The 207,036-nt window shown below is 64.0% G+C and carries 198 protein-coding genes, 3 pseudogenes and 1 riboswitch (1 of these 202 cut by a window edge); of the genes and pseudogenes, 66 read left to right on the top strand and 135 right to left on the bottom strand.

What is annotated here, in order from left to right:
• Together V8U06_RS13550 and V8U06_RS13545 are read left to right on the top strand one after the other, a co-directional pair.
• Positions 1 to 230 (top strand): hypothetical protein (locus tag V8U06_RS13550; protein ID WP_427141086.1); only part of this gene is annotated, 230 nt, incomplete at its 5' end.
• Positions 227 to 1,042, top strand: coding sequence for a PIG-L family deacetylase (locus V8U06_RS13545; RefSeq protein WP_427141085.1), 816 nt, complete (start codon positions 227 to 229; stop codon positions 1,040 to 1,042). The genes V8U06_RS13550 and V8U06_RS13545, both read left to right, overlap by 4 nt.
• On the opposite strand, the gene V8U06_RS13540 is transcribed toward V8U06_RS13545, so the two are convergent.
• The 3 genes from V8U06_RS13540 to V8U06_RS13530 all read right to left on the bottom strand — a co-directional run bounded on the left by V8U06_RS13540 (position 1,043) and on the right by V8U06_RS13530 (position 4,467).
• Positions 1,043 to 2,413, bottom strand: coding sequence for a DUF4214 domain-containing protein (locus tag V8U06_RS13540; protein WP_427141084.1), 1,371 nt, complete (start codon positions 2,411 to 2,413; stop codon positions 1,043 to 1,045).
• A 139-nt stretch (positions 2,414 to 2,552) separates the two neighbouring features.
• Positions 2,553 to 4,136, bottom strand: coding sequence for a Na+/H+ antiporter (locus V8U06_RS13535; protein ID WP_427141083.1), 1,584 nt, complete (start codon positions 4,134 to 4,136; stop codon positions 2,553 to 2,555).
• Positions 4,137 to 4,305: 169 nt separating this feature from the next.
• Positions 4,306 to 4,467: a hypothetical protein gene (locus tag V8U06_RS13530; RefSeq protein ID WP_427141082.1), complete on the bottom strand. Its 162-nt coding sequence runs from the start codon at positions 4,465 to 4,467 to the stop codon at positions 4,306 to 4,308.
• 373 nt (positions 4,468 to 4,840) lie between these two features.
• Here V8U06_RS13530 and V8U06_RS13525 point away from each other — a divergent pair, with 373 nt between their 5' ends.
• A complete protein-coding gene (locus V8U06_RS13525) occupies positions 4,841 to 6,082 on the top strand; it encodes an AGE family epimerase/isomerase (RefSeq protein ID WP_427141081.1) in 1,242 nt (413 codons plus the stop codon).
• A 25-nt stretch (positions 6,083 to 6,107) separates the two neighbouring features.
• Positions 6,108 to 6,515 (top strand): DUF3307 domain-containing protein, encoded by a 408-nt coding sequence (locus tag V8U06_RS13520; protein WP_427141080.1) that lies wholly within the window; start codon positions 6,108 to 6,110, stop codon positions 6,513 to 6,515.
• Here V8U06_RS13520 and V8U06_RS13515 read toward each other — a convergent pair.
• Positions 6,512 to 7,402, bottom strand: a complete 891-nt coding sequence (locus tag V8U06_RS13515) for a hypothetical protein (RefSeq protein WP_427141079.1) — start codon at positions 7,400 to 7,402, stop codon at positions 6,512 to 6,514. The two genes, V8U06_RS13520 and V8U06_RS13515, sit on opposite strands and share 4 nt — an antisense overlap.
• A 262-nt stretch (positions 7,403 to 7,664) precedes the next feature.
• Between V8U06_RS13515 and V8U06_RS13510 the strand changes: the two genes are divergently transcribed.
• From V8U06_RS13510 to V8U06_RS13500, 3 genes are all read left to right on the top strand, one after another.
• Positions 7,665 to 8,714 (top strand): helix-turn-helix domain-containing protein, encoded by a 1,050-nt coding sequence (locus V8U06_RS13510; protein ID WP_427141078.1) that lies wholly within the window; start codon positions 7,665 to 7,667, stop codon positions 8,712 to 8,714.
• Positions 8,715 to 8,789: 75 nt separating this feature from the next.
• Positions 8,790 to 10,163: a transaminase gene (locus tag V8U06_RS13505; protein WP_427141077.1), complete on the top strand. Its 1,374-nt coding sequence runs from the start codon at positions 8,790 to 8,792 to the stop codon at positions 10,161 to 10,163.
• Entirely contained in the window at positions 10,160 to 11,548 is a 1,389-nt protein-coding gene (locus V8U06_RS13500) for a glutamine synthetase family protein (protein WP_427141076.1), read from the top strand. The genes V8U06_RS13505 and V8U06_RS13500 overlap by 4 nt, the downstream gene beginning before the upstream one ends.
• A gap of 54 nt (positions 11,549 to 11,602) precedes the next feature.
• On the opposite strand, the gene V8U06_RS13495 is transcribed toward V8U06_RS13500, so the two are convergent.
• Entirely contained in the window at positions 11,603 to 12,499 is an 897-nt protein-coding gene (locus V8U06_RS13495) for a DMT family transporter (protein WP_427141075.1), read from the bottom strand.
• 96 nt (positions 12,500 to 12,595) lie between these two features.
• On the opposite strand from V8U06_RS13495, the gene V8U06_RS13490 reads away from it, so the two are divergent.
• The gene (locus V8U06_RS13490; protein ID WP_427141074.1) at positions 12,596 to 13,453 is read left to right on the top strand and encodes a LysR substrate-binding domain-containing protein; all 858 of its coding nucleotides are present in this window, start codon (positions 12,596 to 12,598) and stop codon (positions 13,451 to 13,453) included.
• A gap of 72 nt (positions 13,454 to 13,525) precedes the next feature.
• On the opposite strand, the gene V8U06_RS13485 is transcribed toward V8U06_RS13490, so the two are convergent.
• The 10 genes from V8U06_RS13485 to V8U06_RS13440 form a co-directional block, all read right to left on the bottom strand.
• The gene (locus V8U06_RS13485) at positions 13,526 to 14,671 is read right to left on the bottom strand and encodes an alpha-hydroxy acid oxidase (protein WP_427141073.1); all 1,146 of its coding nucleotides are present in this window, start codon (positions 14,669 to 14,671) and stop codon (positions 13,526 to 13,528) included.
• Positions 14,672 to 14,901: 230 nt separating this feature from the next.
• Complete coding sequence (gene fba / locus V8U06_RS13480; protein ID WP_427141072.1) at positions 14,902 to 15,945, bottom strand: class II fructose-bisphosphate aldolase; 1,044 nt, start codon at positions 15,943 to 15,945, stop codon at positions 14,902 to 14,904.
• Between the two features lie 244 nt (positions 15,946 to 16,189).
• The gene (locus V8U06_RS13475) at positions 16,190 to 18,877 is read right to left on the bottom strand and encodes a DNA translocase FtsK (protein WP_427141071.1); all 2,688 of its coding nucleotides are present in this window, start codon (positions 18,875 to 18,877) and stop codon (positions 16,190 to 16,192) included.
• Positions 18,878 to 19,123: 246 nt separating this feature from the next.
• On the bottom strand, positions 19,124 to 19,522 hold the full coding sequence (gene mnhG / locus V8U06_RS13470; RefSeq protein WP_427141070.1) for a monovalent cation/H(+) antiporter subunit G: 399 nt from the start codon (positions 19,520 to 19,522) through the stop codon (positions 19,124 to 19,126).
• Positions 19,519 to 19,800, bottom strand: coding sequence for a K+/H+ antiporter subunit F (locus tag V8U06_RS13465; RefSeq protein ID WP_226921920.1), 282 nt, complete (start codon positions 19,798 to 19,800; stop codon positions 19,519 to 19,521). Before V8U06_RS13465 ends, mnhG begins: the two co-directional genes overlap by 4 nt.
• Entirely contained in the window at positions 19,797 to 20,273 is a 477-nt protein-coding gene (locus V8U06_RS13460; RefSeq protein ID WP_226921919.1) for a Na+/H+ antiporter subunit E, read from the bottom strand. Before V8U06_RS13460 ends, V8U06_RS13465 begins: the two co-directional genes overlap by 4 nt.
• A gap of 1 nt (position 20,274) precedes the next feature.
• On the bottom strand, positions 20,275 to 21,912 hold the full coding sequence (locus V8U06_RS13455) for a monovalent cation/H+ antiporter subunit D (protein ID WP_427141069.1): 1,638 nt from the start codon (positions 21,910 to 21,912) through the stop codon (positions 20,275 to 20,277).
• The gene (locus tag V8U06_RS13450; RefSeq protein ID WP_226921917.1) at positions 21,909 to 22,247 is read right to left on the bottom strand and encodes a Na+/H+ antiporter subunit C; all 339 of its coding nucleotides are present in this window, start codon (positions 22,245 to 22,247) and stop codon (positions 21,909 to 21,911) included. Before V8U06_RS13450 ends, V8U06_RS13455 begins: the two co-directional genes overlap by 4 nt.
• Complete coding sequence (locus tag V8U06_RS13445; RefSeq protein ID WP_427141068.1) at positions 22,247 to 25,165, bottom strand: monovalent cation/H+ antiporter subunit A; 2,919 nt, start codon at positions 25,163 to 25,165, stop codon at positions 22,247 to 22,249. The genes V8U06_RS13450 and V8U06_RS13445 overlap by 1 nt, the downstream gene beginning before the upstream one ends.
• 98 nt (positions 25,166 to 25,263) lie before the next feature.
• Positions 25,264 to 25,518, bottom strand: coding sequence for a hypothetical protein (locus tag V8U06_RS13440; RefSeq protein ID WP_427141067.1), 255 nt, complete (start codon positions 25,516 to 25,518; stop codon positions 25,264 to 25,266).
• 523 nt (positions 25,519 to 26,041) lie between these two features.
• On the opposite strand from V8U06_RS13440, the gene V8U06_RS13435 reads away from it, so the two are divergent.
• Positions 26,042 to 26,359 (top strand): DUF2934 domain-containing protein, encoded by a 318-nt coding sequence (locus tag V8U06_RS13435; protein WP_427141066.1) that lies wholly within the window; start codon positions 26,042 to 26,044, stop codon positions 26,357 to 26,359.
• A 1-nt stretch (position 26,360) separates the two neighbouring features.
• Here the strand turns inward: V8U06_RS13435 and V8U06_RS13430 are convergent, their stop codons facing one another.
• From V8U06_RS13430 to V8U06_RS13420, 3 genes are read right to left on the bottom strand one after another with little or no spacing between them, the layout of a single operon-like run.
• Complete coding sequence (locus V8U06_RS13430; RefSeq protein WP_427141065.1) at positions 26,361 to 27,407, bottom strand: glutathione synthase; 1,047 nt, start codon at positions 27,405 to 27,407, stop codon at positions 26,361 to 26,363.
• 11 nt (positions 27,408 to 27,418) lie between these two features.
• Positions 27,419 to 29,314 (bottom strand): flavohemoglobin expression-modulating QEGLA motif protein, encoded by a 1,896-nt coding sequence (locus tag V8U06_RS13425; RefSeq protein WP_427141064.1) that lies wholly within the window; start codon positions 29,312 to 29,314, stop codon positions 27,419 to 27,421.
• A complete protein-coding gene (locus V8U06_RS13420) occupies positions 29,311 to 30,123 on the bottom strand; it encodes an N-formylglutamate amidohydrolase (protein WP_427141063.1) in 813 nt (270 codons plus the stop codon). The genes V8U06_RS13425 and V8U06_RS13420 overlap by 4 nt, the downstream gene beginning before the upstream one ends.
• A 141-nt stretch (positions 30,124 to 30,264) precedes the next feature.
• On the opposite strand from V8U06_RS13420, the gene V8U06_RS13415 reads away from it, so the two are divergent.
• Both V8U06_RS13415 and V8U06_RS13410 read left to right on the top strand, forming a co-directional pair.
• A complete protein-coding gene (locus tag V8U06_RS13415; protein ID WP_427141062.1) occupies positions 30,265 to 30,630 on the top strand; it encodes a YbaN family protein in 366 nt (121 codons plus the stop codon).
• A gap of 3 nt (positions 30,631 to 30,633) precedes the next feature.
• Positions 30,634 to 32,076 carry a cryptochrome/photolyase family protein gene (locus V8U06_RS13410; protein WP_427141061.1) on the top strand — a complete coding sequence of 481 codons (1,443 nt, stop codon included), beginning with the start codon at positions 30,634 to 30,636 and terminating at the stop codon, positions 32,074 to 32,076.
• Position 32,077: 1 nt separating this feature from the next.
• Here the strand turns inward: V8U06_RS13410 and phnN are convergent, their stop codons facing one another.
• From phnN to phnG, 14 genes are all read right to left on the bottom strand, one after another.
• Positions 32,078 to 32,668, bottom strand: coding sequence for a phosphonate metabolism protein/1,5-bisphosphokinase (PRPP-forming) PhnN (phnN, locus tag V8U06_RS13405; RefSeq protein WP_427141060.1), 591 nt, complete (start codon positions 32,666 to 32,668; stop codon positions 32,078 to 32,080).
• Positions 32,665 to 33,798 (bottom strand): alpha-D-ribose 1-methylphosphonate 5-triphosphate diphosphatase, encoded by a 1,134-nt coding sequence (locus tag V8U06_RS13400; protein WP_427141059.1) that lies wholly within the window; start codon positions 33,796 to 33,798, stop codon positions 32,665 to 32,667. Before V8U06_RS13400 ends, phnN begins: the two co-directional genes overlap by 4 nt.
• Position 33,799: 1 nt before the next feature.
• Entirely contained in the window at positions 33,800 to 34,507 is a 708-nt protein-coding gene (locus tag V8U06_RS13395) for a DUF1045 domain-containing protein (RefSeq protein ID WP_427141058.1), read from the bottom strand.
• Between the two features lie 93 nt (positions 34,508 to 34,600).
• Positions 34,601 to 36,097 (bottom strand): phosphonate ABC transporter, permease protein PhnE, encoded by a 1,497-nt coding sequence (gene phnE, locus V8U06_RS13390; protein ID WP_427141057.1) that lies wholly within the window; start codon positions 36,095 to 36,097, stop codon positions 34,601 to 34,603.
• A 9-nt stretch (positions 36,098 to 36,106) separates the two neighbouring features.
• Positions 36,107 to 37,069: a phosphonate ABC transporter, permease protein PhnE gene (gene phnE / locus V8U06_RS13385; protein WP_427141056.1), complete on the bottom strand. Its 963-nt coding sequence runs from the start codon at positions 37,067 to 37,069 to the stop codon at positions 36,107 to 36,109.
• A gap of 139 nt (positions 37,070 to 37,208) precedes the next feature.
• Positions 37,209 to 38,114 carry a phosphonate ABC transporter substrate-binding protein gene (gene phnD, locus V8U06_RS13380; protein ID WP_427141055.1) on the bottom strand — a complete coding sequence of 302 codons (906 nt, stop codon included), beginning with the start codon at positions 38,112 to 38,114 and terminating at the stop codon, positions 37,209 to 37,211.
• Between the two features lie 139 nt (positions 38,115 to 38,253).
• A complete protein-coding gene (gene phnC, locus V8U06_RS13375) occupies positions 38,254 to 39,102 on the bottom strand; it encodes a phosphonate ABC transporter ATP-binding protein (RefSeq protein WP_427141054.1) in 849 nt (282 codons plus the stop codon).
• A 155-nt stretch (positions 39,103 to 39,257) separates the two neighbouring features.
• Positions 39,258 to 39,872, bottom strand: coding sequence for a DapH/DapD/GlmU-related protein (locus tag V8U06_RS13370; RefSeq protein ID WP_427141053.1), 615 nt, complete (start codon positions 39,870 to 39,872; stop codon positions 39,258 to 39,260).
• Complete coding sequence (phnL, locus tag V8U06_RS13365; protein ID WP_427141052.1) at positions 39,869 to 40,576, bottom strand: phosphonate C-P lyase system protein PhnL; 708 nt, start codon at positions 40,574 to 40,576, stop codon at positions 39,869 to 39,871. Before phnL ends, V8U06_RS13370 begins: the two co-directional genes overlap by 4 nt.
• A 2-nt stretch (positions 40,577 to 40,578) precedes the next feature.
• On the bottom strand, positions 40,579 to 41,355 hold the full coding sequence (gene phnK / locus V8U06_RS13360; protein WP_427141051.1) for a phosphonate C-P lyase system protein PhnK: 777 nt from the start codon (positions 41,353 to 41,355) through the stop codon (positions 40,579 to 40,581).
• Complete coding sequence (locus V8U06_RS13355) at positions 41,352 to 42,236, bottom strand: alpha-D-ribose 1-methylphosphonate 5-phosphate C-P-lyase PhnJ (RefSeq protein WP_427141050.1); 885 nt, start codon at positions 42,234 to 42,236, stop codon at positions 41,352 to 41,354. Before V8U06_RS13355 ends, phnK begins: the two co-directional genes overlap by 4 nt.
• Complete coding sequence (locus V8U06_RS13350) at positions 42,233 to 43,339, bottom strand: carbon-phosphorus lyase complex subunit PhnI (protein ID WP_427141049.1); 1,107 nt, start codon at positions 43,337 to 43,339, stop codon at positions 42,233 to 42,235. Before V8U06_RS13350 ends, V8U06_RS13355 begins: the two co-directional genes overlap by 4 nt.
• Before the next feature lie 4 nt (positions 43,340 to 43,343).
• A complete protein-coding gene (phnH, locus tag V8U06_RS13345; protein ID WP_427141048.1) occupies positions 43,344 to 43,949 on the bottom strand; it encodes a phosphonate C-P lyase system protein PhnH in 606 nt (201 codons plus the stop codon).
• 2 nt (positions 43,950 to 43,951) lie between these two features.
• Positions 43,952 to 44,428, bottom strand: coding sequence for a phosphonate C-P lyase system protein PhnG (gene phnG, locus V8U06_RS13340; RefSeq protein ID WP_427141047.1), 477 nt, complete (start codon positions 44,426 to 44,428; stop codon positions 43,952 to 43,954).
• 117 nt (positions 44,429 to 44,545) lie between these two features.
• Between phnG and phnF the strand changes: the two genes are divergently transcribed.
• Positions 44,546 to 45,274, top strand: coding sequence for a phosphonate metabolism transcriptional regulator PhnF (gene phnF / locus V8U06_RS13335; RefSeq protein WP_427141046.1), 729 nt, complete (start codon positions 44,546 to 44,548; stop codon positions 45,272 to 45,274).
• Positions 45,275 to 45,307: 33 nt separating this feature from the next.
• On the opposite strand, the gene V8U06_RS13330 is transcribed toward phnF, so the two are convergent.
• From V8U06_RS13330 to V8U06_RS13305, 6 genes are all read right to left on the bottom strand, one after another.
• Positions 45,308 to 46,090 carry a class I SAM-dependent methyltransferase gene (locus V8U06_RS13330; protein WP_427141093.1) on the bottom strand — a complete coding sequence of 261 codons (783 nt, stop codon included), beginning with the start codon at positions 46,088 to 46,090 and terminating at the stop codon, positions 45,308 to 45,310.
• On the bottom strand, positions 46,090 to 46,896 hold the full coding sequence (locus tag V8U06_RS13325; RefSeq protein WP_427141045.1) for an ABC transporter ATP-binding protein: 807 nt from the start codon (positions 46,894 to 46,896) through the stop codon (positions 46,090 to 46,092). Before V8U06_RS13325 ends, V8U06_RS13330 begins: the two co-directional genes overlap by 1 nt.
• Positions 46,893 to 47,864, bottom strand: a complete 972-nt coding sequence (locus tag V8U06_RS13320; RefSeq protein ID WP_427141092.1) for a FecCD family ABC transporter permease — start codon at positions 47,862 to 47,864, stop codon at positions 46,893 to 46,895. The genes V8U06_RS13325 and V8U06_RS13320 overlap by 4 nt, the downstream gene beginning before the upstream one ends.
• A 53-nt stretch (positions 47,865 to 47,917) precedes the next feature.
• On the bottom strand, positions 47,918 to 48,952 hold the full coding sequence (locus V8U06_RS13315; protein WP_427141044.1) for an ABC transporter substrate-binding protein: 1,035 nt from the start codon (positions 48,950 to 48,952) through the stop codon (positions 47,918 to 47,920).
• 152 nt (positions 48,953 to 49,104) lie between these two features.
• A riboswitch (cobalamin riboswitch) is annotated at positions 49,105 to 49,334 on the bottom strand.
• A gap of 35 nt (positions 49,335 to 49,369) precedes the next feature.
• Entirely contained in the window at positions 49,370 to 50,224 is an 855-nt protein-coding gene (locus tag V8U06_RS13310; RefSeq protein WP_427141043.1) for a MurR/RpiR family transcriptional regulator, read from the bottom strand.
• Between the two features lie 56 nt (positions 50,225 to 50,280).
• Positions 50,281 to 51,306 carry a polyamine ABC transporter substrate-binding protein gene (locus V8U06_RS13305; protein WP_226922660.1) on the bottom strand — a complete coding sequence of 342 codons (1,026 nt, stop codon included), beginning with the start codon at positions 51,304 to 51,306 and terminating at the stop codon, positions 50,281 to 50,283.
• A gap of 209 nt (positions 51,307 to 51,515) precedes the next feature.
• Between V8U06_RS13305 and V8U06_RS13300 the strand changes: the two genes are divergently transcribed.
• From V8U06_RS13300 to V8U06_RS13285, 4 genes are read left to right on the top strand one after another with little or no spacing between them, the layout of a single operon-like run.
• Positions 51,516 to 52,598, top strand: coding sequence for an ABC transporter ATP-binding protein (locus tag V8U06_RS13300; protein WP_427141042.1), 1,083 nt, complete (start codon positions 51,516 to 51,518; stop codon positions 52,596 to 52,598).
• Position 52,599: 1 nt separating this feature from the next.
• The gene (locus V8U06_RS13295) at positions 52,600 to 53,502 is read left to right on the top strand and encodes an ABC transporter permease (protein ID WP_427141041.1); all 903 of its coding nucleotides are present in this window, start codon (positions 52,600 to 52,602) and stop codon (positions 53,500 to 53,502) included.
• Positions 53,503 to 53,512: 10 nt separating this feature from the next.
• Positions 53,513 to 54,343: an ABC transporter permease gene (locus V8U06_RS13290; protein ID WP_226921893.1), complete on the top strand. Its 831-nt coding sequence runs from the start codon at positions 53,513 to 53,515 to the stop codon at positions 54,341 to 54,343.
• A 2-nt stretch (positions 54,344 to 54,345) separates the two neighbouring features.
• On the top strand, positions 54,346 to 55,464 hold the full coding sequence (locus V8U06_RS13285; protein WP_427141040.1) for a P1 family peptidase: 1,119 nt from the start codon (positions 54,346 to 54,348) through the stop codon (positions 55,462 to 55,464).
• Positions 55,465 to 55,592: 128 nt separating this feature from the next.
• On the opposite strand, the gene V8U06_RS13280 is transcribed toward V8U06_RS13285, so the two are convergent.
• The 5 genes and pseudogenes from V8U06_RS13280 to V8U06_RS13260 form a co-directional block, all read right to left on the bottom strand.
• Complete coding sequence (locus V8U06_RS13280) at positions 55,593 to 55,970, bottom strand: hypothetical protein (RefSeq protein WP_427141039.1); 378 nt, start codon at positions 55,968 to 55,970, stop codon at positions 55,593 to 55,595.
• 64 nt (positions 55,971 to 56,034) lie between these two features.
• A pseudogene (locus tag V8U06_RS13275) lies at positions 56,035 to 57,459 on the bottom strand (NAD(P)-dependent oxidoreductase); the annotation flags it as partial.
• Positions 57,460 to 57,636: 177 nt separating this feature from the next.
• Positions 57,637 to 60,828, bottom strand: coding sequence for an error-prone DNA polymerase (locus tag V8U06_RS13270; RefSeq protein WP_427141038.1), 3,192 nt, complete (start codon positions 60,826 to 60,828; stop codon positions 57,637 to 57,639).
• Positions 60,825 to 62,348, bottom strand: coding sequence for a DUF6504 family protein (locus tag V8U06_RS13265; RefSeq protein WP_427141037.1), 1,524 nt, complete (start codon positions 62,346 to 62,348; stop codon positions 60,825 to 60,827). The genes V8U06_RS13270 and V8U06_RS13265 overlap by 4 nt, the downstream gene beginning before the upstream one ends.
• Positions 62,263 to 63,021, bottom strand: a complete 759-nt coding sequence (locus tag V8U06_RS13260) for an ImuA family protein (protein ID WP_427141036.1) — start codon at positions 63,019 to 63,021, stop codon at positions 62,263 to 62,265. The genes V8U06_RS13265 and V8U06_RS13260 overlap by 86 nt, the downstream gene beginning before the upstream one ends.
• A gap of 185 nt (positions 63,022 to 63,206) precedes the next feature.
• On the opposite strand from V8U06_RS13260, the gene V8U06_RS13255 reads away from it, so the two are divergent.
• Positions 63,207 to 63,512 carry a hypothetical protein gene (locus V8U06_RS13255; RefSeq protein WP_427141035.1) on the top strand — a complete coding sequence of 102 codons (306 nt, stop codon included), beginning with the start codon at positions 63,207 to 63,209 and terminating at the stop codon, positions 63,510 to 63,512.
• A 51-nt stretch (positions 63,513 to 63,563) separates the two neighbouring features.
• On the opposite strand, the gene V8U06_RS13250 is transcribed toward V8U06_RS13255, so the two are convergent.
• From V8U06_RS13250 to V8U06_RS13240, 3 genes are all read right to left on the bottom strand, one after another.
• Entirely contained in the window at positions 63,564 to 63,887 is a 324-nt protein-coding gene (locus V8U06_RS13250) for a hypothetical protein (RefSeq protein ID WP_226921885.1), read from the bottom strand.
• 75 nt (positions 63,888 to 63,962) lie between these two features.
• Complete coding sequence (locus tag V8U06_RS13245; protein ID WP_427141034.1) at positions 63,963 to 64,982, bottom strand: GlxA family transcriptional regulator; 1,020 nt, start codon at positions 64,980 to 64,982, stop codon at positions 63,963 to 63,965.
• A 113-nt stretch (positions 64,983 to 65,095) separates the two neighbouring features.
• Entirely contained in the window at positions 65,096 to 65,674 is a 579-nt protein-coding gene (locus V8U06_RS13240) for a TetR family transcriptional regulator (protein ID WP_427141033.1), read from the bottom strand.
• 46 nt (positions 65,675 to 65,720) lie between these two features.
• On the opposite strand from V8U06_RS13240, the gene V8U06_RS13235 reads away from it, so the two are divergent.
• Positions 65,721 to 66,248, top strand: coding sequence for a dihydrofolate reductase family protein (locus V8U06_RS13235; protein ID WP_427141032.1), 528 nt, complete (start codon positions 65,721 to 65,723; stop codon positions 66,246 to 66,248).
• Here V8U06_RS13235 and V8U06_RS13230 read toward each other — a convergent pair.
• The 4 genes from V8U06_RS13230 to V8U06_RS13215 form a co-directional block, all read right to left on the bottom strand.
• The gene (locus tag V8U06_RS13230; protein WP_427141031.1) at positions 66,241 to 66,867 is read right to left on the bottom strand and encodes an RBBP9/YdeN family alpha/beta hydrolase; all 627 of its coding nucleotides are present in this window, start codon (positions 66,865 to 66,867) and stop codon (positions 66,241 to 66,243) included. The genes V8U06_RS13235 and V8U06_RS13230 overlap by 8 nt on opposite strands.
• A gap of 158 nt (positions 66,868 to 67,025) precedes the next feature.
• Positions 67,026 to 67,682, bottom strand: coding sequence for a methionine ABC transporter permease (locus V8U06_RS13225; RefSeq protein WP_427141030.1), 657 nt, complete (start codon positions 67,680 to 67,682; stop codon positions 67,026 to 67,028).
• Positions 67,663 to 68,727 carry a methionine ABC transporter ATP-binding protein gene (locus tag V8U06_RS13220; protein WP_427141029.1) on the bottom strand — a complete coding sequence of 355 codons (1,065 nt, stop codon included), beginning with the start codon at positions 68,725 to 68,727 and terminating at the stop codon, positions 67,663 to 67,665. Before V8U06_RS13220 ends, V8U06_RS13225 begins: the two co-directional genes overlap by 20 nt.
• Positions 68,728 to 68,806: 79 nt before the next feature.
• On the bottom strand, positions 68,807 to 69,655 hold the full coding sequence (locus V8U06_RS13215) for a MetQ/NlpA family ABC transporter substrate-binding protein (RefSeq protein WP_427141028.1): 849 nt from the start codon (positions 69,653 to 69,655) through the stop codon (positions 68,807 to 68,809).
• Here V8U06_RS13215 and V8U06_RS13210 point away from each other — a divergent pair.
• Complete coding sequence (locus V8U06_RS13210; RefSeq protein ID WP_427141027.1) at positions 69,645 to 69,788, top strand: hypothetical protein; 144 nt, start codon at positions 69,645 to 69,647, stop codon at positions 69,786 to 69,788. The genes V8U06_RS13215 and V8U06_RS13210 overlap by 11 nt on opposite strands.
• 62 nt (positions 69,789 to 69,850) lie before the next feature.
• Here V8U06_RS13210 and V8U06_RS13205 read toward each other — a convergent pair whose 3' ends face one another.
• Positions 69,851 to 70,537 carry a GntR family transcriptional regulator gene (locus V8U06_RS13205; RefSeq protein WP_427141026.1) on the bottom strand — a complete coding sequence of 229 codons (687 nt, stop codon included), beginning with the start codon at positions 70,535 to 70,537 and terminating at the stop codon, positions 69,851 to 69,853.
• 254 nt (positions 70,538 to 70,791) lie between these two features.
• On the opposite strand from V8U06_RS13205, the gene V8U06_RS13200 reads away from it, so the two are divergent.
• The 7 genes from V8U06_RS13200 to V8U06_RS13170 all read left to right on the top strand — a co-directional run bounded on the left by V8U06_RS13200 (position 70,792) and on the right by V8U06_RS13170 (position 78,570).
• Positions 70,792 to 71,889, top strand: coding sequence for an ABC transporter ATP-binding protein (locus tag V8U06_RS13200; RefSeq protein ID WP_427141025.1), 1,098 nt, complete (start codon positions 70,792 to 70,794; stop codon positions 71,887 to 71,889).
• A 2-nt stretch (positions 71,890 to 71,891) separates the two neighbouring features.
• The gene (locus V8U06_RS13195) at positions 71,892 to 72,818 is read left to right on the top strand and encodes an ABC transporter permease (RefSeq protein ID WP_427141024.1); all 927 of its coding nucleotides are present in this window, start codon (positions 71,892 to 71,894) and stop codon (positions 72,816 to 72,818) included.
• Positions 72,811 to 73,623: an ABC transporter permease gene (locus tag V8U06_RS13190; protein WP_226922616.1), complete on the top strand. Its 813-nt coding sequence runs from the start codon at positions 72,811 to 72,813 to the stop codon at positions 73,621 to 73,623. The genes V8U06_RS13195 and V8U06_RS13190 overlap by 8 nt, the downstream gene beginning before the upstream one ends.
• Positions 73,624 to 73,640: 17 nt before the next feature.
• On the top strand, positions 73,641 to 74,675 hold the full coding sequence (locus V8U06_RS13185; RefSeq protein WP_427141023.1) for an extracellular solute-binding protein: 1,035 nt from the start codon (positions 73,641 to 73,643) through the stop codon (positions 74,673 to 74,675).
• Positions 74,676 to 74,749: 74 nt separating this feature from the next.
• On the top strand, positions 74,750 to 75,931 hold the full coding sequence (locus V8U06_RS13180) for a serine hydrolase domain-containing protein (RefSeq protein WP_427141022.1): 1,182 nt from the start codon (positions 74,750 to 74,752) through the stop codon (positions 75,929 to 75,931).
• An 18-nt stretch (positions 75,932 to 75,949) separates the two neighbouring features.
• Positions 75,950 to 77,620: an amidohydrolase gene (locus V8U06_RS13175; protein WP_427141021.1), complete on the top strand. Its 1,671-nt coding sequence runs from the start codon at positions 75,950 to 75,952 to the stop codon at positions 77,618 to 77,620.
• A gap of 74 nt (positions 77,621 to 77,694) precedes the next feature.
• A complete protein-coding gene (locus tag V8U06_RS13170; RefSeq protein ID WP_427141020.1) occupies positions 77,695 to 78,570 on the top strand; it encodes a DMT family transporter in 876 nt (291 codons plus the stop codon).
• 129 nt (positions 78,571 to 78,699) lie between these two features.
• Here the strand turns inward: V8U06_RS13170 and V8U06_RS13165 are convergent, their stop codons facing one another.
• The 5 genes from V8U06_RS13165 to V8U06_RS13145 form a co-directional block, all read right to left on the bottom strand.
• A complete protein-coding gene (locus V8U06_RS13165) occupies positions 78,700 to 79,479 on the bottom strand; it encodes a carbon-nitrogen hydrolase family protein (protein WP_427141019.1) in 780 nt (259 codons plus the stop codon).
• 6 nt (positions 79,480 to 79,485) lie between these two features.
• The gene (locus V8U06_RS13160; protein ID WP_427141018.1) at positions 79,486 to 80,283 is read right to left on the bottom strand and encodes an ABC transporter permease; all 798 of its coding nucleotides are present in this window, start codon (positions 80,281 to 80,283) and stop codon (positions 79,486 to 79,488) included.
• Positions 80,280 to 81,134: an ABC transporter permease gene (locus V8U06_RS13155; RefSeq protein WP_427141017.1), complete on the bottom strand. Its 855-nt coding sequence runs from the start codon at positions 81,132 to 81,134 to the stop codon at positions 80,280 to 80,282. The genes V8U06_RS13160 and V8U06_RS13155 overlap by 4 nt, the downstream gene beginning before the upstream one ends.
• Entirely contained in the window at positions 81,131 to 82,165 is a 1,035-nt protein-coding gene (locus V8U06_RS13150) for an ABC transporter ATP-binding protein (protein ID WP_427141016.1), read from the bottom strand. The genes V8U06_RS13155 and V8U06_RS13150 overlap by 4 nt, the downstream gene beginning before the upstream one ends.
• 79 nt (positions 82,166 to 82,244) lie before the next feature.
• The gene (locus V8U06_RS13145; protein ID WP_427141015.1) at positions 82,245 to 83,333 is read right to left on the bottom strand and encodes an ABC transporter substrate-binding protein; all 1,089 of its coding nucleotides are present in this window, start codon (positions 83,331 to 83,333) and stop codon (positions 82,245 to 82,247) included.
• Between the two features lie 304 nt (positions 83,334 to 83,637).
• Here V8U06_RS13145 and V8U06_RS13140 point away from each other — a divergent pair, with 304 nt between their 5' ends.
• From V8U06_RS13140 to cueR, 6 genes are all read left to right on the top strand, one after another.
• Positions 83,638 to 84,651 (top strand): LysR substrate-binding domain-containing protein, encoded by a 1,014-nt coding sequence (locus V8U06_RS13140; RefSeq protein ID WP_427141014.1) that lies wholly within the window; start codon positions 83,638 to 83,640, stop codon positions 84,649 to 84,651.
• 16 nt (positions 84,652 to 84,667) lie between these two features.
• The gene (locus V8U06_RS13135) at positions 84,668 to 85,840 is read left to right on the top strand and encodes an aminotransferase (protein ID WP_427141013.1); all 1,173 of its coding nucleotides are present in this window, start codon (positions 84,668 to 84,670) and stop codon (positions 85,838 to 85,840) included.
• A gap of 221 nt (positions 85,841 to 86,061) precedes the next feature.
• Entirely contained in the window at positions 86,062 to 86,529 is a 468-nt protein-coding gene (locus V8U06_RS13130) for a MarR family winged helix-turn-helix transcriptional regulator (RefSeq protein ID WP_427141012.1), read from the top strand.
• A gap of 70 nt (positions 86,530 to 86,599) precedes the next feature.
• Positions 86,600 to 86,812 carry a heavy-metal-associated domain-containing protein gene (locus V8U06_RS13125; protein WP_427141011.1) on the top strand — a complete coding sequence of 71 codons (213 nt, stop codon included), beginning with the start codon at positions 86,600 to 86,602 and terminating at the stop codon, positions 86,810 to 86,812.
• 72 nt (positions 86,813 to 86,884) lie between these two features.
• Complete coding sequence (locus V8U06_RS13120) at positions 86,885 to 89,359, top strand: heavy metal translocating P-type ATPase (RefSeq protein ID WP_427141010.1); 2,475 nt, start codon at positions 86,885 to 86,887, stop codon at positions 89,357 to 89,359.
• On the top strand, positions 89,356 to 89,766 hold the full coding sequence (gene cueR / locus V8U06_RS13115; protein WP_226922603.1) for a Cu(I)-responsive transcriptional regulator: 411 nt from the start codon (positions 89,356 to 89,358) through the stop codon (positions 89,764 to 89,766). The genes V8U06_RS13120 and cueR overlap by 4 nt, the downstream gene beginning before the upstream one ends.
• A gap of 1 nt (position 89,767) precedes the next feature.
• Here cueR and V8U06_RS13110 read toward each other — a convergent pair whose 3' ends face one another.
• Complete coding sequence (locus V8U06_RS13110) at positions 89,768 to 90,160, bottom strand: YybH family protein (protein ID WP_427141009.1); 393 nt, start codon at positions 90,158 to 90,160, stop codon at positions 89,768 to 89,770.
• 8 nt (positions 90,161 to 90,168) lie between these two features.
• Positions 90,169 to 90,795: a TetR/AcrR family transcriptional regulator gene (locus tag V8U06_RS13105; RefSeq protein ID WP_427141008.1), complete on the bottom strand. Its 627-nt coding sequence runs from the start codon at positions 90,793 to 90,795 to the stop codon at positions 90,169 to 90,171.
• 130 nt (positions 90,796 to 90,925) lie between these two features.
• Here V8U06_RS13105 and V8U06_RS13100 point away from each other — a divergent pair, with 130 nt between their 5' ends.
• The 8 genes from V8U06_RS13100 (at position 90,926) to V8U06_RS13065 (ending at position 99,101) form a co-directional block, all read left to right on the top strand.
• Positions 90,926 to 92,002: a polyamine ABC transporter substrate-binding protein gene (locus V8U06_RS13100; protein ID WP_427141007.1), complete on the top strand. Its 1,077-nt coding sequence runs from the start codon at positions 90,926 to 90,928 to the stop codon at positions 92,000 to 92,002.
• Between the two features lie 187 nt (positions 92,003 to 92,189).
• On the top strand, positions 92,190 to 93,053 hold the full coding sequence (locus tag V8U06_RS13095; protein WP_427141006.1) for an ABC transporter permease: 864 nt from the start codon (positions 92,190 to 92,192) through the stop codon (positions 93,051 to 93,053).
• Between the two features lie 2 nt (positions 93,054 to 93,055).
• On the top strand, positions 93,056 to 93,844 hold the full coding sequence (locus V8U06_RS13090; protein ID WP_427141005.1) for an ABC transporter permease: 789 nt from the start codon (positions 93,056 to 93,058) through the stop codon (positions 93,842 to 93,844).
• Positions 93,841 to 94,926 (top strand): ABC transporter ATP-binding protein, encoded by a 1,086-nt coding sequence (locus V8U06_RS13085; RefSeq protein ID WP_427141004.1) that lies wholly within the window; start codon positions 93,841 to 93,843, stop codon positions 94,924 to 94,926. Before V8U06_RS13090 ends, V8U06_RS13085 begins: the two co-directional genes overlap by 4 nt.
• 5 nt (positions 94,927 to 94,931) lie before the next feature.
• Entirely contained in the window at positions 94,932 to 95,660 is a 729-nt protein-coding gene (locus V8U06_RS13080; RefSeq protein ID WP_427141003.1) for an MBL fold metallo-hydrolase, read from the top strand.
• Positions 95,661 to 95,672: 12 nt separating this feature from the next.
• Positions 95,673 to 97,106, top strand: coding sequence for an aldehyde dehydrogenase family protein (locus tag V8U06_RS13075; protein ID WP_427141002.1), 1,434 nt, complete (start codon positions 95,673 to 95,675; stop codon positions 97,104 to 97,106).
• A 136-nt stretch (positions 97,107 to 97,242) separates the two neighbouring features.
• Positions 97,243 to 98,118 carry a DMT family transporter gene (locus V8U06_RS13070; protein WP_427141001.1) on the top strand — a complete coding sequence of 292 codons (876 nt, stop codon included), beginning with the start codon at positions 97,243 to 97,245 and terminating at the stop codon, positions 98,116 to 98,118.
• Positions 98,119 to 98,201: 83 nt separating this feature from the next.
• Positions 98,202 to 99,101 carry a DMT family transporter gene (locus tag V8U06_RS13065; protein ID WP_427141000.1) on the top strand — a complete coding sequence of 300 codons (900 nt, stop codon included), beginning with the start codon at positions 98,202 to 98,204 and terminating at the stop codon, positions 99,099 to 99,101.
• Between the two features lie 125 nt (positions 99,102 to 99,226).
• Here the strand turns inward: V8U06_RS13065 and V8U06_RS13060 are convergent, their stop codons facing one another.
• Positions 99,227 to 100,042 (bottom strand): MerR family transcriptional regulator, encoded by an 816-nt coding sequence (locus V8U06_RS13060; protein ID WP_427140999.1) that lies wholly within the window; start codon positions 100,040 to 100,042, stop codon positions 99,227 to 99,229.
• Positions 100,043 to 100,281: 239 nt separating this feature from the next.
• Between V8U06_RS13060 and V8U06_RS13055 the strand changes: the two genes are divergently transcribed.
• From V8U06_RS13055 to V8U06_RS13025, 7 genes are all read left to right on the top strand, one after another.
• On the top strand, positions 100,282 to 101,124 hold the full coding sequence (locus tag V8U06_RS13055) for a transporter substrate-binding domain-containing protein (RefSeq protein ID WP_427140998.1): 843 nt from the start codon (positions 100,282 to 100,284) through the stop codon (positions 101,122 to 101,124).
• A 50-nt stretch (positions 101,125 to 101,174) separates the two neighbouring features.
• A complete protein-coding gene (locus V8U06_RS13050; protein ID WP_427140997.1) occupies positions 101,175 to 101,837 on the top strand; it encodes an amino acid ABC transporter permease in 663 nt (220 codons plus the stop codon).
• 5 nt (positions 101,838 to 101,842) lie between these two features.
• Positions 101,843 to 102,505: an amino acid ABC transporter permease gene (locus V8U06_RS13045; RefSeq protein WP_427140996.1), complete on the top strand. Its 663-nt coding sequence runs from the start codon at positions 101,843 to 101,845 to the stop codon at positions 102,503 to 102,505.
• Between the two features lie 13 nt (positions 102,506 to 102,518).
• The gene (locus V8U06_RS13040; RefSeq protein ID WP_226922590.1) at positions 102,519 to 103,289 is read left to right on the top strand and encodes an amino acid ABC transporter ATP-binding protein; all 771 of its coding nucleotides are present in this window, start codon (positions 102,519 to 102,521) and stop codon (positions 103,287 to 103,289) included.
• Positions 103,290 to 103,319: 30 nt separating this feature from the next.
• Complete coding sequence (locus V8U06_RS13035) at positions 103,320 to 103,709, top strand: RidA family protein (RefSeq protein WP_427140995.1); 390 nt, start codon at positions 103,320 to 103,322, stop codon at positions 103,707 to 103,709.
• 188 nt (positions 103,710 to 103,897) lie between these two features.
• The gene (yghU, locus tag V8U06_RS13030; RefSeq protein ID WP_427140994.1) at positions 103,898 to 104,803 is read left to right on the top strand and encodes a glutathione-dependent disulfide-bond oxidoreductase; all 906 of its coding nucleotides are present in this window, start codon (positions 103,898 to 103,900) and stop codon (positions 104,801 to 104,803) included.
• A 10-nt stretch (positions 104,804 to 104,813) separates the two neighbouring features.
• Positions 104,814 to 105,191, top strand: coding sequence for a hypothetical protein (locus V8U06_RS13025; protein WP_226922587.1), 378 nt, complete (start codon positions 104,814 to 104,816; stop codon positions 105,189 to 105,191).
• 6 nt (positions 105,192 to 105,197) lie between these two features.
• On the opposite strand, the gene V8U06_RS13020 is transcribed toward V8U06_RS13025, so the two are convergent.
• A complete protein-coding gene (locus V8U06_RS13020) occupies positions 105,198 to 106,379 on the bottom strand; it encodes a GGDEF domain-containing protein (protein WP_427140993.1) in 1,182 nt (393 codons plus the stop codon).
• Positions 106,380 to 106,708: 329 nt separating this feature from the next.
• Here V8U06_RS13020 and V8U06_RS13015 point away from each other — a divergent pair, with 329 nt between their 5' ends.
• A complete protein-coding gene (locus tag V8U06_RS13015) occupies positions 106,709 to 107,293 on the top strand; it encodes a tyrosine phosphatase family protein (RefSeq protein ID WP_427140992.1) in 585 nt (194 codons plus the stop codon).
• Between the two features lies 1 nt (position 107,294).
• Here V8U06_RS13015 and V8U06_RS13010 read toward each other — a convergent pair whose 3' ends face one another.
• The 4 genes from V8U06_RS13010 to nirK all read right to left on the bottom strand — a co-directional run bounded on the left by V8U06_RS13010 (position 107,295) and on the right by nirK (position 110,495).
• The gene (locus V8U06_RS13010) at positions 107,295 to 107,456 is read right to left on the bottom strand and encodes a hypothetical protein (protein ID WP_427140991.1); all 162 of its coding nucleotides are present in this window, start codon (positions 107,454 to 107,456) and stop codon (positions 107,295 to 107,297) included.
• 91 nt (positions 107,457 to 107,547) lie between these two features.
• Positions 107,548 to 108,243 (bottom strand): Crp/Fnr family transcriptional regulator, encoded by a 696-nt coding sequence (locus V8U06_RS13005; protein ID WP_427140990.1) that lies wholly within the window; start codon positions 108,241 to 108,243, stop codon positions 107,548 to 107,550.
• A gap of 62 nt (positions 108,244 to 108,305) precedes the next feature.
• Positions 108,306 to 109,220 (bottom strand): SUMF1/EgtB/PvdO family nonheme iron enzyme, encoded by a 915-nt coding sequence (locus V8U06_RS13000; protein WP_427140989.1) that lies wholly within the window; start codon positions 109,218 to 109,220, stop codon positions 108,306 to 108,308.
• A gap of 132 nt (positions 109,221 to 109,352) precedes the next feature.
• Positions 109,353 to 110,495 carry a copper-containing nitrite reductase gene (gene nirK / locus V8U06_RS12995; protein WP_427140988.1) on the bottom strand — a complete coding sequence of 381 codons (1,143 nt, stop codon included), beginning with the start codon at positions 110,493 to 110,495 and terminating at the stop codon, positions 109,353 to 109,355.
• A gap of 213 nt (positions 110,496 to 110,708) precedes the next feature.
• On the opposite strand from nirK, the gene V8U06_RS12990 reads away from it, so the two are divergent.
• Positions 110,709 to 111,923, top strand: a complete 1,215-nt coding sequence (locus tag V8U06_RS12990) for an NnrS family protein (RefSeq protein WP_427140987.1) — start codon at positions 110,709 to 110,711, stop codon at positions 111,921 to 111,923.
• Between the two features lie 37 nt (positions 111,924 to 111,960).
• Here the strand turns inward: V8U06_RS12990 and V8U06_RS12985 are convergent, their stop codons facing one another.
• The 4 genes from V8U06_RS12985 to V8U06_RS12970 are packed head-to-tail and all read right to left on the bottom strand — an operon-like array spanning position 111,961 to position 114,449.
• Positions 111,961 to 112,254: a metal-sulfur cluster assembly factor gene (locus V8U06_RS12985; RefSeq protein WP_427140986.1), complete on the bottom strand. Its 294-nt coding sequence runs from the start codon at positions 112,252 to 112,254 to the stop codon at positions 111,961 to 111,963.
• Between the two features lie 4 nt (positions 112,255 to 112,258).
• On the bottom strand, positions 112,259 to 112,792 hold the full coding sequence (locus V8U06_RS12980; RefSeq protein ID WP_427140985.1) for a DUF2249 domain-containing protein: 534 nt from the start codon (positions 112,790 to 112,792) through the stop codon (positions 112,259 to 112,261).
• Between the two features lie 3 nt (positions 112,793 to 112,795).
• Positions 112,796 to 114,145, bottom strand: a complete 1,350-nt coding sequence (locus V8U06_RS12975) for a hypothetical protein (protein WP_427140984.1) — start codon at positions 114,143 to 114,145, stop codon at positions 112,796 to 112,798.
• Between the two features lie 25 nt (positions 114,146 to 114,170).
• The gene (locus V8U06_RS12970) at positions 114,171 to 114,449 is read right to left on the bottom strand and encodes a DUF2249 domain-containing protein (RefSeq protein WP_427140983.1); all 279 of its coding nucleotides are present in this window, start codon (positions 114,447 to 114,449) and stop codon (positions 114,171 to 114,173) included.
• A gap of 225 nt (positions 114,450 to 114,674) precedes the next feature.
• Here V8U06_RS12970 and hemN point away from each other — a divergent pair, with 225 nt between their 5' ends.
• On the top strand, positions 114,675 to 116,027 hold the full coding sequence (gene hemN, locus V8U06_RS12965; RefSeq protein WP_427140982.1) for an oxygen-independent coproporphyrinogen III oxidase: 1,353 nt from the start codon (positions 114,675 to 114,677) through the stop codon (positions 116,025 to 116,027).
• A gap of 57 nt (positions 116,028 to 116,084) precedes the next feature.
• Here the strand turns inward: hemN and V8U06_RS12960 are convergent, their stop codons facing one another.
• From V8U06_RS12960 to V8U06_RS12935, 6 genes are all read right to left on the bottom strand, one after another.
• Positions 116,085 to 117,983: a nitric oxide reductase activation protein NorD gene (locus V8U06_RS12960; protein WP_427140981.1), complete on the bottom strand. Its 1,899-nt coding sequence runs from the start codon at positions 117,981 to 117,983 to the stop codon at positions 116,085 to 116,087.
• 7 nt (positions 117,984 to 117,990) lie between these two features.
• Positions 117,991 to 118,794 (bottom strand): CbbQ/NirQ/NorQ/GpvN family protein, encoded by an 804-nt coding sequence (locus V8U06_RS12955; protein WP_427140980.1) that lies wholly within the window; start codon positions 118,792 to 118,794, stop codon positions 117,991 to 117,993.
• Positions 118,795 to 118,860: 66 nt separating this feature from the next.
• Positions 118,861 to 120,207, bottom strand: a complete 1,347-nt coding sequence (locus tag V8U06_RS12950) for a cbb3-type cytochrome c oxidase subunit I (protein WP_427140979.1) — start codon at positions 120,205 to 120,207, stop codon at positions 118,861 to 118,863.
• 25 nt (positions 120,208 to 120,232) lie between these two features.
• Positions 120,233 to 120,685, bottom strand: a complete 453-nt coding sequence (locus V8U06_RS12945; RefSeq protein WP_427140978.1) for a c-type cytochrome — start codon at positions 120,683 to 120,685, stop codon at positions 120,233 to 120,235.
• A gap of 149 nt (positions 120,686 to 120,834) precedes the next feature.
• A complete protein-coding gene (locus tag V8U06_RS12940) occupies positions 120,835 to 121,110 on the bottom strand; it encodes a cytochrome C oxidase subunit IV family protein (protein ID WP_427140977.1) in 276 nt (91 codons plus the stop codon).
• A gap of 9 nt (positions 121,111 to 121,119) precedes the next feature.
• Entirely contained in the window at positions 121,120 to 121,671 is a 552-nt protein-coding gene (locus V8U06_RS12935) for a cytochrome c oxidase subunit 3 (RefSeq protein ID WP_427140976.1), read from the bottom strand.
• 99 nt (positions 121,672 to 121,770) lie between these two features.
• Between V8U06_RS12935 and V8U06_RS12930 the strand changes: the two genes are divergently transcribed.
• A complete protein-coding gene (locus V8U06_RS12930) occupies positions 121,771 to 121,926 on the top strand; it encodes a hypothetical protein (RefSeq protein ID WP_427140975.1) in 156 nt (51 codons plus the stop codon).
• 3 nt (positions 121,927 to 121,929) lie between these two features.
• Here the strand turns inward: V8U06_RS12930 and V8U06_RS12925 are convergent.
• The 7 genes and pseudogenes from V8U06_RS12925 to V8U06_RS12895 all read right to left on the bottom strand — a co-directional run bounded on the left by V8U06_RS12925 (position 121,930) and on the right by V8U06_RS12895 (position 128,342).
• Positions 121,930 to 122,732 (bottom strand): annotated as a pseudogene (locus tag V8U06_RS12925) (alpha/beta fold hydrolase).
• Between the two features lie 61 nt (positions 122,733 to 122,793).
• Positions 122,794 to 124,056, bottom strand: coding sequence for a CapA family protein (locus V8U06_RS12920; RefSeq protein WP_427140974.1), 1,263 nt, complete (start codon positions 124,054 to 124,056; stop codon positions 122,794 to 122,796).
• Positions 124,057 to 124,125: 69 nt separating this feature from the next.
• A complete protein-coding gene (locus V8U06_RS12915; protein ID WP_427140973.1) occupies positions 124,126 to 124,971 on the bottom strand; it encodes a transporter substrate-binding domain-containing protein in 846 nt (281 codons plus the stop codon).
• A gap of 1 nt (position 124,972) precedes the next feature.
• Positions 124,973 to 126,139, bottom strand: coding sequence for an alanine racemase (gene alr / locus V8U06_RS12910; protein ID WP_427140972.1), 1,167 nt, complete (start codon positions 126,137 to 126,139; stop codon positions 124,973 to 124,975).
• Positions 126,129 to 126,860, bottom strand: a complete 732-nt coding sequence (locus V8U06_RS12905) for an ABC transporter permease (RefSeq protein WP_427140971.1) — start codon at positions 126,858 to 126,860, stop codon at positions 126,129 to 126,131. Before V8U06_RS12905 ends, alr begins: the two co-directional genes overlap by 11 nt.
• 11 nt (positions 126,861 to 126,871) lie before the next feature.
• Complete coding sequence (locus V8U06_RS12900; RefSeq protein WP_427140970.1) at positions 126,872 to 127,531, bottom strand: ABC transporter permease; 660 nt, start codon at positions 127,529 to 127,531, stop codon at positions 126,872 to 126,874.
• 13 nt (positions 127,532 to 127,544) lie between these two features.
• The gene (locus V8U06_RS12895; protein WP_427141091.1) at positions 127,545 to 128,342 is read right to left on the bottom strand and encodes an amino acid ABC transporter ATP-binding protein; all 798 of its coding nucleotides are present in this window, start codon (positions 128,340 to 128,342) and stop codon (positions 127,545 to 127,547) included.
• Positions 128,343 to 128,484: 142 nt separating this feature from the next.
• Here V8U06_RS12895 and V8U06_RS12890 point away from each other — a divergent pair, with 142 nt between their 5' ends.
• The gene (locus V8U06_RS12890; protein WP_427140969.1) at positions 128,485 to 129,669 is read left to right on the top strand and encodes a LysR family transcriptional regulator; all 1,185 of its coding nucleotides are present in this window, start codon (positions 128,485 to 128,487) and stop codon (positions 129,667 to 129,669) included.
• Positions 129,670 to 129,829: 160 nt separating this feature from the next.
• Here the strand turns inward: V8U06_RS12890 and V8U06_RS12885 are convergent, their stop codons facing one another.
• The 5 genes from V8U06_RS12885 to V8U06_RS12865 are packed head-to-tail and all read right to left on the bottom strand — an operon-like array spanning position 129,830 to position 135,779.
• Positions 129,830 to 131,329: an amino acid permease gene (locus V8U06_RS12885; RefSeq protein ID WP_427140968.1), complete on the bottom strand. Its 1,500-nt coding sequence runs from the start codon at positions 131,327 to 131,329 to the stop codon at positions 129,830 to 129,832.
• Between the two features lie 33 nt (positions 131,330 to 131,362).
• A complete protein-coding gene (locus tag V8U06_RS12880) occupies positions 131,363 to 131,719 on the bottom strand; it encodes a DUF1937 family protein (RefSeq protein ID WP_427140967.1) in 357 nt (118 codons plus the stop codon).
• A gap of 38 nt (positions 131,720 to 131,757) precedes the next feature.
• Positions 131,758 to 133,152: an FGGY family carbohydrate kinase gene (locus V8U06_RS12875; protein ID WP_427140966.1), complete on the bottom strand. Its 1,395-nt coding sequence runs from the start codon at positions 133,150 to 133,152 to the stop codon at positions 131,758 to 131,760.
• Positions 133,153 to 134,373, bottom strand: coding sequence for an NAD(P)/FAD-dependent oxidoreductase (locus V8U06_RS12870; RefSeq protein WP_427140965.1), 1,221 nt, complete (start codon positions 134,371 to 134,373; stop codon positions 133,153 to 133,155).
• Positions 134,370 to 135,779 (bottom strand): NAD(P)/FAD-dependent oxidoreductase, encoded by a 1,410-nt coding sequence (locus V8U06_RS12865; RefSeq protein WP_427140964.1) that lies wholly within the window; start codon positions 135,777 to 135,779, stop codon positions 134,370 to 134,372. The genes V8U06_RS12870 and V8U06_RS12865 overlap by 4 nt, the downstream gene beginning before the upstream one ends.
• 244 nt (positions 135,780 to 136,023) lie before the next feature.
• On the opposite strand from V8U06_RS12865, the gene V8U06_RS12860 reads away from it, so the two are divergent.
• Complete coding sequence (locus V8U06_RS12860; protein WP_427140963.1) at positions 136,024 to 136,797, top strand: DeoR/GlpR family DNA-binding transcription regulator; 774 nt, start codon at positions 136,024 to 136,026, stop codon at positions 136,795 to 136,797.
• A gap of 159 nt (positions 136,798 to 136,956) precedes the next feature.
• Here the strand turns inward: V8U06_RS12860 and V8U06_RS12855 are convergent, their stop codons facing one another.
• Together V8U06_RS12855 and V8U06_RS12850 are read right to left on the bottom strand one after the other, a co-directional pair.
• Positions 136,957 to 137,553, bottom strand: a complete 597-nt coding sequence (locus V8U06_RS12855; protein ID WP_427140962.1) for a general stress protein — start codon at positions 137,551 to 137,553, stop codon at positions 136,957 to 136,959.
• 21 nt (positions 137,554 to 137,574) lie between these two features.
• Positions 137,575 to 137,892 carry a PepSY domain-containing protein gene (locus V8U06_RS12850; RefSeq protein ID WP_427140961.1) on the bottom strand — a complete coding sequence of 106 codons (318 nt, stop codon included), beginning with the start codon at positions 137,890 to 137,892 and terminating at the stop codon, positions 137,575 to 137,577.
• A 449-nt stretch (positions 137,893 to 138,341) separates the two neighbouring features.
• Here V8U06_RS12850 and V8U06_RS12845 point away from each other — a divergent pair, with 449 nt between their 5' ends.
• Positions 138,342 to 138,494, top strand: a complete 153-nt coding sequence (locus V8U06_RS12845; protein ID WP_427140960.1) for a hypothetical protein — start codon at positions 138,342 to 138,344, stop codon at positions 138,492 to 138,494.
• Positions 138,495 to 138,539: 45 nt separating this feature from the next.
• On the top strand, positions 138,540 to 139,289 hold the full coding sequence (locus V8U06_RS12840) for a 3-keto-5-aminohexanoate cleavage protein (protein ID WP_427140959.1): 750 nt from the start codon (positions 138,540 to 138,542) through the stop codon (positions 139,287 to 139,289).
• Positions 139,290 to 139,361: 72 nt separating this feature from the next.
• On the opposite strand, the gene V8U06_RS12835 is transcribed toward V8U06_RS12840, so the two are convergent.
• Positions 139,362 to 141,578, bottom strand: coding sequence for a putative bifunctional diguanylate cyclase/phosphodiesterase (locus V8U06_RS12835; RefSeq protein ID WP_427140958.1), 2,217 nt, complete (start codon positions 141,576 to 141,578; stop codon positions 139,362 to 139,364).
• A gap of 203 nt (positions 141,579 to 141,781) precedes the next feature.
• Positions 141,782 to 142,471, bottom strand: coding sequence for a winged helix-turn-helix transcriptional regulator (locus tag V8U06_RS12830; RefSeq protein WP_427140957.1), 690 nt, complete (start codon positions 142,469 to 142,471; stop codon positions 141,782 to 141,784).
• Positions 142,472 to 142,633: 162 nt separating this feature from the next.
• Here V8U06_RS12830 and V8U06_RS12825 point away from each other — a divergent pair, with 162 nt between their 5' ends.
• Positions 142,634 to 143,788: an acyl-CoA dehydrogenase family protein gene (locus V8U06_RS12825; RefSeq protein ID WP_427140956.1), complete on the top strand. Its 1,155-nt coding sequence runs from the start codon at positions 142,634 to 142,636 to the stop codon at positions 143,786 to 143,788.
• A gap of 64 nt (positions 143,789 to 143,852) precedes the next feature.
• Here the strand turns inward: V8U06_RS12825 and dapA are convergent, their stop codons facing one another.
• The 6 genes from dapA to V8U06_RS12795 form a co-directional block, all read right to left on the bottom strand.
• Positions 143,853 to 144,749 (bottom strand): 4-hydroxy-tetrahydrodipicolinate synthase, encoded by an 897-nt coding sequence (gene dapA, locus V8U06_RS12820; protein ID WP_427140955.1) that lies wholly within the window; start codon positions 144,747 to 144,749, stop codon positions 143,853 to 143,855.
• Between the two features lie 81 nt (positions 144,750 to 144,830).
• Positions 144,831 to 145,844, bottom strand: coding sequence for an amino acid ABC transporter substrate-binding protein (locus V8U06_RS12815; RefSeq protein ID WP_427141090.1), 1,014 nt, complete (start codon positions 145,842 to 145,844; stop codon positions 144,831 to 144,833).
• A 211-nt stretch (positions 145,845 to 146,055) separates the two neighbouring features.
• Entirely contained in the window at positions 146,056 to 146,949 is an 894-nt protein-coding gene (locus V8U06_RS12810) for an IclR family transcriptional regulator (protein ID WP_427140954.1), read from the bottom strand.
• A 32-nt stretch (positions 146,950 to 146,981) separates the two neighbouring features.
• Positions 146,982 to 148,130, bottom strand: coding sequence for an alpha-hydroxy acid oxidase (locus V8U06_RS12805; protein WP_427140953.1), 1,149 nt, complete (start codon positions 148,128 to 148,130; stop codon positions 146,982 to 146,984).
• Positions 148,131 to 148,424: 294 nt separating this feature from the next.
• Positions 148,425 to 148,661, bottom strand: coding sequence for a DUF6894 family protein (locus V8U06_RS12800; protein ID WP_427140952.1), 237 nt, complete (start codon positions 148,659 to 148,661; stop codon positions 148,425 to 148,427).
• A gap of 358 nt (positions 148,662 to 149,019) precedes the next feature.
• Positions 149,020 to 149,808 carry a helix-turn-helix domain-containing protein gene (locus V8U06_RS12795; protein WP_427140951.1) on the bottom strand — a complete coding sequence of 263 codons (789 nt, stop codon included), beginning with the start codon at positions 149,806 to 149,808 and terminating at the stop codon, positions 149,020 to 149,022.
• Between the two features lie 119 nt (positions 149,809 to 149,927).
• Between V8U06_RS12795 and V8U06_RS12790 the strand changes: the two genes are divergently transcribed.
• Both V8U06_RS12790 and V8U06_RS12785 read left to right on the top strand, forming a co-directional pair.
• Positions 149,928 to 151,526, top strand: coding sequence for an ABC transporter substrate-binding protein (locus V8U06_RS12790; RefSeq protein ID WP_427140950.1), 1,599 nt, complete (start codon positions 149,928 to 149,930; stop codon positions 151,524 to 151,526).
• Between the two features lie 76 nt (positions 151,527 to 151,602).
• Positions 151,603 to 153,606 (top strand): CocE/NonD family hydrolase, encoded by a 2,004-nt coding sequence (locus tag V8U06_RS12785; RefSeq protein WP_427140949.1) that lies wholly within the window; start codon positions 151,603 to 151,605, stop codon positions 153,604 to 153,606.
• Between the two features lie 223 nt (positions 153,607 to 153,829).
• Here the strand turns inward: V8U06_RS12785 and V8U06_RS12780 are convergent, their stop codons facing one another.
• From V8U06_RS12780 to ctlX, 8 genes are all read right to left on the bottom strand, one after another.
• Complete coding sequence (locus V8U06_RS12780) at positions 153,830 to 155,314, bottom strand: UdgX family uracil-DNA binding protein (RefSeq protein ID WP_427140948.1); 1,485 nt, start codon at positions 155,312 to 155,314, stop codon at positions 153,830 to 153,832.
• On the bottom strand, positions 155,314 to 156,543 hold the full coding sequence (locus V8U06_RS12775) for a putative DNA modification/repair radical SAM protein (protein ID WP_427140947.1): 1,230 nt from the start codon (positions 156,541 to 156,543) through the stop codon (positions 155,314 to 155,316). The genes V8U06_RS12780 and V8U06_RS12775 overlap by 1 nt, the downstream gene beginning before the upstream one ends.
• Positions 156,544 to 156,885: 342 nt before the next feature.
• Positions 156,886 to 157,650, bottom strand: coding sequence for an ABC transporter ATP-binding protein (locus V8U06_RS12770; protein WP_427140946.1), 765 nt, complete (start codon positions 157,648 to 157,650; stop codon positions 156,886 to 156,888).
• 10 nt (positions 157,651 to 157,660) lie between these two features.
• Positions 157,661 to 158,362, bottom strand: coding sequence for an ABC transporter permease (locus tag V8U06_RS12765; RefSeq protein WP_427140945.1), 702 nt, complete (start codon positions 158,360 to 158,362; stop codon positions 157,661 to 157,663).
• Positions 158,362 to 159,075, bottom strand: coding sequence for an ABC transporter permease (locus tag V8U06_RS12760; protein WP_427140944.1), 714 nt, complete (start codon positions 159,073 to 159,075; stop codon positions 158,362 to 158,364). Before V8U06_RS12760 ends, V8U06_RS12765 begins: the two co-directional genes overlap by 1 nt.
• Positions 159,076 to 159,154: 79 nt before the next feature.
• Positions 159,155 to 159,955, bottom strand: coding sequence for a transporter substrate-binding domain-containing protein (locus V8U06_RS12755; RefSeq protein WP_427140943.1), 801 nt, complete (start codon positions 159,953 to 159,955; stop codon positions 159,155 to 159,157).
• An 85-nt stretch (positions 159,956 to 160,040) separates the two neighbouring features.
• Complete coding sequence (locus V8U06_RS12750) at positions 160,041 to 160,844, bottom strand: dimethylarginine dimethylaminohydrolase family protein (RefSeq protein ID WP_427140942.1); 804 nt, start codon at positions 160,842 to 160,844, stop codon at positions 160,041 to 160,043.
• Positions 160,845 to 160,876: 32 nt separating this feature from the next.
• Entirely contained in the window at positions 160,877 to 161,848 is a 972-nt protein-coding gene (ctlX, locus tag V8U06_RS12745) for a citrulline utilization hydrolase CtlX (RefSeq protein ID WP_427140941.1), read from the bottom strand.
• Positions 161,849 to 162,027: 179 nt separating this feature from the next.
• Here ctlX and V8U06_RS12740 point away from each other — a divergent pair, with 179 nt between their 5' ends.
• Positions 162,028 to 162,453 (top strand): Lrp/AsnC family transcriptional regulator, encoded by a 426-nt coding sequence (locus V8U06_RS12740; protein ID WP_427140940.1) that lies wholly within the window; start codon positions 162,028 to 162,030, stop codon positions 162,451 to 162,453.
• 69 nt (positions 162,454 to 162,522) lie between these two features.
• On the opposite strand, the gene V8U06_RS12735 is transcribed toward V8U06_RS12740, so the two are convergent.
• Positions 162,523 to 163,854, bottom strand: a complete 1,332-nt coding sequence (locus V8U06_RS12735) for a dicarboxylate/amino acid:cation symporter (RefSeq protein ID WP_427140939.1) — start codon at positions 163,852 to 163,854, stop codon at positions 162,523 to 162,525.
• A 223-nt stretch (positions 163,855 to 164,077) separates the two neighbouring features.
• Between V8U06_RS12735 and V8U06_RS12730 the strand changes: the two genes are divergently transcribed.
• Together V8U06_RS12730 and V8U06_RS12725 are read left to right on the top strand one after the other, a co-directional pair.
• The gene (locus tag V8U06_RS12730; RefSeq protein WP_427140938.1) at positions 164,078 to 165,919 is read left to right on the top strand and encodes a sensor histidine kinase; all 1,842 of its coding nucleotides are present in this window, start codon (positions 164,078 to 164,080) and stop codon (positions 165,917 to 165,919) included.
• Positions 165,916 to 167,259: a sigma-54-dependent transcriptional regulator gene (locus V8U06_RS12725; RefSeq protein ID WP_427140937.1), complete on the top strand. Its 1,344-nt coding sequence runs from the start codon at positions 165,916 to 165,918 to the stop codon at positions 167,257 to 167,259. The genes V8U06_RS12730 and V8U06_RS12725 overlap by 4 nt, the downstream gene beginning before the upstream one ends.
• A 30-nt stretch (positions 167,260 to 167,289) precedes the next feature.
• Here the strand turns inward: V8U06_RS12725 and urtE are convergent, their stop codons facing one another.
• From urtE to urtA, 5 genes are all read right to left on the bottom strand, one after another.
• A complete protein-coding gene (gene urtE / locus V8U06_RS12720) occupies positions 167,290 to 167,985 on the bottom strand; it encodes an urea ABC transporter ATP-binding subunit UrtE (protein WP_427140936.1) in 696 nt (231 codons plus the stop codon).
• Positions 167,986 to 167,989: 4 nt separating this feature from the next.
• Complete coding sequence (gene urtD / locus V8U06_RS12715) at positions 167,990 to 168,754, bottom strand: urea ABC transporter ATP-binding protein UrtD (RefSeq protein ID WP_427140935.1); 765 nt, start codon at positions 168,752 to 168,754, stop codon at positions 167,990 to 167,992.
• A gap of 5 nt (positions 168,755 to 168,759) precedes the next feature.
• Entirely contained in the window at positions 168,760 to 169,920 is a 1,161-nt protein-coding gene (gene urtC, locus V8U06_RS12710; RefSeq protein ID WP_427140934.1) for an urea ABC transporter permease subunit UrtC, read from the bottom strand.
• Positions 169,917 to 171,482, bottom strand: coding sequence for an urea ABC transporter permease subunit UrtB (gene urtB, locus V8U06_RS12705; RefSeq protein ID WP_427141089.1), 1,566 nt, complete (start codon positions 171,480 to 171,482; stop codon positions 169,917 to 169,919). The genes urtC and urtB overlap by 4 nt, the downstream gene beginning before the upstream one ends.
• Positions 171,483 to 171,697: 215 nt before the next feature.
• A complete protein-coding gene (gene urtA / locus V8U06_RS12700; protein ID WP_427140933.1) occupies positions 171,698 to 172,990 on the bottom strand; it encodes an urea ABC transporter substrate-binding protein in 1,293 nt (430 codons plus the stop codon).
• A 224-nt stretch (positions 172,991 to 173,214) separates the two neighbouring features.
• On the opposite strand from urtA, the gene V8U06_RS12695 reads away from it, so the two are divergent.
• Both V8U06_RS12695 and V8U06_RS12690 read left to right on the top strand, forming a co-directional pair.
• The gene (locus V8U06_RS12695; protein WP_427140932.1) at positions 173,215 to 176,595 is read left to right on the top strand and encodes a hybrid sensor histidine kinase/response regulator; all 3,381 of its coding nucleotides are present in this window, start codon (positions 173,215 to 173,217) and stop codon (positions 176,593 to 176,595) included.
• Positions 176,588 to 177,502 carry a response regulator gene (locus V8U06_RS12690; RefSeq protein ID WP_427140931.1) on the top strand — a complete coding sequence of 305 codons (915 nt, stop codon included), beginning with the start codon at positions 176,588 to 176,590 and terminating at the stop codon, positions 177,500 to 177,502. The genes V8U06_RS12695 and V8U06_RS12690 overlap by 8 nt, the downstream gene beginning before the upstream one ends.
• Positions 177,503 to 177,622: 120 nt before the next feature.
• Here the strand turns inward: V8U06_RS12690 and V8U06_RS12685 are convergent, their stop codons facing one another.
• The 5 genes from V8U06_RS12685 to V8U06_RS12665 all read right to left on the bottom strand — a co-directional run bounded on the left by V8U06_RS12685 (position 177,623) and on the right by V8U06_RS12665 (position 182,245).
• On the bottom strand, positions 177,623 to 179,110 hold the full coding sequence (locus tag V8U06_RS12685; RefSeq protein ID WP_427140930.1) for a M81 family metallopeptidase: 1,488 nt from the start codon (positions 179,108 to 179,110) through the stop codon (positions 177,623 to 177,625).
• A gap of 109 nt (positions 179,111 to 179,219) precedes the next feature.
• On the bottom strand, positions 179,220 to 179,966 hold the full coding sequence (locus V8U06_RS12680; RefSeq protein WP_427140929.1) for an amino acid ABC transporter ATP-binding protein: 747 nt from the start codon (positions 179,964 to 179,966) through the stop codon (positions 179,220 to 179,222).
• A gap of 9 nt (positions 179,967 to 179,975) precedes the next feature.
• A complete protein-coding gene (locus tag V8U06_RS12675; protein WP_427140928.1) occupies positions 179,976 to 180,653 on the bottom strand; it encodes an ABC transporter permease subunit in 678 nt (225 codons plus the stop codon).
• Entirely contained in the window at positions 180,646 to 181,371 is a 726-nt protein-coding gene (locus tag V8U06_RS12670; protein WP_427140927.1) for an ABC transporter permease, read from the bottom strand. Before V8U06_RS12670 ends, V8U06_RS12675 begins: the two co-directional genes overlap by 8 nt.
• Before the next feature lie 79 nt (positions 181,372 to 181,450).
• Positions 181,451 to 182,245 carry a transporter substrate-binding domain-containing protein gene (locus tag V8U06_RS12665; RefSeq protein ID WP_427141088.1) on the bottom strand — a complete coding sequence of 265 codons (795 nt, stop codon included), beginning with the start codon at positions 182,243 to 182,245 and terminating at the stop codon, positions 181,451 to 181,453.
• A 219-nt stretch (positions 182,246 to 182,464) separates the two neighbouring features.
• Between V8U06_RS12665 and V8U06_RS12660 the strand changes: the two genes are divergently transcribed.
• Positions 182,465 to 183,370, top strand: a complete 906-nt coding sequence (locus tag V8U06_RS12660; protein ID WP_427140926.1) for a LysR family transcriptional regulator — start codon at positions 182,465 to 182,467, stop codon at positions 183,368 to 183,370.
• Positions 183,371 to 183,563: 193 nt separating this feature from the next.
• On the opposite strand, the gene V8U06_RS12655 is transcribed toward V8U06_RS12660, so the two are convergent.
• From V8U06_RS12655 to V8U06_RS12575, 17 genes and pseudogenes are all read right to left on the bottom strand, one after another.
• A complete protein-coding gene (locus tag V8U06_RS12655) occupies positions 183,564 to 184,670 on the bottom strand; it encodes an ABC transporter ATP-binding protein (protein ID WP_427140925.1) in 1,107 nt (368 codons plus the stop codon).
• Between the two features lie 38 nt (positions 184,671 to 184,708).
• Complete coding sequence (locus V8U06_RS12650; RefSeq protein ID WP_427140924.1) at positions 184,709 to 186,112, bottom strand: NAD(P)/FAD-dependent oxidoreductase; 1,404 nt, start codon at positions 186,110 to 186,112, stop codon at positions 184,709 to 184,711.
• A complete protein-coding gene (locus tag V8U06_RS12645; protein ID WP_427140923.1) occupies positions 186,109 to 186,978 on the bottom strand; it encodes a PfkB family carbohydrate kinase in 870 nt (289 codons plus the stop codon). Before V8U06_RS12645 ends, V8U06_RS12650 begins: the two co-directional genes overlap by 4 nt.
• Positions 186,975 to 187,713: pseudogene (locus tag V8U06_RS12640) on the bottom strand (sugar phosphate isomerase/epimerase family protein). The gene V8U06_RS12645 and the pseudogene V8U06_RS12640 overlap by 4 nt, the downstream one beginning before the upstream one ends.
• A 109-nt stretch (positions 187,714 to 187,822) precedes the next feature.
• Complete coding sequence (locus V8U06_RS12635) at positions 187,823 to 188,683, bottom strand: carbohydrate ABC transporter permease (protein ID WP_130520643.1); 861 nt, start codon at positions 188,681 to 188,683, stop codon at positions 187,823 to 187,825.
• Positions 188,680 to 189,645, bottom strand: coding sequence for a carbohydrate ABC transporter permease (locus tag V8U06_RS12630; protein WP_427140922.1), 966 nt, complete (start codon positions 189,643 to 189,645; stop codon positions 188,680 to 188,682). Before V8U06_RS12630 ends, V8U06_RS12635 begins: the two co-directional genes overlap by 4 nt.
• A gap of 13 nt (positions 189,646 to 189,658) precedes the next feature.
• On the bottom strand, positions 189,659 to 190,984 hold the full coding sequence (locus V8U06_RS12625) for an ABC transporter substrate-binding protein (RefSeq protein ID WP_427140921.1): 1,326 nt from the start codon (positions 190,982 to 190,984) through the stop codon (positions 189,659 to 189,661).
• Between the two features lie 79 nt (positions 190,985 to 191,063).
• The gene (locus V8U06_RS12620) at positions 191,064 to 192,077 is read right to left on the bottom strand and encodes an SIS domain-containing protein (RefSeq protein ID WP_427140920.1); all 1,014 of its coding nucleotides are present in this window, start codon (positions 192,075 to 192,077) and stop codon (positions 191,064 to 191,066) included.
• A gap of 166 nt (positions 192,078 to 192,243) precedes the next feature.
• Entirely contained in the window at positions 192,244 to 193,236 is a 993-nt protein-coding gene (locus V8U06_RS12615) for a LacI family DNA-binding transcriptional regulator (protein WP_427140919.1), read from the bottom strand.
• Between the two features lie 140 nt (positions 193,237 to 193,376).
• Positions 193,377 to 194,108 carry a GntR family transcriptional regulator gene (locus V8U06_RS12610; RefSeq protein WP_427140918.1) on the bottom strand — a complete coding sequence of 244 codons (732 nt, stop codon included), beginning with the start codon at positions 194,106 to 194,108 and terminating at the stop codon, positions 193,377 to 193,379.
• A gap of 166 nt (positions 194,109 to 194,274) precedes the next feature.
• Complete coding sequence (locus tag V8U06_RS12605) at positions 194,275 to 195,168, bottom strand: DMT family transporter (protein ID WP_427140917.1); 894 nt, start codon at positions 195,166 to 195,168, stop codon at positions 194,275 to 194,277.
• Between the two features lie 7 nt (positions 195,169 to 195,175).
• The gene (locus V8U06_RS12600; protein ID WP_427140916.1) at positions 195,176 to 196,147 is read right to left on the bottom strand and encodes an amino acid ABC transporter permease; all 972 of its coding nucleotides are present in this window, start codon (positions 196,145 to 196,147) and stop codon (positions 195,176 to 195,178) included.
• Positions 196,148 to 196,179: 32 nt separating this feature from the next.
• Positions 196,180 to 197,460, bottom strand: a complete 1,281-nt coding sequence (locus tag V8U06_RS12595; RefSeq protein WP_427140915.1) for an NAD(P)/FAD-dependent oxidoreductase — start codon at positions 197,458 to 197,460, stop codon at positions 196,180 to 196,182.
• Positions 197,461 to 197,520: 60 nt separating this feature from the next.
• The gene (locus tag V8U06_RS12590) at positions 197,521 to 198,348 is read right to left on the bottom strand and encodes a transporter substrate-binding domain-containing protein (protein WP_427140914.1); all 828 of its coding nucleotides are present in this window, start codon (positions 198,346 to 198,348) and stop codon (positions 197,521 to 197,523) included.
• Between the two features lie 264 nt (positions 198,349 to 198,612).
• Positions 198,613 to 200,664 (bottom strand): ATP-binding protein, encoded by a 2,052-nt coding sequence (locus V8U06_RS12585; protein ID WP_427140913.1) that lies wholly within the window; start codon positions 200,662 to 200,664, stop codon positions 198,613 to 198,615.
• Complete coding sequence (locus V8U06_RS12580) at positions 200,645 to 202,156, bottom strand: ATPase domain-containing protein (protein ID WP_427140912.1); 1,512 nt, start codon at positions 202,154 to 202,156, stop codon at positions 200,645 to 200,647. The genes V8U06_RS12585 and V8U06_RS12580 overlap by 20 nt, the downstream gene beginning before the upstream one ends.
• A gap of 432 nt (positions 202,157 to 202,588) precedes the next feature.
• Complete coding sequence (locus V8U06_RS12575; RefSeq protein WP_427140911.1) at positions 202,589 to 203,851, bottom strand: DUF763 domain-containing protein; 1,263 nt, start codon at positions 203,849 to 203,851, stop codon at positions 202,589 to 202,591.
• A gap of 161 nt (positions 203,852 to 204,012) precedes the next feature.
• Between V8U06_RS12575 and V8U06_RS12570 the strand changes: the two genes are divergently transcribed.
• The gene (locus V8U06_RS12570) at positions 204,013 to 204,195 is read left to right on the top strand and encodes a hypothetical protein (RefSeq protein ID WP_427140910.1); all 183 of its coding nucleotides are present in this window, start codon (positions 204,013 to 204,015) and stop codon (positions 204,193 to 204,195) included.
• Positions 204,196 to 204,199: 4 nt separating this feature from the next.
• Here V8U06_RS12570 and V8U06_RS12565 read toward each other — a convergent pair whose 3' ends face one another.
• Positions 204,200 to 204,481: a DUF2934 domain-containing protein gene (locus tag V8U06_RS12565; RefSeq protein ID WP_427140909.1), complete on the bottom strand. Its 282-nt coding sequence runs from the start codon at positions 204,479 to 204,481 to the stop codon at positions 204,200 to 204,202.
• Positions 204,478 to 204,696: a hypothetical protein gene (locus V8U06_RS12560; protein ID WP_427141087.1), complete on the bottom strand. Its 219-nt coding sequence runs from the start codon at positions 204,694 to 204,696 to the stop codon at positions 204,478 to 204,480. Before V8U06_RS12560 ends, V8U06_RS12565 begins: the two co-directional genes overlap by 4 nt.
• 330 nt (positions 204,697 to 205,026) lie before the next feature.
• Here V8U06_RS12560 and otsA point away from each other — a divergent pair, with 330 nt between their 5' ends.
• The gene (gene otsA / locus V8U06_RS12555; protein ID WP_427140908.1) at positions 205,027 to 206,430 is read left to right on the top strand and encodes an alpha,alpha-trehalose-phosphate synthase (UDP-forming); all 1,404 of its coding nucleotides are present in this window, start codon (positions 205,027 to 205,029) and stop codon (positions 206,428 to 206,430) included.
• Between the two features lie 138 nt (positions 206,431 to 206,568).
• On the opposite strand, the gene V8U06_RS12550 is transcribed toward otsA, so the two are convergent.
• Positions 206,569 to 207,036, bottom strand: the 3' portion of a protein-coding gene (locus V8U06_RS12550; protein ID WP_427140907.1) for an ABC transporter permease. It continues 315 nt past the right edge of the window; 468 of the gene's 783 nt are visible here — the last part of the coding sequence; its start codon lies off the right edge, out of view; its stop codon occupies positions 206,569 to 206,571.

Below are 207,036 nucleotides of genomic sequence, written 5' to 3'. Positions count from 1 at the left end.
GATCGATTTCGGGAAAACAACACCCCAATCGATACAACAGGCTTAATGAAACAATAACAAAATTGACGCGAGAAGGGGTGGTTAAAGCCGGGCAGGGGAGCCGCTATAAGATTTTCACGACCGTCGCGGTCAACTTTCTTAAACTTTTGCTGTCTTCCTTCTTGGCATGGCCGGCCGAGGCGAGCTTTCGCCGCGGCGTTTATATTTTGCCGTGCGAGACCGTTTCATGATGACTTTGGATGAATTCAGAAATTGCGTCATCGTCGTTGCCCATCCCGACGACGAGATCCTCTGGGCCAGCTCGCTCCTGGCCGTCGCGCGAAAGATCATCCTTTGCTACGGCGAGAGCCCGGGCTATCCGGCGGTCGGCGCGGGCCGACGCGCGCTGCTGAAGGAGTTCCCGCTTGAAACGGTGGTGAGCCTCGATGTCGCCGAGTCCGATGTCCACCTTTCGGCGAACTGGGCGCATCCCGTTGAAACCGCCTATGGCATAGAGGTCAGCCGCAACGGGGACGCCTATGCCAAGCGGTTCCATCTTCTGCGCGAGGCGCTGGAGGCGCATCTGGAGGAGGGCGACATTGTCGTCACGCACAATCCCTGGGGCGAATATGGCCATGAGGAACATGTGCAGGTCCATCGGGCCGTTGCCGACGTGAGGCAGCGACGGAATTTCCGTCTGTTCGTGACGGGCTATGTCAGCGATCGCGTGCTGCGCTTCATGGAAAAATGCACGCCGCGCCTCGGCCCGGCCTTCGCCATGTTGCCGACCGACAAGGTGCTCGGCGACGCGCTGAAGCGGCAATATCAGGCCAACGGCATCTGGACCTGGGAAGATGCCTATCAATGGCCCGACCGAGAGTGTTTCTATGAAGTGCACGACCCGGCAGCGCCGCTGCGCAGCGACGAGCGGACCATGGTATCGCTGCCGGTCAATGTGCTGTGGCTCGATGGCCAGCGGCCGATCTGGCGTCGCGCCCTGCGCGGCGTGAAGCAGCGGTTGCGGGCGTTCGCTTATCGGCTCTCCCGACGGAAACAGGCGTAACTATCGTATGGTGCCGCGCGCCGTGAATTCGTCCGATTGGACGAGCGCCCTGGCGATGGTCGCCCGTGTCGCGCGGCCGGCGTTCAGGTCGGCCAGATAGCCTTCCAGTCCCGCACCATCCGCCGGACGGCCGAGCAGCCGTTGGTAGAGGAGGTCGATATAGGCGCGGTCGTCCAGATCGGCGACGGCATGTTTCTGGCGAAACTCCTGCGAGGCGAGCAGGCCTTCGGTCATCTCCGCTTCGCTGGCGCCGTTCTCCAGCTTGCGAACCCAGCCCTCGGCCTCGAAAAGACCCGCCGGCCGGCCGAGCACGAGGCAATAGCCGAGGCTCGCCTTGCGGAAGGCGGCATCGGCGACCTTGCGCAGGTCCTCGGTGTCGCAGCCGGTCAAGCCCTCATCGCGCATTTCCCGTTGAACCGCCGCATAGGCGGGCTTCGGCTTGCCGATCCGCCAGCCTTTCGCTGTGCTGCCCTCGAGTTCGGCGAGCCCCATATAGGCCTCGAAATCGGGCGCCCAGTAGGTCTCGTCGAGAAGCTCGTAGAGATGCGCCACCTCGATCCGGTAGGGAACGGCAAGTTCGCGCAGGCGCGTCATCCAGCGCACGAGACCGTCCGCCTGTTCCGTCGCGCTTTTCTGGCTGCCGAAGGGATGGTTGAATTCCGTCACCCAGATGGGCCGGCCATGGGCGGCCAGCAGCTTGAAGGCCCATTCGGGATCCTCGCCGTACATGTGCCAGACGGAAATGTCCCACTGGATGCCATCGGCCTGCATGCGCTCGAATGCGCCGGTATGCCCCCAGCCGGCGGTCCCCATTGCCTTGCGGATGGTGGGGTCGGCGGCGGTCATGCCGTCGGAAAGTCCGCGCAGCACCGCGCTCACCTTCGCCCAGCGCGGCCCGTAATAGTCCAGTGCGCCGACGCCACCGGCGGCACCCCATTCGCAGGGATAGATCGTGCCGTCGTCCCGGCGCTCGCAGGGCTGGATGATGGCGAAATTCTCCAGTTCGTTGCCGAGCTCCCAGACACGGATATCGTCCTTGAAGCGCGTGCCGAGCGCCAGCGCCATCTCGCGCGCCACAGCATGGAGCGTGGCCTCGTCCATGGTCTTGAGATCGACGGCGGGCGTGATGACCGGAAGGATGGTGATGCCGCGCGCCTTTGCCTCCGCGACGAGTTCGGCCAGCTTGTCGCCGGCATCCACGCTGGAAATGTCGACGCGGTAGGAGCGGGCGCCGAGGTCCTTCAGGAGAGCGAGTTGCGCAGCGAGGGAAATGCCTGGATAGGAATTGATCGGATGGCCGTTGACGCCCCAGGTAAGCGCCAGCGCCGGAAGCGCCAGCAGGAGGGCCGCGGCGAAGCCGAGACCCGCCATCGTTCTGCCGGCCCTTCTGCGCCACGCATCCGCTCGCACCTGCAACCTCCTGCGCCTGCCAATGCCGGACCCTAGCATGATGGAAAGCCCGGCGAAAACGCCGTGCCGGCTTTTCGGCAAAAGCGGTTAATCCGTCCGTTCAGGCCTTGGCCGCAATTGCGCTCAATTCCTCCAGGTCGAGGTCCCGTTCCAGCTCGTGCAGCGTCTCGTCATCGATGTCGCCGGCGCGGTGGAGGCGGATGAGTTCGCTGCGGCCGGCCGCGACGGCCTCCAGCACCAGATCGAAATGCGCCTGCAGCATCGGCTGATAGTGCTCGGTGCGCGCGGCATAATCGACAATGGCGACGGCCCGGCGCTGGTACTTGTCCAGCAATTGCGGGTGGATGAGGGTGCCTTCGCCATCATAGGCCCCGCTTTGTACGACGATCAGTTGCGCCTGCGCCATGGAGGCTTCCGCTTCGCTCATGGAAATCCGGGCCTTCTCCGAGGGCGGCTCGCTGAGCCCTGCCCAGGCGATCACCCGGCCGAGCGTCGTCCCCTGGATGAGCACCGTGCCGAGGATGATGGCGAAGGACGTGACGAGGATGAAGTCGCGGCCGGGGAACCCTTCCGGCACAGAAAGGGCGAGGGCGAGTGTCACCACCCCGCGCACGCCCGCCCAGGAAAGCACCGCGGCGCTGCGGGCGCCGACCGGCGTATAGCGGCGGATGCCGAGCGCATTGGCAAGATGGATGACGAGATCCGAACCGAATACCCAGGCGAAACGGGCGAGCGTCAGGGCAAGAAGGATGACCAGGATCGGCCCGCCCATGGTGGTGGCGACGACGTCGAAACCGCCGCCGCGTTCCACGACGCCGCGCAGCGACAGCCCGATGAGGATGAAGACCATCGCCTCCATGAGAAACACGATGACGGTCCAGAAGGAGGTGCCGCGCATGCGCGTTGCGGCCGAAAGGATGGTGTGCTGGTTCCAGCTGGCGATGAGGCCGGTGGTGACGGTGGCGATGACGCCGGAAACATGCAGGAACTCGCCGAGGAGATAGGAGGTCCAGGAGAGGAGCGCGGTGGCGGCGATGATGAGGTATTCATCGCCCAGACGCCGCACCAGCAGCACCCAGGCCATGCCGACGGCGGCACCGACGAGCGCCCCGCCGAGCGAGAGCAGGAAGAAGCTGCCGACCGCCTCGCTCATGCTGAAGGCGCCGGTGACGCCGGCCGCGATGGCGAAGCGGAAGAGCACGAGGCCGCTGGCATCGTTGAGCAAGCTTTCGCCTTCGAGCAGGATTTGCAGGCGACGCGGCAGGCGCACCCGCTGCAGCACGGCGCGGGCCGAAACCGCATCGGGCGGCGAGACGATGGCGCCGAGCGCCGCGCAAGCTGCCCAGGGAAGGGACGGGAACAGAAGATGCGTGACCACCGCGACGACGGCGGCGGTGAAGAACACGGCGCCGATGGCGAGCGAGGCGATGCCGATCATGTGACGGCGCAGCCGGCCGATGGCGATGGTCCAGGCGCCGTCCAGCAGAAGCGGCGGCAGGAAGATGACGAGCACGAGCGCCGGATCGACCTCGATCGCCGGCAGTCCCGGCAGGAAGGCCAGCGCGGCGCCACCGGTGAGCAAGGCCACGGACGGCGGCAGGCCCAGTCGATGGGCGGCATAATGGAGGGCGATGATCGCCAGGAACATCCCGACCACCAGCTCGAACAAATGCGTCGGCTCCATCCGTCCGGTCCTCACCGCTGATGACGATAGGCTTTTTTACAGGGGGATTTTGCGGAAAGGCAATTCATCGGGCGGCATGCCCGGGATTTTTCAGCGGCCTACCGAAAGAGGGGTGGCCGGGAATGCACATCGTGAAATGGCATAAGGTTTGTTATGGAACTTGGGAATGTCAGCCGACGAGGCCGAAGATGACTGCGCTGACGAAGAGGAAGGCGCCGGCAATGGCGATGTTGCTCACGAGGAACTGCCGTTCTGCGCGGCGGGTCCGGCGCAGGCTGACCGGGCCGAAAGCGCCATAAGGGGAACGACCGTCGAGTTTCGCATTGCTCATCGCCATCAGTCCTTGTTCGGGAGGCCGTGAACCGGCCTTCTCCGGGGCGGATTGTCATAGTCCGCCTGTCTCCACGATGATTTATATATTATCCCTATAAGATTGGTAGGGTATTTTTTCTCATTTTCGCCGCAATCGTAAATTCGCGTTCCGGATGCCTTCTGCCCGGGTGAGCCGGGCATTTCCGGCGACCGGCGTGCGGGTTGCGGCCTCCGGCTTTCTGGGCCATAAATCGGCCCCCACCTGTCGAGGCCACCCGTCATTGCGCGTTGCGGCCGTGCGTGCCCCCACGTCACGGAACCCTTTGTCCGCGCTTCGGCAAGCTTCGACATCGGATACGACAATGCGGACCGATCAAAAAGGAGAACGCATCATGGGCGCAACGGGACATCTCGGCACGGCTTGGAGCAAGCGCGACTACCACCGGCAATGGCTCTGGCGGGAAGCGAACCGCCTGTTCGATTTCTTCCAGAACCCGGCCTTCAACCCGCTTGGCGGCTTCCATGAACTCGATGTCGAGGGGCGGCCGATCAATCCCGGCAATCCGGTTCGTGGCATTCACTCGACGGCCCGCATGGTGCATTGCTTTGCCATCGGCAGCCTGCTCGGGCGCCCCGGCTCCGACGATATCGTCGACCACGGCATGAAGTATCTTTGGGAAAAGCACCGCGATCACGAGCGCGGCGGCTATCACTGGTCGCTCGACAATTCCGGCCTGCTGGATGCGAGCAAGCAGGGCTACGGCCATGCCTTCGTGCTGCTGGCCGCCTCGAGCGCCAAGGTCGCCGGTCATCCGGATGCCGATCGCATGATCGCCGATGTCACGGACGTCCTTGAAACGCGCTTCTGGGAAAGCGCGCATGGCGCGATCGCCGAGGAATTCGAAGCGGACTGGACCGCGGTTCCGGGCTATCGTGGCCAGAACTCCAACATGCACCTGACCGAAGCGTTGATGGCCGCCTTCGAGGCTACGGGCGAGAAGGCCTATCTCGACAAGGCCGAAAGCATTGCCGATCTGGTCATTCGCCGCCGCTCCGGCGAAAACGGTTTCCGCGTGCCGGAGCATTTCGACGAGAACTGGGTTCTGGACAAGGAATATCGCGGCAACGAGATGTTCCGCCCCTCCGGCACGACCCCGGGCCATTGGCTGGAATGGGCACGTCTCGTGCTCCAGCTCTACGCTCTCGGCGGTCGCAAGCATGCCTGGATGCCGGACGCGGCGAAAGCGCTCTTCGCGCAGTCCATCGCGCTCGGCTGGGACAAGGAAAAGGGCGGCTTCTTCTACACGCTCGACTGGGACGACGAACCGGCCAAACGCTACAAGTTCTGGTGGCCGATGGCCGAGGGCGCGGGCGCTGCGGCATTCCTGTGCGAGCACCTGCCGAGCGATTTCCACGAAACCTGGTATCGCAAGATCTGGGACACGATCGCCCGGCATTTCCTCGACCGCGACAAGGGCGGCTGGCATGAGGAACTGAGCGAGGACCTTGTTCCGAGCTACACCCTGTTCGCCGGCAAGGGCGACATCTATCATGCGCTTCAGGCCTGCCTGATCCCGCTTTATCCGGCGACGGGCAGCCTGACCAAGGGTATCATCGAGGCCGGCGGCCACTGACGCCGCCCACCATCGCGGGCGCGGAATGATCGACATACCGGAGCAGATTTCTACCCTGTGGATCGCCGCCGCCTCGGCGGCGTTCCTCGCAAAACATTTCCTGGCGGATTTCCTGCTCCAGACGGATTGGATGGCGGCGGGAAAGGAGCGGCCACGGGGCTGGTTGCCGCCCCTTGCCGCCCATGCCGGCGTGCATGGCGCGTTGACAGCAGCCCTCTTTCTTGCCGTCTCTCCGCCGCTTGCCTGGCTGGGCCTGGCCGATGCCGTCGTGCACGGCATTCTCGACCGCCTCAAAAGCATCGCTAACCGGCACTTGCAGGTAACGCCGCGCCAGACGGGTTTCTGGTGGCTCTTCGGCGCGGACCAGACGCTGCATCACCTCACCCATCTCGGCCTGGCGGTGCTGCTGGCGGCTGCGGGCTCGGCCGTTTAGGCCGGGTTGTCTTCGGAAGCCAGCGCCTCGCGCAGCAGAAGATCGGTCAGGGCGAACTGATCCGCGAACCACCGGTCCGCGGCATGCCACATCAGTGGCGTCAGCCGGATGTCGTGGCCGCCGCGCGCTTCCGTCGTCAGGAGGCCGGCGTCCCGCGCGGCCTCGACGATACGCCGGACATGGGTGCGCGAAACGCCCGTACTCGTTGCAAGGCGCTGGTATCCCGTGACCAGCGGCCCCTGCCCGCTCTCCCGCGCGCGGCGCAGCAGGAGCAGCAGGATCATGTAGCCGCAGTCATGGGCGAAGAACGGAGCAAGCGGCAGATGCCGGCGGATGAGCCGGCTCAGCCCCGGCAGGCGCGGCAGCGTCGCCCGGCGCATGGCGCGGAAGAGCCTGTCGTCCGGCAGGCCGGCGCGCGCTTCGGTCGGTGACAGGCCGAAGGTCGACAGACCGTCGAGGCAGAGGCCGAGCACGCCGGCGTCGCGCGCCAGAAGCGGCGTGCTCGGTACCAGCAGCCGCACACGGCGGTCGGACGCATGCGGCTGTTGCGTCAGAAAACCATATTTGCGCAGGCACGAGACCTGTGCCTCGACACGGTTGCGACTGGCAACGCCCAGTTCCGTGACTTCCCGTTGAAGGCGGCCAAGGGTCAGCCAGCTGGAGGGCCGTGTCATGTCCTGTGCGGCATGGAGCGAGAGGGCGGCGAGATAACAGAGGAAACGCCCCTCCTCCAGGATCAGCCGGTTGAAGAGGTGGTTGCCGTCGTAAAGGGCGAGCTTGCCGTCGATCAGCCTGTTCCGGGCTTCGGCAAAGACCGGGGACGCCAGGAAGGCGAAAGGCGGCACCTGAAAGGCCACCGCGCCGTCATCGAACGAAAGCTGATCCATGCCTTGCCTCCCACCCTTGCCTGGACGTGCCCACCGGCACGCCGCCTTGGCCTTCCGGCCAGAATTGACCCATTATTTTCCATGGGGTTGCACCCCGGTTAAACTGTCAATTGTATCGTTGGTTCCGCTAGACAATATGAGACGGGAGGCCAAAAGAATGAGACGCCGTGCCAAGATGGTACGGCCACGAATTTCCGGGAACCTTCGCCCGTATCCCTGCTTGATAGGGATCGACACCCTCCGCCAACCGACGTGAGCCGCCATGAGCCCCGCCGACAAGCTGCCCTCCCACTCCGTTCTTGCCGAAGCCGGCACGGATTGCCGTCGCAAGAGCCGGCTGTTTTCCGAGACGCTGGACCCGGTCTTCCGCACGACGATGGAGACGCCGGAGCGCCTTGCCGATTTCCGGGCGGACCTTTCCACCTATCTGATGGGGCCGGCTCTGTTCTTCGTCGCGGATATGCAGGGCACCGCCTATGCCTTCTCCCGCGACCGCGGCCGCATTGCCCGCAGCGGCCTCGATCTCATTTTCGTGCAGCTCACGCTCGATGGCGGCGACCTGCGCACGCTGAACGGCGAGACGCTGGCGGTGGAGGCGGGCGACGTCTCGCTCTTCGACCTGTCACGCACCATGCATGCCGAAACGACCCATTGCCGCAATCTCACGCTCGTGCTGCCGCGCCACCTGCTGTTCGGCAACGAGGCGCAGAACGACGCGCTGCATGGCCTTGTCCTCAAGCGAACGACCAGCACGGGTCGGTTGATCGGCAGTCATCTGCGGGCGCTTTTCGAGGACTTGCCCGATATCACCCAGGCGGAGGCGCCGGCCATCGTCACGGCCACGGCCAACCTCGTCGCCAATCTGGTTGCCCCGCAGCTTGCCATGCGCAGCCAGCCAGCCCCCACGGTGCGTGGCGCCGTCATCATGGAAATCCGCCGCTACATCGAGCAGAACCTTGCCTTGCCCGATCTCGGCCCGGATCACCTCTGCAAGATGTTCGGCCTTTCGCGCGCCTCGCTCTACAGGCTCTTCGAGCCCATCGGCGGCGTGACCGATCATATTCGCAGCCGGCGTCTGCGCGCCGCCTTCGACATGCTGGCAGGAGACGGCAGGCGCACCGTCGGTGAGGTCGCCTATGCCTGTGGCTTCGCCGATATCTCTGCCTTCTCCCGCGCCTTCCGTCACCAGTTCGGTCTGCGCCCGAGCGAGGCGCGCGATGTCGACGCCCGCCATCCCCTCACCCTCGGTGTTGCAGAGAAACAGGCCGCGGCCTCCGTGCACGACTGGCTGCGCGTCGTCGCATCGCTCTGATCATCTTGCCGTTTGACACTTGAAATCACATCAACCAGTATGTGATCACATTTTATGGGCCTGCTGGAGAACGGGATGGAAAGGGCGAACCTGGAAGCGCGCGCCCGCGCGCTCATCGAGGCGGAAGCGGAGATTTTTCGGGCGCGGCGGCCGCGCTGCGCGGCGGCGCATGACGAAGCGGCCTCGGGTTTCTTCGATGGCGTGCCGCAGCACTGGATGCTCGATTGGCCGACGCCTTTCCCGCTCGTCGTCGATCAGGCGAGCGGCGTCGATCTCGTCGATCTCGACGGCAACCGCATCGTCGATGTCTGCCTCGGCGATACCGGCGCGATGTTCGGCCATGGCCCTGCCCCGGTTATCGAAGCCCTGAAGAACGCCGCCACGCGCGGCCTCACCACCATGCTGCCCTCCTCGGATGCCGAGGCCGTCGGCCGGCTGCTGGTGCAATGCTTCGGCCTGCCCCGCTGGCAGCTCGGCGCGACCGCCAGTGACGCCAACCGCTTTGCGATCCGCGTCGCCCGCGCCGTCACAGGCCGCGCCAAGCTGCTGGTCTTCGACGGCTGCTACCATGGCGCGGTGGACGACACGCTGGTGGACCTCGTCGACGGAAAGACGGTGTCGCGCCGCAACCTGCTCGGCCAGGTCCGCGACCTCGGCGAACTGACGGTCTCCATTCCTTTCAATGACGAGGCGGCGCTGGAAAAGGCGCTGGCCGCGCATGACATCGCCTGCGTGCTGGCCGAGCCGGTCATGACCAATTGCGGCATGATCCCGCCTGCCCCGGGCTTCCACGCCGCGCTCCGGCGCCTCACCCGCGCTGCCGGCACGCTGCTGCTCATCGACGAGACGCACACCATCTCCACCGGCCTCGGCGGCTATACGAAGGTGTACGGCCTCGGCCCTGACCTGATGGTGATGGGCAAGCCCATCGGCGGCGGCGTTCCCGTCAGCGTCTGGGGCATGACGCAGGAAATCTCCGATAAATTGCACGTCATCCGGCGCGAGCGGAGCGGCCATGGCCATTCCGGGATCGGCACGACCCTTTCCGGCAGCGCGCTGCAGCTTGCCTGCCTGCGTGCCTGCCTGGAGCGGGTAATGACCGAGGAGGCCTATCACACCATGCAGGCCCGAGCCGATCGCATCGAGGCGGGCTTTACGGCCGCGATCGCCGCCGCCGGCCTCGACTGGACCGTCTCGCGCGTCGGCGCCCGGCTTGAGGTCGTCTTCTCACCCGTACCGGTGCGCAATGCCGCCGAGGCGCGCGCCGTCGCCTCCGACACCATCGAGGCTGCGCTGCACCTGTCCATGCTCAATCTCGGTTATCTGCTGACGCCCTTCCACAATATGGTGCTGGTCAGCCCTGCCCTTTCCGAAGCGCAGGCCGACGGCCTCGTTGCCGCCTTTACCACCGTCACCGGCCGCCTTGCCGAACGGAGGGCCGCCGCGTGAGCCGCGACCTCGCCATCCGGCCGCCGCAAGCCGCCGACATTGCCGAAGCGGAAGCGTTCCTTGCGGCCCATCCCGAGATCACCGCCTTCGATCTCGTGCTCATCGACCTCAACGGCATCGCCCGCGGCAAGATCATCCGGCGGCATGAGTTGCTGCCGATCTTCCGTTCCGGCCGGCACCTGCCCGGCTCCATTCTCGGTCTCGACGTGACGGGTGAGGATGTGGAGGAAACCGGCCTCGTCTGGTCGGACGGCGATGCGGACCGGCGGGCCTGGCCGGTCGCCGGTTCGCTGGTGCCCCTGCCCTGGACCTCGCCGCCACGCGGCGAACTGCGGCTAGCACTCTTCGAACTCGACGGCACGCCGATGGCGGCCGATCCGCGCCATGCACTTGCGCGGCAGGTGCAGTTGCTGGAGGCCGATGGCTTCCGTCCGGTGCTTGCCTATGAACTGGAGTTCTATTTGCTCGACCGGGAACGGGCGGAGGGCGGCGAGTTCCAGCCGCTGCGACTGCCGCTGTCGGGCGAACGGCCGAACGGGATCCAGGTCTATGGGGTCACCGAGCTTGACAGGCTGGAGCCCTTCATCGACGCCGTCTATCGCGGTGCCGAGGCCCAGGGCCTGCCCGTCGAGACGATGATCTCCGAATATGCCCAGGGCCAGTTCGAGCTGACGTTGCGCCATGGCAGCGCCCTGCGCGCAGCGGACGACCTTGCCATGCTGAAGCGGCTGCTGCGCGCCCTCGCTGTGCGCCACGGCATGATGGCCTGCTTCATGGCAAAACCCTTTGCCGGCCGCGCCGGCTCCGGCATGCATGTCCATGCAAGCCTTGCCGACGCCAATGGCAACAACCTCTTCGCCGACCGCGACGACGCGCTGACGCCGCTCCTGAAGCAGGCGGTGGCGGGCCTGCTCGAGACGATGCAGGACGCCATGCTCGTCTTCGCCCCGCATCTCAATTCCTGGCGGCGTTTTTCCGCCCAGAGCTATGCGCCGACCACGCCGACCTGGGGCACCAACAACCGCAGCGTCGCCGTTCGCATCCCGGCCGGCGCGCCCGCCGGCCGCCATCTCGAACAGCGCGCCGCCGGTATCGATTCCAATCCCTATCTCGTCGGCGCGACCGTGCTGGCCGGCATGCGCAAGGGTATCCTCGCCAAGGCAGACCCGGGACCGGAAACGACCGCCTATGCCGATACGGCAGGCGACGACCTGCCGCCGGACTGGCGCAGCGCCATCGAAACGGCCAGCCGCTCGACCTTCCTGAAGGAAGCCCTCGGCGAACGCCTGCATCACGTGTTCCTCGCGCTCAAACGCGCCGAATACAGGCGCTTTGCGAGCGAGGTGACCGCGCTGGAGCGCGTGCTCTACGGGGAAGTGGTCTGAGGCTCAGACCGTTTCCTTCCACGCCGGGGCCGCCTGTCTGGTAAGGTGAATGCATCAGGCCGGTGAAACTCTACGGCGTGGCAGCTGCCAGCCAAGGCGTACGCCCAAAGTTCCGAAAGCGATCAGGATCATGCCGGTGGACTGCACCAGTCCAAGCGGGTGGCCGTAGAAAAACCAGTCGATGAGAATTGCCACCAGGGGGTAGATGAAGGTCAATACGCCGATAAGCGGGGTCGTCAGGCGGGGATAGGCCGCATACATCAGGACATAGGCGACGCCCGTATGCAGGACACCGATCCCAGCGAGCCAGCCCCAGGACGCCAGGGGCACCGAGCGCGAAAGATCGGCGAAGGGCGCCAGCAGCACGACACCGACGATCGTCTGGCACAGCGTCGTGATTTCCGGTCGTTGCGCGCCGAGCCCTTTTGCGAGGATGGTCGCAACTGCATAGAGCAGCGCGGCCCCAAGCGTCAGTGCGATCCCGAATACCCACGTCGTGGTGACGGGCCTTGATGACAGGACCAGGCCGCTGGCAAGGGCAACCCCGACAAAGGCGGCGATCATCCATACGATCTGGTCAAGCGTGATACGCTCCTTCAAGACCGTCACGCCGATCAAAACGACGAAGAAGGGCTGGATGTGATAGACGATCGTGGTGGTCGCGATCGAGGTCATGGCGAAGCCGGCAAAGAAACCCGTCCAGCTCAAGACCATGCAAACCCCGCCGAGGGCCGCCAGACCAAGGCGCGCCGGCGAAAGGCCGCGGTCCGGCAGGTGGCCGCGCAACAGGCACCATGCCCCGAGGAAGAGGGTTCCGAACACGCAACGCCAGAACACGGTCGTTATGGGATCGAGACCGGCTTCGGTGGCGAATGCGCCCACGGTGCCGACAATCGCCATCGCCAAAGCCAAGCGGCCGGCAGGAAATCGGATCAGCGACGTTTCTCTCATGGGGCAACTCCTTCTTGGGTCGGGGAGAAACTGCCCGTGCATTTGCCACCAATCAAACGAATAGATTTGCGATCGGCTATTCGTTATGCTGATAGCATGACTGCACCGCTTGATCTTGACCTTCTGAAGACATTTGTCGCCGTTGCCGAGACGGGGAGTTTTTCCAACGCCGCGCCCCGGATCGGACGCAGCCAGTCGGCTGTCAGCATGCAGATGCAACGGCTGGAACAGGCCGTGGGCAAGCGCCTGTTGATCCGGGGCTCGAAGGCCGTCACCTTGAATGCCGTTGGTGCGGAGCTTCTGCTTCATGCCCGCCGGCTCCTGAAAATGTCGGACGAGGCCTGGGCGAGCATCGCACAGCCCGAGGAGGTCGGATGTGTTCGGCTTGGTGTCCCCGACGACTATGCCGCTTTCCTGTTGCCGCCCGTGCTGGAGCGCTTTGCGGCCGACTATCCGTTGGTGACGATCGAGCTGGTCTGCGAACCTTCGGCCTCGCTGTCCAGGGCAATCGAAGAGCGGCGGATTGATCTTGCGATCGTCACTCGTCTCCCCAACCAGCCCGTCGAAATCCTGCGCCGGGAGCCCTTCGTCTGGGTCACCGCGCCGTCTCATGCCGTATGGCAGGATGACCCGCTTCCAATCGCATTGTTCGAGGCCGGATGCGCAGCGCGAGCAAATGTCCTCGACGCGCTCGCCGTCGATGGGCGTGCCTATCGATGCATGTATTCGAGCGCCAGCCTGTTCGGTCTCACCGCGGTCGTGCAGGCAGGCCTCGCCGTCGCGGGCCTTGCCCTTTGCAGTGTTCCGCCTTCCTTGCGCGTTATCGGCGACAATGAGGGCTTGCCGCGGCTTCGGGAGCTGGAAATCGGCATCTTGCGAAATCCCGCTTCAACGGGAAGCGCCGTCGACCGTCTGACGGATTTCCTGCGCCGCGCCCTTCGGCAAGGCTCGTAAGATCCGATATGTAGCGGAGAACGCGCTGATCCGGTGTGGATCAACGCGGGGCAACGCCTTGCCGGTCCCGTCTCAATCCCGAAGCAGATTGTTGCGCGAGAGGTTCTTCACATCGCGTTCGCCGCAGAGCGCGAGGGTGACGTCGAGTTCCTTCCGGATGATCTCCAGCGTGCGGCGCACGCCGGCCTTGCCGCCGGCGCCGAGGCCGTAGAGGAAGGGGCGGCCGATATAGGTGCCCTTGGCGCCGTAGCAGAGCGCCTTCAGCACATCCTGACCGGAGCGGATGCCGCCGTCGAGATGGACTTCCATCCGGTCGCCGACCGCATCGACGATGCGCGGCAGCATGCTGATCGAGGAGGCCGCGCCATCGAGCTGGCGGCCGCCATGGTTGGAGACAATGATGGCGTCCGCGCCGCTGTCCAGCGACATGCGTGCATCTTCCTCGTCGAGGATGCCCTTGAGGATGAGCTTGCCGCCCCAGCGGTCGCGGATCCACTGGATGTCCTTCCATGACAGTTGCGGGTCGAACTGTTCGGTGGTCCAGGCGGAGAGCGAGGAAAGGTCCGTGACGCTCTTGGCGTGGCCGACGATATTGCCGAAGGTGCGGCGCTTGGTGCCGAGCATGTCGAGGCACCAGAAGGGCCGCGTCGCCATCTGCCACACGTGCTTCGGCGTGAAGCGCGGCGGGGCGGAGAGGCCGTTGCGGACATCCTTGTGGCGCTGGCCGAGGATTTGCAGGTCGAGTGTCAGCACCAGCGCCGAGCAGCCGGCGGTCTTGGCGCGGTCGATCAGATTGAGAACGAAGTCCCGGTCCTGCATCACATAGAGCTGGAACCAGAAGGGTTTCGTCGTCACCGAGCGCACATCTTCGATGGAGCAGATGCTCATGGTGGACAGCGTGAAGGGTACGCCGGCTTCCTCGGCCGCCTGGGCGGCGAGCATTTCGCCGTCGGCATGCTGCATGCCGGTCAGGCCCGTCGGCGACAGCGCGACGGGCATGGACACTTTCTCGCCGATCATCTCGCTGGCGAGCGAGCGGTTGGTCATGTCGACAAGCACGCGCTGGCGCAGCTTGATCTTGTGGAAGTCTTCCTCGTTGGCGCGGTAGGTGCCTTCGGTCCAGGCGCCGGAATCGGCATAGTCGAAGAACATCTTCGGCACGCGGCGGCGGGCCTGTTCCTTGAGGTCTGCGATCGTCAGGGCCTGCTCTACGCTCATCATGTCCTCGCACCGGTCGGGCCGCAGCCGCGACATTCCATAGGGGGTGGGCAATCTTTATGAGGAGGATGGGTGGGCGGCAAGGGGACCGGCTGCACAATCCGTCGTGAATGGCCTATTTATCAATAAAATTACACCGTCCTGCTCCGGGAAGCAGCGGTCGCCGGGGCAGACAAAAACGCCCTCCCGGCAGAGCCGGAAGGGCGTCGAACGATGCGAGATCGCGCGTGTTACTTGGTGGTGTAGAACTTCGCCATGTCGGGCAGGCGCTTGACGCGGATGCTCGATGCCTTGCCGGCGGTGCGGAAGGCCTCGAAGCGCTCCTTGCAGACTTCGGTCATCAGCGCGGTCGCCGGCTTCAGATAGGTGCGCGGATCGAAATTGTCCGGCTTTTCCTTGAAGTTCTTGCGGATCGTGCCGGTCATGGCGAGACGCAGGTCCGTGTCGATATTGACCTTGCGCACGCCCAGCGGGATCGCCTTCTGGATTTCGGCGACCGGAACGCCCCAGGTCTGCTTCATCTCGCCGCCATAGGTGGTGAAGAGGTCCTGCAGGCCCTGCGGAACCGAGGACGAGCCGTGCATGACGAGGTGGGTGTTCGGCAGCTTCTTGTTGATCTTGGCGATGGTCTCGATCGACAGGATGTCGCCGTCAGGCGCACGGGTGAACTTGTAGGCGCCATGGCTGGTGCCGATGGCGACCGCGAGCGCGTCGACGCCGGTCTTGGAGACGAAGTCGAGCGCCTGGTCCGGGTCGGTCAGCAGTTCCTCGCGGGAAAGCTTGCCCTCGAAGCCGTGGCCGTCTTCCTTGTCGCCGGCGCCGGTTTCGAGGTTGCCGAGACATCCAAGTTCGCCTTCGACCGAAACGCCGGCCGCATGGGCGATCTTCACAACTTCCGCCGTCACGTCGACATTGTACTCATAGCTGGCGACGGTCTTGCCGTCGGCGAGCAGCGAGCCATCCATCATGACGGAGGTGAAGCCGTTGGTGATGGCCGAGATGCAGGTCGAGGGCTGGTCGCCGTGGTCGAGATGCAGGCAGACCGGGATATGCGGATATTCCTCGGCAGCGCCGAGGATGAGGTGGCGCAGGAACGCATCGCCGGCATAGGAACGCGCACCGCGGCTTGCCTGCAGGATCACCGGGGAGTCCGTGGCATCCGCCGCGCGCATGACCGCCTGGACATACTCCAGGTTGTTAACGTTGAACGCGGGCAGTGCGTAGTCGTTCTCCGCTGCGTGGTCGAGCAACTGCCGCATGGTGATCAATGCCATTCCTATCCTCCTTCGGATGCCTTTATGACGGGGTTGGCGGCACTATTCACGCATCGCCCACCATATGCAACAGGCCTGAAAGACCCCATCGGGAGCCAAATCGATTAAATGGAGCGGAGGAAATAAATTTCTCGTGGAAAGAGGCAAAATCCGGCCCGCGAAGGCGGGCCGGATGGCAAAAATCCATGTCGGTTCAAATAAATAGGACAAATCCCCGACCGTTCTCAACGGTCGGGGATAAGACTTATTCCGCGTCGTCGGCTTCCGGCGGCGGCATGCTCGCGCGCTCGCCGGTGATGATTTCGCGCTTGCCGACATGGTTGGCCGGACCGACGAGACCTTCCTTTTCCATGCGCTCGACAAGGGACGCGGCCCGGTTGTAACCGACGGCAAGGCGACGCTGGATGTAGGAGGTCGAGCACTTGCGGTCACGCATGACGACCTTGACGGCCTTTTCGTAGAGGTCGTCGCCGTCCTCGGCCGCGATGTCGCCCTTGTCGAACACCGCGCCGCCGGTTGCCGGCTTCTCTTCCTCTTCTTCCTCCTCGTCGGCCGTGACCGTCTCCAGATATTCCGGACGGCCCTGTGCCTTGAGATGGAGGACGACCTTTTCGACTTCCTCGTCGGAAACGAACGGGCCATGGACGCGGGAAATGCGCCCGCCGCCGGCCATGTGCAGCATGTCGCCCTGGCCGAGGAGCTGTTCGGCCCCCTGTTCGCCGAGGATGGTGCGGCTGTCGATCTTCGACGTCACCTGGAAGGAGATGCGCGTCGGGAAGTTCGCCTTGATCGTGCCGGTGATGACGTCGACCGAAGGACGCTGCGTCGCCATGATCAGGTGGATGCCGGCGGCGCGCGCCATCTGGGCGAGCCGCTGGATCGCGCCTTCGATCTCTTTGCCGGCGACCATCATCAGGTCGGCCATCTCGTCGACGATGACGACGATATAGGGCATCGGATCGAGGGAGAGTTCCTGCTCCTCGTTGATCGCCTCGCCGGTCCCCTTGTCGAAGCCGGTCTGGACGCTGATCGTGATCGTCTCGCCCTTGTCGCGCGCGGCGGCGACGCGGTTGTTGTAGCCGTCGATGTTGCGCACGCCGAGGCGGGACATTTTCCGGTAGCGGTCCTCCATCTCGCGCACCGCCCATTTCAGCGCCATGACGGCCTTCTTGGGATCGGTGACGACGGGGGTCAGCAGATGCGGAATACCGTCATAGATCGACAGTTCCAGCATCTTGGGATCGACCATGATCAGGCGGCATTCTTCCGGGCGGAACCGGTAGAGCAGCGACAGGATCATGGTGTTGATGGCGACCGACTTGCCCGAGCCGGTGGTGCCGGCGACGAGCAGGTGCGGCATCTTCGCGAGTTCCGCGATGACGGGTTCCCCGCCGATGGTCTTGCCGAGGCAGATCGGCAGCTTGAAACCGGTCTTGGCGAAGTCCGGGGAGTCGATCATTTCACGGAAATAGACCGTCTCGCGGGTGGCGTTGGGCAGTTCGATGCCGATGACGTTACGGCCGGGCACCACGGCGACACGCGCCGACAGGGCCGACATGGAGCGGGCGATGTCGTCGGCAAGACCGATGACGCGCGAGGATTTGACGCCCGGCGCCGGCTCGAATTCGTAGAGGGTGACGACCGGACCGGGGCGGACATGGATGATCTCGCCGCGCACGCCGAAGTCTTCCAGCACGCTTTCGAGAAGGCCGGCATTCTGTTCCAGCTGCTCCTGCGTCAGCACGAAGCCGACGGTGCGCGGCGGTTCCTGCAGGAGTTCACGCGGCGGATATTCGTAGGTATCGCCGGCGGGCGTCGCAAGCGTGACCTGGAACGGCCGGGCGCGCGACAGCACCGACGAGGGCGTTTCGCGGACGGGTTCGATGACGGCGGCCGGCGTGATGGCGACGACCGGGGCCGGCTTGAGCTCGACGGCCGCGGGAACGACGACGGGGACGGCAGCCGCTTCGATGACGACCGGTTCGGCTTTTACGGCGGGAAGCGTGGCGACAGGTGCGACGAACGCCGCGCGTGTGGTCGTGGCCGGACGGCATTCGACGACGCGGAAGAGCGCGGCGACGGAGGACGGTTCCTCGCGCTTCTGCTCAACCGGTGCCGGCATGGCAATGGCAACGGGCGTCGGAACGGGGGCCGGCGTCGGCAGCGGCATGCGGACCACGGTCACGGCCGGACGGATCGGCTCGTCGCTTGCGGCGTCTTCGGGCGCCAGCGTTTCGAAGAAGGCGTGGTCGGAGAGATGGGCGAAGCGGTCGATCGCGGCGCGCACGTCCGGCCTTGCGGCCGGGGGCGCGACGAGGGGCGCCCGCGCCATGAAGGGCTGCAGCGGAACGGTGGGCTTGTAGACGACGTCGGTGGCGGCGCCGCTCGTCGCGGCGGTGACGACGGCCTGGACGAAGCGGGGTGCCGGTTCCGCCGGCGCTGGGGCCGGCTGCTGCTCGACGCGCTGGCGACGATCGTCCAGCGCATCACGCAGGCGCTGCAGCAGCTGGGCCTGCGTGAGCTGCTCGGGTTGCGCTTCGGGCTGACGGGTGACGGCGGGCTGTTCTACCGGAGCAACGCGCTCCTCGGTAACAGGCGCTACGCCCTGCACCTCGATTGCGGCCGCCTCTTCGATCTTGGCGGCGACCTTGTCGGGCGTGCGCGTGAAGCGGACATTCGGGGCCATGTAGAAATGGCTTTCCCAGCTGCCGTCGGCATATTGGCCGGGATCGTAGCTCCTCAGCGCCGGCGAACGGAAGCGCGGCCGGTAGTCTTCGTCGTTGGCGACCGGCTCATGGACGGCATGCCATTCCTCCGCCTCCGGGGTAACCTCCGGCAAGGCGCTGTTTTCATAGGAGTAGTACGACGACTGCTCGTCGTTTTCCCCTTCGGTTTCGAGGATGGGATAGAAGTTTGTTCTAGAAATACGCATGAACCTGAAATCTCGACGATCATTGCCGATAGGGATGCGTAGATGGTTAGGAAATGAAGGTTAACAATGTCTTTGGACGGGACCAGATTCCTTTCTGAAATCCCGTTCCAGAACGTCGTTACAGAGAGCGAAACCGGCGCTCCAGCGGGCGAAATCGGCCCGCCCGGGATCGGAAAAAATCTTTTGCGATCGGGCCCTCTCCGTCCTGTCCAAAGGCGCTGGCCGGAGGAGCGTTCGAAGATGGAATCAGACTCCGGCGGTGGGCTGGCCCTCGCCTGCCTCCGGCTCTTCGGCGGCTGCGGGCGGCACGTCCGGATTGCCTTCCGCCCGGTCGCGGTGGAGCGCGGCACGGGCGAGCAGCATCAGCGTGACCGGCGTCGTCACCGTCACGAAGATGCCGATGAGAATCTCGTGCACGACGGGCCGCGTGGCCAGCACCGTGAAGAAGATCATCGAGGCCATGACGATGCCGCCTGTGCCCCAACTCGTGCCGAGCGTCGGCGCGTGGATGCGCTCGTAGAAGGTCGGCAGGCGGGCAAAGCCGATGGTGCCGATCAGGGCAAGGCCGGCGCCGACGACGAGAAAGAAGGAAACGACAAGGGCGGCCCAGGCCGGCAGGTCGCCGGCATGTTCGATCGTGCTCATTCGATCACCTCCCCGCGCATCAGGAATTTGGCGAGGGCCACGGTGGCGACGAAGCCGAGCATGCCGATGACCAGCGAGGCCTCGAAATAGATGACCTTGCCGGTGCGGATGCCGAACACCATCAAGAGCAGCATGGAATTGAGATAGAGCGTGTCGAGCGCCAGAACCCTATCCTGGGCGCGCGGGCCGCGTGACATGCGCAGCGCCGCGAGCGCCATGGCGGCCACGAGGCAGACCTGGGCGAAATTGACGGACCAGACAAGGATCGTGTGGCTCATTCGAAGATCTCCATCAGCAGCGCCTCGTAGCGCGTCTTGATCAGCACCCGCCAGGCCTCCTCGTCGACGAGGTCGAGCGCATGGATGAGCACCGTGCGGTTCAGGGAATTGTATTCGAGCCAGGCGGTGCCGGGCGTGCTCGTGATGATGACGGAGAGCACCGCCAGCGCCGTCGGATCCTCGAGATCGAGCGGTACCGTCATGAAGCCCGATTTGAAGCGGCCCCTGCGCCCCGTCAGGAGGATCGAGGCGACGGCGATGTTCGAGCGCACGATATCGTAGAGCACGATGCCGAGAAGCTTGGGCAACAGGTACCATTTCGGCAGGCGCGGCTTTGCGGGCCGCAGCGAGGCCATGCCCCAGGACGCGAAGACTGAGACGATGCAGCCGAGAATGAGGTGACCGAGCGTGAAGCCGTTGAGGGCGAGCCAGGTAAGGACGAGCGAGGCGCTGAGCAGCGGATAGGGCAGCATGTCAGATCCCTCCCCCGCCATCCGGGCCGCCCGGCTCCGCAACGCCCGCGCGGCGGGCATTGACCACCGCGTCGATATAGCTCGCGGGCTGCTGCAGGGTGCGCACGGTCTCCTCCATGTAGCTCATGGCAGGCCCCGCCTTGATCGTCAGCGCCAGGGTCAGCGCGATCAGCAGCATGACCGGCGCCATTTCCATGACGAGCACGCGCGGCACGGTGCCTTCCATCGAGGCCCAGAAGGTGCGGATGCCGGCCCGCGTCATGGAGATGAGCGCGGCAAGGCCGGAGAGGATGAGGAGGGCGACGATCCACCAGACGGAGGCCGGGATCGGTCCCTCGCCCTGGACATTCGTGCCGATCATGCCCGACAGCATGGCGAACTTCGCGACGAAGCCGGAGAGCGGCGGAAGACCGGAAAGCAGGATGCCGCAGGCGGCAAAGCAGGTGCCGAGCACGGCGATGGTTCCCGGCATGGTGACGCCGACCTCGACCTCCTGATCTTCGTCGTCGGCATCGCCATAGGCTTCCATGGTGACGGCGAGAACCGAGGCGCCGGCATCCTGGCCGCGTTCGACGAGTTCGATAAGCAGGAAGAAGGCGGCGATCGTCAGCGTGGAACTGACCATGTAGAAGAGCGCGCCCGCCGTGACCTCGCCGTTGCTGAGGCCGAGCACGGCCAGCAGCGTGCCGGAGGAGACGAGCACCGAATAGCTCGCGAGCCGGCCGAGCGCCTGCGAGGCGAGCACGCCGATCGTGCCGAAGGCGACGGTGGCCATGCCGCCATAGAGCAGCACGTTGAGGCCGAGGCCGGCCGATGCGCCCTGCCCGAAGACGAGCAGCGACAGGCGCAGGATGACATAGATGCCGACCTTGCTCATGATGGCGAAGATGGCGGCGACCGGGGCGGTCGCGGCGCTGTAGGCGCCCGGCAGCCAGAAGTTCAGCGGCCACATGCCGGCCTTGATGAGGAAGACGACGCCGAGAATGCCGGCCCCCGCCTCCAGCAGCATGCGCCGTTCGCCTTCGATCTCGCCGATGCGCACGGCAAGGTCGGCCATGTTGAGCGTGCCGGCCGAGCCATAGATGGCGCTGACGCCGATGAGGAAGCAGAGCGCGGCGGCCAGGTTGACGGCGATATAGTGCAGGCCCGCCTTGACGCGCATGGAGCCGGAGCCGTGCATCAGCAGGCCGTAGGACGCCGCCAGCATCACTTCGAAGAAGACGAAGAGATTGAAGAGGTCGCCCGTGAGGAATGCGCCGTTGAGACCCATCAGCAGGAACTGGAAGAGCGAATGGAAATGCGCGCCGGCGGTGTGCCAGCGGGCAAGCGCATAGACGAGCGTCGGGATGGAGAGGATCGAGGCCAGCACCAGCATCAGCGCCGACAGCCGGTCCACCACCAGCACGATGCCGAAGGGCGCCGGCCAGTTGCCGAGAAGATAGACGCCCTCGAAGCTGCCGGCCTCGCTGCTCGCCAGCCGGAACAGGCTGATGGCGACGGCGGCGAGCGCGAGGCACGAGACGACGCTGACCATGGCTTTGACGACGCGCTGGCGCTCGTCGAAGAAGAGAAGCAGCGCGCCCGCGACGAGCGGGATGATGATGGGCGCGATGATGAGATGTTGCTGCCAGCCGCTCATTTGGGCTGCTCCCTGCCGTCGACATGGTCCGTGCCGGTGAGGCCGCGCGCCGCGAGCAGCACGACGAGGAACAGCGCCGTCGTGGCGAAGCCGATGACGATGGCGGTGAGCACCAGCGCATGGGGCACGGGATCGGTCATGGACGAGATGGGAACGCCCTCCTCGAGGAGGGGCGCGGCATTGGATTTCACGCCGCCGACGCCGAAGATGAAGAGATTGACGGCATAGGACAGGAGCGAAAGGCCGATGATGACCTGATAGGTGCGCGGGCGCAGGATGAGCCAGACGCCCGATCCGGTCATGATGCCGATGCCGATTGCGAGAACGAGTTCCATCAGGCTTCCTCCGCCTTGGGCGTTTCGACGCTGCGGACACGGTGCATGCGAATGGATTGGTGGGCGAGTGCGATGAGGATGAGCACGGTCGCGCCGACGACGAGCGAGAAGACGCCGAGATCGAAGAGGAGCGCCGTCGCCGCCGGCACCTTGCCGATGAAGGGCACCTGTATGTATTGCGAGTGGGTCGTCAGGAACGGATAGCCGAAGAACCAGGCGCCGATGCCCGTCGCAACCGCCATCAGCAGGCCGAAGCCCATCCAGCGCAGCGGCAGGATGCGGATGCGGTCCTCCGCCCAGCGCACGCCGCCGGCAAGATATTGCAGCAGGAAGGCGATGGCCATGGTGATGCCGCCGGCAAAGCCGCCGCCCGGCAGATCATGCCCGCGCAGGAACAGGTAGATGGCGAAGGTGATGACGACCGGGAACATCCACTGCATGATGACCGACGGCACCAGCAGGTAGTCGCGCACCGTGTCGCCGGCCGAGCGCTCGGGACGCTCCGCGTCGAAGGCGGCCTGGAGACGCTGCTGCTCGGGCTTCTCGATGCTGTCTGGCGCGGGACGGAAGCGGCGCAGCAGCGCGAAGACCGTCAGCGCCACGATGGCAAGAACAGCGATCTCGCCCATCGTGTCGAAGCCGCGGAAATCGACGAGGATGACGTTGACCACGTTGCGTCCGCCGCCCTCGGTATAGGCTTTTTCGAGGAAGTAGCTGGCGATGGCGTCCGGCACGGGCTGCTTCATGATGGCGTAGGAGAAGAGGAACATCCCGAAGCCGCAGGCGAGCGCGAGCAGGAAGTCCCGGAAGCGGCGGCTGCGCGCGGCGAGCGAAACGGCGTTGTCGACCTTCTCGGAGCGTTTCGGCAGCCAGCGGAGGCCAAGCAGCAGGAGCACGGTGGTGACGACTTCCACGACGAGCTGCGTGATGGCAAGGTCCGGTGCCGAGAGCCAGACGAAGGTGATGCAGGTGGTGATGCCTGCGCCGCCGAGCAGCACGAGCGCGGCAAGGCGGTGATACTTCGCCTGATAGGCCGCGCCGAGCGCGCAGAACGCGCCGATGCACCAGACGGCCGCGAAGATCGGATCGAAACCGACGAAATCGAGGGCCTTGGGCGAGAAGCCGGCGATATAGAGCGGCAGCACGCCGGCGAGCAGCCCGGCCGCCGCGACGAGGCGCAACTGCGGCTGGAGGTGGCGGGTGCCGAGATTGCTTTCCATCCAGCGCGCCCATTTCCAGGACACCGTGACCAGTACGCGCTCGAAGATGCGCTGGCCGGCCAGGTGGCGGAAGAGCGGCGGGCCGTCGTCGCATTTGGCGAGATAGTCCTTCAGCAACGCATAGAGCGCGGCGCCGCCGATAAGCGCGATCACGCTCATGATGAGCGGCGTGTTGATGCCGTGCCAGATGGCGAGGCTGTAGTCCGGCGTGCGCTCACCCAGCACGGAGACGACCGCCGAGTGCAGGAAGGGGCCGATGGAGAGGCTCGGGATGATGCCGACGACGAGGCAGGCGAGCACGAGGAACTCGATGGGGAAGCGCATCCAGTGCGGCGGCTCGTGCGGCTTGGGCTTCGGCAGGTCGGTCGGCTCGGGGCCGAAGAAGACCATGTGGATGAAGCGGATGGAATAGGCCACGGAGAAGGCGCCGGCGAGCGTCGCCACATAGGGCAGGATGCGGTCGAGAACGGAATCGGCGTGGGTCTCCACCGCTTCGGCGAAGAACATCTCCTTGGACAGGAAGCCGTTGAGCAGCGGCACGCCGGCCATGGCGGCGCTCGCCACCATCGCGAGCGTGCCGGTTATCGGCAGGTATTTGAGAAGACCGCTCAAGCGCCGCATGTCGCGCGTGCCCGTCTCATGGTCGATGATGCCGGCGGCCATGAAGAGCGAGGCCTTGAAGGTCGCGTGGTTCATCATGTGGAAGATCGCGGCGACGGCTGCGACCGGACTGCCAAGGCTGAGCAGCGTGGTGATGAGGCCGAGATGGCTGATCGTCGAATAGGCAAGCAGGCCCTTCAGATCCTGCTGGAACATGGCGAAGTAAGCGCCGAGGAGCAGCGTGCTGATGCCCGCGATGCCGACCAGCATGAACCATTCATAGGTGCCCGACAGCGCGGGCCACAGCCGCACCAGCAGGAAGACGCCCGCCTTCACCATGGTGGCGGAGTGGAGATAGGCCGAGACCGGCGTCGGCGCGGCCATGGCGTTCGGCAGCCAGAAATGGAACGGCACCTGCGCGCTCTTCGTCAGGGCGCCGATGAGGATGAGCACCAGCGCCGTCAGATAGAGCGGATGCGCCTTGATCTTGTCGCCGGCCGCCAGCACCACGTCGAGGTCGTAGCTGCCGACGATATGGCCGAGCACGAGCAGGCCTGCCAGGAGGCAGAACCCCCCGATGCCGGTGATCGTCAGCGCCATGCGCGCGCCGTCACGGGCGGCCGCGTTGTGGTGCCAGTAGCTGATCAGCAGGAAGGAGAAGATGCTGGTCAGCTCCCAGAACACCGAGAGCAGGATGACGTTGCCCGACAGCACGATGCCGAGCATCGAGCCCATGAAGGCGAGCAGGAACGAGAAGAAGCGTGGAACCGGATCCTCTTCCGACATGTAGTAGCGGGCATAGAGCACGACGAGGCAGCCGATGCCCGTGACGAGCATGGCGAAGAGCCAGGCGAAGCCGTCCATGCGCAGGGTGACGTTCAATCCGAGCTGGGGCAACCATTCGATGTCGAGCCGGACCTTGCCGCCATTACGCACGGCCGGATAGAGCATCGCCGTCAGCACCAGGCCGGCCAGGGCGACGCCCCCGGCCATCCGCGCCGCAAGGACGCGGGAATCCGTCCGCAGCAACAGCGTCGCGGCAAGGCTTCCCGCAAAGGGAAGGCAGACCAGCAGCACCAGTATAGTTTCACCTGTCATCGTTCGATCGATCGCTTTTGAACGTCAGAGCTTCTCACAAGCCGGCAAGCCGGCGGTATCGGGAAGCCGCGCGCGATCCGGATCGATCGAGGCGGCCGTCAGGCGAAAATCGGCGGAGGGGCACGGGCCCCGCGTGTGTCGAGCGAGCCCGTGCCGGAGCGGAACGGCAGAACCATGGCGATGGCGGCAGGGGCGGCATGGAGGCGAAGCACGGTTTGCGCCGGAAGGCAGGCAAGATCGACGCCCGGGCCGTCCTGCACCGTCATCTTGCCGGCGACGGTGCGCTTGCGGATGTCCTTCTCACCGGCCGTCGAAGGAGCGCTCGCAGTCTTGTGCGTGCCATATCGAAGCATCTTGGCTGGAGCGGCGGCGGTGGAGGACGCCGTGAGCGTCGATATCAACAGCAAAAGACAGGTGAGCGCAGTGCAAAGAAGGCGGAAGGCCCGGTGAAACGGTCGATCCTGTTGCCTTGTTGCTGTCAAACGCGCTGCCTCTCGATATCGTCGTCCATCCTGAAGGATTCTTTCATCAGGACAATACGTTGGCGGGAACGGCGCTGTCCACCCGCGGGCATGAAACTTTTCCAAAATTGAGCCGATTTGCCGCAAAAGACGGGATGATTTTCCTTACCATTCGCGAAAGCCGGCATTCTGTCGCGCCTGGCCCTGCTTGCTGCCCCTTCGTTTCAAGCGCATTCTAGACCTTGCGAATCGCATGAAGCAGACCTGCTCCGCTGCGGCACTGCCGGGAGCGCAAGGTGCGCCGAATATCTGGACAGCCGGTCGATTGTTCCCGGCCTCCAGTCAGTTTCGTGTTCCGGTTCCTGCCCGCGGCATTTCCGGCACGGCGTCAATTCACACCGAACGGGGGTCAATGATGACGGATGCGCGACGGGAATGGATCAGCAAGCGGGCCTACACGCTCTGGGAAGAGGCCGGCCGCCCTCACGGGCATGACGGCGATCATTGGGAACAGGCGGTGCGCGAGCGCGACGAGTTCGAGCGCGTGGCGCTTGTCGACGACGTCAAGCCGATCGGCGCAAAGAAGCCGCTGATCGACATCTCCACTGACGCGAAGGCCACGAAGACCGTCTCTGCCAAGCCGAAGAAGAAGGCGGAAGCGGAAAAACCGGTTACCGCCAAGGCCGTCGCGAAGGCGAAATCGGCCAAGGCGGTCAACAGCAAGCCGATCTGACCTACAGCGTTGCGAGCGTCCGGTTGGCGATGGCGCCGGCATAGGCGTCGCGCTGGGCGACCTTTTCCTCCAGCGCGGCGATGACGCTGTCTGCGAAATCGGCCTCGTAGAGATCGAACATCGTGCTCAACCCGCCCGGCGTGAAGACGTTGATCTCCAGGATCTTGTCGCCGACGATATCGAGGCCGACCAGGAACATGCCGTCCTCGACGAGTTTCGGGCGCACCATCTCGGCAATGGCCAGAATGTCGGGCGTGATCTCGACGGGGGCCGCCGTGCCGCTGGCGTGGATGTTGGAGCGCACCTCGCCCTTTGCCGGCACGCGCCGGATCGCGGCATATTTGCCGTCGCGCACAAGCGGACGGCCATTCATCAGGAAGAGGCGGATATCGCCTTCGCTCGCCGCCGGCAGATAGTTCTGGGCGATCAGGTACCCTTCCCCGCTCACCGCCTCGAAAATCTGGTTGAGATTGGCTTCGTCCGGCGAGCCGATCTTGAAGACGTTCTTGCCACCGGAGCCCTGCAGGGGTTTCACGATCACGCCCTCCTTGTGCATGTCGATGAAGGCGCGGATTTCATCGATGCTCTTGGAGATCAGCGTTTCCGGCCGGACGGCCTGCGGAAATGCCTGGAAGTAAAGCTTGTTCTGCGCGAGGGCGAGACCGTCCGGATCGTTGACGACGATCGTACCGCGGGCGCTCGCCAACCGGCCGAACATCGCGCCGACATGGGCCGCCCAGGGCCTTGCCTCGGCATCGAGCGAAGGATCGTTGCGCAGGAACAGCACGTCGACGTCACGCACGTCCATCGTCTCCACCGTCGTTTCGTCGCCCTGAAGGGCCGCGTGGAAACTTTCCGCCTTCTTGTAGCGCTTGCCGGGCAGAAGGCGGCCGCACACATTGAGGCTGTCGTCCGCCCGAAGCACGAAGTCACCGGGCGTCAGGTAGCAGATGTCGTGCCCCCGCGAGAGCGCCGCCATGGCGAGCGCGGTGGTGGTGTAGGTCGGGGTTTCCCCCTCGATCGAATTGACGAAAAAGGCGATACGCATGGTTGCTCTCCTCAAGCTTCGAGCATGGCAAGGGGTGACAGGCCGGTGCGGGCGCGCTCCAGCCGCGCGCGTCCGCGTTCCGTTTCGAGGCACAGCGGGCGGAGGACCGGCGGCTTCAGCAGGCCGCGCACGCCGAGTTCCTCCATCACGCTGAAATGGATCGCGGCGATCTTGCCCATCCAGAACGGATCGAGCGCACCACCGGCCTTCAGATGGCTGAGCAGCGACAGGAGACCCCGCAGGTAGATCGCGTCCTTGGCAAGCCCGCCGCCGCGAAAGACGCGCAACAGCAGGCCGAAGGCGGTTTCCGCATCGAGATCGTGCTGCCGGGTCAGGTGGCGGAAGCCTTCGACGAAGGACGCGCCTGCCAGCATCAGGTCGCAGCCGACGACGCGCGCGGCAAGCAGCCGCAACCGCTCCGGCGTGAAACCGCCGGCCAGGAACTCGGCGAAGACCGCAAGTCCTTCCTGCATGCCTTCATAGCCTGCAAGGCCGGTGCGGAAGACGCGCAAGCCCTGCGCCGAGCCGTTGAAATAGGTGAGAAGGTGCACCCCGACTTCGTGGCTGAGCAGGGCATCGACACGCTGGCGCATCATGCGCGTGCGTCGGGAGATCAGGAGGCGCGGTCCGGAGACGAGCAGGCCCGCCGGCACGTCGTCGCGCAGCTCGATGGCCGCATCGAATCCGTCATAGCGCTGATGGTAGGACATCATCATCGCGCGGGCACGCCGCTCGACATGGAAGCAATCCACCACATCCTCGTCATCGGGCGTGCGGGGCGGCATGCGCTGTGCCCTGGTGGTGCCGTCGAGAACCTCTGAGGCCGCTTTCAGCAGGGACGGCTCGACTGGGCCATAGAGCGCACGGCCGAACTCGACGAAGCGCGCCCTTTCGCGCTCGGCGATGAGCGTCAGCTGAAGATCGAGTTCCTGCCGCTTCTCGCGGTAGATCTGATGCAGGACCGGATCTTCCAGCCGGTCGAGCGCGATGGCATAGAGGCGGCGCTTCTCCCGTTCCACCAGAAGGCTCAGCGGCCGATAGAGGAAACGCGGCGGCCGGTCGAAGCGGTTTGCCTTGAACTCCTGCCAGGCGGCATTGGCATTGATCGGGGTTACGGCGAGAAGGAAGTCGAAACTCGACGCGACGTCGTCCATGCCCCGGTCCGCGCGCTCGACCGCATCGATGAACGCCTTGCGGCCGAAGGCGCGGTAGGTTGCCGGTTTCGGAAAACCCTCCGCTTCGAGGAAAGCCGTCAGGGCCTGCAGGCCGGCGTCGAGGAAGTTGTCGATGAGGCGCTCGCGCAGGTCGGGGTAGATCGCGTCCGAGCCGGTCACGCGATAGATCGGCGCGAAGCGCAGCGTCAGCAGGGGAAGCTTCAGGGAAAGTAGCTCCGGTCGTGCGCAGGGATCGTCGCTTGCCGTGCAGGTCTCGACCCGTGGCGTCCGGAAACGCGTCTCGAACGCCTCCACCGCCGTCTCGAAGGCCGCCATCGCGCTCGCTCCGGCCTTTCCGTCCGGCGCGGACAGCATCACCTCGAATGGCTGGAGGAAGGGGGCATCGCCGGAGAGCAGCCGGTCGCGCTGGAATTCGTCCACGTCGAGCAGCACGAAGGCGCCGCATTGCTTGCGCAGTGCCTCGGCAATGGAGGCGATCAGGGGCAAGGCATCCTCGACAGTGCGGGCAAGCAGATAGGAGGCGTTGGCCGCCGCCACTTCGCGCGCCACGATGTGGGCTTCGGGATCGCCGATGTAGAGGCACAGGAACGGCAGTGGGCGGTCGATGTGCAGCCGGCCACCGTCCAGCTCCCGGCGCACGGGCTTGCCGGCCGCAAGCGCCGCAATCACCTCCTCTGGGAGCGATTTCGCTTTCGCCGCAGGCGGGTTACGTGCGGATTTTTCTCTGGTCATTCGACCTCCCGCAATGCCCGTTCAAGGATCGGCACGGCGGCGGTCAGGAGCGCTTGCAGCGCGGCGATGGCCTGCCAGTCGGGCGTGCCGGTCCATTCGTCCATGAAGAATTTCTTGAACTCCACGGCGATGGCGCAGCCGTTTTGAGGAAAGCGCTCATGGACGAAGCGTGTCTGCTCGCCGCGCCCCTGGAAGGCGATGTTCTCGCGCACGTCCAGCCGGCGGCCGAGGAAGTCGAAGTCGGCCGCAAAGGCCATGAAGGCATCGACAACGGGTGCCCATCGCGTTCTGTCCATGGAGGCGGTGCCGATATTGATATCGGGTGCGGCGTTCTGCTCTGTCGGTGGTGCGGCCGGTCCGGCGCGCCGGTGGTTGTAGCTGTGGATGTCGAGCACGACGAAGCGGCCGTGCTGCGCTTCAACGCCGCGCAGGTGGTTTTCGAGCATGTCGTAATAGGCATCATGCATGCCGAGGCTATCGCCGATCTCGGTCTCGGATAGCGGCGACCGCCAGACCTTCAGACCCCATGCCTGCTCCGGAGTCAGATAGATCGCGCCGTCGCGGGCGCGGTTGATATCGACCTCGAAGCGGGAGCGATGGAAAACGATGCGATTGGCGAGGCCGGCAATGGTCTCGCCGGTAAACGGATCCTCCTCCCGCAGGCGTTCGCGGGCGTCGAGCGCCATCTTGTCGAGGAGGCCGGGTCGCACGGCATGGCCGTCATGGATGGCCGTGCCGACGACGGGCGAAGCGCCGCGCTGCACGGTCCACCAGATATGCTCGTCCACCTGTCCGTTTTCGTCCGTCATCCGCTGCATCCCGTCTGTTCCGGTTCCGCAGGAATGCCCGGCGAAGATGTTCGTTCCACACGCCGCGACGCCCTGGCCCCTTGGAGGCGGCGACAAAGCACTCTATCTGATCGGGCGAGGCATCTTTCGACGAGGACCCAAGTGCGCCCGATCTACATGCTGGCCGGCCTGCTGATGACGGCGCTCGGCATCATCGGCGTCTTTCTGCCGCTGCTGCCGACGACGCCGTTCCTGCTCGTCGCCGTCTGGTGCTTTTCCCGCTCTTCGCCGCGCCTCGAAGCCTGGCTCCTGAACCACCGCACGCTCGGACCGCCTCTCGCCAACTGGAAACGCGAGGGCGCGATCTCCGCGCGCACGAAGGTGGTCGCGCTCAGCCTGATCGCCGCCAGCTACGGTTTCTTCTGGTATCGGGTGCAGCCTTCGCTTTTGCTGGCCGCGGTCGTCGCCTTGATCCTCTTGGCAAGCGCCCTCTTCATCGCGACGCGACCCCTGCCGAAAGGGAATTGAGCCATGGCACAACAGCAGCAGGCACCCGTCATCGTCTGGTTCCGCAAGGACCTGCGCACCGACGACAACGCGGCCCTCGCCGCCGCGGCACAAACGGAACGTCCCATCGTCGCCCTCTATATCCGCGAGCCTGAAGCCGCCGGCACGGGCCCCCTCGGCGCGGCGCAAGCCTGGTGGTTGCACCATTCGCTGGCTTCCCTCGCCCGGCGGCTGGATGCGCTCGGTGCGCCGCTCATCCTGCGCAGCGGGGCAGCCTGCGACGTGCTGGACAGCCTCATCGGGGAAACCGGCGCCGACACGATCTATTGGAACCGTCGGCACGATCCGCCGGGCATCGCCATCGACAAGGACATCAAGGCTTCCTTGAAGGCGCGGGGTATCGCCGCAAAGAGTTTTGCCGGGCAATTGCTGCACGACCCGATGCGTCTCCTGACCGGCGAGAAGAAGCCTTATCGGGTCTATACGCCTTTCTGGCGGGCGCTGGAGCGGGAGGGCGAACCGCATGAACCGGTCGATGCGCCGGAGCGGCTGTCGTCGCCGGCCAGGCCGCCCGGCTCGGAAAATCTGGCGGATTGGGCGTTGCTGCCGGAAAAGCCGGACTGGGCGGCGTCCTTTGCGGAGATCTGGACACCGGGAGAGGATGCGGCGCGCGAACGGCTCGACGATTTCGTCGACGATGCGATCGGCGGCTACAAGGCGGACCGCGACCGGCCGGCGATCGACGCGACGTCCTTCCTGTCGCCGCATCTGGCGATGGGCGAGATCTCCCCTGCCCGCGTCTGGCATGCAACGCGTGGCCTGAAGGCACCTGCGGACGATGTGATCCATTTCCGCAAGGAACTGGCCTGGCGGGAATTCTGCCATCACCTGCATTTCCACTTCCCGGAGCTCGCCGAGAAAAACTGGAACGCGCGGTTCGACGGCTTTCCCTGGGAAACGGGCGAGACGCATTTCCGGCTCTGGACGCGAGGCATGACCGGGTATCCGATTGTCGATGCCGGCATGCGACAGCTTTGGAAACACGGCTGGATGCACAACCGCGTGCGCATGATCACCGCCTCCTTTCTCATCAAGCACCTGATGATCGACTGGCGGCGCGGCGAGAGATGGTTCCGCGATACGCTTGTGGATGCCGATGCGGCCTCGAACCCGGCGAACTGGCAATGGGTGGCGGGGTCTGGCGCCGATGCCTCGCCCTTCTTCCGCATCTTCAATCCGATCCTGCAGGGCGAAAAATTCGACCCTGATGGCGCCTATGTCCGCACCTTCGTGCCCGAACTGGAAAAGCTGGATGCCGCCTGGATCCACAAGCCCTTCGATGCTCCCGAAAGCGCGTTGATGGACGCCGGGATCGTGCTTGGGAAAACCTATCCCAAGCCGGTCGTGAACCATGGCAAGGCGCGCGAGCGCGCTCTTGCCGCTTACAAATCCCTGAAAAACGACTGATTCAATCGCTGCGCACGAGCGCTGCGGTCAGCAGGGAAACGAGGGCCTCCCCCGCCGCCTCCAACGGGCCGCTGTTGTCGATGACGACGGTGTCGGCGGCGACGACGATTTCCGGCGTGGCGCGGTCCAGCCGCTTTGCAATGGCCTCGGCGCTCTCGCGGCCGCGGGCGGCAAGGCGTGCGGCGAGGATGTCGGGCCGGGCGGTAACGAGAACGACCTTGAGGCGCGGATAGGCATCGGCAAAGGCCGGCAGCGCGGAGCGGCTGCCATTCGCGACGAGCGTCACGCCCTCCGCCAGCTGCGCCAGCGTCTCGCGCGGAATGCCGTAGGAAAGGCCGTGCGCGTCCCAGGAGACGGCGAAGCCGCCGCCGGCTGCCTGCCTGCGAAACCCGTCCGCATCGATGGCGGTATGCGCCTCCCCGCCGGCATCGGCCGGACGGGTGATGACACGGCGCACGAACCCCACGCGGGCCTCGTCGGCAAAGTGACGTGCGGCATAGGACATGACGCTGTCCTTGCCTGCGCCGCTCGGCCCTACCACGACGATCATCGTGCCGGTCGATGCCGGCAACGGCCGTGCCTCCATGGTCATGCCACCCGCCGGCCCTGGCGCCAGACCGAGCGTACGACGGGAACGCCGGAGGGACGGCGCACGCGCACGAGATCGGCGCGCAGGCCTTTCGCGATGGCCCCGCGGTCATCGAGGCCGACGGTGCGGGCGGGCGTGGTGGACACCATCGCGATCGCCTTCGGCAGATCCATGCCCTCGTCGGCCAGGATGAAGGGCGCATGCATGAGGCTGAACGGAACGTAGTCGGAGGACAGCACGTCGAGCACGCCCATCTGCGCAAGGTCGCGAGCGGCGATGTTGCCCGAATGGGACTTGCCGCGCACGATGTTCGGCGCGCCCATCAGCACGCTCATGCCAGCGCCGTGCGAGGCCTTGGCGGCCTCGAAACTGGTGGGGAATTCGGCAAGGCGGATGCCATAGCCGATGGCTTCCTCGACATGTTCCAGCGTCGCATCGTCGTGGCTGGCGACGGAGATGTCGCGGGCGGCGCAGGAGGCGGCAATGGCGTCGCGATGCGGTTTGGCATAGCGGGCGGAAAGGTCCTGCTGGCGCTTGCAGAAGGCGGCGAACTCGTCGTCGGTCAGGCCGCGCTTCTTCTTGTAGTAGAGGATGTACTGTTCCATTGTCTGGAACTGGCGCTGGCCGGGGGCGTGATCCATCAGCGAGACGAGGCGGACGAGCGGGTCGTCCTCGAATTCCTCGTAGTGGTCGAGCACGTTGTTGGTCGATACTTCGCAGCGCAGATGAATGAGGTGTTGCGCGCGCAGGCGGTCGTCATCCTGCGCCTCGGCAATGGCATTCGCCATGGAGCGCATCTCGCCCTTCTCGAAGCCGCCGTCCTCGTCCGAACCCATGCGCAGGCAGTCGAAGACGGTGGTGATGCCCGATGTGACGACCTGGGCGTCATGCGCCTGGATCGCGGCCGTCAGGCCCCAGCGCACGCCGGGACGCGGCGAATAGTGGGCTTCGAGATGGTCGGTGTGCAATTCGACGAGGCCGGGCAGGAAAAAGTCCCCCTCCATGTCCTCGCCGGCAGCGGACGCGCCTTCGGAAATGTCGGCGATAAGGCCGTCGCGCAGAACCAGCGTGCCGTCGAGGACCCTGTCCTCAAGCACGATACGGGCATTGGAAAGAACGGTTTCGCGGGTCATGTCAGGCGGTCTTTCTGTTGGCGGCTCCCCCGAGCGGGAAGAGCGAATGAATGGTGAAATCGGCGCCGCGCGAGGGTTCGCGGAAGAGCGCGAGGCCGGCGACCGGCAGCGGCCGGCCGTGAAACTCGGCGAAATGATCGAGCAGTGCCCTTTCGACGGCATCGCGGCGCTCGACCGGGACGCGGCCCGTCAGCGTCATGTGAAAGCGGAATTCGTCGAAGACATACGGGTAGCCCCATTGCACGAGGTTCTGGCGCTCGTCCGCGGTCAGTTCGTCCGGCTTGCGGCGGGCGATGTCGGCCGAGGTCAGCGGCGCGCGGAAGCGCTCGAAGCGGCGCACCACTTCGCCGGCGAAAGCCTGCAGCGGTTCACAATGATCGCCCGGCACCAGCGCGAAGAAGGAGCCGAGGCGGCCGACGACGACTTCGGGGATGTCGAAGGGGTCTGCCGCCGAAACGAAGCGGCCGATCTCGGCGAGGAGCTCGGCTTCGCTGCGGCCTTCGGCGAGCGTGAAGGGAGCCTTCAGGGTGGCATGGAAACCGTAGCGGCGCGGATCCGCGGTCAGGCCGGCAAGCGTCGCGGCGTCGAAGCCGCTTGCAACCGGCTGCTCCAGCGCGGCGCCGGTAAACGCATTGCGCCCCAGCCAGCGCTGGGCGGCAAGGGTCAGAGGGTCACTTGCGGACGGCGTGAAGTAGAGGGCGTAACGCACGGGCTCATTCCTGTAAAAGTCCATCGACGCCGCTGAAGGCGGCGCCGGATCATGAAGGGATTCGTGTGGCAGCATCATGCCGCCATCGCGAGATCAATGCGCCGGCTTGCCCATCAGACGGGAGCGCAACGCATTCGATATGCCGTCGAAGACGAAGACCACGGCGAGGATGAGGAGCACCATGTAGGCGACGTTCTCCCAGTCGGAATTGGTGCGCATCGCCTCCCAGAGCTTGAGACCGATCCCCCCTGCCCCGACCGCGCCGATGATCGTTGCAGAACGGGTGTTCGATTCCCAGAAATAAAGCGCCTGGGAGACAAAGAGGGGCATGACTTGGGGCAGCACGCCATAGCGCTGCACCGCGATGGGCGCCGCGCCGACGGATTTGACGCCTTCGCGCTGCTTGTCGTCGATGTTCTCGAGGGCCTCGGAATAGAGTTTGCCGAGCGTGCCGGTATCCGTGAAGAAGATGGCCGACATGCCGGCGAGCGGTCCCGGGCCGAAGGCGCGGGTGAAGAACAGCGCCCAGATGAGCATGTCGACCGAGCGCAGGAAGTCGAAGAGCCGCTTCGTCACCTGATTGGAAAGCCAGCTTCGCGTGATGTTGCGGGCGGCAAGGAAGGCGAGCGGGAATGCCAGCAGCATGGCGAAGAGCGTGCCGACGAAAGCCATGACGATGGTCTGGAGCAGCTTGGTCCACACATCGAGATGCTGCCATTCCGCATTGTAGAGGATGTTGTTCCAGGCCAGCGACAGGTTCGACTGTTTCGGATCGATGCGTTCGCCCGAGGTGATCAGCGAAGCGATCTCGGAGGCCGGCTTGCCGTGGAAGGGCGAATTCGTGTCGAACAGGAAGTTCGCCCAGCCGAGGAAACGCCTGCGGATGCTGATGTCGTCGGCTTCGATCTCGCCCCATCCGGCGAAGCCGAAGGAAAGGGTGATCTTCTCGCCCGGCGCCTTCTGCGTCGCCCAATCGGGCAGCGTGCCGTCGACCGTCATGCCGGAGCGGTCGAGATCGACCACCAGCGTCTCTCCGGCGTGCTGGACCGTCACGCGTTCCGGCACCACCTCGACGCTCGTGGAGGCGTTCAGCGTGATCTTCGCGCGCTTGACCACGTCCTCCTGACGGGTGGTGGCGGTCGCCACGGCTTCCGCGGCTGCGGCCGAGCCGCCGACGGCGCCGCCCGATCCCATGAAGCCCATGGAGGCGGGCTTCTTCGCGGTGGTGCTCGTGCCCGCCGGCGCGGTGCGGATCATCGTGCCGCGCTCGATCTCCACCCAGTCCGGCTTGGCGTCCGGGCCGAGCGGGGAGAAGCGCGGATAGGTGAGTTTCATCGCGCCGTCTTCGGCAATCGTCACCTCCGGGCGCACCTCGTAGGAGACCCAGTCGGCCAGATAGGTGCCGGCGATGTTCCAGTTGGCGGTGCCGAGCACGTGGCCGATGGCGAAGAACCACCAGCAATAGAGCGCGTAGAACAGGAAGCCGCCGGCGATGATGGCGACGCGAAAACGCTGCCAGAACGAGCGATGGAAGACGGCCGGATGGCGCGCCGCGATCTCATCCATCTGTGCGGGATTGAGGGTCGTCATGGCACGCTCCTATTGGGCCGGCTTGAAGGCGTGGTCGCCGACAAGCTTGCGGCGCAGCCAGGCGGAAAACTGGTCGACGGCGACGATGGTGACGAGCAGCAGCGACACGATGGCGAGCGTTTTTGCCGCATGGCCCTGTCCGATGGACAGGCGCAGCAACTCGCCGATGCCGCCACCGCCGACGGCGCCGATGATGGTCGAGGCGCGCACGTTGATCTCGAGGCGCAGCAGGAAATAGCTCATGAAATTCGGCAGGACCTGCGGCACGATGCCGAACCAGACGCGCTCCACCCAGCTTGCGCCGACTGCGCGAAGTCCTTCCTCCGCCTTCATGTCGGCATTCTCGACCACTTCGAAGAAGAGCTTGCCGAGTGCGCCGACCGTGTGGATCGACACGGCGATGACGGCCGGCAGCGGGCCGAGCGAGAGAATGGCGAGGAAGAAGCCGGCCAGCACGACCTCGGGAAAGGCGCGCAGGATTTCCATGAAGCGGCGCACGAAACCGCGCAGCAGGCGATTGGCGACAAGGTTCCTGGCCGCGAGGAAGCACAGCAGGAAGCCGAAGACCATGCCGATGACGGTGGAGAAGATCGCGATGTTCAGCGTCTCCAGCATCTTGTGGAAGTATTCCGGCACATAGAGGCTTTCTGTGAGATAGAGCCGTCCCTCGGGGTAATTGTACTTGAAGCTTCCGTCGTCATAGGGCGAAGGCAGGTCGAACAACGCGCGGACCACTTCCAGCCCGTCGCGCGGCACCATCTCGCCGATGAAGTCGAAGAAATAGGGCAGCCGATCGAGGAACTTGCCGGCATTCGTCTCGTTGGCGAACCAGAGCGAGCCCGTGAGTGCGACCACGAGGATCGCAAGGCCGAGCCAGGTATAGAGGCGGCGGCGCGCGGTCAGCTCCTGGAAGTGCTGCTCGATGAGCGCGCCCTTCTCGCTGAAGCCGTCGTGAAGCGTGTTCATGGCCATGGTCTGTCCGCCTCGCGGTTCTCTTATGCAATTCCGGTGGCCGACGATGTGCCGGGCCCCACCCTGTCGAGGTCAGGTCCGCACTGTCGGCAAAAGGCGCCGGCCAGGATGTCGGCCGGCGCCGGATGCATCGCGACGATCAGCCGCCGATGGTCGCCTTGCGGGCGTCGATGATCGGCTTGTAGAAGTCGACATTGACTTCCGTGAAGGAGGTGAAGTCACCGCCCATGACGGCGGCAAAGCATGCGGCGTCCTTCTTCGGCAGGTCGAGCATGAACTGCTTGAACTTCGCCTTCATGTCGGCTTCCATCGACGAGCGCACGACGATCGGGCCGTTCGGGATCAGCGGCGACTTCCAGAGTTCGACGAGGTCGTTCATGTCGAGAATGCCCTTCTCGACCATCTTGTGCAGGTTGCCGGACGTGTAGCCGTCCTTCCACTCGCCAACGCCCGAACCGAAGGTCGTGCCGGCGTCGAAGGTGCCCTTCATCACTTCCAGGACGAGGTTTTCGTGGCCGCCGCCGAAGCCGGTCTCGGCGAAGTATTCCTTGACCGGGCCGCCGATGGCTTCCGGCAGCGTGACGAGCGGGACGAGGTAGCCGGAGGTGGAATCCGGGTCGGCGAAGCCGAGCTTCTTGCCCTTCAGGTCTTCCAGCTTGCTGATGCCGGAATCCTTGCGGGCGACCATGATCGAGTGGTAGCCGGTCGAGCCGTCGGTCTGGACGGTCGTCAGGATCGGCTCTACGGCATTGGCATTGGCGAGGTAGATCTTGGCGAAGCCGGACGCGCCGAGTTCGGCGTAGTCGAGCGTGCCGCCGAGCAGGCCCTGGATCACGCCGTCATAGTCGGCAGCCGGGAAGAAGGAGACCTTTTCGAAGCCGAGTTCGGCCTTCAGCTGGTCGCCGAGGCATTGGTAGTTGCGCAGGCGGTCGGCTTCGTTTTCGCCGCCGATGATGCCGACGCGGAATTCCTTGAGGTCTTCGGCCTGTACCTGGCCGGCAAGCGCGATGAGCGCGACGGCGCCCAGAAGGATGTTCTTCAGCATGGTCTCTCTCCTGTTTGGCCGGCTTCGCCGGGCCTTGAAAGTTTCTGACCCTTCACGCGGGCCATTCGATCCCGGTGGGCTCTAGAGTTCGTTCCGCATTGCGGACGCAAAGACGCTGCACGGCTTTGCTGGAATTGCTCTAGAGACCGACCAGTGCCAGCGGTGTCGGGCCGGCGGATTCCTTGGTGTTGTCCTGACGCGCCGGGTTGCGGATCGCGGTGGATGTGAGGCTTTCGTCGATCTCCGCGCCATCGGCGGCCGTGCCATAGATCGTGCGCACGGCATCGGCGTCGAGGGCGTGCGCCGGGCCGTCGAAGACGACGCGGCCGGCCGACATGCCGATGATGCGCTCGCAATAGGCGCGCGCCGTATCGAGCGTGTGGAGGTTGGTGATGACGGTGATGCCCTCGCGTTCGTTGATGTCGCGCAGCGCGTCCATCACGATCTTCGCGTTCAGCGGGTCGAGCGAGGCGATCGGCTCGTCGGCGAGCAGCATCTTCGGGTTCTGCATCAGCGCGCGGGCAATCGCCACGCGCTGCTGCTGGCCGCCCGAGAGCGTGCCGGCCGGCTGGAGCGCGGTCTGCTCGATGCCGAGGCGCTCGAGCGCGGCAATCGCCATGATGCGCTCCTCGCGGGTAAAGAGATTGAGGATGCTGAGGGCCGTCGAACGATGGTTGAGGCGACCGAGCAGAACATTGGTGAGCACGTCGAGGCGCGGCACCAGATTGAACTGCTGGAAGATCATCGCGCAGTCGCGCTGCCAGTTGCGCAGTGCGGCGCCGCGCAGGGCCGATACGTCGATATCGTTGAAATGGATCGTGCCTTCGCTCGGATCGGCAAGACGGTTGATCATGCGCAGCATGGTGGATTTGCCGGCGCCGGAGCGGCCGATGACGCCGACCATCTGGCCCTGCGGGATGTCGAAGGTGACATCGGCAACCGCGACGCGCGTCCCGAAGCGGCGGGTAACATTCTTCAGTCGGAACATGGCGGATCTCTTTCCAGCAACAGGGGGCCAGCAACAGGGGGCATTGTCGTTTTCGGGACTGGCTCTAAACGCTGTTGATGAAGGGGCGATGTCAGTTCGATGTCGGAAAAATAACAGTCCACAGCCTTGGAAATCCGGCATTCGGACGGGTGTCCTCAGCCGCCGTGACGGATGAGGAACGCTTCTGCGTCAAATTTGCGAAAGTCGTCGAGGGCGGTGCGCAACCGGGCATGATCCCAGTCCCACCAGGCGAGTTTTTCCATGCGCTCGGCAATGCTTTTCGGGAAACGTTCGCGGATGACTTTCGCCGCGACGCCGCCGACGATCGTGTAGGGTTCGACGTCCTTCGTGACGACCGCGCCCGAGCCTATGACAGCCCCGTTGCCGATGGTGACGCCCGGCAGGATCGTCGACCCGTGGCCGATCCATACGTCATGGCCGATCACGACGCGATGTTCGCGCCGCCAGGAAAAGAAGTCGGCCTCGGGATCGGCATCCGGCCAGTAGTCGTTGGCGCGGTAGGTGAAGTGGTGCAGCGTCGCGCGCCACATCGGGTGGTTGGTGGCGTTGATGCGCACCGAGGCGGCGATGTTGGCGAACTTGCCGATCGTCGCGCACCAGACGGAACCGCCGTTCATGATGTAGGAATAGTCGCCGATCTCGGCCTCGCTGACGCGGCAGTTCTCGTCGATCTCCGTATAGCGGCCGAGCGTCGTGTCGGAGACGACGGCCGTCGGATGGATGAGCGGCGTTTCCGAGAGCCGGGTCATGCTGCGGCCTTTCGCGGCGAGAAGGCGGAGACATCGACGATGCGGTCGGCGACCTTCTCGCGCACGTCCTCGTCATGGAAGATGCCGAGAAGCGCGACGCCGGCCGCCTTCTTTTCCTCGATCATGCCGACGACGACGGTGCGGTTCTTCGCGTCGAGCGAGGCGGTCGGCTCGTCGAGCAAGAGGATGCGGTGATCGGTGATGAAGCCACGGGCGATGTTCACGCGCTGCTGTTCGCCGCCGGAGAACGTGGCGGGCGGAAGCTGCCAGAGTTCGTGCGGCAGGTTGAGCCTGGCAAGCATGGTTTCGGCCGTCGCCCGCGCCTCCGCTGCATCGACGCCGCGCGCCGTCAGCGGTTCGGCGACGACATCGACGGCCGCGACGCGCGGCACGGTGCGCAGGAACTGGCTGACATAGCCGAGCGTGCCGCGGCGCACCGACAGGATGGTGCGCGGATCGGCGGTGGCGAGATCGACCAGCCTGCCCTCGTGGTCGACGAGGATCTGGCCGCCGTCGACGGCATAGTTGCCGTAGACCATCTTGAGCAGCGAACTCTTGCCGATGCCGGACGGGCCGCCCAGCACGACGCATTCGCCTGATTTCACCGAGAAGGTGACGTTCGACACCACCGGCAGGCGGATGCCGTCGCGAAGATGCATGGTGAAGCTCTTCGCCACTTCGGAAACAACGAGCGGGGTCGCCATGATTACACCTGGAGGATCGAGGAAACGAGGAGCTGGGTATAGGCTTCGCGCGGATCGTCGAGCACGCGGTCCGTCAGGCCCTGCTCGATGACGAGGCCGTCCTTCATCACCATCATGCGGTGCGAGAGAAGGCGCGCGACGGCCAGATCGTGCGTGACGATGATCGCCGAGAGGCCGAGGTCCTGCACGAGGCTGCGCAGCAGATCGAGCAGGCGGGCCTGCACCGAGACGTCGAGGCCGCCCGTCGGTTCGTCCATGAAGATCAGCCGCGGCGACGTCACGAGGTTGCGGGCGATCTGCAGGCGCTGGCGCATGCCGCCGGAGAAGGCGCGCGGCTGGTCGTCGATACGGTCAACGCTGATCTCCACGCGGCTCAGCCAGTTGCCGGCCGTCTCGCGGATATTGCCGTAGTGCCGTTCGCCGACGGCCATCAACCGCTCGCCGACATTGGCGCCGGCCGAGACCGCCATGCGCAGGCCGTCCGCCGGGTTCTGGTGCACGAAGCCCCAGTCCGTGCGCATCAGGAAGCGGCGCTCCGCCTCGCTCATGCGGGAGAGATCGCGCATCTGGCCGTCGCGCATGCGGTATTCGACGGCGCCGGAGGTCGGCATCAGTCGCGTGGCAAGGCAGTTGAGCAGGGTCGTCTTGCCGGAGCCGGATTCTCCGACGATGGCCAGTACCTCGCCCGGCCAGAGATCGAAGGAGACATTCTGGCAGCCGATGCGCGCGCCGTAGAATTTCGAGATGTCGCGGACTTTGAGAAGCGGCGTGTCGGTCATTCGGCAGCCTCCTTGTTATAGGCGAGATGGCCGCGATGGCCCTTGGCGCAGCGGTCTTCGCAATGGTCGGTATCCGAGCAGACGAACATCCGCCCGCCCTTGTCGTCGAGCACGACTTCGTCGAGATAGACGTCCTCCGCGCCGCACAGCGCGCAGGGTTTGTCGAAGGTCTGGATCTCGAAGGGATGGTCCTCGAAATCGAGGCTGACGACGTCGGTATAGGGCGGCACGGCATAGATGCGCTTCTCGCGGCCCGCGCCGAAGAGCTGGAGCGCGTCCGACATGTGCATCTTCGGATTGTCGAATTTCGGCGTCGGCGAGGGATCCATGACGTAGCGGCCTTCCACCTTCACCGGGTAGGCATAGGTGGTGGCGATATGGCCGTTACGGGCGATGTCCTCGTAGAGCTTGACGTGCATGAGACCGTATTCTTCCAGCGCATGCATCTTGCGCGTCTCGGTCTCGCGCGGTTCGAGGAAGCGCAGGGGCTCGGGGATCGGTACCTGGTAGACGAGCGTCTGGCCGGCGGTCAGCTTTTCCTCGGGAATGCGGTGGCGCGTCTGGATGATCGTCGCCTCGCGCGTCTTCGTGGTTACCGCCACGCGGGCGACCTTCTGGAAGAAGGCGCGGATGGAGACGGCGTTGGTCGTATCGTCCGCGCCCTGGTCGATGACCTTCAGCACGTCCTCAGGACCGAGGATCGCCGCCGTCACCTGCACGCCGCCGGTGCCCCAGCCATAGGGCATGGGCATTTCGCGCGAGGCGAAGGGCACCTGGTAGCCGGGGATGGCGATGGCCTTCAGGATCGCGCGGCGGATCATGCGTTTCGTCTGTTCGTCGAGATAGGCGAAATTGTAGGTCGCCAGGTCTGCCGTGCTCATTCTGCGGCCTCCGGAAGTTCGGTGTTTTGACCATGCGCGGCCTCGTATTCGCGCCGCATGCGGCGCACGAGGTCGAGTTCGGCCTGGAAATCCACGTAGTGCGGGAGCTTCAGGTGCTCGACGAAGCCGGTCGCCTGAACGTTGTCGGAATGGGAAATGACGAATTCCTCGTCCTGCGCGGGGGCGACGATATCCTCGCCGAACTCGTCCGCGCGCAACGCCCGGTCGACCAGCGACATGGCCATGGCCTTGCGCTCGCTCTGGCCGAAGACGAGGCCGTAGCCGCGGGTGAATTGCGGCGGGTTCTTCGCCGAGCCCTTGAACTGGGCGATCATCTGGCACTCCGTCACCTGGACGCGGCCGAGCGAGACCGGGAAGCCGAGTTCCGGCATGTCCAGTTCCACCTCGACCTCGCCGATGCGCACTTCCCCGACGAAGGGATGGGTGCGGGCATAGCCGCGCTGGGTGGAGTAGCCGAGCGCCAGCAGGAAACCTTCGTCGCCACGGGCCAGCGCCTGCAGACGAAGGTCGCGCGCCAGCGGGAATTCCAGCGGCTCGCGGGTGATGTCCCCGGGCACATGGCCTTCCGGCAGGCTGCCGTCGTCCTCGACGAGGCCTTCGCCGGCAAGGATGTCGGAGACGCGCATGATCGGCTCGCCGGCGTCGTCGCGTTCCAGCGGCGCATCCACGGTTTCATCGGAAAGCAGCGACGGGTCGAGCAGGCGGTGGGTATAGTCGAAGGTCGGGCCGAGAAGCTGGCCCCCCGGCAGGTCCTTGTAGGTCGCCGACACGCGGCGCTCGACCAGCATCGATCCCGTCTCGACGGGCTTGGAATAGCCGAAGCGCGGCAGCGTCGTGCGATAGGCGCGCAGGATGAAGATCGCCTCGATCATGTCGCCGCGCGCCTGCCGGACGGCAAGCGCCGCAAGCGCCCGGTCGTAGAGCGAGGCTTCGGCCATCACACGGTCGACGGCGAGGCCGAGCTGGGCGACGATCTGGTCGATGCCGATGGCCGGCAGCGAACGGTCGCCGCGGCGGCGGTCGGCGAGAAGACGATGGGCGTTGGAAATGGCGGCTTCACCACCCTTGACGGCAACATACATGGTCTCAAGCCTCCTTCACGCGGACAATGGTGGTGCGGGGCAGGCAGAGCACGTTCGCGCCGGCAACGAGGATGAGGTCGACGCCGCGCGGAAACTTCTGCCGGTTCTCCGACCAGAAATGCGGGAACATGTCCGGCAGGCCGACGGGAGCGATCTCTTCCTGCGTGCGGATGCCGGGTCCTGTCAGCGTCAGCGGCCGGCCGCCCTCGAAAGCCTCGATCTCGACGACCAGCGTGGTCGAACGATCCGGATATTCCTGCGTGCCCTGTGCGAAGAGGCAGAGGTTCGGCAGCATCGCGCCCTTTTCCACGAGGGCGAAGCGGGCGTTCTGGCGCTCGCTCGCGATGGTCGCGCCGGCGTTGAAGGCGAGCCAGCCGGGCAGCGCCGAGGCGGCGAGCGCGGGTGTGAGCCAGATGGACGTGTCATGGTCGCAGAGCGTCAGCGCGACGGCGCCGGCCGTAGCGCCCAGAGGTTTGGGCGGATTGGCGACGGCGGCGATCTCGCCGATCGTGCCGGGCCGTGCCATGCCGTCCATCAGGGTGCGAAAGACGGCCTGAGCCTGGAACACCGGTTCCTGGAAGCCGCCGGAAAAGGCGAGCGTATTCGACATGATCAATCCTCTCCGCGAACCATGGTGAAGAAGTCGACGCGGGTGGCGGCCGTCTGGCGCGCCTTTGCGGCATCCTCTTCGGCGCCGCGCGCCGCGATGGTCTCAAGCAGCGTGTCCACTTCGGTCTTGCGGGCCGGCTGCTGGAAGAGCGCGTCGAAGATCGCCGCAAGCTGTGCCTTCGCGCCGTCCGTGCCGAGCGACTGGCCGTGGCCGACCGTGCCATCCTCAAGACGGATGCTCGCGCGGGTCACGGTTGCCTCGCCGAGGTTGAACGGCGCACCGCCTCCCCCAATGCGTCCGCGCACCATGACGAGCCCGGTTTCCGGGCCGCGCACCGGCTGTACCGCAGGCTTGTTTTCCAGGGCTTCGAAAGCGGCCTGCAACTCCGCACGGCTCGCCTTCGCGAGCAGGCCCATCGCCTTCTGCCGCTGTGCCGCATCCTTCGCGATCGGCTCGGCGGATTTCTGTGTTGATGTCATTGCCTCATCTCCAAATGTCTATTAATCTAGACAACCGAACATCTAAGTCTCGTCTTAAGCGGCCGGAATGACAAGGGTGTGACAGCGGCGCATGGAAAAGGAGCGAGCGGGGCGAAAATGGTGGAACGGCAATCGGGCGTGGCGCTCTGGCGGCAGATCGCGGACCGCATGCGCCTTGCGATCAACAATGGCGATTTCGACGAGACCGGCATGATGCCGCCGGAAACGGTGCTGGCGGGCCGCTTCGGCGTGAACCGGCACACGGTGCGCAGCGCCATGGCGGCACTGGTGGAAGAAGGGATCGTGCGCCCCATCCAGGGCATCGGCACGCGCATCGAGCGGCGTGACAGCCTGCGCTTTCCGATCTCCCGCCGCACCCGCTTTTCGCAAGGGCTCGGCAACCAGGCGCGCGATCTCGAAGGCAGGCTGCTGGCGTCGGCGACGGAGATTGCGCCTGCCGCCGTGGCCGAGGCGCTGGGCCTGCCCATCGGCACGATCTGCGTGCGCCTCGAAACCCTGAACAGTGCGGACAAGCGTCCGATCTCACGCGCAACGCACTATTTTCCGGCTGACCGTTTCGGGGATATCGCGGCCGTCTACGAGCGGACGCGGTCCATCACCGCAGCCTTCCAGGAACTCGGCGTGCCCGATTATGTGCGGCGCTCGACTGAAATCTCGGCCATTCACGCCGAAGGCGACGACATGCGACATCTCAAGCTGTCGCCCGGTGCGATCATTCTGGTCGCGGCGGCGGTGAACACGGACCTTGCCGGAACGCCGGTGCAGTTTTCCCGCTCCCGCTTTGCCGCCGACCGCGTCAGGCTGACGGTGGAGCCGGAGACCTGACGCATTTGCGACCGGAGCAACACCACTTCGCCGTCAGGCCGGCTTGCGGCAGCGCAGAATGAAACGGCGATAGAGCAGTGTGCGCAGCGTGTTGCGCAGATCCGCCGTCCGGCGCTGAGCCCTGGCGATGGGCGCGTGCGATCCGACCGACACTTCGCGGAAGCCGGCAGCCGTCAGCAGGGGCAATACGCGCTCGACGGTAAGCCCGTCGCCGAAAGGCAATCGGTCCATGATGCTGGCATGCCGGTCGCTCATCGCGCCGTCATAGTGCGGGTCGGTGCCGATGAAACGGTCGAGCAAGGCAATGGCGCGGCTTGCCAACCTGCCAAGGGGCGCAGGTGTGGCCCAGTTGCCGTCGAAGAACAGCAGCGTGCCGCCGGGCTTCAGAATGCGGAACCACTGGGCAAAAGCCTCGGTCGGCGCCGTCAGTGTCCAGACGAGGTGTCGGCAGACGATGGCGTCGTAGCTTTCGTCCGGCTCCATCGGATTTTCCGCGTCGGCGAGGAGGAAGTGCAAGCCAGGCGCCCCGGCATGTTTTCGACGCGCGACGGCGAGCATGGCTTCGGAGAAATCGAGCGCCGTGACACTGTGGCCGAGCGACAGGAGAAGTCGCGTCACCTCGCCCGTGCCGCAGGCAAGCTCCAGCACGCGGCGCGGCTCGGGGCCGAGATGGTCCCGGATTGCCGCCGCCCAGGCGTCGAATTCCGGCCCCTCGGGAATACGGTGGCCGAAGGCAAGGTCGAAGGTCTGCGAGCGGGCCGACCAGTAGTCGCGGATGTCTTCCTTGAGGTGGCTGTTGGAGCCCGCGCCGTGCATCATTTTCCCTCGCTGGCGACGAGCTTCAAACGCGGCGGTCGCGGCTCGGGCTGGCGATAGCGGATGAAGCAGCCGCCCGCGCTGTCACGCTCGACATCGACAGTGACGCCGAAGACGTCGGCCAGGCGTTGTGGTTCCAGCACCCTGGCGGGCGTGCCGAGCGCAACGATGCGGCCCGCCTGCATGACCGCGATGCGGTCGCAGAACATGGCGGCGTGGTTGAGGTCGTGCAGCGCGGCGACGACGGTCAGCTCCTGCTCGCGCACGAGCTGGAGCAGGCCGATCTGGTGGCCGATGTCGAGGTGATTGGTAGGCTCGTCGAGGAGCAGGATCGGCGCCTGCTGGGCGAGCGCCCGGGCGATGTGCAGCCGTTGCCGTTCGCCGCCGGACAGCGTGTGCCACAGCCGGCCGGCGAAATGCGCCATGTCCACCTCCTCCAGCGCGCGATCGACGATGGCGTCGTCCGCCCGCGACCACGGTGTCAGCGCGCCGAGATGCGGCGTGCGGCCAAGCGCGACGGCCTGACGCGCGGTGATGCGCTCGGTGGTTTCAGCCTGCTGCTCGACAAAGGCGATGCGCCGGGCGATCGCCTGCCGGCCATGGGTCGCGAGGGCCCGGCCGTCGAGCGTCACCGCGCCGGATTGCGGTTTGCGGATGCCCGCAAGCAACGCCATCAGGCTGGTCTTGCCCGAGCCGTTGGGGCCGATGATGCCGAGAAATTCCCCGGGGCGCACGTCGAGCGAGACGTCCGAGAGAATGGCCGTGCCGCCGGCCGACCAGTGGAGACCTGTTGCGGACAGCGTCACAGGGCCGACCTCCTCTGGCTGAGGATGAGCGCGAAGGCCGGCGCGCCGAACAGCGCCGTGATGACGCCGATGGGCAGGACCTGACCGGTAATGATGATGCGGGAAAGTATGTCCGCCGCGATCATGAAGATGGCGCCGATCAGCGCGGAGGCGGGCAGCAACAGGCCGTGGCGCACGCCGACGACCATGCGCGCGGCATGGGGAATGACAAGGCCGACGAAGCCGATGGAGCCGACGATGGAGACCATGACGGCCGTCATCAGGGCGGAAATGGCGATCAGCACGACATAGACCCGGCGCACGGGAATGCCGAGCGAAGCGGCCGATTCCGTGCCGAAGGTGAAGGCGTCGAGCGCGCGGGCATGCCAGAGGCAGACGAGCAGGCCGGCAAGGGCGACCGGCAGCGCCAGCCACACATCCGGCCAGCGTGCGCCCGAGAGATTGCCGAGCAGCCAGAACATGATGCCGCGCGCCTGCTCGGCATTGGCCGCCTTGGTGACGATGAAGGAGGTGAGCGCGTTGAACAGCTGCGAGCCGGCGACCCCCGCCAGAATGATGGCGCTCGTACCCCGCCCGGCCCTGACGGCGAGCACGCTGACAAGCCCGAACGCGACGAGCGCGCCGAGGAAGGCGCCGGCCGGCAGCGTGAGCATGCCGCCGCCGAAACCGAGGATCGCGACGCCCACCGCACCCGTGGAGGCGCCGGCGGAAATGCCGAGAATATAGGGATCGGCGAGCGCATTGCGCAGCAGGGATTGCAGGACGACACCGGACAGCGCCAGCGCCGAACCGCAGCAGGCGGCGACCACCGCACGGCTCAGGCGATAGTTCCAGACGATACCCTCGTCGATGGGATCCAGCGCATGGCCCGCCTGCCAGAGGCGGTTCGCGACAGTCTTCGCCACGGTTGCGAGCGGAATGGCGGTCTCACCCACCGCCGCGCCCACACCGAGCGCGGCGATGAGCATCACGAGCGCCGCGATAGCGGCGCCCGTCCGGAGCAGGATGGGGCGATCCTTCGTCACTGTGCGAGGCCAGCCTTTTCGACAGCGTCGGCCAGCACCTCGATGCCTTCGATCGTGCGGATCGTCGGGTTCATCGCCTGCGCGTCCATATCGACGACATGGCCGTTCTTCACGGCCGGCATGAGGCTGGCGACCGGATCCTCCTTGAGGAACTTGTGCTTGATGGCGACATCATCCGCGGGGTAGCGGCGGCGCTCCATTTTACCGGTAACGATGATCGTCGGATCGGCTTTGGCGATGGTCTCCCAACCGACCGTTGGCCATTCCTCGTCGCTTTCGATGACGTTCCTGATGCCGAGCACCGACAGGATGTAACCGGGCGCGCCGTTGCGGCCGGCGACATAGGGATCGATGTCGAGTTCGGCGCTGGAGAACCAGAAGACGGCGGACAGCTTTCCGTCGGCCGAGGCGATTTTCTTACGGGCCGCGGCCTCGCGTGCCTTGAGATCGGCAATGACCTTCTCGCCCTGATCCTGGACGTTGAAGATCTGTGCCAGCTCGCTGATTTCCTTGTAGATCAGCTCCATGGTGAAGACGGTGTTGCGCACGCCGTCACCGCCACCGGAATTGTCCTTGCCCATGCAGTCGGCCGGCGACGTATAGACCGGGATCTTCAGTTCGGCGAACTGTTCGGGCGTCCCGACGACGCCTTCCGGGCCGACATGCCACTGGAACTGCGTGGTCACGAGATCGGGCTTCCTGGCGACGACGCTTTCGAAGCTCGGATCGTTGTCGGCAAGGCGCTCCACCTTGGCATTCGCCTCCTCATAGCCCGCCAGAACCGGGCCGATCCAGACGGCGGTGCCGACCATGCGGTCGCCGACGCCGAGCAGGTAGAGGATTTCCGTCGAACTCTGGCCGAGCGAGACGGCGCGTTCCGACGCCTTCTCGAAGGTGACGGGGCGGCCGCAGTTTTCCAGCGTCAGCGGATACACCGTTTCGGCGGCCTGGGCCGCGCCGGCGGCAAGGACGAACCCGGCCACGAGCGACAGGAAGGAGGCGGCGCGCGGGGCCGCAGCGGAATGGGTCATGGATATCTCCCGAGGTGAAGGAAGGCGGACGGGCTCACGCGACGGGCCAAGGGCTGCGCGCGGTCGGTCGGGAGAAAACGAAGGGTGGTCTGCCGTCGCCGGCAGTCGGGTTCGTCATGGCGTCTCCTGTTCCGGGCATCCCCGCCCGTGTTCGGATTGTGGCTCTGACGGCAGGTCTCCTGGCTCACGGATATCTGCGACCTGTCTGCCTTCCCGCGCAAGGCGCAGTGGCATGACGCGAAACGCGTCCAAGGACAGGCGGCAATCCGCCTACAGTTGCGGGGGCAGCCACGGAATGGGTCCCTGTTGGGTCGTCCGCACCGTGTTCCCTATTAATCCCCTGGGAGTCATCCTTCGGGGAACCGTCGATCCATCCTTAGTCCGCGCCACGCGGCAGCGTCAAGGCATGGGCCGCTATCAGGTTTCGAAATCCCCGAAGACGTCCTGCAGGCGGGTCAGCGTGTCGACGCGCTCGCTCACCTCGTCGCCCATGACGACGATGATGTTGCTGAGCATGAGGTCCATGACAGCGGTCATGGTGGCGGCGCCATCCCAGAGCGGGCCGTGCGAACCGGGCACGATGAGGCAGATATCGGAGACCTCCGGTCCCCACGGGCAGAACTCGTCCGTCAGGAGCACGACCTTGACGCCGGCGCGCCGGGCCTCGAGCGCGAGCGACCGGGCCTTGGCGGCGAAGCGGCGAACGTCATGCAGGAAGAGCAGACGCCCCTCGACGGAGCCGTCAAGCAGTTCCGCATAGGTGCCGTTGAGCCCGTCGACGAACTGCACGCGCGGGCGGGTATAGGAAAGCTGGCTGGCGAAATACTGCGCGATGCCGCGCACGTTCTGGTAGGCGGCGACATAGACCTCGGTGGCGTTAATCAGGGCGTCGATCGTCTGCTGCCATTCCGGTGCGCTGGTGATGGCGTAGATCTGGCCGAGATTGTCGATCTGCTGCTGGATGAGGCCAGCGAGCAGCTTGCCCTCCTTGCGATCCTGCTCCAGCCGGTCGACGCGTCCCTTGACCTGCCAGGCAGGGTTGGAGCTGCCGTGGCGCAATTCGCTCTTCAGGTCGTCCAGCCCGTCGAAGCCCATGCGGCGCAGATATCGCCCGACGGTCATCGGAGAGATCTGCAGGCGCTGGGCGATGGAGCGCGCCGTCTCGAAGGGAAGCTCGGCGATGTTGCGCTCGATGTAATGGGCGATGAGCTTGTCGGATTTGGACCGCCGGAGATCGTCGGACTGAACGAGCTTCACAATGCGTTTCGACACGTCGCCCCTCTCTTCAAAGTCCCGCCCGTCCGGAGACGGGCGGGGATCAACCGCACTCACTGGGCCGTCTTGACCCGCGTCCATACGCGGTCCACCTGACGCAGGGCCGGTCCCAGATCCTCGAATATCTGGAGCCGGTTCATCGTCTCGGCCGGCGGGTTGATTTCCTTGCTATTCTTGATCTTTTCAATGGTCAATTGCCGCGCCGGCACATTGGCCGTGCCGTTGGTCTGCTGCGAGACATTGAGGGCGACGATTTCCGGGCGCGTGTAGAACTGGAGGAACTTGATGGCATTCTCCTTGTTCGGCGCGCTCTTCAGGACGCAGATATCCTCCTGGTACATGGTCGCGCCCTCTTCGGGGATCACGTAGCCGAGGTCCTTTTCGTTGCCGAAGACGTCGATCATGGCGCCGACGAAGGCGTGGCCGGCGGCAACGTCGCCCGCCTGCACCATCGGCCGCTCGTCATAGGTGAAGGCAGCGATGTCGGGCTTCATGGCGATGATCGTGTCTGCGGCCTGCTGCAATTCGGCGGGATCGGTCGAGTTGATCTTGTGGCCGTTGAGGATAAGGCCGACGGCCAGCACTTCGCGCATGTCGTCAAGCAGGGTGAACTTCAACCCCTTCGCCTTCACCGTCTCGACCAGATCCTTCCAGCCGGTGACGTCCTTGCCGAGAATCTTGCGGTTATAGAAGATGCCGACCGAACCCCAGGCATAGGGCAGGCAATACTCGCCGTTCGGATCGCTCTTGGCGCGCAGGAACGCCGGATCGATGTTCTTGAAACCCTCGTATGTGTTGATGTCGGTCTTTTCGAGCAGGTCGAGCTTGGCCATGATGTCCTGCATGTGCACGGACGGGAAGACCACGTCGTAGCCCGTCGCGCCGCCCTGGATCTTTGCCAGCATTTCCTCGTTGGAGGAATAGGTCGAGAGGTTGACCTTGATCTGGGTCTCCTCCTCGAACTTCTTCAGCACTTCCGGATTGATGTATTCGCCCCAGTTATAGACGTTGAGTTCGCTGGCGCCCGCCATGCCTGCCGTCGCCACGAGGGCCGCAAGCGAGAGGGCAGTGCCGCGCATCCAGGCCTGAAAACCGGATGCGCCGGCGCGATGAGCTTTCGTCATGGAATAGTCTCCTCTGATGGTTCGGCCTTGCTGGCCCCGGCGCTTTCCTTTGCGCCCTGCTTTCCCGTCCCGGCTTCTTTTCGGCCGTTGACTTGGATGGGCAAATGGTATCCATATATCGAAATCGCACAAGCGTTATTTTTATAACAAATTGGGGAACGACGATGCGAGACTCCATAGTCCGCCTGGAGAAGGCGGCGAAGGCCTTTGCCACGCCTGAAGGCCAGACGGTGACCGCGCTGGACGCCATCGATCTCGATGTCCGGCGCAATGAATTCCTGACGCTGCTGGGGCCGTCGGGTTGCGGAAAAACCACGCTCCTCCAGGCGATCAGCGGTTTCGTGGAACTCGATTCCGGCCGCATCCTGATCGACGGCGAGGACATGACGGACAGGCCGCCCTATCGCCGGCCGGTCAATACCGTGTTCCAGAACTATGCGCTCTTCCCGCATATGACGGTGGGTGAAAACACCGGCTATGCGCTGGAAGTCGCGGGCGTCGCCAAGTCCGAAAGGATGAAGCGTGTCGCGGAAGCGCTTGCCATGGTCGGCCTTGAGGGGCTGGAAAGCCGCAAGCCCCGCCAGCTTTCAGGCGGCCAGCAGCAGCGTGTGGCGCTTGCCCGCGCCATCATCGCCCGTCCGAAGCTGCTCCTGCTCGATGAGCCGCTTTCAGCCCTCGACAAGAACCTGCGCCAGGCGATGCAGATCGAATTGAAGACGCTGCAGAACGAGCTCGGCATCTCCTTCATCTTCGTCACCCATGACCAGCAGGAAGCGCTGACCATGTCGGACCGTGTCGCCGTGCTGTCGGGCGGGCGGATCCAGCAGCTCGACACGCCGCGCGCCATCTACGACCAGCCGAAGAACAGCTTTGTCGCCACTTTCGTCGGCGCCAGCAACCTCTTCGAGGGAGAGGCCGGCGGCGGGCAACTGGTGACGCAGGACGGTATCGCGATCTCCCACGGTCGACCGGGCGCAACGGGCGCTGCAACCGCGCTCATCCGCCCGGAACAATTCTTCCTCGCGGAGGCCGGCAACGGCGCCCCGGCTCTCGACGTCGACCTCGAGCAGATCGTCTTCGTCGGCTCGACCTTCGAGCTTTTCGGCCGCACGGCGACGGGACGGCGCGTCATCGCGGAGATTCCCGCGGCGCGGCGCAGCCTCGTCGGGGAAATCGAGCAGTCGCGCCATGCGCGCCTTGCCTACGATCCGTCGGCCGTGCACCTCATCCCGGCGGAGGCCGCCTGACATGACGTCGATTGCCTTTCGCCGCCGCGCCCAGCTTGCCGTCCTGCTCGGACCGGTCTCGCTGTTCCTGGCGGTCTTCTTCCTCGGTCCGCTCTCCATCATGATCGTGACCAGTTTCCTGGCGCCCGGTCTTTACGGCGGTGTGGAATGGACATGGTATCCGCATAACTTCGGCCGCATCCTCGGCTTCGCCGATCCGATGTTCGAGGATTTCGACCCGATCTATATCGCGATCTTCCTGCGCTCGCTGAGGATCGCGGCCATGACCGTGATCGCGACGCTTCTCGTCTGCTACCCGGCCGCCTTCTGCATCAGCCGCCTTTCGGAACGCTGGAAGAACTTCTGCCTCTTCCTCATCACCCTGCCCTTCTTCGCCAGTCTCATCGTGCGGCTCTTCGTCTGGGTGCTGATCCTGCGCCAGACCGGCCTTGCCAATGACGTGCTGCTGAAGACCGGCCTCATCGCCCGACCCCTCGACCTCATCTATACCGAGGGCGCGATCATCCTCGGCATGGTCTATGTCTTCATTCCCTTCATGTTCATGCCCGTCTATGCCAGCGTCGAAAAACTCGACTGGACGCTGGTGCGCGCCTCGCTGGATCTCGGTGCAGGGCCGATCCGCACCTTCTGGCGCATCATCCTGCCGCTGACGGCGCCGGGCATTGCCGGCGGAGCGGTCATCGTCTTCATCCCCGCGCTCGGCAATTTCATCGTGCCGACCATCCTCGGCGGCGCCAAGGTGATGATGCTCGGCAACCTCATCGAGCAGCAGTTCCTCGCCGCGCGCAACTGGCCCTTCGGCTCGGCGCTCGCGATGATGGTGATGAGCGTGATGCTGGTGCTGCTCTTCATCTACGTGGTCGTTTCCGGCCGCCGCGGCCTCGATGCCGCAGCCGGACGCTGAGGAGAGACCGATGAAGATTTTCGCCACCCTCGCCCGCGGCAGCCTCTTTGCCTATACCGCGCTGTTCTTCGCCTTCATCTACATCCCGCTGGCGCTGATCGCGGTCTATTCGTTCAACGCGAACCCGGTCAACATGATGACCTGGACCGGTTTCACTACCGACTGGTATGCCCAGGTCCTCGGCTTCAAGACGAAGATTTCGGAAAACGCGCTCTATCTGGAATCCACCGACCAGCTCGTGCAGGCCGTGTGGAACAGTCTGAGGATCGCCGCCTCCACCACGGCCATCGCCACCGTGCTCGGCACGGCCATGGCGATCGCGCTCTACCGTTTCGATTTCTTCGGCAGGCGCTTCTACCGCGTCGTCATGTTCATGCCGATGCTGATGCCGGATATTGTGCTCGGCATCGCGCTGCTGATCTTCTTCGTCAATGCCGGCATCAGTCTCGGCATCGGCACGATCATCATCGGCCAGTGCACCTTCCTGACCTCGTATGTCTTCATCGTCGTCACCGCACGGCTTGCCGGCATGGACCGCACGCTGGAGCACGCCTCGGCCGATCTCGGGGCGAATGAATGGACGACCTTCCGCAGGGTGGTCTTCCCGCAGCTCCTGCCGGGCATCCTCGGCGGCGCGCTGCTCGCCTTCATCATCTCGATGGACGACCTCGTCATCACCTATTTCATCGCCGGCGTCGACGTCACGACCCTGCCGATGTTCATCTTCGCCATGCTCCGGCGCGGCATCAAGCCGGAGATCAACGCCATCGCCGTGATGATGCTGACCTTCTCCTTTGTCATCGCCTCCCTCGGCCTCTATCTTCGCTCCCGGCAGAAATAACCATGACCCAAAAGACAAAGCCCCGCGCCCGCGATCTCGGCCTTCCCTTCACCGGTCGCACCGGCCCCTTCAACGCCATCACCGATGTCGAGGGTGTCGCCGTCGGCTTCCAGACGATCCGGGAGGAGAGCCCGCGCCCGGGTCGCAAGCTGCCGGTGCGCACCGGCGTTACCGCGATCCTGCCGCACAGCGAAAGCCGGACGCCGGTGCCCGTCTATGCCGGCGTGCACCGGTTCAACGGCAATGGCGAAATGACCGGCACGCACTGGATCGAGGATGGTGGCACCTTCCTCGGCCCCGTCATGATCACCAACACCCACGGTGTCGGCATCACCCACCATGCGACGATCCGCTGGATGCTGGAGCACTATGCCTCGACCTACGAGATCGGCGATTTCCTCTGGCTGATGCCCGTCATCGCCGAGACCTATGACGGCGCGTTAAGCGACATCAACGGTTTGCCGGTGACGGAGGCCGATGCGCGCGCGGCGCTGGACAACCTTGCCCGCGGCCCTGTCGCGGAAGGCAATTGCGGCGGCGGCACGGGCATGATCACCTATGGCTTCAAGGGCGGCACCGGCACGTCCTCGCGCATCGTCTCCTATGGCGGCAAGGACTATACGGTGGGCACGCTGGTGCAGGCCAATCACGGCCAGCGCGACTGGCTGACGGTCTGCGGCGTTCCCGTCGGCAAGCACCTTCAGGACAACACTCCGCAAAGCCAGCTCAAGGAGCGCGGCTCGATCATCGTCGTCATCGCCACCGATCTGCCGCTCGCCCCGCACCAGTTGAAGCGCCTCGCGCGCCGCGCCGCCATCGGCATCGGCCGCAACGGAACGCCCGGAGGCAACAATTCCGGCGATATCTTCCTCGCCTTCTCCACCGCCAATCCGCAGCCGATGGCCCATCGCGCGCCGGAAATGCTGTCCCTCGATATCCTCAACGACGAACATCTCGACGCCGCCTACATGGCGGCGGTCGACAGTGTGGAGGAAGCGGTTGTGAATGCCATGCTGGCGGCGGAGGATGCCGGCGGCACGCCGCATGACCGCCTGCGCGTCGACGCCATCAGGCACGATGCACTGCTTGACGTCATGCGGCAGTACGGCCGGCTCGCCTAGTCGGCGCGCCGAAGCTCATCCGAACCGCTTGGAGCATGTCAGGTTCAGATTGAACCAGGCATGCTCTGAATTCCTTTGTTTTCGTTGTCTTTTCGGGAAAACCGGTTTCCACTTTTCCCTGACAAACTCTAGTTGGCGTTGCCATCGGGGGTGACGCGCTGGCTGTCGCCGCCGGTGCCGGATTGCTGGGTGGGATCGCGGTCGGTCGGCACGGTCTGACCACCGCCGGGCACGGTGTCGTCGATGGTATCCTGCGTCGGGTTTTGCGTGCCGTTTGTCGTCGAGGACGTCTGGGAAGCGTCGACCGGCTCGGTCGGGTCACTTGCCTCGCCCCAGATTTCGACCGCGCCCCAGACGAGGAAGACCAGGACAAGGCTGGTGCCGAGCACCGTCAGCACAGGCCGTCCGAGACCGCCCTGGCGGCTCTCGCGCGCCGCGTAGGTCTTGCGGGCGGGGTCGTGGGTGCGGGTCAGCGGATCGCCGCGTTCGTCCTGCTGGTGGGTCATGGTCTGCACTCCCTGAAGTTCGTGTCAGGGAAAGAACTTGCCTTGGAACGGAAAAGTTCCCTTCTCAGGCTTCCGCCGGCCCGTCCAGTCCCAGCGCTTCGAGAAGGCGGCGCTGGCGCAGCAGAAGATGCGTCAGCGAGGCGACGTCGCCCTTCGCCGGCTGGTGCGTCATGCCCTCCTCCACCGCTTCCACGATGGCCTCCAGCGTATCGGCGATCTCGCGGGAAAGATCATGCAGGTCGGCAAAGGCTGGATCGATCGCAGCGGCGGCAAGTGTCGCCGTCGTGACGCGCCCGATGCCGCGCGGCACTTTCGCGCCGCCGTCGACATGGCCTTCGGGCAATTCGCCCTTCAGATTGACGACGCGGCGGTGACGGATGACGTCGATGATCTGGTCGACGGCCTGGCAGGCGCCGGCGACGCGCGAGGGGTGATCCGTATCCGCGGCGGCATGGGGCAGGAGTTCGAGCTTTCCGGCGTGCCGCTCGACAAGCTTCAGATAGGGCAGCATGGGGCCGCTGAGCGTACCGCTGGACGCGTTCTTGAAGAGATCGGCGTCGATGGCGACGTGGCGCACCTGGCCGGAAGCGAGCGCCCGGTCGAGTGCGAGCGTATCCACCACCTCGCCCCGGTCGTAGTTGACGAGAACGGCGCCGCGGTTCATCGCCGACAGCACGGTCTCGCCGACGAGACCCGCATTGGCATAGCGGCGCGTCGCCTCGTCCAGCCGGCCGAGGCCGACATGGACGGAGAGCGCATCCGCCCCGTCCGCCGCCTCCGCGGGGCCTGGCGCATAGCCGAAGCCTTCCGCCTCGATCCATTGCCGGTGCTGCGGGCGGGCATAGACGACGACGTCCATGCCGAAGGCGCGGGCGAGTCGCGCCACCTCCCGGCCGATATTGCCGTAGCCAAGCACGGCCATGCGCTGTCCTTCCAGCTTGGCGGTCGGATAGAGCTTCAGGTCGCGTCCCGTATCGAAATCGCCGGCGGCCACCCGCTGGTGCAGCAGACCGACCGGCAGATCGGGCGTCACCTTCAGGAGTGCTTTCATGGCCATCTGCGCCGTCGCGCGGCTGTTGATGCCGGGCGTGTTCATCAGCGGCGCCGCGCCGCCCTCGCCGTTGCCGCCGCCCCAGGAGGCAGAGCCCATATTGCCCGTGCCCGCGCCGATGCGCACGCCGCCGAGCGGAAAGACCGCCTGTTTGGGAATGAAGGTCGCCGCGGCGATCAACGCGTCGTAGCGCCCGTCGGCCGTCTGCGCGATGATCTCGGCTTCGGCGCTGAGATCCGGCTGGTAGAAGAAGTGAAGGCCTGGCGGCAGATCCTCGCGCTGGTATCCGCCCTCATGGAATATGCCGCCTCGTGCCGCGACATGGGCGCGAACCTCGCTCGGATCCGGTTCTCCGTCCGCGCCGAAACGAAGGCCGACGAGGTCGGCGATCAGCACCTTGTAGGCCCGCTGCGGGTCGTCCACCCGTCCTGCGTCTTCGTGATCCTGCATGACGCCCCTCCCTCTCCCTTCCTGTTTCGTAGGCGAGTTTTCCAGCCCGGGCAAGCCAAGGTCAAAACCCGCCTATGCCCGTCCAGGAGGCCCCCGGTCAGAAAGAGGAGAGAAGAAGATTGCCCATGACATCGCGTGCCTTCAACAGCCTCGTCGTGCCGTTACTTAATGGAAGTCGCGGGAGATGACGCGGATCGCCTGCGCCTCGCCAGCTTCCTCATGCCCGGCGATGCCGCCGCGGCGGGCGATGGTGGCAAAATCCATGGAGAGATCGGTAAGCTGCTGCACGACGAGATGCACCACCTCGCCCTCCCGCTGCACATAGCCTTTCATGCCGATCATCGGCGCGCCCATCACGATGGGCCGGTGAGCGAGAAAAACCTTGCGCCAGACGACGAGGTTGGCGATGCCCGTTTCGTCCTCGATCGTGACGAAGATGACGCCCTTGGCCGAGCCGGGTTGCTGGCGCACCAGCACGATGCCGGCCGTCTCGACCTTCTGGCGATCCTTGAGCCGTGTCGCTGCGGCGCAGCTGAGATAGCGCCGGCGCGTGAGGCTTTCGCGCAGGAAGCTCACCGGATGGGCCCGCAGCGTCAGCCCGACATGGCCGTAATCCGCCACCACCTCGCCGCCTGTTGCCATGGGGCGTAGCGCCACTGCCGGCTCGTTCAATTCAGGGATGACCGCCGCCTCCCTCTCGGCCGCTGCGGAAAAGAGCGGCAATGGCTCGTCCCTGAGGCCCCGGATCGCCCAGAGCGCTTCGCGGCGGGAAAGGCCGAGCGACGGCAGGAAGGCATCGGCCTCGGCGAGGCGAACCAGATCGTCGGACGGAAGACCCGAGCGGCGCCAGAAATCGTCGACCGAGACGAAGGCGTCCTGCTCCCGATTGAGAATGCAGGCGGCGGTCTTCTCGTTGTTGAGCCCCTTCACCATCCGCAGTCCCAGCCGCACGGCAAAACGCCCCGCCTCTTGCGTCGGCTCCAGCGTGCAGTCCCAGCGGCTTTGGTTGATGCAGACCGGCCGCACTTCCACGCCGTGATCGCGCGCATCGCGCACGATCTGCGCCGGGGCGTAAAAGCCCATCGGCTGGGAATTGAGAAGAGCGGCGCAGAAGATGTCCGGATGGTGGCATTTCATCCAGGCCGAGGCATAGGCGATGATCGCGAAACTGTAGGCATGGCTTTCCGGAAAGCCATAGGAACCGAACCCTTCGAGCTGGCGGCACATACGTTCTGCGAATTCCCGGGAGTAACGGTTTTTGACCATGCCTTCAACAAGCTCCTCGCGGAACTTGTCGACCCCACCGGTCTGCTTGAAGGTTGCCATGGCGCGGCGCAATTGATCTGCACGGCCCGGCAAAAAACCAGCACCAATAATCGCCACCTGCATGGCTTGTTCCTGAAATAGCGGCACGCCGAGTGTCTTTTTGAGAATAGCCTTCAATTTCGCGTCGTCGGGATAGTCTGGTTTCTCCACACCTTGGCGGCGTCTCAAATAGGGATGCACCATGTCACCTTGTATCGGCCCCGGCCGGACGATCGCTACTTGAATGACGATGTCATAGAACTCATTAGGCCGGAGGCGGGGAAGCATTGACATTTGCGCCCGGCTTTCGATCTGGAACGTGCCGAGCGTATCGGCCTTCGAGATCATCTCGTAGGTTGGCTTGTCATCGAGCTCGATATTCCAGAGACCTTTGCGAATACCCTTTAGCGCTTCAAGATATTCGAACGCCCGGCGCATGCAGGAGAGCATGCCGAGTGCCAGCACGTCCACCTTCATGAAGTTGAGAGATTCGATGTCGTCCTTGTCCCACTCTATAACTTGCCTGTCATCCATGGCAGCAGGCTCGATAGGCACCAGATCGTCCAGCCGGTCACGTGTCAGCACGAAACCGCCTGGATGCTGCGAGAGGTGGCGCGGCCGGTCGATCAACTGGCCGGCAAGCTCGAACAGCAACTTGATGCGGCGGTCATCGACATTGAAGCCAGCTTCGACCGCATGGCTTTGCGGCAGTTCGTTGGACCAGCCCCAGACCTGCGAGGAAAGGGACTTCAGCATATCCTCCGGCATTCCTAGCGCCCGCCCGACATCGCGCATGGCTGCGCGTGAGCGATAACGGATCACCGTTGCGCAAAGCGCCGCCTGGTTGCGTCCGTAGGTGTCATATATCCATTGGATGATCTCTTCTCGCCGCCCATGTTCGAAATCAACATCTATGTCGGGCGGTTCGCCACGTTCTTCCGAGACGAAGCGTTCGAAAAGCAGGCCGTTGCCTTGCGGATTAACCGCCGTTATCTCCAATACGTAACACACGGCGCTGTTCGCTGCCGAACCGCGTCCCTGGCAGAGAATACCCATCTCGCGCGCTTTCCGGACGATTGCGTTTACCGTGAGAAAATAGGGCGCATATTGCTTCCGCGCGATGAGTTCTAACTCGTAGTTTAGCGTGCCGCGTATTTCGTCTGGAATACCTTCCGGATAACGCTTGCTTGCCCCCTCCCAGGTGTATTTCTCCAGCGCTTCCTGTGGCGTGAGGTGGGTATATTCCTTCTCGTCGGGGTATTGGTATTTCAGTTCGTCCAGCGAGAATTGGCAACGCTCCATGATTTCCATCGTCCGGGCGAGCGCTTGCGGGTAGCGGGAAAAGAGGCGGTGCATTTCTTCCGGCGGCTTCAGGTAGCGGTCGGCGTGGCGCTCGCGCAGGAAGCCGGCATTGTCGATGGTCACGCTGTGGCGGATGCAGGTGACGATGTCCTGCAGCATGCGCCGGGCGGGCTCGTGATAGAGCACGTCATTGGTGACGACGGTGGGCACACGGTATTGTGCAGCAAGGTTCGAGAGCTGGAAGAGGCGCAACGGATCGTTCGGGCGACGGCGCAACGTGAGGGCGAGGTAGCAGCGACCGCGAAAGGTTTCGGCGACGCGGCGGAGGCGAAAGGCCGTCTCCTCGTTCGCCTCGTCCGGCACCAGAACAGCAAGCAGGCCTTCGTTCCACGCCACCACATCCGCCCAGTCGAGATGGCACTTGCCTTTGCCGGCCCTCTTCTTGCCGATGGTGAGCAGGCGACAGAGACGGGCATAGGCTTCGCGGTCCGTTGGGTAGACGAGCAGGGACATGCCATCGACCAGATCCAGCCGGCAGCCGACCACGAGGCGCACCCGGGGCGCCTCCTTGGCAAGTTCCTTCGCCGCCTTGTGAGCCTGGACGACGCCGGCGAGGCTGTTGCGGTCGACGACGGCAAGGGCATCGATGCCGAGGGCACTCGCCTGCGCGAAAAGCTCCGCCGCGCTGCTCGCCCCGCGCAGGAAGGAGAAGTGGGACGTCACCTGAAGCTCGGCGTAGCGCGGTTTCATGCGAAGAGCCCGTGCAGGAACCAGCGGCCGAGGCCACTGGCGGCCTGCGTCTCGTCCGCCGAGCGGTAGAGCCAGAAGCGCGCGCCCGTTTCATCCTCGACCTGGAAATAGTCGCGCACGGCGGCACGCTCCGCGTCGCGCGTCCACCATTCGCCAAAGATGCGTTCCGGCCCGTCGGCGTGCCGCACGCGCCGCCGCACGCCACGCCAGGTGAAAGAGGCGGGCGGATGGTCGGGCAGCAGCGCCATGACGTCGATCGGCTCCGGGCGGGCGAGCAGGCGGGCGGGGCGCGGCCAGCGGCCCTGCCAGGTGGCGCCGTCATCCGGCGCGAGTGGCGGGATGCGCTGGATCGAGCGCTCCGGCACGTCGCTTTCGACGGGGGCGATACGGTAAAGCCGGCGTGCGCCGATGCGGTTGGCGATCACGTCGACGAGGCCGGCAATATCCGCTTTCTCCTCCGCAATCAGCGAAGAGACCGCCTGTTGCAGCACGAGCGGTTCGGCGAGCGTTGCCGTCAGGTCCATGATTTCGATGCCGAAGCCCGGATCGATCGTCTCTATCCGGTCGCAGAGCAATCGGACAAGGCGCTTTTGATCCCGCACCGGCTGCGCGGTGCCGACGCGGATCGCCTGCAGGGAATTGTCGACGCGGTGGAAAAGCAGATCGAGCCGGCGTGCGCCGAGACCGCGTTTTTCCAGCGTATGGCAGAGGTCGTGCACAAGGGCGGTCGTGTAGCGCGCGATGGTCTCGGGCGCGCCGATCGGCTCGCCGAAGACTTTTCGCACGGTGGCAAGCTCGGGGTCGCGCAGTGGATCGACGGGCTCGCTGATCGTGCCCAATACCTGGTCGAGCCGCCGGCCGAGCGCAGCGCCGAAGCGCAGCACCAGGGGTGCGCGGGGTACGGCCAGCACGTCGCCGATAGTGGCAAAGCCGAGCCCATGCAGGCCTGCGACGGTTTCCGGCGCGATGCGCAGGCCCGGGATCGGCAGCGGCGATATTGCCGCCCTCGACCCTCCGTGCGGGAGGACGCGTACGGGATCGGCCAGGAACCGGGCGGCGGCATGGGCCGCCCCCCAGCTATCGGCCACCGCCGCGCGGGCGAAAATGCCGGATGCGGAGAGGCGGTTGACGAGGCCGGTCAGCATCTGCGCCTCGCCGCCATGCAGGTGGTCGGCGCCGGTCGTGTCGATGACAAGGCCATCCGGCGGGTCGGGGGCGACGATCGGCGCGTAGTGCTGCAGGGCCCACAGGGCAAGGCGCTGCAGCGCGGCGGCATCGGCGGCGGGGTCGGCGGGCATGGTCAGGATGTCGGGCCGCAGCGCATGGGCCTTGGTGAGCGGCATGCCGACGCGAAGGCCTGCCTGTTCGGCCGGCCGGCTCACCGCCGTGACGATGCGGCGCGATCCCTCGCGTCCGACGAGAATGAGCTGCCTGTCAGGCGGAGGCGCTGCGGGACCAAGCGTCCGCCGCAGGCGATCGATCGGCCAGCCCGGAAGAAAGAGCGATACGACCCTCGGCATCGGATGCCTCCACGTCAAAGTCCGCCGCTTCGCCGGCCCGGCAGCGTACGAGTTGCAACAGCCACCGCGCCCGGCCGATGCCGGGCACGGGAAGCGGCGCGGACGGCCGCAGGGACACCCGCCAGCGCGTGACGGCGGCGGACGGCAGGGCAAAGACATCCGCCGGCCTGCCGCGCGGCAGACGGCGCAGGGCGATGCCAAGCGTGCCGCCCGCCTCGGCGGCAAGCTGCAGGCGGCGCGAGGCGGTCATCGACAGACGCGTGACCTCCGCCACGACGGCGCCGAGCCCGCCATGCCGCAGCCCCTCTTCGAAACAGAGGAGCAGGCTCTTCTCGTCGCCTGCCTCGGCATAGACAACGCGCCCCGGCGCGAGCCCCGCCTGCGCCAGCGCCGGGGCGAAGAGGTCGGGCTGCGTCAGACACCAGAGCACCTGCCCCCGGGTGCGGGCGGCGATGCCGGCGGCAAAAAGCATGGCGGCCGTGCCTTCCACGGCATCCTCGCTGCCACCGCAGATCTCGTGCAGGCTGGCGAGGGCCAGCCCACCGCCCGGCAGGCGGCCGTCGATGTCTGGCACGCCGAAAGGCAGCACCGCCCGGTCGGGCAAGGCGCGGCCGTCGAACTGCCGGATGCGCTCGCGCAGGTCGGCGACAACGGCATGGGCGGAGGCGGACATCGGCTTTGCAGCTCCTGTTGAAGGATGTTTGTTCTTTATTTGTTCTCAATTTCGGCAGGAGTCAACCGCCCTGCCGTACGGGAAAGATCACAGTTTGAATCATGCCCGGGAACCAACGGGCGCGGCGGAAGTTCTTCTCCACGCCATTCTCATCATTCAAGTCCATCAATTCAGGAGACAGGCCCATGGCTGACGAAAAGAGCACCGGCAAGCGCACGCTCGGCGTCGTTGAAAGCGGCGACAGCATTTCGCAGGAAGCGCGTGCCGCGGCTGCGGAAGCGACGGTGAACGAACAGATCGAGGCGCTGAAGACGGAAATCTCACGCCTGAAAGAATCGGCAGGGCTGATTGCCGAGGGCACGGGCAACCTTGCCGTCGCCAAGGCGGAATCGTTGCGCGATGAAGTGCGCCGGACCATTCAGGCCAATCCGCTTGCCACGCTCGCCGGGGCTGCCTTCATCGGTTACCTTTTCGGCCTGCGTCACCGATAAACGGTTTCTCTTCCAAAAAGAAAAGCCCGGCATTGCCGGGCTTTTCTGCGTTCAGAACCAGCGCTGGCGGCGGGGTGGCTCGTTTTCGAGGGTGCCGAGCAGGTAGCCGACGACGAGGCCGGCAAAACCCGCTGCAAGCACCACCGTCGACATGGCTGCGGGATGCTCGCGTGCGGCTTCCGCGACCGCCGCGCCCTCGTTCCGGACATAGCGGCGGGCCGAGCGCATGGCAGGGCGGGCGGCCTCGACGGCATCGCCGGCCCGGTCGCGCATCGCCTCATAGGCCTCGGCACCACGGTCGCCGAGATCCTTCTGGAGCTGGGCGAGTTCGGCGCGAAGGGCGGAAATCTGGGATTGAACGTCGGTGCTTGCCATTGCGGTCTCCTTGTCAGAATGGAGAGGCAACGGATGGCGCGCGGCTTGGTTCCCTGGCGGCCTGGAAATCGCCCGTCAGCCAGCCTGTCGGCGGCCGTCGCGGCGGATCTGCGAAGGCGTGTCGCCGAAGGCGGCGCGGAAGCGGCGGGTGAAGTGCGACAGGCTTTCGAAGCCGGTTTCCAGCGCGATTTCGATCAGCGGCTTGTTGGTGCGCATCACCATGTTCAGCGCGGCCGCCATGCGGATCTTCATGTAGATCGCGCTCGGCGAGGTGCCCATGTCGCTCTCGAACAGGCGTTCGAGCTGGCGGCGGGAAACGCCGGTCATGGTGGCGATGCTGTCGATCGAGAGCAGATCCTCGGTGTGCTGTTCCATCATCATGATGGCGAGATGCACGCGGCGGTCGCGCGCTTCGAGGCCGAGGGGATTGCGCGGCTGAAGGTCGGTGGCATCGCGCCGGTGGCGGATCTGCAGGATTTCCAGCGCATTGCGCTCCGCCGCTTCGCCGACATGATGGCGCACGAGCGTCGCCGCGAGATCGGCGACGCTGCTGCCGCCGGCGCAGGTGGCGACCTTGCCGTCGAAGCGGAAAATCTGCTCCGAGGTTGCCTCGATATCCGGGAAGCGGCCGCGGAAATCGCGGTGGTGCAGCCAGCTCACGCAGGCCGTATGGCCCTTGAGCAATCCGGCTTCGGCGAGGATGAAGCTGCCCGTACACAGGCCGATGAGCCCGACGCCGGCCTGGGCCGCCTTGCGCAGATAGGTCAGCGCATAGCTGTCGATCGGTTCCTCGACACTCAGAAGCCCGCCGACGACGGCGATATAGTCGAAACAGGCGGGATCGGCGAAGGGGGCGGTGGGCGCGACCTGGATGCCGCTGGAGGAGGAAATGAAGTTGCGCGTACTGCTGAGCACGTCCCAGTCGCAATTGACGCGGCGGGAGCGGTCCTCGCTGTCGCTGGCAAGACGCAATGTATCCACGAACAGGGCGAAGGCGGAGAGGGTGAAACTCTTCGACAGAATGAAACCGACGCGCAACGCTTTCGGCGTCGTCGCTCCGCTCATCTCCTTCGATGTCCGAACATCTATCGCCATCAGGCCTCCCGCGCCGCTCCGCCCGGCACTATCGCCGCTGGCGACGGCCACTGACAAGAGCCATAGCAGATTTCGCCCGCCCATACCAATGCTGCGCGTGGTTTGTGCAAGGATTAAGGCTGCGGGGCATTCTCCACCGGCAGCCCCCTCGCCCAATCCTCGAGCGCGCTTCGCATCGCCGCTTCCGCCGGCTGGCTGCGTGTAAAGGCCCACCAGAGGTGAGCGCCTTGCCAGATGCCGGCCATTTGCCAGCCGAGACGTTCGCCCTCGACGGGATCGGCGGACAGGCGCCGGCCGAGGGCTCTGGCGACGCGCAGCCCCCACGCCGCGCCCCGCGCACGCAGCACGGGGTTGCGGATATCCTCGCGCAACAGGAGCAGGCCATCGGTTGCGGTCTCCTCGGCCGCTTCGGGCGGCATCAGGCGAAGGAGAAAGGCAATCGCCCCTTGAAGGTCCGGGGCTTCCTCGGCGTCAGCGGCTTCGGTCTCCGCGTCCAGACGGTCCCAGGCGCGCAGCAGCACGGCTTCGAGAAGGGCCTCCCGGTCGCCGTAGCGCTGCACCAGCGTGGCGGCAGAAAGGCCGGCCGCCTTGGCGGCAAGGGCGAAGGTGAGGCCGGCGGGGCCGGTTTGCCGCAGGGTTTCCAGGATGGTGTCGAGCACCGCTTCGTCGGGGATTGTCTTTCGTCGTGCCATGCTTTTATATAAATGAACATTCATTTATTATTCAAGGAGATTTCGCATGGCCCGCATTCTCGGCTATATCGCCACCAGTCTCGACGGCATGATCGCCACCGAGGACGACAATCTCGACTGGCTGTTCAAGTATGACAGCATGGATCTCGGCGAACACGACTACCGCACCTTCATCACGCGGATCCGCACGGTGGTGATGGGCCGCGGGACCTATGACTTTATCGCCAACGAGCCCTCCCCGTGGGCCTATGGCGCGCAGCGCGTGATCGTCGTCACGTCACGGCCCATCGACAACCCGAAAGGCCCGCTCGAACTGCGCAGCGACGTCGATGCGCTGATCGGCGAACTGCGCGCGCTCGATGACGGCGATGTCTGGATGCTGGGTGGCGGGCAATTGCAGATGGCGTTCCTGGAGCGTGGCGCGCTCGACGAGATCGAAATCTATGTCATTCCGGAAATGCTCGGCGGTGGCCGGCCGCTTTTCCCCGCGACAGGATTTCGTGCGAGCCCGACCCTGGTCGGTGCTCAGGCTCTCGACAAGGGCTGCGTCCGGCTGCACTACCGCTTCAATTGAGGGAAAGGCCTTGCTGGACGCCCGCGGCGCTGAAAAGCCGGCCGCGGGTCACGTCGGCAACGGCGGAACGTTCCTTCAGAAGTTCGAGGAAGTCGTAGCCGGCCGACCAGCGGCCGAAGCCGCTGGCAATGTTGATATGGCCGGCATTACCGATATCGATGAGGTCGCTGCCCCAGGCCTGCGCCGTGCGCTGCAGCCTGTCGACGGGCATGTAGGGATCGTTGAGGCTGCCGACGATGAGGGAGGGAAACGGCAGGCGCTTCTGCGGCATGGCGCCGAACTTGATGGCGCAGGGATGCAGGACCTCCGTCGCGTCGAGATCGCAGGGCGCGACCAGCAGCGCGCCGCGGATGCGGGTGGCAAGCCGGCTTTCGGCAAAACGCGCCGCCAGCACGCAGCCGAGGCTATGGCCGACGAGCCAGACGCCGCGGCCGAGCATGTCCACCTGCCGCTCCAGTACCGCCAGCCAGTCCTCACGCTCCGGGCAGGTCCAGTCGTGTTGCTCGACGACGCGGCTTTCCGGATTGTCGCGTGCCCAGTGGCGCTGCCAGTGCGCCTCCGGCGACCCGTTGAGGCCGGGCAGGATGAGCGTGTCGACGGGGATATCGATGGGCGGCATGACGGGGCCTTCCTTGACGAGCGACGATGCCAGGATGATGGGCGTGGTCGGCAGGATTCGTAAGGAAGAGGCTGCTACAGTCTGCAAAATCCATAAAAATTCTTTGCATTCCTGTGGCGCGTGGCGCACCGGGCGGTCTTCCCGCCCGGTGCTCTCGTTCAGCCACGATGGTCGAGGCGTGCGACCAGCCGGTCGCCGAGCCACTGGATGGCGCAGGTGAGCACGATCAGCACGGCGACGACCGCCACCATCACCGATGTCTCGAAACGCTGGTAGCCGTAGCGGATGGCAAGGTCGCCGAGACCCCCGGCACCGATGGCGCCGGCCATGGCCGAGGCGCCGATCAGCGTCACCAGCGTCACCGTGAAGCCGGCGACGACGCCCGGCAATGCCTCGGGGATCAGCACCTCGCGCACGATGGTCCAGCGGTTGCCGCCCATCGCGCGCACGGCCTCGATGAGGCCGCGGTCGACCTCGCGCAGCGAGACCTCGGCGATGCGGGCATAGTATGGCGTCGCGGCAATCGACAGCGGCACGATGGCCGCCCAGGTGCCGATGGAGGTTCCGACGATGAGGCGCGTCACCGGGATCAGGGCGACGAGCAGGATGATGAAGGGGACCGAGCGGAAGCCGTTGATGACGGCACCCAGCACGCGGTTGATCCAGAGATGTTCCGCAATGCCGCCCCGCGCCGTCGCCACCAGGGCGAGACCGAGCGGCAGGCCGAAGACGAGCGAGATGACGCCGGAGGCAGCGGTCATGACGATGGTTTCCCAGAGCGAGCGGACGAGCAGTTCAAGCATGACCGGCGACATGGCCGAGGACCTCCCCCTTCGCGCCGAAGCGCTCTGCGAACGAAACGAGCCGGGCCGCGTCATCGGCCGGCACGGCAAGGAAGAAGCGGCCGACGGCCTGCTCCTGAATATGGTCGACGCCGCCATGGAGAAGGCGGTAGCCGCCCGGGAAGGCAGTGGACAGTTCCTGAAACAACGGACCTGTTGCGGCGGGGCCGGCAATGTCGAGGCTGAGCACGGCCTCGCCCGCGACGTCGGCCGAAAGCCGCTCGGCGATATGCGCGGGAAGCTGCGGGCGGATGCCGCTGAGCAGGCTCTTCGTCGTCTCCGCCTGCGGCTGCGAGAAGACCTGCCAGACCGGCCCCTCTTCCACGATGCGGCCGGCATCGAGCACGGTGACCCGGTCGGCGATGGTGCGCACCACTTCCATTTCATGCGTGACGAGCAGGATGGTGAGGCCGAGCGTGCGGTTGATGTCCTTCAGCAGCGTCAGGATCGCGCGGGTCGTTTCGGGGTCGAGCGCCGAGGTCGCCTCATCCGAAAGCAGGAGGGCCGGGTTCGCCGCGAGCGCGCGGGCGATGCCGACGCGCTGCTTCTGGCCGCCGGAGAGCGCCGACGGGTAGGCCTTGGCCTTGCCCGACAGGCCGACCAGTTCCAAGAGTTCCGCGGCGCGCGCAAGGCGTTTCGCCTTCGGCCAGCCCTCGATCTTCAGCGGAAGGGCGACGTTCTCTTCCACGGTCTTGGCGGAGAGCAGGTTGAAATGCTGGAAGATCATGCCGATGCGGCGGCGCAACGGCTGCAGCTCGGCTTCGCCGAGCCCGGTGATCTCGCGGCCCTCGATGGCGATGGTGCCGCTGTCCGGCCGCTCCAGCCCGTTGAGGCAACGGATCAGGGTCGATTTTCCCGCACCGCTGCGCCCGATGATGCCGAGGATTTCGCCGCGGCGCACGTCGAGGGAGACGCCTGCCAAGGCCGCCGTCCCGCCGAAACGCCGCTGAACGTCGGCCAGATGGATGACGGGCGGCTCGGCGGCCGCTGCCGCCCTCCAGGCCACATGTTCGTTCATTCGTTCTTCCTTCCGGAAATGCTGGAAGCCCGCGACGGCCGGAGGCGGTCGCGGGCTGTCCCGATAATCGCTGGCTGCCTTAATAGGCGCTGATGCCGGTGCCCTTGTAGACGCGGTCGAACTCGGCCTTCACGGCGTCGTTCTGGTAGGCTTCCACCAGGGGCTTCACCCAGGGCTCGTCCTTCGATTCCTCGCGCACGGCGATGAAGTTGCGGTACGGATTGTCGTCCACCGGCTCCTGCGCGATGCGGTTTTCCGGCGTGAGGCCGCTCTTCAGCGCCCAGTCGGTGTTGACGATGGCGGCGTCGAGGTCATCGACCGAGCGGCCGACGATGCCGGCATCGAGTTCCTTGATCTCTAGGTTCTTCGGATTTTCCGAGATGTCCGCGATGGTGGCGAGAATGCCGGTACCGTCCTTCAGCTTGATCAGGCCTTCGTGCTGCAACACGCGCAGGGCGCGGCCTTCGTTCGACGGATCGTTCGGCACGCCGACGACCGCGCCGTCCGGCAGGTCTGCGGTCTTGGTGTGCTTCTTCGAGTAGAGGCCGATGGGCCAGACGGCGGTGTAACCGACAGGCACGATCTTGTAGCCATGCGTCTTCACCTGGTTTTCCAGATAGGGAAGATGCTGGAAGGCATTGGCGTCGATTTCACCGCGCGCCAGCGCTTCGTTCGGCTGGGTATAGTCGTTGAAGACGACGGTCTCGATGGTCAGGCCGTTCTTGGCGGCTTCCGCCGTCACGACGCGCCAGACGTCCTCGTCCTCGCCCGAGATGATGCCGACCTTCAGGTCCTTCTTGTCTTCCGCGGAGGCCGGCGCCGGTGCGGTGAGCGTGGAAACGGCGAGTGCCGCCACGGCGAGGCCGGCGAGCGCGGCGCGGCGCGTGAGAAGTGTGGTTTCGAGGAGGGGCTTGCGGATGTTCGACATTCTGGCCTGCTTTCGCGATTGGGAGGATCGACGGCGAAACACGATTGTTTCGGCAAGCAAAATCGCAAATGCCGCTTTTTCGGACAACGAATGGCGATTTGTTGGGCAGTGGGAATGGGAACTTTCCCTCTAGCGTGTCGGCGGGATGCGAAAATATTTTCTATCTTATTTATAGAATATGCCGATGCGCCTCGGTCAGCCCGTCTTGCCGAGCGCGGCGATGCGTTCGAAATGGCCCCGGCCGAGATAACCGGTGCCGTCGCGGATATCCGCGGCGATGGCAGCCTTCAGTGCCTCGGCGTCCCGTTTGACGATGGCGGCGAGCGCCTCGGCGTGGCGGTCGACCTGATAGGTCTGCGACAGGGTTTCGCCGGCCCGGCGCATGAAGGGGCCAAGACGCAGCCAGAGGGATTCGATGAGCGGCAGCATCACTGTGCCGGGGCGGGCTTCATAGAGGCAGCGATGGAAGTCGAAATTCGCCTCCACCAGCCGGCCGAAATTGCCGATGGCCAGCGCCTGGTCGGCTTGCTGGTCGAAAGCCCTAAGGCGCGCGAGCCGCAGGTCATCGATGAAGGGCATGGCGCGCTCGGCGGCGCGGGTTTCGAGCGCGACGCGCGCCTCAAGGACCTCTTCGAAGCTCGGAGGGTCGAGATCCGGCACGCGGACACGGCGGTTGTCGAGGAGTTCCAGCGCGCCGTCTGCCACCAGTCGGTGCAGGGCCTCGCGCACCGGCATGGCGCTGACGCCGAGCGTGTCGGCCAGGCCGTTGATCGTCACGGGATCGCCCGGCTCGAACTGGCCTGTCATGATACCGCGCCGCAGGACGCGGTAGACCCATTGTTTGGCAGATTCGGACGCCTCCCGCCCGGTTGTCACCAGCATGCTGAAATCCTCCCTCCGCAGATCCGGCCTCCCGCCGGTTCTCGTCCCAGGGCTGAATTCTCCGGCCTTTGCACGCAGGGCGGATAAATTCGCAAAGCCCAAAATCGCCCTTTACAGATTTGATCAAATTATGATTTGTTGTGATCATAAGCAAGACAAGCCTATCACATAGAGCCGTGATTAGCGGCCGGACAGAGGACAGCCGGCGGATTGGGCAGGGAAAGCTCGGGCGCCGGTCGAAAAACGGGGAACCGATGACTGACACCCGAACGACCGCAGCCCATGGCGGCGCCATTGGCATGCATGGCATCCAGAAATGGTTCGGCACCTTCCAGGCCGTCAATGATGTGACGCTGGATATCCGCTCGAACGAATTCTTCACCCTTCTCGGCCCTTCGGGCTGCGGGAAAACCACGCTCCTGCGGATGATCGCCGGCTTCGAGCTGCCGACCGAAGGGCAGATCCTGCTCGATGGCGTGGACATTTCCAACCTTCTGCCCAACCAGCGGCCGGTCAATACGGTTTTCCAGAACTACGCGCTCTTCCCGCATCTGACGGTCGCCGAGAACATCGGCTTCGGTCTCAAGATGCTCGGCAAGCCGAAGTCCGAGATCGAGGGCGTCGTCAAGGACATGCTGAAGCTCGTGCATCTCGAGGGGCGCGGCAACAATCCGGTCACGCAGCTTTCGGGCGGCCAGCAGCAGCGCGTGGCGCTCGCCCGCGCACTCGCCCCGCGGCCGAAGGTCCTGCTGCTCGACGAACCGCTTTCCGCCCTTGACCTGAAACTGCGCAAGTCCATGCAGATGGAACTCAAGCGCCTGCAGCTCGAAACCGGCATCACCTTCGTCTTCGTCACCCATGACCAGGAAGAGGCCCTCACCATGTCCGACCGCATCGCCGTCATGTCGACGGGCACGGTCCGGCAGGTCGGCTCGCCCTGGGATATCTACGACCGTCCCGCGGAGCGCTTCGTCGCCGACTTCATCGGCGAGACGAACTTCCTCGAGGCCGAGGTCCTTTCGGTCTCTGGCAACAAGGCGCGCGTGCGGCTTTCCTCCGGCGCGGAAATCAACGCGACCTATCCGGAAGACATCACGCCAAAGGGCAAGGTCACCATCGTCATCCGTCCGGAACATGCCCGCCTCGGCACGGCCGGTTCCGGAATGCTGGACGGCGTGCTCGACGACATCGTCTATCTCGGCACGGACAACCATTTCCACGTCAAGGTCGATGGCGGCGGCACCTTCATCGTGCGCCAGCAGAACGCCAAGAGCGGTCCGTGCGGCTTCTCCGAGCAGGAACGCGTCAGCGTCGCCATCAATGACGATGTCGCCCAGATTCTGAGGGACTAGCCATGACGGTCAGCGCCCAGGACGTCAGCGAACAGCGACAGAAAAAAGAAATCCGGGATCGCTGGTTTCTCAGCGCCCCCGCCCTCCTCCTGATCCTGGCGGCCGGCGTCGGCCCCCTGGTCATCGTGGTCCTCTATTCCTTCCTCGCGCCCGGCAGCTACGGCGACGTGAAGTGGGAGTTCTCGACGGAGGGCTGGTTCAACGTCCTCTTCACCCGCGACATCTTCGACGACACCGTGTCGCTTGCGGATGCGCATTTCTCGATCTTCTGGCGCAGCGCCAAGCTCGCCTTCGCCACGACGGTCTTCTGCCTGATCTTCGGCTTCCCGACGGCCTATTTCATCGCGACGCGCGCGCCGCATAACCGCTCTCTCTGGCTGTTCCTGATCACGATCCCCTTCTGGACGAACATGCTCATCCGCACCTTCGCCATCCAGGAAGTGATCCGTTCGGAGGGCATCATCAACACGCTGCTGCTGAAGCTCGGCATCATTTCCGCGCCGATCCAGATGATGTTCACCGACTTCGCCATCATGCTCGGCATGACCTATGTCTTCCTTCCGCTGATGGTGCTGCCGCTCTATGCGAGCCTCGAAAAGCTCGACTTCCGGCTGATCGAGGCGGGGTACGACCTCTATGCCTCCCGCTTCGGGGTGCTGTGGCGGATCATCATTCCGCTGGTGAAGCCGGGCATCATCGCCGGTTCCATCCTCGTCTTCGTGCCGGCGCTCTCATCCTACGTGGTGCCGCGCGTCCTCGGCGGCGGCAAGAACCTCATGGTCGGCAACCTGATCGAGCTGCAGTTCGGCCAGGGACGGAACTGGCCGCTCGGCGCGGCGCTCTCCGTCACGCTCGTCATCATCGTGCTCTTTGCGATGCTCTACTACGTCCGCAATGCATCGAAGTCGGGAGGCGGCGCCCATGGCTAAGTCCTTCTCCATCAAGCGCCAGCCGGGCTTCGCCACCATTGCGATGTTCTGCTTCTTCCTGCTCTACCTGCCGATCGCCACGCTCGTCGTCTATGCCTTCAATTCCGGCATGTCGATCTCCACCTGGGAGGGGTTTTCGCTCCGCTGGTTCGAGAGCGCCTGGAACAACCAGCAGGTCGTGGAAGCGTCGTGGCGCTCGCTTCAGATCGCCGCCGTCGCGGCGCTCATCGCCACGGCCTGCGCGACGCTCGCGGCCATCGCCACGACGCGCACGGCGCCCTATCGCGGCCTCACCTTCAAATATTCCATCATCAACATGCCCTTGCTGGTGCCGGAAATCGTGACGGCGGTGGCGCTGCTCATCCTCTTCTCGCGCATCAAGGTGTGGACGGGCTATTCCGGCCTCGGCTATCTCATCATCGCCCACTCGGCCTTCTGCGTGCCCTTCGCCTATATGCCGATCCGGGCGCGCCTCGAAAGCATGGACCTGTCGCTGGAACGCGCGGCGTCGGACCTCTACGCCTCCTCCTTCCAGACCTTCCGCTATGTCACGCTGCCGTTGCTGTGGCCGGGCATTCTCGCGGGCCTGATGCTGGCCTTCGTCATCTCGCTCGACGACGTCGTCATCACCGAATTCGTCAAGTCGGGCGGACAGGATACGCTGCCGACCTATATGCTCGGCCAGCTGCGCCGCGTGGTGACGCCGGAGATGAACGCCATCTCCACGGTCTTCCTCGTGCTGTCGCTGGCGATCGTGACCCTCTTCTTCTTCCTGAGCCGTACGCCTCAGAAGGACAACGAATAGAAAAAGGAGAACAGCTGATGAAAATGAAACTGGGATTCATGGCGCTTGCAGCCGGCCTGATGGCTTCCACCGCCATTGCGCATGCCGAAGGCGAACTGAACATCTTCAACTGGGGCAACTATACCAGCCCCGAAATGATCAAGAAGTTCGAAGAGAAGTTCAAGGTCAAGGTGACGATCACCGACTATGACTCGAACGACACCGCGCTCGCCAAGGTCCGCCAGGGCGGTCATGGCTTCGACATCGTCGTACCTTCGGCAAGCGTCATGCCGATCTGGATTTCGGAAGGCCTGCTGCTGCAGTCCGAGCCGAACCAGCTCGAGAACTTCAAGAACGTCGACGAGCAGTGGGTGAAGGTACCGTTCGACGACGGTCGCCATTACTCGGTTCCGTGGCTCTGGGGCACGACGGGCGTGACGGTCAACAAGGGCGTCTATGCCGGCGACATCAACACGTCCGCCATCTTCCTCGATCCGCCGGCCGAACTCGTCGGCAAGGTCAACGTGATCCCGGAAATGTCCGACGTCATGCACATGGCCGTGACCTATGCGGGCGGCGAGCCCTGCACGGGCGACCTTGCGATCCTGAAGAAGACCCGCGACCTCCTGACGGCCGCCAAGCCGAAGTGGATCTCGATGGACTACGGCAATATCGAGAAATACTCCAAGGAAGACCTTGCCGCCGGCGTGAACTGGAACGGTGCTTCCTTCCGCGCCCGCCTGCAGAACGACAAGGTCACCTACGGCTATCCGAAGGAAGGCTATCCGGTCTGGATGGACAATGCCGCGATCCTCAAGGACGCCAAGAACGTCGAGAACGCCAAGCTCTTCCTGAACTTCATCATGGATCCGGAAAACGCCGCGATGCTCTCGGCCTTCGGCCGCTATGCGAACGGCATCAAGGGCTCCGAACCGTTCATGCCTGCGGACATGAAGGATGCGCCGGAGATCAAGATCCCCGACGAACTGAAGGCCGCCGGCAAGTTCAACCTCGCCTGCCCGCCGGAAGTCCAGGAACTCTACACCAAGATCTGGACGGAACTGCAGAAGTAAGCGGCATCGCCGCATAAAGAGGACAGTCCACGCGGGAAGGCGCAGCGCCTTCCCGCGCATCGGCTGAATTTTTCATGATCAAGACCTTTCAGGACAGGCACGGCTTTGCCCGCGCCGACATTACCCTCACCAACTGGCGTACCGCCCCCTACAGCCGCTGGAGTTTCCAGAACGTGCGCGATCTCGTGCCGTCGGTCGCCATCGCGGCGGACATTCCCACTGCCGAGGTGCCGCTTGCAAGCGATGCCTTTCTCGATGCGGCGATGGAAACCGGCCTTGCCGGCGCGGCAACGGCCCGCGCCTTCCTCGACTACGCGCACACGGACGGTTTCGTGCTGATGCGCCGCGGCGAGATCGTCGCGGAATATTATGCGCCGCATGCCGATCCCAATGCGCCGCATCTCGTCTTCTCCATTTCCAAGTCCCTGACCGCGGTCGTGTCAGGCATTCTGGAGGCCGAAGGCATCCTCGATCCGGACCGGCCGGTGACGGATTACCTGCCGGAGGCCAAGGGCAGCGTCTATGGCGACTGCACTTATCGCGACGTGCTGGACATGCGCGTCAGCCTCGATTTCGAGGAAGCCTATCTCGATCCTTACGGCGCCTTCGCGCGCTATCGCCGCTCCATGCTCTGGAATCCGCCGATGCCGGACGCGGCGCCCGAGACGCTCGCCTCCTTCCTGCTGACCCTGCAGAAGGCCGAGCGGCCGCATGGCGGCCCGTTCTACTATGCCTCGCCGAATGCCGACCTGCTCGGGGTCGTCATCGAGCGCGCGACCGGCGCACGGTTTGCCGATCTGACCTCCGAGCTTCTCTGGAAGCCGATGGGGGCGAAGGGCAATGCCGAGATCACCGTGGATGCCATCGGCACGCCGCGCACGGCGGGCGGCGTTTCCATGACGGCGCGCGATCTCGCCCGCCTCGGCGAGCTCCTGCGGAACCATGGCGTTCGCAACGGCCGGCAGATCATCCCGGAAGGCTGGATCCGCGACATGCAGGAAAACGGCGACCGGCAGGCCTGGCGGCAGGGACGCAATGTCGACCTGCCGAACGGGCGCTATCGCAGCCAGTGGTATCAGTCCGGCGAAGCCGACCAGGCGTTCTGCGCCATCGGCATCCATGGCCAATGGCTCTATGTCGATCCGAGCACCGAGACCGTCATCGTCAAGCTCTCCTCCCAGCCGGAACCGCTGGGCGACGAGGAGAACCAGGACATCTTCACCTTCTTCCGGGCGCTCTGCCGCCGGACAATCTGAACAGACCGAGGAAACATCATGCAGAAAGAAGCGAGCTACATCATCCGCAATGCGCGGGTGCTGACCATGGACGAGGCGAATCCGCGCGCCGCCGCGCTCGCCCTCGCCGGCAACCGCATCCTTGCCGTCGGCTCTGAGGCCGAGATCGACGCCTTTTCCGGTCCCGATACCCATGTGATCGACGCCAAGGGCGCGACCGTCCTGCCCGGCTTCAACGAAGCCCACATGCACATCTTCGGCGGCTCGGCCGAACTGCGCGAACTCTCGCTCTTCGGCCTCAAGGGTTTCGACGCGCTGGAGAAGGCGTTGAAGACCTATGCGGCCGACTACCCGGAGCGCCAGCTGCTGATTGCCCAGCATGCCGACTACACGATCCTTTCCGACGACGAGCGCATGACGCGCCACCATCTCGACCGCATCCTGCCGGATCGCGCCGTGCTGATCTTCGCGCCCGACCATCACACGGCCTGGGCCAACACGCTGGCGCTGAAGATGGGCGGCATCATCGAAGGCCGCGACGTCGGTGTCGGCAATGAGATCGTCATGGGCGAGGACGGCCTTGCCAATGGGGAGCTGCGCGAAAGCAACGCCATTCGTCCGGTCTCCTCGCTCGGCGAAACGGGGGCTCGCGAAATGCTCGGCGTCGGGACAGGCGGCGATCCGGACCATGTGACGGCGGAGGAACGGGCCGGCGACATCGCGATCATCAAGGAAGGCCTTGCCTACGTCGCCTCGCTCGGCATCACCTCGCTGCAGAACATGGACGGCAGCCTCTACCAGCTGGAAATGCTGGATGAGATCGAAAAGACGGTGGGCCTGCCGGTACGGGTGCGCATGCCCTTCCACATGAAGAATTTCATGCCGCTCTCTGACCTCGAGACCAAGGCCGCCGCCTGGCGTGAGCGCTTCAACTCCGATCGCCTGCGCTGCGATTTCGTCAAGCTGTTCATGGACGGTGTGACGGAATCGGGCACCGCCGTCTTCGTCGACGACTATTGCCACCAGCCGGGTCTGAAGGGCGATCCGCTGTTTTCGCAGGAGCACTTCAACGACGTCTCCATCGCTTCCGACAAGCTCGGCCTGCCGGTCGCCGTGCATGCCATCGGCGACGGTGCGGTGCGCATGGTGCTGAACGGCTACGAGGCCGCCATCAAGGCCAACGGCAAGCGCGACAGCCGCAATCGCATCGAGCATATCGAGGTCGTGCATCCGGACGATATCCCCCGCTTCAAGGAACTGGGCACCGTTGCCTCCATGCAGCCGACCCATCCGCCGGGCAGCGCCGGCCTGCCGACCGAGCCTTACCTCTCCTATATCGGCGAGGCACGCTGGCCCTATGCCTTCGCCTGGCGCACGCTGGTCGACGCCGGCGCGCCGATCGTCTTCGCCACCGACTGGCCGGTCTCTCCGCTCGATCCGATGAACTGCATCGAGTGCGCCATGACCCGTACCGTCTGGAAGGAGGGCATGAAGGACGAGCGCCTTTCGCTGCACGAGACGCTGGCGGCCTATACGAAGAACGGCGCCTGGGTCGAATTCATGGAAGACCGCAAGGGCGTGCTGAAGCCGGGCTATCTCGCCGACGTCGTCGTGCTTTCGGCGGATGTGGAAGCGACGGACTTTGCAAAGCTTGCCGCCGTCCGCCCCGTCACCACGATTTGCGACGGCCGGATCACCTATCAGGCGTGATCCTGACGGCAAGCCCTATCGGCCTTGCCAAATCTGTGCGATAGGCCGGGTGTCCCCAAACGCCCGGCCGTTCCATGTATATCGCTGAAATTCTCGCCCTTTGTGCGGCCGTCTGCATCGCGATGAGCGGCATGTTCGTCAGCGAGTTGCAGGGGCGCATGCCGCTCCTCGATCTTGCGCGCGTGCAGATGATTGCGGCGTTCCTGATGACGGGGATCGCTTCGCTCGTCGTCGGCGGCTGGCGCAGCCTGGAACCCTGGCAGATCGGCTTCCTCGCCGCGTCCAGCCTCGTCGGCATCATCATTGCCAGCACGACCTACTTCGCGGCGATCTATTCGGCAGGCCCCCGCACCACGGCCCTTCTCTTCTCGCTCGCCTCGCCCTTCGCGGTGATGCTCGGCTACCTCTTCCTCGGGGAAACGCTGACCGGCCGGCAGGGCATCGGCATTGCCTGCGTTCTCGGCGGCATCGTGCTGGCCATCGGGCGGCGTTCCTCGAAGGCTACCCGCACGGCGCCTACGCCCTGGCTCGGCATCGGACTTGGCGTCGTGACGGCCATCGGCCAGGCGCTCGGCAGCCTTGCCGCCCGGCCGGCCATGGCGAGCGGCGTAGAGCCCTTCACGGCGATGGCGGTGCGTTCCGGCATTGCCGCGCTGTTTTTCGTGGCGTTGCTGGCTGTGCCGCATCCCGCCTTGAAGCCCGCGCCGCAGATCGCCCGGCGCTCCCTTGGTTTTGCCGTGGGATCGGCCTTCTTCGGCGTCGGGCTTGGCATGTCCCTGCTGATGGCGGCGCTGGCGCATGGCAATGTCGGCATCGTCTCGACGCTGTCGTCCATGACGCCGGTCGTCATCCTGCCGATGGTCTGGGCGCGTACCGGCATCGTGCCGCCACTGCCGGCCTGGATCGGCGCGGCGCTGGCGGTGGTGGGCACGGGATTGATCAGCCTCTAAGGCATTTGCAGTCGAGGCGGCAGGTTTCCTAGCGTTTGTCAGGGAAAAGTGGGAACCGGTTTTCCCGAACAGACAAATGAAAACAAAAGGATTTAGAGCATGCCTGGTTCAATCTGAACCTGACATGCTCTAGATCCGGCCAAGATCGACGAGATAGGTGTTTTCCGCGCGCGACTTCGCATAGTCTTCGGGGCGGATTTCCGCGAAGAGCAGGGTTTCGCCCTCGGCGGAGGCTTCGGCGAGCAGCTTGCCGTCAGGTGCGGCGATTCGCGAGAGGCCCGCATAGGTGAAACGGTCGTCCGCGCCGCAGTGGTTGATATAGGCGACGAAGACCTGGTTCTCGATGGCGCGCACCTGGATCATGTGATTGGCGATGAACGTGCCGGAGGCGCCCTTCGGTAGCGCGGTCGGCACGACGACGAGATCGGCTCCGGCGAGCGCCAGGCGGCGCACGTTTTCGGGAAACTCCACGTCGTAGCAGATCAGCATGCCGAGCCGGATGCCGCCGATCTCCACCATGACGGAGGCGGGAACGCCCGGCTTGAAGACGTTGCGTTCGTAATCGCCGTAAAGATGGGATTTCCGGTAGACGGCATTGGTGCCGATGCCGTCCGTGAAGAGCGCGCTGTTGTAGGCGGTCGTGCCCTCCAGTTCGGCAAAGCCGGCGACGACGGCAAGGCCGTTGTCGCGCGCAATCGCACTTAGCTGCGCCGCGACATCGCCCGTCGCGGAAGAGGCCAGGCGCTCGAAGGCGCTATCGCCTGCCCCATAGCCCGTGACCGCAAGCTCCGGCACGATGAGGAGTTTCGCGCCGCCCGCCGCCGCATCCGCGGCAGCGGCGGCGATGCGCGCCATGTTCGCCTCGCCGTCGCCGGCTATGGCATGCATCTGAAGGGCGGCGATCCGCATGGGGTCCTAGTCCTTTGACGACATGGCGCCGAGCAGTTTCGGCAGGTCGCCGAAGCGGGCGACGAGGCCGAAGATGGTGGCGGCGATCGCGACGAAGAGGATCGTGACCGAGGCCATCGTCGGCGTGTAGCCGTAGCGCAGCGCGTTGAAGATCTTGATCGGCAGCGTCTCCATGGTGAAGCCGATCGTCATGTAGGCCACGATATACTCGTTGAGCGACAGAACGAAGGCGAAGGCGTAGCCGGAGATAAGATAGGGCAGGATGAGCGGCAGGACCACCGTGCGGAAGATCGTGCGGTCGTCCGCCCCCATGGTCGCGGCGGCCTCGACCAGCGAGCGGTCGATGGAGGAGAAGCCGAGGGACAGCGTCACCAGCGGCAGCGTCACGAAGAAGATGGCATGGCTGATGACGGCGGTCGCAGGTTGGCCGTAGAAGCCGGTGGTCGCCCAGAAGGTCAGGAGGCCGAGGGCCGTGATGACCGGCGGCAGCGTGAAGGGCGCGACGCCGAGCAGCTGGAAGATGTTTGCCCAGGGCGCATGCCGCCGCCACAGGAACCAGGCGAGCGGCAAGGCGATGGCGAGCGCGACGGCTGCCGAAAGGGCTGCCAGCGTGATCGAGGCAAAGAGCGCGTTGCGCCATTCGACATTGGCGAAGATCTCGCCGTACCAGCCGAGGGAGAAGCCCTTGGGCGGGAAGGCAAGGTCCTGTTTCTCGTTCACCGAGACGCCGGCGACCACGATGATGGGCAGCGACAGGAAGAGGCCGATGAGACCGAAATAGGCCTTCTGCAAAAGCGCGTTCATGCGGCTTCTCCCTTGCGGCCGGCAATGACCGTGAGCGCGACGAGGCCGAGCGTGACGAGCACGAGGAACACGGCCATGGCGGCGGCGAACGGCATGTTGGACTGATAGATCGCCTGGTCGGTGATGAGCACCGAGAGCGTCCAGTGCTGCGGCCGGCCGAGGATCTGCGGCAGCAGATAGGAGCCGAGCGCGAAGATGAAGACCATGATCAGCGTCGCGACGATGGTGTTGCGCAACGCCGGCACGACGACGGTGAAGAAGGATTTCACCGGCGAAGCGCCCAATGTGCGCGCGGCCTCCGTCAGCGTCGGATCGAGGCGCACGAGGGCGGGATAGAGCACGAGCACCGTATAGGGCAGCGCCTGGTAGGTCATGGCGGTCAGCACCGCGCCGAAGCTCGGGTTGAGCGCCACCGGCTCGCTCATGATGCCCAGCATGACGAAAAGATTGGTGATGCCGGCGGTGCGCGAGAAGAGCGTCGACCAGGCAAAGCCGATGATGACTTCCGAGAGCGACAGGATCGACAGCAGCGCCACCAGCCAGAGCACCTGCGTGCGCCGCTTGGTGTGCGACAGGAGATAGGTGAAGGGCACGGCGAGCGCTACGCAGCAGATGGCGACCGCGACGGCGAGGAACAGCGAGAAGCCGAGCACCTTGCCGAAGAACAGGCTGAGGAAGCGGGCGTAGTTGTCGAAGACGAAATCCGGCGTGTAGAAGCCGGACGGATCGCGCCGGAAGAAGGATACGGCGATCATCGTCGCGAAGGGCACGACGAAGAAGACGATCAGCATGCCCGCGGGAAAGAGCAGCGGGCCGTAGTCGGATAGTTTCTGCGGGGCTTCGCGTCTCATGACTTCAGCACCACGCAGTCTGCCGGGTTGAGCTGGACGCCCACGGACTGGCCGACGGAAACGTCCGGCCGGGCGTTCGGCATGGAGACGGCGACGATCTGCTTGCCGCCCGCTTCCACGAAGGTTTCGATGGTGCCGCCGAGGTCGCGCACGAAAGTGACCGTGCCGGTGATCGGGGCATTGCCGGCCGCCGTCAGGTGCACGTCTTCCGGACGCACCGAGACGATGCCGGACTTGAGGCCGGCGGGAATGGCAAGGCCGGGAACCGAGGCGCCGAGCACGCTGGCGCCCGCGCCGTCCGTGTTGAAATCGATGAGGTTCGTCATGCCGATGAAGTCGGCGACGAAGGTGTCGGCCGGGCGGCGATAGATCTCCACCGGCGGGGCGGCCTGGCGGATCTCGCCGCCGCTCATGACGACGACGGTATCGGCCATGGTCATGGCCTCGCGCTGGTCGTGGGTGACGACGATGGTGGTGATGCCGAGGCGCTGCTGGAGCTGGCGCAGCTCCACCTGCATGGCCTCGCGCAGCTTGGCGTCGAGCGCCGACAACGGCTCGTCGAGCAGGAAGAGCTTGGGCGAGATGGCGAGCGCGCGAGCGATGGCGACACGCTGGCGCTGGCCGCCGGAGAGCTTTGCGACGGGCCGGTCGGCATAGCCGGAAAGATGGATCATCGACAGAAGCTCGTCGACGCGCTTCTTCTGCTCCTCCTTGCCGACGCCGCGGATGCGCAGCGAATAGGCGATGTTCTCGCCGACGGTGAGATGCGGGAAGAGCGCCAGCGACTGGAAGACCATGCCGAGTTCGCGCTTGTGGGTGGGAACGTTGGTGATGTCCTTGCCGTCGAGCTTGATCGCTCCGCTCGTCGGCAGGTCGAGGCCGGCGACCATGCGCATCAGCGTGGTCTTGCCGCAGCCCGACGGGCCGAGAAGGCAGACGAAGGTGCCGTGCGGCACGGTCAGCTCGACATTCTTGACGGCCGTGAACTGGCCGAACTGCTTGACGATATTCTGGAGGGTCAATCCGGACATTGGGGCTCCGCTCGGCGCTGGTTTTGAGGCCGGCCGGCTAGAAGAGCCGGCCGGTATTGTCGTCAGGAAAGGGCAGGTATCAGCCTGCGATCATTTCCGTCCACTTCTGGTTCAGCCAGTCGGCCTTGGACGTCAGAAGGTCGTAGCGCGGGATGATCGGCTCGATATCCGAGGACACGGCGGCGAACTCTTCGGCCGTCAGGTCGAGCAGGTCGCGCTTGACGGTCGGCGCGGTGCCGACCTTGCGCGACAGCAGCGCCTGGATCTGCGGCTGGCACATGTAGTTGATGAAGGTATGGGCTTCCTCGACCTTCTGCGAAGCGCGCGACAGCGCCCAGCAGCCGGAGTCCATGATGCCGCCTTCCTTCGGGAAGGTGGAGCGAACCGGCTGGCCGTCCTTGGCGGCAAGGCCCGTCACGTCGTGATAGTACTGGCCCATCGGGATTTCGCCCGACTTCAGCGACTGCTCGAACTGGGCTTCGTCGCGATACCACAGGCGCACGTTGGGCTTCACTTCGGCGAGCTTTTCAAACGCCTTGACGAGGCCTTCCTCGGTGTCGAGCGCATTGGTGCCGCCGAAATGGGTCTTGGCCGTCACTTCCAGCAGGAAGGAGTTGGAGACCAGCGCCAGAAGGCCGAGCTTGTCGGCGTTTGCCGGATCCCACAGGGCGGCCCAGGAGGTCGGAGCTTCCTTGTAGACGTCGGTGTTGGTGACGAGCGTGATGTACCAGGCAACGGCGCCGATGCCGGCGACGCGGCCGTCCGGATACTTGTTGATGAAGTGCTCGATGAGGTTCGAGGCATTCGGGATCTTCGCCGTGTCGAGCGGCGCCCAGAGTTCGGCCGGCTGGCCCTTCAGCATGGCCGTCTGCGACATCATGGAGACGTCGGCCGGTGCCTGGCCGGCCTTGGCGGCCTGCTCGAGCTGCACGAGCCAGGCTTCACCGGTCGGCTCGGCGACCGATTCGATGGCGATGCCCGTCGCCTTGGTGAAATCCGCAAAAATGTTCTTGTCGAAGGAATCCTTGAAATAACCGCCGTAGACGCCGACCTTCAGCGACTTGTCCTGCGCGCGCAGAACCGCCGGCATGGCGAGCAGCGAAGCGCCGGCAACGCCCGCGCCCAGCACGGCGCGGCGGCTGACATTGGTCTTGAGGATATCACGCATGATCGTCTCTCTCCTGTTAGGCCGGCCGGTCGATCCGGCCGGGTCGTTCCCGTTGTTTCTATTCTATGCCACGCGGTCCGCGCCACGGAAGGCCTGAAAACGCCGGTCTGGAAAATGGAGTAAACCGCATGAGGGCCGGGGCGCACGTGACGCGCGGCACCGTTCCAGCGATATGAAATCTCCCGATCCGTTCCCCGGGGCTTAGGCCCTCGTTTTTTACAGTATCGTAATAAAACGCTTGGAAAAGCAACTGACATTGTTATAGCGTTCTGCGTGAGAAAAACTCACAATAACGGTTGGATCGATGGCCTCGCGGCTTCCCCCGCTCAATCCCCTGCGCGCCTTCGAGGCCACTGTCCGCCGGGGCTCCGTTTCCGCGGCCGCGCGGGAACTGAGCGTGACACATGGCGCCGTCAGCCACCAGATCCGTGCGCTGGAAGAAGCGCTCGGCACGGCGCTCTTCGAACGCGGCGGCAAGCGGCTGAAGCTGACCCCGCAGGGTGCGCTGCTCCTGCCCGCCGTCACCAATGCCTTCGGCGAGATCGCGGCGGCGACGGCCCTGATGCGGGAACAGGAAACCCGCGGCGAGATCACCATCACCTGCGTGCCCGCCCTGCTTTCGCTGTGGCTGATCCCGCGCCTTGCCACCTTCACCGATCATTATCCCGGTGTGCGGGTCTCGCTCATCGCCTCCAACGACCCCGATCACCTGCGGTCGCTCGATACGGACATCTGCCTTCTCTACGGCGACGGCAACTGGCCGGATTGCTGGACCCGGCTCTGGTCGCGCCTGCAGCTTTTTCCTGTCGCCAGCCCCATGCTGCTCAACAGCCGGCCGCTGCGCTCCGTGCGCGATCTGGCTGACCATACGCTGTTTCACGGCGACGACGGGCAGGAATGGAACACCTGGCTTTCCGCGGCCGACGCGCTTGGCATGGCGGGCAGCCGCCAGCATTTCATGAGCGACGCCCGTCTTTCCACCGAGGCGGCGCTGCATGGCCAGGGCATCGCGCTCGGCGACACGATCACCGCCAGCAACCTGATCGCGCGCGGTGAACTCGTCGTGCCCTTCGACCTGACCGTGCCGGCCAACCACGCCTTCTATGTCGCCTGCCGGCAGTCGACGCGACAGGCGCCCATCGTCAAGGTCTTCATCGACTGGCTCTTCGCCGCGCTCGAAGAAACCCATGCCGAGCCGCAGGCCTCCGCCCGCACGCTGCTGCGCGCCCGCGGCCGCGCCGCGGAAGCCCATCGCCCTCTTTCGGCGCCCGCGCCGCGCCGTATCGCCTCCCCTTCCCCGCGCAAGACCCGCGCCTGATCCAATGGAAATGACCATGCCCCGCTTCAATCCGCTCGTTGAAACCCTTGCCCCGCCGCCGATCCCGTCCGTCTTCGCCTGGGGCGATGCCTATGACGGCCGCAGCGGGCCGATGATCGACCTGTCGCAGGCCGTGCCCGGTTATCCGCCGCATCCGGAGATGCTGCGTCTTCTGGGCGAGTACGCCGCCTCGCGCGCCTATACCGGTTACGGTCCCATCGAGGGGGAGGATTGCCTGCGCACGGCCTATGCCGAGCATATGACCGGGACCTATGGCACCCCGCTTTCGGCCGGCAACGTGCATGTCACGGCCGGCTGCAACCAGGCCTTCATCTGCGCCGCCATGGCGGTCGCCGGTGCTGGCGATGCCGTCCTGATGACCGACCCCTACTACTTCAATCAGGAAACCACGCTTGCGATGCTCGGCATCAAGACGCGCTTCGTCGCTTGCGAACCGGCGAACGGGTTCCTGCCGGAAGCCGATGCGCTTGCGGCCGCGATCACGCCGGATGTGCGCGCCGTCGCCCTCGTTTCCCCGAACAATCCCACGGGCGCCGTCTATCCGCCGGACCTGCTGGCCGCCCTCTACGACGTCTGCAAGGCGCGCGGCGTCTGGCTGATCCTCGACGAGACCTACCGGGACTTCCTGCCGGCCGGCACGCGCCGGCCGCACGACCTCTTCGCCCGTCCGGGCTGGGAGGAGACGCTGATCAGCCTCTACAGCTTCTCGAAGTCCTTCTGCATTCCCGGCCATCGCCTCGGTGCGATCACCGCGGGAGCGGATGTGGTCGAGCAGGTGGCGAAGATCATGGACAACCTGCAGATCTGCCCGCCGCGTTCGGCCCAGGCGGCCGTCGCGACCGCCCTTCCGCTGCTCGCGGACTGGCGTGAGGAGAACCGCCGCGAGATCGCCCGGCGCGTGGAAGCCCTGCGTGCGACCATGGCTGGCGTACCGGCCTGGCGTGTCGGCGCGGTCGGCGCCTACTTCGCCTTCATCGGTCATCCCTTCGGCGAAGCGTCGTCCGCGCATGTTGCGGAAAAGCTCGCCAAGGAGGCCGGCATCCTCTGCCTTCCCGGCAGCTATTTCGGGGCCGGACAGGAAGGCTATCTGCGCTTTGCCTTCGCCAACGCGGATGTCGAAACCATCGGCGGGCTGCGGGAGCGCCTTGAGCGATTCGCACTCGACTGAGCCGGGTTCACCATTTTTGATTGAATGAAGCGCACCTGAAATAAACTCAGGGCGTCGAAGGCCTTTGGGCGTTCGGCAAAATCATTCCTCATCCATGGATTGCGTGTAGAAAATTGCTGCAATCGCGCATTCCGCGTCTTGCGCACGGGGAATGCGCCCCTATGGTCGCTATCGGTCCCTGGGCCGGAAATTGTCCGGCTTGGGGCAAGGGCGGTCAAGTCATGGAAAAGATAAGCGAAACTTACGATCCCGCTCTCATGGAGGCTCTCGATGCCTCCGGCGTGGCGCAGAGCGTGACGCATCAGTTGCGGCGCACGCACAACCAGTTCGTCAATCGCTTCCTTCACTATTTTTCCGAGGTGAACCTGCGCCCGGTGGAGTTCGGGGTGCTGGCGCTGATCGCGGAAAACCCGGGGCGAAAGCAATCGGAGATTGCGGCTGCGCTCGGCATCCAGCGGGCGAATTTCGTGGTGCTGATGAACGAGTTGGAAAGCCGCCACCTGACGGAGCGGCGCAGCGTGCCGCATGACCGGCGCTCCTATGCCCTCTATCTCACGCCGGCGGGCGAAAGCCTCCTCTGTGAGGCCCGCCGCGCGGAGGCGGATTTCGAGGCGGATTGCCTGGAGCGGCTGGGCGGCACACGCTCCCGCGACCAGTTCCTGCTGCTTTTGCGCCGCCTCTTCGGGTGAGGCCCGTTTCGGGCCTTGACCTTCCCTTGGGGGAAGGCTTCAGCATGTGCGAAACATCGGGAGATACCTCATGAGCAACGACAAGATCCTCGCCTTCACCGTTTCCGACATGACCTGCGGCCATTGCGCCAAGACGATTACGGGTGCGGTGCTCGACGCCTATCCGGCCGCGAAAGTCGAGGTCGACCTTGCCACAAAGCGCGTCTCCATCGAGAACGCCGGCGATCGCGCCGCAGTCGCTTCCGTCATCGAGGCCGAGGGCTACTTCCCCGTCGATGCCTGAGCGCAAAAGCCGCTTGACCTTGACATGATGGGAAGGTGCACGATCTATCCAACTTAGGATGAAGGGTGCACCATGCTCACCGCGAACGATCAGCAGACCATCAAGCTTTCCATTTCCGACATGACCTGCGCGTCCTGCGTGCGCCGGGTGGAAAAGGCTATCGGCAAGGTGCCGGGCGTCACCGGCGCTGCCGTCAATCTCGCGACGGAAAAGGCCGATGTGACCTTTGCCGGCGCGCCAGATGTGCCGGCCGTCCTGGAAGCCGTGCGCAAGGCTGGCTACGGCATTGCGGAAGAGGTGCTGGAGTTTCCCGTCGAGGGCATGACCTGCGCGTCCTGCATCGCGCGTGTCGAGAAGGCGTTGAAGACGGTGCCCGGCGTGCTCGATGCCACCGCCAATCTGGCCCAGGAGCGCGCGCGTGTGCGCTTCCTGAAAGGGGCGGCCTCTTTCGAGGATTTCGCTGCCGCGGTCGAGCGCCGCGGCTACAAGGCCGTTCGCGAGGCCGTGGCGGCGCCGGAGGAAGACCGGCGCGCGGCCGAGGCGAAGACGCTTCAGCGCGACCTCGTCATTGCCGCCGCGCTGACGGCGCCGCTCTTCGTCATGGAAATGGGCGCGCATGCCTTCCCCTCCTTCGGCCACTCCATCCATGAAACCCTCGGCATGCAGACGAGCCGCGTCATCCAGTTCGTGCTGGCGACGCTGGTGCTTGCGGGGCCGGGGCTGCGCTTCTTCCGCAAGGGTATTCCCGCCCTCCTGCGCCTCGCGCCGGACATGAACTCGCTCGTCGTCATCGGCACGCTCGCGGCCTGGAGTTTTTCCACGGTGGCGACCTTTGCGCCCGGCCTGCTGCCGGGCGGCACGGCCAATGTCTATTTCGAGGCGGCCGCTGTCATCGTGACGCTCATTCTTGCCGGCCGCTATCTGGAGGCCCGCGCCAAGGGGCGCACCGGTGAGGCGATCCGCCATCTCGCCGGTCTTCGTGCCAAATCCGCCCGCGTGCTGCGCGATGGCAAGGCGGAAGACGTGCCGCTGGAGAGCGTCGTGCCCGGCGACATGGTGCTCGTGCGGCCCGGCGAGAAGGTGCCGGTCGACGGCGAGGTGACGGACGGTAGTTCCTATATTGACGAATCCATGATCACGGGCGAGCCGATGCCCGTCGCGCGCACGACCGGCGACATGGTGACGGGCGGTACGGTGAACACGACCGGCTCCCTCACCTTCCGCGCCACCCGTGTCGGGGCCGACACGGTGCTCTCGCAGATCATCCGCATGGTCGAGGATGCCCAGGCCGCGAAGTTGCCGATCCAGGCGCTGGTCGACCGCGTCACGCAATGGTTCGTGCCGGCCGTCATTGCCGTCGCGCTTGTCACCTTCGGTCTTTGGCTGGCGCTGGGGCCGAGCCCGGTTCTTGCCCATGCACTGGTCAATGCCGTCGCCGTGCTCATCATCGCCTGCCCCTGCGCCATGGGGCTTGCGACGCCGACCTCCATCATCACCGGGACCGGCCGGGCGGCGGAGCTTGGCGTGCTCTTCCGCCAGGGAACGGCCCTCCAGACGCTGGAAGGCACGGATATCGTCGCCGTCGACAAGACCGGCACGCTGACCCTTGGCCATCCGACCCTGACCGAGATCGTCCCGGCCGAGGGTTTTGCCCGGGACGAGGTACTTTCGCTCGTTGCCGCCGCGGAGATGCATTCCGAACATCCGATCGCCACCGCCATCCACGAGGCGGCGGTGGCGGAGGGCCTCGACCTGTCCGCTGCGACCGGCTTCGTCACCACGTCGGGTCAAGGCATTTCCGCCGAGGTTGTCGGCCGCAAGGTCGAAGCCGGCTCGGTCGGCTTCATGCGGGCGCGCGGTCTCGACGTCGCGCCTTTTGCGAGCCATGCCGAACGGCTGGCCGCCGAAGGCGCCTCGCCGCTCTATGCCGCGATCGATGGCCGGCTGGCGGCGCTCTTTGCCGTCACCGATCCGGTCAAGCCGACGACGCGGGACGCGGTGGCCGCTCTGAAGGCGCTCGGCATCGAAGTGGCGATGATCACCGGAGACAATCGCCGCACCGCCGAGGCGGTGGCGGCAACGCTCGGCATCGACAGGGTGATGGCGGAGGTTTTGCCGGACGGCAAGGTTGCCGCCGTGCGGGCGCTTTCCGCCGACGGCGCGAAGAAGGTCGCCTTCGTCGGCGACGGTATCAACGACGCCCCGGCGCTCGCCGCCGCCGATACCGGTATCGCCATCGGTACGGGTACGGACGTTGCCATCGAAAGCGCGGATGTGGTGCTGATGGCGGGTGACATGCGGGGTGTCGCCACCGGTATCGCCCTGTCGCGGGCGACCATGCGCAACATCCGCCAGAATCTCTTCTGGGCCTTCGGCTACAATGTCGCGCTCATTCCGCTGGCTGCTGGGCTCTTCTATCCGGCCTTCGGCATTCAGCTCTCGCCGGCGCTCGCAGCGGGCGCCATGGCGCTTTCCAGCGTCTTCGTCGTCTCGAATGCGTTGCGGCTGAAGCGTTTCCGTCCTGCCTTCAGGGGAGAAAAGCCATGAATATCGGCGAAGCGGCGGAGGCCACGGGCGTCACCGCAAAGATGATCCGTCACTACGAGCAGATCGGCCTCATCCGGGCCGCCGGCCGCACCGGATCCGGCTACCGTGTCTACGGCCCCAAGGATCTCTCGACGCTGTCCTTCATCCGCCGCTCGCGCGATCTCGGCTTCTCCATCGCCCAGATTCGCGACCTCCTCGCCCTCTGGCAGGACCGCGCCCGCGCTTCCGCCGACGTCAAGCGCATCGCCGGCGAGCACATCGACGAGATGCGGGAAAAGATGCGGCTGCTGCAGGAAATGGTCCACACGCTGGAACATCTCTCCTCCCATTGCCACGGCGACGACCGTCCGGATTGTCCGATCCTCGAGCAGCTGGCGAGCGGAGATACGGAAGGGCAATGCTGCTAGTTCAGCCGGCGGCAGAGAGGTGTTCGTGTACGGCGAGCCAGCGGCCGGCGGGGTCGCGGGAAAAGACGATGGTTTCGCGCTCGTTGTTCGTCACGTTCTCGCCGCCCGCGGAAAGCTCCGTTTCGACGGCGTGCGTGAAGATGGCGACATTACCGAGAAGCTGGACGCGGCGGTCGGAGGAGCGGCAGGCGCGGACGCGGAAGCCGTCGCGCGCTTCCCAGAGCGCCCATTCCGCCTCATAGGCGGCGCGGCCGTCGAGGGGGCGGTCGAGATTGTAGAAAAGGAAGGTCGCCTCGGGTGCGAAGGCTGCGAAATAGGCTTCGCGGTCGTGCCGGGCAAAGGCGGCGACCAGGGCATCGGCTGCGGCGAGGACGGTGGATTCGACTTCGGTCATGCGGGTTCTCAGACGATCTTGATGCTGCTGATCAGCGCGGCGATGGGCTCGTGCTGGGCGTTGACGCGGGTCTTCAGGTCTTCGAGCGGCATGGCGTCCACCTTGCAGAACTCGGTGAACATCATGTTGAGATTGTTGAAGAAGACCTCGCCGATGGCCTTGGTGTCGACGCCGGCATGGACGACGCCCCGCGCCTTCAGCGTCTCGACAAGCTGGACGACCTGGGCGGAAAGCTGGCCGTCGAGCTCGCTGTAGCGGCGCGCGAGGGGCGTTTCCGGTTGCTGGATGGAGATCGCCATCGCCGTGCGCCACATCTCCTTGGAAAGATAGACGAGCGAGTGGTCGTAATACTGGTCGATCAGCAGCCGCAGGGCCTCGGCGACGTTGAGCGGCGGATCGGCGACGATGCGGGCGCCGCCCTCCAGCACTTCCGTGACTTCCATCGCGACGGTGGCGACAAGGATGTCGCCCTTGTTCTGATAGTAGTTGTAGAGCGTGCCGACGGAGACCTCGGCCATCTCGGCAATGTCCTCGATGCGGGCGCTGTCATAACCCTGGGCGCGGAACAGCGTGGTCGCCGCCTCAAGGATGCGGCGGGTCCTGTCCGCCTTCTGTTTTGCGCGCAATCCAGCCATCGGAACCTCTGTTGGAATCTCCTCAAAAATGAGATTGACTTAAAAAATGAACTCGTTCAATCTTTTTCTCAAGGCGCCGCCATGAGCGTCATTCGCAAGGCCCACAAGCCTTCAGCCAGAGGGAAAGACGATGAAGAACACCGTTTCCGGCGGGCTCTCCCGCCGCATGCTGCTTGCCACAGTTGCCATTGCCACGCTCGCCCCTGCCGGTGCGATGGCGCAGGATGAGCTGAATGCGCTCGTCTGGTGCGACCATACCGACCCGGCGCTGGTCGAGCCCTTCGAGAAGGCCAACAACGTCAAGGTCAACCTCAAGGAATATGAAGGCACGGGCGCCGCGATCTCGATCATCGAGCAGTCCCGCCCCGGCGACTGGGACGTGCTGGTCATCGATGCCGTCGACGTGCCGCGCGCCATCGACATGGAAATCCTCGGCGAAATGCCGGCCGACAAGCTGCCGCTGAACGATCTCTTCCCGGAAGTGCGCATGGACGCGACGACCACGAAGGACGGCAAGGTCTACGCCGTCACCGAAAAGTTCGGCTACAACACGATCTCCTACGACAAGACCAAGGTCGATCCGGCCGATATGGAAGACCTCTCGGTCATGTGGTCGGACAAGTACAAGGGGCGCATCGCGCTCTATGACTACTACCTGCCCATGGTCGGCCTGACCGGCGTCGGCATCGGCAAGAAGACGGCCGATCTCAAGCAGGAGGACCTGCCGGCGATCAAGGAAAAGCTCTTCGAGATGAAGAAGGTCTCCCGCCAGGTGAGCGACGTCGTCGCCTCGCAGACGGCGCTGGCGACCGGCGAAGTGGATATCGTGGTGGGTGGCGGCGAGTGGCTGACGGCAGGCCTTTCCGCCGAAAAGCCCAATCTCGACTGGACGATCCCCAAGCAGGGCGCGCTACGCTGGGCGCAGTCCATCGGCGTCTTCAAGGACAGCGAGAAGCAGGACCTCGCGCTGAAGTTCGTGCAGTATATCGTCAGCCCCGAAGGGCAGGCGCGGCTTGCCACCTCCTCCTGCTACTGGGCGATGCCAGCGAATGCCAAGGCCGGCGAGCACCTGACGGACCCGCAGAAGGCGGCGCTGCGCTGGGACAGGCAGCCGGAATACCTGAAGAACTCGCAGCTCTATCCGGTCGCCGACGCCGACATGGATGCGGCGATGCAGGACGTCTGGACGGAAATGCTGCAGCAGTAAGGTTGGCAGGAGGTGCGGATCCTCGGGCCTTGCCCGAGGACGACGGCGGGGAGGACGAGGATTTTCGCCCCGCCGCGCCGCGCGACAGGCCGCCTTTCGCTTTCGCCGCGACACCTTTCTCCTTTCGTCCACCTCGGGCTTGAGCCGAGGATCAACGTTCCCGGCACCACCAACGAGGCCCAAGACGATGACCGCCACAGCCCTCGAACGCGCGGAGCGCCGCAAGGCCTGGGCCTTTGCCCTGCCGGCGCTGCTCTGGACGGGGTTCTTCTTCCTCGTGCCCTTCGCCTATATGGCGGCGATCAGCTTCTGGACGCGGCAGGGGCGCGAGATCGTCGCGACCTGGACGCTCGACAACTATATCGCCTTCTTCGGGAAGGCGCATTTCTTCAAGGGTCTCGTCGTCTCGCTGGAGATCACGGCGGTCGTCACGGTCGTCTCCATCCTGCTCGCCTATCCGCTCGCCTGGATCATCGCGGAGCGGGTGCCGAAGAAATGGCAGCGCTTCGCCCTGATCATGGCGATCCTGCCCTTCTGGACCTCCTATGTGGTGCGCTCCTATTCCTGGCTGCTGGTGCTGTCCAAGGGCGGCGTCGTCAACCAGGCGCTGCTCTGGCTCGGCATCATCGCCGAGCCGCTGGAACTCTCGGCCAACCGCACCGGCACGGTCATCGGCTTCGTGCATTTCTTCGTCATGCTGCTGACGCTGACGATCTACGCCAATCTCATCCAGCTCTCGCCGAACTATCGCCGCGCCGCCGCCGATCTCGGCGCGAACGCCTTCCAGACCTTCTGGCATGTCGTGCTGCCGCTGACGCTGCTGGGCATCATGGTCGGCGCCTTCCTGACCTTCGTGCTGTGCATCGGGGACTACATCACGCCGCAGATCCTCGGCGGCAACAACGAACTGGTGCTGCCGCAGGTCATCATGCTGCAGCTCGGCCGGCGGGCGGATTTCCCGATGGCGGCCGCGCTCTCGCTGGTGCTGATGGCCGTCGTGACGCTTGCCTATATCGCCTGCGCGCGCTGGCTGAAGATGGAGAGGACCTGACCATGCGCCAGCTTTCCACCGCGCTGGCCGCGCTCTATGCCGGCCTCCTCTATCTCTTCATCTTCCTGCCGGTCGTCGTGCTGGTGCTGTTCTCCTTCCAGGACGGCACCCTGCCGGTGCCGCCGCTGAACGGGCTGACGCTGCGCTGGTACGAGGCGGTGTTCTCCGACGGCAAGCTGATGGCCGCGCTCGGCAATTCGCTCGTGGTGGCGATGCTCTCCTCGGCGGTCGCGTGCCTTCTCGGCTTCCTCGCGGCCTACGCCTTGGCCCGCTATACATTGCCGGCCTCGGGCCTGCTGCGCGGTCTCATCGTCGCGCCGATGACGGTCAGCACGCTGATCATCGGTCTCGGCCTGCTTTCGATGCTCAACGTCACGGGCATGCGGCTGTCGCTGGTGACGGTCGGTATCGGCCATGTGGTGATCAACCTGCCGCTCTGCTTTGCCATCATCTACGCCTCGATGGGCGGGCATCAGGTGAATATCGAGCGGGCGGCGCGCGACCTCGGGGCGAAGGACTGGCAGGTGATGCTGCTCGTCACCGCGCCCATGCTGCTGCCGTCGATCCTCGCCGCCTTCTTCCTGTCCGTCACCTTCAGCTGGGACGAGTTCATCGTCGCCTTCCTGCTGTCGCGCTTCGACGTCACGCTGCCGGTCGAGATCTGGAGCATGTTGCGCTCCGGCCTCGATCCCCGGACCAACGCCATCGGCAGCGTCGTCTTCCTCGTCTCGGTGGCGTTCCTGATCGTTCTCGAACTCGCCGTCTTCCGCAAAACCGGGAAATCCTCATGACCGCCGATGTCTCCATTCGCAATGCCACGAAGGTCTTTGGCGCGTTCCGGGCGCTGGACGACGTCTCGCTCGACATCGCCGCCGGCGAGTTCATCGTGCTGCTCGGCCCGTCCGGCTGCGGCAAGACGACCTTGCTGTCCATTCTCGGCGGCTTCATCGAGCCGACCTCGGGCACCATCGCCATCGGGGGACGCGACATGACGCATGTCTCGCCGGCCAGACGCCCGACCACCACCATGTTCCAGGACTACGCGCTCTTCCCGCATATGTGCCTGCGCGACAATGTCGGTTTCGGTCTTCGGATGCGCGGCATGGCCAAAGCCGAACGCTTCGAGAAGGCGCTTTCCTATCTCGATCTCGTCGGCCTGAAGGCGTCGTCCGCCAAGAAGCCGCATGAACTCTCGGGCGGCCAGCGCCAGCGCGTGGCGCTCGCCCGGGCGCTTGCCGTCGATCCCGACGTGCTGCTGCTCGACGAGCCGCTCGGTGCGCTGGACCTCAAGCTGCGCCGTCAGATGCAGGACGAGCTGAAGGCGATCCAGAAGCGTGTCGGCACGACCTTCGTGCATGTCACCCACGACCAGGAAGAGGCGATGGCGATCGCCGACCGCATCGTCGTGATGAACAAGGGCCGTATCGAGGACGTCGGCACGCCGGCCTCGATCTACATGCGCCCGCGCTCGCTGTTTTCCGCCGGCTTCATGGGCGAGGCCAATTTCCTGCCGGCCAAGGTGCGCGGCGCGGCCGCCGAGACGGCCGAGGTGGAAACCGCGCTCGGCCGGGCGATCCTGCCCGCCTCCGCCTTCGTTGCCGGTGTGCCGGCGGCCGGCGGCGACGTCACGCTCTGCATCCGTCCGGAGCATTTCCGTTCCGCCACGGACGATGCGTCGACCGTCTCGCTCGGCCGCGGCCGCATCACCGGCAGCGCCTTTTTCGGCACGCACCACCGCTGCCATGTGGCCGCGGGCGGCTTGGCGCTGACCGCCCATCTTCCCCAGACGGATAGTCCGGAAGCCGGCAGCGAGCTTGACCTTCGGCTGAAGGCGGATAGCATCGTCGTGCTTCAGGACGGAGCGGGAGTGTAAGGTCCATGCGGCGCATCCGCCCGGAAGATTGGTACAGCGTGCGTCGCCTCGACGACGATGTGACCGCCATTTCCGAACCCTACATTCAGGAATTCTATCGCTGCAACATCTGGCATGTGCGCGGGCGCGACCGCGACATGCTGGTCGATAGCGGCATGGGCGTCGTTTCGCTGCGGGAATGGGTGCCGCTCGTCACCGAGCGGGACCTGATCGCCGTCGCCAGCCACACCCATTTCGACCATATCGGCTGCCACCACGAGTTCGAATGCCGCGCCGTGCATGCGGCCGAAGCCGACCTGCTTGCCAGTCCGACGCGCGAAAACACGCTCGCCGACCCCTACGTCACCGACGAGATCTTCGACGCCCTGCCGCCGGAGCCCTATTGTTCGAAATGCTACGCGGTGAAGAGGGCGCCGGCGACGCGCATCCTCGAAGACGGCGACGTGATCGATCTCGGCGACAGGCGCTTCGAGGTCATCCACACGCCGGGCCACTCCCCAGGGGGTATTGCGCTCTATGAAAAGGCGTCGGAAATTCTGTTCTCAGGCGACATCCTCTACGATGGCCCGCTGATCGAGGACACCTATCATTCCGACGGGAAGGACTACATCGCCTCGATGGAACGGCTCATGGACCTGCCGGTGCGGCTGGTCCATGGCGGCCATTTTCCAAGTTTCGGCGGGGACCGCTACCGCCAGCTCATCCGGAGCTGGCTCGATGAAAAACTGAAGTGACGGGAGACGAACATGCTCGACAAGCGCAAATTCTACATCGACGGCCAGTGGGTGGACCCGCTGAAGCCCAATGACCTTGCGGTCATCAATCCGGCGACGGAAAAGCCGATCGCCGTCATCACCATGGGCACCGCCGCCGATATCGACCGCGCGGTCGCCGCCGCGAAGAAGGCCTTTGCGACCTACAGCCAGACCAGCGTCGAGGAGCGTCTCGCGCTGCTCGAAAAGCTGATGGAAATCTACAAGCGCCGCTATGAGGAGATGGCCCGCACCATCACGCTGGAACTCGGCGCGCCGATCACCATGAGCACCGAGCAGCAGGCAGACGTCGGCGTCGGCCACCTGCAGGGCTTCATCGATGCGCTGAAGCGCCTCAAGAGCCGCGACGTGCTGCCGAACGGCGACGTCGTGCGCCGCGAGCCGATCGGCGTCTGCGGTCTCATCACGCCCTGGAACTGGCCGATCAACCAGATCGCGCTGAAGGTCGTGCCGGCGCTGGCGACGGGTTCGACCTGCGTGCTGAAGCCGTCCGAGTTCACGCCCCTCAATGCCATGCTCTACGCCGAGATGGTGCACGAGGCCGGCTTCCCGGCGGGCACCTTCAACCTCGTCAACGGCGACGGCATCGAGTGCGGCGCAACGCTCTCCAAGCACAAGGACGTCGACATGATGTCCTTCACCGGCTCGACCCGCGCCGGCATCGCCGTCAGCAAGGATGCGGCCGAGACGGTCAAGCGCGTGACGCTGGAACTCGGCGGCAAGTCGCCGAACCTCGTCTTCGCCGATGCCGACCTCGAAGACCGCGTCGCCGGCACGATCCGCGAATGCTTCAACAATTCCGGCCAGTCCTGCGACGCGCCGACCCGCATGCTCGTCGAGCGCGCGGCCTATGACAAGGTGGTCGAGATCGCCGAGCGCGTCGGCAAGGAAGCGACAGTCGGCAATCCGGAAGAAGAAGGCACGCATATCGGCCCGCTCGTCTCGCACATCCAGTTCGGCCGCGTGCAGGCGCTGATCGAGGCTGGCGTTGCCGAAGGCGCGCGCCTGCTCGTCGGCGGCCCCGGCAAGCCGGACGGTTTCGAGACCGGCTATTTCGTCAAGCCGACGATCTTCGCCGACGTCAACAACGACATGCGCATCGCCCGTGAAGAGGTGTTCGGCCCGGTTCTCGCGATCATTCCCTTCGACACCGAAGAAGAAGCCATCGCGATCGCCAACGACACGGCCTACGGCCTTGCCGCCTATCTCCAGACCGGCAATCCGGAACGCGCCGAGCGTGTCGCCGCGCGCCTTCGCGCCGGCATGGTGCATATCAACGGCGGCCCGCACCGCTACGGCAGCCCCTTCGGCGGCTACAAGCAGTCGGGCAACGGCCGCGAAGGCGGCATGTTCGGCCTCGAGGACTTCCTCGAAGTGAAGACCATCCACCGGCCCGACGCGGCTTGAGGTTTTGAAGACGGCGCCTTCGGGCGCCGTCTTTGCATCGGCCGCAAGTTTTCCGCTAATTTAGTGGCGCCCGTCTGGTTCAAGCCCGTGCGGTCTGATAGCCCCGCTGGCAATCTCGCCATCCGGACGTTCGACCGTGTCACCTGCCGCCTCCCGCCATAGCCGCCTTGCCCTGTTCGCCCTTCTGATCGGAGGCGCCGCCATCGGCGGATCGCCGATCTTCGTGCGTCTTTCGGAAGTCGGGCCGATGGCGACGGCCTTCTGGCGCGTTTCGCTGGCGCTCATCCCCTTCTTCCTGATCTCGCGTGTGACGAAGCAGGGTGACGAAACGCCGTCCGGCCTGCGCGACTACATCTTCCTGCTGCTGCCCGGCGCATTCCTCGCCGTCGATCTTGCCGCCTGGCACCTCTCGCTGCACATGACCTCCGTCGCCAATGCAACGTTGCTCGCCAATCTGGCGCCCGTCTTCGTGACGCTCGGCTCCTGGCTTATCTTCCGCACTCGCATCACGCCGGTCTTCCTGACCGGGCTCGCACTGGCGCTCGCCGGCGTCATCGTGCTGAAGGGCGGACCTGCGGCCATCGGCGGCGGGCAGCTTGCCGGCGACCTGACGGCCATCGTCGCGGCGATCTTCTATGCTTGCTACATGCTGACGCTCGGTCATGTACGGTCGCGTTTCTCGACCCTGCGCATCATGGTCTGGACCACTTTTTCCGCCGCCGTCTGCATGCTGCCCCTCGCCTTCTTCTTCGAGGCGGGCATGGTGCCGGTCACGCTGTTCGGCTGGGCGATGGTGCTCGGCCTTGCCTTCATCAGCCATGTCGGCGGGCAAGGCCTCGTCACCTATGCGCTGGCCTATCTGCCGACCGCCTTCTCATCGCTGACGCTACTGCTCCAGCCGGTGGTCGCCGCCATCCTCGCCTGGATATTGCTGGCCGAGCCGGTGGGGCTGATGCAGGCCGTCGGCGGGGTCATCGTGCTCTTCGGCATCCTCATCGCCCGTCGCGGCTGAATGCAAGCATCAAAATTGCTGACTGGATCGGCCTTGCGGAATGTGTCACAGCGCTGGCATCCCGAGATGCCCGAGTTTTCGCCATGACCGATACCACCCTTTCCTCGTCTGATGCCGGCTCCGCCCGCCTCGGCGTCCTGTTGATGCTGCTCGGCATGGTGATGTTCTCGCTGAACGACGTGCTCGGCAAATGGCTGATGGCGACCTATTCGGTCGGACAGCTCATGCTGATCCGCAGCATTGCCGCGCTGGTGGTGCTCGCGCCCTTCTTCTGGCGCGTGGGCTGGCGGCGGCTGATCGAGGTCGAACGGCCGAAACTGCATCTCCTGCGCTCCGCCCTCTTCGCCTTCGAAGCCTCCGGCTTCTACTTCGCCGTCGCCTACATGCCGCTCGCCGACGCCATGACCTATTGGCTCGCCGCGCCCATCTATGTCGCAGCCCTCTCGCCGCTGATGCTGGGCGAAAAGGTCGGCTGGCGCCGCTGGACGGCCATCGTCGTCGGTTTCGTCGGCGTTCTCATCGCGCTGGAACCGTCGAAGGACAGTTTCACCCTTCCCGCCCTCATCGCACTGGCCGGCAGCCTTGCCTTCGGCATTGCCATGGTGCTCGGCCGGTCGTTGCGCGCCACGCCCGACACGACGCTGGTCTTCTGGCAGATTGCCGGCGCGGCGGTGTTTTCCGGCATCTGGTGTCTTGCCGATCCCGCCGGCTGGGCGCCGGTCAGCTCCGTCGACTTCGGCCTTCTGAGCCTTCTCGGCATCGTGGCGATGAGCGCGCACATGCTGGTCAACCGCTCGCTGAAGCTGGCGGATGCGGCGACCGTCGTGCCGCTACAATATACGCTGCTGCTGTGGGCGCTGGTCTTCGGCTGGATCTTCTTTGCCGATGCGCCGCGCCCGGCCATGCTGGTCGGTGCCGGCTTCATCGTTGCCTCTGGCCTCTTCATCTTCTTCCGCGAGCAGCAGTTGAAGCGACGCGGCTAGAGTTTGTCAGGGAAAAGTGGGAACCGGTTTTCCCGAAAAGACAAACGGAAACAAAAGAATTTAGAGCATGTCTGGTTCGATCTGAACCTGACATGCTCTAGGTCTTCGCCGATCGCTGGAATTGCTCAGAACGTCGGCGGCGTGTTGATCCAGATCAGCACCGTCTCGCCGTCATGCCGGTTGCGCCAGGCGTGGCGGCGGCAGCTCTCGAAATAGAGGCTGTCGCCCGGGCCGAGGTCGTGGAACTCATGGCCGTCGAGCACCAGTTCGATCCTGCCAGAGAGAACATGCACGAACTCCTCGCCCTCATGCTTGTAGGCGCCATCCGAGGAGGCGCCGGGGGCGAGCACGAAGCGATGGCAATCCATCATGTTGCGCCCGTCCGCCAGCACCTGCACGGTGACGCCGGGTGAAGTTTCCGGCCAGAGCTTCCACTCGCCGGCGCGCACGACGGAGCGGTCGCCGCTCTCTTCCTCGCCGGAAAGCTTCGAGACGGTCGTTTCGTAGTAGGCGGCAAGGTCGTGCAGCACACGGAAGGTCACCCCCTGCGAGGTGCGCTCGAAGGTGGAGAGAACGGATGTCGCGATGCCGATATCGCCGGCGACCTGCTCCAGCGTCTTGCCGGCGGCGTGCCGGAGGCTGCGCAGCTTGCGGCCGACACCTTGCGGCGCATCGCCTTCGGCATGCGGCGGGTCGGCCGCGGGCTCTTCCGCCTCCAGCGCTTCGCGGATGGCGGCGGGGTTGAGCCCGCGCTCCGTTCGATACCAGGCGATGCGCTTCAGTCGGGCGACGTCCTCGGCGCTGTACTGGCGATGCCCCGTTTCCGAGCGCCCCGGCACCACAAGCCCCTGCGCTTCCCAAAGCCGGAGCGTGGACGCCGAAACGCCGGCAAGCCGTGCAGCCTCCGCGACCTTGTAGTGCACCGGTTCCGCAGAACCCATCACGCCATTCCCCGATTCTGCCCTGTCCCTCACCCCTCCCATGTACATGCAAACGGGCCCGTCCGTCGAGAAAAAGGCCATGCATGCAGCGGGCGCAGGCAAATGCATACAATGGGCCGTGTGTTTTAGGAATCCCTATTGACAAGCCCGCGGCCTTGGCGCTTCATACGGCATCCGGTAAAATAGACGAGTGTCCATTATATTGGATTTCATAAATGCGTTCACTTGGGGGGAGCACCATGAACCTTTCTTTCCGCGCCGGCGCGCTGTCGCTGGCCGTTTCCGCCGCGCTGTTTGCAACGCCCGTCCTCGCCGACGGCAGCAAGCTCGATGAGGTCATCGCCCGCGGCCACCTGATCCTCGGCACCGGCAGCACGAATGCGCCCTGGCACTTCAAGAGTGCGGAAGACAAGCTGCAGGGCTTCGACGTGGATATGGGCCGTATCATCGCCAAGGCGCTGTTCGGCGATCCCGACAAGATCGAGTATGTCAACCAGTCGTCCGACGCGCGCATTCCGAACATCACGACGGACAAGGTGGATATCACCTGCCAGTTCATGACGGTGACGGGCGAGCGCGCCCAGCAGATCGCCTTCACCATTCCCTACTACCGCGAAGGCGTCGGCCTGATGCTGAAGGGGGATGGGCAGTATGCCGACTATGCGGCGCTGAAGGCGGCGGGATCTTCCGTCACCATCTCCGTTCTGCAGAACGTCTATGCCGAGGCGATGGTGCATGCCGCGCTGCCGGAAGCGACGGTCGATCAGTACGAATCCGTCGACCTGATCTATCAGGCCCTGGAATCGGGTCGCGCCGATGCCGTCGCCACCGACCAGTCGTCGCTCGCCTGGTACATGACGCAGAACCCCGGCCGCTACAAGGACGCCGGCTACGGCTGGAACCCGCAGACCTATGCCTGCGGCGTCAAGCGCGGCGACCAGGACTGGCTGAACTTCGTCAACACCGCCCTGCACGAAGCCATGACCGGTGTCGAGTTCGACTTCTACGCCACGTCCTACAAGACCTGGTTCGGCAAGGAACTGACGCCTCCGCAGATCGGCTTCCCGGTCGAATACAAGTAATCGTCAGGGGAGCGGGGTTCGCCTCGCTCTCCAAACCGGGATAGCCTGCCATGGGTTACACGCTGAATTTCGGCGCCGTCTGGCGCAGCTTCGATCTGTTGCTCAGCGGTCTTGCGCTGAGCCTTGGCCTCGCCGTCATCTCCATCTTCATCGGTGCCGCCATCGGCCTTGCCGTCGCCTTCGCGCTGACGTCCAGGAACAGGCTTATCGGCGCACCGGCGCGGCTCTACGTCACGATCATCCGCAATCTGCCGATCCTCGTGCTGGTGCTCTTCGCCTATTTCGCTCTGCCGCAGATGGGCTTCCGGCTCGGCAAGATCCAGAGCTTCGTGCTGGTGCTCTCGCTCTATTCCGGCGCCTATCTCGCCGAGGTCTTCCGCGCCGGGCTTCTGTCCATTCCGCGCGGCCTGACCGAGGCCGGGCTGGCCATCGGCCTTACGCCCATGCAGATCCGCGGTTCGATCATCGCGCCGCTGATGTTCCGCAACGTGCTGCCTTCGCTCTCCTCCACGGTCATCTCGCTGTTCAAGGACACCTCGCTCGCCGCGGCCATCGCCGTGCCGGAGCTGACCTTCGCGGCGCGCAAGATCAACGTCGAGAGCTTCCGCGTCATCGAGACCTGGATGGTGACGTCCGCCCTCTATGTCGTCACCTGTTTCCTCATTGCCGCCCTGCTGCGCCTCATCGAGCGCCGGCTGGCCCTGCCGAGGTGATCCAGATGTCTTCCTTCGCCTTCCTCGAACAGCTCTGGGGCGCTCGCTACGTCATCCTGAGCGGTCTCGGCACCACCGTTTCCATCTCGTTGCTCGCCATCGTCGCCGGCTCGCTGTTCGGCGTCTTCGTCGGCCTCGCGCTCGTCTATGGCGGCAGGGTCCTGCGTCTCGTCGTGCGCGCCTATACCGACATCATTCGCGGCACGCCGGTGCTGGTGCTCGTGCTTGCGAGCTACTATGTCTCGGCGGCGGCCGGCATCGATCTCGGTCCCTTCTCGGCCGGCATCCTGGCGCTGGCGGTTTTCTGCTCCTCGCATATCGGCGAGATCGTGCGCGGCGCGCTGCAGGCGATCCCGAAGGGGCAGACGGAGGCCGCCAAGGCCATCGGCCTCACCTTCAGTCAGACCTTTACCTCGGTGCTCTGGCCCCAGGCGCTGCGCCAGTGCCTGCCGGCCTGGGTCAACACCGCCGCCGAAATGGTGAAGGCCTCCACGCTGCTCTCCGTCATCGGCGTTGCCGAACTGCTCCTGCGCACGCAGGAGATCATCTCGCGCAACTTCATGAGCCTCCAGTTCTATTTCCTGGCCGGGGCTCTTTATTTCATCGTCAACTTCGGCATCGAGCGTCTCGGCAAATATGTCGAACGCAAGACCGCCCTGCCGTCCTGAGGAGACCCGACCGATGGCCAAGACCATTCTCGACATCAAGGGCCTGCGCAAGACCTACGGCCAGAACGAGGTGCTGAAAAGCGTCGACTGCACGGTTGCGGAGGGCGAGGTGATTTCCATCATCGGCTCCTCCGGTTCCGGCAAGACGACCATGCTTCGCTGCATCAACATGCTGGAGGAATTCCAGGGCGGCACGATCCGCCTCGACGGCGAGGAGATCGGCTACCACGTCGAAGGCGCGACACGCCGGCGCAAGAGCGAGAAGGAGATCGCCCGCCAGCGCGCGCTGACGGGCATGGCCTTCCAGCAGTTCAATCTCTTCCCGCATATGACCGCGGCCGAGAATGTCATGCTCGGCCTCATCAAGGTGAAGAAGATGGCCAAGCCCGAGGCGCGCGCCATCGCGGAGAAATGGCTGGACCGCGTCGGCCTTGCCGCCCGCACCAACCACTATCCCGGCCAGCTCTCCGGCGGCCAGCAGCAGCGCGTCGCCATTGCCCGTGCCATCGCCATGTCGCCGCGCCTCATGCTGTTCGACGAAGTAACCTCCGCTCTCGATCCGGAACTGGTGGGCGAGGTGCTGCAGGTCATCAAGGGCCTTGCCGCCGACGGCATGACCATGCTGCTCGTCACGCACGAGATGCGTTTCGCCTTCGAGGTCTCCTCGCGCGTCATCTTCATGAACCAGGGCGTCATCTGCGAGGAAGGCGACCCGAAGGAAATGTTCGTACAGCCGAAGACCGAGCGGCTCGCCGAGTTCCTCAAGACGTCCAGTTTCAACTAAGCCAGTTTCAACCAGAAAAGAGAGAATTCCATGACGATCAAGCGTTATGGCGCCGGGGAAACCGGCGCCGGCGGCCAGCCGCTGCCCTTCGCCCGCGCCACCGAAGCCGCCGGCTGGCTCTATGTCTCCGGCCAGGTGCCGATGGAAAAGGGCGAGATCGTTTCCGGCGGCATCGTCGCCGAGAGCCGCAAGGCCATCGAGAACATGATCGCCATTCTCCATGAGGCCGGTTACGGCGTCGATGATATCGTGCGCATCGGCGTCTGGCTCGACGATCCGCGCGACTTCTGGAGCTTCAACGGCGTCTATGCCGAGTATTTCGGCAAGAACCCGCCGGCCCGCGCCTGCGTGCAGTCGCGCATGATGGTCGATTGCCGCGTGGAAATCGACTGCGTCGCCTATCGCGCGGATCGCGCGTAAGACCTTGCGAAATCCGCTCCGGTCGCGATCTCCGCGACCGGACGCCCGGACGGCGAACGAAAATTCCTTGGGCGGCGCCGAACCGGAACCCGCATGCCTAGAAGGCGGCGTGCGGACGGTATAGAACTGCGCGAAGCAGCCGGCTCTTTGCGTCGGCATCGTGCGCATTCTTCGACAAGGATCGTTTCATGACCGAAAAATCTCCCGCCGACAATTTCCCCGCCGGCTACGAGCCCGCTGAGGTCTGGACCTGGGACAAGGGCAATGGCGGCGCCTTCGCCAATATCAACCGCCCCATCGCCGGCCCGACCCACGACAAGGAGCTGCCTGTCGGCAAACATCCCCTGCAGCTCTATTCGCTGGCGACGCCGAATGGCGTGAAGGTCTCGATCCTGCTGGAGGAGCTTCTGGCCGCCGGCCATGCGGGCGCGGAATACGATGCCTGGCCGATCCGCATCGGCGATGGCGACCAGTTCGGTTCCGGTTTCGTCGACGTCAATCCGAACTCCAAGATCCCGGCGCTGATGGACCATGCGCCGAAGGGCGGCGGCGAGCCGGTGCGCATCTTCGAGTCGGCCTCGATCCTGCTCTATCTCGCAGAAAAATTCGGTGCCTTCCTGCCGACCGACCTGCGCGCCCGGACGGAAACCTTCAACTGGCTGTTCTGGCAGATGGGCTCGGCGCCCTTCCTCGGCGGCGGCTTCGGTCACTTCTATGCCTATGCGCCGATCCGCATCAAATATGCCATCGACCGCTACGCCATGGAGGTGAAGCGCCAGCTCGACGTGCTCGACCGCCAGCTTGCCGACAACCGCTTCGTGGCAGGTGCCGACTACACCATTGCCGACATGGCGATCTGGCCTTGGTATGGCAGCCTTGCCCAGAACAAGCAGTATGGCGATGCCGGAACGTTCCTCGAGGTCGAGACCTACAAGAACGTCCAGCGCTGGACGGCCGAGATCGCTGCGCGTCCGGCAGTCATCCGCGGCCGCATGGTCAACCGGCTGAACGGCGATCCCGCCGAGCAGCTGCACGAACGGCACGATGCCTCCGACTTCGACACGAAGACGCAGGACAAGATCGGCAAGGCATAAGGACAAGCGGATGGCGAACCTGCCCGACATGACCAAACATCGCGGCTTCCCGTCCGGCATGCCGGGCACGGGGATCCAGTTCACCATCCGTCGCGCCAATCCGCGCGGGGTGACGCCGATCAAGGCGCTGCCCCGCAAGGCACGGCCGGGCACGGCCGAGCACCGCATCGATGCCGCCTTCCTGCATGCCCTCTGGCATTATTTCGGGGACGAGCCCTTCGAACGCGGCAATCTCGACGCCGCGCGGCTCAATCTGCTCTTCGGCCGCGAGGTTCTGCCGGCCGAGAAGGATTTCGACCCGCTGTCCTACGAGGCGCTTTTCATCATCAACGAGAAAGTCGCCCGCCAGAGCTTCCCGGAATCCTTCGAGGACGTCTTCGAAGTCTGAAGGGGGTCAGGCGACGCGGGTGCCGGGCACGAGGCCGTCCGCGAGCGCCACGGTGTTCCTGCCCCTGTGCTTGGCCTCGTAGAGCGCTCCGTCCGCCACCTGCAGCAATTTCTCCAGCGTGGTGCCGGCGGGCTCGGCAAGCGCGACACCCAGGCTCACGGTGACGCAACCGTCGTCCAGACCGCGGTGGTCGATGGCGAGGTCTTCTATGGCAGCGCGGATGCGCTCCGCCATGGCGAGAGCCGTCAGCGGCTCCGCACAGGCGGAAAGCACGAGGATTTCCTCCCCGCCGAAGCGGAAGACGAAGGCGGCCTCATCCGCCGTCCGGCGGATGCAGTGCGCGACGGCGCGGATGCAGGCATCGCCCTCGATATGGCCGTGCACGTCGTTGAAGCGCTTGAAGTGATCGATATCGAGCAGGATGGCCGAGACGGCGGAAGCGCCGGCGCCCGTCCACAGCCGCTCGCCGGTGCGCGCCAGCGAGCGCCGGTTGAGGAGGCCGGTCAGTTCGTCGCGTTCGGCATTGCGCTCCAGCTGGTCGTAGAGCAGGCCGGCCCGCAACTGGTTGAGGAAGTTCTGCCGGTCCTTCTGTTCCAGGAAATAGGCGCTGACGGCCAGGAAGATCGAAAGCGTGACGTAGAAGGTGATGATGCCGGAATAGGTGACGGCATCGAAGGCGCCTGTCAGCTTCGTCGTGGTGAAATGCGAGGCGCACATCAGAACAAGGCCGGCCAATATGGCGGGAAAGCGCGGCCGGAGCGCGATGACGAAGAACAGGAAGGCGGCGGAATTGCCGTTCTGGTAGACGAAGAGATAGGGGCTGGCGCTCTGCGTGGCGGCGAGCATGGGCAACGTCACCCCCAGAACGGCGATGGCGACGGACAGGATGTCGTAGAGCAGGGCATTGCGCCAGCGTCGGACCGCGACGATGCAGCCGATGACGAAGGGCGTGAAGACGAGGAAGCGTGCGACGAGCAGCTCCCCGAACACGTCCGCCATCATTGTGCGGTCACCGAAATAAACGAGATCGTAGATCAGCGTGCCGACCACGCCCCAGATGAGGGCGAGCCGCACGCGTTCGTCCGCATAGTCCTTGCGGAAGGCCGCTTCCACACCGGGCGCAAAGCGCAGAAAGGGGAAACCTTTTGCGATCTGGCGCTCCACCTGCTCCAGCGTCACCACGCCCATCGGAAGTCCCTGCCTGCATGAAGTCCGCTGACGTTACGGCAGAATGCTGAACAACCACCTAAAGTCCGACACTCGCTCCGAGGGTATTCGCGATCCGATATGGCGGGCCGATGCGGGGGCGTTTTCCGGTGAGCCATGCCGGAATGCGCGGGTTCGCGCAGAAGGCGCGTTGTCGTGCCGCCCGGTTTTGACTATCAATCGCTCTGCAGGATCGCCATGTCGACGCACCGCCGACGGCGCGGATCGATGTGGACATGCACCGCCATCTTTGATCCCCTTGCACGCGGGGGAGCAGAACCCGTCATACGTAGAATTTGAAGGACAAGAACATGGATATGGTTTTCTCGCCGGTGCTGACGGTTTGCGGCATCGAGGAGCTGCCCGGCCAGAGCGCTCGCAACGTCACCCATGTTCTCTCGCTCATCGACCCGGATCATCCCGAACTGGAGGCCTTCACCGCCTACGGCAGGCATGAGCGCACGACGCTGCGGTTCCACGATATCATCGCTGCCGCGCCCGGTCGCGTGATGCCGACGGCCGATCATGTCGCGGCGATCCTCGGCTTCGGCGCGGATTTCCTCGAACTCAGGGAGAAGCAGGCGCAGAGCCATCTCCTCGTCCATTGCCACATGGGCATATCGCGCTCGACGGCCGCCATGCTGGCGCTGATGGCGCAGGCCAATCCGGACGAGGAGGCGGAGAGCCTCTTTGCCCGCCTCGTCGCCATCCGCCCGCAGGCCTGGCCGAATTCGCAGATGATCGGTTTTGCCGATGAGCAGCTTGGCCGCAAGGGAGAGCTGACGGCCGGGCTCGGCCGCCACTACGGCCGGCAGATCAAGGGACGCCCGCAGTTCACCGAATGGATGACGACCCTCGGCCGCGAGGCCGAGCTTCGCATGGCTGTGCTGGACTGAACTAGACACTCGCCGGCGCGATGAACTGGTAATAGGCCCAGACAAGCACGACGGCGGCTGAGACGAGGAGCCAGATCAGGCCCTTGCGCGGCCCCGGCGCGGCGGGCTTGTTCTCCTGCTTCGGCTTCGGACGCTCGAATTTCAGCACGTTGTTGTCGTTCAAGGCGCCCTCCCTTGCGCAGCCAGTTGCCGCAAGACTTAGCGGCGGTTCCCCCATTCCGGCAAGGGCCGACAGGGACGGATGAAGAATAGCGTTAATCCCGTGGTCCGTCAGCCAGCGCCGAAAGGCCGGCGAGGTCACGGACGAGGAGTTTCTGGCGACCGCCTTCGACGAGCCCCTGAGATTCCCAGGCACTGAGGATGCGCGAGACCGTGTGCAGCGTCGTGCCGGTCATCTCGGCGATGTCCTGCCGGGAGATCGGAAAATCGATCCGGATGCCCTCGCCCTCCTTCCGGCCGGCCTGCTTGGACAGGCGCAGCACCGCATGGGCGACGCGGCGCTCCACTTCCTGCGTGGACATTTCGCGGATGCGGGTATGTGCCTCCTCCAGCCGCTGGCCGATGGTCTGCATGGCGGTGACGGCAAGGCGGGGATTCTGCTCGACGAAATGCGGCCAGAGATCCGTCGGCCAGCCGAGGATCACGCTTTCGGTCGCCGCGCGCGCGGTGCCGGGATAGTCGGAACGCTGGAGGGCCTTGGCAAAGCCGAAGAGATCGCCGGGATGCACGACGCGCACGATGATCTGCTGGCCGTCCTCGGTCACCTGGGTCACCTTGAGACGGCCATGCAGCAGCAGGAAGAAACTCGTCGCCGCCTGACCCTGCTCGAAGATGGCATCGCCCTGCGCCACGCGGCGCGCGGTCGCATGGGTCAGCAGCCTGTCGAGGTCTTCGTCGCTCATCCTCTCGAACAGGGCGAGCGAGCGGACGACGGTCCGGTCAATCTTCACAATCGCATTCCTCTCGCGTGAAAGTTACCGGCTTCTATCACGCCTGTCGCCCTGCCGGAAGTTCAGAGCGGAATGCCGCGCGCGCGAAGTGCCGCAAGGAGCGGCGCATACCAGCGCGTATCCTTGACCAGCCGGAAGCCGACATTGTCGGGCGGAACGCCGACCGCGCAGCCGCCACCCTTCGGATTGCGCACGAACGAACTCATCGCGGCGCGATGCTTGCCGCTCGCCACATAGATGCCGCAGGACGAGACATCGTTCACCACATAGCCCTCCTTATCGAGATTGACGCGCCGGTTGCAGGTCGCCGTCCATTCCCAGACATTGCCGGCGAAATCGGCCAGGCCGTATTCGTTCTCGCCGAACCGGCCAAGCGGCTGGGGAACGGGATCGCGCGAGGCCTTGCGCGCCGCCTCGCGGCGATAGTCGGCAAGCCAGCGTTCGGCGGGGTTGGTGCTGTTGATGTCGACGCCCAGCGCATCGTCGGGAAAGCGCGTGCCCGCGGCGAAGGCAAGATCCCGGTCGCTTGGCAGCGTCCAGATTTCGCCGGTGCGCTCGCTCAGCCAGCCGGCATAGGCCACGGCGTCGTCATAGCTGACGCCGGTTGCGGGCGTATCGGCGGGATCGACCGGTGCAAAGCCCGGCTCGGCGGCCGGGCAGGCGCCGTCGGCCACGCAGCGTGCATAGTCGCCCGCCGTGACCTGGTATTTCATGATGGTGAGAGGACGGGTGACTGCGGCGGTCTTCACCGGTCCGTCGACGGCAAAGCCGTTGCGGTAGAATTCACCGCTGTCGCGGTAGGCGAAGCTGCGCGGAGCGATCTCGACCGTCAGCGGTTCGTCCAGGACCGGGCCGGCCGGCGCCGTGCGGATGAGACCGGTCTTGACCGCCATAGCGCCCGCAAGGGCGGCGAGCAGCAGGGCAGGAAGGGTCAGCGATGTCCAGAAAGGGCCGGGTCTCGATGTCAGAACCGCCATGGTGGCCTCCTTGCGCCTTGCCCGGACGATCGTTCGGCATCCGGGACAGGCGCGGATAGGGAGCCGGACCGCCGGCGGCGGCCCGGAAGGATGCGCCCGCCCGTGGACGGACGCATCGGGGAGCTTGTGGCGTCAGGCGCCGCTCGGGGGGGTGACCGAAGTCATCAGGTCGTCGTTCCATTCGCCCGTGACCGTGAAGTGGGCGGCCGCGCCGAGCTCGAAGGCCTCGATCAGGTTGTGGTTGACATAGGCGTAGATGCCCGGCTGCTCGAAGGTGTAGAAGGCCGCGCCTGCCGTGCCGCCGGGAATGAACCAGGTTTCCTGGTCGACGTCGGGCACGTTGCGGAACTTGCCGGTCGCCCAGACATAGTCGCCATGGCCGCCGATGAGATGCGGGCGCGTATCGCGATTGGCCTGCGAATGCACGATCAGCACCTTCTCGCCCACCTTGGCCTGCAGGGCGTTGTCGCCGGTCAGCGCCCCGACCGCGCCGTTGAAGACGATGTGGCTCGGGGTCAGTGTGCGCATGACCTTCAGCGTATCGCCATAGGCTTCGCCGACGCTGTCGTATTTCTTGTAGTTCCCCTCGGCGTCGCGAGGCACATAGAAATCCTGCTCGCCGACATAATAGACGCGGTCGTAGGTCAGCTCCTTGCCGTGCCCGTCCGACAGGCCCTCGCGCGGCAACACCATGATCGCGCCGTTCATGCCCGAGGTGACATGCCAGGGCACCATGCCGGGAGGTGCGCAATGGTAGACGAAGACGCCGGCCTTGGTGGCCTTGAAGCGCAGGACGGTGCGTTCACCGGGGTTGACCACCGTCAGCGCACCGCCGCCGAGGGCGCCGGTTGCCGAATGGAAGTCGATGTTGTGCTGCAACTCGTTGGTATCGGGGTTGATCAGCGTCAGCTCGACATAGTCGCCCTGGTGCACGACCATCAGGGGACCCGGAACCGAGCCGTTGAAGGTCATGGCGTGCACCTCGGTGCCCTTGTCGTCGAGGATCATCTTCTTTTCCTCGATCGTCATGGTGAATTCGTAGACTTTCGGGCCGCCCTCGGCCTTCTGGCTGTGAGCATGGACGAAGGGCGGCTTGACCAGCTCGACCTTCACCCGTTCCAGCTTGGCGATATCGGCCGCGGTTGCGGCAGCATTGGTCGTGACGGCGCCGCCTTCGGCCCGCGCCACCGACGCCGCAATGATCGGCGTCAGGACGCCGGCAAAGGCGGCACCGCCGAGAATGGTGCGGCGTGTCATCTGAAACTGCTCAGTCATTGCATTTCTCCTTTTCAAAGGACGGAGCGGTGTATCGCCCCGTCCCTTCTGTTCTAGGAGCATTCGCGCCGACCTCTTTGTGATGGCTCAAACAGGCCTTTGCGGCCGCTGCGGCATTTTGGCAGGGGCCGATTTGCTCTTTGCCATCTCGCAAAGAAGCCGCCGGACGGCTGCCCTAGAAAGAGCTGACGATTGCAAAGGAAAGAGACGATCATGAACGCTAGCCAACCTGCAGCGCGTGTCAGCCGCGCCGTCCCGCGCGGCCTCTCGCGCACCGGCCCGGTGCTGTTTTCCTATGGGTTCCGGCCCTTCTTTCTGGGCGGGGCGCTCTGGGCTATTGCCGCGATGGTGCTCTGGATCGCGGCTATCACCGGGCGGATCGAGCTTGCCGGCGACTACGGCGCGCCCAACTGGCACGCCCACGAGATGCTGTTCGGCTTCGCCTCGGCGGTGCTGGCCGGCTTCCTCCTGACGGCCGTGCCGAACTGGACCGGACGGCTGCCCGTCTCCGGCTGGCCGCTCGCCGGACTTTTCGGCCTGTGGTGCGCTGGGCGGATCGCCCTTCTCGCGACGGATGAAATCGGGCTTGTCGCGGCGGCCGTGATCGACGGTCTCTTCCTGCCCGTGCTCATGGCGATCTGCACGCGCGAGGTGGTGGCGGGGCGCAAATGGAAGGACCTGAAAGTGCTTGGCGGTCTGCTGGCGTTGTCGCTCGCCAACGCCGTCTTCCATGCCGCGGTGATCGAGGGGGGGCACGACCACCTCGCCATTCGCCTTGCCGTGGCCGCCTACGTGGTTCTGGTGACGATCGTCGGTGGCCGCATCGTGCCGAGTTTCACGCGCAACTGGCTCAACAAGTTCGGGCGTACGGATTTCCCGGTGCCCTATAACGGCTTCGACACCGTGGCGATCCTGGCCGGCGTCGCCGCCTTTGCCGTCTGGGTCGCGGTGCCGGAGCATCCGGTGACCGTCGGGCTCGGTCTTGCCGCCGCCGCATTGCATTGCATCCGCCTCCACCGCTGGCGGGGCTGGACGACGGCGCCGGAAAAGCTGCTCGTCATTCTCCACGTCGCCTATGCGTTCGTACCGCTCGGCTTCTTCGCCATCGCGCTGAGCGCCCTCGATGTTCTGGAGGAGCGTTCGGTGCTGCATCTGCTCTCGGTGGGCGCCATTGCCTGCATGATGCTGGCGGTGATGACGCGGGCGAGCCTTGGCCATACAGGCCGGGTTCTCGCGGCCTCGCGCCTCACCATGGCGGCCTACGCGGCGTTGATTCTCTGCGCCCTCGTGCGGCCGCTGGGAGAAATCCTTCCGGAGATGAGCCAGCACATCTATGGTGCGGCCGGCCTGCTCTGGATCGCAGCCTTCGGGCTCTTCTGCCTGGAATATGCGCCGATCCTGGCGCGCAAGCACCGCACCCCGCTCTGAAACGCGGAAGGCCCGGAGCTGTCTCCGGGCCTTCTTCTCAAGGCGCCATCATGTCAGGCGTCCAGGGCGGCTCATAGGTCATGGATACTTCGGCATATTCGACACCCGGTACGTACCAGACGCAGTTGCCGACTGCTTCCTTGAGGTAGCCGCTTGCCGGGCAACCGCGTGTCGTGGTGGTCATGGTGACGCGGGCGATGCCACCCTCTTCCACCGCGATGTCGTAGATCAGGCCGAGTTCGACAATGTTGCGGCCGATCTCCGGGTCGATGATCATGCGCAGCGCATTGCGGATATCGTCGGCGAGCGCCGTCTTTTCCTCTGCGTCCATCGTTTCAGGCCTTCGCTTGCCCGACGCGGACGAGGATGCGGTAGGCGCTGCCCGTCTCGTCGAAATTGCCGGCCCACTGGTGGCCGCGTTTCGTCAGTTCCGGGAACAGGAACAGCGGTTCGCGGGAAAGCACCGCGAAGAGGACGTCTCCCGCATCCAGCTTTTCCATGGCTGCAAGGATGCGCACCATGGGCTCCGGAGGGTCGAGGTCCGAAAGATCGAGATGGAAGGACGGATCCGGCCAGGTTTCCGGCCGGTCGGCATCGACGGAGATTTCCACCGGCGCAGCATCCTTCTGCGGCGTGAACAGGACTTCCCAATGCCCGCTTTCGATCTCGCGGGCCTCGTGGTCGAAGCCGCGCCCCTCCATGACGCGAAAGAGCGGCTGCGGGCGGAAGGGGGCGACGAGTTTCAGCCCCTGTCCGGGGGCAAGGGCCTGTACCGCCTGCATGATCTCCTGGAACGGTTCGCCGCCGCTCTGCAGGATCGGCCGCACGTCGAGCACCTTCGGTGCGATCCCGGGCGAAATGTTGGACATCGATTATCTCCTTGAAAGGGAAAGAGGCAGGAAGAGATGCGGCCGCACCATGCCCGCGGGAGAGCGGGTCGCTGCGGGCACGACGGTGAGCCGGCGCGCGCGAACGAACTCCCGCATCAGCGCCAGCGTGGAAATGAGCTGCAGGCCGACTGCGCCACGAAAGGAGCCGGGCGCGCCGACCGCAAGCGCCAGCGTGGCCGCAGCAACGGCGCTGTAATAGACGAAGAACAGGATACGCCCGCGGTTCTCCGCGACAAGGTCCTGCACGCGCGGCACAGGCGCGCGGCCGAGCACCGGGCCATAGGCCTCGAGCCATGTGAGGAAAGCGACGATCTTGTAGAGCTGCGCAAGGCCGAGGCCGGTCAGCCAGCCGAAGACGAGGAGATAGACCGCAGCCGCCACGCCCTCGCCTGCCCGTACCGCCGGAAGATTGAGCAGGACGATGGAAACCGCGAGGGATACGAAGGCCGGAAAGGTGGCGCGGATGTTCAGTTCCGCCTGCTTGCGCTTGCGTGCGCGATAAAGGTGCAGGACATCGCCGCCATAGAGCAGCACCGCTGCCAGCGACAGGACGAGTGCGATGGCAAGGAGGATGCTGCCGGAAAGGGAAAACAGCACGGCGGGAACGGCGGCGGCAGCGAGCCCGATCGCAAGCGCGGCTATCCACCAGGCCGCCCGGCTGCTGCGCCGCTCGGTTTCCGGGGCGAGCAGGAACATGGCGAGCAGTCGGTAACTGACCCCGACCGCCGTTATGGTGAGCCAGCCTGCGAGGCCGAGCATTGCATGCAAGGACAGGCCGTTGGCGACCAGTTGCGTCAGGGTATCGCTTTCGGCAAGGCCGGAAAGAGCAAGGGTGAAGGCGAAGCCGACGAGGACCGTACCGGCAAGCGCGGCAAGCCCGAGGGCGACGAAGCGGGCCGGCAGCGGCAGGGGGCGGGCCTGCCAGAGCGTCGCCGCCAGAAGGCCTGCGATCAGGCCGAAGCCGGAGAGAAGCAGGGTGCCGCCGAGCGGCAGCAGGGCAAGCGGCAGGTCCAGCGCGCCGGAAAGCCCGATGAAACCGGCGACGAGAAATCCGAGCCCTCCAAGGAGCAGCATCAATGCGGGCGCGGCGAAGCGCCCGCCGACGAGCGGCCGGGCGATCAGGACCGGTACGAACTGCAACAGCGCGCCGGCCATCAGCAGGCTCAGCCATCCGATAACAAGGACATGGACGAGCACCAGCGTTTCCGGGGCGCCGATGGACGCGGCCGGGTAGCCATAGCCCGCAACCATCAGCCCCTGCCCGGCCAGCAGCATGAGGCAGGCGGCGGCGAAGTAGGACATGGTCCAGCGGGAAAGCGTTGCGCCCGGCATGTCGGTCTCCCTCGCCGCGGATACTTTAGTGGTCCGAGCCGCAGCAGCAGTCGCAACCGCCGTCTTCCAGCCGGTCGATCTCGACGCACCAGACCTCTGGTCCTGCCTCCAGATAGTCCCAGCCGAACTGCCCGGGGAAATTCGTCTCCAACTGGTAGTGCAGCGGGCGCGGGTCGTGATCGCTGGTGATCAGCATGGACTTTCCGGGCAGCAACGCGCCGAGCATGCCGAAGATGCGCGGATGGCGCTCGCGCGGCGGCACGGTGCGGACGTCGATGAGGGGCTTTTCCTGGTGGTCTGTCATGTATTGGATTCCGTCCCGGCCGCTCGGATGGCGTTCCGGAAGGGTGCGGCCCGACACGACCGGAACCAGCTGACGCTAACGCCGCCGTCGGCGCGGCACTTTGACCATGCGCAAACAATTCGGGAATTCCGGCCGTCCTGCGCGCTGCTTGGCTTTTCGCAAAGAAGGAGGCCTTCGCCCCTCCTAGGCTTTCGTCAATCGAACATCCGCAAAGAGGAAAGCGCCATGCAACAGGCCCTGATCGACAAATACGGCGAGGCGCGTCTGCCACGCTATACGAGCTACCCGACCGCACCTGCCTTTTCGCCCGTCGTCGGCGCCGGGGCCTATGGCGACTGGCTCTCCGCCATCGAGCCGGACACGGAGGCCTCGCTCTACCTGCATATCCCGTTCTGCCGCTCCATGTGCTGGTACTGCGGCTGTCACACCACCATTACCCAGCGTGACGAGCCGATCCTCGACTATATCGACGTGCTGCGGAAGGAGTTCGACCTGGTCTCCGGGAAAACGGGCGCCCGCCCGCAGATCCGTCATGTGCATTTTGGCGGCGGCACGCCGACGATCATGCAGCCGGAAGAATTTTCCGCCCTGATCGCGCTTCTGCGCACGCGCTTCGCCTTCACATCGGGCATGGAGATCGCGGTCGAGATCGATCCACGCACGTTGACGCCCGAAATGGCTGCGGCGCTGGGGCAGTCGGGCGTTACCCGTGCCAGCCTCGGTGTGCAGAGTTTCGATCCCGTCGTGCAGAAGGCGATCAACCGCGTCCAGAGCGAGGCACAGACGATGGAGGCCGTGGTGCGGTTGCGCGAGGCCGGGGTCGGCGGCATCAACTTCGACCTCATCTATGGGCTGCCGCACCAGACCGTCGCGTCCTGCATCGCGACGGCGAAGGCGGCGGTCGCCATGCGGCCGGAACGGTTCGCCGTCTTCGGATACGCCCACATCCCCTCCTTCAAGAAACACCAGCGGCTGATCGACGAGCGCGCCCTGCCGGATGCGGCACGGCGTATCGAACAGGCGGAAGCGATTGCCGAGACGCTGGGCGGTGCCGGCTATGTTCGCATCGGCCTCGACCACTATGCCCTGCCGGGCGACAGTCTGGCGCTTGCGGCGCGGCACGGCCGGCTGCATCGCAATTTCCAGGGTTATACGACGGACGCCTGCACGACCCTCATCGGCTTCGGTGCATCGGCCATCGGGCGGATGCCGGACGGCTATATCCAGAACGAGGTGCCGCCGGGCCTCTATGCGCAACGCATCGCCTCCGGCCATCTCGCGACCGTCAAGGGCTACCGGCTCACCGCCGAAGATCGGCTGCGCGCGGAGATCATCGAGCGGCTGATGTGCGATTTCCGTGTCGATGCCGGCGCCATCGCCGCGCGCCGCGGCTTCGAGGTGGCCCCGCTGTTCGAGGGCAATGTGCGGCTTGCCGCACTGAAGGAGGATGGCGCCATCGATATCCACGATGGCATCGTCACGGTCCGGCAGGATCATCGCTTCATCATTCGCGCCGTCGCTGCCGCCTTCGACGCCTATATCGACCAATCGGCCCGCACGCACAGCAAGGCGGCATAATGCAAAAGGCCCGGCATGGTGCGGCATGCCGGGCCTTTCTCGCAGATCCTGTGCCCTCTATCCCACAAGACCGCGATAGATCGCCGGCAGCGCCGCTGGCAGCCGGGCGATGTTGCTGACAATGGCATAGCCGTTGCGGCCGAACATGGCCGGCACATAGGCCTGCGCCTCCCGGTCCACCGTCACTCCGAACACGCTGGTGCCGCTGCGCCGCGCTTCCATGACGGCGCGCCGGCTGTCCTCCAGCGCGAAACGGCCCTCGTAGTGGTCGACATCGTTCGGCTTGCCGTCGGTGAGGACGAGGAGGAGCTTGCGGCGGTTCGGCTGTTCGTTGAGCTTGGCCGCCGCGTGGCGGATCGCCGGACCGATGCGGGTGTAGAAGCCCGGCTTCAGCGCCGCGATGCGTGCTTCCACGCCATGGCCCATCGGCTCGCCGAAATCCTTGACGGTCTCGACGCGTACCCAGGAGCGGCGGCGTGAGGTGAAGGTGAGGATCGAATGGCTGTCGCCGCAGGCTGCAAGGCCGTGGGCGAGCACCAGCAGCGCCTCCTTTTCCACATCGAGCACCCGGCGGTTGTCGAACCAGGCATCGGTCGAGAGCGAGACGTCGACGAGAATGGTGACGGCAAGGTCATGCGCCTGCGGTTGGCTCATCAGGTGGATGCGATCGCTGCCCTGCCCGCCGGCTGCAAGGTCGCTGCGCGCCCGGACCACCGCGTCGAGATCGAGTTCCGCACCGTCGAGCTGCGCGCGCAGCATTTCATGGCGCGGGCGCAGCACTTCGAACTGCCGGCGCACGCGGCGGATCAGGCTCTTCGTGTCCGCGTCCGCCTCCGGCGCAATGGCCGTGTCCGGCGCGGGCGCGGCGAACACGCGGCAATGGTCCGGCAGATAGCTCGCGGTGCGATAATCCCATTCGGGATAGGTGTATTCGCCGGTCAACCGCGAACGGTCGAGCGCTTCCGGCGGCAGGTCGAGATCGAAACGGAAGCGGGCGGCGGGGCGGCCCTTCCGCTCGCCGAGCGTCATGTCGTCCAGCTCGTCGGCAGCGCTGGAATCGTGGTCGTCGCTGTCGTCGCCGGGACGGTCGAGATTGACCATCTCGGCCATGGCGAGGATCTTCTCGAAGCGATTGAGGATGAAGGGACTGCGTTCGCTCCTGCTGTTCTCCGCCTTCTCGCGCTGTGCGACATGGCGCCCCGTCTCGGCCGCCTCCGGCGCGCCACCCGCCGCGGGTTGATCCTCCTCCTCGCGCCCGTCGCCGTCCTCGCGCAACAGGGCGTCCGGCCAGAGCGGCACGGGCAGCATGGGCAGGTAACGCGGCGGCGCGCGGTGCGGGAAGATGACCGGCAGCGTGTCGTCGGAAAAGCCGGCGCCCTTCCTCAGGAGGCCGAGGATGCGGTTCTCGACATGGCGCTCGATGGACGGCAGCGGCCGGGCACGGCGGGCCTCGAGCGTCGCTGCGCAAAGCCGGCGGTAGCGCCTGACAAGACCCGGAAAGGCGGTCAGAACGGCCTTGGCCGTCGCTTCGGCGCGCTGGAGAAGGGCGAGGTCGCGCCGCAGCGGATCGCCTTCGGCCACCTTGTCGAGCGGCATGACGGCCATGGCAGCGGCGAGCCAGATAAAGAGATCGCGGTTGAGGTCCTTGTCGGGGAATAGCGCGATCTCACCGGGCAGCATCAGCGTCGCGTGGTCGCGGCCGGGTTGCACCAGCTTCTCTTCACCCAGACCCAGGCGCTGGCGCAACCGGAGACGGTGCGTCGAGGTGCGCCCGCGCGCCGGGGCGATCTGCACCGCGCCCTCCCCGCCGAAGCCACGGAAGCAGACGGCGAGCATCGGACGGATGTCCTCCAGGCGCATGGCATGTTCGCCGTGGCGCGGCCAGGTGGCGGTGTTGCCGATCAGCCGGTGCCAGGCGCGGCCGACGGTTTCCTCAAGCTCCAGGAAATCCAACATGGCAGCCTCAACGGATCGCCGCGTCGGCGACTTCGAGCAAGGCGGTGCGCACGTCCGGCTCGTCAGTGAGCGGCTCGATCATCGCCGCGCGCACGGCCTCACGCATCGGCATGCCGCTGTCGATCAGGCAGGCGCAATAGACGAGGAGGCGCGTGGAGACGCCTTCTTCCAGATCGTGCCCCTTGAGGGCGCGCAGCCGGTGGGCAAGGGCGACGAGCGGCGCGACGCGGGCTTCGTCCAGTCCGCTTTCCTCGGCGACGACGGCAATCTCCGCGGCTTTCGGCAGGAAGTCGAATTCGATGGCGACGAAGCGCTGGCGCGTCGAGGGCTTAAGCGCCTTCAGGAGGTTCTGGTAGCCGGGATTGTAGGAGACGACGAGCATGAAGCCGGGCGGCGCTTCCAGCACCTCGCCGGTGCGCTCCAGCGGCAGGATCCGCCGGTCGTCGGTGAGCGGATGCAGAACGACGGCGACGTCCTTGCGCGCCTCGACGATCTCGTCGAGATAGCAGACGCCCCCTTCGCGCACGGCGCGGGTTAGGGGACCGTCGACCCAGACCGTATCGCCGCCCTTCAGGAGGTAGCGGCCAGTAAGGTCGGCGGCCGAGAGGTCGTCATGGCAGGAGACGGTGGCAAGCGGCAGGCCGAGCCTTGCGGCCATGTGGCTGACGAAGCGGGTCTTGCCACAGCCTGTGGGGCCTTTCAGCAGCAGCGGAAGCTGGCGCGTCCAGGCGGTCTCGAACAGGGCGCATTCGTTGCCGGTCGGGCTGTAGGCGGGAATGTCGGCGCGCGAAGCCTTGAGGATGACGTTCATTGCGGTCTCCACGAATTTTCAAGAGGGGAAGTGCCGGCCCCGCGGGATGACGGGGCCGGCCAGCGCTTACTCGGCCGGTTGGATCAGCTCCGTAAGGCTGTCGCGGCGTTCGCGACCGGGCACCAGCACGGCCCAGACGAACATCAGCGCCGAGAACAGTACGGCGACGCCCGAACCGAGGCGGACCCAGTAGAACAGTGCGAGCTGGTCCTGCACGTCCATGAAGCTTTCGCCGAGCACGCGCTGCAGATGGATCTGCACGACGCCGGCGAAGGTGAGCGCGAAGGTCATCACCGACATGGCCGTGCACATGATCCAGAAGCTGGCGATGGAGAGCCACTGGTTGAACGGCGCGCGGCCGCGGATTTCCGGGATGGCATAGGCCATCATGGCGAGGTTCAGCATCACATAGGCGCCGAAGAAGGCGAGGTGTCCGTGCGCGGCGGTCATCTGCGTGCCGTGACTGTAGTAGTTCACCGAGGACAGCGTGTGCAGGAAACCCCAGACGCCGGCGCCGAAGAAGGCCATGACCGAGCAGCCGATCGACCACAGCAGCGCCGCCTTGTTCGGATGGTTGCGGCCGGCCTTCCAGGTCATGACGAAGGTGAAGATGACCATGGTGAAGAAGGGCGCCACTTCCAGCGTCGAGAACAGTGAGCCGATCCACTGCCAGTACCCCGGCGCACCGATCCAGTAATAGTGGTGGCCCGTGCCGAGAATGCCCGAGAAGAGGGCGAGGCCGACGATGACGTAGAGCCATTTTTCCACGACCTCGCGGTCGATGCCGTTGAGCTTGATCATCAGGAAGGCGAGCACGGAGGCCATGATCAGCTCCCAGACGCCCTCGACCCACAGATGGATGACGTACCACCAGTACATCTTGTCGAGCGCGAGGTTCGCCGGATTGTAGAAGGCGAAGAGGAAGAAGAGCGCGAGGCCCCAGAGGCCGAAGAGCAGGATGTTGATGACCGTGGTCTTGCGGCCCTTCAGCGCGGTCATGGTGATGTTGAAGAGGAACATCAGCACGACGACGACGATGCCGACCTTGGCGATGAAGGTCTGCTCCAGGAATTCGCGGCCCTCATGGATGCGGAACATGTAGCCGACGACCGTCAGGCCCGCCGCCACGAAGAACATCCAGAACTGGACGACGGCGAGCTTCGGGCTGTAGAGCTCGGTCTCGGTCTCCTCCGGGATCATGTAGTAGGTCGCGCCCATGAAGCCCATGAGCAGCCAGACGACGAGCGCGTTGGTGTGGATCATGCGCACGATGTTGAAGGGCAGGAGTTCGGAGAGCGTGTTCGGCAGCACATAGATCGTGCCGGCCACGACTCCGAAGAGCACCTGGGCGAGGAAGAGGCCGAGCGCGCCGTAGAAGTACAGCATCGCGACCTTTTGCGTTTGGTATTTCATGTCTTGTCTCCTGATCGCATGTCCGTCAGCCGGCATCGTTCGGCGGCCAGTCCTGGGTCTTGATCCGGCTCGTCCATTCGAGGAAATCGGCGAGGTCGTTGACCTCCTGTTCCGTGAGGTTGAACTGCGGCATCTGCCGCCGGCCTTCCGCTCCGCTCGGCTGCGCGGCCATCCAGGCCTTCAGCGCCTCGCGCGCGCCCTCCGGATCCTCGACGCCGCCATAGCGCTTCCAGACATTGCCGAGCTCGGGCGCGAAATAGGCCCCCTCACCCAGTAGGGTATGGCAGTTGATGCAGGCGTTCTTTTCCCAGACGTGTTTTCCACGCGCGACGCTGTCGGTCAGCGTCGTCTCGTCGGTGGAGGTCGTGCGCACGTAGTAATGCGAATGGGCCGTAAGCCCCACGAAGATCGTGAAGAAGAAGATGGACCCGCCGTAAAAGACGTTGCGGGCCCCGGTTTTGGTTAGGCGCTCTGCCATCCCCTGGTCCTTTCCCTTGCCGGGACCCGAGGGCCCGGCGCCAACCCGCAGACTGATGTGCCGGCGATCCCCTCGCCGGCACTGCGGAACGTCTTCGTTCTAGCGGCAGGGAAAAAGCCTTCTTTGCGCATTGGCAAAGAGCGGGGCGGTTAGCCGATCAGCGTGACGGCGACGGCGCGCGCAAGGGCGAGCGACAGCAGCGCGGCCGGCCAGGCGAGCAGCGCGGATCTGAGGAGGCTCCGGCTCGGCCGCAGCTCCATGAAGTCGAGGATGACGAGCCGGCCCTTGGCATAGGCCATGACCAGCACCGCCGCGATGGGCACCAGGAGGCCGCCGCTGAGGCCGCCGACGAAAGCACCGCCGACGGCGAGCGTCAGCAGCATGGCGAGGGTGGCGATGAACTGTTCGCGGGCCTGTCGGGTCATCGGAAATCCTCAGGTGAGATAGACGATGGGGAACATGACGAGCCAGACGAGGTCGATGGCATGCCAGAGCGTGGCGATCATCACGACATTGCCCTTCACGGGCCGCCAGGCGACGAGAAGGAGGATGCCGGCCCCGAAGAGGACGTGCAGCAAATGGAAACCGGTAATGAGGAAATAGAGTTCGGTGAGCCGGCCCGCTTCACCGATACCGGAGCGAATCTCGATCGTGTATTCCGCGGCCTTGACCGCCACGAAGGCGAGACCGCACAGCGCCGCGATCACCAGTGGCCGCCGTACCGCGTTGCCGCGCACCGCCAGCGCCGCTTGCCAGCCGCTGACGACAAGCAAGACTGTGTTGAGCGCCGCAAGGCCCGGATGGAGATGCGCGCGCAGCAGCGCCGCACCTTGCGTGTCCATGACGGACACCACCAGGAAGGCGACGAGCAGGGCGCCGAAGGCGGCAAGCTCGCTCCAGACGAGAATCCAGAGCAGCAGCGAATCCGCCGCTTCTCCGCTCTCCATTTTCAAAGTCGCGTTGTCCAGGTCGTCTATCGTTGCCATGCCTCGTCCTAGCGCGCAAAGCCCCTGGCTTCTTTGCGCCGGCACAAAGAGACGCGCGGACGGGTGGTGCATGGTGGCGACAAAGGAAAGGAAACTGTCATGACCGACGCACAGTTCGGCCTCATCGTCGCCGCGCCCGTCATCGCCGGCTTTGCGCTGATGCTCTATCGCATGGGTGTGCTGCAGGGCACGGGCACGCTCTCCGCCGTCGGCGCGTCGGTCGTCATCGCCGCAGTGCTGTTCTTCGGTCAGTAGGGTCTAGCCACTCCGGTCGAGAAAACGCAGGACCGCATGGTTGAAGAGATCCGGCCGCTGCAGGGGGGCGAAATGGCTGACCTCGGGAAGGTTGACCAGATTCGCGCCGGGAATGCTCTGCGCAAGATAGACCGCATGCTCCTGGCGGATGAACTCGTCGCCCTCCCCGATTGCCACCGTGACTGGAACCCGGATGCCGGCAAGATCGGCGGAGGTGTAGTTCGGTTCGCTCTGCATCATGAGCGAGACAGCGGCGACGAAGGCGTCGAATTCCCCCGGTGTCGCCGACAAAGCCTCGTAATCCCTACGGTGGCGGCTGAAGCAGCGGTCGACCCGCCGCGTCGGCGAAAAATCAAGCGTGCCGCTCGGATCCATGTTGCAGGCGAAGAAGAACACGCCGGAGACCCGTTCCGGATGCCGGTCGCCCAGGATGAGCGCCGTGCAGGCGCCGTCGCTCCAGCCGACGAGATCAGCCTTCGTAAGGCCGAGGTGATCCATGACGGCGAGCACATCTTCCGCCATGCGCCCATAACCGAAGGGTTGGGCATCCCGCGTGCTGCGGCCATGCCCCGGCTGTCGATGACGATCACCGTGCGCCCGGCGGCGACAAGGGCCGGAACCTGATAGCCCCAGTTGCCGGCATTGCCGAGCCCGCCATGCAGAAGGATGACGGCCGGGCCTTCGCCATGGACGGCATGCCAGATGCGCGCGCCGTCATGTTCCACAAAGCCGTCCGCACGGGCAGCCGGCAATGCCGGCGCGCCTTGCCGCTCGAAAAGAACGAGGTCGTCATCAGCTATCTGCATGGTTTCTCGCATCCGTTGCGGTCGCCTGGAGCTCGGATCGTCTATCCTCGCTCCTCCAGCGTCAACCCGTGCGATCCATGCTCGTCTTCGTCGGCGATAGTATTCTGCCGCCGAAATCCTCGCAGGAAATCGATACGCCGTGTCGAGCCGAGCGCGCGGCCAAGTCCTCGATCATTTCGCATGCCAGCCGCCTCGGCGCTGGAACGGGAATGATCCGCTCGTGGTAATTGTCGGCGTCCAACCTCTCGCCTCCGATGACGACGGGATGAAGGTCGATCGACAAGAGCTTGGCGCTGCTGTCAAAATGGCAGCTCGCCACCACACTTTTCCATACGTCGGGCGAGCTCCATTCCACCTCCCCCTCGCCGAGGTGGAACAGAAAATTGCCCAATCCGAAAAAGATCGGCGCGCCACGATAGATCTCGATGGCCTGGAGGACCGGCGCGCCATGACTGACGAATATCCCCGCGCCGGCGTCGATGCACCGGCGGGCGAAGGACTGGACCCAGGGCGGCACCTCGCGCCAGTTCGGCTCCCAATGGTGATGGTGCAGATAGGCGATGACGAAAGCCCCCGTCGCCGCCGCCTCGGATATCGCCGAAAGCTGGATTTCCAAACTGGCCGCGTCCACGTGAATTCTGCGCCGGTTTTCGACGGACCGGCGAAAAACCGCACCATAGAAGTCGATTTCATCGCCCGATTGCAACACAGGCGGATCATGCGGCTGGGCATAGTTGCCTCGCTCCATGGAACTGCTCTGAAACGTCTTCTGAATTCCGGCGAGCGTCGCGAAATTCGATGGATCCACATCGAAGACCCTGGAGACATCGACTCCGTTGACGCCCGGCCGGGCCGGTCGCCCATCGGTCGCGTCAGCGGCATACATGGTTGCCGGCCCAGGTCCGGCATCCATGGCGACCAGTGCCACCATTCTTCCGGCGATCGTCTTTTGCCCCGGCCGGCGCGCAGCCGAAAGGTCCGGGCCGATGCCTGCGTGAAGAAAATCCCGCGCCGCCACCTCCTCGAGCGTCGACAGGACACCGGGAGGACCAAGGTCGAAGGCATGATTGTTGGAGAGCGCAAGCGCGTTGAAGCCGATGTCCTGCAGCGCATCCAGAACGACAGGCGCCGAACAACCGAAGTAGGCGCCCTTCATTGGCCATCCGCCATGACGGCCGAGCACGGTGGTCTCGAAATTCGTGAAAGCGATATCTGCTTGCTGGATCAGTGCCTTGACGGCGGCAAATCCGTGGTCGGCGACATGCCGGAGGTCATGATGAATAAGGGATTGCCCGGTCAAGGCGAGCGTGAACGGTGAAGACATGACGGATACATCCCGGAAATGGATTTGGTGGTGGCGGCCCGAGGGCCGCCGGAAGATGTTCGAGGGGGGTTATTTGCCGAGCTCAGGCGAAATATCCGCGCCGAACCATTTCTGGCTGATCTTGCCGAGCGCACCGTCTTCGATGCTCGCTTCGATGGCCTTGTCGAAGGCTTCGGCAAGATCGGCATCCTCCTTGCGCAGGCCAACGCCGACACCCGGTCCCCAGGTGCCGCCTGACAGTTCCGGGCCGAAGAACGCGACCGCCTTGCCCTCCGGCGTATCGAGAAACTGCTTCCAGACCAGCCGGTCTCCAAGGCCGCCGTCAATGCGTTCGGACGTCAGATCGAGCTTGAGATTTTCCTGGCTGTCGTAACTGCGCACGTCCGCGATATCGCCAAACAGCTCCTGAACGACCGCCTCCGAATTGGAGGATCGAAGGACGCCCAGGGTCTTGCCTTTCAGGCTTTCGCGCAAGTCGTCGATGACCTGCTTCTTCGTTGCGTCGAGATCCGTGAGGTTCAGCTTCGCCGTTACGTCACCCGGCGGCAGGCCGAGGGCCTTGCGCATGACGATCTGGTTTGCCGCCACCGCGTAGGGCAAGGAGAAGGAGATCGACTTCTTCCGCTTTTCGGTGATCGACATGCCCGCCATGATCGCGTCGTACTTCTTCACCAGAAGACCGGGAATGATGCCGTCCCAATCCTGGGCGACGAATGTGCATTGCAGCTTCATCCGGGCGCAGAGCTCGTTGCCGACATCGATGTCGAAGCCGACAAGCGCGCCGTTCTCGTCGATGTAGTCCCAGGGTGGCGAAGCCCCTTCCGAAGCGATGGTGATGGCCGATCGCTCGCCGGCATGAGCAAGGCCGGCAAGCGAGAAAAATGCGGTGAGCGTGCAGATCAGATATCGTTTCATGTCATTCCCCTTCGTGTTGGTTCGGTTTCGATTTTGATGCGATGTGGAACCGCCGCAGGCTCTCCCGCAGGCCGCAGCCGACGCCCGTTTCGTCCGTGTTCCAGGCGTGTGCGAGTTCCGGCAGCGTGATCCGGTCCGCCTCGGAAATGCCGAGCAGGACGGCTTCATCCCCGAGCGAGGCTTCCGGGATATCGGTGACGTCGATGCGAAGATGTTCGAGATGGACGGGCGGCACGACGGGCGCGCGTCTTCCTCTGACGAGCACCGAGGCCGCGTTGCCGAGATTGCGCGGCAAACCATGCCCCCAGCCGATGCCCAGCACGGCAAGACGCATGCCCGCATGATAGCCGGGCAGGCCTGGTGGCGGCCCCATGGACACGTCGCTCATCTTGAGCGCCACGATGCGCGCTCTAATCGCCGTCAAGGCAGGACGGGTGTGCAGGGTGCGGGAGCCGGGATGCGAGCGGGCCAATCCGAAGAGCAGCGCACCGGGATCGACCGCGTCCATGTCGAATTCCGGATGGTGAAGCAGGCTTTCACTGCTTGAGACCATGACGGTTCCAGGCAGGTGCCCCTTCGCCTTCAATCCTTCGATCAGCGGCGTAAGCCGCGCGACCTGCGCTGTCGCCGAGGAGCCGGCTTCGCCGAATTCGCTGAGATGCGCATAGAGCCCGACAATCGAGATCGTGGGTTGCGCGGCGCACAGATCCACCAGGCGCTCGATATCTGCCGGTGCCGCGCCGGCGCGCCAGAAGCCAAGGTCGACCTTGAGGAACACCTTCAGCCTTGCGCCGGTCGACAGCCATTCGCGCAAGTCCTCTTCGCCGGAAATGGTAATCGTGAGGTCGTGCTCCTGGAGGAGATCGACAGCGTTCGGACGGATGCCCGGATAGAGGAGAATGGGCTGAGCCGGCGCGGCCTTTCGTACGGCCAACGCGTCGGCGATGGACACCACGCCAAAACCGTCGACGCCTGCCGCCGCGAGAACGGATGCCACCTCCCCGGCCCCGCATCCATAGGCGTCCTGCTTCAGGCAGGCGATGATCTTCGTCCCGGGCGCGACCGCCGCCCGGATGGCGCGGTAGTTGAAGGCGACGGCGGTGAGGTCGATTTCCCGCCAGGCGGTTTCGCAGAACGGCGGTGCCGTCTGGCGCACGCTATTGTTCATCGGGCACCTGCTGGAGATTGAGCAGACGCGGGCGCGTCTTGACCGGCGGCGCGTCGTTCAAGCGAGCTTCCAGCGCGTTGAAGAAGCCCGTGAGGAGAAATGTCAGGGCGAGATAGAGCACGCCGGCGGCAATGAAGATTTCGTAGGGCGCGAAGGTCTCCGAAACCAGTTTTCGCGAGAGTCCGGTGATCTCCAGCAAGGTCACCGTGCTGGCGAGAGACGTCGCTTTCACGAGGCTGATGACTTCGTTGGCGTAGGATGGAAGAACGCTTCTGAAGGCGATGGGGAAAACGATCCGGCGCTTGATCTGTAGCGGCGACATGCCGACCGCCTTCGCCGCCTCGATCGCCCCGGTCGATACGGCTTGAATTCCTCCACGGAAAATTTCCGTCGTGTAGGCGGCGCTGTTGAGGGAGAAGGCAAAGAGGCCGCACCAGAACGGATCGCGCAGCAGGAGCCAGAAGACACTTGCGCGAATGGCGCTGATCTGGCCGAGCCCATAGTAGATGATGAAAAGCTGGACGAGCAGCGGGGTGCCGCGGAACACATAGGTGTACGCGAGCACCGGCAGGGAAAACCGCCTGCGAGGCGACGCACGCATGAAAGCCAGCGGTACTGCCAGAACGAAACCGGCAAGCAGCGACGCGAATGTCAGAAGGAGCGTCAGCGGAATGCCACCGGCAAGGGCGATCGTGCTTGTCAGGAGAAGGGCGAAATCCATGATAGACAGCCTCATCGTCCGGGGACGGCGAAACGCCGTTCGAGACGGTTGAAGATCACCAGCGCAAGACTGGTCAGGGTGAGATAGAGAGCGGACGCGGCGAGATAGAATGTCAGCGGCGCACGCAGCGAGCCGGCGCCAATGGCGGCGACCCGCATGATGTCGGTCAGCCCGACGATCGAGATCAGCGACGTTTCCTTGACGAGAGATATCCACTGGTTCGCAAGGGCCGGCAGTGCGATGCGCAGCATCTGCGGAGCGATGATCAGGAGCCAGGTCTGCCAGGGATGCATTCCGAGCGAGCGGGCGGCCTCGATCTGCCCCCTGGGTATGCTCAGCACCGCTCCCCGGAAGATTTCCGCGGTATAGGCGCCGAAGACGACCGTCAGGGAAACGACACCGGCGAGGAACGCATTGACCTCGATATAGCGGCCGAAGAAGGCGCTGATTGCGATCGTTCCGCCGAAATAGATCAGAAGGATTATGATCAGTTCGGGGACGCCCCGAACGATCGTTGTGTAGACGCCGATCCCGACGCTCAGCGCCTTCCATCGCGACAACCGCCCTGCGGCGGCGAGCAGACCCAGCGCCATGCCGAGCATACCGCTGGCAAGCGCCAGCAGCACCGTCGTCTTCAGTCCTTCGACGAACTGCAGGACAAAACCATCCATGCGCAACGCCCTTCTATCGATGTGAGGCCAGAAAGCCGCGAAGGCGGCTGGAGACGGGAGAGGAGAAAAACGCCTGTGGCGGGCCTTCTTCTTCGATCCTCCCGCCGTGCATGAAGGCGACTTGCGTCGATACCTCGCGTGCGAAGGCCAGTTCGTGGGTCACCATCACCATCGTGCGCCCCTCTGCGGCAAGCGCGCCCATGACGCGCAGCACCTCGCCTACCAGTTCCGGATCGAGCGCCGACGTCGGCTCGTCGAAAAGGAGGACGCGAGGCTCCATCGCAAGCGCGCGGGCGATCGCCACGCGTTGCTGCTGGCCGCCCGAGAGGTGGCGCGGATAGGCATCCGCCTTCTCCGACAGTCCGACCTTCGCAAGGTAGGCGCGTCCAAGTTCGGCGGCGGCGCGGCGCTGCATTCCTTTGACGTGAACGGGACCTTCGGTGACATTTTCGAGCGCTGTCTTGTGGGGCCAGAGATTGAAGTTCTGGAACACCATGCCCATGGACGCGCGTACCCGGCGGACCTGCAACGCGTCGAGGATTACGGCCTGTTCGCCAGGGCGAGACGACGCCCCGAGCGCCAGCTTTTCGCCGTGCACCCAGATATCGCCCCCATCGGGAACGGTCAGCAGGTTGAGGCACCTGAGAAGTGTGCTCTTGCCCGAACCGCTGCTGCCGAGAATGGAGAGGATTTCACCGGGCCGAACGGTGAGATCGACGCCCCGCAGGACATCGTCGCCTCCGAACCGCTTGACGATCCGCTCCGCGCGAATGCCGAGCGTCCGCGTCGGTTCCGCCCTAGACGCAAGCATCGTCACGGATCCTCTTCGATATTCGTGCGTCGTCGATGCTGGGCGAGCCAGATTCTGGCCGCGACAAAGCCTTTGCTGCACGCATGGAGCGGCACCACCCTTTCCGTTGTCGATGTTTGCAATGGGGAGCTTCCGGGCTCCGATGACGCCGGGTATCTGTCAAAGCGGCGTTGTGGAGACAGAATTACGCGCCACCACCACGGGGTCAATTTATAAGCGAGATTATTTTTCTATTAGCCAGGCTTATATGTATGCTCGCCAAACCGCCGCGTATCTTGGCATCAGGTATAAGTTGATCTTTGATCACGCCGCGCTACACTCTGCCGACAATGAGGGCGTCGTCATGGTGGAAATCGCGCAAACGGGGGTGACGCTTCGTCAGCTCCAGATATTGCGGGAAGTGGTCAGGACGGGCTCCGAGCGCGCGGCAGCCAAGTCGCTTCGCATCACCCAGCCGGCCGTCAGCCAGCAGATCAAGCAACTCGAGACCCTTCTTGGCGTTCACCTGTTCATTCGCGACAAGGGGCGGCTCCTTCCGACGGCTCAGACGATGACGCTGTTTCGCGAGGCGGATGCCACGTTCGTCCAGATGGAAAGGATCGCCAAGACCGTCGCCTCCCTCCAGGGTATCGACAGCGATACGATCGGCATCGCAGCGCCGCATGTTTTCTCCCTGCGGCTCCTTCCCGACGCTGTCCGGATGCTGAGAACCCGCCAGCCTCTCGCGGCGGTCCACTTCAAGTCAGGCACCTATGCCGACGTGACGGATCACGTGCTCGAGGGGCGGGCCGATCTGGGGCTTGGCCGCCTGCCGCTGGATGAAAATGTCTTCGACTGGTGCCCGGTCACGACGGCGACCAATGTCTGCATTTTCCATCCCGACCACAGGCTGGCGCAGGAAGACCTGATAAAGGCTGAAGATCTCGTGGGCGAGCCGCTGGTGGACATCGAGCCGCAAATGCAATCCCATCTCATGAGCGAGAATGCCATGCGTTACATGGGGGCTGAACCGCATCTCGCCATCCAGGTGGACGTTATCGGGCAGGAGATCAGCTTCGTCGCAGCCGGTCTCGGTATTTCGAGCAGCAACACCTTCGCCGCTCGGCAGGCGACCTGTTTCGACGTCGTCATCCGCCCCTTCGAACCAAGCGCTCTCTACCACTATGTCGTATTCTGGCAGAAAGGCCGGCATCTTGGCCCGATGCTGCAGGAAGCCGTCCGCGTTCTCGTCGAATGTGCGCGTGGCGACGAAGCGAGTGATGACGGAGCATCGGCGGGACAGCCCGTGTCTGTCGATACGTCACCTGCTCCACGACGCACCCTGTAGCCGTCGACCATCCGCAGTGTCGTTTCGAGGGAAAAATATCCGTTCGCCCGTTTCGGGCCAGGACGCCGGTTGGGGCATGCCAGGCTGCCGCAGGCGGGTTTGCAGCGTTTATCGCACATTGAAAAGCCGGCGCTCTGGCGCCGGCTTTACGTACGGTCATTCAGTGCAAGGCTTCCTCGCCCTTGTCGGCATCGAGGATGGCGTCAACCGAGATCATGTCGGGCATTTTAAGGGCTTTCGTTCCCCCGCGTGTCGCAAGCAGGAACACCAGATAGACCACACCGATCGCGAACATGATTGCAACATAGGACCATGGTTTCGCAAACGATGCATCGCGGAAAATCGCAAGTTCGAAGACAAGCCAGAGGATTGCCACGATCAGCACCGGCGTTTCCCACGCACCAAGACGAAAGCCTTGGCTTGGCGGCAAATTGGTGCGCTGGAACGCGTAAATCAGGACAGTGACCGCATAGATGATCGCCGGGAGCAGGGTTGCAGCCGAAAACAGTGCGAACAGCGCATCCGTCTGCTTCGCGAACAAGGCAAGGATGACCTGGCCGACGACGGCCATGAACACGGTGGCGTTAACCGGCGTCTTCAAGGAAGGGCTGATGCGATGCCACAGCTGCCAGCCCGGGAAGCGCTCGTCACGCGACATGGCCCAAACGAGGCGTGTGCCGCTCAGCAGGATGACGAGGCCGCAGGAGAAGATCGAAATGACGACCAGCACCAGAAGGAGATTGCCGAGAACCGGACCGAGAACGCGGTTGATGACGTCGGCAATCGGGGTCGCGGAGCCGCTGAGTGCGGTCGGGTCGCCGAGCAGCGCCGTGACGGCGATGAGAAACAGCATGCCGATAATGCCGAGGCTCAGGACAGCCTGCCACATGGCCTTGGGAACGACACGCGCGGGATCGCGGGTCTCCTCGGCAAGGTTCGCGGCGGATTCGAAACCGACGATCGTGAATGCGCCGAGCAGCGTACCCATGATCCAGGGACCAACGCTCGTCAGCGTGCCGAGCGAATAGTAGCCCTCCTGCGCAACGCTTCCGGTGCTGAAAAGGTTCGAGAAGTCGAGCTCGTTGTTGTAGGCGCCGACAGCAAACAGCAGCACCACGAGACCGATCATGCCGACGAGCTGGATGGTCACTGCGACGGCGTTGAATTTTTGGGTGAACTTCGTCGAGAAGGCGATCATGACGGCCTGCGCGATGATCACGACACTGGTGATCCACCAAGCATTCTCGGCGGTCCCCTCATAGCTGAGCAGGACAGGAAGGACGGTCGAGGCGATCGTATAGTCGACCGCGACAAGCACCACGGCGAGGAAGGTAAACCCGATCCAGCCCATGATCCAGCCGAAGACCGGATTGGTCAGACGCGATGCCCACTGGTAGATGTAGCCGGTTACCGGAATACGGGCGGCAAGCGAACCGATGATCAATGCGACCATGAGCTGGCCGATGACGACGACGGGCCAGGTCCAGATGCCCATCGGGCCGGAACTTGAGAGCATTGCGCCATAGGCGGTAAAGATGCCCGTGGCGATCGAGACGAAGCCGAACGCGACGGCGAACGACTGGAACGGCGTGACGTCGCGCTTGAGATGGTCGTGATCGGTTTGCCCCGGCGCGGAGCCGGGAGTGGATACTGTAGTCATTGAATTCCCCTGTTTCTTGCCCAGTTGCGTCGGTTAAGCGAACTCGTGTTCGACATCGCTCCAGAGGCTGACGCGACGCCCCCTGGATTGAAAAAACTCCATCTCCCGCTTGACGCCGGCGCTTTCCTGCCAGCCCGGACCGTCGATCACGACGATCTCGTCCATGGCTTCCATGAAGACCTGGTCGATCGGAGCCCACAGTTTGCCGATGGCCGCCTTGTCGAGATCCGGCAGGTGGCCGTTGATCGGATGGGACATGGAAATCTGGCTGAAGACGGTCGATCCGCTCCGAGCGATCCTGGCGGCGACCGCATTCGCCTCGTTGAACCTGCGGTCGACGACCTCACGATCGGCATGACCGTACGGGCCTGCGAGAAATATCTTTCGCATGCAGCATAAGCTCCTGATTTTAAGCGTTCGGTGGTGCGTCAGTCGCGCCAGCCGCGCGATCGCTCGACGGCTTTCTTGAACAACGCGTGGTGTGCTTCGGTGACCGATCCGTCGGGCTCGTAACGCGCGCTCCTGGCGCGGGCTGCGGTGACGTCGAGACCGCAGAATTCCGCGAGCCCGAGGGCCGTCAGTTCGTGCATCGCCGGGACGGTGATGGTGCGACCGCTCGCCGAGGCGAGGAACTGGGCGAAGTAGGCGCTTTGCGACAATCCGCCGTCGATCGAAATGCTGGGGCCGAGATCCGTGACTTCGGACGCAGCCTTGATCAGCCCGACAGTCAGCATTGCGATGCCTTCCAGGACCGCGCGGACGAGATCACGCCGATCCGTGGCGTGGTCCATGCCGATAAACATCGGCGCAGCGGTCCGATCCCAGTAGGGGGCTGCGAGACCCGACAGAGCCGGAACGAAGATGATCCCGCGGCTCAGCGCCGATGGCCCCTCGAACACGCCCAGCTCTTCCAGCGCAGAATAGAGGCCGATGTTTCTGGCCCATTCCAGCGCCGAGCCCGCGTCGTAGACGCCGCCTTCGATGGCAAAGGCCGCGCCGCTGTCCTTCAGCGACCAGGCGACGGTCGGAAGCAACTCCGACTGCGGCGGGCGTTCGTTGCCGCTCACGGCGAGAAGGAACGCTCCCGTTCCAAACGTTATCTTGCAGTCACCGGGCTTCCGGCATCCATGACCGAACAGGGCTGCTTGCTGGTCGACGATGGAGGCTTTTACGGGAATGCCGTTGATCTGGCCAAAATCATCGTCCACGTTCGCGATACGCGGGAGGCATTCCCTGGGAACACCGTGCAAGCTGCAAAGCTCGTCGCTCCACGTGCCCGTCGCAAGATCAAGGAGGCCGGTTCGCGACGCTGTCGCGAGATCGGTGGCGAAGACGTTCGCCAGAGAATCGAGGAAGAACGCGTCTGTCGTCCCGAGGCGAAGCCGGCCTGCCTTGTAGGCGTCCTGAATGCTCGGAACATGACGGAGGAGCCAGGCGAGCTTGCTGGCCGAGAAATACGGATCGAGCGGAAGACCGCAGATGCGCTTGGAGGTTTCCTCGGCGTCGCTCCTCAGATCGGCGAGATACTTCGCCGTTCGGGAATCCTGCCATACGATCACGGGCGAAAGCGCTTCCTTTGTCTCGGCATCCCATGCCAGGCAGCTCTCGCCCTGGTTTGCGATTGCGACCGCATCGACCGTTCCGGCTGCATCCAGAACGGTGACGATATTCTTCAGAAGCTCGTGCGGGTCATGCTCGACCCAGCCCGCGAAGGGGTGATCCTGGCCGTGCTTGCGGCTGGCGACGATCTTCCATTCGCCTCCGTCCTCCACGACCAGGCATCGGGTCGATGTCGTTCCTTGGTCTATCGATGCGACACGCATTCAAACTTCCTCCCTGAAGCCGAAGTGGACGCTTTGCGCGCCCGTCGAATTGTTTGGTCGGGGGACGACGATCCGGCTTTCCGTGCGCCATGTTGCGCTACGCTGCCAGACCTCGCTTCCATCGATGGACAACGTGAGCGTCCCCTTAACCCTGCGCTGGAAGCGCAGTTGAAAGTCCTTCAAGCCACCGGGAAGCGCTGATCCGCTTCGCAGGAGGTTCGGCACGACAAGCTTGATCGGTGCGTCGTAGGTGACCTTCGTCGGAGCGCCCCTCGCCGGGTCGCCAAGCAGGTCCGCCGCGATGGCCGTTCCGATGGCCCTGCCCTCGCGGAATGCCCATCCTCCGGTCTCGACGGCTCGCAACACGTTGCCCGCAGCGAAATAGCAGGGGTTTTCGCAGCGGCCGTCCTGATCGACAGCCGGGCCCGCGCTACCCAGGTCGACTTCTAGCCCGGACGTCAGGAACAGCGAGGCCTCCGGCGTAAACCCGCCGGAGAACAGAACGCCGTCGCATTCGATCGTTTCGACGATATCGCCGCGCTTGATCCGTACGGCCTCGACACGGCCGCGGCCGAGAATATCGACAACCTGCGCATCGCGGTGGAATGGAATGCCCATCAGGGACGGAAACCAGTTCAGTGGTGTGCGCACCAGGGCATGCGATCTCGGCTCAAGGACCGCGGCGGGACGGGCGCCATGGCTGAGGCATGTCCAGATCGCGGAGAGCGTAACGAGTTCCGATCCGACAATGACCGGGCGGTGGAACGGCATCATGTTGTGGAAGGCGACATAGGACTGCAAGGTGCCTGTCGTGACGATGCCGACCGGACGATCACCTGTCACGAGCCGTGCGGCACGTGTCGTTTCCCGCACTCCGGTCGTCACAAGCACACGCTTGGCCGAGAGGGTCTGAAGGCCATCGGGATTCGCTACGAGAAGGTCGCCGTCTTCTCCCAGCTGGGCAACAGAGTGGCCGTATCGCAGGTCGATATCGTGCCTGGCGATCTCCTGCTCCAGGCGGCGGCCATAGGCAGCGCCCAGATAGACGCGGCCGAATTCGAGCATGCCGAAGGGCGAATGGCTGCAGTGCCGCGTCGCCCCGCCGAGGTACCGCTCCCGCTCGAGGAGCGTGATTTTGCCAATGCCGGCCTTTCGCATCGCAATTGCGGCTGCGACGCCGGAAGGGCCGCCGCCGATAATGATAACGTCGGACCGGCTCATGTGCCGCCCTCCTGATCGACCGCAAGCGGTGTGGCGAGGCAGCCCTTGCTGATTTCGGCGAGCCTGGCGTTGCAGTAGAAGCCTTGGCAGCGCCCCATCCCTGCACGCGTGCGCCGTCGCAGGCCGCCGAAATCACCGGGCGGAAGCGGGCTGCTGAGTGTCGCTTCGATCTCGCGGCGTGTGACCATCTCGCAGTGGCAGACGATGTCGCCATGGTTTGCGGCCTGCCAGTCCCGCGGTCTGCTCTCGGCAAGATTTGGCATGCACACCTTCGGTGTCGCCCTGGCGGTGAACTCGCCTCGGCCCGCACCGCCATGAAGCTTCAAGGCATGTTGCGCGAGGCCAAGGGCGGAACTGAGCCCCGTGGAACGAATCCCGCCAAGGGTGATGGCATTGTGTTCGGCGCGATGGGTAACGCGGTATTCCTTCTTTTCCGTCGCGGGACGCAGGCCCGCATAGACCGCAGTGACCGGGATATGGGCGAGACCGGGGACGAGCTTGCTTCCATGCGCAACGAGCGCCGCGAGCGTGTCATGTTCGACTGTCGCCCGGATTCGATCGTCCTGCTCCTCGGCAGTGGGACCGACCAGGATGTTGCCGAATGCCGTCGGACAGACGACGACACCCTTGGTGATCTCGTTCGGTACCGGGAGAATGATGGTCTTCAGCTGCCGTGATGCCGCTTTGTCGAGGACGACGAACTGGCCTTTGCGAGGCTTGATCAGGAATTCGGGCTTGAATCCCAGACGGGCATCGACATGGTCGCCGAAAAGACCTGCCGCGTTGACCACCCATTTCGACCTGATGTCGCCCCGGTTGGTTTCGAGCAGCCACGTCCCGTCGAATACCCCTGCCCGTACCTCGCACTGGCGAAGGACGGTTGCGCCAAGCGCGATCGCCTGATTGACGTAAGCAAGGGGCGCTGACCACGGATCGATGACGTGTTCATCGAGAACATGAAGCGCTGCAACCAGATTGTCTGCCAATCCGGGCTCCACAGCGCGCGCCTCTGCGGAGGTCAGCAACCGGAGACGGTCGACCCCGTTCTGGCGCCCCTGCTCGGCGATCCCTTCGAGCTTAGAGGCTTCATCGGGAGTCCAGGCGCAAACAAGAGCGCTTGTTTCGACCAGGGGCAAATTCATGTCCTGATGGATATCGAGGTATTCCTGTCGCCCGGCCTGGACCAATGCGAGTTCGAGGCTTGCCTTGGGTGCATCGAACCCCGTGTGGAGGATCGCGCTGTTTGCCTTGGATGCGCCCGAAAGAATGTCGGAGCCCTTTTCGATAAGGGCGACCTTCGCGCCTGCAAGAGCGAACCGTCGTGCAACCGCACAGCCGACGACGCCGGCCCCGATGATCGCGACGTCGTAAAGCTCACTGCCGGAAAGTTGCGATTGTGCGTTCACAACATGAATTCCTACCGTTTGGGCGTTTTATGACCGAACGGTAACAATATCCGTATCGTTCTGTAAAGCAGGAATCCTTTCAGACCGCGTCATGCGCCCCTTCGACATTGAATCCATGACGGTTTTTCATATCTGAACGCTTTGCATCCCGACCATTCGGTCGTTATATGTGGATGCGTTGTGTGTTTTTTGCCCGTTCGGGCATTGCAGCAATGAGGTCAGGCGTTAACGGAAAGGTTCGCTAGTGCGTCCACACGAGCGTCACGAAGAGATCATCCGGCTTGTCACCCGTCGCGGCGAGGTCAGCGTGGATCAACTTGCCGAAGAGCTCGAGGTCTCCCGCGAGACGATCCGCCGGGATCTGGTCGGCCTCGACGAATTGGGCAGGCTTCAGAAGTTCCATGGCGGAGCCAAACTCCGCTCCGTCGCCGCAACGGAGATTGGTGGCGAAGGGCCATTTGCGGCGCGGATGGCCGAAAACCTCTCGGCGAAGCGCCAAATCGCAAAGGCCGCCGCAAGCCTCCTGTCCCCGGGAGACAGTCTTTTCATCGATACCGGGACAACGACCGTTCTGTTCGCCGAAGCCATTGCCGGATTGTCGGGCCTGACGGTGATTACAAACAGCATCCGCATTGCATCGCTCGTATCCGCCGGCGGCGACAACAAGGTCTTTCTGATCGGTGGTGCGTTCAGCATGGATGCGTCGGAAACGGTCGGCTCTTTGGCCGTCGAGCAGATCGCCCGCTTTCGGGCGCGCCACGCATTCCTGACTGTCGGTGCGCTGGATGGAACGGGCCTGCTGGACTTCGACGAGGCGGAAACGCAGATCGCCCGAGCGATGATCGAGCGGGTCGAGACGGTGACCGTGCTCGCCGATGCCTCGAAGTTCAACAAACGCGGCATATTCGAGGTGACCGGTTGGGATCGCGTGAGCCGCCTCGTCACAGACGCCGAACCACCGGCAAATATCGCCGAGGCGATGGAGACGGGTGGTGCCACCACCCTTGTCACAACGTAATATTGACGATGTCCGCCCCCTCTTCGGGCGGGTGACGAGGCGGTAGGCAAGCCTTTGATTTCCTGCAATCGGCAGCGACTGCGAACCTGCAGATTTGAGAGGGGTCCCCAAATGAAAGGAGCGGCCACTCGGCCGCTCCCCGGGAAACTCCACGGTCCATCAGCGCCGGTAGCGAAGACGCTCCTGCTCGACCTCGGCCGGGCCATAGGGATCGAGCGTGTCGTCGAAGCGCGTCCAGCCCTGTTCGGCATAGGCGGCGCGACGCTCGGTCGGGTCCACCCAATTGGACTGGCGTAGAATGGCCTCAGCTTCCGGATAGAGGCTTTCCTCGACCCGTGCAGTGACGAGCGTACCGCCGCGCCGAACGCCTTCGGCATAGACATGGGCATGCTCTTCGGAAACCCCCGACTGCGTCATGGCGCCGATCAGGCCGCCGGCCGCACCACCGGCAACCGCCCCTGCGGCGGCGCCTGCCGCGGTCGCAGCAAGCCAGCCGGCTGCGACGACGGGGCCGACGCCGGGGATGGCCATGATGCCGAGGCCGGTCAGAAGACCACCGACGCCACCGACCGCGGCGCCTATGCCGGCACCTGTGCCCGCGCCTTCGGCCGCATTGGTGTCATTCGAATGACGGTCGTCAGCATTGTTCGAGACGATACTGATGTCGTCGGAGGGGATGCCGCGGGCTTCAAGGGCGCTCACGGCAGCACGCGCATCGGCGTAGTCGTCGTAAAGTCCAGTCGCTGTCTTTTTCATGGGAAGCTCCTCTTTCTGGTGTCACTCGGTGACGATGTTGCCCTGGTAATCGAGTGCGACGTTGACGGACTTGCCGTCCTTCGTGGCCGTGCCGCGCCAGACGCCCTTGTCGTCGAGCTTCAGGCCCGTGACATCGGCATAGCCGGCTTCGATGATGCGTTCCTTCGCCTGCTCCTCGGTAAAACTGTTGGCTCCTTCGACCGGCGCGGTCGCATTCTTGTCGTCCGGGGTTGCGATGGCAGGCGTGTCGCCATCGGTGGCCGGAGCGGTGGAAGTCTGCGCAAGGGCAGCAAAGGTCGATGCGCCGACAAAGGCGGCGGCGAGCAGTAGCTTTTTCATGATATCGTCCTTGTTTCAGGCCGTTAGAGACATCGGTTGAACGGGCTTGATGAGGTTTGGTTCCTCCAATGCGCGAGACGCACCGAAACAATTCGGTACAGGCGGTCGCGGCTCTCATGCATCGATTTCCCCCGAACCCTATGCTCGACGATCCGGTTGTACGGTCGCGCCATCAACGCGACGACGACGGTATAGCCACGGCCGTGCATCCTTACCGCAGCGGCAGAATGATGTGCCCGTGGCCATGTCCTGTTCGGGTTTTCGCCAGAAGCGTGCGACGGTAAAAAAACAAGACCAAGCCGTGGGGTGTCGGGTCTGCACACCACTGCCCCGCCCCGTTGTCCCGTTGAATGGAACAATGCTCTCCGTGGGCCGTTTGCCGAAGGCCACTTTGACAGTTCAGCTTCTTGCCCCGCCGCGCGCGGGGCGTTTGTTTTGGGTCGTACGACATGAACCATCGCGTTAACATCATTGGGCTTTGCCTCTTGGCCATGTTCATGGTCATCTTCGGCTCAATCGTCGTGATGCCACTCTTGGCTGAAGGAAATGGTGTGCCGGGCGAGGTGAGTGTTGAGGCCGTCGCGGCGAAAGGCGATGAATGAGGCTGGATCGCGGCTGGCTCGGGGCTGCGGGGCAAGGAACTGACAATGATTGTACAAGCGTGCCTGAATGGCGCCCGGCCCACGGGTTATCATCCCCGCCTGCCAACATCCGCCGCCGCCTTGGCTGAAGAGGGAGCGTCGTGCATCCTGGCCGGAGCAGCCGAACTTCACGTCCATCCCCGCGGTCCGGACGGACGGGAAAGCCTGCTGGCGGTCGACGATACTATTTCTGCTCTGCGAGGCGCGTGCCCTGGAAGCCTGGTCGGCGTTTCCACAGGCGCGTGGATCGAAGACGACGAGACGCGAACGAGGGAATATATTTCCAGGTGGAGCCGGCTTCCCGACTATGCCTCGGTCAATCTCTCCGAGCCTGATGCGCCTGCCATAATCGCTCTGCTCGACCGAATGGGTGTCGGCGTAGAGGCGGGCTTGTCCTGTGCTGCTGACGCGGAGCGATTGGTCTCGCTTCCGGATTGCCAGCGGACATTCCGCATTCTGATCGAGATCGAAGAGCAGACAATCGCAAGAGCTGATGCGATTGCCGATGCGATTGCGACTGTTCTCTCCCGAGCCGATATGCGCCGACCAATACTGTTGCACGGGTTCGACGCGACCGTCTGGCACTTCGTTTCCCGTGCGTGCGAAAGACGCTGGTCTACGCGCATCGGACTTGAAGATGGGCGCTTGCTCAGGAACGGCGAACAAGCGTTCGGAAATGCCGATCTGGTGGCGGATGCGGTTGCGATTTTTTCGCAGCAGCCAGACAAACCCGCAACCGCACCGATACAGGAATAGTGCCGCAGATCGCACGTCGGAGTGACCGCGTCGCGCGTCACAAAGCGGAGCACCCTGCGCCGGGCTGCGTGACTAACCCCGTCCGGCGTCGCGGTCCCGCGCCAACATCGCGTTGATTGCCTCTGCCGGCATCGGTCTTGCGAGCAGATATCCCTGGACTTCGTCGCAACCGAGGCGCTTGAGCACATCGCTTTGTTCGGGAGTTTCTATCCCCTCGGCTGTCGTCCGCAGTCCCTTGGCCTGTGCGAGGTTGATCATGGCGCGCACGATTTCCTCGTTGCCCCCCGGCTTGCCGAAACCATCGACGAAACATTTGTCGATCTTGATCCTGTCGACGTCGAGCCGTTGCAGTCGCCCAAAGGACGAGAAGCCCGTCCCAAAATCGTCGAGGGCAAAGCGAACGCCGATCGCGCGCAAAGCTGCGATATTGCGTTCGCAGTGGCCAGAGGTGTCGGCAAGGGCCGATTCCGTGATCTCAATTTCAAGGCGTGCAGGATCGAGGCCCACGGCGTTTAGGATGGACAGGACGCGCACCGAATAGGTTTCACTGCGCAGTTCGATGGCGGAAGCGTTGACCGCAAGCGTAAGGCCCGGCCATTCCACGGCGGCACGGCAGGCTTCGCGCAAAACGATCTCTCCGAGCGGCTCGATCAGCCGCGTTTCTTCCGCCACTGGAATGAAGACGTCCGGTGGCATCACCCCCTTTTGCGGATGCCGCCATCGGACAAGCGCTTCGACGCCTCTAAGTTCCTGGCATTCGACCGAAAAGACAGGTTGATAGTGAACGCTGATCTGCTGGATATCTTGCACCGCAAGTCGCAGGTCGCGCTCCATCTCCCTGCGCGCTCTGACGAGTTCATCCATATGAGAGCCGAAAATAGCGAAGCGGTTCCGGCCGGCCGCCTTGGCGTGATAAAGTGCGATGTCCGCCTTGCGCGTCAATTCGCGCGCGTCCTTACAACCTTCTTCCGCTATCGCCACGCCTGCGCTGAGGCCGATGGTGATGGGATGCCCGTGGATGACGAAGGGACGCCGGATGGCAGTGACGAGGGCATCGCACATACGCTCGATGGTCTCGCTATCCGCGGCTTGCACGGCTGCGGTGAACTCATCCCCGCCGACGCGCGCCACCATTGCTGCTGTTTTGCCCATAGTCTCTTTCAGGCGACAGGCAACTTCGACCAGCAGAGCATCGCCCACAGGGTGGCCGAGCGTGTCGTTGACGTCCTTGAAGCGATCCAGATCGAGATAGAGTACAGCGACAAGGTCGGTCGATTGGCGCTTTGCCAGCACTCCTGCGAGATAACTCGAAAAGCGGGCGCGATTGGGCAGGTTCGTCAGCGCGTCGCTGTGTGCCATATGCTCCAGTTGTCGCCGGCTTCGAATGAGATGGGCGGATCGCCGCCATGCAAGCGCTGCCAAAAGTCCCATCAGCGCCAACAGGGAGACCGCAATGCCTGCCAGAGTCGGGGTCGCACTGTTGAGGACTGCCGTTCCGGGCCGAAACGGCGTCCATGTGAGGTAACCGATCAGGGCGCCCGACAGGGCGCGTAACTCCGCGCGACTCTGGATTTCGCCGGTCTCGCCGACGCGGGCGAATTGAAGGTTTTCGAAAAGATAGTCTCTGCCGATTGCGTCGAGGAAGCTCCCGTCGAGAAAACGCACGGCAATATGGATAAATTCGCGCCCCGGCACCTGCTCCACATCGCCGCTGTCGGAGATGATCGGCTTGAGGCTGATGATTGCGGGACGGTCGTCAATCGAGGTGATATCGCTTTCACCGATACTGAGCACATGGTCATCGACGCCCGTGTCATCCTTTTCCTTGAGACGGGCGCGGAGTTTTGCAAGCAAGGGCTGAACGGGTCCGGCAATACGGGCGTAAGAGAGGTCCTGGTCGATTTCGCCATCGAGAAAGCCGAGAAGTAATGTGTTGTGCGGACTGACGATGAACGCGCCGTCGTGCTGAAAATAAGTCTGCATCCACCGCCCGAGATTGTTGTTCAGCCATTCCCGGTCCGGCGTCTGGTGCGTGACGGCCCGCACCGCATCGTCCCAGACCGAAGAGCTCTCCTGGTCGTGCGCGATACCGGCCTGCATATTGGAGACGATCAGGGTAACGAGCTGCGTCTGACGTTGTTGGGCCAACTGGTCGGACTGCCGCGCCGACCATATCAACGTGAGGTACAGCGCAAGACTTAGGCCTGCGGCCAGCGCCAGGGGAATGGCGAAATTCAGGATGAAGCGAAGTTGACCGGCAGGCATGGAACGCTCTTTGTCGAAATGCACGCGCCGAGGCTACCGAGCGCTGGTTAAAGCGCGGAAAATATTCTTTGTACGGTGGCGTACGCTTCCGCGTAATCTAGTCCCGGCCGAGATGGGCCAGATAATCAGGGTCTGATCAGTCTTCCCTGGAGCGTTCTGTCCCTGAGTTCACGCGCTCGCGGGACGGTGTCGATGCCGCACAATGGCGTCGGGGTTGAGCAGCGGACTTACGTCTTCATGCGCGGTATTTTGGCGAACACGCTCAGACCCAGCCATTCCTGGATATCGCGCGCCAGACGCTTGTCTCCCTCCAGTCTCAGCATTTGCGCCTCGATTTCCTGTCGTATGGTCGACAGCCCCATCCAGATCGCGGTCATGGAACGAAGTGCAGCTTCGACGAGAAGGTCGACATCGTAGCCCGGATCAAAGTTGCACAAATCCACCTTCCCGTTTTCGACCACCAGCCACCAGCACTTTTGCGCGGCCGAAAGCTCCGGGTACAGAAACTGTATCGTACAGCGACGAGGCGGAAGTCTCTTCGTGTCCAGGTTCCGTCTCATGTCCCACATGAGCAAGGACGGGTCGAGATTTTTCAAGGAAAGCCGTGACTCCATCCATCGTTGAGCCCAGTTTCCGAGCCCGACGATCAGAGGTCGGAGTTCCTCGCCCGCAGCGGTAAGCTGGTAGTTGGTTCCGCCATTCGCGCTCCTTGTCGTAATGATGCCCGCTTGTTCCAACTCTTTCAGTCTCTTGGATAGAAGCGCAGGCGACATCTTCGGCAGACCCCGACGCAATTCGTTGAAGCGGGTCGATCCGCAAAGGAACTCGCGGACGACCAGCGTCGTCCAACGGGAGCAGAGGACTTCCGACGCCATTGAAACCGGACAGAATTGCCCGTAGCCGTCACGCTCTACCATGGGGACCTCCAACGGTCTGGATTGGCCAGGATAAGCCAAGGCGGCCGATCCGCCAATTGGCCCATCCTCGCCGTGCCACGCCGGCGAGCAGTACAGTTCGTGAACTAGCAGCAAATCCGAAACGAGCGCACGATTTCACTCTTCACCAAAGGAGGCATCGACATGCTCGGGCTTGCAGAAACAACGAAGAATGCCGACGGTCCGTCGATCGTCGAACGGACTCATTCAATCCTGCCGACCCTGGCTCAACGCGCCAGATCGATTGACGAGAGCGATGCTTTCGTCGGCGGCAACTACGCTCTTCTGAAGGACGCCGGCCTCGTGCGCGCGGCCGTTCCCGTCGAATTGGGTGGGCTCGGCGCGGACGTGCCGGAACTTTGCGAGATGCTGAAATCCATGGCGAGGGTCTGCGGGTCCACCGCGCTTGCCTTTTCCATGCACACCCACCAGGTCGCCATTCCCGCTTGGCGTTGGCGCCATCAGAACGTAGTGGCAGTGGAGCCGCTGTTGAGGCGTGTGGCATCGGAGCAGATCATCTTGCTCTCAAGCGGCGGATCAGACTGGATCGGCGGTTCGGGAAAGGCCACGAAAGTCGACGGCGGATATCGGATCGCTGCGCGCAAACGTTTCACCTCCGGCGCGGCAGCCGGCGACATCCTGATGACCGGCGCAGTCGTTGAGGACGAGGCAGGCGCACGCTCCGTCATTCATTTCGGCGTTCCCATGGCATCGCCGCAGGTCTCGATCGAAGACACATGGCGAACGCTGGGGATGAGAGGAACCGGCTCGAACGATGTTCTCATCGACAACCTTTTTGTGCCTGATGCGAGTGTTGCGTTTTCCAGGAATGCGGGCCAGTGGCACCCTGTCTTCCAGATCATCGGCACCATCGCCTTTCCACTGATTTACGCCGTCTATCTCGGCGTCGCCGAAAGCGCCCGTGACATTGCGGTTCAGTTGGTCCGTGGCAAGGCCACAAACGATCATGTGATCGGATTGGTCGGCCGGATGGAAACGTCCCTCAAGGCGGCACAGATCGCCCATCGCTGGATGCTGGAGGTGGTTGCCCGGAACGCACCGTCTGCCGAGACCATCAACGATGTCATGATTGGCCGCGCTCTTGTCGCGCGGCACGCGATGGAGGTCACGGACCTAGCGATGGAAGTTGCCGGCGGGGCGGCCTTTTATCGAGACAATGGGCTGGAGCGCTGTTTTCGGGACGTTCAGGGCGCCCGCTATCATCCAATGCAGCCAGGCGCGCAATCGCAATATGCCGGCGCATTCGCGCTCGGCCTTCCAACGGAGACCATCTTCTGACGCAGGTCGCTCACCTCAAATTGAGCGGGAGCGTGCGATACGCTGGCGGGAATTCCCGCTTCGGCTATGCCATGCGGGCAAGTTGCCCCGCCAGCACGTCACGCAGACGCGCTTCCAAGGCGGACGCCGGCGGCTTCAGAGGTGCGAGCACGTGCGGGGCGGTGATGCCGATCATGTCCATCACTGCCTTCATCGGACCGGGGTTGGTTTCCGCGAAGATCAGGTTGAGGAGCGGGATCAGCTTGCGATGCTCGGCAATTGCCGCTGCCGTATTGCCAGCCGCAGCCAGATCGAGGACACGCCGCCAGGCGTCCGGGATGAGGCTGGCCGTCACGATGATGCCACCCTTCGCGCCTGCAGCGACATGCAGCGGGAACAGGCTGTCTTCGCCGCTCAGGACCGTGAAATTGTCATCCACTCCGGCCATTACCTGCAGGAAGTGGTACATATCCGTGTTGCAGGCCTTCATGCCGATAATGCGCTCGTGGCGCGACAATTCGTGCGTGACCACGGGGTCGATGGCAATACGCGTGCGGTAGGGAATCTCGTAAAGCAGGATCGGCAGAGGCGATTCATCCGCGTAGCGCAGGAAGTAGTCACGCACGCCTGCCTGGGTCGGATTGGTGTAGTAGGGCGTCAGCACGAGCAGGGCGTCGACGCCGGCGTCGGCAAACTCGCGTGCTGCCTGGATTGCATCGTGATAGCCGGTGTCGAGCACACCGGCGATGACCGGAATCTTCCCGCCGACCGTATCCACGGTGACGGATGCCATGCGGATGCGTTCGGATCGGGACAGCGCGCCATATTCGCCGGTGCCGCCAAGCGGCAGGACCCCGTCGACGCCTCGTTCGACCAGATAGGCAAGATGGGTTCTCACCGCCTGGACATCGATCGCGTCGTCAGGGCGCACAAGGGTCGGGAGGGCGGGAATGATGCCGCGAAGGCTTCGGGCGTCGAGCATGGAAATGTCCTCGAAGACAACGGCTTTGCGGGCCGGAACGAATGAGGGCCGGAGGCGGTGTTCGCCTCCGGGATGAAAGTCTCAGCGAACCGGCATCGCGTATTGCAGGCCGTGGTCGGTCCATAGCGCGTTCAGTCCGCGCGCGATCTTCAGCGGGCTACCGGAGCCGATGTTGCGATCGAAGACTTCGCCGTAGTTGCCGACTGCCTTGACGATGCGAACCACCCAGTCCTCCGTCAGGCCGAGATCGGTCCCAAGTTTGGCATCCGCTTCCATACCGAGCAGGCGCTTGACCTCAGGGTTGGGGGAATTCTTCATGTCCTCGACATTCGCCTGCGTGATGCCGAACTCCTCGGCTTGCACCATGGCGAAATGGGTCCATTTGACGATGTTGAGCCAACGGTCGTCGCCCTGACGCACCACGGGGCCGAGCGGCTCCTTGGAGATGATTTCCGGCAGGACAACATGTTCGGCCGGCGCCGACAGTGACAGGCGCGCACTGTAGAGGTTCGACTGGTCGTCGGAGTAAACGTCGCAACGGCCCGTGTCATAGGCGGACTTGGCTTCCTCGATCTTCTCAAAGACCAGGGGGGAGTATTCTATCCCGTTCGCCTTGAAATAGTCGGCGATGTTGAGCTCGGTGGTGGTGCCCGCGAGCAGGCAGACGGTCGCGCCGCCAAGGCCCTTGGCCGATGTCACGTCAGGCATTTTCTTGCTGTTGATGAGGAAACCCTGGCCGTCATAATAGGTCACGGCGCCGAACAGCAGGCCAAGGCTCGCTTCACGGCTCAGCACCCAGGTGGTCTGGCGCGACAGAATGTCGATCTCGCCGGATTGCAGTGCGGGGAACCGGTCCTTCGCCGAGAGCGGCGTGAATTGTACCTTCGTCGGGTCGCCCAGCACGGCGGCGGCCACGGCGCGGCAGAGATCGACGTCGAAGCCCTTCCAGTCGCCCTTCTCATCCGGAGCGGAGAAGCCGGCATTGCCGGTCGTCACGCCGCATTTGACGATATTGTTGCTCTTCACGTTTTCGAGCGTTCCCGCCGCGGCGGTTCCCACAAATGCCAGCGCCGCACCGCAGAGCGCGCTCCACATCGCAATTTTCTTCACAGCATCGTTCCCTTTGTTCGTGTTGGCGGCCGTCGGACGGCCGTGTCCGGCCTTCGTTCGCTCGCGGGAATGATCGTATAGCAGAAAGATTAAATTGCAATACGTTTATAAATAATTGCATTGTAATTAGTTGACGGCGGCGCAACTTATCCATCCGCGTTGCCGGGCGCCAAATCGAGACTGAATAGAAGTGGCTTTAGCTGCCGGCCAATTCGCGTGCGAGGTTGTCGACGATGCTGATCAGGAGATCACGCGCTTGCGCCTGAACCTCATCAGGCGTGGTCGCGCCGCTGAAGTAGGAGAGCCCGATCGCGGCCACGTCGCCGGTCGCCGGATCGGTAAAGCCGCAGGCCAGGGTGATGTCGCTGGCGATATCCTCTTCAACGCCGAATGCATACCGCTCCTCCCGGGTCTTGCGGATGCGCGCCAGGATGTCGTCGACCTGCCAGATCGTATTGGGCATGTGCGGCTTCAGCTCGCTTTCGGCAAGGATCGCCTTGACCTCGGCATCGGGCAGTTGCGACAGCATGGCGATGCCGGTCGCCGTGCAATAGGCCGGCAGGCGGCCGCGACCGCCGAGCTTGTTGCCAAGCATGTCCACCGTCGTATGACGTTGCACAAAGACCGTTTCCGTGCGGTCGAGCATTGTGAGGTTTACCGACGCCACGGTCTTGCGCCGAAGCAGCGTGATGTAAGGCGCGACCATCTCGACGATGCGATTGGCCTCGGCAAAGCGCATGCCTATATCCTGGCAACGCAGGGACAGCCGATATTCACCGGAGCCCGGTGCCTTGTCGAGATAACCGAGGCGCCAGAGCGTATGAGCGGCGCGCTGCGCAGCACTCTTCTCCAAACCCGTCACGCGGGAAATTTCCGAGAAGCCCATGCTGCGATGCGGGCGGTCGAACGCCTCCAGGACACGGAAAGCCTTGACGACGCTGCCCACCAGAAGGTGATCGTCCGCATCCTTTTTCAGTTCCGACATACCGTCATCCAGCCAATTCGTCTGCACCCTCGGACGCAGGCACATGGCCGGCGATCCTGGCCGACAATGCCCGCCTAACGCGTCCGCGTCGAGGGGACGGGGCAAGATTGATGTGCACACTGCCGGCGTCGAAGCGCTCAGGTCGGCCAGATCGCGTCGCGGCCAATCTCCGAAAGGCGCGTGCGGCCGGTAAAGGCCATGCAGTGGTCCAGTTCCTCGCGCAGGATCTCGATCACACCGGTTGCGCCCGCCTCGCCCGCCGCTGCCGTTCCGTAAAGAGGCGCGCGGCCGATCAGGACCGCGTCCGCACCGGCGGCAAGGTATTTGACGATGTCGCTGCCGCGCCGAATGCCGCTATCGGCCAGCACCGTCATGCGGCCGGCCACCACGTCTGCAATGCGCGGCAGGGCATCGAGCGCCACGGGGGCCGAATCCAGGTTGCGGCCGCCGTGGCAGGAGACGACGATGCCATCGGCCCCATGCAACATCGCCCGTTCCGCATCCGCGGGGCTCAGCACGCCCTTCAGGATGAGATTGCCGTCCCATTCCCGGCGTATCTCGGAAAAGTCCTCCCACGTCAGCCGTCGGGCTAGGCGGACATTGTCCCAGACCAGTGCCCTCGTGATGCGTGTGCGGTATTCAGGCGGATAATGCGCATAGGTCGGCATCCCGGTCGTCATCAGGTAGCGCAGCATGACCGAGACCGACCAGCGCGGATGCACCAGGACATCCAGCCCACCGGCCAGAGTCGGCTTGATCGGGATGCCGAAGCCGTTGCGCGTGTTCCATTCCTTCTTCGGCGAACGCGGCGTATCGGCGGTAAAGAGCAGATTGCGAATGCCGAGGGCTTTGGCCCGCCGCAGCAGGTCGCGCGTCAATTGGCGGTCTTCGAACACATAGAGCTGGAACCAGAGGTTTGTTCCGGCAGCGCGGGCGGCAATGTCCTCCATCGATGTCATGGACTGGGTCGCAACGCAGAACGGAATGCCCGCGGCGCGCGCGGCACGGGCGAGCTGTACTTCGCCGTCGTGCCAGACGAGGCCTGCAACGGCGGTGGGCGAGATGATCACGGGGAGCGGAAGCTTTTCTCCGAAGATCACGGTCGACGTGTCGGGCTTGGCAACATCGTTGAGAATACATTGTTCAAGCTTGGTCGCGTCAAGTCGGGTCCGAATGCCGCGGAGACCGACCTCATCTTCCGTGCCCCGGTCGATGTATTCGAACATTCCGCGCGGAAGCCGCTTTTTCGCGGCTCGGCGATAGTCCGCAACGTTAAGCGGCTTCATTCCGACAATCCCTCAATTAATCGCAATGTAATTTATAAAAATCTCAATACGATCATATCGGGGTGTGTGTCAACATGAGTGTATGCGACCTGACATGCTGGGAATTGCCCGGACATGCCGTTCCAAAGCAGCCCCATCACCCGCTGTCGGCGGCCGGTCGGGAGTGGTTGCCGGCGGTCGCGGCAAGCGGGTTTTACCGGAACCGGCCGAAACGAAGCGGGCTCTGCGCAAGTCGGCATTCAGGGTCGATGCCTGTGCAAGGTATCTCGCCCCTGAATGCTCCCGCAAATGACGTCAATGAAAATTGAGGACTGATCTGAACGTGATGGTCTCCAGAGTTGCCCCGCGCTCGTCGGTGATTTCCAGGCGCTGGCCGTCCAGTTGTTCGCCTGCCATCAGGCGCTCCGCCAGCATCTCCTTTGCCGCCATTCGTGCATCGATGACGGCGCTTTCGAGATCTGGGAACTCAAGGCCTTCCGGGTCGATCTCCAGATTATCTTTGTCGCGAATATGGAAAAAATATCTCGGCATCCTGCACCTCCGCTTCTTTGAAATGCCGGATCGGTCGCAGGGTTCCGCCCTTATGAGACGCCAGCGCCCGACGGCGCGCCCCCCATGCACGGGGCGGACGCAGACCTGCCGGCCGAGATGATTGCGTCGGCGCCGAACCCGAAGGATGGTCTTGTGTGCCCGGGGCTTTGGCAGCGCCAGCGGATAGCCTCGGGTGAACTGCCGGCCATGGTGCGTTCCCGGCTTGCGAGGGGCACATGGCATAGGATCGGGAGCGGACGAGGCGACAGGGGCCGGCTTGCTTCTGCCGGCGATGGCAGGCCCATCTTCATGATGAGAGCTCGTCGACCGCCGGCCGGGCGACGGGCGTGAGGTCTTGTCAATATTCGGTCGGCACCGTCAGAAGCTCTGCCGGGGGGCCGTCGAGGAAACTGCGCACCGTCGGCGGCAACTGCCGCGCTGTGACCGGCAGCACGCCGCAGCGCGACAGCGTCGCCCGTAGATTGGGTTTCTGACCGAGGTGACGCCAGATCATGCGCGAGGCATAGGGCAGATTCCCCTTTCGCCATGCAACGCCGAGAGTAACGCCGCGCAGGTAAACGCGTTGGTGCGCCGCCTCGAAGGGAATGAGAATGGTCTGCGACAGCATCGGATTCACGCCAAGGCTGCGTTCGGTGATGAAGATGCGGTTGCGCCAGAAGGCGGCAAGTCCGGTATATTTCGAATCCTGGCGAATCTCGCTGTCGCTGTCGCGAATGCGCTCCATCGATTTCACACGCATTTCGCCATGCTCCTCGTAGATGCGGCTCAAAGAGCAGATCACGAGATCAGGCCAGGAGGGTGAGCGGTGATAGGTCTGGAAATAGCCGGTGTGCTTGCGAAGCGCTTCAATATCTCCTGGAAAGCCCTCGAGCAGGCCGGCCCGAACCTCGAGAGGTGGCTCCAGCTTTTGCAGGCGCTGACGGAAAGTTGCCGGCGGAAGCGAGAAATCGCCTGCCGCCAGGCCGAAATAATCCGCGATGCGGGCGAGATTATAGGCCGAAGGCTGTGTGTCGCCATTGATATAGCGGTTGAATTGCTGCCGGTTGATGGCGACCTGCCGGCAAATATGGGAAATCGAGCGCTGCCTGGCGCAGGCCGATCTGAGATTTTCGGAAAAATTCTCCACGCATCGCCCCTTCGTTCATAGCGTAAACTCGCGTAAAATAGCATCAACTAGCGAAATTGCACAACGTTTGCGTAACGCTAGGCTCGGCCTCAGACAACACCATGAATGGGGACCACGAAATGTCAGACCTCGGCAACATCCTCAGTGAAACCATGTCCGCCGGCGCGCTCAGCCGCCGCGGCTTCCTGGGCGGCGTCGCAGCCCTTGGCGGCGCGATGACATTGAGCCCGGGCGGAATTTTTCTGCCGAACTCCGCCCGTGCGGCCGATGAGCCGAAACGTGGCGGCCATCTGAAACTCGGCATGAATGGCGGTGCGACCAGCGACACGCTCGATCCCGCGGGCTACAGCGCCTCCGTGCTCTTCGTCGTCGGGCGGTTGTGGGGCGATACGCTGGTCGAATCCGATCCCAAGACCGGGGCGGCGCTGCCTTCCCTTGCCACCAGTTGGGAACCATCCGCGGATGCGTCCGTCTGGACCCTCAAGCTGCGTGACGACGTCTCCTTTCATGACGGGACCAAGATGACGGTGGCTGACGTCGTCGCCACGTTGAAGCGCCACTCGGACGCCAATTCGAAATCCGGCGCGCTCGGCCTGCTTTCCTCCATCAAGACCATCGAGGACAAGGCGGGAGATCTGGTGCTGACGCTTTCGGAAGGCAATGCCGACCTGCCGCTGCTCCTGACCGACTACCATCTGATCATCCAGCCGAAGGGCGGCGTGGAAAACCCGAATGCCGCGATCGGCACGGGACCCTATGTTGTGAAGAGTTTCGAGCCGGGCGTGCGCGCCACGTTCGAAAAGAACGCCAACGACTGGCGTTCGGATCGCGGTTTCGTCGACAGTGTCGAAATCATCGTTATGAACGACACGACGGCGCGAATTGCTGCTCTTTCCTCGGGGCAGGTACACTTCATCAATACGATCGACCCCAAGACGGTGCCGTTGCTTCAGCGCGCGCCGACCGTGGAGATCGTGCGCAGCGCCGGCAAGGGCTTCTACGCTTTCCTGATGCATTGCGACACCGCCCCCTTCGACAACAACGACCTCAGGCTCGCCCTGAAATATGCTATCGACCGGCAGGCGATCCTCGACAAGGTCCTGGGCGGCTTCGGCACCATCGGCAACGACTATCCGGTAAACGGCAACTATGCATTGGCGCCTGAGGATATCGAGCAGCGCGTCTACGATCCCGACAAGGCCGCGTTCCACTTCAAGAAGTCCGGTCACGAAGGTTCCGTTCTGCTCCGCACGTCCAGCGCCGCCTTCCCCGGCGCCGTCGACGCTGCCGTGCTCTTCCAGGAAAGCGCCAAGAAGGCAGGCATCGATATTGAAGTGCGGCGCGAACCGGAAGATGGCTACTGGACGAATGTCTGGAACGCTCAGCCCTTCTGCGCCACCTATTGGGGCGGTCGGCCGACGCAGGATTCGCGCTATTCGACGTCCTACCTGTCGACAGCGGAATGGAACGACACCCGTTTCAAGCGTGAGGATTTCGACAAGCTGGTGCTGCAGGCGCGTTCCGAATTGGACGAAGGCAAGCGCAAGGCTCTCTATCGCACCCTGGCCGTGACGGTACGTGACGAAGGCGGCCTGATCCTGCCCGTCTTCAACGACTATGTCATGGCTCAGAGCAAGAACGTGAAGGGCTATGTCGACGATATCGGCAACGACATGTCGAACGGCTATATCGGCAGCCGCGTCTGGCTCGATGCGTAGCCTCACCAGGCCAATTCCCTAATGGAGGTTGGAGCGTTTGCGCGGCAAACGCTCCCGGACGGAGTTACTCAGAACCATGCCAGGCGAACGCGCTTTTACCGTCATAGAAAATGAATGGATCACGCTTGCGGACGGGACACGGCTTGCCGCCCGCATCTGGATGCCGGAGGGCGCGGAAAACGATCCGGTACCAGCGGTTTTCGAATTCCTGCCCTACCGCAAGCATGACGGCACCTGCCTGCGGGACGATTCCACCTATCCCGTCTTCGCCGCCGCCGGCATTGCCGGGGTGCGGGTCGATATCAGGGGCTCGGGCGAATCCGATGGGGTCATCGACGGCGAATACACGCCGCTGGAGCTGGCGAACGCCTTCGAACTTATCACCTGGATCGCCGCCCAGCCCTGGTCGAACGGGTCGGTCGGCATGATGGGCATCTCCTGGGGCGGCTTCAACTGCCTCCAGGTCGCAGCGCTCAAGCCGCCCGCGCTGAAGGCCGTCATTTCCATCGCCTCCACCGTCGACCGCTACAACGACGACATCCACTACAAGAACGGTACGCATCTTTCCGCCCAGCTTTCCTGGGCGGCGACCATGCTCGCCTACCAATCCCGCTCGCCCGACCCGGCACTTGTCGGCGACCGCTGGCGTGACATGTGGTTCGAGCGACTGGAGAAAGAACCCTATTTCATGGAGGAGTGGCTGATGCATCAGCGCCGCGACGCCTTCTGGAAACACGGCTCCATCAGTGAGAATTTCAACGATGTGCAGGTTCCCGCCCTCGTTATTGCCGGCTGGGCGGACGGCTATCGCAACACGCCGCTAAAGGCAGTGGAAGGCCTCGGCGAGAAGGCCAAGGCCCTGATCGGCCCGTGGGTGCACAAATATCCGCATTTCGCCTGGCCCAAGCCGCGCGCCGATTTCCTCGGCGAGGCGATCCGCTGGTGGAACCGTTGGCTGCGCGGTGAGCAGAACGGCATCGAAACCCTGCCGCAGGTACGCGCCTATATCATGGACGATATCCGCCCTGCCCCGCGCCGCGATTTCGACAATGGCTTCTGGATCGGCAAGCAGAGCTGGCGTGCGCCGGAGGCGGCGAATTTCCACGTCGATCCGTCCGGCAGGCTCGTTTCCGGAGCGCCTATCCCCGGTGCCAAGGGGCATGACCGTTATATCCGTTCGCCGCTGGATACCGGTACGGCTTCAGGGGAATACTTTACCCTCAAGCCCGACGCCGAAATGGCGATCGACCAACGCGGCGACGATGCCGGTTCCATGGTCGTGGAAACGGCGGTGCTGGAAGAGGATATCGATATCCTCGGTCGCCCGGTGCTGGCGGTGCAGGTCGCTTGCGACGGGGACTGGGCCAATCTCTGCGCCCGCCTCGTCGACGTTCACCCCGATGGCACCGCGACGCGTGTGTGCTTCGGCGTGCTGAACCTTGCCCACCGCAACGGATACGAACATCCCGCGGCTGTTCCCCGCGGCGAGAAGACCGCCCTTCGCATCGAGCTGGATGCCTGCGGTTATCGTTTCCGCAAGGGCCACCGCATCCGCCTGTCGATCTCGACGGCATATTGGCCGATGATCCTGCCAGCGCCGACGGACCCCGGCGTTACGCTCGATCTCGCCTCGCTGGTCCTTGCCCTGCCACAGCTCGGCGCACACGAGAAGATCACGGTCAAGGAGCCGGACAATCCCGATCCGTTGCCGAAATATATCGAGCACGCTCCCGGCACCACGCGGCGCTGGGTGACGAAGGATATGACGGCGAACCGCACGGACTACCATATCCATGAAGACACCGGGCTTTCGGAGCGTCCCGGTACGGGTCTTTCCACCCGCCAGTTGCGCGAGGAATTGTGGTCGGTCAAGCCGGACGATCCATTGTCGATGAGCGGCCAGTCCACATGGACTTGCGACATGCAGCGCGACGGCTGGTTCTTGCGTACCGTCTCCACCGCCCGCTTGTCGTGCACGGCGGAGGAGTGGGTTACGACCGCCGAGCTTGTTGCCTACGAGGGTGACGATGAAGTTTTCCGCAAGACGTTCGAAAAGCGCGTTCGCCGGGACTTCATGTAGGCAAAGGGCGGCGGTCGGCTGTGCTTCATGGCTCGCACTTGAAGCAATGAGGATGGTTCTTCGCCCTTTCCAGGCCGGTGCTCGCCTGGCGCTGGGCGGACACGCACCCGCCGTTCGTGATCCAGGCGCTATGATGTGAGCGTGAAATGAATGCGCGTCGCGCGCGCCGTTTGCACCGTGGCGCGCGATTGCGCACTGTCGCGCGCCGAAGTCGTCGTCGCGTTCAAGGCGCCCCTCCGCCTTGCTGCCGCGCCTCGAGGTCCGCTGCCAATTGCCATGCGTGTCTGATGTCTTCGACAAAGAGGGCCCGTTGACGCCGTCGCTCCGCCTCGTCCGGCAATCGAAGCAGATAGGATGGGTGGATTGTCGGGTAAAGCATGGTGTCGCTTTGCGTGGCGATCACCTCGCCGCGGACCTGGTCAAGCCGCTTGCGCTCCCCGCTCAGCGCGTAGAAGGCGGTGGCGCCAAGCGCAACGACAAGGCGCGGTTTCACAAGCTCCACCTCCTTCGCGAGCCACCAGCGGCAATGGTCGATCTCACCCCTGTTGGGTCTTTCGTGAATGCGCCGCTTGCCGCGCGGCTGATATTTGAAATGCTTGACCGCATTGGTGAGATAGACGGCGTCGCGGGCGACACCGGCCTCCTCCAGGACCGTCTCGAAGATCTTTCCTGCGGGGCCGACGAACGGGCGACCGGCAAGGTCTTCGTGATCGCCCGGCTGTTCGCCAACCATCATCATGGGGGTCGATGTCGGCCCTTCGCCAAAAACGGTCTGCGTTGCCATGCAATGCAGAGGACAACGCGTGCAGCCGCGCGCCTCTTCCCGCAAAGCCTCGATGGTCTGAACGGGGGGCGGTTCGCCCCGGGGACTGGCGTTCGACGTTTGTCGGACACGATAGTGGAACGTCGGTGGATCCTTGGCGGCCTGTTCGGCCATTGCCCGCACACTGGCCTCGGCATTGGCAATCATGCCGGGAATGAGATCGGCTTCCGGCAGGTTGCGCCAATATTTCTTCGGCATCTCCGCCTGCATGGCCTTCACCTTGAGGCGGGCCGGATTGAAGATGCTGGTGTAATAGGTCCGCCAGAGATCGTCCGTAGGATCGCCATGCCCGGGGTTCTCGCCCGGTCGATTGTCGAAGAGAAGATTGTCGCCATCCCAGCTTGCTGTGCCGTTGGGCGTTGCGATGATCCAGTCCATATCGGCAAAGCGCCGGCGGAAGAAGGGCGCCGTGCGCGCGACGACGAAATGGGACGGCTCGAACCAGGCAAAGAAACGGCGCCGGCCGCCGATCGCGCCGGCCATTTCCTTGAAGCGCACGAAGGCTGTCATCTTGTGGCTGTCGCGGTTGACGTTCTTGGCAAGGCGGCGCGCCAAGGCGACGTCCTTGTCCGCGTCGAGCTCAAGCAGGAAGCGATCGGACTGCAACCGCCACAGCAACGTGTAGAGCAGATGGAAACGGGAGGGCTCCGTGTGACAGACGACCGTCTCGGCCAGGGGAAGGAAGGCGGGCGGCACGGTGAGCGGCCGAGCCGTTTTTTCGAGCGGGGGCGAGCCGGGCAACGCACCCGCCCCGAACAGCTCGCCGTCGGGGCTGGCGATGCGCCAATCCGTCTCTCCCGGCGAAACGCCGGCCGCCGCCAAGGCCCGCGCGGCATCGCGCCACTCGGAAAAATCGCCTCGACCTTCAAGTGCGATCGTCTGCATCAGAGCAAGGAGAGTTGTTCCGGCTTCGGTGTGAAAAGAGCTTTGAGGTCCGCTCGATCCGCAAGCCGGCGCGGGACCCAGCCGTCTGCCTCGATGAAGGCGCGCACCTTGCGAAGCGAAACCCCGAGGCGCGCCAGGTCCTCAAGTCTGAGACGCCGAAAACGGCGGCTGGAAAGAATGGAGGTCACCGTTTTCGTACCAAGCCCGGGCACACGCAGCAAGCGCTCGCGCTCGGCGCGGTTGACGTCGACCGGAAAGGCCTGGCGGTTTGCGAGCGCCCAGGCGAGCTTCGGATCCAGATCGAGATCCAGCATGCCGCCCGTTGCCCCGGTGATCTCCTCGACATCGAAACCGTAGAACCGATAGAGCCAATCCGCCTGATAGAGCCGGTGTTCGCGCACCAGCGGCGGCTTGATGAGCGGCAGCGCGCGCGAGGCATCGGGAATGGGGCTGAAGGCCGAATAATAGACACGCTTCAGCCCATAGCCGCTGTAGAGCCGGGCGCTGGTTTTCAGGATGGTGGCGTCGTCTGCATCGTCAGCCCCGACGATCATCTGCGTGCTCTGGCCGCCGGGCACGAAACGCTTGCGCCGCTTTGTCTGCAAGGTCGGCTCGTCGGCAGCCTCGATCTTCCGACGCAAATCTCCCATCGCGCGGCGAATTCCGTCTGGATGCTTTTCCGGCGCGAAGCGGCCAATGCTGGCATCGGTCGGCAACTCGATATTGAGTGAAAGACGATCGGCATAGAGCCCTGCCTGCTCGATCAGTTCCGGCGCCGCATCGGGAATGGACTTCAAATGAATGTATCCGCGAAACCCGTGAACAGTGCGCAAGTCCTGCGCCACACGCACCATCTCCGCCATCGTGTGATCGGGCGAACGGATAATCCCGGAAGAAAGGAACAGTCCCTCGATATAGTTGCGTCGATAGAATTCGAGCGTCAACCAGACCACCTCCTCGGCGGTAAAGCGGGCGCGCTCCACATTGCTTGACGAGCGGTTGATGCAATAGGCGCAGTCGAAGATGCAGAAATTGGTAAGCAGGATCTTGAGCAGCGAAATGCATCGCCCATCCGGTGCATAGGCATGGCAAATTCCCGCACCTTCCGTCGAACCAAGACCTCCGGTCTGCGCCGAGTCGCGTTTTGTCGTTCCGCTGGAGGCGCATGAGGCATCATACTTCGCAGCATCTGACAGAATGGCCAAGCGTTGCTGTATCGACTTCTTCATGCGTGTTCTCTATATGTTCTCTTTGGCGTGGTCAATCAGGAAGAGCCGTGCAAATGCAAATCGCCGCATGTCGATGGAATTTGCCGCTTCGATCGCAGCGATAGATCTTCGGAGGGAAGATGATTACGGACGAGACCTGAGGGAATGGCCGTAGGGTATGGTCATCTGCGGGGGCGAGCACCGAAGCGGTCGCGATGTCCCCGCTTGTCAAACATTCCTGGAGGGGCTTCAACCCCGTGCGCACTGCGCCTTGCCCCAGAGCATGTCAGGTTCAGATTGAATCAGACATGCTCTAAATTCTTTGTTTCAGGTATTAAATGCTACGGCTGAACGTTCCCGCCTTCACGGAAGCTGGAGAAACTGACGCAGGCGCGCCGACTGCGGGTCGCGCATGACCTGAGCGGGGACGCCGCGTTCTTCCACCAACCCCTTGTGCAGGAAGATGACCTCGCTCGAAATATCGCGTGCCAACGCCATTTCATGCGTGACCATGACCATGGTGCGCCCTTCTTCGGCAAGCGCCTTGATGACGAGCAGGACCTCGTTGACCAATTCCGGATCGAGTGCCGATGTCGGCTCGTCGAAGAGCATGACATCCGGTTTCATCGCCAGAGAACGGGCGATTGCCGCACGCTGCTGCTGGCCGCCGGAAAGCTGGCTCGGAAAATGATCGCGCTTTGCGGTGATGCCGACTTTTTCCATCAGCAACCCGGCTTCGTCTACCGCATCCTTCCGCGACATGCCGAGCACATGGACGGGACCTTCGATGATGTTCTCGAGGATCGTCTTGTGAGACCAGAGATTGAAGCCCTGGAACACCATGCCCAGCCGCCTGCGGATATGCTCGAGTTGGCGTCGGTCGGCGGCGTGGAACTTGCCGTCCTTGCGTTTGACGGTGCGGACCGTCTCTCCGGAGACAGTGATCTCGCCTTCGTCCGGCGTCTCAAGATAGTTGATGCAGCGCAACAACGTGCTCTTGCCGGAACCGCTGCTGCCGATCAGCGAGATGACGTCGCCGGGCTTGGCTTCGAAGGAGACGCCCTTCAACACCTCGACGGCGCCGAAGCTCTTGTGGATGTTCTTCACGGAAAGTGCCGATGCAACCATGTCCGCCTCCTTATATCTTGGTCGTGCGATAACGAGTGAGCCTGCCTTCGATCACGCCCATGATGCGCGTCAGAATGAAGACGACCGTGAAGTAGATGATGCCCGCGGCAATCAAGGGCTCGAAGATCAGGAGCGACTGACGCTGCAGCATGCGCGCCGTTCCCATCAATTCCAGGATCGTGATCGTCGAGGCCAGCGACGTCGACTTCAGGAGGATGATAAGATCGCCCGTCAGGACTGGCAGGCACGAGCGCAGGGCCTGCGGCAAGGTGATACGGCGCAGGATCATCATTGCAGGCATGCCGATCGATTTGGCCGCCTCCACCTGGCCGCGCGGAACCGCCTTGATCGCACCGCGGATCACCTCGGCATTATAGGCGGCCTGGTTGAGGCTCAACGCGAAGATCGCGTACCAGAGGCCATCGCGGAGATAGGGCCACAGGACACTGTGGCGCACCCAGGTACCGGGCAGCACCTGTCCCAATCCGTAATAGACCAGATAAATCTGCACCAGGAGCGGCGTGCCGCGAAAGACGAAGGTGAAGGCATAGGCCGGCATGGACAGAAGGCCGCGGCCAGACAGCCGGGCGAGTGCGACGAGCGTACCGATAACGAGGCCGAACGCGCCGGCCACCGCCGTCAGAAGCAGCGTGAGCGGGGTGGCCTTGATCAGGTCCGGCAGGAAGCCGATGACGTTGGAGATCGTCTCCATCAATGATGCCCCCGGTTGAGGTGGCGCTCGATCCTTGCAATGGCAAGCGCGGAAACAAGCGTGATCGCAAGGAAGAGCACAGCCGTCAGTCCGTAGAAGAAGATGTATTGTTTGGTGCCCGCGGCCGCCCGGTATCCCGTGTAGAGCAGCTCGCTGAACGAGCCGAGCACGCTGATGATGGCGCTCTCCTTGGTGATCGACAGCCAGAGATTGCCCATGCCCGGCACCGCGTGGCGCATCATCTGCGGCAGGACGATGCGCGTGAATATCTTTCGCCGTGGCATGCCGATGGAGATTGCCGCCTCGACCTGTCCGGGCGGCACCGCGAGGAAGGCGGAGCGCAACACCTCGGTCATGAAGGCGCCCGAGACGAAGGCGAGCGCGAAAATCGCAGCCCAGAAGGAACTGAACTGGAAAGTCTCGGCGACGAGGCCGAAATGCTTCAGCAGGCGTTCCGCACTGCTGGCGACGGAAAAATAAAGCAGAAGGATGACCAGCAGTTCGGGAAGCGAGCGGACGACCGTCGTATAGACATCGGCCAGGAAACGCGCCAGGCGATGCTTTGACAGCTTGCCGGCAGCTCCAAGGAAGCCGAACAGCACCGCCACTGCATAGGCAACTGCGGAAACCTGCAGGGTCATCAGCAGACCCCAGGCGAAATCGTCACCCCAACCCTCGCCGCCCCAGGCGAGCAATTGCCAGTAATTGTCCATCCGTTCCTCCCCGCCCCGTCGCCGCGATGGCCCGTTTTCAAACGGGCGGCGCGCAAAAGGCGCGCCGCCCGCGAAAACGTTACTTCTTACCGAAGATCCACTGGTCGACGAGCTTCTGGACCGTGCCGTCCTTTTCCAGTGCGGCAAGACCGGCATTGATCTTTTCAAGGGTCGCCGCGTCGCCCTTGCGCACGGCATAGGCCACACCCTCGCCGAGGACGATGTTCTTCGGCACTTCGACCTTGACCTCATAGTCCGCGCCATCGGGCGACTTCAGGAAGGTCTGGATATAGAGATCGGGAACCAGCACGTAGTCGACGCGGCCCGCCACGAGATCGGCGACCGAGTTGTCAGCGGTGTCGTAGCTCTTCGCTTCCACGCCGGTCAGATACTTCGTGACATAGGCCGCCTGCACGCTGGAGGTCTGTACGCCGACGATCTTGCCCTCGACGCTCGCGGGATCGACGATCTTGCCGGAACCGTCAGCCGCATCGACGATCTTGATCTCGCTCGTATCGGCCTTGGCGCCGACGAAGGAGGTGCCTTCCGTATAGTAGGGAGCCGAGAAGTCGACGACCTGGCGGCGTTCGTCGGTGATCGAGAAGGCGCCGATGATGAAATCGACCTTGTTCTCCTTGAGCGACGGGATCAGGCCGTCCCAGGCCATCTGGTTCATTTCGCATTTCACGGCCATCTTCTCGCAAAGGGCGCGCGACAGGTCGGCTTCCAACCCTTCCCACTCACCGGAGGAATTGACCTGGGTGAAGGGCATGTAGGGCTCGGGCGTCATGCCGAGGCGCAGCGTGTCCTCCGCCAGCGCGCTTCCCGCGGCCATGGAAAGGGCGACCCCTGCGAACAGGGCGATTTTCAAAGTCTTCATGATGTCCTCCTCGGGAATTGCAAGCGTGCGTCTCCGGCCGAAGCGGTGTCGCTTCGGCGCCGGATCCTGCCTGAAAGGCGAAATGCTAGAGTGTGTTGCTGAACCAGCGCAGCGACATGCAGGACAGGCCCGCGTCGATCTTGCCGATCTCGGTGGTCTTCACGGGGACGACCCTGTAGCCGAGTTTGTCGAGCATCTCGATGGTGTGCGGGAAGTCGGAACCGACCATCACGACGTCGTTGACGCGCAATGCGTTGGCCGCCGGCTCCTCGCCGTCCGGAATGATCACCTGCTTGAAGCGGTCGAATGCGCCGGATTTCGCCAGGCGTGCCGTGGACAGCACGGTCTCGTCGTCGAGCAGCGAGCAGTCGGTCTTGAAGTGCAGCACGCCTTCCGGCGTGGCGACGATCTCGCTCTTGCGGCCGAGCTTGGCGAGGCAATCCTGCAGCGCGGCAGCACCGGTCCTGTCGGTACGGGCAGACAGGCCGATCATGACGCTCTCGCGGGTGGTGAGCACGTCGCCGCCATCGGCAAAGCCGCCGGCCGGCAGGTCGATCACGGTATCGAACATGGCACGAAGGGTCGGTTCGATCTCCGGCGTTTCCTTGACGCGCGTCTCCGCACCCGGACGCAGCAGGATCGCGCCTTCGGTGAAGACGAGCGCCGGGTCTTCGACGAAGATCGAGTCCGGGAATGCTTCGAGCGCCGGCAGCACCGTCACCTTCACGCCGGCATCCTTCATCGCCGCGATATAGGCGTCATGCTCAGCCTTGATACCTTCATAAGTGGGGTTGCCGCGATCGTCGGCACGCAGGCCGTTGACGACCGACTGCGACGGGGTGCGCACGATGATGTTGTTGAACTGATAGACGGGGCGTGACTGCGACATTTTTCTGCCTTTGGCTGGAATTGAGGGTGCTTCTATCGACCGGTTGCGGCGGCGTAAAGTTTTTGCGTACCGGCGAGTTCTCTTCTCGACAGATGAATGCCCGCGAGCATGCAGCGCACCGATCCGCCGGCAAGCTCGATGGTCGGAACGTCAAAGGCGAGGATGCGGACCGAAGCTTCGAGCGCTGCGACTTGATCGGGACGCAAAGAGGCCCGTGCTCGGGTCGACATGACGACGACGCGACCGCCCTCGCCCTCGAGCTCGATAGCGTTGCCGGCAAAATTCTCGATCTGCTCGACGGTAAGCTCGATGGTCTGGCGCCCGGTTTCCTCCAGGCGGGCGCAGATTTCCCGGCGGCGGACGGCGTCCGGGATCATGCCGGCGCCGATCAGCGCGAAATCCGTGCCGATGCACATGAGAACGTTGGTATGGTAGATCGAATTGCCATTGCGATCGACAGCATCGAAGACCATCGGCTCGAAATTGAAGTGGGTGCAAAACCGCTCGAGCGCGACCTCGTTGGTGCGGTTGGAGCGGGCGGCATAGGCGACACGGCCGATATGATCGAGCACCATTGCGCCGGTGCCTTCCAGATAGACGCCGTCCTTTTCCAGGCCCGAATAGTCGATGACGTCCTGAACGCGGTACTCCGTCTTCAGCATCTCGATGACATCGGGGCGACGTTCGCTCTGGCGGCTCTCGGAATACATCGGATAGATCGCCACATGACCGCCCGAATGGGTGGAAAACCAGTTGTTCGGGAAGACGGAATCGGGGCGGGTCGCCGTCTCGTCCTCGAAGAGGTGAACCGCCACGCCGGCCGCGCTCAGTCCGTCCGCCATGCGGGTCACTTCGTCATGGGCAGCCAGCGCGATCGCGGACGGCTGGCGGGCCGCATCGGTCGCCTGAAAGGCGTTGTCCTTGGCCGTCATGGGATTGGGGCCGAAGTGGTGCGGACGGATCATTACGACGCCCTTCGGCGCCTGTACGGAAAGTCTCTTCATCTCAGGCAGCGCTCCGCGCGATCACGGCGCCGGCATCGACATACTCAACCACGATTTGATCTCCATCGGGAAATTCGATGAAATCAGCCTAGGCAGGCAAGAAATGAGTTGAAATTTCAAACGTGTAAAATTCACGGCGCGTAATTGCGCAATTTGCGCATTGAGATTATGCGTTTTGTATGCACATTTTCGACGAACTTGATCACCAGCTCATCTCCATTCTGCGGGAAGACGGACGCGCGCCAGTTTCCAAAATCGCATCGGTCCTGGGAGTGTCGCGGGCCACGGTGCAGACCCGCATCGACCGGCTTCTCGACAGCGGCGCCGTGCTCGGCTTCACGCTGCGGGTGCGCCAGGACTACGACAATCGGGGGATCCGCGCGATCATGATGATCGAGGTCGGCGGACGAACAACCACCAAGGTCATCAAATTCCTGCGCGGCCTGCCGGAGCTTTATGCCTTGCATACCACCAACGGCGCATGGGACCTTGTCGCCGAAATCCGCGCCAACAGCCTCAGCGATTTCGACCGCATCCTCCGAGAAGTCCGCGACGTCGATGGCATCATCAACAGCGAGACGAGCATCTTGCTCAGCTCGGTGTAGATGGGTGCGGCAGGCGAAAATTGACAGGCGCCGACCGTTCATCAGCGCCTGCCCGTTGAGATCGAGTGATTATTCGCCCGGCTGCAACACCGCCGTATCGACGAAGGTTTCCGTGGCGCCGCCGTTGAGCGCAGCATTGAGCTTTTCGACATCCAGCTCGTTTTCCCAGCGGGCGACGACGATGGTCGCCACGGCGTTGCCCACGAAGTTGGTCAGGGCGCGGCATTCCGACATGAAGCGGTCGATGCCGAGGATCAGCGCCATGCCGGCGACCGGCACGGAGGGCACCACCGAAAGGGTCGCAGCGAGCGTGATGAAGCCTGCTCCGGTGATGCCGGCAGCGCCCTTGGAGCTCAGCATGGCCACGAGCAGCAGGAGGATCTGGTCGCCGATCGACAGGGGGATATCCATGGCCTGCGCGATGAACAGAGCCGCCAGCGTCATGTAGATATTCGTGCCGTCGAGGTTGAACGAATAGCCCGTCGGAATGACGAGGCCGACGACCGAGCGCTTGCAGCCGGCCTTTTCCATCTTCTGCATCAGGCCAGGCAACGCTGCTTCCGACGACGATGTGCCGAGAACGAGCAGCAGTTCTTCCTTGATGTAGCGGATGAGCGCCAGGATGGAGAAGCCGTTGTACTTGGCGACCGCCCCCAGCACCACGAACACGAAGAGCAACGAGGTGACGTAGAAGGTGGCGATCAGGAAGGCGAGATTGGCGACCGAGCCGATGCCGTATTTGCCGATGGTAAACGCCATGGCGCCAAAAGCGCCGATCGGTGCGGCCTTCATGAGGATCGCGACCAGGCGGAAGATCGGCGACGTCAGCGACTGCAGGAAATCGACGACAGGCTTGCCCTGTTCGCCGACCATGCCAAGCGCAATGCCGAAGAGGACCGAAAAGAACAGCACCTGCAGGATATCCCCCTCGGCAAACGCGCCAACGATGGTCTGCGGAATGATGTTCATCAGAAAGCCGGTGATGGTCGATTCATGCGCCTTGGTGGCATAGGTCGCCACGGCATCGGCATCGAGCGACGCCGGATCGATATGCATGCCGGCGCCCGGCTGCACGACATTGGCGACGACCATGCCGACGGCAAGCGCCAGCGTGGAAAAGGTCAGGAAGTAGATCATCGCCTTTCCGGCGACACGGCCGACCTTCTTGAGGTCCGACATGCCGGCAATGCCGGTCGCGACCGTCAGGAAGATCACGGGGGCAATGATCATCTTGACCAGCCGGATGAAGGCATCGCCGAGCGGCTTCAGCCCGGCACCGAAATCCGGATAGAAGTGACCGACGAGCATGCCGGCGATGATCGCGACGATCACCTGAAAATAGAGATGCGTATAGAAGGGTTTCGGGTCCCGCGTTTGCGCGACAGCAGACGAAATGTGCATGGCTTCCTCCTTTTGCACCCCGACCGGAGAACCGGCTCTTCCCGGGGTGACTTGCTGAACTGCCAGCTAACGCAGCAAAGGGCGTGCCAAGTGACGAACATGATGTTACGCGTTTGAAATCATTTCCTTATTTCTAGGGGCTGCAAATCCATTGGCCTGCATTCGTGCGGAATTTCGCACATAATCCATTGCGTGAAGTGCGGTTTCATGCTCAAATTTTGCGATGGATGACACGTCTGTCACGCGCACGCCCGCAGACCTTGCTCGCTCGACACGGCGGCAATGGCTTGCCTTCGTCGCGCTTTTCCTTGGTCTGGCGCTGGGTGCACTTTATGCGGCTGGGCACTACGGTCGCACCATCGCCCTTTCGGCGATCGAGGCGCAGGGGCGGACCGACGCGAATCTCAAGGTCGCCCTCCTTCGTGCCGTGCTTGAGCGCCCGCGCGCCCTGCCCTTCCTGCTGTCGCGCGACCGGGACGTCACCGATGCATTGACGGACGCGGATGAGGGCAAACGGCAAGTGCTCGACCGCAAGCTGGAGGAACTCGTCACGGGAACGAGCGCCGCGGTGATCTATGTCATCGACACCAGGGGCGTGGCGGTTTCGGCCAGCAACTGGCGCGAGCCGACGAGTTTCGTCGGCAACGACTATTCATTCCGCGCCTACTTCTCCCGCGCCATGAAAGAGGGCACGGCGGAGCACTTCGCGCTTGGATCGGTCAGCAAACGGCCCGGCCTATACATTTCGCACCGCATCGGACCGGCAAATGCGGCGCTTGGCGTCGTCGTGGTCAAGATGGAGTTCGACCAGCTCGAAAAGGACTGGCACGAGACGCAGCGCCCCTCCTATGTGGTCGATGCCAATCATGTCGTCCTGATCACCAGCATTGCCTCGTGGCGCTTCATGACGACGGAACCGCTGCCAACCGACAGCCTCGCCGCCATCCGCGAAAGCCTGCAGTTCGGTGAGGCGCCACTCGCACCGCTTCCCTTCGAACGGCAGGCCGAAAGCAATATCGTTCGCGCGGTGCTGCCCGGTGGCGGGGCGCAATCATTCCTGCGCATCGTCACGCCCGTCCTATCGACGCCCTGGCAATTCGAATATCTGGTGCCGACGGGTGACGCTGTCGCCGCAGCCATGCGGGAGGCGCGCCTCCTGGCCCTCCTTCTTCTCGGCGCGGTTGCGATTGCGGCCGCGATCTGGCTTCGCCGGCGGCAGGTCGCGCTCGCCAATGCCGCCCGCGATCAGGCCGCCCGCGAGGAGCTGGAGCGCCGCGTGACGGAGCGGACCCGCGATCTCAGCCTTGCCCGCGACCATCTCGAAGCGGAGATCGCCGACCACCGCGAGACCGAGACGAAATTGCAGGCGGTGCAACAGGATCTCGTGCAGGCGAACCGCCTTGCCATTCTCGGCCAGGTCGCGGCGGGCGTCGCGCATGAAATCAACCAGCCTCTCGCCACCATTCGCGCCTACGCCGATAATGCGAAGGTCTTTCTGGGCCGCGGCAAACCGGAGCCGGCAAGCGAAAATCTCGGCCATATCGCCAACCTGACGGATCGCATCGCGACAATCACCGAAGACCTCAAGGCCCTTGCGCGCAAGGGCCGCACGGCCGAGGAGCCGGTCGCGATGCATGACGTCATCGACGGCGCGCTGATGCTCCTGCGCAGCCGCTTCACCGGGCGGCTGGATCGCCTGGTCGTCGCGCCATTCCCGCTGGATCTTCAAGTCCGCGGTAACCGGTTGAGGCTGGAGCAGGTGTTGATCAACCTCTTCCAGAACGCGCTTGAAGCCGTGGAACCCCGTCCGGACGGGCGGGTGAATGTGAGTGTCGGCGTCGACGGCAACGCGGTCACCGTTACGGTTGCCGACAACGGCCCCGGCCTGTCGGAAACCGTTCTCGCCCAGCTCTTCGAGCCCTTCAACACCTCCAAGGAAAAAGGCCTTGGCCTCGGCCTCGTCATCGCCAAGGACATCGTTTCCGATTATGGCGGCCGGCTGGAGGTTGAAACCCACGCGGGCGGGGCAACCTTCAGCGTTCATCTCAGAAAGGCAGCGCAATGAGCACGCCAGTCCTCCTCGTCGACGACGACCGGCAATTGCTGCGCGCCACCGCGCAAACGCTGGAACTGGCGGATTTTGCCGTCACGCCGCTCGGCTCTGCCGCCGAGGCGCTGTCGGAACTCGACCGCGATTTTGCCGGCGCCGTCGTCTCCGATATCCGCATGCCCGGCATGGACGGCCTCCAGCTCTTCGAACGTATCCGTGCCATCGATCCGGAAATCCCTGTCATCCTGATTACCGGCCACGGCGATATCTCGACCGCCGTCAAAGCCATCCAGGACGGCGCCTATGACTTCATCGCCAAGCCGTTCCCATCCGAGCGGCTGATCCAGTGCGTGCGTCGCGCCGCCGAAAAACGCAGCCTTGTCCTCGAAAACCGGCGGCTGCGCGACGCGGTGCGGCAGGCGGAAGACGATTTCCCGCTGATCGGCCAGACCCTTGTCATGGATCGCCTGCGCCAGACCCTGCGCCAGATCGCCGATACGGATGTCGACGTGCTGGTCACCGGCGAAACGGGCAGCGGCAAGGAGGTCGTCGCGCGCCTGCTGCATGGCTGGAGCCGGCGTGCGAGGGGCAATTTCGTGGCGCTCAATTGCGGCGCCTTACCGGAACAGGTGATCGAGAGCGAACTGTTCGGCCATGAGCCGGGCGCCTTCACCGGCGCGCAGAAGAAGCGCGTCGGCCGCATCGAACATTCGAGCGGCGGCACCCTGTTTCTCGACGAGCTTGAAAGCATGCCGCTCTCGACGCAGGTCCAGATGCTCCGCGTGCTGGAATTGCGCGAGGTGACGCCCCTCGGCACCAACGAGGTACGGCCCGTCGACATCCGCATCGTCGCCGCGGCAAAAGTCGATCTCGCCGATCCCCAACAGCGCAAGGGTTTCCGGGAAGACCTCTACTATCGCCTCAACGTGGTCTCGCTGACAATTCCGCCGCTGCGGGAGCGGAGCGATGACATCCCGCTGCTGTTCAGCTATTTCGCCGAGCGCGCCGCGCGCCGCTTCCAGCGCCCACCGCCGGTGCTCTCGGCGGAGATCCTGCGCCATCTGCGCGCGCATGACTGGCCGGGCAATGTTCGCGAACTCTCGCACTTCGCCGAACGTGTCGTACTCGGTCTCGTGCCGCCGGCGCCTGCCACGACATCGCCGCCGGCTGACAGGCAAGCCGGATCATTGCCCGAACGGCTGGAACGGCTCGAAGCGGAGATCATCCGCGAGACGCTTTCCGCCCATGGCGGCAACGTGCAGGAAACGATTGCCGCGCTTCAAATCCCCCGCAAGACATTTTACGACAAGCTTCAGCGCCATGGCATCGTGCGCCGGGAATTCATCGGCAGTTAGGGCTAGGCGGGACACCTCAGTGCGCGCGGATCACACCGTCAGATGCCGGCGTGCCTCCGGTGTGTCGAGCGTTTCCGCCGGCCCTTCATGCACGATCTCGCCGCGATCCATGATGTAGACCTGGTCGGCAAGCTCGCGGCAGAAATCCAGATATTGCTCGACGAGCAGAATCGCCATGCCGGTGGAATCGCGCAGATAGCGGATGGCACGACCGATATCCTTGATGATCGACGGCTGGATGCCCTCCGTCGGCTCGTCCAGCACGAGGATTTTGGGGCGCGTCACCAGTGCCCGGCCGATGGCGAGCTGCTGCTGCTGGCCGCCAGACAGATCGCCGCCGCGCCGGCCAAGCATGCTTTGCAGCACCGGAAACAGACTGAAAATCTCGTTCGGCACGAAGCGTTCGGAGCGTTTCAGCGGCGCGTAACCGGATTCGAGATTTTCCTTCACCGTCAGCAGCGGAAAGATTTCGCGCCCCTGCGGCACATAGCCGATGCCCTGCTTGGCGCGGCCGTACGGCGCCATCCCGTCGAGCCTGACATCGTTGAAACTGACCGTTCCGGCGGAAAGCGGATGCTGCCCGGTGATGGCCCGCAGCAGGCTCGACTTGCCCACGCCGTTGCGGCCGAGCACGCAGGTGATCCTGCCCATCTCTGCCGTCAGCGAGATGCCGCGTAGCGCCTGTGCCGCGCCGTAATGCAGGCTGGCCTTTTCGACAGTCAGCATGGCCTCACCTCCCCAGATAGTTTTCGATGACCTTCTGGTCGGCGCTGACGAAATCGATCGAGCCCTCCGCCAGAACCGAACCTTCGGCAAGACATGTCACCTTCACGCCGAGATCGCGGATGAAGCCCATGTCGTGTTCGACGACCACCACCGAGCGGGTCTTGGCGATTTCCCTGAGAAGGATCGCCGTTTCCGCCGTCTCGGCGTCCGTCATGCCCGCGACCGGTTCGTCGACCAGCAGCATTTCCGGTTCCTGCGCCAGCAGCATGCCGATCTCCAGCCATTGCTTCTGGCCGTGGCTGAGATTGGCCGCATAGTCATCCTTGCGAGCGCCGAGACGCACGGTCGTAAGAATGTCCTCGATGCGCGCCTTGTCCTCATGGGAAAGGCGGTAGAACAAGGTGGAAAAGACGCCGCGCCCGCGGTTCAGTGCCAGTTCCAGATTGTCCCAGACCGTGTGGCTTTCGAAGACCGTCGGCTTCTGGAACTTCCGCCCGATACCAAGCTGGGCGATCTCCGCCTCGTCCTTCTGGGTAAGGTCGATCGTGCCCTTGAAGAAGACCTCGCCGCTGTCCGGCCGCGTCTTGCCGGTGATGATGTCCATCATCGTGGTCTTGCCCGCGCCGTTCGGGCCGATGATCGCACGAAGTTCGCCAGGTTCGATGACGAAGGACAGCGCATTCAATGCCTTGAACCCATCAAAGGAGACGGACACGCCGTCGAGATAGAGGATGCTTGTGGGTTTTGCGTTGCTGACGAGCGTGTTCATGTCTCTCACTCCGCTGCCTGAGGCTCTGCCGCGAAGGCGCGCGCCGCTTCCGCTTCCCGCGCCCTCAGGTATTCCCTGCGCCGCGCGATGATCTGCCGGGCCGTGCCGACGATGCCCCTCGGAAGGAAAAGCGTGACGAGCACGAAGAGGCCGCCCAGCGCAAAAAGCCAGAATTCCGGGAAGGCGGCGGTAAAGATGCTCTTGCCGCCATTGACGAGGATGGCGCCGACGATCGGGCCGATCAGCGTGCCGCGCCCGCCGACCGCCGTCCAGATGACGACTTCGATGGAATTGGCCGGGTCGAATTCGCCGGGATTGATGATGCCGACCTGCGGCACATAGAGCGCACCGGCGATCCCGGCCATCATGGCCGAGACCACAAAGGCGAAGAGCTTCATGTACTCCACGCGGTAGCCGAGGAAGCGCGTGCGGCTTTCTGCATCGCGCACGCCGACGAGGATCTTGCCGTATTTCGAGCGCACGATGCCCGAGGTGACGACGAGCGAGAGCGCAAGCGCGATGGCGGACGCAGCAAATAGGGCGGAGCGCGTCCCGTTCGACTGGATGTTGAAACCCAGGATGTCCTTGAAGTCGGTGAGGCCGTTGTTGCCCCCGAAGCCCATGTCGTTGCGGAAGAAGGCGAGCAGCAGCGCAAAGGTCATCGCCTGGGTGATGATCGAGAGATAGACGCCGTTGACGCGGGAGCGGAAGGCGAACCAGCCGAAGACGAAGGCGAGCAGGCCCGGCACGGCGACCGCCATCAGCGCGGCGAACCAGAACATGTCGAAGCCGTACCAGAACCATGGCAGTTCCTGCCAGTTGAGGAAGACCATGAAATCCGGCAGCAGCGGATTGCCGTAGGAGCCGCGCGCCCCGATCTGGCGCATGAGATACATGCCCATGGCATACCCGCCGAGAGCGAAGAAGGCGGCGTGGCCGAGCGAAAGGATGCCGCAGAAACCCCAGACGAGATCGAGCGCCAGCGCGAGCAGCGCATAGGTGAGATACTTGCCGAACAGGGAGACGATGTAGGTCGGCACATGCAGCGGATGGTCCGGTGCCGTCAGGACGTTCAGTGCCGGAACGAGCAGGGCAATGACCAGCAACAGCGCCACGACGGTGACGATGGTACGGTCGAGCGCCTTGAGGAGAAACGAGGTGATCATGCTTCCACCGCCCTGCCCTTGAGTGCGAAGAGCCCACGCGGCCGCTTCTGAATGAAGAGGATGATCAGCACGAGCACGAGGATCTTTCCGAGCACGGCGCCGGCATAGGGCTCGAGCACCTTGTTGAGAATGCCGAGCGTGAAGGCGCCCACCAGGGTACCCCAGAGATTGCCGACGCCGCCGAAGACCACGACCATGAAACTGTCGATGATGTAGCCCTGGCCGAGGTTCGGCGAGACATTGTCGATCTGGCTGAGCGCGACACCGGCGATACCGGCAATGCCGGAGCCGAGCGCGAAGGTCAGGGCGTCGACCCAGGGCGTCCTGATGCCCATGGAGGAGGCCATGCGGCGGTTCTGCGTGACGGCGCGCATCTGCAGGCCCATCGGCGTCTTCTTGAGCAGAAAGAGCAGGAAGGCAAAGACGGCGAGCGAAAAGACGATGATCCAAAGGCGGTTCCAGGTGATGGTCAATCCGGCGATATCGAAGGCGCCGGACATCCAGGCGGGATTGCCAACCTCCTGGTTCGTCGGGCCGAAGATCGAGCGCACAGCCTGCTGGAGGATCAGCGAAACGCCCCAGGTGGCAAGCAATGTTTCGAGCGGCCTGCCGTAGAGAAACCGGATGATGCCGCGCTCCATGACGAGACCGACGGCTCCCGTGACGAGGAAGGCGAGCGGCAGCGCGATGGCCAGCGACCAGTCGAACAGTTCGGGGTAGGATGTGCGGATGACCTGCTGAACCACGAAGGTCGTGTAGGCGCCGAGCATCACCATCTCGCCATGCGCCATGTTGATGATGCCCATCACGCCGAAGGTGATGGCAAGTCCTATGGCGGCGAGCAACAGCACCGAACCAAGCGACAGGCCATACCAGATGTTCTGCCCTGCAGCCCAAAGCGCCAGTTCGTCGTCGATCCGCTCGATGCCGGCCTCGATGTCCGGGCGCAGGCTTTGATCGGCAGACGGCAGTGCGCCCGACAGCAGCGACAGGGAATCCCGGCCGCCGGTTTGTACGATGGTTGCGATGGCCGCCTTCTTCTCATCCACGGGCCGATCTGAAACGAGGATGGACGCCGCGCGGGCCTTTTCGAGCACGGCCTTGACGGCACCGTCCGTCTCCGTGGCCAGGGCCGTGTCGAGCGCGTCGAGGGCATCGGCCGACGGTGTGCGGAGGATCGTGCCGGCAGCCTGCAGGCGCAGGCTTGTATCCGGGCTCATCAGCGTCAGGCCGCCGAGCGCGGCCCGGATGACGCGGCGCAGGCCGTTATTGACCTTGACCTTTTCGAGCGCGGCCTTGGCCTCTTCGCCGACCGCCTCGCCGGTCAGGGCATCGATCAGCTTGAAATTGGCGCCGGCGGGCCTGACGATGAAGACGAGACCGTCGGCCTTGCGTTGATAGAGATCGCCCGCGGCGAGCGCTTCGAGTGCCGGAACGACCTTCGGGTCGCCGGTCCCAGCGAGCGCCTCGACCTGCTTCTGGTTTTCCTGGAAACTGCCACCGCCGAGCGCATTGACCTTGGCGCGCAGATCGTCGGCGGCCCTGAGGTCCGTCGCGACCATCGTCAGCAGTAGACAGATGGCGACGAGCAGGAACTGAAGGACGTGGTGAATGAGCCGTGCGTACATTTTGGCCCCTCGGGCGATGAACATTAAGGCCGTTCCCGGTGAAGGCGGGATGGCGGTTCGTTGGCGGGCGGCCTCAACCGCCTGCCAACCCCTCCCCGCTTGCGCAGAGAGGGGCGATGTCAGAAGGAAAATGCCTCTGCCCCGTCAGATCACGATCCCTTGCCGCCGCACTTGCCTGTAGCGACGTTGAAGTTGCCGCACTCCAGCGGCTTGCGCCAATCGGCGATCAGGTCCTTGGAGTCCGGCAGGTAATCAGACCACTCGTCGCCAACCACGAGGCCGGGCGTTTCCCAGACGGTCTCGAACTGACCGTCGGCCTGGATCTCACCGATCAGCACCGGCTTGGTGATGTGGTGGTTCGGCATCATGGTGGAGTAGCCGCCCGACAGGTTGGGCACCGAAACGCCGATCATCGCGTCGAGCACGGCGTCCGTATCCGTGGTCCCGGCCTTTTCGACGGCCTTCAGCCACATGTTGAAGCCGATATAGTGGGCTTCCATCGGGTCGTTGGTGACGCGCTTGTCGTTCTTGGTGAAGGCCTTCCACGTCTTGATGAACTCGGCATTGGCCGGGTTGTCGACGGACTGGAAATAGTTCCAGGCGGCGAGGTGACCGACAAGCGGCGTGGTGTCGATACCGGCAAGCTCTTCCTCACCCACCGAGAAGGCGACGACCGGAATGTCTTCCGCCTTGACGCCCTGGTTGCCGAGTTCCTTGTAGAAGGGCACGTTGGCGTCACCGTTGATGGTCGAGACGACGGCCGTCTTCTTGCCGGCAGAGCCGAACTTCTTGATGTCGGAGACGATCGTCTGCCAGTCGGAATGGCCGAACGGCGTGTAGTTGATCATGATGTCCTCGGGCTTGACGCCCTTGGAGATCAGGTAAGCTTCGAGGATCTTGTTGGTCGTGCGCGGATAGACATAGTCCGTGCCGGCGAGGACCCAGCGCTCGACACCTTCGTTCTCGGCAAGATAGTCGACGGCCGGGATTGCCTGCTGGTTCGGCGCGGCCCCCGTATAGAAGACGTTGCGCTGGCTTTCCTCGCCCTCGTACTGGACGGGGTAGAAGAGGATCGAGTTCAGTTCCTCGAAGACCGGCAGGACCGACTTTCGCGATACCGACGTCCAGCAGCCGAAGACGGCCGAAACCTTGTCGACGGAAACCAGCTCACGCGCCTTTTCGGCGAACAGCGGCCAGTCGGAGGCCGGGTCGACGACCACCGCTTCGAGTTTCTTGCCGAGAAGGCCGCCCTTCTTGTTCTGCTCGTCGATGAGCATCAGCATGGCGTCCTTGAGCGTCGTCTCGGAAATCGCCATGGTACCGGACAGCGAATGCAGAATGCCGACCTTGATCGTGTCGTCGGCCGCGAACGCACCATGGAAGGCCGTCGTCGAAAGAATGGCTGCGAGCAATGCGCCGGTGGCGCGCGCCTTGATGGACATCGTCTGAACCCCTCTGTTCTTTTGACCGCAACGGGGCGGATTGGTTTTAGCCGTTGCTGGAGGGACTATCGGCCTGTCATGCTGCGCTGCACATACGTCATTCTGCGTAGATGCCGGGGGTAAGCGCGAAGGTTTTGCGGCGCTGCACCAATTTCGATACAGGCCCAACTGTGTTACGAAGACGAAGACAAGCCGGCAAACGGCGACGGGAACAGCAGGAAACGATGGCCGCACGCCAGCGCATCATACCGATCCGGCGCGAATACAACCGCTGGGTCGCCAATCAGACACTGGAAGACTACGCGCTGCGCTTTACCGCCAAGAGCGCGCGCCGCTTTTCGTCCGATCGCATCTCGCAGACCGCCATCGGCGCGATCTCGTTCCTGGCGCTGGAAGCCATCGGCGGCGCGATCACCATGTCCTATGGCACGACGAACGCCATCGTGGCGATCATCGTCGCGAGCCTGATGATCCTTCTGGTCGGTCTGCCGATCAGCCGCTATGCCATTCGCCATGGCGTCGACATCGATCTCCTCACGCGCGGCGCGAGCTTCGGCTATATCGGCTCGACGCTCACATCGCTGGTCTATGCCAGCTTCACCTTCATCCTCTTCGCCATCGAGGCATCGATCATGTCCGGCGCGCTGGAACTGGCGCTCGGCGTGCCGCTTTGGATCGGCTACGTCATTTCATCGATCGTGGTGATCCCGCTCGTCACGCATGGCGTCCAGCTCATCTCGCGGTTTCAGCTTCTCACCCAGCCGTTCTGGATCGTCCTGAATATCGTGCCCTTCGTCTTCATCGGTTTCGCCGATTGGGAAAAGGTCGGCACCTGGCTCGCCTATTCCGGGCTGCATCACGCTTCCGGCCCACCAGGCACCTATGCGCCGTTCGATCTGGTGGAATTCGGCGCGGCCTCCGCCGTCATCTTCGCGCTGATGGCGCAGATCGGCGAGCAGGTCGACTTCCTGCGCTTCCTTCCGCCGGACGGGCAGCGCAAACTGCACCATCGCATCGCCGTGTTTCTTGCCGGTTCCGGCTGGGTCGTCGTCGGTGCGCCGAAACTGATCGCCGGCTCGTTCCTCGTCGTTCTGGCCCTGTCGTCTGGCGTCCCTTCGACGCGGGCCGCCGACCCGGCCCAGATGTACTACACCGCCTTTGGCTACATGTTGCCCTGGGAGAGCGCCGCGCTGTTGCTGATGGTGGCCTTCGTCGTCGTCTCGCAGCTCAAGATCAACGTGATGAACGCCTATGCGGGCTCGCTCGCCTGGTCCAATTTCTTCTCGCGCCTCACCCATAGCCATCCCGGCCGCGTGATCTGGCTGGTCTTCAACGTGGCGATCGCCCTGCTTTTGATGGAGCTCGGCATCTATCGGCTGCTGGAGGAAACGCTTGGCGTCTTCTCCATCGTCGCCATGGCGTGGCTGTGCACCATCTCGGCCGACCTCTTCCTCAACAAGCCGCTCGGCCTTTCGCCGCCGGGCATCGAGTTCAAGCGCGCCCATCTCTATGACATCAATCCCGTCGGTCTCGGCGCCATGACATTGGCGGCGGCGATCGCGCTGACCGCCCATTTTGGTACCTTCGGTGAAATCGCGGCCTCTCTCGCGCCATATATCGCCGCCATCGTTGCCTTCGTCGCCTCGCCCGCCATCGCATGGGCAACCGGCGGCAAATACTATCTTGCGCGAAAACCGCGCAGGAGCTGGGCGCTCCAGCATTCCATCACCTGCTCGATCTGCGAGCATCCGTTCGAGCCGGAGGACATGGCCTGGTGCCCGGCCTATGCCGCGCCGATCTGCTCGCTCTGCTGTTCGCTCGACAGCCGCTGCCACGACCTCTGCAAGCCGAAGGCGCGCTTCAACGCGCAGGTGGCCGGCGTCGCCAAGACCGTCCTGCCGGAACCCGTAATGTCGGCGCTCGCCACCCGCCTCGGCCGCTACGGCATTGCAACCGTGTTGTCGATCACCGGCATGGGCGTCATTCTTGCCCTGATTGCCCATCAGGTGGGGACGCATTCGCCCGAGACGGCATCCGTGGTGGAGCGAACCATCGCCGTGGTGTTCTTTGTCTTCGCCGTGGTCGCCGGCGTCGTCTGCTGGTTCTATGTGCTGGCGCATGACAGCCGTGTGGTGGCGGAGGAGGAGTCCTCCCGGCAGACCACGCTGCTTCTGAAGGAAATCGCAGCCCACAAGAAGACCGACGCGGCGCTTCAGCAGGCGAAGGAAACGGCCGAAGCCGCCAACCGGGCGAAAAGCCGTTATGTCGTCGGCCTGAGCCACGAACTGCGCACGCCGCTCAATGCCGTGCTTGGCTACGCGCAGGTGCTGGAACGCGACGACAGCATTCCGCTGCAGCGGCAGGGTGCGATCCGCGTCATCAAGCGCAGCGCCGATCACCTCTCGGGCCTGATCGACGGGTTGCTCGACATTTCCAAGATCGAGGCCGGCAAGCTGCAGGTCTATTCCAACGAGATCCACATCCATGATTTCCTCGACCAGATCGTCGAGATGTTCCGCCCGCAGGCACAGGCCAAAGGTCTGACCTTCGAGCACACCCGTCCGGCCAATCTGCCGGCCTATGTGCGCACCGATGAAAAGCGGCTGCGCCAGATCCTCGTCAATCTCATCTCCAACGCATTGAAATTTACCGATGAGGGCGAAATCCGGCTCGATGTCGCCTATCGCAGCCAGGTCGCCGCCTTCACCGTCACCGACAGCGGACGCGGCATTCTCGAAAAGGACCTGCCGCGCATCTTCGAACCCTTCCAGCGCGGCGATGCCGAACATGGCCGGATGACCGGTCTCGGCCTGGGCCTCACCATCACGCGACTGCTGACCCAGACGCTCGGCGGCGAGATCGCCGTCAAAAGCGAGCGCGGCAAGGGCACGGAGTTCCGCGTACGCCTCCTGTTGTCCGCCGTGGATCGCCCCATGGTTCCAAAAGACGCCGTGCGGCGCATCAAGGGCTATACCGGCCGCCGGCGCATCGTTCTCGTCGTCGATGACAATGCAGACCACCGCAATCTCATGGAAGAGGTGCTGCGCCCGCTGGATTTCACGGTGCTGACGGCAAAGGGCGCTGCCGACTGCCTGCAACTGATCGAAGGCGTGAAGCCGGACCTGTTCCTCGTCGATATTTTCATGCCCGACATGAACGGCTGGGAGCTGGTCGCGCGCCTGCGGGCGCTCGGACAGGCCGGGCCGATCATCATGCTCTCGGCCAATATCGGTGACGGCACGATGGCTTCGGCCCAGACCGGTCACAGCGACACGCTGTCAAAACCCTTCGACCTGCGCCAACTGACCGACAAACTTGCCCTGCATATGGGCCTCGACTGGATTTATCACGAGGCGGCGAAGCCCGACGCGCCTGAGACTCTCAGCATCGTCGTACCCGAAGAAACCCATGTCCAGGAGCTGATCCGTCTCGGCGAGATCGGTTATGTGCGCGGCATCGAGGCAAAGCTTTCCGAGATCGCCCGCACGTCGGAACACCAACCCTTCACCGAGGCGGTGCGCGCCTATGTCCGGGCCTTCGACCTTGTCGGCTACGATGCCTTTTTGAAAACCTTGAACCGCCAGGAAGGCGCTGCCCGTGACTGAGACAGCCAGCCCGCGCGACATCGTGCTGATCGTCGACGATTCGCCCGATGCCCTTGGCTTCCTGACCGAAGCCCTCGAACAGACCGGGTTCTCCGTGCTGATCGCCACGTCCGGTGCGTCCGCGCTCAATATTGTGGATCGCATCACGCCGGATATCATTCTGCTCGATGCCGTCATGCCGGGCCTGGATGGGTTCGAGACCTGCCTGAAGCTCAAGGCAAATCCAGCGGCAAACCCGGTACCGGTCATTTTCATGACCGGGCTCACGGAGACGGAACATGTCGTGCGGGCGCTGGACGTCGGCGGCGTCGACTATCTTACGAAGCCGATCAACATCGACGAACTGCGCGCCCGTATTCGTGTGCATCTCGCCAATGCCCGCTCCGCCCAGAGCGCGCGCGTTGCGCTGGACGCAGCGGGACGCCATCTCCTCGCTGTCAGCGGCGAGGGAAACATCCGCTGGTCGACGCCGCAGGCGAGCCGGCTCGTGAATGCCGCGATGGGAAACGACGACGGACTTGAGGCGATCACCGCCCATCTGCGCGCATGGATGAGCGCGCGCAACACGACGCGCGAAAACCCTTTCGCGATCCGCCACGAGGGCCAGGCGAGCCTGCAACTGTCCTTCCTGGGCACGATCGGCGTGGACGAACATCTCTTCCGCCTGTCTGCCGAACAGCGCAAATCCGACGACGAGACGCTGCGCCAGCGTTTCTCGCTCACCCCTCGGGAGTCCGAGGTGCTGCTCTGGATCGCTAAGGGAAAGTCGAACCGCGATATCGGCGAAATCCTCGGCCTCAGCGCTCGCACTGTAACGAAGCATCTCGAACAGATCTATGTGAAGCTGGGCGTCGAGAACCGCGCCTCCGCAGCCGTAAAGGCGGCCCATGCTTTACACCAGATCTAGCCGGCCTTCTCCGGCGGCGCCGATGGCGCAGGGCGGGTTTTCGTCTCGATATCCACGGCCTGCGGTGGCAGGGTACGCGAAAGGCTCCGCTTCTTTTCGGACACGGAGCCGCCGAGCGTATCAGCCATCCAGGGGAAAGACGGGTCGGCGAAGCCGGGCGTAGTTTCTGCGCGCAAGGTCTGGCGAGCTGAGGCCGCCCGCATCCGTGACGATCATGCGCGCTGCGATCGGGCCGAATGCGCCCTTGAAGTGCTGCATGGATTTTACCGCCAGGATCGCCTTGTCGGCCGGTTCTATTCCCACGGCGCGGAATATGTTCTTGTCCAGCATCTGCATGCGCTCTGAGACGATCATGATGTCCAGTCCGTCGACGCGCAGGCAAACACTCGTACCGCAGGTGCCGGGCAGGCCGGTGAACATCGGCCCCTCGAAAACGAACCTACCGTCCGTCACGGCCATGACCGTGCCCGTCACCGTTAGGGGGCCACCGCCGACCGCCGGATCCGTGCGCCCGCCGATCGTCACCGTAACCTCGGCCCCAACGCCGGCCGCCGCGATCTCGCGCACCGCGTCAGGATCGAGCAAAGCCCCGGCAGCGGCATCGGTGAGCTTTGCCTCCAGCATGGCGGCGATCAGCGCCGTGCAGTCGCTATAGGCGCCAGATCCGGGATTGTCGGAAAAATCCGCCACCACGACGATGCCGTCCCTGGGATCGGCGTGCGCAAGCTCCGCAATGCATGCCGAGAGCGGTACCGGCTGTGTCCAATCGTTGCGGTAGGACCAGATCGCTGCGCAGAGCCGTTCTCCCACGCCCTCCGCAGCCGCGGCGGGTATGGTGGCGCTGTCATAGGTGACGACGACGCTTGGCCCGGCGGCCCAGACATCGGCATCGGTGAAGCCGGCGTTGATCGACACGGCGAGCATGCCCGGCGCCGCTGCCTCATCCGCTGCTTTTTCCAGGAGACGGCACATCGGCCCGTTGTCGGTCGTGCGGCCGTCGTCGCAGCCGAGCAGCATGGGAGGGCGGCGGATAGCGAGTTTCGGCGCGATCTCGCCGACCATCGCCCGGTGCAGCAGATCGCAGGCCTCGACACCCACCTCCCGCATGTCGACATGCGGATAGGTGCGGAAGGAGACGGAGATCTGGGCAAGGTCGGCCAGATCGTCGAAGACGTTGGCATGCAGGTCCAGGGTGATGGCGACCGGCACGGCATCGCCCACCACCGCGCGGATTTCCCGCAGAAACTGGCAATCGCCGTCCTCGTCCGTTTCTGTCACCATCGCGCCGTGCAGCGCGACGAAGACCCCATCAAAGGGCCCGCTTTCCTCCAGCCGGCGCAGGCATTCCCGCGTGATCTCGACCCGTGCCTCTTCAAGCACGATGCCGTTCGGCTCGGCATGGGCCGCGACGATGTGGACCGGTGTCCAGCCCCGCGCATGGGCAACCTCCATCGCCCCGCCCACTTCCGATCCCGTGCCTGCAAAGTTCTGCGCAATCTCGTCGCCCCTGAAGTAGTGCGAGGCATGAAAATCGTCAATCCCGGTTCGCTTCAACGTGAACGTGTTGGATTCGTTGATGAACTCTATGATGGCGACACGATAGGACATGAAATACCCTTCCCTGCCCGTAAGGGCAGACGATGAATTGGCGTGGAGCAATGCGGAGACGCGGCCCGGTTTTCGAGAGGGCGCAAGGTGTCAGGAAGCCATGGCGCCCTCATTCGTTCTGCGCGATGCGGCTGAGGAAGCGACGGGATCGCTCCTTCGCGCCGGAACTGAAGAACACGTCCGGCGGCACGGCCTCGACGATTTCCCCCTTTTCCATGAACACGATGCGGTCGGCGACTTTGCGGGCGAAGCCCATTTCGTGGGTCACGCACAGCATCGTCATGCCCTCGGCGGCAAGCCCGGTCATCACCTCAAGCACTTCGGCGATCGATTCCGGATCGAGCGCGGAAGTCGGCTCGTCGAAGAGCATGATGTCAGGCCGAAGGCAGAGGCTCCGCGCGATAGCGACGCGCTGCTGCTGGCCGCCCGAAAGCTGGTGGGGATATTTGCCGGCATGGCCATCCATGCGCACCCGGGAAAGCAGCGTCATGGCGAGCGCCTCCGCCTCTGCCTTCATGACACCATGCGTATGGATCGGCGAGAGGGTGCAGTTGCCAAGCACGGTCAGGTGCGGGATCAGGTTGAAATGCTGGAAGCACATGCCGACCCGGTTGCGCACCGCGCGAATGGTCTTCGGCACGTCGTCGAGCAGGATGCCGTCGACCGTCAGCCGGCCCGACTGGTGGGGTTCCAGCCGGTTTATGCAGCGGATCAGCGTGGATTTTCCCGAACCGGACGGACCGCACAGCACGATGCGCTCGCCGCGGGAGACCGAAAGGTCGATATCCTTCAGCGCATGAAAGGCGCCGTAGAATTTGTTGAGCCGCTCGAAGCGGACGGCGGGCTGCTGCTGCATGAAGCTCTCCTACCGCGCGACCCAGGGCGTGCGCGCCTCGATCCGCCGCACGGCCCATTCGATGAGAAGGACGACGACCAGATAGTGCGCCGCCGCCACGTAATAGACGCCAAGGTCAAAGGTCTTCGAGAAGATGAACCGTGCCTGCCCCATCAGGTCGAAGACCGTGATGATGGCGACGAGCGAGGTGGACTTCAAAAGCAGGATCACCTCGTTGCCGAGTGCCGGCAGCGCCTTGGAAAGAGCGATCGGCAACAGCACGCGCCGGAAGGCCGTCCAGCGCGTCAGGTTGAGTGCCGCATTGGTTTCGAGCACAGACCGGGAAATCGTATCGAGGCTGCCCCGGATGATCTCGGCCTGATAGGCGGCGGTGTTGAGCACCAGGGCCAGAAGGCCGCAATAGGTGGCGTCACGGAAGAACCACCAGAGCCCCAACTGCCTGAGTTCACGGTTGAACTGGCCGACGCCGTAATAGATCAGGAACAACAGCACCAGCAGCGGCAGACCGCGCAGCACGTTGACATAGGCGAGCGCCAGGAGGCCCAGCACGCCTCTGGAGCGCGCGCGCGCCACGCCGATCGGCACTGCGAGGAAGAAGCCTATGACGACCGCCGAGACGGTGAGACCGATCGTGGTGAGGAGGCCATCGCGCCAGAGCGGCAGATTGTCGAGCCAGAGGTCAAGCATGCGCCGCTCCGGTGGCTGAAAAACCGCGCGATGCCCGCAGCTCCAGCGCCTTCTGCGCCCGCGACGAGAGGGTCACCAGCGCGACATAGAGCACGCCGATGGCGAGATAGAACAGGAACGGTTCGCGCGTCGTGTTGATCGCCATGACGGCGACATGGGTAAGATCGCTGAGCGCGATCACCGAAACAAGGGAAGTGTCCTTCAGGAGAATTACCCAGAGATTGCCGAAGCCCGGCAGCGCGTGACGCCACAGCTGCGGCAGGATCACCTTCTGGAACGCCCGCATGGGGGGTAATCCCAGCGCCGCGGCCGCCTCGAACTGTCCGCGGCCCACCGCATTCATCGCAGCACGCACGACCTCGCTGCCATAGGCGCTGATGACGAGGCTGAGCGCGACGAGTCCGGCGATAAAGGGGCTGATGGAGAGATCGCTTCCCGGCGAAAGGCGCTGCGCCAGCCAGTTCAGCACCGCCTGAGCCTGGTAGTAGAGGATGAGAAGCGTCAGAATTTCCGGCAGGCTCTTGAAGAGCGTCGCATAGGCCTGCCCGAAGAGCCGCACCGGCGCCAGTGATGCGGTGCGCGCCCAATGGACGGCGAAGGACAGCGCGATCGCCACCGGAAAGGTGGCCAGCGCCAGCGCGAGGGTGACGGCAAGGCCCCGAAGGATCTCGTCGCCCCATCCGCCCGCGCCGAAGGCAAGAAGGGATAGCTGGTTCATGAACCTGTCCGGAAAGGGCTGACGGCGGGCGCAGCCCGCCAACCGGGCTGCGCCAATGTTTCATGCGGTCAGAACCGGATTATTTTGCGAACAGCTCGCTCGCATTCTTCGGCTTCTGACGGATATCGAAGTCGAAGTATTTCTTTCGGATCGTCTCGTAGGTGCCGTTGCCGACGAGGGTCGCCAGCGCCGCGTTCACCCGCTCGCGAAGAGCGTTGTCTTCCTTGCGGAAGGCAAGTCCGGCGCCGAGCGTACCGTCCTGAAGGAACTCCTCGCCGACGAAGACGCAGCAGTCCTCGCCCTTGGCCAGCCAGTCCGCGCTGGCGATCTTCGATTCGACCAGGAGGTCGAGGCGGCTGCTCTTCATGTCGAGGAAGGCCTCGCCCAGCGTCGGATAGAGCTTCACCTCATTGTTGGGGAAGAAGTCCTTGAGCATGTCGGCCGCAATCGAGCCCGACTGGGTGCCGATCACCATGCCCTCGGCGGTTGCGGGTGTGACGTCCTTCAGGTCGAGGTCCTTCGATGCGACGAAGCGCATGGCGTTGAAATAGTAGGGATCGGAGAAGCTGACCTGTTCCCTGCGCGCTTCCGTGATCGCCATCGATGAGGCGATGATGTCGAATTTGCTGGCCTGCAGCGCCGGAATAATGCCGCTCCACTCGTTGGTGCTCCACACGCATTCTGCTTTCAGCTCCGCGCAGATCGCGTTGCCGAGATCGATGTCGAAGCCCTTGAGCTGGCCATCCTCGGCCACATAGTTGAAGGGTGGATAGGCGCCCTCCGCGCCCATGCGGATCGTCTCGGCCGCGGCCGATGCTGCTCCCGACAGGACGATCGCGATCGCCGTGCACGCATAGAGCGCCAGTTTTCTCATCATCGTTCCCTCATTATGTTTGTTTCGCCGGATTGTCTCGCCCACAGCCCCGCCCTCCAGTGCGTAACACCGAAGCGAAGGCAAAAACCTGATTTTTCCGGGTCTTGGCGAACGATGCGTCCGGTCGGTTTTCGTTCTGCCCCTGTAGGATTACTGTTGAGCCGGCGCTGCAACAATGCAAAAGATATATTCTTAACTATTAGTTTTCCTCATGGTTCGATGACAGACCGGCACCATCGTCGACAATTGGTCAATCTGCGCGCATTGCGCGCCTTCGAGGCCGTGGGCCACCACCGCAGCTTCACGGCGGCGGCAAGCGAGCTTGCCGTCAGTCAGGGCGCTGTCAGCCACCAGATCAAACAGCTCGAAGAACGGCTTGGCAGGCGCCTCCTGGAGCGCAACTCGCGCGGGGTCAGCCTTACTGCGGAAGGCACTTTGCTGCTCGATGCCTGCGCGCGGGCTTTCGAGGATCTAGCGAATGTGCTGTCGCTTATTGGCCAGGCAACTGAGACGAAGATCCTGCGTATTCGCACCGGCCCCTTTTTCGCAATGGAAGTGCTGGTGCCCCGCATGGCCGGCTTTCTTGAGCAGAACCCCGGTATCCAACTGCATCTCAGCAACCTGGAAGAGCGAAGCGGTCCGGTCGAGCGTGAGGACGCCCAGATCAAATACTGCGCTCATCCTCCCTTGGGCGACTATGCGGTCGAGGTGCTGCGCGAACGCCTGGTTCCCGTGTGCAGCCCCGCGTTGCTCGACACCGTCGAGCACGCCGAAGAACTGCTGTTCAGCCGCAGCGTCACACGACTGCACTATCGCAATGCCAGTGACTGGAAGAACTGGCTGACCCACAACAAGCTGCAGGAAACGCAGACCAACGCCAATCTCTTCTTCGACGACCAGCATACGCTGCTTGCCGCCGCACGCTCTGGCCACGGTATCGGCTTCTCGCACCGCGCCTTCGTCGAGGCCGACATTGCGCGCGGCACCCTGTGTATCCTTTCCGAAGAGACATTCCAGCCCGCGGAATGCTACATGTTCGTCTGCCCCAAGGAGAGCATCGAGGCCAATCCGCCACTCGCCCGCTTCCGTGACTGGCTGCTTCGGGAGGTCGGCAGGATACGGTAGAAAGTGACAAGTCACGACGATCCGCGCCCCACGCGTTTCCAGGTGAGTGCGGGGCAACATCCGGGCGTATGTCTCCCGCAGGGTGCTCAAGAAGGAGCGCTGCCGCTTGGAAGGAGACGTCGGGCCCCGTGGCCCGCGCAGCAGGTGAATAACTCGACCATGAAGCCATGGGACGCGGCATCTTCTGCGAAGACTACCGTATACCGCACGAAACGGCTTTGCCGGCCGCGTCAAAGACGCGGATGTCCTGCCCGCGTACGGAAAAAGCAATGTCCTGCAGGCGCGCGAACGCGCTCTCTCCATCCACCTTGACCAGGAATTTGTCGCTGGTGCCGGGCAGGTCCAGATAGAGGATTTGCACCTCGCCGAGATGTTCGATGAGATCGATGCTTCCCGTGAAGGTCGGATCGTTTTCGACGCCGGCAACGACCCGCGTATTTTCCGGGCGGATGCCGATGCTCACGGCCTCGCCTTTCGAAAGCCTGCCGGGTTCGGCGGTTAGTTCAAGCGTGATCCCGCAATCGAGCCGGCAGCGTGCCGATGTCGCGTCCCGCTCGACGACCGTTCCTTTGAGGATGTTCATCGCCGGCGAGCCGATGAACTGTGCGACGAAGAGGTTGGCCGGGTTGCGGTAAAGATCGGTCGGCGTGCCGACCTGCTCTATGTCTCCGTCCTTGAAGACGACGATGCGGTCCGCCAGCGTCATCGCCTCGACCTGGTCATGGGTGACATAGATCATCGTCACATCCGGCATGCTTTGCTTGAGCTTGGCGATCTCGATGCGGGTGGCGACGCGCAGGGCGGCGTCGAGGTTCGACAAGGGCTCGTCGAACAGGAAGACCCGCGGATTGCGCACGATGGCGCGGCCGATGGCGACACGCTGCCGCTGCCCGCCGGAAAGTGCCTTTGGCTGGCGTTGCAGGTATTTGTCGAGTTGGAGGATTTCGGCCGCCTTGCGCACACGCGCATCGATCTCGGCCTTCTGCGTTCCCGCGATGCGCAAGCCGAAGGCCATGTTCTCGTAGACGGTCATATGCGGGTAGAGCGCATAGGACTGGAACACCATGGAGATGCCCCGCTTGGATGGGGCAACGGCATTCATCCGCGCACCGTCAATGACAAGGTCACCGGTCGTAATCGTTTCCAGGCCGGCGATCGAGCGCAACAGGGTGGATTTCCCGCAGCCCGAGGGACCGACGAAGACGATGAACTCGCCCGACTTTATCTCCAGATCGATCCCGTGCAGGACTTCCAGTTCCCCATAGGCCTTGCGGATATTTCTCAGCGACAGATCGGCCATCGTTCCATTCCGTTGTTCGATTTCAAAAGCACATGTCGTCAGGGCGCGAGCCCGGCCAGGAACCGCGTGATCGGCCCCGGTTTCCTGTCGAGAATTTCGAGGTCGTTCTTGCGCCGGATGGCGCAGCGAACGACCCGGGCGCCCAGATACCGCAGAGGCTCGGACGGCAGCCTCGTGCGCTTGCCGATGCCGACCAGACCGCACCGGCTCCAGATGTCGTCGCGCTCAAGAACGAGGCTCGCCATGATGCGGCCGGCGACAGGCGCCTGCGCGATGCCGGTGCCATTGAAGCCCATCGCATAGAAGATGTTCGCATGGTCCTTCAGATGCCCGAAGACCGGCAGATGCTGCGCCGTGCAGTCAATCGGGCCGCTCCAGTCATGGAGCACCGGCACGTCCTTCAATTCGGGATAGACCCGGTGCATTTCGCGGATATTCTCCGCGCCGCCGTCGCCGCTCCGGTTGAAACGGGCGTCGATACGGTCGCCGTAGGCGATGCCGCCGGTGCCCCGGCCGAAGATCACCGTACCCTCGGGCGTGCGCTGGTAATAGAGGACATGCTGCTGTGCGTCGCAGATCGACGCCCCGTCCGTCCAACCGATCCGCGCGAGGATATCGGGCGCGGGCGCCGTTGCGATGACCTGGCTGCTGACCACATAGAGATAGGGATGCAGCTCCGGAATGGCGGAGAGCCAGGCATTTGCGGCGAGCACCACCTTGCCGGCGGTCAGTGTTCCCTCCGCGGTTCGCAATTTGAGCCGGGGGCCTGGCACGATCTCTATCACCGGGCTGCGTTCGTGAAGGACGATGCCCCTCGAAAGCGCCAGGCTGCGCAGGCCGATGGCGAGCTTTGCGGGCTGCACCGTCCCCGCCCTTTCCTCCAGAATGCCGACATAGGAGACGGCCGAGCCGGTGCGACGCAGGATGTCTTCGTGCCGGAGCGGACGGAAGCGGTCCTCGCCGAGCGCGCGGCAAAGTTCGGTCGCCGCCGTCCAGGCACCTTCCTGGGCGGTCGAGCTGGCCGTCCACAACCAGCCGTCGAGCCTCAGGTCCATGTCGATGGTGCCGGAGGCCTGCAGGCCGTTCAACTCCTCGATCGCGTCGGCGGTTGCCCGGCACAGCATGAGCGCGTCGTCTTCGCCGACAAGCGCGTGCAGCATGTCGATTTCGGCAAACCAGCTATGGACCTGGCCGCCATTGCGACCCGAGGCACCGGAACCGCAGAAATCCGCTTCGAGCACGGTGATGCGGGTTTCGGGCGCCTGTTCCTTGATCCGGAGCGCGGTCCAGAGGCCGGCATAGCCGCCGCCGACGATGGCAAAATCGCAATCCGCGCTGCCCTGCAAAGGTGGCGCGACGGCATCCGCCGCGATGCTCTGCAGCCAGAACGAGCGATCGCCCTTTGGCGCCGCGACCGGCGGCCTCAGTGTGATGGTGTTCATGTTGCCGCCCTCTCCGTGCTGCCGATGACATCGACATATTTGTCAAGCAGCCAGTCCGGGATGGCCCGGATGGGCTGCGGGAAGCCGCCGAGATGGGTGCAGGTTTCCGATGCCCTTTCGGCGGCGAGGTCGAGCGCCGTCTGCACGGGCAGGCCCGTGAAGAACCGCGACGCGATGAAGGTCGCGATGAAACTGTCCCCCGCGCCGCAGGTGTCGATGACGGTGACCGGCACGGAACCCGCCCTGGATGTCACGGTTCCATCGTCGTGGAAGGAGCCGCGCCTGCCGCAGGTGACGACGACCTGCCGGGCACCTGCGGCCCTGAACTGTGCGATCAGCGGTTCGACCGGCTCTGCCGGATCGTCCGGGCCGGAGGCGAAGACCAGCGGCACGCCGTGCAGCGAAAGGTCGAAATGCCGGGTGGAAACGTCGATGCTGAAGGGAACGTCATCGGCGACGAGCCGGCGGACGAGCGCTTCGCTGGAATTCGTGCCGAGATGCACCCAGTCGGCTTGCCGTAGCGCCTTGTAGCGATCTGCACTCGGAACATAATTTTCCCCCACGCCGAGCGACTCGAGAAGGAAGCGCCGTTCGCCGGCGTCGTCCGTGAGCAACGTGACTGCCGATGCGCCGGGGCGAATCTCGGCGTCATGGCGGTCGAGCCCCGCCTCCTCGATGGCGGCGAGCATGATGTCGGCTTCCGCATCCGACCCCAGCGCGCCGAAATAGCGGGCATTCAAACTGTGTCGCCGCCATTGCACGGCAACATTGAGGGCATTGCCGCCCACGGTGACGAACCCTTTGCTGAGATAGGCATCGAGGCAATTGTCACCGACAGCGATCAGGTTGGGATTGGCCGTCGTCATTCTGTGTCCGCTTCATCGAGATGGGGGGCAATGGCGTCGAGGCATCGCCGCCAGGCGGCAAGGGGATCGAGCGCATAGGAACCGTTGCCGAAAGGTTCGAAGGTCAGCGTGCCGGCGAAGCCGTGCCTGCCGAGTTGTCCGAGATAGTCGCCGAGCGGCAGGTTGCCGTCGCCCCAGGCAAGATGCCCGGCTGGCGTTCCATCCACGATATGCACATGCGCGATGCGCTTGCCGAAGCGCTCGAAGTAGCCGTCGACGCTGTCGTTTGCCGTCGCCATGGCAACGAGATCGAGAACGATGTCGATATCGTCGCCGTCGAGCGCGCGCCAGAAGCTCTGAAGCGCGTCGGCATCGGTTGCTTTCGAGGCGCTGAAGGGGTTCCAGCAGGCAGCAGACGCCAAGCGAGCGTGCATGGGCCGCGATCCGGTTGATCGACTGGATCGAATTGCCCCAGGCGGTTTCGCGGCTTTCGCATTCGAAGCCGCGGCCCGGTGTCAGGAAAAGATACTTCGCACCAAGTTCCGCGCAAATATCCGCCGCGCGCAGGAAACGCTCGACGCTCGCCGCGCGATAGGCGCTGTCGCCGGATGCGATGTTGATCGGATAGAGGACCTGCTCGGGCGTGAAGCAGTGGACCGTCAGGCCGTTGTCGCCAAGGATCGCCCTCACCTCCGCAAGCCGCGCGCGATTGTCGTGGAAGAGATCGAGATGCGGGGCGACACCCCAGAACTCCATCCGCTGGAAGCCCATGCCGCTGAGTTTTTCGGCGGTCCAGCGGAAGGGGTGGTGCTGGAAGGAGAAGTTCGCACCGATGAGCTGTTGTCGTTTCAACATGATGCCTGCCCTATTTTCCGATGCCTTCGGCCAGCCCGCGGATGAAGAAGCGCTGGGCGGCAAAGAAGGCGATGACGATGGGGAGTGCCGAGAGTGTCATGGCGGCGAAGACGACCGCGTAGTTGGTGCCGTGTTTTGCCATGATCGAGGTGAGGCCGACGGGCAGCGTCTGCAGATCCGCGCCGCTGGTGAAGATCATAGCGAAGAGATATTCGTTCCAGGCGAAGAGCACATGCAGGATGACGCAGGAGACCAGGATCGGCTTGCACAGCGGCAGCGTCACTTTCCAGAAGATCTGGCCTTCGCTGGCGCCGTCCATGATGGCGGCCTCGTCGAGGTCTCGCGGTAGCCCCAGCATATAGGCCCGGATCAGGAAGGTCGTGAAGGGAATGCGGAAGGCGGTGTAGAGAATGATGAGCGCCCAGTAGGTATTGTAGAGGCCGAGGTCCTGCATCATGCGCACCAGCGGGATCACGGCGACCGTCGGGCTGAGCATGAGGCCGCCGAGCACGATGCCGACGAAGAAAGGTTTTCCCGGCAGTTTCGAGCGGGTGAGGCCATACGCCGTCCAGGCGCTGACCAGCACCGTGCAGATGGCAGATGCGAGCGTGACGATGACGCTCGTCGCGATGTAGTTGCGGATGCCCTGGTTCCAGGCCGAAATGTAGTTCGCAATGCCGAAACCGCTCGGCAGCGCGAAGGGATTGCCGAAGATTTCGGCATTGGTCTTGAAGCCGTTCAGCGCCATCCAGAACAGCGGATACAGGACGAGGATGCCGAGGCTGATGAGGAAGGTCACGAGGCAGACTTTCGCCAGCACGGCGACGAAGTCGGTGCGCTCGGTTTCCCGGGTGTCATAGGCGAGGCTCACAGCTCGACCCTCCGTCTTTTCGTGTACCAGAGCTGCGCGAAGCCGGTCAGGAGCGTGATGACGAAGATCACCGATGCGATCGCCGCGCCGTAGCCGAAGTCGTTTTCGATGAAGCCCTGCTGGTAAAGCCACGTGCCGAGCACCTGACTGCTGTTGTTCGGCCCGCCGCCGGTCATCACCATGACCTCGTTGAACACCTGAAACGCGCCGGTGATGGTGACGATCACCATGAGGCCGGTCATTTCACGGGTCAGCGGAAAGGTGATGTTCCACAGGCGCCGCCAGGTCCCCGCCCCGTCCATGATCGCCGCGTCGTAGAGTTCGCGCGGGATCTTCTGGATCGCGATGGCGAAAAGCAGGGTGGAATAGCCGAAGCCCTGCCACTGGCTCATGGCGATGATGGCGTAGATTGCGGTCCCCTCCTCGCCGAGCCAGGCGCGCGACCACTGCGCCAGGCCGACCTGTGCCAATGCCGAATCCAGGAGGCCGATGTCGGGCTGGTAGATGAAATAGAAGAGAAGGCCGGTGACGGTGATCGAGATGGCCGAGGGTATGAAGTAGACGGCGCGCCAGAAGCGGCGCCATTTTTCCTCGGCAAGCCCCTCGATCAGCGCCGCGAGAACGAAGGCGCCGAAAACCTGGAAGACGACGGATATGACGGCATAAAGCGTGTTGTTGACGATCGCCGTCCAGACCACCGGGTCGCCTTGCAGGCGACGGTAATTTTCCAGGCCGATAAAGGCCGTCTCGCCGGTGAAGATGTCCTGGTTCTTCGTGCTGACGACGAAATTGTCGATGATGGGATAATAGACGAACCAGAGGATCAGGACGAAGGCGACCAGCACCCAGCGAAACGACAGGATCCCGGCCAGCGGGCCGAACCGGTTGCTTTCCGCCCGGTCCGGCCCGGTGAAGCCGATTTTTACGGCTTCACCCTTCTGCTCATGCTTCATGACAGTCATTTCAGGCCGATCCTCACTTGGACGAAGCCGCCGCTTCCTTGACCCGCTCCATGACCTCTTCGGGTGTCATCGAGCCGCCGATCAGCGCCTGGAGGCCGGAAAGCCAGGCGGACGCCACACGCGGCGGGTTGGCCGTATCGAGCCAGGGCATCAGGTAGGAGGCGCCGGCGATCACCTTGAGACCATCGACCACGGCCGGGTTCATGGCTTCCGCCGAATATCCGCCGACTGTCGCGCTCGGCTGGCCGTAAGGCGGCGCGGAGAGAACCTTGCCGTTTGCCGCCGAGGTCACGAAACGCATGAAGTCGATCGCAAGCGGGATGTTCTTGGATGCCGCATTGATCATGTAGCCTTCCGGCGCGCCTTCGACAGCCTTGGGATCACCCTTCGCGTCCTTCGGCACGGGAAGCGTGAAGAAGCCGAAATCGTCCCGGTTCAACGCGCCGTCCGCGGTCGACTGATCGAATTCGATGATCTCCTGATAGTACATGGCGGACTTGCCGTTGCTGAACTGCTGCAGAGCCGATGCATAGGATGAGCCGTTCGTGCCCGAACCATCGGAGCATTCGTCGATGAGCTGCTTGAACTGCGTCAGGCTGGCGACATAGCCGGGATCGGCGAATTCGGCGGTGGCAGGGACGAAATCCTTTTCGAGCGTCGCCTGCGGTACGTTGTAGGCCAGCAGCTGTCCGGCATAATGCACGCCCGGCCAGCCTTCCTTGTTGCCGAAGGAGACCGGCGTGACGCCGGATTTCTTCAGGGCGGCGCAGGCGCTGAGCAGGTCCTCGAAGGTCTTGGGCTCGGCGACGCCCGCCTTTTCGAACAGGCTCTTGTTGTAGCCCATGAACTTGGCGTCGAGATAAAGCGGAATGCCGTAAAGCTTGCCATTGTACTGGAAGGCGGAGACGGCAGCGGTCGCAAGCGTCTTGCCCCATTCGGTGTCGGGGCCGATGACCGGGGTCAGATCGACGGCGCGGTTTCCGCGCACGAAATTCTCACCCCAGCTTCCCGTCCAGGTGAAGTAGACGTCCGGCAGCGAATTGGAGGCGACGAGCGCCTTGGTCTTGCCCTTCACGCTGTCGTCGCTCTCCTGGATGAGCTCGACTTTCACGCCGGGATGAAGCTTTTCATAGTCCCTGGCGGCATCGACGAAGAAGGGAGAAAGCTGTTGCAGACCGAATTTGGTCAGCACGCTGACCGTGCCCGAATAGTCGACCGTCGCATTGGGATCGGCGATGACCGGCTCGGCTGCAGATGCAGCACCGACGCTGCCGATGACGAAGGCGGCGGTCGCGATTGCCGCAAGGCTGGTCGTGCTCAAGAACGTATTGGCTTTCATTTCGCAGTTCCTCTCTTGTTTTCGTTACGTCAGCATGCGTCAGGCAACCGGTCCGGCGTCGCCGCCGGACCGGAAGATCTCAGTATTCGACACGCTTGTAGTAGCGGCGCGTGGTCAGCGGGTGATCGCGCAGCACTTCCAGATGGGCGCTCAGGCGCTCCAGCATGGTCGCCAGGACGATCGGCGAGATGAGGCTGCGCGTCTTGGCCGAGACGCCCGGAAGCTTGGCGGAGGCCGCGTCGAGAACGCGCACCTTGTCGGTGTAGCGCTTGGCGAAGTTCTCCACGCGGTCCGTCAGGGGGCGCAAGGCATCCTCGCCCTTGAAGACGAAGAGGCTGACGCCCGGCTCTACCAGTTCCAGCGTTCCGTGGAAGAAGTCGGATGCCTGCACGGGGCGGGTGCGGATCCATTGCATCTCCTCCAGAATGCACATGCCGTAGTAGTGCGCTTCTGGCCAGACCGAGCCGGCGCCGGTAAAGATGTGGTAGGTCTCGTCCTTGATTTCCCGGGCGAGCGCGGCGGCCTCGGTCTCGTAGCCTTCCTTCACCGAAACCAGCAGTTCCGGCAGCAGCGCCAGCTCGCCGACCGTCGCATCGAAATCGGCGTATTCGCCGCGCTCGGCCAGCAGGGCGAGCACGATGAGCAGGGTCTGGAGATAGAAGGATTCCGAAGACGTATCGTCCTCGGCGAAGTTGGTGAAGTTGTGGTCGGCGTCACGGCCGAGCGGCGTATCCTTGTGGCCGGTGAGCGACAGCGTCTTCACGCCGCGCTCCTTCAGGAAGGCGAGAAGCTGCACGCTCTCCTTGGTGGTGCCGGAGAGCGACGGCAGCACGACCAGCGCCTTGTCGTCGAGGCCTGCCGGCGGCTCCAGAACGACCTGTGCGGAATAGGCGGCCGAAACCGGGAAGAGCGTTGCGTTGCGTGCAAGCTCGATGGCCGGCTGGGTCAGAAACTGCACGCCGCCGGTCCCCATGAAGAAGATGCGTTCCAGACCACCGTCCAGCAGTTCACGCATCAGGACACGCACGTCCTTGGCGATTGCAACTGCGCCGCTTTGGATCTTTACAAAGCGATCCCTATCGAAATTGAGCATTTGAACCTTCCCGTTTTGCGCTCCGCAATCGTCCTCGAAGCGAGCTGACGTCTTCACGCAGTGATCCTTGAGACAATGTGAGATCGATCTCACACATATTTAGCGCACAAGAAATTCCCGCTGACAAGTAGGGCGTCAAAAAAATATGGGAGGTCGTTTTTGCCCGTTAACCGGCGCTGTGGCGGCTGACGGAGCCGCGAACTATCAGCTTGGTTTCAAAGCGGATTTTCTGTGGCGGATCGCTTTTTCCGGAGAGCCTGTCAAACAGAAGCCGCGCGGCGGCCCGCCCGATTTCGGAAACCGGTTGCGAGACGACAGTGATCTGCGGATCGGTAAATGTCGCCAGATTGAAGTCGTCGAAACCGATCAGCGAGACGTCGTGGGGAATGGAGATTCCCATCGAACGGAAGGCAAGAAGAGCGCCCTGCGTCATCAGGCTGTCGACCGTGAAGAGCGCCGTCGGTGGCATCTTCTGACTGAAGAGTCGTATGGTCGCGTCGACGGCATGCTCTACCGTGGATTGTGAAACGGCGATCAGCCGGTCGTCCGGTGCGATGCCGCCGGCAGCAAGTGCGGTCCGGTAGCCGGTCATGCGCTCGCGCGAGGTGAAGATGCGCATATCGTCCTGCAGCAGGCCGATGCGGCGATGGCCCATGGCGATGAGATATTCCACCGCCTTGCGCGCGCCCCCTTCGTTATCCACCACCACATGGTCGCTCTCGACGTCCTCGGCAACACGGTCGATCAGGACGAGAGGCACGTTCTCGAGGTTCAGGCTTTGAAGGTGGGCGTTGTTCGTCGCTGAGGTCGGCGCCACGATGAAGCCCCGTATCGACAGTGAGCGCAGGCTCGACAGAAGCGAAATCTCCTGGTCCAGCTCCTCCTCGCTGCTGCCGATCACGAGGTTGTGCCCGCATTCGCGTGCAAGAACCTCGATATCATGGGCGATCCGAGCGAAGAACGGATTCTGGATATCCCCGAGGATACAGCCGACGATCGGCAATTGACCGTTGCGCAGCGCCTGCGCCAGGCGATTGCCACGATATCCCAGCTTTTCCGCCGCCGCCTGAACCTTCTGGGCGGTCTCGTCGCCAACATAGCCGTAACTGTTGAGAGCCCGGGCGGCCGTTGCGCGCGACACATTGGCGAGCGCCGCCACATCCTTCAAAGTCGCCGGTTTGCGAACCATGTCACCCTTCAATCGCACAAGCAGAACGCGTCACGGTCCCCTTGTAGCGTCGGGCGGTCGCTTCGACTAGCCATGCGGATGCGCGGCACTCCCTGCCCTCCATGGCGGCGTCATTTGCGGACCATGCTGAAGGAGAAATGGCTGCCGCGATGATAGTCGAGGGCATAGTTGACCGGCGCTCCGGCGGCGTTGAAACAGGTTTCGGTGATGAGCAAGGCCGGGCCGAAGTCCTTCAGGCCATGCCGCTCCACCACCTCGACCGGCAGCATGACGGCGGAAACGCTCGCCGCCGACATCCGGGGGCGATTGCCGTATTCCTCCATGAGCTGCATCAGGGAGCCGCTCCAGTCGATATCATAGAGGCGTCCTGCGATGAGGCTGCGGGGCATGTAATCTATGCAGTAGAGGATGGGCTCGTCCTGGTGCAGGCGGATGCGCTCGATGCGGATCACCCGGTCTCCCGGGGCAAGCCTCAGGCTCTCGGCAACGCGTGTATCCGGTGTTTCCTCCGAAATGGAAACCACCTTGTTGACCGTGCTGTAGCCGTAATGGCGGACCATGTCCGTCACGCTCTCGAACACGGTGATCGGACGGTCGACCTGCACGGCAGTCAAAGCAGAGACGAAACGGCCGCGTCCGTGCTCGACATTGATCACATCGTCCTGCTCGAGCAGTTTCAGGGCCTCGCGCAATGCCGGCCGGGAAATCTTGAACCTTTGCGTCAATTGCGCTTCGGTCGGCAGCCTGTCGCCCGGCCTGAGCCCCTCGTCGCGTATGAGATCGGCGATCCTGTCCCTCAACTGAACGGCGATGGTGCGGGAATCGCGAAGGGGTTCCTCCACCGGGATGCCTCCTCATTCATGGTATCGCGCCTTCCTTGTCTGACAAATCCGGCAGGGTCAAGTGCGGCGCGCAGCGCCGCTCCGCACCCATGAAACGCCCCGGAATCTCCGCGGGGGCGGACGGACATTGGACATCGTCATCTTACAACCGTGTCCCACGGTCACCTCATGCGCCCAGCCGCTCGGAAGACCCCCTCAGGACGAGCCAGCCCGACAGGATGATGATCGCGGCACCGAGCACCGTGTGCGGTTCGACGGGCGTTGCGAAGAGGAGAACACCATAGAGACAGCCCCAGATGATCTGGCTGTACTGGAACGGGGCCACGACCGAGGCTTCGCCGACCCGGAACGCGCGCACCAGCAGCGCGTGGCCGCCCAGCATGAGTGCGCCGCCCGCCAGCGAGAGTCCGTAACCGGGAAGGTCGAGCGGCACCATATCGGTCGCAACGGCTGCAACGGCCAGCGCAACGGGCGTCATGACGATGAGCAGGCTCGCCACCAGCGCCGCGTCCGTTTCCGCCATCTTGGCCCGGCGCAGCAGGATCAGCGACAGCGCGAAGAACACCGCAGAAGCGAATGCTGCAAGATGACCGAGATTGAGCGGCGCGACACCCGGCTTGAGCGCCACGACGACGCCGGCAAAGCCGACGAGCACGCCCGCCCAGCCGATGCGCGAGAGCCGTTCACCGAGAAAGACGAAGCCAAGCATGGCGACGAGGATCGGTGTCAGGAAGGCAATGAGATAGGCCTCAGCCAGCGGAAGTTTGGCGAAGGCATAGTGGATGAGCAGCGTATCGACCGCGAGCAGAAAGGCCCGCCAGAAGGCGAGCGACGGCTGGCGCGGCACCAGACGGTGAATGCGTCCCGTGGCAATGGCATGTCCCAGAAGCAGGACAAGCGCCGCGACGGTGATGAGAAACGTCACCTGCGGCGCCGGTATCGTGTCCGCCATGATCTTGACGATGGCGTCGGTTGCCGAAAACACGAAAAAGGCAAGGAGAACGAGCACCGCCCCCCGGCCGTTGGACGGCACGACTGGCGCGCCGCCCTCGTCAATCACGGATGCCTCAGCGGACATTGAAACGGCCGAACCTTTCCTCGATGCGGGCCTGCGCATATTCGAGGCAGATCGACAGAATCCAGTAGATCATGGAAGCGGTTATCAGCATTTCGATATGACGGAATTCGGTCTGGCCCTGGGTGCGGGCAAGATACATGATTTCCCAGACGCCCACCACGGAGACGAGCGAAGAATCCTTCAGCATGGCGATGAACTGATTGCCGGTCGGTGGGATGATGACGCGCATGGCCTGCGGCAGGATGACGAGCGCCATGGTCTGCGCCGGGCTGAGGCCGAGGGCGGTCGCGCCTTCCGTCTGGCCGCGATTGATGCTCTGGATGCCGGCCCGGAAGATTTCCGTCATATAGGCGCCATAACAAAGCGACAGCGCCAGGATGCCGGCCGGCACGGCACCGATCACGTAGCCGACCTGTGGCAGGCCGAGATAGATGATGTAGATCTGCATGAGCAGAGGCAGGCCGCGAAAGAGCGACGTATAGAAGGTCGCAAGGCCGTAGATGACGCCGTTGTTGGAGAGCTTGGCGATGGCGCCGGCAAGGGCGATGATGGTCGCGATAATGATGGAGATCGCGGAAATATAGAGTGTCGTCGTCACACCCTGCGTGATGAGGAAGCCGATCTTCTTGGCGATGAAGGCGAAGGAGAGATCGAAGGAGTAGAAGAACAGCATCAACAGCGCGAACAGCTCGAACCAGACGGCCATGACCTGCTGGCGGCGCGGAAGCTGGCGAAGCGCCTTCCAGTTGGCGGCAAGGATGAGCGCGATCAGCACCGCCGAGACAAGGCGGCTGATGGCCGGGTTCTGCTTCAGCCAGTCCGCCGAGGACGGCAAGGCATGGCCTATCCAGGCGGAGCTGATGCCGAGGGCGTAGAGTGTCGCCACGATGACCGCAAGGATCAGCAGGCTGCCGATCCTGCGCGATGCTTCGGGATAGGTGAGTATCAGTCGGCCGATCATGTTCCGCCCTCTTCCTTGTTGATGGAGGCCGCTTAAGCCGCGCGCTCGCGCCACCAGTCCTGCGCCTGGAGTTTCCAGTAGGTGAGCTGCGCCACGGCAAGACCCGCAAGGCCGCCGGCCCAGACAAGGCCGAAAGGCTCGAAGAGCCTGTAGCGATCGGACTCGCCCAGGATGCCTTCGGCGATCACCTTGCCGCCGATCGCCGTGGTGTTGAGCCCGTGCCCGCCGAAGGCGGTGCAATACCAGACGCCCGGACTCATGCGCCCGATCTGGGGCATCAGATGGCGGGCATAGGACATCAGGCCCGACCAGGCGAGCTCTGTCCTGAGATCCCTGAGCTGCGGATAGGTGCCGATCATCTCGGCGCGCAATTCCTTGACGAGGCCGGCCGTGGAGGCGGCATGGGTGGTGATGCGCCCACCCCACAGGATGCGGCGACCGCCGTCGACGAGGCGGTAGTAATCGCCGGCCCGGCGATTGTCGCCGATGGCGTTTTCCGTGGCAATCGCCGTGGCGATCAGTTCCGGCGCTTCTTCGCTGACCATGACATAGGTGGCGATCGGCAGGAAGGACCGCTTCAGCCTGCCGTTCAGCCCGTCGGTGTAGCCGCCTGTCGTGAAGACGACATCATGGGCTCTCACCTCGCCGCCCGCCGTTTTCACCCGTTTTTCAGTGCGGGAGAAATCCACCGATGTTGCGGGCGACTGCTCGCAGATGCGTCCGCCGAGACGCTCGATCTCGGCCGCGATGGCGCGCAGGTAGTTGAGCGGGTGCATGTGGAAGGCGTTCGGATTGCGCAGCGCCTGGAAGTAACGCTCGGACTTCAGCACGGCGCGCACGGCGTCGCGGTCCATATAGTCGAGGTCATAACCGTATTCGCGGCGGGTCTCGTCCGCATAGGCCTTGAGGCTCGGGCCGTCGTCATAGCGCAGCACGCTCATGATCCCCGGCTCGGGCCGCGCGCTGTCGATACCGAGCGACTTGATGTTCTCGCGGATGAATTCCATGCCCTCGATGGAGAGATGGTGCAGCTTGCGCGCCGCATCCTTGCCGGTGATGCGGGCGATGTCGTCGCCACCCGTCGCATAGCCGGGGCCGACAAAACCGCCATTGCGCCCCGAGGCGCCGAAACCCACGCTTTCAGCTTCCAGCACCGTGACATGCTTGCCGGCGCGGGCAAGCTGCAGTGCCGTCGAAAGGCCGGCAAGACCGCCGCCGACGATGACAACGTCGCATTCGACCGTGCCGGCAAGCGCCGGGCGCGCCGTCTGGTCCGCCATGGTTCGTTTGTAATAGGTGTCCGGATAGGACATGGGCAGGCTCCCCTCGAAGAGTCGGGCGCGGGCGAAATGCCGCCCACGCCGCAGAGTTCGTCAGTCGGTGCTGTAGTCCTTGCCGTACCACTTGGTGGTGAGCGTACCCAGCGTGCCGTCCTTCTTCATTTCCTCGATGATGCCGCCAACCTTTGCGGTCCATTCCGGGTCGACCTTCTCGGCGATGACAACGAGCGGTTCACGGAAGGCGTATTCGCCTTCAAGGGTCTTGACCGGATAGCCGTTCTTGATGGCGTTCATCGCGGTCTGCTCGGGCGCGATCACCGCATCGAGACGCACGCCATTGCCGAGGCGCAGGTCGTCGAAGGGCAGCATGGAATCGGCGAAGGTGCGGACCTCGCCCGGCTCCAGCTTGTATTCGATCGGGGGCAGGCCGGGCGCATCGATCTCGAGCCTGCGATTGATGAAGTCTTCCGACGTCGTCGCCGTCTCGACGCCGATGACCTTGCCGTTGAGATCGGTCACGGACTTGGCGTCGCTGTCCTTGTGCACGACGTAAACATAGGGGCTGTAATAGTAGATGCCGACGAAGTCGATCACCTGGGCGCGCGCCTTGGTCGGGGTGACCGAGCCGACACCCAGATCGTAGCGGCCCTGCCACCGGCCGCCCGTCAGGGTCGCCCAGTCCGGCGTCTCGAAGGTCACCTCCACGCCAAGGCGCTTTGCGATTTCGCGCGACACGTCGATGTCGAAGCCGACCATCTCATTGCTGTCGTCGAGGTAGCTCTGGGGTGGCCAGCCGCTGTTCGTGGCCACGACCATGGCCTTCTTTTCCATGACGCGGTCGAGCGTTTCGCCCGCCTGGGCAGACACTGCTGCAGCCATGAAGGCGGCACCGACAGCCAATCGCATGAAGAGCGTTTTCATTTGTTCCTCCTGATGATCCGTCAGTTCGGATCCCCTTATGTAAGATGTCTGACAAGATGAATGTTCTGCACTCGAGATCGGCGAGTCAAGCAAGCTGCGGCATGCGTTCATGAAAGAAATGGATTGGAACATGAAATTGCAGGATGAAGTGGAGCGAGGCGACCCCTCGCAAGAGCAAAAAGGCGCGTGGGCGCGGCGCAGTCCCGCGCTCGTCGCTCAGTCCGGAGCCTGAGGGAGGAGACCGGCATCGTCGCGACGGCCCGTCTATACGTCTTTCAAAACGCGCTCGATCTCCTGTGCAAGCTGTTGCTGCGTATAGGGTTTGCCAAGACGCGCGACGTCGATATCGATCCCCGACGGTAGATCGGCATATCCGGATGCGATGAGGATTGGCAGGTCCGGCAACAGGGCCCGTGCGGCCATGGCCAGTTCTCCGCCGGTCATTTCCGGCATGGAATAATCGGTGATCAGCAGATCAAACCTGCCGCTTCCACGAAGGTGTGCAAGCGCCTCCTTGCCGGAATGCGCTTCGATCACCTCGTGACCGAGATCGGTCAGCATGTCGACCGAACTCATGGCGATCAGGAAATCGTCATCCACGAGAAGGACGCGCAGGGCCCCGACCTGCTGGTCGGGCTCCTGCCCGCCAGAACCGTCCGAGACGACAGGTTGCGCATCGGAGACGGGAATCCACAATTCGGCCGTGGTGCCTTTCCCTGGCGTGCTGCGCAGCCGAAGCGTTCCCTTCAACTGAAGCGCCAATCCGTGGATCATCGACAGGCCGAGCCCGGTGCCTTTTCCGAGCTCCTTCGTGGAGAAAAACGGTTCAATCGCTTTTTGTAGCGTCTCTTCATCCATGCCGTGGCCCTCGTCGGCGACCGAGAGCACGCCGTACCGGCCTGCCGCAAGATCGCCCTCTCCGTGTTCGAGGCTCCTTGCCGCCAGGGTGATACGGACAGTTCCTCCCTCCGCCATCGCGTCGCGCGCATTCACCACAAGGTTCAGAAGCGCCAGTTCCAGCTGATTGGCATCGGCGAGCACGGGCTCCAGCCGTTCGGGAAGGTTCGTCTCGATCACAATACCCGTTCCGACCGAGCGTTTCAGAAGATCGGACATGTCTCCCACCAGCTTGCCGAGATCGACGGGATCGACCCGCAAATCTTGCCGGCGTGCGAAGGCCAGAAGCCGCTGTGTCAGCGAGGCACCGCGCCGCGCGCCCTGAAGCGCGCCGTCGATCAGTCGCGCTGCCTTCACGTCGCCATCGACATGCTTGCGCAGAAGCTCGAGATTGCCCAGAACCGCCATCAGCAGATTGTTGAAGTCGTGGGCGACCCCGCCCGTCAACTGACCGATCGCCTCCATCTTCTGAGCTTGCCGAAGCTGTTCTTCGGCCCGTTCGCGCTGGGCGACTTCAGCCATGACGATGGCGTGGGCCTCGTGCAGTTCGGCCGTCCGTTCGGCGACGCGCTCCTCGAGGGTTTCGTTCAATTTCCGCTGCTGCTCATCCGCGGATATCCGGTCGGTTATATCGGCGGAAACGCCCACAAGCTTGATCGCCTTTCCACTTCGGTTGCGATAGAGCTGGGCGCGGATTTCCGCCCAGTGGATGGAACCGTCGAGCCAGATCGTGCGATATTCGATCTCGTAGTCGCCGCCAGTTTCGATCGTTGCTCTTACCGCTGACTTCGTCTTCTCGACGTCGTCGGGGTGGATGGCCGCAAGCAGGTCGTCGTAGGTAAACGCATCTTCCGGGCCACGGCCGAAGACGCCGCGGCAGGTGGCCGATGTCACGAGTGCGTCGGTGGAAAGGTCGAGCTCCCATGCACCGAGATGGCCGGCTTCGAGCGCCGCCTGAAGCCGGCGCTCGCCCTCGTCCAGCGCTTCGATGCGCAGCCGGGCCTCGTATTGGCGGCGGCGACCCCGCATTGCCGACCGCGCCACGCTGATAAATGTGGTGGCGTGGAAGGGCCGCTCGATGAAACTGACATTGCCCAGCACTTCCGACAAACGAGCCGCGGAAGGATTGCGCTCCGGTCCGCCCCCGCGATGGGTGAGAATGATGAAGGGCAGGTCCGACCAGCTCGGCTGTGCCTTGATCCAGGCCGAAAGAGAACGAAGGTCCGCCGAACGCAGTGCCTCTTCCGTCACGACGGCGAAGGCCGTGTCCTCATCCAGGGCCGACACGAACGCAGCGAGATCCTCTGCGATGTCGGACAGGATGGCGGCTTCGGACAGCAGCGAGCCCGCGATTTGCGCGTCCCGCCCCAAAGGCGCGTGAATCAAGGCGATGGCGTCTCTATTTGGAATGGTCCGCACCCTCGCTAGAAGATTTCAACAGCGGCTGCGCTTCGCCAACGGGCGTCGGAACGCCACGCAGAATGCCCTGGAATCCCGTCAGCGGCTCGCCGAGCGTAAGGCCGCCCCGGCCGATCCTGAATTCCCGTATCGTGTCCTCGTGTTTTCCCGTCCGCTTCTTGATAATCGAAATTGCACGCCGGACTTTGCCCAGCGCCTCGAAGTAACGCAGCAACACGACCGTGTCGGCCAGATAGGTAACGTCGACCGGCGACTTCATGTCGCCCACCAGCCCATGCTGCGCGACGGTTACGAAGGTGTTCGCGCCCTGCCGGTTCAGATATTGCAGCAGCTCGTGCAGATGAAGAATGAGCGCGTTTTCCTCGGGCATGGAGGCTTGGTAGCCGTTGATGCTGTCGATGACCACGGTCTTGGCGTCGAAGCTCGCAACGCGCTCGCGCACGCGTTGGGCGAATTCGCCGGGCGAAAGCTCGGCGGCGTCCAACTGCTCGATATGGATCAGGCCGTCGCGCTGGTAGCGCTGAAGATCGAATCCCAGGGCCTTGGTGCGGCCGAAGAGCAGGCTGAGTTCCTCGTCGAAAATGAAGAGTGCCGCCTTTTCGCCGCGCTTGACCGCGGCGTCGACAAATTGCAGCGCAAAGAGGCTCTTGCCCGTGCCCGCAGGCCCAATCAGCAAGGTGCTCGATCCCCGTTCGATGCCGCCGCCCAGGAGTGCGTCAAGTTCCGCGATGCCGCTGGTCAGCGTCGAGCGCTCGAACTCGGTCTTGTGCTCGATGGCGCGCAGCCTCGGGAAGACGACGACGCCCCCGGTTTTGATCGTGAAGTCGTGATAGCCGCCGCGAAAAGCCTGGCCGCGATACTTGGTAATCCGCAGTCGGCGCCTTTCCGATCCGTAACTCGGTGCCAGTTGTTCGAGATGGATGACCCCGTGCACGACACTGTGGACCGTCTTGTCGAGGACGTCGGAGGTCATGTCATCGAGCAGCAGAACGGTTGCGCCCGTGCGAGAGAAGAAGTGCTTCAAAGCGAGAATCTGCCGCCGGTAGCGCAGGGAGCTTTGCGCAAGAAGGCGGATCTCCGAGAGGCTGTCGAGGACGACGCGGCTTGGCTTGATCCTGGCGAAGGTCTCGAAAATCATCTTCGTGGTCTCGCCCAGTTCCAGATCCGAAGAGTAAAGCAGGCTCTGTTGCTGATCGGCATTCAGCAGGTTCTCGGGTGGAACAAGCTCAAAGATTTCGATATTGCCGTCGATCGTCATGCCGTGCGACAGCGCGCTGTCGCGCAGCTCGTCCTCGGTCTCGGAGAGCGTGATGTACAGACACTTTTCGCCAAGCGCGGCTCCTTCCTGGAGAAACTGCAAGGCGATCGTGGTCTTGCCCGTCCCGGGCGTCCCTTCGAGAAGAAAGACATGTCGGCGGGACAAGCCGCCGGATAAGATGTCATCGAGACCCTCGACGCCAGTTTTTGCCCGCTCAGAAACACTGCTATCCATCTGTCCCTCCGCTTGTCCGCCGGTAACTAGGGTGCTGCGACGCAATTGCAACGGGAGGGCGTCCTGGACGTGGCACAGATTTGGCCGTGCCGTTGATTGCGACCTGGGCCCCTGCATGCCGCAGTTCGAAACGCATCTTGGGTGGCCGAAACTCGGGGAAGCTCCGGCAGACGGAGCAACTTGAGCCTCCGCCCGGCTACGGTATCGACGCAGCCACGCCCTTCCCTCTCGGGAGCGGGCATCTTGATTTCGGTCGCATAAATGTTGAAGCGATAATGCTCCGCCTCTGCCGTTGGTACGCCAGCGTACCAACGGCCGCAGTTGGGCACATCCGACGCGACGGCAACGTTTCCGGACCGAGCCGCGCTCTAGCTTCTTTTGTTTTCGTTTGTCTTTTCGGGAAAACCGGTTCCCACTTTTCCCTGACAAACTCTAGTCGTCCGATTGCGCCCCGGTAAGATCGCGTTCCCAGCCGAACACGCTACGGCCGTCCAGGGCTGCCGACCGATGAAATTCGCCGGCGACGATCTCTTTCAGGTCCGGTCCCGTCACATAGCGTTCAAGCTGACGGCTTTGCTCGTCAAGTCGCTTCAGGGCCTGGAGCTCCTCGTCCAGGCCCAGCCTTGCCTTGCGGACCGCGGATTTCATCACGCCGATCGTTTCGTCATATACTCTCAGCGGGACAGGAAAGGGGTGCCGGTCCTTGCCACCATGGGCGAGCGAAAAGCGGGCGGGATCTGAAAAGCGGCAGGGTGTGCCATGCACGACCTCGGCCACCATCGCCAGAGCCCGAACGGTGCGCGCGCCGACGCCCGGCGTGAGCAGCAGATTTTCGAAGTCGGCCGGTCCGCGTTCGGCCGCTGCGGCGAGATTGCCATGCAGGCGCCGCATGTTGACGTCGCTTTCGCGTACATCGTGATGCGCAGGCATCACGAGATGCGGCAAGGCCAGCTGTTCACCGCTTTTCTTCATGCCGACTGCCGGGGATTTCTCGATCGCGGCCAGTTCGCGAAGGATGCCGTCCGGTCCGAGCGTTGCCAGAAGGTCGAGCTGCCCCTCCCGCGAGGGCTTGGCGCGCGCGTCGGCAAGATTGACGATCTCCCCCTGATCCCTGCCCTCGATGGCGGCATGCGGCGAGTCCAGAAAACCGGTCAGCCCTTCGGATAGCCAGTGATATCGCCGGGCTTGGCGCCTGACGTCGTTCATTCCCTGCTGCACGACAACCCATTTTCCGTCGTCGGCAACGACAAATCCGTGCAGGTAAAGGTCGAATCCGTCCTGCACCGCGGCGCTGTCGACCTTCGCCACCAGTCGGCTTGTCGTCGAAAGCCGCGCTCCATCGAGGCCGACACGGTCGCCGATGCGCATCAATTCGCCTGGCGTCTTGCGCGACTGGGCGCCGCGCCCACCACAGACGTGGAGACCCAATTCACCCGAAAGCGGCACCAGGCCGCGCTTCAGGGCGCCGAGCACGCTGGTCGTGATGCCTGAGGAATGCCAGTCCATGCCCATGACGGCGCCGAAGGACTGGAACCAGAACGGGTTGGCCAGCCGGCGGAGATATTCGTCGCGCCCATAGTGATGAACAATCGCTTCGGTGATGACCGCGCCGAGCCGCGTCATACGGTCCCCGAGCCATCTCGGAACTCTCCCGCCATGCAGGGGAAGATCGGCGCTTCCTGCGCGTTTCGCCAATGGTGTTCCCTCCATGATGCCTGCCGACAGATAGAAAGCGCCGGCCTGCCTTGCAAGATTGCGGCCCGATTGGCCTGCGTACGTTTCCGTACCGACGGTCCGACGTCAGGAACCTCGTCCCACAGCGTGCATTTTGGCCGACACGGGCAAGGAGGGAGACGATGCAGCATTCCAGCGAAAAACGTCTGACGATGGCAGGCCAGGTCTTCGACGTCGTGGCGTTCTGCCGGTTGCAGGACATCGACGAGCGCGAAATCCTCAAGCTGGTAAGGTTGATCGGGCGGTTCGCAAGCCGGCTTGAAATCCAGATGAACCTGACGAAAAGGCCGCCACGTTTCCGGTAGAGCCCTACGGTCCTTCCGTGCGTTTGATCGTTCGGGTCGCAGGCTCCCTGCCGGTGGTGATATCGACAGCCGTCTGCCCGTTCCGGCGCACCTTGGCACCGCGTCTCTCCCCCAGCACGGAGAACCCTCTGAACGGCGCACGCGGCAAGGGTGTCTTCTTCAGTTCGGCGACTGCCATCAGCCAGTGCCGCAGTTCCTCGCCGGAGGGGCAGCCTTCCGCCTGCCATATCGCATAGGCACGCAGGCGGATGCGTTCGATCTCGCTCTCCGTCGACCCTGTCTTCATGGGGTGTGCCCCAGCACCGAGAGCGCATCCTGCAACCGCAGCGACGCCAGGGCTTTGGCAGCATCCTCCGATGACCAGCCGGCCCGCACGGCCGCTGCCAGCACCGCCTTGTCCGTTTCGATCTCCAGTCGGTCGTAGAGCGGTTCGATCGCCTCGCGGGCGGTCACCACATGGTCGCCCCGCGGCGTGACGGGAATTTCGGAAGAGCGCGGCATCATATCCTCCCCTCGGTTGGATCAGGCAAGTCAAACCGACAGGCGCTTGCATGGTTCCCGGCGGGCTGGCTTTTTGACGCGATCCGATGCCACGGGGAACCAAATCCCTCGGCGCAAGTTGGCTTCGCAACCAAAGCTGCTAACGGGGCCGGCGAGACCGCCACCGTCAGGCAACCCGCTTCCGCGCGATGGCGTTGGAACTTTTTGGTGGCCTGCGGGTTTTCATCGGGTTGCCATAACCAATGAATTCAAATTCGCTGTTGCTAACCTTCCCTCTCTGGCCTCCGGCTTCGCGAAGGTGAGCCCATTCCCAATCTGGTGCTGTAAATCATGAGTCGTCTTATCGTCGTTTCCAATCGCGTTCCCGTTCCGGACAAGAAAGGGACCGCGCCGGCCGGCGGCCTTGCGGTCGCGCTACAGTCCGCGCTCGAGGCACGTGGCGGTTTGTGGCTCGGCTGGTCGGGGCAATCGTGCGCGGAAGATGCTGTGGGTCCGCTGAGGATGTTGCGGGACGGCAACATCGACTATGCGCTGACGGACCTCACCGAGCGCGATGTCGAGGAGTATTATCAAGGCTTTGCCAACCGCGTTCTCTGGCCGATCTGCCACTATCGGCTGGACCTTGCCGAATATGGCCGGCGCGAAATGGCCGGGTATTTTCGCGTGAACCGCTTCTTCGCCAGCCGCCTGCTCCCGTTGATCGAAGAGGACGACCTTATCTGGATTCACGACTACCATCTCATCCCGCTTGCGGCGGAACTGCGTCGGCAGGGCGTGAAGAACCGGATCGGCTTCTTCCTCCATATCCCCTGGCCGGCCCCGGATGTGTTCTTCGCGATGCCTGTCCACGAGGAAATCCTCACCAGCCTGACCGCCTATGACGTGCTCGGCTTTCAGACCGAGCACGATCGCGAGAACTTCGCCGATTGCCTTCAACGGCAAGGGCTCGGCAGCCGTCGGGGCAAGGCGCATTTTTCTATCGGAAATCGGACATTCACCGCGCGGGCTTATCCGATCGGCATTGAGACGGAAGAGTTCGCGACGCTGGCGCAGCGGGCCGCGGAGACCACCCTTCACAAGCGCATGCTGCAGAGCCTCGACGGCAAGGCCCTGATCATCGGCGTCGACCGGCTCGACTATTCCAAGGGCATCACCCAGCGCATCGATGCCTTCGAGACCTTCCTCACACGCAATTCCGATAGCCAGCGCAAGGTGACGCTGTTGCAGATCACACCGAAATCGCGCTCTGAAGTGCCGGAATACGAGGCGATGCAACGGGCGGTGGCCGAACAGGCCGGCCGCGTCAATGGCGCGCTCGGCACCGTGGACTGGGTGCCGATCCGTTATGTCAATCGCTCCCTGCGGCGCCCGGCTCTGGCGGGCCTTTACCGCATGGCGAAACTTGCCCTCGTTACGCCGCTCCGCGACGGCATGAACCTCGTCGCCAAGGAATTCGTCGCAGCGCAAAGCGAGGAGAATCCAGGTGTTCTCCTGCTCTCGCGCTTTGCCGGAGCCGCACAGGAATTGAAGGATGCGGTGCTCGTCAACCCCTACGATGTCGAGGGAACCGCGGACGCCATGGCGCGCAGCCTCTCCATGCCGGTGGAGGAACGCCGCGCACGATGGAAAGGCATGATGACGGCCTTGCGTGCAAACGATGTGTTCACCTGGTGCGATACCTTCCTCGGCGATCTCTCAAGGGACGAACAGGAAGCAGCCAGGAGCATTGCCTGAAGCGAACGCCCTGTGAGCGTATCGCCTTGAATCCTATTGATCATCTTGTCGTGATGAACCGGCCGGGAACGGAAACGAAAGACGGCCCAGCGAAGCCGAAAGCCGCTGATGGTAAAGCACGCGGCAGATACGCAAGCGCTAGCGCCGTTTCGCCAACACTGCGCGGGACAGCACCATCACCAGGCCGATGGCGACCGTCGCGACGATGAACAGGAAGGCCGCGGCGGCGATGGCGGGGCTGATGTTCTCGCGGATGCTGGAGAACATCTGCCGCGCCAGCGTGCGCTGGTTCGGGCCGGCGACGAAGAGCGTCAGCACCACTTCGTCGAGCGACGTCGCGAAGGCGAGTACGGCGCCGGAGAGCACGCCGGGCATGGCAAGCGGCAAGGTGATCCGGCGGAAGACCGTCGTGGGGGCCGCCCCAAGGCTTTGCGCTGCGAGTTCCACACGCTCATCGATGCCGGCGAGCGCCCCGGTGACGCTGACCACCACGAACGGCACGGCCACGACCGTATGGGCGATAATCACGCCCAGATAGCTGTTCGTCAGCCCGAAACCCGCAAGCAGGACCTGCAGGCCGACACCGAGCACGACGGCCGGCACGAC

Source organism: Shinella sp. G-2 (assembly GCF_050172695.1).
Lineage (GTDB): Bacteria > Pseudomonadota > Alphaproteobacteria > Rhizobiales > Rhizobiaceae > Shinella.
Note: the sequence above shows the minus strand (reverse complement) of the source record. Positions and strands in the feature narration are given on the sequence as shown.

Bases quoted from the DNA above. Each gene is read 5' to 3' on its own strand.
- V8U06_RS13545 (WP_427141085.1), top strand. From the start codon at position 227: ATGATGACTTTGGATGAATTCAGAAATTGCGTCATCGTCGTTGCCCAT.
- V8U06_RS13540 (WP_427141084.1), bottom strand. From the start codon at position 2,413: ATGGCGGGTCTCGGCTTCGCCGCGGCCCTCCTGCTGGCGCTTCCGGCG.
- V8U06_RS13535 (WP_427141083.1), bottom strand. From the start codon at position 4,136: ATGGAGCCGACGCATTTGTTCGAGCTGGTGGTCGGGATGTTCCTGGCG.
- V8U06_RS13530 (WP_427141082.1), bottom strand. From the start codon at position 4,467: ATGAGCAATGCGAAACTCGACGGTCGTTCCCCTTATGGCGCTTTCGGC.
- V8U06_RS13525 (WP_427141081.1), top strand. From the start codon at position 4,841: ATGGGCGCAACGGGACATCTCGGCACGGCTTGGAGCAAGCGCGACTAC.
- V8U06_RS13520 (WP_427141080.1), top strand. From the start codon at position 6,108: ATGATCGACATACCGGAGCAGATTTCTACCCTGTGGATCGCCGCCGCC.
- V8U06_RS13515 (WP_427141079.1), bottom strand. From the start codon at position 7,402: ATGGATCAGCTTTCGTTCGATGACGGCGCGGTGGCCTTTCAGGTGCCG.
- V8U06_RS13510 (WP_427141078.1), top strand. From the start codon at position 7,665: ATGAGCCCCGCCGACAAGCTGCCCTCCCACTCCGTTCTTGCCGAAGCC.
- V8U06_RS13505 (WP_427141077.1), top strand. From the start codon at position 8,790: ATGGAAAGGGCGAACCTGGAAGCGCGCGCCCGCGCGCTCATCGAGGCG.
- V8U06_RS13495 (WP_427141075.1), bottom strand. From the start codon at position 12,499: ATGAGAGAAACGTCGCTGATCCGATTTCCTGCCGGCCGCTTGGCTTTG.
- V8U06_RS13490 (WP_427141074.1), top strand. From the start codon at position 12,596: ATGACTGCACCGCTTGATCTTGACCTTCTGAAGACATTTGTCGCCGTT.
- V8U06_RS13485 (WP_427141073.1), bottom strand. From the start codon at position 14,671: ATGAGCGTAGAGCAGGCCCTGACGATCGCAGACCTCAAGGAACAGGCC.
- fba (WP_427141072.1), bottom strand. From the start codon at position 15,945: ATGGCATTGATCACCATGCGGCAGTTGCTCGACCACGCAGCGGAGAAC.
- V8U06_RS13475 (WP_427141071.1), bottom strand. From the start codon at position 18,877: ATGCGTATTTCTAGAACAAACTTCTATCCCATCCTCGAAACCGAAGGG.
- mnhG (WP_427141070.1), bottom strand. From the start codon at position 19,522: ATGAGCACGATCGAACATGCCGGCGACCTGCCGGCCTGGGCCGCCCTT.
- V8U06_RS13465 (WP_226921920.1), bottom strand. From the start codon at position 19,800: ATGAGCCACACGATCCTTGTCTGGTCCGTCAATTTCGCCCAGGTCTGC.
- V8U06_RS13460 (WP_226921919.1), bottom strand. From the start codon at position 20,273: ATGCTGCCCTATCCGCTGCTCAGCGCCTCGCTCGTCCTTACCTGGCTC.
- V8U06_RS13455 (WP_427141069.1), bottom strand. From the start codon at position 21,912: ATGAGCGGCTGGCAGCAACATCTCATCATCGCGCCCATCATCATCCCG.
- V8U06_RS13450 (WP_226921917.1), bottom strand. From the start codon at position 22,247: ATGGAACTCGTTCTCGCAATCGGCATCGGCATCATGACCGGATCGGGC.
- V8U06_RS13445 (WP_427141068.1), bottom strand. From the start codon at position 25,165: ATGACAGGTGAAACTATACTGGTGCTGCTGGTCTGCCTTCCCTTTGCG.
- V8U06_RS13440 (WP_427141067.1), bottom strand. From the start codon at position 25,518: ATGCTTCGATATGGCACGCACAAGACTGCGAGCGCTCCTTCGACGGCC.
- V8U06_RS13435 (WP_427141066.1), top strand. From the start codon at position 26,042: ATGACGGATGCGCGACGGGAATGGATCAGCAAGCGGGCCTACACGCTC.
- V8U06_RS13430 (WP_427141065.1), bottom strand. From the start codon at position 27,407: ATGCGTATCGCCTTTTTCGTCAATTCGATCGAGGGGGAAACCCCGACC.
- V8U06_RS13425 (WP_427141064.1), bottom strand. From the start codon at position 29,314: ATGACCAGAGAAAAATCCGCACGTAACCCGCCTGCGGCGAAAGCGAAA.
- V8U06_RS13420 (WP_427141063.1), bottom strand. From the start codon at position 30,123: ATGACGGACGAAAACGGACAGGTGGACGAGCATATCTGGTGGACCGTG.
- V8U06_RS13410 (WP_427141061.1), top strand. From the start codon at position 30,634: ATGGCACAACAGCAGCAGGCACCCGTCATCGTCTGGTTCCGCAAGGAC.
- phnN (WP_427141060.1), bottom strand. From the start codon at position 32,668: ATGACCATGGAGGCACGGCCGTTGCCGGCATCGACCGGCACGATGATC.
- V8U06_RS13400 (WP_427141059.1), bottom strand. From the start codon at position 33,798: ATGACCCGCGAAACCGTTCTTTCCAATGCCCGTATCGTGCTTGAGGAC.
- phnE (WP_427141057.1), bottom strand. From the start codon at position 36,097: ATGACGACCCTCAATCCCGCACAGATGGATGAGATCGCGGCGCGCCAT.
- phnE (WP_427141056.1), bottom strand. From the start codon at position 37,069: ATGGCCATGAACACGCTTCACGACGGCTTCAGCGAGAAGGGCGCGCTC.
- phnD (WP_427141055.1), bottom strand. From the start codon at position 38,114: ATGCTGAAGAACATCCTTCTGGGCGCCGTCGCGCTCATCGCGCTTGCC.
- phnC (WP_427141054.1), bottom strand. From the start codon at position 39,102: ATGTTCCGACTGAAGAATGTTACCCGCCGCTTCGGGACGCGCGTCGCG.
- V8U06_RS13370 (WP_427141053.1), bottom strand. From the start codon at position 39,872: ATGACCCGGCTCTCGGAAACGCCGCTCATCCATCCGACGGCCGTCGTC.
- phnL (WP_427141052.1), bottom strand. From the start codon at position 40,576: ATGGCGACCCCGCTCGTTGTTTCCGAAGTGGCGAAGAGCTTCACCATG.
- phnK (WP_427141051.1), bottom strand. From the start codon at position 41,355: ATGACCGACACGCCGCTTCTCAAAGTCCGCGACATCTCGAAATTCTAC.
- V8U06_RS13355 (WP_427141050.1), bottom strand. From the start codon at position 42,236: ATGAGCACGGCAGACCTGGCGACCTACAATTTCGCCTATCTCGACGAA.
- V8U06_RS13350 (WP_427141049.1), bottom strand. From the start codon at position 43,339: ATGTATGTTGCCGTCAAGGGTGGTGAAGCCGCCATTTCCAACGCCCAT.
- phnH (WP_427141048.1), bottom strand. From the start codon at position 43,949: ATGTCGAATACGCTCGCCTTTTCCGGCGGCTTCCAGGAACCGGTGTTC.
- phnG (WP_427141047.1), bottom strand. From the start codon at position 44,428: ATGACATCAACACAGAAATCCGCCGAGCCGATCGCGAAGGATGCGGCA.
- phnF (WP_427141046.1), top strand. From the start codon at position 44,546: ATGGTGGAACGGCAATCGGGCGTGGCGCTCTGGCGGCAGATCGCGGAC.
- V8U06_RS13330 (WP_427141093.1), bottom strand. From the start codon at position 46,090: ATGCACGGCGCGGGCTCCAACAGCCACCTCAAGGAAGACATCCGCGAC.
- V8U06_RS13320 (WP_427141092.1), bottom strand. From the start codon at position 47,864: ATGCTCATCGCCGCGCTCGGTGTGGGCGCGGCGGTGGGTGAGACCGCC.
- V8U06_RS13315 (WP_427141044.1), bottom strand. From the start codon at position 48,952: ATGACCCATTCCGCTGCGGCCCCGCGCGCCGCCTCCTTCCTGTCGCTC.
- V8U06_RS13305 (WP_226922660.1), bottom strand. From the start codon at position 51,306: ATGCGCGGCACTGCCCTCTCGCTTGCGGCCCTCGTGGCGACGGCAGGC.
- V8U06_RS13300 (WP_427141042.1), top strand. From the start codon at position 51,516: ATGCGAGACTCCATAGTCCGCCTGGAGAAGGCGGCGAAGGCCTTTGCC.
- V8U06_RS13295 (WP_427141041.1), top strand. From the start codon at position 52,600: ATGACGTCGATTGCCTTTCGCCGCCGCGCCCAGCTTGCCGTCCTGCTC.
- V8U06_RS13290 (WP_226921893.1), top strand. From the start codon at position 53,513: ATGAAGATTTTCGCCACCCTCGCCCGCGGCAGCCTCTTTGCCTATACC.
- V8U06_RS13285 (WP_427141040.1), top strand. From the start codon at position 54,346: ATGACCCAAAAGACAAAGCCCCGCGCCCGCGATCTCGGCCTTCCCTTC.
- V8U06_RS13280 (WP_427141039.1), bottom strand. From the start codon at position 55,970: ATGACCCACCAGCAGGACGAACGCGGCGATCCGCTGACCCGCACCCAC.
- V8U06_RS13270 (WP_427141038.1), bottom strand. From the start codon at position 60,828: ATGAAACCGCGCTACGCCGAGCTTCAGGTGACGTCCCACTTCTCCTTC.
- V8U06_RS13265 (WP_427141037.1), bottom strand. From the start codon at position 62,348: ATGCCGAGGGTCGTATCGCTCTTTCTTCCGGGCTGGCCGATCGATCGC.
- V8U06_RS13260 (WP_427141036.1), bottom strand. From the start codon at position 63,021: ATGTCCGCCTCCGCCCATGCCGTTGTCGCCGACCTGCGCGAGCGCATC.
- V8U06_RS13255 (WP_427141035.1), top strand. From the start codon at position 63,207: ATGGCTGACGAAAAGAGCACCGGCAAGCGCACGCTCGGCGTCGTTGAA.
- V8U06_RS13250 (WP_226921885.1), bottom strand. From the start codon at position 63,887: ATGGCAAGCACCGACGTTCAATCCCAGATTTCCGCCCTTCGCGCCGAA.
- V8U06_RS13245 (WP_427141034.1), bottom strand. From the start codon at position 64,982: ATGGCGATAGATGTTCGGACATCGAAGGAGATGAGCGGAGCGACGACG.
- V8U06_RS13240 (WP_427141033.1), bottom strand. From the start codon at position 65,674: ATGGCACGACGAAAGACAATCCCCGACGAAGCGGTGCTCGACACCATC.
- V8U06_RS13235 (WP_427141032.1), top strand. From the start codon at position 65,721: ATGGCCCGCATTCTCGGCTATATCGCCACCAGTCTCGACGGCATGATC.
- V8U06_RS13230 (WP_427141031.1), bottom strand. From the start codon at position 66,867: ATGCCGCCCATCGATATCCCCGTCGACACGCTCATCCTGCCCGGCCTC.
- V8U06_RS13225 (WP_427141030.1), bottom strand. From the start codon at position 67,682: ATGTCGCCGGTCATGCTTGAACTGCTCGTCCGCTCGCTCTGGGAAACC.
- V8U06_RS13220 (WP_427141029.1), bottom strand. From the start codon at position 68,727: ATGAACGAACATGTGGCCTGGAGGGCGGCAGCGGCCGCCGAGCCGCCC.
- V8U06_RS13210 (WP_427141027.1), top strand. From the start codon at position 69,645: ATGTTCGACATTCTGGCCTGCTTTCGCGATTGGGAGGATCGACGGCGA.
- V8U06_RS13215 (WP_427141028.1), bottom strand. From the start codon at position 69,655: ATGTCGAACATCCGCAAGCCCCTCCTCGAAACCACACTTCTCACGCGC.
- V8U06_RS13205 (WP_427141026.1), bottom strand. From the start codon at position 70,537: ATGCTGGTGACAACCGGGCGGGAGGCGTCCGAATCTGCCAAACAATGG.
- V8U06_RS13200 (WP_427141025.1), top strand. From the start codon at position 70,792: ATGACTGACACCCGAACGACCGCAGCCCATGGCGGCGCCATTGGCATG.
- V8U06_RS13195 (WP_427141024.1), top strand. From the start codon at position 71,892: ATGACGGTCAGCGCCCAGGACGTCAGCGAACAGCGACAGAAAAAAGAA.
- V8U06_RS13190 (WP_226922616.1), top strand. From the start codon at position 72,811: ATGGCTAAGTCCTTCTCCATCAAGCGCCAGCCGGGCTTCGCCACCATT.
- V8U06_RS13185 (WP_427141023.1), top strand. From the start codon at position 73,641: ATGAAAATGAAACTGGGATTCATGGCGCTTGCAGCCGGCCTGATGGCT.
- V8U06_RS13180 (WP_427141022.1), top strand. From the start codon at position 74,750: ATGATCAAGACCTTTCAGGACAGGCACGGCTTTGCCCGCGCCGACATT.
- V8U06_RS13175 (WP_427141021.1), top strand. From the start codon at position 75,950: ATGCAGAAAGAAGCGAGCTACATCATCCGCAATGCGCGGGTGCTGACC.
- V8U06_RS13170 (WP_427141020.1), top strand. From the start codon at position 77,695: ATGTATATCGCTGAAATTCTCGCCCTTTGTGCGGCCGTCTGCATCGCG.
- V8U06_RS13165 (WP_427141019.1), bottom strand. From the start codon at position 79,479: ATGCGGATCGCCGCCCTTCAGATGCATGCCATAGCCGGCGACGGCGAG.
- V8U06_RS13160 (WP_427141018.1), bottom strand. From the start codon at position 80,283: ATGAACGCGCTTTTGCAGAAGGCCTATTTCGGTCTCATCGGCCTCTTC.
- V8U06_RS13155 (WP_427141017.1), bottom strand. From the start codon at position 81,134: ATGAGACGCGAAGCCCCGCAGAAACTATCCGACTACGGCCCGCTGCTC.
- V8U06_RS13150 (WP_427141016.1), bottom strand. From the start codon at position 82,165: ATGTCCGGATTGACCCTCCAGAATATCGTCAAGCAGTTCGGCCAGTTC.
- V8U06_RS13145 (WP_427141015.1), bottom strand. From the start codon at position 83,333: ATGCGTGATATCCTCAAGACCAATGTCAGCCGCCGCGCCGTGCTGGGC.
- V8U06_RS13140 (WP_427141014.1), top strand. From the start codon at position 83,638: ATGGCCTCGCGGCTTCCCCCGCTCAATCCCCTGCGCGCCTTCGAGGCC.
- V8U06_RS13135 (WP_427141013.1), top strand. From the start codon at position 84,668: ATGCCCCGCTTCAATCCGCTCGTTGAAACCCTTGCCCCGCCGCCGATC.
- V8U06_RS13130 (WP_427141012.1), top strand. From the start codon at position 86,062: ATGGAAAAGATAAGCGAAACTTACGATCCCGCTCTCATGGAGGCTCTC.
- V8U06_RS13125 (WP_427141011.1), top strand. From the start codon at position 86,600: ATGAGCAACGACAAGATCCTCGCCTTCACCGTTTCCGACATGACCTGC.
- V8U06_RS13120 (WP_427141010.1), top strand. From the start codon at position 86,885: ATGCTCACCGCGAACGATCAGCAGACCATCAAGCTTTCCATTTCCGAC.
- cueR (WP_226922603.1), top strand. From the start codon at position 89,356: ATGAATATCGGCGAAGCGGCGGAGGCCACGGGCGTCACCGCAAAGATG.
- V8U06_RS13110 (WP_427141009.1), bottom strand. From the start codon at position 90,160: ATGACCGAAGTCGAATCCACCGTCCTCGCCGCAGCCGATGCCCTGGTC.
- V8U06_RS13105 (WP_427141008.1), bottom strand. From the start codon at position 90,795: ATGGCTGGATTGCGCGCAAAACAGAAGGCGGACAGGACCCGCCGCATC.
- V8U06_RS13100 (WP_427141007.1), top strand. From the start codon at position 90,926: ATGAAGAACACCGTTTCCGGCGGGCTCTCCCGCCGCATGCTGCTTGCC.
- V8U06_RS13095 (WP_427141006.1), top strand. From the start codon at position 92,190: ATGACCGCCACAGCCCTCGAACGCGCGGAGCGCCGCAAGGCCTGGGCC.
- V8U06_RS13090 (WP_427141005.1), top strand. From the start codon at position 93,056: ATGCGCCAGCTTTCCACCGCGCTGGCCGCGCTCTATGCCGGCCTCCTC.
- V8U06_RS13085 (WP_427141004.1), top strand. From the start codon at position 93,841: ATGACCGCCGATGTCTCCATTCGCAATGCCACGAAGGTCTTTGGCGCG.
- V8U06_RS13080 (WP_427141003.1), top strand. From the start codon at position 94,932: ATGCGGCGCATCCGCCCGGAAGATTGGTACAGCGTGCGTCGCCTCGAC.
- V8U06_RS13075 (WP_427141002.1), top strand. From the start codon at position 95,673: ATGCTCGACAAGCGCAAATTCTACATCGACGGCCAGTGGGTGGACCCG.
- V8U06_RS13065 (WP_427141000.1), top strand. From the start codon at position 98,202: ATGACCGATACCACCCTTTCCTCGTCTGATGCCGGCTCCGCCCGCCTC.
- V8U06_RS13060 (WP_427140999.1), bottom strand. From the start codon at position 100,042: ATGGGTTCTGCGGAACCGGTGCACTACAAGGTCGCGGAGGCTGCACGG.
- V8U06_RS13055 (WP_427140998.1), top strand. From the start codon at position 100,282: ATGAACCTTTCTTTCCGCGCCGGCGCGCTGTCGCTGGCCGTTTCCGCC.
- V8U06_RS13050 (WP_427140997.1), top strand. From the start codon at position 101,175: ATGGGTTACACGCTGAATTTCGGCGCCGTCTGGCGCAGCTTCGATCTG.
- V8U06_RS13045 (WP_427140996.1), top strand. From the start codon at position 101,843: ATGTCTTCCTTCGCCTTCCTCGAACAGCTCTGGGGCGCTCGCTACGTC.
- V8U06_RS13040 (WP_226922590.1), top strand. From the start codon at position 102,519: ATGGCCAAGACCATTCTCGACATCAAGGGCCTGCGCAAGACCTACGGC.
- V8U06_RS13035 (WP_427140995.1), top strand. From the start codon at position 103,320: ATGACGATCAAGCGTTATGGCGCCGGGGAAACCGGCGCCGGCGGCCAG.
- yghU (WP_427140994.1), top strand. From the start codon at position 103,898: ATGACCGAAAAATCTCCCGCCGACAATTTCCCCGCCGGCTACGAGCCC.
- V8U06_RS13025 (WP_226922587.1), top strand. From the start codon at position 104,814: ATGGCGAACCTGCCCGACATGACCAAACATCGCGGCTTCCCGTCCGGC.
- V8U06_RS13020 (WP_427140993.1), bottom strand. From the start codon at position 106,379: ATGGGCGTGGTGACGCTGGAGCAGGTGGAGCGCCAGATCGCAAAAGGT.
- V8U06_RS13015 (WP_427140992.1), top strand. From the start codon at position 106,709: ATGGATATGGTTTTCTCGCCGGTGCTGACGGTTTGCGGCATCGAGGAG.
- V8U06_RS13000 (WP_427140989.1), bottom strand. From the start codon at position 109,220: ATGGCGGTTCTGACATCGAGACCCGGCCCTTTCTGGACATCGCTGACC.
- nirK (WP_427140988.1), bottom strand. From the start codon at position 110,495: ATGACTGAGCAGTTTCAGATGACACGCCGCACCATTCTCGGCGGTGCC.
- V8U06_RS12990 (WP_427140987.1), top strand. From the start codon at position 110,709: ATGAACGCTAGCCAACCTGCAGCGCGTGTCAGCCGCGCCGTCCCGCGC.
- V8U06_RS12985 (WP_427140986.1), bottom strand. From the start codon at position 112,254: ATGGACGCAGAGGAAAAGACGGCGCTCGCCGACGATATCCGCAATGCG.
- V8U06_RS12980 (WP_427140985.1), bottom strand. From the start codon at position 112,792: ATGTCCAACATTTCGCCCGGGATCGCACCGAAGGTGCTCGACGTGCGG.
- V8U06_RS12975 (WP_427140984.1), bottom strand. From the start codon at position 114,145: ATGCCGGGCGCAACGCTTTCCCGCTGGACCATGTCCTACTTCGCCGCC.
- V8U06_RS12970 (WP_427140983.1), bottom strand. From the start codon at position 114,449: ATGACAGACCACCAGGAAAAGCCCCTCATCGACGTCCGCACCGTGCCG.
- hemN (WP_427140982.1), top strand. From the start codon at position 114,675: ATGCAACAGGCCCTGATCGACAAATACGGCGAGGCGCGTCTGCCACGC.
- V8U06_RS12960 (WP_427140981.1), bottom strand. From the start codon at position 117,983: ATGTTGGATTTCCTGGAGCTTGAGGAAACCGTCGGCCGCGCCTGGCAC.
- V8U06_RS12955 (WP_427140980.1), bottom strand. From the start codon at position 118,794: ATGAACGTCATCCTCAAGGCTTCGCGCGCCGACATTCCCGCCTACAGC.
- V8U06_RS12950 (WP_427140979.1), bottom strand. From the start codon at position 120,207: ATGAAATACCAAACGCAAAAGGTCGCGATGCTGTACTTCTACGGCGCG.
- V8U06_RS12945 (WP_427140978.1), bottom strand. From the start codon at position 120,685: ATGGCAGAGCGCCTAACCAAAACCGGGGCCCGCAACGTCTTTTACGGC.
- V8U06_RS12940 (WP_427140977.1), bottom strand. From the start codon at position 121,110: ATGACCCGACAGGCCCGCGAACAGTTCATCGCCACCCTCGCCATGCTG.
- V8U06_RS12935 (WP_427140976.1), bottom strand. From the start codon at position 121,671: ATGGCAACGATAGACGACCTGGACAACGCGACTTTGAAAATGGAGAGC.
- V8U06_RS12930 (WP_427140975.1), top strand. From the start codon at position 121,771: ATGACCGACGCACAGTTCGGCCTCATCGTCGCCGCGCCCGTCATCGCC.
- V8U06_RS12920 (WP_427140974.1), bottom strand. From the start codon at position 124,056: ATGTCTTCACCGTTCACGCTCGCCTTGACCGGGCAATCCCTTATTCAT.
- V8U06_RS12915 (WP_427140973.1), bottom strand. From the start codon at position 124,971: ATGAAACGATATCTGATCTGCACGCTCACCGCATTTTTCTCGCTTGCC.
- alr (WP_427140972.1), bottom strand. From the start codon at position 126,139: ATGAACAATAGCGTGCGCCAGACGGCACCGCCGTTCTGCGAAACCGCC.
- V8U06_RS12905 (WP_427140971.1), bottom strand. From the start codon at position 126,860: ATGGATTTCGCCCTTCTCCTGACAAGCACGATCGCCCTTGCCGGTGGC.
- V8U06_RS12900 (WP_427140970.1), bottom strand. From the start codon at position 127,531: ATGGATGGTTTTGTCCTGCAGTTCGTCGAAGGACTGAAGACGACGGTG.
- V8U06_RS12895 (WP_427141091.1), bottom strand. From the start codon at position 128,342: ATGCTTGCGTCTAGGGCGGAACCGACGCGGACGCTCGGCATTCGCGCG.
- V8U06_RS12890 (WP_427140969.1), top strand. From the start codon at position 128,485: ATGACGCCGGGTATCTGTCAAAGCGGCGTTGTGGAGACAGAATTACGC.
- V8U06_RS12885 (WP_427140968.1), bottom strand. From the start codon at position 131,329: ATGACTACAGTATCCACTCCCGGCTCCGCGCCGGGGCAAACCGATCAC.
- V8U06_RS12880 (WP_427140967.1), bottom strand. From the start codon at position 131,719: ATGCGAAAGATATTTCTCGCAGGCCCGTACGGTCATGCCGATCGTGAG.
- V8U06_RS12875 (WP_427140966.1), bottom strand. From the start codon at position 133,152: ATGCGTGTCGCATCGATAGACCAAGGAACGACATCGACCCGATGCCTG.
- V8U06_RS12870 (WP_427140965.1), bottom strand. From the start codon at position 134,373: ATGAGCCGGTCCGACGTTATCATTATCGGCGGCGGCCCTTCCGGCGTC.
- V8U06_RS12855 (WP_427140962.1), bottom strand. From the start codon at position 137,553: ATGAAAAAGACAGCGACTGGACTTTACGACGACTACGCCGATGCGCGT.
- V8U06_RS12850 (WP_427140961.1), bottom strand. From the start codon at position 137,892: ATGAAAAAGCTACTGCTCGCCGCCGCCTTTGTCGGCGCATCGACCTTT.
- V8U06_RS12845 (WP_427140960.1), top strand. From the start codon at position 138,342: ATGAACCATCGCGTTAACATCATTGGGCTTTGCCTCTTGGCCATGTTC.
- V8U06_RS12840 (WP_427140959.1), top strand. From the start codon at position 138,540: ATGATTGTACAAGCGTGCCTGAATGGCGCCCGGCCCACGGGTTATCAT.
- V8U06_RS12830 (WP_427140957.1), bottom strand. From the start codon at position 142,471: ATGGTAGAGCGTGACGGCTACGGGCAATTCTGTCCGGTTTCAATGGCG.
- V8U06_RS12825 (WP_427140956.1), top strand. From the start codon at position 142,634: ATGCTCGGGCTTGCAGAAACAACGAAGAATGCCGACGGTCCGTCGATC.
- dapA (WP_427140955.1), bottom strand. From the start codon at position 144,749: ATGCTCGACGCCCGAAGCCTTCGCGGCATCATTCCCGCCCTCCCGACC.
- V8U06_RS12815 (WP_427141090.1), bottom strand. From the start codon at position 145,844: ATGTGGAGCGCGCTCTGCGGTGCGGCGCTGGCATTTGTGGGAACCGCC.
- V8U06_RS12805 (WP_427140953.1), bottom strand. From the start codon at position 148,130: ATGAAGCCGCTTAACGTTGCGGACTATCGCCGAGCCGCGAAAAAGCGG.
- V8U06_RS12800 (WP_427140952.1), bottom strand. From the start codon at position 148,661: ATGCCGAGATATTTTTTCCATATTCGCGACAAAGATAATCTGGAGATC.
- V8U06_RS12790 (WP_427140950.1), top strand. From the start codon at position 149,928: ATGTCAGACCTCGGCAACATCCTCAGTGAAACCATGTCCGCCGGCGCG.
- V8U06_RS12785 (WP_427140949.1), top strand. From the start codon at position 151,603: ATGCCAGGCGAACGCGCTTTTACCGTCATAGAAAATGAATGGATCACG.
- V8U06_RS12780 (WP_427140948.1), bottom strand. From the start codon at position 155,314: ATGCAGACGATCGCACTTGAAGGTCGAGGCGATTTTTCCGAGTGGCGC.
- V8U06_RS12775 (WP_427140947.1), bottom strand. From the start codon at position 156,543: ATGAAGAAGTCGATACAGCAACGCTTGGCCATTCTGTCAGATGCTGCG.
- V8U06_RS12770 (WP_427140946.1), bottom strand. From the start codon at position 157,650: ATGGTTGCATCGGCACTTTCCGTGAAGAACATCCACAAGAGCTTCGGC.
- V8U06_RS12765 (WP_427140945.1), bottom strand. From the start codon at position 158,362: ATGGAGACGATCTCCAACGTCATCGGCTTCCTGCCGGACCTGATCAAG.
- V8U06_RS12760 (WP_427140944.1), bottom strand. From the start codon at position 159,075: ATGGACAATTACTGGCAATTGCTCGCCTGGGGCGGCGAGGGTTGGGGT.
- V8U06_RS12755 (WP_427140943.1), bottom strand. From the start codon at position 159,955: ATGAAGACTTTGAAAATCGCCCTGTTCGCAGGGGTCGCCCTTTCCATG.
- V8U06_RS12750 (WP_427140942.1), bottom strand. From the start codon at position 160,844: ATGTCGCAGTCACGCCCCGTCTATCAGTTCAACAACATCATCGTGCGC.
- ctlX (WP_427140941.1), bottom strand. From the start codon at position 161,848: ATGAAGAGACTTTCCGTACAGGCGCCGAAGGGCGTCGTAATGATCCGT.
- V8U06_RS12740 (WP_427140940.1), top strand. From the start codon at position 162,028: ATGCACATTTTCGACGAACTTGATCACCAGCTCATCTCCATTCTGCGG.
- V8U06_RS12735 (WP_427140939.1), bottom strand. From the start codon at position 163,854: ATGCACATTTCGTCTGCTGTCGCGCAAACGCGGGACCCGAAACCCTTC.
- V8U06_RS12730 (WP_427140938.1), top strand. From the start codon at position 164,078: ATGGATGACACGTCTGTCACGCGCACGCCCGCAGACCTTGCTCGCTCG.
- V8U06_RS12725 (WP_427140937.1), top strand. From the start codon at position 165,916: ATGAGCACGCCAGTCCTCCTCGTCGACGACGACCGGCAATTGCTGCGC.
- urtE (WP_427140936.1), bottom strand. From the start codon at position 167,985: ATGCTGACTGTCGAAAAGGCCAGCCTGCATTACGGCGCGGCACAGGCG.
- urtD (WP_427140935.1), bottom strand. From the start codon at position 168,754: ATGAACACGCTCGTCAGCAACGCAAAACCCACAAGCATCCTCTATCTC.
- urtC (WP_427140934.1), bottom strand. From the start codon at position 169,920: ATGATCACCTCGTTTCTCCTCAAGGCGCTCGACCGTACCATCGTCACC.
- urtB (WP_427141089.1), bottom strand. From the start codon at position 171,482: ATGGTCGCGACGGACCTCAGGGCCGCCGACGATCTGCGCGCCAAGGTC.
- urtA (WP_427140933.1), bottom strand. From the start codon at position 172,990: ATGTCCATCAAGGCGCGCGCCACCGGCGCATTGCTCGCAGCCATTCTT.
- V8U06_RS12695 (WP_427140932.1), top strand. From the start codon at position 173,215: ATGGCCGCACGCCAGCGCATCATACCGATCCGGCGCGAATACAACCGC.
- V8U06_RS12685 (WP_427140930.1), bottom strand. From the start codon at position 179,110: ATGTCCTATCGTGTCGCCATCATAGAGTTCATCAACGAATCCAACACG.
- V8U06_RS12680 (WP_427140929.1), bottom strand. From the start codon at position 179,966: ATGCAGCAGCAGCCCGCCGTCCGCTTCGAGCGGCTCAACAAATTCTAC.
- V8U06_RS12675 (WP_427140928.1), bottom strand. From the start codon at position 180,653: ATGCTTGACCTCTGGCTCGACAATCTGCCGCTCTGGCGCGATGGCCTC.
- V8U06_RS12670 (WP_427140927.1), bottom strand. From the start codon at position 181,371: ATGAACCAGCTATCCCTTCTTGCCTTCGGCGCGGGCGGATGGGGCGAC.
- V8U06_RS12665 (WP_427141088.1), bottom strand. From the start codon at position 182,245: ATGAGAAAACTGGCGCTCTATGCGTGCACGGCGATCGCGATCGTCCTG.
- V8U06_RS12660 (WP_427140926.1), top strand. From the start codon at position 182,465: ATGACAGACCGGCACCATCGTCGACAATTGGTCAATCTGCGCGCATTG.
- V8U06_RS12655 (WP_427140925.1), bottom strand. From the start codon at position 184,670: ATGGCCGATCTGTCGCTGAGAAATATCCGCAAGGCCTATGGGGAACTG.
- V8U06_RS12650 (WP_427140924.1), bottom strand. From the start codon at position 186,112: ATGAACACCATCACACTGAGGCCGCCGGTCGCGGCGCCAAAGGGCGAT.
- V8U06_RS12645 (WP_427140923.1), bottom strand. From the start codon at position 186,978: ATGACGACGGCCAATCCCAACCTGATCGCTGTCGGTGACAATTGCCTC.
- V8U06_RS12630 (WP_427140922.1), bottom strand. From the start codon at position 189,645: ATGACTGTCATGAAGCATGAGCAGAAGGGTGAAGCCGTAAAAATCGGC.
- V8U06_RS12625 (WP_427140921.1), bottom strand. From the start codon at position 190,984: ATGAAAGCCAATACGTTCTTGAGCACGACCAGCCTTGCGGCAATCGCG.
- V8U06_RS12620 (WP_427140920.1), bottom strand. From the start codon at position 192,077: ATGCTCAATTTCGATAGGGATCGCTTTGTAAAGATCCAAAGCGGCGCA.
- V8U06_RS12600 (WP_427140916.1), bottom strand. From the start codon at position 196,147: ATGATCGGCCGACTGATACTCACCTATCCCGAAGCATCGCGCAGGATC.
- V8U06_RS12595 (WP_427140915.1), bottom strand. From the start codon at position 197,460: ATGTCCTATCCGGACACCTATTACAAACGAACCATGGCGGACCAGACG.
- V8U06_RS12590 (WP_427140914.1), bottom strand. From the start codon at position 198,348: ATGAAAACGCTCTTCATGCGATTGGCTGTCGGTGCCGCCTTCATGGCT.
- V8U06_RS12580 (WP_427140912.1), bottom strand. From the start codon at position 202,156: ATGGATAGCAGTGTTTCTGAGCGGGCAAAAACTGGCGTCGAGGGTCTC.
- V8U06_RS12570 (WP_427140910.1), top strand. From the start codon at position 204,013: ATGCAGCATTCCAGCGAAAAACGTCTGACGATGGCAGGCCAGGTCTTC.
- V8U06_RS12565 (WP_427140909.1), bottom strand. From the start codon at position 204,481: ATGAAGACAGGGTCGACGGAGAGCGAGATCGAACGCATCCGCCTGCGT.
- V8U06_RS12560 (WP_427141087.1), bottom strand. From the start codon at position 204,696: ATGCCGCGCTCTTCCGAAATTCCCGTCACGCCGCGGGGCGACCATGTG.
- otsA (WP_427140908.1), top strand. From the start codon at position 205,027: ATGAGTCGTCTTATCGTCGTTTCCAATCGCGTTCCCGTTCCGGACAAG.